The sequence below is a fragment of the Nocardia sp. NPDC101769 genome, from assembly GCF_044766925.1.
Taxonomy (GTDB): domain Bacteria; phylum Actinomycetota; class Actinomycetes; order Mycobacteriales; family Mycobacteriaceae; genus Nocardia.
Window position 1 is genome coordinate 1 of the sequence record NZ_JBIWMX010000004.1, and the last position, 225170, is coordinate 225170.

The window sequence follows — 225170 nt, forward strand, 5'->3', positions numbered from 1 at the left end:
GTGCCGAGCCGCGCGCATGGTGGTAGTGCTCGGCCGGCGAGCGCCGACGATCATGACGCCCGCACCAGGGCGCTCGCGTCGACACCGCACTGACGGGCGACCCCGGCGACATCGAAGTGGAAGCTCTCCCAGCTCACCCGGCCGTCCAGGAAGCGGAACAGAATGAAGACCGGCACCGAGACCCGATTGCCGTTCGGCACTGCGCCATTGAAGGTGAACGCCGGAGTGAAGGCGATCTCGCCCCAGCAGCACAGCGTCTCTTCATCGAGTCCGTGGCCATCCAGCCGGACCTCGTAGTCGGGCGCAAACGCGAACCATCCCGTGATCGCGCCCTCGACCTCGGCCCCGGCGTAATGGGATCCGAGCGACGGCGATTCGAGCACGGCGTCCGGGTGGTATACGGCCATGGTGGCCGCCACGTCCTGTCGGCTTTTCGCCTGTGCCAATCGTTCGACGATCTGGACGGCTTCCCGCGCGTCCAGTGCCTGCGCAACCATGTTCGACTCGCTTCCATCAAGCCAAAATCGAGACTGATCTGTCTCGATTTCAAGGTAGCGGCGGGGCCGCACTCGCGTCAAGCCGGGCGTGCGTCGAGCGGCCTTGGACGGTGCTTCGCATGCCGATCACGCCGCCCGGATTCGATGGGGCCCAACGTCTCTCGGGGAATCGAGCAGGCACGCTCGACGAAGGCCGCAGGTTCCTGACCTGCGGCCTTCGTCATTTCATGCCGCTATACCGGCGCGCTGGAGGTGAGCTTCGCCCGGCGCAGGGCGCGCAGTTCGTCCGCGCGGAGGTCGGCTACCTCGTGGGATTCCGGGGCGTCGAAGACCCGGACGGTGCGGGTGGTGGTGTCGAAGCGGGACCAGCCCGGATCGCCATGGGTGGCGAAGCGCACCCAGGCGCGATGCACCTCGTCGGCCAGGGGTTGGGGTGGGTTCGGGCCGGTCAGGGTGTGGGCGGCGGCGAGTTGGTCGAAGACGAAAGGGATCTCGATGACATGGCAGGCACCCAGGTCGGCGATGGCTGAGCGCCAGGCGAATTCGTAGATGTAGGCCGGGTTGCCCGCTGCGGCGGTGGATTCCGCGATGCGCATGGCGTCATCGCGGAAGACCAGGTCGGTGAGGACGGCCGCGAACACGTCCGCGGGTGTGGCGTTCGGGCGGTTGGCGGCGTAGCGCTCGGCGACCGACGGATGCAGGCCGTAGCGTGCGAGGAAATGCGGCAGCGTCTGCTCGGTGATTCCGGCGGCGAGACCGGAGGGGAAGGTGAAGAATCGGAACTCCTCGGCGGTCCATCCAGCGAGCAGGGGCACGGTCCGATGCGGTTGGGCGGCAAGGATATCCGTCGGACGGTCCGGGATCACATCGCCGTCGATCATGGGGAAGAAGCTCATGATGCCGAGCCCGTTGGCGACGATCGATGCACCCCAGCGGTCCGGATCCGGGTCGGTCATCAGTGCCAGGGTGAGTGAATCCTGGGCGCTGCGCAGCTCCTCCGGTCCGAGCCGGCCGAAGGCGGACGCCGTCGGCTCGATGCCCAGCAGATCGGCCAGCTGCCGCGCCACCTTGCCCGCGTCCTCCGCGGTGGCGACCGCGGAACCGTTGGCGCTCTGTGCGATAGCGCGCCGGAACAGCCCGCGTGCCCGCGGTGACGCGAGCAGAGCCACCACACTCATCCCGCCAGCGGATTCGCCGAAGACCGTGACATTGCCGGGATCGCCGCCGAAGGCCGCGATGTTCTCGCGCACCCACTCCAAAGCGGAGATCTGGTCGCGCAGACCGCGATTCGACGCGGATCCCGGAACGGCGGCGAACCCGGAGATGCCGAGCCGATAATTGATCGACACCACCACGACGCCGTCGCGCGCGAAGGCGGTGCCGTCGTAGATACGCCGGGCGTTCGACCCGCGGACGAACGCCCCACCGTGAATCCACACCAGCACCGGCAGACCGGACCCCGTGTGATCGGGGGTCCACACATTGACGTTCAGATACTCGTCGCCGGGGATCCCGTCGCTGCCGATGAGGGCGTGAATCGGTGCCGGATACGGGGATTGCACACAGGTGGGTCCGAATTCGAGTGCTTCGCGCACCCCGGACCAGGCCTCGACCGGTCTCGGGGCTTCGAACCGGGCGGGTCCGATCGGCGCTGCCGCGTAAGGGATGCCGAGGAATCGGGTGACGCCGCCCTCGCGCGTGCCCAGAACCTTGCCGCCGGTGACGGACACGATCTCTGCCATCTGAACTCCTTCGCCGACTTCAACTATCGCGCAGCGATCGCTGGGGGGAGCCGATTCCGACGGTCTTGTCTTGCGGACTGCTGTTCCGGTTATCGGACCACGCACCGAACGATTCGCCCCCCTGGAATCGGGGAAATGGTCTCCGTGGACGTCAGAGCAGTGCGGGGTTGCTCCTGAGCGGCTTCCCTGTCCGAATTCGGCTCGACGGGGGCCGCGTGCCGGCCCCGGCCTATCCGGACTGGATCCGGCCGCCGTCACAGCACCAGCCCGGATCGGTCACCATCGAGGCCATGTGCGCGCTCGCCGAGGCAATCGCTGGCCCGGCCGCTGCTGAGCCTGGCGTGGTCGCTGGGCGCACTGTGCGTGTTCGCGGTTCCGGCCGCGGTCGGCTATCGGCACGCGAGCCGCCGCTGAGAACTCCGAGGTGGTGGCGATCCCCTCGCCCGGTGCGGGAAACAATCCGCGGATCGGGCATACCCGTGGTTACGATCGGGGTATCGGGGCCCAACTCGTCAGGGCAAGTGAGCGGGGCATGGTCGAACGAAATAGTGACGGTACGCAGCCTGACCTGCGGATAGGGGTCGCCGAGGAACTCGCCGCGGCCGGGCTGGACGATGCCCTGGAGATCGGGCGGGGTGGTTTCGGGGTCGTATACCGGTGTCACGAGCATTCGCTGGATCGGCTGGTCGCGGTGAAAGTGCTCGATACACGGTCGAGCGGGGATGAGCGGGCACGGTTTCTCCGCGAACAGCGGGCGCTGGGCCGGTTCGGCGGGCATCCGCACATTGTTCAGGTGCTGTCCGCCGACGTCACCGTCACAGGGCGGCCGTATCTGGTCATGCCGTTCTATGCGCTCGGGTCGCTGCAATCGCGGATTCGGGAGCGGGGACCGCTGTCGTGGCAGGAGGTGCTGTCGGTCGGGGTGAAGATCGCCGGTGCGCTGGCGGCCGCGCACGGGCACGGGATCGTGCATCGCGATGTGAATCCGGCCAATATCCTGCAGTCCGACTATGGCGAGCCGTTGCTGAGCGATTTCGGAATCGCCCGCATCAGTGGGGCTTTCGAGACCGGGTCCGGACTCATCGCCGGGACACCGGCGTTCACCGCGCCCGAGGTGCTGCGGGGCGCCGAACCGGCCGAGGCCGCCGACATCTACGGATTGGGCGCCACACTGTTCTGCCTGCTCACCGGGCACGCCGCCTTCGAACGCCGCGAGGGCGAGTCGATGGTCGCACAATTCGTACGAATCACCTCCGAGCCGGTGCCCGACCTGCGGCAGAGTGATGTGCCGGCAGCGCTGTGCTCGGCGCTGGAAGCCGCTATGGCGCACGATCCTTCGGACCGGCCGGAGACGGCCCGGGAGTTCGGTGACCGGCTGCGCAATATCGAATTCGCCTCCGGGCTCGTGGTCGACTCGATGGCGTTGCCGACCGATGCCGAAGCCCGGACGGTCACACCGCCGGTTCCGGTGCCGCGGCCGCGTTCGAGCCCGGCGCCGACGCCGTCCACTCGGTACCGTCCGCCGAGCTCGCCGCGGCAGCCGGTACTGCGCGGCCGCCTGCTCGACCGGCTACGGGAAGGGCAGAGCCGACGGCTGGTACTGATCCACGGACCCGTCGGATTCGGGAAGAGCACGCTGGCCGCGGAATGGGTGGATGTTCTCGCCGCCGAGGGTGTTCGAGCGGCCTGGCTCAGCGTGGACGATGACGACGACAATGTCGTCTGGTTCCTGACCCATGTGGTGGAGGCGATCCGGTACGCCCATCCGGGTGTGGCCGCGGATCTGGAACAGCTGCTCGAGGAGCATGCCAGTGATGCCGCGCGGCACGTCATGACCACCCTCATCGACGAGATCCACAACAGCGGCCAGACCGTGGCGCTCGTGATCGACGACTGGCACCGGGTGACCAGCGCCGCGACCGTGGCCGCGATGGAATTCCTGCTCGACCACGGCTGCCATCACCTGCGGGTGATCGTCACCAGCCGCAGCCGCACCGGACTTCCGCTGGGGCGCATGCGGGTTCGCGACGAGCTCACCGAGATCGACGAGTCCGCACTGCGATTCGACGATTCGGAAACCGCGGCATTCTTCGCCGACACCAGCGGGCTGGCCCTCGCCGCGGACGAGGTCGAGCGACTGCGCGAATCCACCGAAGGGTGGGCGGCGGCACTGCAACTGGCCTCGATGTCGCTGCGTGGCCGCGACGATCCGGGCGCGTACATCGATCAGATCTCGGGACGGCACTACGCCATCGGGGAGTACCTGATGGAGAACGTCGTCGACACCCTCGAACCCGAACTGCTCGAATTCGTCATGCGGACATCGGTTCCGGTGCGTATCAACGGTGACCTCGCCGAGGCGCTGACCGGCGTGAGCAACGGCCAGGACATGCTCGAACAGGTGCGGCAGCGAGATCTGTTCCTGCGCAGCATCGATGACGATCTGCGCTGGTTCCGCTACCACTCGCTGTTCGCCGACTTCCTGCGTGAGCGGCTGATCCGGCAGCATCCGGGACTGCTCGAGGAACTGCACTTCACCGCCGCGCAGTGGTTCGAGGCCCACGACATGCTCACCGAGGCCGTCGATCACCTGCTCGCCGCGGGCGAACCCCAGCGGGCCTGCCGGCTGGTCGCCGAGCACGCCGGGCAATTGATAGAGCAGTCGCGCATGGGGACGCTGCTCGGGCTGGCGGCCAAACTGCCAGGCTCGCTCACCGCGTCGAATCCGCAACTGCAGGTACACATCGCGTGGGCGAACGTCGCCGTACAGCGGCCGGCCGCCGCGGAGACCGCATTGGAACGCGCCGAGAAGGCGGTCGCGCTGGCCCGCGACCACGATGGCGAATCCGCCGACCTCGAGCTCGAGATGAAGCTGGTGCGCATCAGCCTGGCGCTCGCCACCGACCAGACGGTGGTACTGGCGCCGGAGCTCGCGCAGGCGCGGGATTCGGTGCGGCCCTTCCTGGCCCACGGGCTGGCAGTGGGGGCGATGATCTCGGCGCTGTATCGCTTCGACTTCGCCGAGGTGCACAGCTGGTATCGCTGGATCGAACCGTACCGCGACCGCGCGCGCGGACCGTTCGGCGCGGTGTACTGCGACTGCGTCGACGGGAGCGCCGCCAGCGAGCAGCTCGATGTCGGCACCGCCGAGTCCCGGTTCCGCACCGCGCTCGGTCAGGCGCTGCAGACGGGCACGAAATCGCAGGCCACCCGGCTCGCCAGCGCGCTGCTCGGCGAATTGCTGTACGAGAAAGGCCAATTCATCGAGGCAGAGGAACTGCTCGCGGGTGGGCTCGGCGTCGAAGGCGGGGCGGTCGAGTTCCAGATGGCGGGCTACGGCACCGCCGCCCGCCTGGCCGCGGTGCGCGGCGACATCGACGCCATGAACGAGCGATTGGACGAGGGAACCAAGCTCGCGGCGAACATGAACCTGCCGCGGCTGGCAGCCCGCATGATCAACGAACGCATCCGACTGGGTCTGCCGATCACCGACACCGACCGCCGCGACCTCGAACACCTCGAACCGTATACCGCCCACCCCGATGCTCCCACCGCGGTGGCCGCGGAACTGGCCCACGACTCGGCCATCCGGCTACTCCTCGGCAAGGGCACCTCGACAGCGGCCGAACAGGCATGCCGGCAGGCGCAGCGCCTCGTCGACGTGATCTCCACCCAGAATCGCCTTCGCGCGCTCACGAATGCCGAACTGCTGTACGGCTGCTGCCTGTCGGCCGCCGGCCGGACCGCGGACGCCGCGAAGTTTCTCGAGCCGACCCTGACCCGCTGCGCCGGACAAGGCCTGGTGCGCCTGGTCGTCGACACCGGCGCGCAGCTGCAACCGGCAATCGGAACCCTGTACGGCGCAACCACATCAGCCCAGCAGCTGATTCGAGCCTTCCTCCGTCAGGTGCTCACCGAGTTCGAAGACGTACCGCTGCACCGCGACAACTCACCTGAGAACGGCTGACGCGGTAAAGGGTCGGCTTCGCGGGGGACTTGCAGGTTCGCACCCGCGGGCTCGGCGTCGCGGTCGGAAATCCGGGTGAGTCTGGAGTTCGGCGGCTCCGGTGCGGTCGGCATCCAGCGATCGGCCGGTCGTCTGTGCGTGCGATTTCAAGGCTTGGCACGCCGAGGGGGCGGGATTGGCGGGGGATTCGCGCGAACTTGTGGCAACCTTGCCGGGGCTTCAGCGAAGGCTGGGATTGCGGATCGAGGAGTGGTGTATGGCGAAGATGGGCAGGCGGAAGCGGTCTCGGCTCATTACCCAGGGGATGATCACTTCCGGGAAGACGGTGGGCGCTGCCGTCGTACGGTCTGCGGAGGCGGTGGTCTCGCGGGTTGCGGAGCCGATCGTCGCGGACGGCCCGGTCGCGGAGGTCTCGGAGCCCGTTGCCGCGGGCGCGCCGGATATCAAGGCGCTGGCCGAGCGGGTGAAGGCGCGGCGGCGTGAGAACGGGTGGACGCAGGCCGAGGTGGCCAAAAAGGGTGGGCCGTCGGCCGGTGTGATCAGTCAGATCGAGCGGTGCCTGGTCGAGGCGCCCGCGGGGGATGTGCTGGGCAGGCTGGATGCGGCGCTCGAATGGGCGGCGGGGACGGCGGACGGCATTCTGCGCGGGGCGCCGGCCGAACTGGCGGGTGCCGGAAAGTAGTTGCGACAGCAGGCCCCGATCGGATCGTCGATCGGGGCCTCGCCGTACTACGTGTGGGCCGCGCCGTCGATGCGGATTTCGGTGCCGCTGATGAAGCGGCCGTCGTCGGAGACCAGCATGGCGATGACACCGGCCACGTTCTCGGGGCCGGCCAGTTCGGCCGGATTGTCCTGGGGGAGAACGGCGATCAGGCGGCCGAACAGCGACCAGTCGGCGTCCTGGGGGAGATAGCCGGGGGTGGCGTCGGTGATGCCGGACTTGATGCCGCCGGGGGCGACGCTCACCGCGCGCAGGCCCTGCTTGCCGTATTCGAGGGCCAGGACGTGGGTCAGGGTCTGGATGCCGCCCTTGCTGGCGGAGTACGCGGCCATGTACGGGTGGGCGAAGTTCGCCGAGGTCGAGCTGAAGTTGACGACCGTGCTGCGCGGGTTGGCGAGCAGGGCGGGCAGGGCCTCGCGGATCACCAGGAAGGTGCCGGTGAGGTTGACGCTGAGGATCTGGTTCCACAGGTCCAGCGATGTCTCGTGGGTGTGGGCCGCGCGCAGAATCCCCGCCGCGTTCACCACCGCGTCCAGTCCGCCGAGGGCGTCGATGGCGGTGTGCACGCCCGCGACCACCTCGGACTCCACGCCGATATTCATCTCGACGGTGGTCAGCCGCGCTGCGGTGCCCGCCTCGGCGGCCTGCTTGCGGGTCAGGGCGAGGCCCTCGGCATTGACGTCGGCGCCGGCGACGACCGCGCCTTCGGACAGCAGACGGAGGACGGTGGCCTGGCCGATACCGGATCCGGCGCCGGTCACCAGAATGCGGCGCTGCTCGAGACGGTTCATGGATCACTTCCTGATCGGTGGAACAGTTTCTGACACGATATGCCGAAAATGGCACGCCGCGCCATCAAACGTTTTCGACCTCGGTACAGTTCCCCGGGTGACGAGCGAGCGAAACCGTGCCGGACGCCCGGCGCTCAGCGAGACCCGCCGTGCGGCCACACGCCGGGAAGTGGCGCTGGTGGCGGCCCGTCTTTTCATCGAAAACGGTTATGCCGCAACGACCGTGGACGAGATTGCGGCGGCCGCCGGGATGGGGCTGCGCACGTTCTACCGGTATTTCGCCGGGAAGGAGGACGTCGTCGCGCCGTTGCTCGCCATCGGAACTCAGGCCTGGGCCGACGAACTCGCCGCCTGTCCGCCCGAACTGTCGCTGCGGGAAGCCCTGAGCCGCTCGTATCGCACCGCCACGGTCGGCACGCTCGCGATCGAGGGCATCGCCGAGAGCCGCCTGCGCCCGCTGGTCCGGGCCGCAACTCAACTGCCCGCCCTGCGTGCGACCTGGCTGCGTGTTCAATACGACTGCGAAACCCAGCTCATCCCGATCATCGCCGCCCGCACCGGCCGCCCCGCCGACGACCTGGACGTCGCGCTCGCCGCCGCCATGGCCAATACCGCCGTCCGCCTGGCGACCGAACTCTGGGCGGCGGGGGAGGCGTCCGGGTCCGCCGCCGACGTCGTCGACACCTGCCTCGCGCGCCTCGCCGCCAACAGCTTGCTCTAGCACCCGCCGCCATGCGCCTCGGCTACTGGTGGCCGGGTCCCGGCAGGATGGTCGTCGATGCCGACGACTACTCGGGTCATCGCATCCCCGCGTGGTTCACCCGGCTCGACCCGAAGTCGTTTCCCTTGCTGGAGCGCGGTTTCGGCTGGGTTCAGAAACGGCTCTACAATTGCTGAGCGTCGGCCGGGGTGGCGCGCAGGCCGTCGAGGGTCACCGAGATCAGGCGTTCGGCGGCATCGGGTGTGGTCTCGCAGGCGACGCCCAGCCCGTGCCCGAGCCTGATCAGATCGCGCGGCTCGATGTCGGTGCGGATCGTGCCCGCGTCCCGCGCCGCCTGTACCAGCAGGGAAGCTGCCTCGGTGATCGCCACGCGGCACAGCGTGAAGGTCGGCGTGTTGTGGTCCATGCCCGCCTTCAGGGTGGTGGCGAGGACGCGATTGGCCATCACCCACTCCACCTGTTCGCGCAGCCAGTATTCGAAAGCCGTTCCGGCCGTGTGGGTTTCGAGGAGGTCGTGGGCGCGTTGGCTCAAATGCTCGATGCTGGAACGGTAGACGGCCTCGACCAGCACCTCGCGATTGGGGAAGTGTCGATACAGGGTGCCGATCCCGACCCCCGCCCGGCGCGCGATCTCCTCGAGCGGCGCCTCGGGGCCCAGTTCGGTGAAGGCCTGCTGGGCGGTGGTCACGATCCGCTCATAGTTGCGGCGCGCGTCGGCGCGCATCGGCTTTCCGGTCGACGGTGCTTCCACGAACCCTCCACTAGAAACGGATGGACCCTCCGGTTAGACTTGCGCAAGTGGAGGAACCCTCCATATGATAACTCCATCGGAAACGGAGGCTTCCTCCGTTTGTATCCCATTCGATGGAGCATTCCTTGTCGACCACTCTTCCTTCGAACGCTGCCGTGCGGGTGCCGGCACCCGCACGAGCCCCCGGACTGCGGTCGGGAATCGTGCTGGCCACCCTGTTGACCTGCCAATTGATGATCGTCCTCGACATCACCGTGATGAATGTGGCGCTGCCGCGCATCCAGACCGACCTGCACTTCAGCGCCACCGGACTGTCCTGGGTGATGAACTCCTACAGCCTGGCCTTCGGCGGATTACTGCTGCTCGGCGGGCGCGCCGGTGACCTGTTCGGCCGCCGCAACCTGTTCATCGCCGGCGCCACCCTGTTCACCCTGGCCTCGCTCGCGGGCGGGCTGGCGCCCTCCGCCGGCTGGCTGCTCGCCGCGCGCGTCGTGCAGGGCATCGGCGGGGCCATGGCCGGACCCAACACACTCGCCCTGCTGACCACCACCTTCAGTGATCCGAAAGCCCGGATGCGCGTACTCGCGCTGTTCTCCGGAATGTCCAGTGCCGGTTTCGCTATCGGCCTCATCGTCGGCGGGCTGCTGACCGAATGGCTGAGCTGGCGCTCGGTGCTCTTCATCAATGTGCCGTTCGGGTTGATCGTTGTGGTGCTGGCACTGCGCTACCTGCCTCGGGCCGAACGACAGCCGGCCCACCTCGACCTGCCCGGCGCGCTGACCGCCACCACCGGTGTGGCCGCTCTCGTCTACGGCTTCATCAACGCCGCCTCGGACGGCTGGGGGACTGCCACCACGGACATCTGCCTGGCGGCCGGCGCGATCCTGATCGCCGCGTTCCTCGCCATCGAATCCCGTGCGGCCCAACCGCTGCTGCCGCTGCGCCTGTTCGCCGACCGCAATCGTGCCACCGCCTACGCGAACATGTTCCTGGCGCCGATGGCGGGCATGTCGATGTTCTTCTTCCTCACCCAGTTCCTGCAGGATGTGCTCGGGTTGAGCGCGCTGGCAACCGGTTTCGCCTTCCTGCCCACCGCCCTGCTGATGTTCACCATGATCCGGCTGATCCCGCGCCTGCTGCCCCGCTTCGGCCCGAAACCGGTGACCGTCACCGGCGCGGCCCTGATGGTGGCCGGCCTGGTCCTGCTCACCCAGCTGACAGCCGACAGCGGCTACTTCCCGCTCCTGTTCATCGCCATGATTCTGATGGGATGCGGTATCGGCCTGGCGGTTTCACCCCTGAACGTCATCATCATGTCGAATGTCGACACCCACGAGGCGGGCGCGGCCGGCGGCGCACTGCAAACCCTCCAGCAGACCGGCGCCTCCCTCGGCCTGGCCATCCTGGTCACGGTCTTCGGCACCGCTTCCCGCACTGCGGGCGGCTCGCTCCAGCACGCGCTGGTCGGCGGCATGACCACCGCCTTCGCGGCCGCCGCCGCCATCGCGGCCCTGGCCTTCGTCGTCGCCCTCACCTTCCGGGCCGTCGGTCCGGCGACCGCGGCGGCCCGGCGCGGCTAGTCCCGGCGATATCCACGTCCGGGCAGGCCACCGGCGTGCGGCCAAGGTTTCATCGAACGATCGGCCCACCACGAATCGTGGTGGGCCGATCGTCGTCTACCGAATCCCGTTGCCCCACACCGAGGTCGGCCACGCCTGCCGGGCGGCCATGCTGCGGGCGGCCGAGGCGATCATGATCTGCCCGGGTGCTGTCGCTTCTCACCGCGCTCCGCATTCACTCGCGAGCGCGATCGAGCCCGGGATGGCAGGATCGGGATCGTGAGTGAGCCGGTGCACCCCAACGACATTCGGATCTCCGATGCCGAACGAAAGAAGCTCGAGGAGACGCTGCGCCGCGCGGTGGACGCGGGCGTGCTCGATCTCGGTGAGTTCGACAGCCGGGTGCAGTCGATCTGGCAGGCTCGTACCCGGGGCGAGCTGGCCAAGGTGTCCGCTGACCTGCCCGAGATCAAAGAGCCGGGGCCCTCGGGCGGGCGGATCGCCATGACGGTGCTGACCATTGTGTGGTTGTCGCTCAGCGGGCTGAACTTGATCGTGTGGCTGTTGCTGGGTGTCACGCTGGAGTGGTTCTATCCGTGGTGGGTGTGGGTGCTGGTGCCGCCGGGGGCGGTGCTGGGGACCTTGTGGGCGTGTGGAATCGGGCGGAAGTCGGGCGAATCACCACGCTGAGTCCCCGATCGGCGACAATGTCGGCGACAAGAACGACAGCGCCGGTACGGAATTGGGGTCGGAGAGTGACGGATCGTTACCGCGGCATCATCGATGTCCACATCGTCCTGTGGCGCGATGGCCTGGTTCTGCTCGGCGAGCGCGCGAACACGGGCTACGGTGACGGCTGGCTGAATCTACCCAGCGGCCACCTCGAGGACGGCGAATCGGTGGTGGACGGCGTGATACGTGAAGCCGTGGAAGAAATCGGAATCACCATCGATCCCGCCGACCTGCGCTTCGCACATGTACTCCACCACCGCGGCGAGTCCGGGGCCGCCCGCATCGGCTTCTTCTTCGAAGCGCTCCGCTGGACCGGAGAGCCGGTGAACATGGAGCCCCACAAATGCGCCGGCCTGCTCTGGGCCGACCCGAATGCCCTGCCGCCCAATATCATCCCCTACCAGGCCGCAGGCGTCCGCAACTGCCACCTCGGCACTTCCTTCGCCCTGCACGGGTGGGAATGACCCGCCCGTCAGCTCTCCTGTGGGGCCGGGGTGCGCAGGTGCCGGCTCGTGTCGCCCGTCAGCGTGATCTGCACCTGGCGCTCGGCGAATCGCCACTGCCCGGCACTGCGCTCGAAGCGGTCCCGGTAGCGGCCGGCCGCCACCGGCTGCAAGGGCAGGTCCGGTGTGGCCTGGAAAACCGTGAAATAGGAGCGCGCCGTGGCGGTATCGGCATCCTCGCCGAATTCGACGGCGATGTTCGTGGTGACGTGATGGGTGCGCGGCGTTCCGTCCTCGTACACGATCACCATGCTCCGGAACATCTTCTCGATGCGCTCGCTCCCCGCGACCGACCCACCGCTGCCGCCGAACACACCGTGCGCGAACAACGCACCCACTCCGGCGAAATCCCCACTATCGACCAACTCGGCATACTTCGCGATCAAGTTCGTCACGGCAGTTGTATCAGCGGCTGAGCTCATGCCATCCGAGAGTACGTCACAGCCACCCAGCTCCCGGTGCCTGCGCGTCGAACGACCGTCCTGGGTATGACGTGGGGCGGCTCGTGGCGCCCGCGGGCGCCACGAGATTACTCGACCACAGCTGATCAATCGACAAGTTGTGTGAAACGCACAGATTTCACTATCTTGGCGGACCTGTAGTGGGACAGTGGGGTATGGCCTCCGGAGGTTTGCCCTCGTGATGCGCGGCCGGGGTGGCGAGCCGTGACGATGTTCGTCGGGACATCGGGGTGGCAGTACGCCGACTGGCGGGAGCTGGTGTACCCGCGAGGGATCGGGCAGCGGCGGTGGCTCGAGGTGTATGCGCGGGCGTTCGGGGCCGTGGAGTTGAACGCGGCCTTCTATCGGCCGGTGGCGCGGACGACCTTCGAGGGATGGCACGGGCGGACGCCGGAGGATTTCGTGATGGCGGTGAAGGCCAGTCGGGTGATCACCCACTATCGCCGGCTGCGGGACGTCGAAGTCCCGCTGGAGCGGATGATCGATGCGGCGCGCGGACTGGGGGATCGGTTGGGGCCGATACTGATTCAGCTGCCGCCCACCCTGACCGCCGAACCCGAGCGGCTCGACCGGGTGCTCGGGCTGATCCCCGCCGAGCTGCGCGTGGCGGTCGAGCCGCGCCATGAGAGCTGGTGGGACGACCGGGTCCGGGCCGTGCTCGAAGCGCACCGTGCGGCACTGTGCTGGGCCGACCGGCTCGGGCGGCCGATCACGCCGCTGTGGCGCACGGCCGACTGGGCCTACGTCCGTTTCCATGAAGGTCGCGGCCGGTCCGCGCCTCGCTACCCGGAACGCGTTCTGTCCGAATGGGTCCGGCGCATCGAGGACACCTGGGATCGGAATCTCGACGCCTATGTCTTCTTCAACAACGATGCCGGTGGCGCGGCCGTCCGCGATGCGATCCGGATCGGCGAGCTGGTCCGCGCCGCGGGACGGCCGGTAGCCCGCACGCCCGATCGACTCCCGCTGGCACCGTGACGCCCGGCATCAGCGCAGCGGCGGGGCCGGGCTGATCCGCCGGGTGCCGGGTGTCGGCGGTGATCGCCGGCAGTTCCCAGGTCGGTTCGTCGAGTTCGCGGCGCAGCTGGGCGAGGAAGTCGCGCGATCCGGACGCTGAACCCGGTTGCGGCTCAGGCCGGATCGAATCCGGCGAGCCGCGCGGCATGCAAGGCTATGTACAGCTCGGCGGCGGCTTTCGGGTCCGAGCACCGGCGATCGGTCAGCGTCTCGATCCGCCGCAGCCGGTAGTGAATGGTGTTGCGGTGGTAGTGGAGCCGTTGCGCCACCTCGGTATTGGAGCCACCGCATTCGAACCACAGCTCGAGGGTGTCGAGGAGGGTGTCGCGTTCCTCCGGCGGCAGTTCGAGCACCGGGCCCAGGACATCGTCCGCCAATTCCCGGGACGCCGTGGGCGCATGGGCGAGGACGAGCGGGATCGGCGTGCTGCCATACGCGGTCACGGTCGGGCTGCCGGGTGGCGCGCACCGCCCCGCGAGTTCTGCCTCGCGCAGGGCGGTCCCCGCGGATCCCGGCGTCGGGAAGGGACGGCTCACCCCGATTCGCCCGGTCGCATGGGCGCGCAGGCGCGACAGCACCCGTTCGTGCGAGCGTGCGGTGGCCACATTGAGCAGCCCGATCCGTGCGCCCGGCTCGGTGAGCCAGATCGACTCGACGAAGTCGGCCCGCAGCCGATCCTCGATCCCGAACAGCGGTTCGATTGCGCCGGAATCGGTTTCGGCGTGCACGACGACGAAACTGCCCAGTGGCGGCAGGTGCAGGGCTCGGGCGATGTCGCGCTGGGTGGGATCGTCGGCCTCGCCGTCGAACAGCCGCCGCAGCATGGCGCGGCGCTGCACGTCGTGGCGGCGGACCCGCTCGGTGAGGTAGTCGGCGTACGCGTCGGCGGCGGCGCCGGAATAGTCGTCGAGGAGCCGCCACATCTCCGAGCCGAGCTGCGGCAGCGCGTCCAGATTCGTCCCCCGCGCCGTGACGAGCGCGCGTTCCCACAGCAGCCGTCCCGCCAGCCGGTACGCGTGCAGCACCGCCGCGATCGGCACGCCGAGTTCCGCCTTGATCCGGCCCACCACGGTCGCCGGTTGCAGCCGCCGCCCGGCGCTCCCGGAGAGCTGTTCGAGCAGGGCGGCCAGGTTGTCGCGGACGACGAGGTGCAGCTGCGCCTCGGTGAGGGCGGCCTCCGCGTAGGCGTTCTCGCCGGTGAGAATGCGGCCGACGAGTTCGGTGGTGAGGTCGTCGACCTCGACGAGCAGGGTGCGCGCTACCGCGGTCGAACCGCTCGGCGCTACCGCGGTCGAACCGCTCGGCGTTACCGCGACCGAACCGGTCGGCGGCACTGCGGTGGAGCCGTTGCGCGGCGGGCCGGTGAGCGCTGTCATGGATTCGATAGTAGGCACTTGCTCTCGACGCCTACTGTGCTCCAGCACAGTCGGCCGGGCGGTATCGGCAAACCCGCGCACATGGTGGGCGGATGCACCTGACCCGCAGTATCGACACCGACAGCGACAGTGACCCGGGTCATAGCAGACCCGGGTCGATCGATGAGGTGGAGAGAGGTGCCGACCGTGTACGACTACATCGTCGTAGGCGCGGGGTCCGCGGGATCCGTGCTGGCCAGCCGACTGTCCGAGGATCCGGCGATCCGGGTGGCCGTGATCGAGGCCGGGCCGCGGGACACCGCCGAGGCGATCCACCTGCCGGTCGCCTTCCCGTCCCTGTTCAAGAGCCCGCTGGACTGGGACTACGACACGGAACCCGAACCCCGGCTGCACAGCCGCCGCGCCTACCTGCCGCGCGGCCGCGTCCTGGGCGGATCCAGCTCCATGAACGCCATGATCTACATCCGGGGCGCTCGCGCGGACTACGACGCGTGGGCCGCGGCCGGCGCGGACGGGTGGAGCTACGACGAGGTGCTGCCGTACTTCGTGCAGGCCGAGGACAACGAGCGCGGCAAGGACGCCTACCACGGTGTGGGCGGGCCGCTGTCGGTCAGTGACAGCCGGTCGAATCATCCACTGGGCGAAGCATTCCTGCGTGCCGCCGAACAGGCCGGGCACACCCGCAACGACGATTTCAACGGCGTCACCCAGCTCGGCGTCGGCCGCTACCAGGTGACCCAGCGCAACGGCATGCGATGCAGTGCCGCGGTCGCCTACCTGCACCCGGCGCTGGAGCGGGAGAACCTGACGGTCATCACCGATGCTCTCGCGCACCGGATCGTCATCGAGAACGGCCGGGCCACCGGCGTGGTGATCGGCCGCGGCGGCAGCACCGAGACCATTCGGGCCCGGCGTGAAATCGTGCTGGCCGCAGGCGCTTACGGCTCCGCGCAGTTGTTGTTGCTGTCCGGCATCGGCCCGGCCGGACAGCTGGCGGCCTTCGGTATCGAGACCGTCCGCGATCTGCCGGTCGGGCAGAACCTCCAGGACCACCTGTCGATTTTCCTCAATTACCGCACCGATCGCGAATCCCTGATGACCGCGCTCACGCCCGAGAACCTGGGCCTGCTCCAGGAATCCGGCCGCGGCCCGCTGACCTCGAATATCGGTGAGACCGGCGGCTTCCTCGAAACCCGTACCGGACTGGCGGGCCCGGACATCCAGTTCCATCAGGCCCCGGTCCTCTTCCACGGTGAGGGCATGGGCGCGGCGACCGAGCACGGCTACGCGTTCGGCCCCTGCCTGATCAACCCGACCAGCCGCGGCGAACTGACCCTGCGCTCGACGGACCCGGCCACCGCGCCGCGCATCCGCCACAACTACCTCGACACCGAGGCCGACCGCGCGAGCATCATCGCCGGACTGCGCAGCGCCCTCGACATTGCCGACCAGCCCGCGCTGCGCGAGCTCACCACCGGCGAATTCCTTACTCCCGCTGGTGATTCCGATGCCGAGCTGCTCGACTTCGCGGCCCGCACCGCCCAGACCCTCTACCACCCCACCTCCACCTGCGCCATCGGCGCGGTCGTGGACCCGCGCCTGCGCGTACTGGGCGTCGCGGGCCTGCGCGTCGCCGATGCCTCGGTCATGCCGTCGGTGGTGCGGGGCAATACCAACGCGCCCACGATCATGATCGGCGAGAAGGCCGCCGTCATGCTCGCCGAGGACGCCGACTCGGAAGGAAGCGCATCGTGACGACCACCGCCGCGGCGACCATCGACGCCACCGTCTCCGCACTACGGCAGGGCGAAATCGACTGGGGCCGAGCCGCGCTGCCCGCACGGCGGCAGCTGCTCGACCAGATTCACGCCAATACCGCACGCTACGCGCGGGAGTGGGTCGAGACGGCCGCCCGCATCAAGAAGCTGCCCCTGGACTCGCCGCTGCTCGGCGAGGAATGGGTGAGCGGCCCCTACTCGCTGCTCACCGGCGCGGCCGCGCTCGCGGAATCGCTGCTGGCACTGGAGCAGGGCCGCAGCCCGGTCGACGGCTACCCGATCCACGCCGCCCCCGGCGGCCGCACCGCGGTCGATGTCTTCCCGCACGGCGTCTTCGATTGGCTGCTGCTCAACGGATTCCGCGCGGAGGTCTGGACCAGGCCCGGCGTCGACGCCGAAACCGTCCGCGCCCGAGCCGGTCTGGGGCAGCGCACCCCTGCCGAGACCGGCGGTGTGGGCGTGGTCCTCGGCGCGGGCAATATCTTCTCGATCGCGCCGCTGGACGTGCTCTACCAGCTCTACGCCGACAACCGGGTGGTGGCGCTCAAGCTGAATCCGATCACCGATCCGCTGCTGCCGGTGCTGGAGAAGATCTTCGCTCCCCTGATCGAGCGCGGCTTCGTGCGCCTGCTCACCGGCGGCCCCGAGGTCGGCACGGCACTGGTGCATCACGCCGGCGTGGACGCGGTGCACATGACCGGCAGTGCACTCACCCACGACGCCATCGTGTTCGGCACCGGTGAGGAGGGCGCGCGGAACAAGGCCGCCGGCACACCGAAACTGGACAAGCCCATCACCAGTGAACTGGGCGGCGTCTCACCCACCATCGTGATCCCGGGCCGCTGGTCCGACGCCGACCTGCGGTTCCAGGCCGAGCACCTGGCCACCCAGCGCCTGCACAACAACGGCTACAACTGCGTCGCCGCGCAGGTCGCGGTGATCTCCGCGGACTGGCCCCAGAAGGACCGGTTCCTCGCTGAACTGCGCGCCGCGCTCGAGCGGGCTCCGCAGCGTCCGGACTACTACCCGGGCTCGGCCGCCCGCGTCGACGCCGCGCGCACCTCCTATCCCGGCGCCGAGCGGATCGGCGCGCGCACCCTCGTCACCGGGCTGGTGCCGGACCGGGCCGAAACCGCGCTGCGCACCGAGTATTTCGCCCCGGTGCTGGGCGTGCTCGAATTGGGCGGCGACGCAGCGGAATTCCTCACGCAGGCGGTGCGTGTGTCCAACGAGGAGTTCGAGGGCACCCTCGGCGTCAACATCATCGCCGACCCCGCCACCATCGACCGGCTGGGTGACCGCTTCGACCGGGCCATCGCCGAGCTGCGGTACGGCACCGTCGCCATCAACGCCTGGACCGGTCTCGGCTACCTGACCGCCCGCGCCTCGTGGGGAGCCTTCCCCGGGCACACCCTCGCCGACATCCAGAGCGGAATCGGCGTGGTACACAACGGGTTGCTGATCGCAGATCCGGAGCGCACCGTGGTTCGCGGCCCCTTCCGGCCCGCCCCGCGATCGCTGCTCCGCGGCGAGTTCGCGCTCTCCCCGAAACCGCCGTGGTTCGTCACCAATCGCACCGGCGCCACCACCCTGCGGCGACTGACCGACTTCGCGAAGCGACCCGGCGCCGCCGCACTGCCGGGCATCTTCGCCTCCGCGCTGCGCGGCTGAGCGCAGCGAACCGGGCCGGGCGCGCCACTTCCGCGCACGGCGCACCCGGCCCGGTTCACCCGGGCTGTACCCGAGAAAGACATCCGCACAATGACTTACGACGAGCTCGACCTGCCGATGCTCAGCACCATGCAGGACGAACCGCTGTCCCTGGCCACCCTGCTGCGCTATGCGAGCACGGTGCACGCCGATGCCACCGTCCGCACCTGGACCGGCACCGAATCCCGCGTCCTGACCTACCGTGAACTGGGGGAACAGGCGGCTCGGCTCGCCCACGCCCTGACCGCGCTGGGCATCGGCCGCGGGGATCGCGTCGGCACCTTCATGTGGAACAACAACGAGCACCTCATCGCCTACTGTGCGGTGCCCGCCATGGGGGCGGTATTGCACACCATCAATATCCGGTTGTTCCCCGAACAGATCTCCTTCGTGACCGACCACGCGGCGGACCGTGTCGTGATCGTCGACGCCTCCCTGATCCCGGTGTTCGCGCCGGTACTGCCGACCCTGCGCACCGTGCGCCACGTCATCGTCGCCAACGGTGACGCCGCGGCGCTGCCCGCACCCGAGGGCGTCACCGTCCATCAGCTCGACACCCTGCTGGCGCAGTATCCGGGCACCTTCGACTTCCCGGTCCTCGACGAGCGCTCGGCCGCCGCCATGTGCTATACCTCCGGCACCACCGGCGACCCGAAAGGTGTTGTCTACTCCCATCGTTCGAACTGGCTGCATTCCATGCAGGCCTGCACCACCGATGCCATGGGCGTGCGCGCCGGTGACCGGATGCTGGCCATCGTGCCCATGTTCCACGCCAACGCCTGGGGTCTGCCCTATGCCGCGCTCATGGCCGGGGCGTCGCTGGTGATGCCCGACCGCTTCCTGCAACCGGAGCCGCTGCTGGCGCTGATGGCCGCCGAGCGGCCGAATTTCGCCGCGGCCGTGCCGACGGTGTGGAACGGCGTGCTGGCAGCCGTCGACGCGAAGCCGCAGGACCTGACCCATCTGCGGGCGGTCGTGGTCGGCGGTGCCGCGGTGCCGCCGCAGCTGATGCGCGCCTTCGAGGAACGGCACGGCGTGCGCATCATCCAGGCGTGGGGGATGACCGAGACCTCCCCGCTGGGCGCGCTGGCCTGGCCACCCGCGGGCCTCGACGGCGAGGCCGCCTTCGCCTACCGGGTCACCCAGGGCCGCATCCCGGCCCCGGTGCAGGCGCGGCTCATCGGAGACGATGGCGCCGAGCTGCCCCGCGACGGAAAAGCGGTGGGAGAGCTGGAGGTTCGCGGCCCGTGGGTCACCGCCTCCTATTACTCGCCGGATGCCGCGGGAATCGGCGTCGACGCCTTCCGCGACGGCTGGCTGCGCACCGGCGACGTCGGCACCATCAGCGCCGACGGCTACCTCACCCTGGTCGACCGGGCCAAGGACATCATCAAATCCGGCGGTGAATGGATCTCTTCGGTCGATCTGGAGAACGCGCTCATGGCGCACCCCGATATCGCCGAGGCCGCCGTTTTCGGTGTGCCGGACGAGAAGTGGGACGAGCGCCCCGTCGTGGCCGCCGCACTGCGCGCCGGAGCCGAACCCGATGCCGGTGCGCTCCGCGCGTTCCTGTCCGGCAAGATCGCGAAATGGCAGCTCCCCGAACGCTGGACGTTCGTCTCCGAGGTGCCCAAGACCAGCGTCGGCAAGTTCGACAAGAAGGTGCTGCGCGCCCGCTACGCCGCCGGTGAACTCGCCATCGTCGTCCCCGACTGACGGAGGGGATTGCGCGCCGCCGCGGGATCCTCGCGGCGGCGCGCACTGTCATTTCTCGAAGTAGCGGCGCGGGTTCCGCACCAGGATGGCGTCGATGTCGTCCTCGGTGAGCCCCTTGGCGAGAAGCGCGGGGAGGACGTCCTCGCTGATGTGGCGGTAGTTCCACGTCGGCGCGATCTGGGCCTTGGCGGCCGGGTCGAACCAGTCCATGAAACAGGCGGCGTCGTGGGCGATGACGATCTTGTCGCGGTAGCCGCGGTGGACGAGTTCCACGATGGTGTTCACGCGGTCCTCGAAGGGCAGCAGGACGTCGACGCGGTCCATGCCGAGCCGAGCACGAAGACGTGCTCGTGCACCAGCACCCGGCCCAGCTCGCTGGAATCGACGGTGCCGGGGACGGTGGGGACGATGCTCATCGGGATGCCTTGTCCGTGAACAGGCTCGGGTCGATGGCGCGCTTGAGGATCTTGCCCGTCGCGCCCTTGGGCAGCTGGTCGGTGAAGGCGAAGCGGTGCGGCACCTTGTAGGCGGACAGGCGCTCCTTGGCCCAGGCGCGCAGCTCTCCGGGATCGAGTTCGACGCCGGGCGCGGTGGCCACCACCGCGCCCACCTCCTCGCCGTAGTGGTCGTCGGGCAGGCCGATCACCGCCACCTCGACAATCCCGGGATGCTCGTAGAGCACCTCCTCGACCTCGCGCGGATACACGTTGTAGCCGCCGCGAATGATGAGATCCTTTGCGCGGTCGACGATGTAGACGTAGCCGTCGGCGTCGACGCGGCCCAGATCGCCGGTGCGCAGCCAGCCGCCGGACAGATCCGCCGCCGTCGCGTCGGGGCGCTGCCAGTACCCCTTCATCACGCTGGGCCCGCGCATGAACAGCTCGCCGACCGTGTCTGCGGGCAGCGCCGTGCCCTCCGGATCACGCACCTCGATCGACGTGCCCGGCAGCGCGGTACCCACCGACCCGGCCCGCTGCTCGCGATCCAGGGGGTTGTAGGTCGCTGCCCCGCTGGACTCGGTGAGCCCGTAGCCCTCGAGGATGGTGCAGCCGAAACGTTCCGTGAAGGACCGGATCACCTCCGCCGGCAGCGACGCGCCACCCGAGCAGGCCAGCCGCAGGCTCGCGAAATCCTCCGGACCGTAGTCGCCGGCGCTGTGCAGCATGGCATTCCACATGGTCGGCACGCCCGACACCACGGTGAGCCGGTGATCGCGGATCGTCTCGATCATCGCTCCCGGGACGAACGGCGACACCATGGAGAACGAACTGCCCGCGTGCAGGGTGGTGATCAGGCACACCGCCTGCCCGTACACATGGAACAGCGGCAGCCCGGTGCCGAAGCGCTCCTCGGGCGTGAGCCGCAGCTGATCGATGAAAATCCGTGCGGTCTCGATCAGATTGGCGACGGTGAGCTCCACGCCCTTCGGTTTGCCCGTGGTGCCCGAGGTGTACAACAGGATCGCGGTGTCGTCCGGATCGCGTCGGACCGGTTCGGCGGTCGGCTGGGCGGGGCAGGTGTGCGCACCGGGTTCGAGCACCTGCACCGGGATGCCGCGCTCGGCGGCGGCCTGCTCGGCCGCGGTGCGGGCCAGATGCCAGGCGATGGCATGCCTGGCACCGGAATCGTCGAGCACATAACCGATTTCGGGTGCGGTCGCCATGGTGTTCACCGGGATGGCGACGGCTCCGATCAGATGCGCGCCCAGGTAGGCGATCACGAACTCCGGCACGGTCGGCGCTACCAGCAGCACGCGATCTCCCACCGCGACACCGGATTCGGTGAGCTGACCGCCGAAGGCCGCACTGCGGCGGGCCAGCTCGGCGTAGGAGAGGGTGTCGTCCAGGTGACGCAGCGCGACGGCGTCGGGGCGTTCGGACGCGTGCTGCCAGATACGGTCGGCGACATTTGTCATGGAACATCCAGTTATGTAGAGATGGAATGAGACGGGGTCGGAGTGAGCGGCGTCACGACCCTGTGCGCGACCATATCTGAATCCGGTGTCGACTTCAATAACGATCGCCGCCGCCGCGGCCGCGCGAACGGGGCGGGCCGAAGTACGTCGGTGTGGGACGATATGTGCTGGTACACGCGGTGATACGGTGGCAATCGGCAGCCGTCCCTGCGACCGAGTGGGTGATCCGCCGTGAAATCCGAACCCTTCGACCGCGAGGCCGTGCCTCGCCGCGTGCCCCCGCGTACCAAGCGCGGCGAGCGCACCCGCGCCGCCCTCATCGCCGGGGCGCGCGAAGTCTTCGAACGCGACGGCTACCTCGACGCCAGGATCGCCGACATCTCCAAGGCCGCGGGCGCCGCCGCCGGCTCGTTCTACACCTACTTCGACAGCAAGGAAGAGATCTTCACCGCCGTCGTCGAGGAGGTGCAGGAGGAAATGCTGCACCCGCACGTGCGGGCCCGCACCGGCGTCACCGACCCACGCGAGCTCGTCGAGGCGGCCAACCGGGAATACCTGCTGGCCTACAAGCGCAATGCGCGCCTGATGGCGGTGTTCGAAGAGGTCACCCAGATCAACGAGAACTTCCGCGCGCTGCGCCTGGAACGCAACCGCGCCTTCATTGAGCGCAATGCCAGGATGATCCGCGAGTTGCAGGAATCCGGGCAGGCCAGTGCGGATCTCGATCCGCTGATCACCGCCCAGGCGCTGTCGGTGATGGTCAGCCGCATGGCCTACATGGTCTTCGTCCAGCACCAGCGCATCGCCTTCGAGAAGCTGGTCGGCACCCTGACCCAGCTGTGGGTCAATGCCCTGCGGGTCGGGTCCGAATAGCTCGCGACCCCGTCCGAGTGGATCGCGGCGGTAGCGGTCGCACGGGTTCGGAAATCTGAATCCGGGTTCGAGTTCGCGTCGTTTTCTCTTGCATGACCTCGGCTTTCGATGGCGATGTGCGACGTATCACAGGAATAAGACCCCCTCGGTGGTATTGACCGCGACGGGAGTTTGGCGCATGGTGGCGGAAGAAAATAAGCGCTTAGTAAGTTCCCTGCTCGGGGTCGGCCCCGGGTCGCGGCGCGGGACCGCCGTGGCCACGGGCGACCTGAAAGGACCTGTCCGTGAACAGATTCGAAGGCAAGACCGCCATTGTCACCGGCGCCAGCCGGGGTATCGGCCTCGGTATCGCGCAGCGCCTGGTGGACGAGGGCGCCAAGGTCGTGATCACCGCCCGCAATCAGGAGGCGCTCGACGAGGCCGTCGTGGCGCTGGGCGGGCCGTCGAAGGCGCTGGCCGTGGCGGGGCGCGCCGACGATGCCGCGCATCAGGCCGAGACCCTCGAGCGGGCCGTCGAGACCTTCGGCAGTGCCGACCTGCTGGTGAACAACACCGGCATCAATCCGGTGTTCGGGCCGATGGTGGAGCTCTCGCTCGACGCGGCCCGAAAGATCGTGGAGGTCAACTGTCTTGCCGCGCTGTCGTGGGTGCAGCACGCCTACCGAGCGTGGATGAAGGACCACGGCGGCGCGGTCGTGAACGTCTCCTCGGTCGCCGGGCTCAAGCCCGCGCCCGGCATCGGTTTCTATGGTTCCAGCAAGGCGATGCTGACCCACATCACCCAGGAGCTCGCGGTCGAACTCGGCCCGCACATCCGCGTCAACGCCGTCGCGCCGGCGGTGGTGAAGACGAAGTTCGCCACCGCGCTCTACGAGGGCCGCGAGGAGCAGATCGCCGCCGCCTACCCGCTCAAGCGCCTGGGCGTGCCCGAGGACATCGGCAGCGTGGTCGCCTTCCTGCTCTCCGCGGACGCGGCCTGGCTCACCGGCCAGCTGCTCGTGGTGGACGGCGGCCTCACGCTGACCGGGGGCGTCTAGAGTGGCGGACATGCGGGCCTGGCGGGTCCATGAACTGGGCGAGCCAACACAGGTGATGCGGCTCGACACCGTGGAGCGCCCCGAAGCCGGCCCGGGTCAGGTGGTCGTGCGGGTCACCGGTGCCGCGGCGAACTTCCCCGATGTCCTCATGTGCCGGGGCCTTTACCAGGTGAAGCCGCCGCTGCCGTTCACGCCCGGAGTCGAACTGTGCGGGGAGGTCGTGGCCACGGGTAGCGAGGTCACCGGGATCGCGGTCGGTGACCGCGTGCTCGGCGGCAGCTCGCTGCCGTACGGCGGTTTCGCCGAGTACGCGGTCATGGAGGCGGCCCAGACCTTCCCCGCGCCAACCGCTTTGGACGATGCGGAGGCCGCGGCCCTGTTCGTCGGCTATCAGACCGGATGGTTCGGCCTGCATCGCCGTGCCGCGCTGCAGGCGGGGGAGACCGTGCTGGTGCATGCGGCGGCGGGCGGGGTCGGCAGTGCCGCCGTCCAACTCGCCAAAGCGGCCGGGGCCCGCGTCATCGGCGTGGTGGGCGGGCCCGAGAAGGCCGAGTACGCGCGTGCGCTCGGCGCCGACATCGTGATCGACCGCAGGAGTGAGGATTTCGTCGAGGTCGTCAAGCTGGTCACCGACAATCGCGGCGCCGACGTCGTCTACGACCCGGTCGGCGGCGACACCTACAGCCGCTCGACCAAGTGCATCGCCTTCGAGGGCCGCATCCTGGTCGTCGGCTTCGCGGGCGGCGACATCCAGAGCGCCGCACTGAATCACGCACTGGTCAAGAACTATTCGATCGTGGGCCTGCACTGGGGGCTCTACAACGCCTACGACCCGGCCGCCGTGGGCGAATGCCACCGCGAGCTGACCCGGCTGGCCGCCACGGGCGCGATCCGCCCCCTGGTCAGCGAACGACTCGCCCTGGCGGACATCGCCGATGGCGTCCAGCGCCTCGCCGACGGCAAGACCGTGGGGCGCGTGGTCTGCACGCCCTCGGCCTGACCGACACCGACCTGATCGCACCACAGAGGAGAACATCGTGAGCACGCAGACACCGCGGGTAGCGGTGGTGACCGGCGCGGCCCGGGGCATCGGCGCGGCGGTCGCACGGCGACTGGCGGACGACGGAATGGCCGTCGCCGTCCTGGATCTCGACGAGGAGGCCTGCAAACCGGTCGTCGCGGAGATCGAGGCGGCCGGCGGCCGCGCCCTCGCCGTCGGCGCCGACGTGTCCGACGAGGCGGCTGTAACCGCCGCCGTGGACCGGGTGGCCGCCGAATTGGGCGCACCCACCGTGCTGGTCAACAATGCGGGCATCCTCCGCGACAATCTGCTGTTCAAGATGACCGTCGCCGATTGGGACGCGGTCATGGGCGTCCACCTGCGCGGCGCGTTCCTGTGCACGCGGGCGGTCCAGCGCCACATGATCGAGCAGGGCTTCGGCCGCATCGTCAGCCTGTCCAGCACCTCGGCGCTGGGCAATCGCGGCCAGGCCAACTACTCGGCCGCCAAGGCCGGATTGCAGGGCTTCACCAAGACTCTCGCCTTCGAGCTCGGCAAGTTCGGCGTCACCGCCAATGCCGTCGCGCCGGGTTTCATCGAAACCGAGATGACCCAGGCCACCGCCGAGCGCATGGGTGTCTCGTTCGACGACTTCCGGCAGGCGCTGGTCTCCACGATCCCGGTGGCCCGCTCCGGTAAGCCCGAGGACATCGCGCACACGGTGTCGTTCCTGGTGAGCGAGGGCGCGGGATTCGTGTCGGGACAGATCATCTACGTGGCCGGCGGGCCGAAGAACTAGCCGCGCAACGGAATCGAACGGAAGGACGCGAACAATGCGGGTATTCCAGGGGCTGCCCGAACTGGAGAAGGCAGTCGGCACCCATCTCGGCTACAGCGACTGGCACACCGTGACGCAGGAGCAGATCGACCGGTTCGCTGACGCGACCGGCGATCACCAGTGGATCCACATCGACCCGGAACGGGCCGCCGCCGGTCCGTTCGGGACGACCATCGCGCACGGCTTCCTCACCCTGTCGCTGCTGCCCATGCTCACCGCGAGCGTGTACACCGTCGAGGGGCTGTCGATGGGAGTCAACTACGGGGCCAACAAGGTTCGGTTTCCGTCCCCCGTCCCGGTGGGCTCACGGCTGCGCGCCGGGGTGGAACTGGTGTCGCTGACGCCGGCGAGCATGGGGTTCCAGGCAATCAGCCGGGTCACCGTGGAGATCGACGGCGCCGCCAAACCGGCCTGCGTCGCCGAAGCCGTCTCCCTGCTGGTGCCCTGAGACGAAGGAGCAGGACCGATGAGTGACGCGGTTCGCGACGACCTGCGCCGGCGGGTGGAATCCCTGCTGGCAGAGCATGATCCGGCTACCACCGACCCGGTGACCTTCCACCGCGCCCGCTTCGACGCCGGCCTGGCCTGGGTGTACTTCCCCGTCGGGCTGGGCGGCCGCGGTGCCGAGCGCGACCTCCAGCTGTTCGTCGACGAGCTGTTCGAGCAGGCGGGAGCTCCGGGGAATCAGGCCGAGCTCAACGGCATCGGTCTCGGCATGGCGGCGCCCACCATCGCCATCCACGGCACCCCGGAACAGCGGGAGCGCTACCTGCGTCCGCTGTGGACCGGCGAGGAGATCTGGTGCCAGCTGTTCAGTGAGCCCGGCGCCGGATCGGACCTGGCGGCGGTCGGCACCCGGGCCGTCCGCGACGGCGAGGACTGGATCGTGAACGGGCAGAAGGTGTGGACGTCGGTGGCCCACAAGGCCGATCTGGCGATCCTGCTCGCGCGCACCGACCCCGACCGTCCCAAGCACGCGGGCCTGTCCTTCTTCATCTGCGATATGCGCCATCCGGGTGTCGAGGTGCGGCCGCTGCGTCAGATCACCGGCGAGGCCGAGTTCAACGAGGTCTTCCTCACCGACGTCCGCATCCCCGACGCCCAGCGCCTCGGTGGGGTGGGGGAGGGCTGGCGCGTCGCCACCACCACCCTCAACAACGAGCGGGCGGCCATCGGCGGGCGCGCGGTGCCGCGGGAGAGCGGTGTGCTCGCGGCGGTCGCCCGTACCTGGCGGGAGAATCCGGACAGGCACACCCCGGAGCTGCACGACCGGCTGCTGCGGCTGTGGGTCGAGGCCGAAGCCGGGCGGCTGGCCGCCACCCGCATGCGGCAGCGGACCTCCGCCGGTCAGCCGGGGCCCGAAAGTTCCGCGCTCAAACTGGCTTTCGCGCGGTCCAACCAGCAGCTGACCGGTCTCGAACTGGAGATCCTCGGCGAGGACGGCCTGCGCTATGACGACTGGACGATGGTGCGGCCCGACCGCGTCGACTTCGCCGGCCGCGGGCCCGGCTACCGCTACCTGCGCGCCAAGGGCAATTCGATCGAGGGCGGCACGTCCGAGATCCTGCGCAATATCGTCGCCGAACGGGTCCTCGGCCTGCCCGCCGAGGCGCGCGGGGACAAGGACACCGCCTGGAAGGACCTGGCCCGATGAGCGACGACATCCTGCTGCTCGATACCGACACCGAGGCGGCGCTGCGGCACGCGGTGCGCGATCTGCTTGCGGCCCACTGTGATCCGGCGGCTGTCGCGCGGGCCTATGCGAGCGATCGGTCGCTGACGCCGGGATTGTGGAAGGCGCTGGCGCGGGATCTGGGGCTGGCCGGAATGCTCGTCCCCGAGGATCGTGGCGGCGCGGGCGGTTCCGCTCGCGATGCGGCGGTGGTGCTGGAAGAACTGGGCCGGTCCGTCGCGCCCGTACCGTTTCTCACCAGCAGTGTCATCGCCGCCACCGTGCTGCTCGCCGGCGATTCCGGCCTGGTCGGGCAGCTCGCCGACGGTGCGGTGACGGTCGCGCTGCTCGCGCCCTTCACCGCCGCCTCGCCGGACGCGGTCCCGTCCTTCCGGAAGGATGCCGACGGCCAGCTGTCCGGCAGCGCGACCAGCGTCGCGGGCGTCCTGGACGCCGATGTGCTGCTGGCCGCGGTCGATACCGCCTCCGGCACCGAGATTCACGCCGTGCCGGTGGCGGCGGCCGCGGTGACGCCGGTGGTCTCGCTCGATATGACCCGGCCGCTGGCCGATGTCGTGGTCGACGCCGTGCCCGGGCAGCTCGTGGTCCCGGCCGACGGGGGAGCGGCCGCGCTGCGGACGGCGCTGGAGACCGGTGCGGCGCTGCTGGCCTCGGAGCAGGCAGGTATCGCGGCATGGTGCCTCGAGACCACCGTGGGCTATCTGAAGATGCGCCGCCAATTCGGCCGCGTGGTGGGCGGATTCCAGGCGCTCAAACACCGTCTCGCCGACCTGTTCGTGGAGGTCGAGGCGGCGGCCGCCAGTGCCCGCTACGCGGCGGGCGCGATCGCGGCGGGCGATCCCGACGCGGCGGTGGGAACCGCGGTCGCCGCGGCCTACTGCGCGGACGTCGCGGTGACATCCGCCGAAGAAGCGCTCCAATTACACGGCGGCATCGGCATGACGTGGGAGTATCCGGTGCATCTGTATCTCAAGCGCGCCAAGGCCGATCAGCTCGGGCTCGGCAGTCCGGGCCGGCGCCGCGCGGTGCTGGCCGAACTGGCCGACCTCGGCTCGGCCGCCGGAAAACGAAGTTGAATCCGGGTTCAAGTAGAGTTTTGCCTGCGCGGCACAGACTATTTCGAGGAGTGAGCATGTTCGACATGACCGATCGGGCCCAGCGCTACCGGGACGATCTGCTCGCCTTCATGGACGAGCACGTCTACCCGGCCGAGGCGGTGTACGAGGAGCAGATGGCGGAGTCCGGGGATCCGCACTTCCAGCCGCCGATCGTCGAGGAGCTCAAGACCGAGGCCAGGAAGCGGGGGTTGTGGAATCTCTTCCACCCGCATCCGGAGTGGGGTCCGGGCCTGACCAACCTGGAGTACGCGCCGCTGGCCGAAATCATGGGCCGCAGTGCGCATCTCGCGCCGGAGGCCACCAACTGTGCCGCCCCCGACACCGGGAACATGGAGGTGCTCACCCTTTTCGGCACACCCGAGCACAAGGAGCGGTGGCTGCGCCCGCTGCTGGACGGTGAGATCCGGTCCGCGTTCGCCATGACCGAGCCCGCGGTCGCGAGCTCCGACGCCACCAATATTCAGCTGCGCATGGACCGCGACGGCGACGACTACGTGCTCAACGGTCGGAAGTGGTGGACCTCCAATGCCTTGCACAAGAACTGCAAGGTCCTCATCGTCATGGGCAAGACCGATACCAGCGCGGCCACGCACCGGCAGCAGTCGATGATGGTGGTTCCGATGGATGCCCCGGGTGTGACCGTGCGGCGCGGCCTGCCGGTCTTCGGTTACCAGGACCGCGAGGGTCACGCCGAGGTGCTGTTCGAGAACGTGCGGGTGCCCAGGACCGCGCTGCTCGCCGGTGAGGGCGACGGATTCATGATCAGCCAGGCCCGCCTGGGCCCGGGCCGCATCCACCACTGCATGCGCGCTATCGGCATGGCCGAGCGCGCCCTGGACCTGATGATCGACCGTGCGCAGTCGCGCGTGACCTTCGGTGAGCCGGTGGCGAATCGGGCCAATGTCCAGGACTGGATCGCCGAGTCGCGGATCGAGATCGATATGGCCCGCCTGCTGACGCTCAAGGCCGCGCATCTGATGGACACGGTCGGCAACAAGGCCGCGCGCACCGAGATCGCGGCGATCAAGGTCGCGGCCCCGCGCGTCGCGCTCAAAGTGGTGGACCGCGCCATCCAGGTGCACGGCGGCGGTGGCGTCTCCGACGACTTCCCGCTCGCCAGCATGTACGCCCACCTGCGCACCCTGCGCCTGGCCGATGGACCGGACGAGGTGCACAAGCGTTCCATCGCGCAGTGGGAGCTGCGCCGCCGCGACCCCAACTGGGGCAAACGCGGGTAACCGCAACGAGTTTCGACACCATCCATTCTCCGAGGAGGATCCCATGGCCGATCCCTGCGTCGTCGTCGCGACCATGATCGCCAAGCCCGGCCAGGAAGACCTGGTCGAGAAGACCCTGCGCGCGGCCGCTCCGGCCGTGCATGCCGAACCCGGCTGCCTGCGCTACGCGCTGCACCGCCACGCCAAGAACCCCGGGCAGTTCGTCATGATCGAGAAGTGGGCGTCCCGGGACGCGCTGCGTGAACACGGCCAGGGCGCGGCTCTCCGCGAAGTCGGCGCGGCCCTGGCCGACGCCCTCGCGGCACCGCCGGACGTCCAGGTCTTCGAACCGCTGCCCGCCGGCGAGCCCGACCTGGGCGCGATCTGAGGAGTCCCCATGACGAAGACACAGCAGGTACGACTGGCCCAGCGTCCCACCGGATTGCCCGGCGTCGGCACCTGGAAGGTGACCACCGAGGAACTGCCCCCGCTCGGCGCGGGCCAGATCCTGGTGAAGATCGACTTCATCTCGCTCGATCCGGCCATGCGCGGCTGGCTCAATGACGTGCGCTCCTACCTCCCGCCGGTCGGGCTGGACGAAGTGATGCGGTCGCTGGACATCGCGACCGTGGTCGAATCCACTCACCCCGATTTCGCCGTGGGCGACACCGTGAGCGGCACCTTCGGGGTGACCGAGTACGCGATCAGCGACGGCCGCGGCGTGCAGCACGTCGACCTGGGCGTCGCGCCCGGGCCGACCTGGCTTGGTGCGCTCGGAATGCCCGGCATGACAGCGTATTTCGGGCTCCTGGAGGTCGGGAAGCTGAAAGCCGGTGAGACCGTGGTGGTCTCGGCGGCGGCGGGCGCGGTCGGCAGCGTGGTCGGCCAGATCGCGAAGGCCAAGGGCGCCACCGTCATCGGGATCGCCGGCGGAGCGGAGAAGTGCCGGTTGCTCGTCGAGGAATTCGGTTTCGACGGCGCGATCGACTACCGCGGTGAGGACGTGCTGCAGCGGCTGCGGGAACTCGCGCCCAAGGGCATCGACATCTACTTCGACAATGTCGGCGGTGAGATTCTCGATGCGGCGCTGGCCAATCTGCGCCGCGGGGCCCGCATCGTGCTGTGCGGGGCGATCGCGGCCTACAACGACGACCAGCTGCGGCCCGGGCCGTCGCGGTACATGTCGCTGCTGGTGTTCCGGGCGTCCATGACCGGCTTCGTGGTCTTCGACTACGCCGACCGCTACGGCGAGGCGGTGGCGGACATCGCGAAGTGGCTGACCGAGGGCAGGATCAAGAGCCGGGAGCATGTCGTGAAGGGTGGGGTGGAGCATTTCGGTGAGACGCTGAATCTGCTGTTCACCGGCGGCAACACCGGAAAACTGGTGCTCGCGCTCTGATGTAAGACTGTCCACGTGACCGAATCAGAGGATCGCTCGCGCGCGGACGAGACGCGGGCCCGACTACTGGACGCCGCGGTCGCCGCTTTCGCCGAGCGCGGCTTCCACGGCTCCACCACGCGCGACATCACCTCGATCGCGGGGCTGAGCACGGCGGCCATCTACGTCCACCACCGCTCCAAGGAAGAGCTGCTCTACCAGGTTTCGCACAGCGGGCACCTGGACACGCTCGAGCGGATGCGGGAGTCGATGGCCGCCTCGGACGACCCGGTCGAGCAGTTGGTCGCGGTCATCCGGGAATTCGCGATCCACCACGCCCGCGCGCACACCGTCGCCCGGGTCATCAACTACGAACTCGCCGCGTTGAGCCCCGAGCATCAGCGCGAGATCAAAGAGATCCGCCACGTCATCGACACCGAGATGCGGCAGCTGATCGAGCGCGGGGTCGACGCGGGCGTGTTCGACAACCCGAATCCGCGCATGGCGGCGGTGGCGCTGCTCTCCCTGGGCATCGACCTCGCGCGCTGGTACCGGGAGGGCGGACCGCTGTCCCCGGAGGAGATTGGCGACTATTATGTCGACCTCGCCCTGCGGATCGTTGGCGCACGCAAATAGTCTGCGGCACTTGATCTCTCGCGGTGACCCTCACTCAACCTGACCGTCTCCCGTGTCGCAGGCGGCAGTCCCGCAGTTGTACTGTCACAGTCGAAACGGCACTGCCCGACTGGCCTTCTCCAGCTGATGCCGCTTGTCGCGGTTACGCCCGGGATCGTGGAAGCAGTCCCTCGGGCATCGGCGTCGAGTAGCCCGATACTCAGCGGCCGTGGGAGCGCTCGCCTCGCAGGGTGGTGACGATGCTGGTCACCGTGGCGACCGGCTTGCCGTCCGCGCGGGTGATATCGCACTGGTAGTGGGTGATGGTGCGGCCGGAGTGGGTTGGGAAGGCGGTGGCGCGCAGCGTGTCCTGCCATACCGGGCGGAGGAAGACCGCGCGGAGATCGATGCTGGTGAACGTTTCGCCGGGACCCACGACGGTGGAGTGGGCGGTACCGATGGCGGCGTCGGCCAGTTCGGTGAGCAGGCCGCCGTGGACGGTGCCCTGCTGATTGCCGTGCCGGGCGGGATCGGTGTCGATCTCGAGGGTGGCACGGCCGGGGTCGATGGCCACCAGCCGGATGCCCAGCGTGCGGGAAATGTTGGTGGGATAGCGGAATTGGCAGGTCAGGCCATCGGTCCCGGTGCCGTCGAGCTGTGCGCGCAGGAAGTCCAACACGGGCACTTCGGTGGTCGCGATCGTCATGGGAACGGACGGTAGGACGCCGCGGTAGGACGATCAAGAAATTGTCCTAGGTACAGTCGGGTGATGCGGACCTACACCGATGTCGCCGCCGCCCTTGCCGGGCAGATCCGGGACGGGCGCTGGGCGCCGGGGCAGCGCCTGCCGACGCATCGGCAACTGGCCGCCGAGCACGGTATCGCGGTGGCCACCGCGACCCGGGTGTTCGCGGAACTGAAGCGGGCGGGGCTGGTGGTCGGCGAACCGGGGCGGGGGAGCTTCGTGCGGGATCGGTCGGTGCGGCTGGCCGCGGCCGAGTATGGGCCGGGCGTGGAGACGGTGTGGGCGGATCTGGCCTTCACCCAGCCGCTGTCGCCGCGTCGGGAGGAATTGCTGCGCACGGGTTTACGTGAGCTGGCGGCCTCCGGCGATCTGGACGCCCTGCTGCGGCAGCAGCCGCCGGGCGGGCGGCCGCACGATCGCGCGACGGTCGCCGGGTTCATCGGGCGGCGGGGGATCGAGGTCGAGCCGGCGCGGGTGGTGGTGACCGCCGGGGCGCAGCATGGGCTGGATCTGATTGTGCGAGCGATGTTCTCGCCCGGCGATGTGATCGCCGTGGACGAGTTCACCTACCCCGGATTCAAACTGCTGGCCCAGGCGCACGGACTCACTCTCGCACCGGTTCCGGCGGCCGGGAACGGCCTGGATCCCGACGCCCTGGCGCGGTTGTGTGCGAAAAGGCCGGTGCGCGCGGTCTATACGATGCCGACCCTGCACAATCCGCTCGGTTGGGTGATCGATAGCGACCGGCGGCGAGCGCTCGTTTCCGTTGCGCGCCACCATGATCTGTTCCTGATCGAGGACGCCGCCTACGCGTTTCTCGCCGCTCCGGCCCCGCCACCGCTGGCGGCGATCGCCCCGGAGCGCACCTTCTGGGTAGCGAGCCTGTCCAAGAGCATCGCGGCCGGACTGCGTTTCGGCATGCTGGTCCACCCGCCCGTGGCCGTGTCGGCCCTGGCCCGCACCCTGCGCGCCACCATGGCCGGTCCGCCCGGGTTGACCAGCGCCCTGGCCACCCGCTGGCTCGCCGACGGCACCGTCGACGCTCTCGAACAGGCGAGTCGCGTTGCGGCGCACGAGCATCAGCGCATCCTGCACCGCGAGCTCGGCGATCGGAATCCGATCGCGCACCCGCGCTCTTTCTTCGCGTGGCTGCCCATCGATCCGGACCAGCGCATGGACCGGATCGCGGCCGAACTGTCCCGGCGCGGCATTCGCGTCTGCACCGCCGAGGCGTTCGCCACCACCGCGCACGTGCCGCACGGGCTGCGCATCGCGCTGGGATCGCCTGCCCCGGAAGAACTTCCGCTGGTGCTCGCGGAAATGCGCGCGGCCCTGGACAGCGTGCCGCTGTGATACCGGGACCGCGCGCTGTCAGGGCCGGGTGACCGTGACCAGGTTGATCAGCGACTGCTGTCGCGGATTGTCGGGCGGAGTCCCGCCGAGGTCGCGAATGTAGTCGGTGAGGTTGACGCGCTCACCGGTCCAGCCGCGGGCGGTGAACCATTCGGTGGCGTCGTTGCGGGGCTCGTTGTAGATCATGTCCATCCAGTCCGAGCCGGTCTCGCCCTCCCCGGTCATCTCGGCGACCGACTCCGCGGGCAGCGGATCCATCTGCTCGATGGCGACCCGGCTGCCGGGCGCACTGAGCCCCACGATGGCGTCGAAGAGTTGGTCCTGCGCGGCCGGTGTCAGATAGATCAGCAGGCCCTCGACCAGCCACGCGGTCGGCGCGGCGGGATCGAATCCATTGTCGCGCAGGATCTTCGGCCAATCCTCGCGCAGATCCACCGCCACCTCGTGCCGCTCGGCGTGCGGCCGGTGCCCGGCCGCGGTGAGCGTCTCCCGCTTGAATTCGAGCACTTGCGGGCGGTCCAGCTCGTAGACCGCGGTCCCGTCCGGCCATGCCAGGCGGTACGCGCGGGAGTCCAGTCCGGCCGCCAGAATGACCACCTGTCGGACGCCCGAGGCCGTGGCGGCAGCCATGAAATCGTCGAAATATCGGGTGCGAGCGATCTGATGCTGCTGGAACTGCACCCCGAACTCGGGTGCCAGCAGCGGGTGCTCGGGCAAACGGCCCGCCAGCAGCTCGGCCCATTCCCCGCCCGCCGCCCGCACGAACAGCTCGGCGAACTCATCGTGCGCCGGCGCATCGGCCGTGCGGCCACCCAGCACCCGGGCGGCCGCCACGAACAATGCCGTGGATCCAACACTGGTCTTGATATCCCAGGAATCACCTTCGGTGCGCATATCCGCCAACGTACTCACGCGGGCGCACAAGGTCATTCCGCCGCGCGAAGTCAGCCGGAATCCACTACGGATCCATCATCTGGCTGGAATTCACGCCGTCGAACGTCCGGTCTGCGATCGATCTGGTCACTCGGACTGCCTGGACCTACGAAGATCCGCCGCGCTAGCCCGGTGTTCGGCGCGGTCGGTGACCCTGCCGCGCGGAGGAGATCGGTGGATAGGTCCGGCCTTGTGGAAGCCCATGAGCCGTCCACGATTTCCTGGTACGGGCGGTCGAGCCGGACCATGCCGGCGCGGGGCGATCGGAATCGATGCCCGGCGACCCAACCGCTGCACGCGGGCCGCTGATCGAGGAAGGGGCGGTGGCGGGGAATATCGGGCTGTGGCACGGTGGTTCCGCACCACGACAGGACGCACGCCCCGGGACCCGGATCCGGCAGCTGTGCTCGGCTGGCAGCGGAGGAGGCCCGGTGAACGCCGGATTCGACATGTTCGGTGAACACATCCTCTGGACCGATGCCATCGGCAACCTGTTGTCCCTCGCAGTGGTGTGGCTGGCCATGCGGAAGACCATCTGGACGTGGCCCGTGCAGTTGGCCGGTGCCGTCCTGCTGCTGGCGGCGTCGGTGCACGCCCATGTGCCCGGCAATGCGCTCAAGCAGCTGTTGTTCATCGGGCTCGCGGGCTACGGCTGGCTGGCCTGGCGGCGCGGCACCTCCGAGCACCGGGACCTGAAGGTCCGGCCGGCCACCCGCCGCGAACGCCTGACGCTGCTGGCCCTGCTGGCGGTGTGCACGGTCGCGGTGGCCGAGGCGTTCGCCCACCTCGGCTGGCTGCACATCGCCTGGTCCCCGTGGGCCAATGCCTACGTCTTCGTCGGCAGCGCCATCGCGACCTTCGCGCAGAGCCGGGCCCTGACCGACTTCTGGATCATCTGGATGCTCGTCGATCTGGTCGGTGTGCCGCTCGCGATGAAATCCGGCCTGTACGCCTCGGGCGCGGTCTACGGTCTGTTCTTCCTGCTCGTGGTGCTCGGGTTCCTGCGCTGGCGGGGCGAATATCGTTCGCGCCGAAACCTTCCCGCCACCCCCGCGGCCGTCGCCACGCCCGTGGGCGGCGAGTGAGTCCGTCCCGCGGTAGCCCACCGATCGAGGTCCATCCGGGCGGGTGGAGTGCTTTCCGGGGCGGATACGGGTGACGGAACGTTCGGCGATTCGGGGTCGGTGGTCGGGCGGGTGGAACCTGTTCATCGTCGGACTGCCCACGGCGAGTCGGCCCGGAGACCGGCTGGTCGGCTCGTAGTATCGCGCGCTGAAGGTTCTTTCCACCCGGAAGGAGGCCGAACGCGGTGCCTGCCAGCAGTCTCGACCGGCCGATCGTGGTCGGTGTCGACGCCTCCGAGTCCGCCCTGCACGCCGTGCGCTGGGCCGCCGTGGACGCGGCTCTGCGCGGCGCGCCCCTGCACCTGGTGTTCGCGGTGCCCGCGGTCGCCGAATCGCCCCTGGACGAGAGCCCGGTCCGGCTGCTGCACGATCGGCTGCGCGACACCGCCCAGGCCGCCCTCGACGCCGCCGCCGAGACCGCCCGGCAAGCCGCCGGGGACCGCGAGATTCGCGATATCCGCACCTTCCTCGTCGACATGCCGGCTGTCATGGTCCTCGCGGAGCTCGCCGCGACCGCCTACTACGTGGTGGTCGGGGTGCGCGGGATGAGCGCCTACCACCGCAGCCTGCTCGGGTCGGTCAGCACCGGTGTGGCGCGGCACGCGCAGGGGCCCGTGGTGGTGGTGCCCGGCGAGACGGACGGGCTGTCGGACCGGCCCGTGGTGACCGGCGTGGACGGGTCGCCGCACAGCGTCCGGGCGCTCGAGATCGCCTTCGACGAGGCTTCCCGGCGGGGCGTGCCGCTGATCGCGGTCCAGGCGTGGGAGCTGTCCGGGGACAGCGACACCCGCTCCTCCGACGACGCGGTCCAGCTGCTCACCCGCGTGCTCGATCGCAATACCCGCAACTACCCGGGCGTCGAGGTGAAATCTGTTGTGAAGGAAGGACATCCCGCCCGCGTCCTGCTCGATGCCGCCGCCGGTGCGCAACTGCTGGTGATCGGGAGCCACGGCACCCGTGGCTATCCCGGTATGGCGCTCGGCTCGACCGGCCACGCGCTGCTGCACGGCAGTGAGTGCCCCATCGCCCTGGTCCGCCTGCGCAACTGAGCCGGCGGTGCCGCCGATTTCGAGCAGCGCATCCTCGGTTACGGGAGTTTCGCACCGGCACACCGGATTCGGCCGGAGCCTGCCCGCGCGGCGCGCAACTGATGGCGGAACGTCCCCGCGTCAATGCCCGGCAAGCTCGCCGGGTCGTACGCACGCGGCCCGCTGACATCGCGATACGGCCAACAAAAGCAGTGCGTGTGTAACTGTTTCGCCAGAAATCAAGAACCTCAGCAATTTCTGGGTACATCATGCGCAAGCCGGGCTCGACCCGGAGGTTACACAAATAGAGAAAGTTACGACCATGCGTAGAGCAACGGCGCTCTTCGCCGCATTACTGTTGGCCATCCTTTTTTCCATTACACACCTGGCGGCTCCGAAGGCCAATGCCGATGTCTGCACCGGTGATTGGGCGATCGGCATCGGCGGACTAGGCGACAACACCTCGTCCATCTTCGCTCCGTACGTCGATCAACCAGTCGGATACAACTCCGCCGACCCGATGTCGGGGTTGAACGAACTGGACCGGCTGTTCTGGCAGCACCGCAACGAATGCCCGGGCGACCACATCCGGTTGATCGGGCACAGTGAGGGCGCCGGCATCGTGCACGCCTGGGTCACCGCACACCAGGACGTCGACAATGCCAATGCCATTCTGCTGTCGGATCCCAAGCGGGCCCCCGGCCCGGGTTGGGGCGGACTGTCCTCGACTCCCGGCAGCGGGATCGTCGGCTATCCGCTGGCCGGCGTCGACGACTGGTTCGGCGGCTTCCCGGTTCTGACGGTGTGCAACCACGACGACCAGATCTGCGACACTTCGGCCGGCTGGTGGGGTTACCTCTTCGGGGGAGCGCATGGTCGTTACGATTTCAATGTCTGGGACTACGGCGACTGGGATTCCGGCGTCTGGTACCGGTAAATCAATGATTCGAAGGGGATCAGTAGCCGAAAGGCACTGGTCCCTTTTGACTGAACCCGTGCCCCATCGACGTGCACACGGCCGCGCCATTGAAGGTGATCTGACAGGTCGCGCCGGCATGGGTGATCGAGAACTGCGGATCGTGCCCGCTCACCTGCGCGATGCGGGCCAGACCCGGATTTCCGCCCGCGAGGGTGTGGCTGCCGTTGGAATTCCACTCCGGATGCGCCGGCAACGCGGTCGAATCGATGGCAATGGCAGGCACATTCGAGAACGGCACCTGCGCCCCGGCATAGAGCACATTCATGGTGGCGGCCGGAACCGTCAGATCGCACCCCACTGCGCCGGCCGCGCCGATCGAACAGTTCCACTCGCCCAGGTTGAAATACACGGTGTCGCCGACCTGGACGGGCCCGCTCGAGTCGTCGGCGTACGCGCCGCCCGCGCCGAAAAAACCGGCAACAATCCCGAGAATTCCCCCGCAAACCCATGCGGCGGTCGCTTTCACAGCTCTGGACACGGCATCTCCCTGATGCGCAATAAGAGTTATCGGCCGAACCGGCCATAGAGAAAACGTATCACTTTACGGCGCAAACACAGGAGTTCTGTCGAGGGGGCTGACACAATTTCGGCCAGATCGACGGTCAATTCGGCTGGGCCACCGGCAAATCCTTCGGTGTTTCAGACCTTCAGCCCGTTGCGGGTGACGTAGACGATGTGGAAGGTGATCGGCCCGGCGAGGACCACGAGCCACTGCAGCGTGGTGGCCAGCGGGACGGCGTAGGGCGGTTTGCTCGGCCGAGCGACAGGACCGTTCGCTCCGGCGACACTCACCGACCCGGACGTAAGCCGAAAGTGGTACCTCGCCGTGTGCTGTCGGCCGATGGCCGCGCCGCTCCACTCCGGAATGGTCGGAGCAGACACGGTGACGCAGCGGGCGTCGCCCTTCCGATACGAGGTGAACGGATGATTCAGGCGCGTGGGCTCGGCAAGCGCCACGGGGACATAGCGGCGGTGGACAACCTGTCCTTCGATGTCCGGCCCGGCGTGGTGACCGGCTTTCTCGGTCCGAACGGGGCCGGGAAGTCGACCACCATGCGGCTCATGCTGGGCCTCGATCACGGCAGCGGCCGCACGCTTTTCGACGGGCAGCCCTACGCCGCGTTGACCGATCCGCTGCGCTCGGTCGGCGTCGTGCTCGATGCCCGCGCGGTGCATCCCAAGCGCAGCGCCATCGGGCATCTGCGCATGATCGCGGCCGGGGCGGGCATCGGCGAGGGCCGGGTCGAGGAGGTGCTGGGCCTGGTCGGCCTGTGCGATGTGGCCGGGAAGCGGGCGGGCGGGTTCAGCCTCGGGATGCACCAGCGGCTGGGTCTGGCGGCCGCGCTGCTGGGTGATCCGGCCACCCTGATCCTGGACGAGCCCGCCAACGGGCTGGACCCCGAGGGCGTGCGCTGGCTGCGCGATCTGCTGAAAGAGCTGGCGCACCAGGGGCGCACCATCTTCGTCTCCTCGCATCTGCTGAACGAGATGGCGCACCTGGCGGATTCGCTGGTCGTCATCGGTGCCGGGCGGCTGCTGGCCGCGGAATCGGTGCGCGAGTTCGTCGCCCGCAACTCCGCGCCCCGAATCACCGCGCGCACCGATCGGCCCGCAGAGCTCGCGAAGACGTTGAACCGCCACGGGTTCCGCGCCCGGGTGGAGGCCGACGGCGCGGTGGCCATCGACGGTCACGACCGGCAGGGTGTCGCCGCCCTCGCTCTGCGCGCCGGGCTGCTGATCACCGAGCTGACCCAGGCGCGCACCAGCCTGGAGGACGCCTACTTCCAGGCGACCGCCGATTCCGCCGAGTACCGCGGCCACGTCTCCGTCTGACATCGAACAGGAATTCAGCTCATGTCCAATGCCATTCGCTACGAACTGGCCCGGCTCGCCACGCTGCGCTCCACTTGGGCGCTGCTCGCCGTCGGCCTGGCCCTGCAGGCCTTCATCGCCTATCTGTCCGCGGCCCGCGACTACGCCACGCCGAGTGAGCAATTCGCCGCCTCGGTCTCGGGGCTGCCCCTGCTGCTGGCCGCTCTGTTCGCCACCGCGGTGGCGGTCAATGCCTTCGGGCACGAATATCGTTACGGCACCATCACCACCACCGTGCTCACGGTGCGCCGGCCGGGCCGGGTCCTGGCGGCGAAGGCGCTCACGGTGGGCGTGCTCGCCGCCCTCTACGGCCTCGCGCTGGTGGGTGTGACCGTGCTCGTACAGCTGCTGACCTCAACGCTGCCGGCTGAAATCTCACATCTGGCAAGGTCTTTCGCCGCAGTGCCCGTGTACGTGTCGCTCGCCGCCCTGGCAGGTATGGGCATTGCCGCCGTCACCCGCAACGCGACCGTCGCGATGGTGGTGGCCATCGGTTTTCCGACCGTGGTGGAGACCGGCGCGGTGATGGCCGGCGTCAGCCCGAAGGTGATGCCCTTCCTGTCCGCCGGCCAGCTGGTGCAGCCCGGCGCCGGGAATCCCGCCCTGCTGGTGTTGCCGCTGGCGCTGGTGGCGGCCGGGTTGCTGGCGGGCGGAGGCGTGCTGCTCGCGCGCCGTGACGTGTGAGTATGCCGAGCCCGACTAGGGTTGCCGGAATGAGCACGACGCGACGGATCGGCACGGTGATCCTCGATGTCGTGCTCGCTGCGCTGTTCGGCGCGGCCGGTTTCGAGGAGGTGCACACCTCCGCCATCGGTCTGCTGCCCGCCGTCGCGGGCCCGCCGGTGGCCGTGGTGGCCGGTATCGCCCTGCTGGCGCGGCGCTTCCGGCCGCTGCCGGTGCTCGGGGTGGCGCTGCTCGGGCAGCTGCTGGTCGGCGCGTTCGCACCGATGCTGCTGGCCATCTACACGGTCGCCCGGCGCTACGGCAACCGCCGTCCGACCTGGCTGGCGGCACCGGCCGCGGTGATCGTGGGGGTGGTGCCCTGGGGGACGGGCAGCTGGTGGGAGCTCTTCGTCCACCGTGGCGCCATCGTCACGGTCGGGCTGGCGTTGCCGTTGCTGCTCGGGCTGTGGACCAACCAGCGCGCTGAAACCCTTGCGGCCCTGCGGGAACGCGCCGAGCAGGCCGAGCGCGAACGCGACCTGCGCGCCGCGGCGGCCGTGGAGGCCGAACGCCTGCGTATCGCGGGTGAGCTGCACGATATTGTGGCGCACCGGATTTCGCAGATCACCGTGCTGGCCGGGGCGCTCGAGGTGTCCGCCGACGGCAAGCCCGCCGAGATCGCGGGCACCATCCGCGCCACCGGATCGCGGGCGCTGACCGAGATGCGGGAGTTGCTCGGCGTGCTGCGCGCCCGCGAGGGTGGGGAGGCGGCGCCACTGCGGCCCGCGCCCGACCTCGGCGCCATTGCCGAACTCGTCGCCGAGGCGGTCGCCGCCGGGCAACAGGTGGACCTGTCGCTGCCGCCGGACCTGCCGCCGGTGCCGGGGCCGGTCGGCCGGGCCGCGCATCGACTCGTGCGGGAGGCGCTGACCAATGCTGCCAAGCATGCGGCCGGGGCCGAGGTGCGGGTGGCGCTCACCGTCGCCGACGATCGTCTCGACGTCGATGTCCGCAACGGCCCCGGTGACCGGACCGCCCTGGCCGCCCAGGGTTCCGGCTTCGGTCTGCTCGGCATGCGCGAACGGGTCGAACTCGCCGGTGGGACCGTGCATTCCGGTCCGCTGGCCGGCGGCTACCGGGTGCACGCGACCTTCCCGCTGACGGCCGACGAATGACGATGTGGTGAAGGAGGTTTCGTGATCCGGGTGGTGTTGCTCGACGACGAGGAACTGGTGCGCTCCGGCATAGCCATGATCCTGGAGGCCGGCGGCGATATCGAGGTGGTCGCCCAGGACGGCGACGGCCGTGCCATCGTGGACCTGGTGCACCGGCACCGCCCGGATGTGGTGGTCACCGATATCCGCATGCCGCACGTGGACGGTCTCGAGGTGACCCGCCGGGTCCGCGGCCTTCCCACACCGCCGGCGGTGGTCGTCCTGACCACCTTCGGACTGGACGAATACGTCTACGCCGCACTGGAATCCGGCGCGGCGGGCTTCCTGCTCAAGGACACTCCGCCCCGCGAACTCGCCCGCGCCGTCGAGGTGGTCGCGGCCGGTGACGCCATCCTCGCGCCGGCCATCACCAAACGCATGCTCACCGCCTTCACGCAGGGTCCGGGCGCGCAGCAACCGGACGCGCTCGCCCAGCTTTCCCAGCTCACCGATCGGGAACGCGAGGTCGCCCGGGCCGTCGCCACCGGTGCGGGCAATGCCGAGATCGCCCGCACCCTCCACATGAGCGAGTCCACGGTCAAGGTGCACATCAGCCGCGTCATCGCCAAGCTGGGGCTCGAAAACCGTACGCAGATAGCGATTCTCGTGCTGCGCGCCGGATTGGCCTGAACGCCGGTCAGTCCGGATCCCGCCAGTCGACGGTGAGGGAACCGCCGCCGAAGCGGGTGAGGTCGCGGGTGAGGATGTCGCGGATGCGGCGCAGGGCCGCTGCGTCCGTCGCGTCGATGCGCACCACGAGTGTCTCGGGTTCGGCGGTGAGAGTGCAGTGGCCCCAGGGGCCGAAATGGGCTGTGGTGCGGCTATCGGTGCCTTCGACGCGCAGGTGGATCTCGCCGGCGGCCTGGGGATTGCCGGCGTGGACGCGGTGGCCGCGCGGGGAGGCCATGGCCTCGGCGTGGGTGCGGAACTGACGCAGGTAGCGGGCCGGTCGGTCGGTCGGAACGCGGGATTCGAGTGCGGGCATGGGAATCACTGCCGGGTGAGGGCAGCGAGCCAGGCGGCCACCGGGGTCGGGCTGGGAAGGATGTCGAGGATGGCCGGTTCGAGGGAATCGAGTCGCCAGCCGTCGGTGAAGGCGGACTCGATATCGGTGCGGCTCAGGCGATGCGGACCCCAGGTGCCGGGCTGGCGATCGCTGAAACCGAGCACAAAGTACCGTCCGCCCGGCGGAATGATCGTGGCCAGGCCGTCGACCAGGGCGATGCGGTCCGCGCCGTCGAACAGGTGGAACAGGCCGCAGTCCAGCACGGTGTCGAAGGTCTCGCCGAGGCCGGCCAGGTCCAGGGCGCTGTGGCGCACGAACCGCGCTTGCAGTCCGCGTTCCGCCGCCTTGCGCCGGGCCAGTTCGAGCGCGTGCCCGGACTGGTCGATCCCGGTGGCGTCGAGACCCAGGCCGGCGGCGAGCAGTGCGTGTTCGCCGGTGCCGCAACCGAGGTCGAGGACCCGGCCGTGCAGGGCGCCCGCCTCGGCGAGGGCGGCGAAGGCGGGCTGGGGACGGTCGATGTCCCACGGCGGTTTCGTCGCGTAGAGGGTGTCGGGTGCGTTGGGGTCGTGGTATTCGGGGTTGGGGTCGTCGATGGGTGGGAACACGGAATTCTCCTGTCGGGAGGGGCGGCCCTGACCTGATGCTTCGAATTTATCGAGACACGGTGTCTATGGTCAAGAGTCGGTGTCTGCAGAGCAGTCAGTCTGTATGGTTGAGGCGTGCCGAAGCTGTGGAACGAGACGATCGACGCCCATCGCCGCGAGGTTCGGGACGCGATCCTCGACGCCACCGCGGCCCTGGCCTTCGAGCAGGGACTGCGCGGGGTGACCATGTCGCGGATCGCCACTCGCGCCGGCATCGGACGGGCCACGCTCTACAAGTACTTCCCGGATGCCGAGACCATTCTGCGCATCTGGCACGCCCGACGGATCGAAGCCCACCTGGTCGAGCTGGTCAAGGTCCGCGACGGCGAGGGCAGTGCCGGCGGCCGGCTCGACGCCGTTCTCACCGCCTATGCCCACATCGCCCGCCAAACCGGCAGTCACGACCGGGAATTGGTGAAGTTCCTGCATCCCGACGAGCACATCGTCGCCGCCCTGAACCAGCTGCGCGATCTGCTCCGGCAGCTGATCGAAGAAGGCGCCGCCGCCGGTGAACTGCGCGCCGACGTCCCGCCCGGCGAACTGGCCGCCTATTGCCTGCACGCCCTGTCGGCCGCGGCCGACGCGACGTCGGAGGCCGCGGTGGGGCGCCTGGTATCCGTCACCGCGGCGGGACTTCGCGCGGTCTGATCCACCGCGCGGCTTTCGCTGTCCCGGATCGGCGCGCTTCGGGCGGGAGTCGGGACCTCAGGTCCGGTCGCGCGTAATCGTCGACCGCACAAGCGGTTCCAGCTGTGCGGCAATGCGATCCAAGGGCTCCGCGCTCCGCTGTGCGCGGCACATGGCCACGCTGCCCTCGACGGCGGCGACGATCAGGGTGGCCGTGCGCTCGGCCTCGGCGCGTTCGGCCCCGTGGGCGCACATCGAGTCGGTCAGCAGCTCGGTCCAGCGGCCGAAGGCCGCGGCAGCGGCCTCGCGGGGTGCGCCCTCGGTCTCGGGCAGGTCCTCCACGGCGACCGCCAGCACCGGGCACCCGGCGCGGAAGCCGGTGTCCACCACGACCTTCCGCCACATCTGCAGGAAGGCCCGCAGCCCCTCGATCGGCCCCTGGTCCAGTTCGCGGGCGAGCAGCGTCGCCGCGAGATCCCCGGCGAAGGTGACCGCCTCGGTCGCGAGCTGGGTCTTGCCGCCGGGGAAGTAGTGATACGTCGAACCCAGTGGCGCGCGAGCGTATTTGGCGAGCTCGCGCACGCTGGTCGCGTTCAGGCCGCGCCGCCTGATCATGTCGGCCGCCCCGGCCACGAGTTTGCCGCGTGAATCCGCGGTCTCGCTCGCCGTCCCCGCCATCGACTCCTCCTTGTCTATGACAACCGTCATAGAGTACCGTCCCTCGATTATAACGACTGTTATAGACGGTCGGCTGGAAGCGAAGGAGCACGTAGATGCCGATGATTCATCTGTCCCTGCCCGCCGGGGTGCTGACCGGGGACGCGCGCGGCGAGCTGTCGAAGGCGCTGCCGCAGACCCTGCTGAAGTGGGAGGGCGCACCCGACACCGCGTTCTTTCGGGCGCAGGCATGGTGCCGCATCGAGGAGGTCGCCGACGGCGGATTCGGGGCGCTCGAGGACGATCTGCCGCGCTTCCGGGTCGACGTGACCGTCCCCGCGGGCGCGCTGTCCGATCGCCGCAAGACCGGGCTCATCGCCGAGGTCACCGAAAAGGTGCTCGCCGCCGCGGGTCTGGGCCAGAGCGAGGCGCTGCGGATGTGGGTGCTGATCCACGAGCAGCCCGAAGGCACCTGGGGCGCGGCCGGTTCGGTCGTGAAGTTCAAGGAGCTGGCCGCCCTCGCCCAGGGGCAGCGGTCGGATGCGTGAATACCTGCCGGTGGGTACAAAGGTCCCGCTCGTGCACATGTACGCCACCGACGCGACGGTCGAGATCGGCGTCTCGAATGTCCGGCCAAGCCTGCCCGATGTACTGGATTTCGTTGCCCGCCACAATTTTCCGGCCGAAGTCGTGACCACGATGACCGCCGCCTGGGAAGACGCGCCCGCGACGTACGCGGCGCACACCACCAAGCTGGTCCTGCACCGCGAGCCCCTCGCGGTTTCTGGACCGGGCGACTAGTTTGCCCGTTGGCCTGCGGTTCGACACTGGATTACCGCACACTGGGCTCCTGGCAAACGCCGTGTGAGGGCGGCGTTTTCACTCGGGAGCTAGCATGACCGCAACCCAGCCTCGATCCGATGATGAACGGCGGCTCGCCGAACTCGGTTACAAGCAGGAATTGGCGCGATCCTGGTCCGGATTCTCCAATTTCGCCATCAGTTTCACCATTGTCTCGATTCTCACCGGCGGCCTGGCGAGTTATGGGATCGGCCTGTCCAATGGTGGGCCGATCACCATGGCGTGGGGCTGGCCGCTGGTCTCGGTCATGGTGTTGTTCGTCGGGCTGGCCATGGCCGAATTGGCCTCGGCCTATCCGACGTCCGGTGGACTGTACTGGTGGGCGTCGGAGCTGGGCGGGCCGGTGTGGGGCTGGTTCACCGGATGGTTCAACCTGATCGGGCAGATCGCGGTGACTGCGGCCATCGATTACGGCGCCGCCATCTTCACCACCGTGGTGCTGAATGTGATCGGATGGGATATCGGGACCGACCGCAATGCCATCTTCGCGGTGTTCTCCGGGATTCTGGTGCTGCACGCGCTGCTGAACATCATCGGACCGCACCTGTCGGCGGTCATCAACAATGTGTCGGCCTGGTGGCATGTGGGCGGTGTGGCCATCTTCGTGGTGGTGCTGGGGTTCGGCGCGCGCCACCACCAGAGCATCGGCTTCGTGTTCACCAAGACCGTGGACAACAGCGCGATCGGGTTCGGCGGGGTGGCGTTCAGCTTCCTGCTCGGGTTGCTGCACGCGCAGTACACGTTCACCGGGTACGACGCCTCGGCGCACATGTCGGAGGAGACGCACGACGCCTCGCGTATGGCGGCCAAGGGGATCATCAACACCATTGTGGTGTCGGCGGTCGCGGGGTATCTGCTCATCATGGCGGTGACGTTCGCGATCCCGAATCTCGACGATGCGCTGGATCCGGCGAAGAACAGCGGTTATCCGGTCATCTACATCCTGCAGAATTCGCTGAATTCGTTCTGGTCGGGGCTGCTGCTGATCATCGCCGCCGTCGCGCAGTTGTTCTGCGGCTATGCCTCGGTCACCGCGGCCTCCCGCATGCTGTTCGCTTTCGCACGCGACGGCGCGGTGCCGGGATCCAAGCTGTGGGCGAAGCTGTCGGCCCGCCGGGTGCCGGTGAACGCGGTCTTCTTCGTCTCGGTGTTCGCGTTCATTCTGCTGATTCCGTCGATGCTGGTGCCCGCCGCCAATGCCCCGACCGCGTACGCCGCCGCCACCTCGGTGGCCACCATCGGCCTGTACATCGCCTACGGGATTCCGGTGCTGCTGCGGCTGTTGCGCGGCAACCGATTCCAGGCCGGGCCCTGGCAGCTGGGGCGCTGGTATCGGCCGATCGGGATCATCGCGCTGATCTGGATCGTGATCATCAGCGTGCTGTTCATCCTGCCGACCGACGACCACGGGTATCCGTGGGTGGACGGATTCACCTGGAACGCGGTGAATTACGCGCCCCTCACCCTGGTCGGGGTGGTGGGCGCGATCGCCGTCTGGTGGCTCGTCTCGGCCCGGCGCTGGTTCACCGGGCCCAAACGAACCGTGGAGGAGCCGCCGGAGGTCGACCAGGCCCCCGTCGGCGCCTGAACCGCAGCGCCCGAAAATCGTTGCGCTACAGGGGCGTCACGTACGCGCCCGAGATACCGCCGTCGACCAGGAACTGCGAGGCGGTGATGAAGGAGGAATCGTCGCTGGCGAGGAAGGCCACGGCGGCGGCGATCTCCTCCGGCTCGGCGAACCGGCCGACGGGGATATGCACCAGGCGGCGGGCGGCGCGTTCGGGATCCTTCGCGAACAGCTCCTGCAGCAGGGGAGTATTGACCGGTCCGGGGCACAGCGCGTTCACGCGAATGCCCTGGCGCGCGAACTGGACTCCCAGCTCCCGGCTCATGGCCAGCACGCCGCCCTTGGAGGCGGTGTAGGAGATCTGGGAGGTGGCCGCGCCCATGACGGCCACGAAGGACGCGGTATTGATGACCGAGCCCCGGCCGCGTTCGAGCATGTGCTCGATGGCGTACTTGCTGCACAGATACACCGAGGTCAGATTGACCTCCTGCACCCGCTTCCAGGCGTCGATGCCGGTGGTGAGGATCGAATCGTCCTCCGGCGGTGAGATGCCCGCGTTGTTGAAGGCGATGTCGAGGCCGCCGTAGGTGTCGACGGCGGCCTGGAACATGGCCCGCACCTGCTCCTCGTCGGTGACGTCGACCTTCACGTAGAGCCCGCCGGCCTCGGCCGCGGCGGCCTCGCCGCTGGTGGCGTCGATATCGGCGACCACGACCTTCGCGCCCTCCTGGGCGAAGCGCCGGACGGTGGCCAGCCCGATACCGCTGCCGCCGCCGGTGACGACCGCGACTCGATCCTGTAAGCGCTGCAACGTATCTCCTTCGATGAGGGGCTGGTTACTCGGTGGCGAGGAAGACGTTCTTGGTCTCGGTGAAGGCGCGCGCGGCGTCGGGGCCGAGTTCGCGGCCCAGACCGGACTGCTTGAATCCGCCGAACGGCGTCCAATAGCGCACGGAGGAATGGGAATTCACCGACAGATTCCCGGCCTCGACCCCGCGGGCCACCCGCAGCGCCCGCCCGACATCGCTGGTCCAGATGGAGCCGGACAGGCCGTAGTCGGTGGCGTTGGCGAGGCGCAGGGCGTCGGCCTCGTCCTCGAAGGGCAGCACCGCCACCACCGGGCCGAACACCTCCTCGGTGAGCACCCGGTCCTCGGGGCTCGACGGGAGGACGACGGTGGGGGCGAACCAGTATCCGGGGCCGTCGGGGCGGGCGCCGGTGAACGCCACCTTGGTCGACGGTTCGAGGAATCCGGCGACGCGGTCGCGGTGGGCGGCGGAGATGAGGGGCCCCATCTCGGTCGACTCGTCGGACGGATCGCCCACCCGCACGCCCTGGACCGCCGGTTCGAGCAGTTCCAGGAAGCGGTCGAAGACGCTGCGCTGCACCAGGATTCGGGAGCGGGCGCAGCAGTCCTGACCGGCATTGTCGAAGACGCCGTAGGGCGCGGTGGCGGCGGCGCGCTCGAGGTCCGAGTCGGCGAACACGATATTGGCGCTCTTGCCGCCCAATTCGAGGGTCACCCGCTTCACCTGCTCGGCGCAGCCGGCCATGATCTGCCTGCCCACCTCGGTGGAACCGGTGAACACCACCTTGCGCACGGCCGGATGGGTGACGAAACGGGCCCCGACCACCGCGCCGCGACCCGGGATCACCTGGAAGACGTCCTCGGGCAGGCCGGCCTCCACGGCGAGCTCACCGAGCCGGATGGCGGTGAGCGGGGTGAGCTCGGCCGGTTTGAGTACCACGGTGTTCCCCGCGGCCAGGGCGGGACCGAAGCCCCAGGCCGCGATGGGCATGGGGAAGTTCCAGGGCACGATGATGCCGACCACGCCCAGCGGCTCGCAGAAGGTGATGTCCACCCCGCCCGGGACCGGAATCTGATTGCCCAGCAGGCGTTCCGGCATACCCGCGCTGTAGTGCAGGACGTCGCGGACATTGCCGGCCTCCCAGCGGGCATTGCCGATGGTGTGGCCGGCATTGCTGACCTCGAGCCGGGCCAGCTGCTCGATCTCGGCATCCACCGCCTCGGCGAAGCGGCGCAGCAGCCGCGCCCGATCGCCGGGGGCGACGGCGCGCCAGTTCGCCGTCGCCCGGTGCGCGCGTTCGATGGAGGCGTCGGTGGCGGCCGTATCGGCCGCGGCGATGGTGGCCAGCACCTGCTCGGTGGCGGGATTGACGATGTCGGTGGTTGTCACGGGGTGCGCTCCTTTCCGTACTGTGCCGCGTGGTCGACCAGGGCCCGCATGAGGCGCAGGTCGGTCTGGTTCTCCTCGGGATGCCATTGCACGCCCAGCAGGAACGGGCCGTCGCGGGTCTCCGCGGCCTCGATGACGCCGTCCACCGTGTGCCCGGTGGCGGTGAGGCCGGGGGCGAGCGTGCCGATGGCCTGATGGTGGTGGCAGTGTGCCTTCACCTCGGGGCCGACGATGTCGGCGAGGCGGCTGCCGGGAACAGTGGTGACAGTGTTGACCGTGAAGACGCCGGGGGAGCGTGAGTGGTCGGTGTGCCCCACGGCATCCGGGACGTGTTGCAGCAGGGTGCCGCCCAGGGCGACGTTCACCAATTGCAGTCCGCGGCAGACGGCCAGGACCGGCAGTCCCGCCGCGCGGGCGAGCGCGAACAGCCCGAACTCGGACTCGTCGCGGTCGGGGCGCAGTCCGCGGGTGGCGGGATGCGGTGGCGCGCCGTAGTGGGCGGGGTCGAGGTCCGCGCCGCCGGTGAGCACCAGGCCGTCGAGGCGCTCGACGAGCTCGGGGCGCGGAGTTCCGGTGGGCGGCAACAGGACCGGGATACCGCCCGCGCGCTCGGTCAGGTCGATGTAGGTGCGGGCCAGCACCGCGGCGTCGACGTCCCAGTGGCCGAAACGGGTGCGTTCGGAATACGTGGGCAGGCCGATGACGGGCCGGCGGCCGGAGTCAGAGTCGTTCGAAGCCACGGATCCGCTCCCAGTCGGTCACCGCCGCGTCGTAGGCGTCCAGCTCGACCTGCGCGGCATTGCGGTAGTGCCGCACCACCTCCGGACCGAACGCTTTCTGGGCGATCTTGCTGTCGCCGAACAGCTGCGCGGCCTCGCGCAGGGTGTGCGGGACGCGCGGGCGGTGCGAACGGTAGGCGTTGCCGTGGAACTCCGGCTCCAGTGGGAGCTGGTGTTCGATGCCGTGCAGACCGGCCGCGATTGCCGCGGCGACCGCCAGATACGGGTTCACATCGCCGCCCGGGATGCGGTTCTCCAGGCGCAGCGAGGGGCCATGGCCGACGACGCGCAGGGCGCAGGTGCGATTGTCGCGACCCCAGGCCAGCGCGGTGGGTGCGAAGCTGCCGGCCTGGAATCGCTTGTAGGAGTTGATGTTCGGGGCCAGCAGATAGGTGAGTTCGCGCAGGCAGTCCAGCTGGCCCGCGATGAAGTGGCGCATCAGGGCCGAGGGGTCGTCGCCGTCGGCGAAGACCGGCTCGCCCACGCTGTTGCGCAGGCTCAGGTGGATGTGGCAGGAATTACCTTCCCGCTCATTGTATTTCGCCATGAAGGTGATGCTGCGGCCCTCCTGGGCGGCGATCTCCTTGGCGCCGGTCTTGTAGATGGTGTGGTTGTCGCAGGTGATCAGCGCCTCGTCGAAGCGGAAGGCGATCTCGTGCTGGCCGGGATTGCATTCGCCCTTGGCGGACTCGACATACATTCCCGCGCCGGACATGTCGGTGCGGATACGGCGCAGCAGCGGTTCGATCCGGGCGGTGCCGAGCATCGAGTAGTCGACGTTGTACTGGTTGGCGGGGGTGAGATCGCGGTAGCCGCTGCGGAAGGCGGACTCGTAGGTGTCGTCGAAGACGAGGAATTCGAGTTCGGTGCCGACATAGGCGGACAGGCCGCGCTCGGCCAGGCGATCCAGCTGGGCGCGCAGCACCTGTCGGGGTGAAGCGGCCACGGGCTGCCCGGGCCGGCCGTGCGGGTCCACCTGCTCGACGTCGCAGAGCACCAGCGCGGTGCCCGGCCACCACGGCACCAGCCGCAGCGTGCTCAGGTCGGGGCGCAGCACGAAATCGCCGTAGCCGGTGTCCCAGGAGGACATCTCGTAGCCCTCGACCGTGGTCATCTCCACGTCGACGGCCAGCAGATAGTTACACGCCTCCGTCGCCTGATCCAGTACCTCCTCCACGAAATACCGTGCCGAACAACGCTTTCCCTGTAATCGCCCCTGCATGTCGGTCATCGCCACCAGCACCGTGTCCAGCGTTCCCGCCTCGACCCGCGCCACCAGCTCCGCCACGGTAAGCATCCCGGCCCGCATTCTTGACCCCTCTCGACGTCAACCCCGCTCACGCTAGGCGAACCCGGCCTCCGTGTGTGCCCGAATACGGCAAGTGATCACCCGCGTGTTCGGTGTGGCCTTCCCGTGCGCCGATCGCCCCGGCGCCACGCCGGAAAAACTGCTGTTCTCGCTCTGTCCGCTCGGCTGCCGTCCGGACCATGCCCGGTCCCGAGGAAACGTTCACCGCCCCGTATCAGCCTGCGGTCTATCCGATCACCGGAATTCAGGCCGCCGCGACAACCCGCGGCATCAACGCTCGCCGCTGGTCGGTTTGACCGCGAAGGGACGTGCCGCGATGGCCTCGACCACCGCCCGCGAACACGCCGTGCTGCGCGGCGTCGGCGGAAACCTCACCGCCGCTGATATCGACACGTGCCTGCGAGTCCTTCGGCACCTGGGCGAACCCTTCGCCGATGTCGACCTGGACAGCCATTCCGGACAGCACAGCTGAACTCTCGATCCATGAAGGAGCCGGGCGACCGGTCTGTCCGAGCCGTAAGTCCGGCATCGTGGATATGCGGGACGTTTCCATCGAGGCCGAGCACCGGCCGGGCATAGCAGCTCGACCGTGGGCCGTCGAAGTCGAGTTGGACGTAATCCCGGACAAGCACCACCGAGGCCAACTCGAGACCGCGCAGACCGGCGAGCAGCGGATCTTGTCGAGAGTTCATCGACCTTCCGACCGTCGGGACTCCATCAGCAGGGCCGGGTACCGGTTGTCGAATCGAGGGACTCGGCGGGCGCGTGTTCGGTGCCGCCGCACCAGATTCTGCGTATCGCTCGGGTCGCGCGGATGTCGGCGAGCGGATCGCCGTCGAGCAGGACGAGATCGGCGCGCATGCCGGGTGCGATCACGCCGCGATCCGCGAGCCCGAACACGCGGGCGGGCAGCGAGGTGGCCGCATTCAAGGCTTCGATGGGTGAAAGACCAGCGCGCACAAGCAATTCCAGTTCATGGTGCATGCTCGATCCGTGCGGCGGATGGAAGGGGATACCCGGTGTCGCATTGGCGTCGGTGCCGGCCAGGACCGTGACACCCGCCTCGTGCAGCGCCGCCACATTGGTCAATGAGTCCGCGAACATCGCAGCGGCGCCGTACTTTTCGGCAGATCCCTCCATCATGGTCAGGGTGGGAACGACAACGTGCCGCCCGGCCGCCAGCCGCTCGATATCGCGTGAGGGCAACCGAGCACCCACCGGAACGTGGGTCAGGATATCGACCCCGGCGTCTATGGCCATTGCGTATGCGCCAGGCGTGGAAACGTGCGCGACGACTCCGACATTCCGCGCATGCGCCTCGACGACAACGGCTTTCGCTGTCGCCACGTCGGGCCCACTTTCCCGCCGCGCCTCCAGGATCAGTTTGATGTAGTCCGAACCGTCGGCGATACGCTGCGCCACCATCGACACAGCTTCGTCGGGTCCACGGATGACGGCCCACACGCCTGCGCGGTCCAGTGCAGCGGCGACGAGAACAAGGCCAACGACCAACCACACCAATGGAATAACCGCCCCTCCATCTCCTGGGCTCGACGATACCCGGCCGACCTGTTGGCCGAGCCGGATAGCGCGGTCCTCCTCGGCATAGTGCGTTCGCCGACGGCCGCGGTTCCGGCCGTTGGCGCCGCGTCGATCACCGCGGTGACCGACGCGGCGTAACCGGTGCGTCAGGCGTCGGTACCGACTCCGTGGCACCAGCCCGACCGCCCGCCTCGGACCCCAGGATCGGTTGCGCGAGGTCATCGAGTGCATCGCGCACCCCGCGGGCGAACACCTCCACGTCCGGGCAGCTGTCCTGGTCAGCGGCGGCAGTGAAGTTGAGCTGGCCGGCGTACGACAGGGCGGCGACGACAAGTGTCAGGTTGCCCATGGGCGGCAACACGGGGAACACCTCCAGCAGCGGCGCGCCGGCGAGATACAGCCGCATCGGCGGACCCGGGACGTTGCTCACGACCAGGTTCACTGACCGCTGCCGCGGAAACAGCCGGTACCAGATGCGCTGGCCGGCAACGAATCTGAAGATCCCGCTGCCCGCCTCGGGGCGAGCCTTGTCCCTTCGTGCGCTTGTCTCTGCGGCGATCAACGTCAGCCGGCGCAACGAGTCCGGCTCACCGACCGGCAGCGGCACCATCATCCACCCGGGCGTGTTGCCTTGCGCTTCCCCGGGCCGCGCTTCGTGGTGGGAGATGGTCACCATCGCGCGCTGGACGAGCCCGTGGACATCCTCGCCGCGGCTTGCCAGCAGCCGGCGCAGGCCACCGGCAACCGCGGTCAGCACCACGTCGTTGACCGTGGAGTGATGGACATGGGCGACGAGTTTGATGGCGTCGAGCCGGCCGCGGACAATGGCCAGTCGGCGCTCGGGGCCTACGGGGTGGTTGAGGCTGGTTCGTGGGGCAGGCTTTTCGGTAAGCACCTCCCGCCAGGCCGGCAACGCGCGGCGCGCAAGGCGCAGCGTTCTGCTCGGATGGACAAGGCCCGACCACCCAAGCCCTAGTTCGTGTCGGCGGCGTCGCAGGTTGTCGCGGAGCAGTTCACCGGTGGACGGGGTGGGTGTCGGCGTCCACGGCGGTGCACCCTCGACGGGCGCGTCGGCGGCCCGGTCGAGCAGCGCCCCGAAGGCGGCCATCGCGGCCGGGCCATCGGCGAGGACGTGATGCAGCTTCAAGAACGCGCCGACCCGTTGGTCCGGCAGGCCGGGCAGCAGCCACAGCTCCCACAACGGCCGAGCGGGATCGAACGGTCGCCGGGCCAGTTGCTGGCATATCTGCAGCAACTGGTCCTGGTCGCCGGGCGCGGCAAGCGCATGGACGTGGATGTGCTCAGCGAGGTCGAAGTAGGGCGCGTCGATCCACAGCGGCCAGCCCAGCCCGAGCCGAGGCCGGCGCAGCAGCTGCCTGAAACGAGGCACCAAGTGCATTCTCGGCTCGAGGTGTCGCCGGACCGCGTCGAGTCGGACGCTGCCGTCCTCGTCGAGCAGGCTTGTGCCGTCGAGGATGGCGAGCCCGCCGATGTCGGTGGACCAGCCGTAGTCGCCCCAGAGCAGCAGGAAAAGGTCCGAAGCGGTCACCCGTTCCAGCAGACGGGTCTCGGCCATGACCTCACATCCCTTCCTCGTCGCCTAGACAGCCGCCGCGGTTCCGAGGCCTTGGAGGAACGAGTGAACAGCGATTCCTCCGGCGTGCTTGTATGCGAGTTCCTTGAGCTCCGAAGAGACGGCGGACGTCGCCCCCATTCACGCTTCGACGAGTTCGAGGAAATTCTCCAAGACCCCGCCGTCGAAGGGGGCCCCTGGTGGTCGGACGCAGTGGTCACACGGTCTTCGGGACGTGACTCCGGTAGACCACGCGCATGACCTTGTGGCTGAGGTCGGCGGTCGGTTCGAACATCAGCGGGCATCCTCCGTCGATCACAGTGATGCCGTGCCCACGCCCATAGGCCGTGGCCGTGTCGCTGACGCTGCCCGCGCCGTAGGACCGGTGCATCCATACGTGTTTGATCCCCAGCTCGGCGCACTCGCGCATCGCGCTGTCGGCCTTGTCGGGCGCGGTGGCGATGACGACGGCGTCGACCCCTCCGGGGATGCTCTTCAAGTCGTGATAGCTGCGCGCACCCTCGACCTCGTCGGCATTGGGATTGACCGCGAACACCTCATACCCGCGGTCGCGCAGACGCTTGTACACGACGTTGGATCCGTGCTCCTTGGGTTTCCGCGATACGCCCGTCACCGCGATTCGCTTGTTCGCAAGGAACGCGGAAGCCGCTTCCTTCATCGTCGGCATCATCCACCTCCAATCACCGCCTGCATTACCTCCGCCGGCGCAGTGACGCCGGTCGCTGTCGAGCCGGGAGTCTCTCGTTCGACTTCGATCGAGTAGTCCGCGGCGAGCGCGGCGAGCGCTCCGATCGCGGCCACCGTGGGCGCGAGGAGGAAGCCGACCACACCAACCGTCACGGGTACCTCCATCACGGTCTTGCCGTCGGAGTCCTTGATGATGATTCGACGAACGTTGCCTTCGTGGACCAATTCCTTGACCCTCTCCACGAGGTGGCCGCCCTTCACGTCGATCTTCTCTGTCGATGTCGTCGTTTGCTGCGTCATTCCGTTCACCGCCTCCGCTAGCCGGGCCCCTTTTTTCTTCACATCGTCGTCTTCGGGACCGCCTCGCGGCAGGGCCGAAGGTCTACCCCTCACCGGGCCGAACCGCCTGACTGCCGGGTCCGATTCGCGACCCGTTGATCGGTACCGTGCCGAGCATCAACCTCCGGCGCCTCGCGCTGGCGGTCAGCGAGGTATGCGGCATACAGGGCATTCGAGCCACAGCGGCCGGACTCGGATGCCTAACTCGGTGCAGGGTCAGACCGGTTCCAGCCGGAAGATCGCGATCCTTTCCGCTGCTGCCGCGATCGCATCCGGATTGGCCTCGGCCGCAAGACCACTCGTGACGAACAACTCGGCCACCCGGCGCGGACTGTTTTCGGCATGCTCGTGAAGCAACAGTCGGCGTTCCTCTATCGGCAGCTCTACCAGACGAACTTCGGAAGAACGCCGCCCTCGGCTCAGCATCACCATCTCGGCATTGCGCGCGTTGGCCACCCAGGCCGCCCGCGGATCCGCCTGAATGATGTACCGCTGCCCATCAATCCGCACCACGGCGATCGCGCGGTGCGCGCCTGCCCGCTCTTCCGCCCTGGCGCGGTGAGAAGATGCATCGGCCCGAACGTGATCCCCACCTTCTGCAACGCCACGATGACCTTGTTGAACCGGTTGACCTTGCGCTCGAGATCGATGGCTGCCTGACCCATATTGCTACCCGCCCCGCCCCGGCAATGACCCTGGGCCTGTTCGACGACCGACAAGCACTTCCATGTCAGCCGAAGTTGAGCGATGACTGTGACTCGGGTCATCTACTCGGCCCAATGGAGTGTCGGATGCGGCCGGGAGCGCGCCACGTGCGCGCCTGGCTGCGCGCGAACGGCTCGGACTCGGCGGCTCGCTTGGCGAACTGGGCGTAGCGGTCGGCGATGGCGTTGTAGGCGGATGCGGCCACCGCGACGTGATCTTGGTCAAGCACGCTGGCCGGTTCGGTCAGCGCGGTATGCGGCAGATGAGTGCGTTCGACAGTGGTCGTGGTGGTGTTCGGCGGCATTGGATTCTGATGCCGTTCCTGCTTGCTCCGGCCGACGCTCTGCGGGTTCGGGAGTACTGACAGTCGTGGGTTGGCCGACGGTGCCTGTTGGTCGGCAGTGATCGACATCGTGTGGGCGGATCGGTTGTGCCGCAGGGGCTGCCGAGGAGTGGGGGCAAGAATGTGGATTCGGCGCACCATACGTTGGTGCGGGAACTTGATGGTGGCCGGGGGCTTGGTAGCTACCGTGAAGTCAAGCCACACGATACGAGAACAGTTGATGCTGAAATGGACTCTGAAAACGTCTAGACAAGTGCGAGACTGGCTGTGCACGAACAGCTTTCGCCATCGACCGCACGTCCTACGTGCCTGTCCATCGGTATGTCGACGTATCGGAGCAGGACGACAGCGGCAGTGGCGGCCGCACGGGCGTAATCGTGTCCAGCGGGCCAACGGCGTTCGGCCAGGCCGTCACCGCGGTCGGTGTAGCCGTGCTCGGTGAGATAGTCACGGGTGTGCTCGGATATGCGGGGGCGTAAAGGCAGATTTCAGTGGGTGACAACTCCAGGCGCTGAAACCTCTATACGATCAGTTTGTTCACAGGCACTTCCGCTGATTTCAGTGCGCTCGGGTCGGTGCGGGTGTTGTGTGCCGTTGGGGTCGGGGAGCGGATTCGGTTACTGGCGCTGGTGGCCTTCCTCTGACTCCGATCAATCGTCGCTATCCGACCAGATCCTTGAACGGATAGGCGGCAAGTAGCGCAATGTACAGGTCGTTGTATGAGCTCTGCACGGTCTGCTTCGTCGCGTCGAAATAGTGTGTCGCACGCGCATCGACGGCATTCTCGGTGATCAGCCGAGGCTGGATCCTTGGGACGCAGTGGCCGATTCCTATGGTCGGGCCTGGCGGATGGGAGTGATCGACTCGTTCGATGCCATGATGCACATGCACAATCTCTGGTGCCACGTCAGCATTCCCTACGACGACAACCGTCGTGGGGCCGCATTGATTTGGGCGGGCACGGGAGTGTGGGAAGTCGATGATGATTCAGGTGACGTCACATCGCTGATCATCGAATGCTGCGGCACAGATTGTCTCCGAAGCCGATGCGCTCGTGGCCGAAAACGCGATACCTCGCCCGCTCTGCATCGCGGTGCGCGAGGCACTGTTGCCCAACGGACATTGAGCCCGAAACTCCAGCGCTTGTCGTTGAACCCGGGAGGCTTCGAGGGCCTTCCCGGCCCCGTTGAGCGAAAGCGGCTCGACGACTCGGCGATTCGGCGGCAAGATCGACAATTATGAGCGATATCGCGCTGGTCACCGGCGGCAACCGCGGGATCGGCCGGGAAGTCTGCAGGCAGCTGGCCGAACGCGGGTTCACCGTGCTGCTGGCTGCGCGGTCCGAGGAAGCCGGGAAGACCGCGGCCGCGGAGGTGGGGGCGCTCCCGTTGCTGCTGGATGTCACCGACAACGCCAGTGTCGTGGCGGCAGCCCAGGAAGTGGAAGGCTTGCACGGTCGACTGGATGTCCTGATCAACAATGCCGCAATCACCTACGACACCTGGCAGCGCGCGGCGACCGCGGACCTGGCGGTCGTGCATGAGGCCGCGGAAACCAACCTCTACGGCCCCTGGCGCATGGTCCATGCCTTCTTGCCGTTGCTGCGCAAGAGCTCCCATCCCCGCATCGTGAACGTCTCCAGCGAAGCCGCCTCCCTCACCGGCATGGACGGCGGCACCCCCGCCTACAACACAACCAAGGTGGCCCTCAACGCTCTCACCCGCATGCTGGCCGCCGAGCTGCGCTCCGACCACATCCTGGTCAACTCCATCTGCCCGGGCTGGGTGGCCACCGATATGGGCGGCCCCGGCGGCCGCCCCGTCGCCGAGGGCGCGGCCGGAATCGTCTGGGCCGCAACCATCCCCGACTCCGGCCCCACCGGGGGCTTCTTCCGCGACGGCCACCCCCTGCCCTGGTGACAAGTTTTCCGCAACAGAGGAGTTTCATGAAGTACCTGGTCATCGGAGGCACGGGCCGCACTGGCCGGCAAGCCGTCGGCCTGCTCCGCAACCTCGGTCACGAGGTGGTCGTCGGCACCCGGCGTCCTCGGGACGAGCAGAGCATCGCGGTCGACCTGGCGAGCCCGCTCGATCCCCGGTTGCTGGCCGGTGTCGACGGTGTCATCGTCTCGGTCGAGCCGCCGGTGGATGACGCGGCCGCCGACGCGGTGATGAACACCGGAGTCGGAGAGCTCGCCGAACTGGCCGCCGCACAGAAGATCCCCATCGTTCTGGTCTCCCAGATCTACATCACCCGCGCCGCCGAACATCCCGACATAGCAGGCATCATCCGCGCTCGCGGAGCCGGTGAACAGGCACTGCGGAACAGCGGCGCGCCGTATGCGATCGTCCGCCCCAGCTGGCTCACGAATTCACCTGCCACCGGTGTGCATCTCGAACAGGGTGATCGCGGTGACGGTCGTGTCAGCCGCGAGATCGTCGCCCAGGCAGCGGTCGCGGCCCTGCTCTACCCCGAATCCCGAGGCAAGACTTTCGAACTGTATGACGGGCATACCCGTGTGGACTGGCCCACAGCTTTCACCGCCCTGACCGCTGACTGACCCGAACTGCCCGCCATCCGGCATTACGGTGCCTTCGGTCGGCCCCGGATGGTCACGGCCAGTTGATCTTCCGCTGGGCAACGTGGCCGCTTCGGACCGCGCGAGTAGCACATGCGAGTGCGCACGGCCAGGTATGACGCATGGCGTCGGTGATGCGGATCAGTGCGGTGAATTCATGGGAGCGAACGCTGGTTGGGGTGCCCGTGTATCGGCGAGGTTGTGGAGTTGGCCAGTGCGTTGTACAACCAGTTGTGGGCTCGCCCGATAGTGACACGAGGTCCGAAGAACCGTTCTGTCAGCGCCCAGTAACGGTGAATCCGGTGGTCGGAATCGGTTGCGTCGATCAGCAACTGCTCGCGGAAACGCGGGGAGTCATGTTCCCCTCGTGCGTCGGCATGGGCGTTGACGAATCGGTCGAGTTCGGTGCCGGCGTGCGGTCGAACACCTTCCGCCACGAGTGGCACCACGTCCACTATCACGTTGTCCATGCTGATGTACAACGCTCGAGGGTCGCGGATCAGCTCTGGTCGATGCCGCCAGTATTGCTGTCGCACGGCACTGTTCATGCCGGGGTCGGCCGCCAGAGCGGCCAGCTCGGCATATGCGACAACCTCGTCGACAGAAGGATCAGCAGGCGGCTCCGGGACATTCCAGCACACCCACATATCGCTGTCGCACCGCGGTATCGGTGCGAGAATGCGCCGCCAGAACCGGACGAGGCAATCGTGCACCGCATCACCGTCCTGCGCGGCGGCCAGCAACGCGAGTCGCTCGGCCCGCTGCGCCGGGGCGGCCGTCTCCATGGCCCGCAGTGACGCCCGCCGCCATGCCAGCGACCTGAATTCGATATCGAGCCGCGCACTTTCGGCAGCGATGACCTCTGTCATCGACCGCTCTTCTTGCAGCACGTCGGTGATCGAGTCGAGCCCGAGGCCGAGGGCGCGCAACCGCCGCACCAGCAGGAGGCGTTCGGTGGCGCTGTCGGCGTCGAACATCCGATGCCCGCCCGCGCTGCGCTGGGATTCCAGAATGCCTTCGTCGCAGTAGAACCGGATCGTTCGCACCGCGAGCCCGGTGCTGCGCGCCAACTCCCCGATGCTCACCAGCGCACCGGAGTGTGTGTTGTCCGTCACAACCTGTTGAACCTCCACCCCGCTGGAGGTTTTAGCGTACTGGGCACTCCCGTCCGACCCCGACAGCGGAAACCGAAGCGGTCGTGGCGGACGAGTGGAGTACTGCATATGTCGTCACACCGAGGAGGGTGTTTCGTGGCTACCACGCAAGAAGAAATCGTCGCCGGCATCGCGGAGATCGTCGAGGAGGTGACGGGCATCGACGCCGCCGAGGTAATGATCGAGAAGTCTTTCGTCGACGATCTGGACATCGACTCGTTGTCACTGGTGGAGATCGCCGTACAACTGGAGGACAAGTACAGCGTGAAGGTCCCCGACGAGGACCTTGCGAGCCTGAGAACCGTCGGCGACGCGGTGGCCTACGTCCAGAAGATGGAGGCCGAGAAGCCGCAGCTCGCCGCCGAAATGGAAGCGAAATACAAGGAAGGCCAGGCGAATTGAGCAGCCCGGGGCAGTCGCTCCGCACTGAGGTGGTGAGCCGGTGATTGCTGATCCACGGTTGAATCCCGCCGCAGTCGAGCTCGGCAGCTTCTTCCGACAGCCACCGGACGCGGTATGGCGTGCGTTGACGGAGCCGGATCTGCTGGAGCGGTGGCTGCTTCGACCGACCGGGTTCTCCACCTCGGTCGGAACCCGCTTCCGATTCGCCATCCCGGACTCATCGATCAACGAGATCACCTGTGAGGTGCTGGCGGCCCGGCCGCGTGAGCAGTTGACCTACAGCTGGATATATCGGCAGGCCGAGTATCCCGCTCGGTGGATTGTCGACTGGACGTTGCAACCGCAGGGTCGTGGCACACGACTTCTGCTGACGCAGACAGGTTTCGACATCGACGATCGTCGACAGAAGATGGTGCGCAACGCCATGGAGCGCAGCTGGAAGCGACTCGTCCTGCCGCGGCTCGGCGAGGTGATCCACCACTGATCTGAGTCGAGTACGGAGATCGAGCCGCCGCACCTGACCGTCCCGCAGAATGCACTGAACGGTGAACCTGTGCGCGTCGGTCAGACCGGCGGCCACGAATCACGGTGCCTTCCTTGGGAAGTCGCGGCCTCGTCGGCTGCGGTGACACCGCGAAACGGCGCCCCTAGGAGTCGGGGCTGCACACCGACGCGACGGCAAACTACTGTGCCGGTTCTAATCACATTGCGAAAGGTTCGGACGATGTACTTCATCTCGATGGCGTTGGGGATGTTCGGCCCACTGCTGGTGCCCGCAGGAAGCGCGAACTGCTGGATGGACAGCACTGCTCCCGCGTGCATGCCCCACTAGATCGATTCCCGCAACTGGGTGGGCGGAATTGCCGCCCACCCGGTTGCCCTGCCCTGATTTGCGCGCCAGGCATCGCGAAACACGTATGCCTTGCGGGGGGCTCGTCCGGCAACCGAGTTGCCGGACACAGCACGGCCGTTGGGCGGGACCGCTTCTCGCGTCGAACCAGAGTTGCTAGGCCACCGCGATCGCGGTGATCGCATGGACAACGCACGCAGACAAAGGTTCGGCAACCATTTGCACCTCTCCACGCCGTGCGCCGATCGCTGCATCTCCCGCCTGAGCGAGCGCAGCGGCGACCAGGGCGAGAGCCCTGACGGCGCTATTCTCGCTCCATACGCCCTCGCGTAGAAACGTTCTCCTGCGGTGGGGTTCTCCTCGTGACTCGAGACCGAAAGAGGAAGGGCCGCAGCCACTCCGAAGCCGATGCCTATCACCGAGCCACGCCGTTGAGCACGGTCGGCACGATCATCCCGGCGCTCATGCCTTCCTCCCGAGTGTCCTCGATCTCGGGGACCGATCGCTCACCGATCAAGCGCCCTGGAGACATTTCCTCGGTCGCGCGATTCATCGGCGCTGTGGGCGGGCGAGGCGTGTGTTCTGCGTCATAGCAGTGGGATGTCACAAATCCGGGGCCGTCGGCACCTCATGGTCGTCCCACTGACGATGAAGGAGATGGACACCGTGAATGCTCGGCTCGACATGTATGCCAATGAGGTCGGTGCGAAGTTCGCCAAACGATTTGCCAATGCCAGTCTGGTGATCACGCAGTCGGAGGTGCCGAAAACGACTCAGGAGCTGGTGAGCTTGCGGGCCAGTCAGATCAATGGGTGTGGCTGGTGTACCGATGCGCACACCAAGGAGTTGGCCGCAGCGGGGGAGCCGGCGGTTCGGATCAATCTGGTGGCGACCTGGCGGGAGGCGTCGGTGTTCAGCGAGGCGGAACAGGCGGCGCTGGCCTTCGCCGAGGAGGGCACGCGGCTGGCGGATGCCTACCTCGGGGTCTCCGACGAGACCTGGGCGCAGGTTCGGAAACACTACGACGACAATCAGACCGCGGCCCTGGTGGCGTTGGTGGCCATGATCAACGCCGCCAACCGGCTCGGTGTCATCCTGCATCAGCGGGGTGGGTCCTACGAGCCGGGCATGTTCGCCGGGGCCATCGACTGACCGTCAGACGGGCTGCGGTGCTGTGACCGGGCGGCGGGTGCGGCGCCAGGCGTAGGCCAGGAAGGCGATCAGGCCGATCAGTGGAATCGTGCTGACGGCCCAGCTCAGACCCAGCGGGGGACCGGGCTGCTGGAGAACCGGAAGGTTCGCCAGATCGCCTTCACCGCGGCCCTGGGGGCCGTCGATGACGAAGTGGAAGGTCCACGCGCCCTGCTGATCCAGAGAGCGCACGTCCAGGCCCCAGACGTCGCGCTTGCGCGGGTGCCGCGACAGCGCTTCGGCGTGGCGCACCTTGCCGTTGGGCTGGTACTCGGTGAGTGTGCCGGTCTTGTCCTCGATGCCCCCGTCGGGGATGAAGGTGAAGTCCAGCGATTGCATTGCGCGCAAAGGCCATTCGCTGAAGCCCACGGTCAGCGAGTAGGGCCCGGCCTGCACGTGCTCGGTGTGCACGATATTGACGGGCTGATACGCCGACGCCGTCGCGGCGGTGCCGGCGGTCAGCCCGAGAATCGCGAGAATCGTTGCGGCGGTGGCGAGTAGACGGTTGATCATGCGCTGACCTTCTCGGACGGGGCGGACAGTCGCAGCATGTCGCCGAAGCGCCAGCCCAGGTAGCCGCCGAGTGCACCCAGCAGTGCGGCCGCGACCGTGGTGGCGATGATGACGGCGGCGTGCGAGAGGCGGACGTCGTAGATGATCATCTGCTGAACGGGATTGAACCCGCCGATGATCGCCCCGCCGAGCCCGCCGGCGAGCGTCGGCAGCAGGCGTGCCGGGCCGTCGGTGCGCCGCAGCAGCAGATCGATCACGATGCCCACCGGAATCAGGCAGAACGGAATGAGCGCCGGGGTCGCCGGAATGCCCCGGATGTGTTCGCGCATGGGCAATCCCACGAAATCGGCGTAGGCGTGTGCCGCCCACGGCGCGAACCACCAGAACACGCCCTGGATCGCCGAGGAGAACACGGCGGTGACGGTCGCGCCCCACCGTTCGAATCCCGCACCCACGACCATCAGCAGAATCACCATGAACGCGGTGACCGCGACCGTCCACCGCACGGTCCCGGTGCTGAGCCGCTGTACCGCCAGCGCGGTGACGGTGCTCGAGGTCGCCAGGTGCGCCAGCGCGAACAACGCGCCGATCCGCCCCCACCGATGGGCCCGCGCCGCCCCGAACACGATCACCGTGCCCACCGAGATCACCGTGCTGGACAGGAACAGTCCGATGTGCGGCGGCGAGTCGATGATCGCGTCGAACCCGTAGAGGCTGTGCCACCACAGATCCCACAGCCCGTACAGCAGGAACGACGCCGCACCCAGCGCCGCCACCATGTACCCGAGCGGTGCGGTGAACGTCCGCCCGAACACATTGATGCCGGGCCCGCCCAGCTCGCCGTCCACCCGACGCCCCGCCCGGCCCGCCGCCGAGGTGACGAGAATGACCGTGAGACCGGTGAATCCGGCGATCGCCGCACTGGCGTAGATGAACAGGTGCGGCAGCGTGAAGAAGGTGTCGGGCCCGACATCGGAGTGCCACTGGATGTCCCAGGTCGATCCGACGGCGAAGGTCATACCGGCCGCGAACAGGATGGCCGCGGGTAGCCAGGGGCGGATGGTGATCGGTGCGGTCGCCTCGGCGGTGAGCCCGCGACCATTGGCGGTGAGGTCCATGGTCTGCTCCTGATCCTCTTTCCTTCGATTCAGTTGGCCTGGACGGAGAAGGTGGCGCTGCCGGATCCCGGTGCGCCGGACAGCTTGACGGCGATCTCCCACTGCCCCGGCATGGGCAGCGTCACGGTCGCCCGGTAGTGCCCGGGGGTGACGGCGGTGGCCGTACTCGGCGGGAGCGCGTGGCCCATCTGCGGCATGGCGGGCTCCACCGAGACGCGATCCGGGGACGCGGCGGTACCGTGCTGGTCGGTGATGTCGAGATCGACGGTGTTGTCGCCGGTGTGCGGCGATCCGCCGGAGACGCTGAGCTGCACCTGGTAGGGCCCGGCGGCACTGCGCGGCACCGGTTTCGCGCTGCCGGACGGCCACAGCCACCAGGTCAGCAGAGCGGCCACCAGCACGACGATCGCCGCGATCAGTCCTGTACGCCTGGTCATTGCGGAACCCCCGCTCGGACGTCGACCGTGGTCGGAATGGTCATGACGGAATAGCCGCGCTCGGCCTGCGTCCACACCAGGTATCGGCCGGGCAGCGGAAAAGTGAAGGTGAAGGCCACATTCGGGCCGTAGGCGGCGACGGTCTCGTCGGGCGGCTGGGCGCCGACGGCGGGCATCGGGGCCATGGCGTGCGCGTGCGCCCAGATCGGCGCCGTCGCCGCGGACGTCCCGGCGGGCACGCCGTCCGGCAGCGGGCCGACCGCGATGAGATGGCCGATCATCCCCAGCCAGGGCTGTAGATCCGCGGCACCGCCGTAGGCCGCGGTGAGGGTGACGGGTTCGCCCGCGATCGCCTCGGTGGTCGTCAGGGTTGTCCCGTTCGGTGCCGGATCGGCCGCGCCGGAATCGGATCGACCGCCGACGTGCAGCGCGGACCGCAGCAACTGCACGCCCCCGCCGCGCCGGGCGATCTCCGCGGCGACCGCGTAATCCCCGGATTCCCCGAGCCCCAGGTTGACCCGGTACTCCCCGGGCGCGATGCGGATCGGATGCCGATGCCAGAACGTCCCGGACGGCCCGACCACCATGAGATGCAGTAGCGCGTCATCGGTGACCAGCAGATCGTCCACGGGCCGCCCCGTGGCGGAATCGGTCAGCGACAGCTGGACCTCAGTCGGTTGCCCCGCCGCCGCCGGCGGCTGCGCACGCACGGCCAGATTCACCGGCGGCCGTGAATAATTCGTGGTCAGTGGCAGGTCCCGTTCGGGGAACGGATTGCCGATATTGCCGGAGGTGGGATCGAGCAGGCTCCCCGCCGGCCGTGGCTGCGGTGCACTCGAGGACAGCACCGCCCCCGTGGTTCCGACGGTCAGCGCCGCGATGAGCGCGCCCACCGGAATCAGTGTCGGCCAACCTCTTTTCGAGAGGAGCGCGGTACCCAGCGCGACCAGCAGCAGCGCACCCGCCACGAAGAAGCCCCCGTAGGCGGCGCGCTCCCACGGTGTCACGACACGCGCGGCGACCAGGAACGGAATCCGGGCGGTCCGTTCGCCGTCCGAGACCGACAGCTCCCACGGCCCGGCATGATCCACCCGCAACGTCGTGGCATACAGCCCCGGCCGATCCGCGAGTTCGACCGTGCCCGAGGAGGTCTTGCCACCCTGATCGCCCGGCGCGGCGCTGACCGTCAACGCCCCGGCCGCCGACCCCGTATGGCTCACCACCTCGACGCGCAGCGGTCCCGGCTCGGCCCGGCGGATCACCACCGTGAGCTCGCGCGCGCCCAGCGACTGTGCCACCGTCAGATCACCCCCGCTCGCCGCGCCATCGGCCCGGGCGTCGGGCGCGGACCCGAAACCCCACCCCAGCAGGAACGCGCAGAGCGCGCCCACCACCAGGCATGCGCTGCGCGGGCGAACGATCAACGGCGGCTGCACTGTTCCGAAGCTACCGAAAAACCGCCGCTCGGAAATCCCACCCGCGGGGGATGCGTCCTCAGGGTGCGGTCAGGGTAGGGTCCCCGCCGCCCCGGGTCCGCTGGGACCGGTTGCCGTGGGGCGAGCAGTTTTTCCTGCTAAGCCAAGGCGTTCCGGAGCCAGCTGGGCCCGGCCGTCGTCGCGCCGAGCGCCTCGACCCGAGCCCGCAAACCACGATCGGCCGTCACCACGAGCACCGAATTCGCCTGGGCCCCGGCCTTTCCGGCCTCGGCCGCGACCACCTCGACAATGGCGTCGTCTCCGGAACCGTCCGCGAGCACCACCCGCAGTTCGGCTCCCGCGCTGCCGGCAGCGGCCTTGGCTGCCCCTTCGAGCACCACGACCACGTCCGTCACCCCGGGCAGCCGCTCCCGCAGCGGCCCCAACTCCCCGAGCAACCGCCGCGCCGCCCCGGCCCGATCCCGCCACCACCCATCCGGCCGCGAGCCCACCACGTTGGCCGCGTCCACCACAACCACCAGCCCCGCATCCTCCACCGCCTCAGTCTCCACCGCCCGCACCGAACCGCCGCGACCAGGTGCACAGGTCGCAGCCGGCGTGGGCGCTCCACGGCCCTCCGTCACCCGGGCACCCGCTGGGACGGATCCCGTGAGTGGTGGACCTGTTCCGGGGACGAGGCCCTCGGCCCGGTCCACGCCGTTGCGCGCGGCCCGGGCCGGGACGGCGGGTCAAAGGTCGAGTTCGACGTCGGTGAGGGGGTAGGCGACGCAGGAGTGGGTGTAGCCGGTGGCGGGGTCGGAGAGGCGGAGTTTGGCTTCGGCGGCGGTGTGGACTTCGCCCTTCAGGACGCGGATGCGGCAGAGGCTGCATTCGCCGGAGCGGCAGGCGGCCTCGGGGCGGATGCCGTTGTCTTCGAGGGCGTCGAGGAGGGGGCGGTTGCGTGGGGTGCGGAAGGTGGTGTCGCGGACGGTGACCGTGACCTCTTCGGTGGGGTCGGTGGTGATGGGCCAGTGCGGCTGGGAGGTGGGGTCGGTGGGAGCGCCGTTGGCTTCGAAGCGGATTCGCTTGCGGGGGTGGCCCAGGGTGGTGAGCTGCTCCAGGGCGTAGGGGTAGAGGGCCTGGGGGCCGCAGACATAGACCATGCGGTTGCCGAGCGGACCGGCCAGGTCGGAAATGGTGTCGGCGGACAGGAATCCGGTGCGGCCCGTCCAGCCGGGGGAGGGGTCGGCGATGACGTGGTCGACGGTGATACCGGGGTGGGTGGCGAAGGTGTCGAGTTCCTCGCCGAAGAGGATGTCGGAGGCGTCCCGCGAACCGTAGATCAGATGGAGTTCGCGCACCGGCCCGCGGTCGGTGAGCTCGCGGATCATGCTCATGGCCGGTGCGACTCCCGAACCGCCCGCCAGGAACACCACGCGGTCACCGTGGAAGAGCGGATTGTGGTGGAAGGTCCCCATCGGACCGGTGGTGGTGAGCACATGACCCGCCTCGACGGTGTCGAGGAGCAGATTGCTGATCCGGCCGCCCGGCACCCGCCGCACCGTCAGGTCGTAGAACCCGAGCTCCGCGGGGCTGGAGGAAATGGCGAACGGTCGGCTGGTGCCGTCGAAGAAGACATTGACGTACTGGCCCGCCAGGAATGGCGGCAGCATCGCGCCGTCGAGGCCGCGCAGCCGGAATGTCTTGGCGGACACGGTTTCTTCGAGCACGGCGTCCACCCGCAACAGCAGCCGCCTGGGATGATAGGTGTCCACGGTCGCGCGGGCTTCCGCACTGTGGTCGCGGGTTTCGGGCAGGCGGGCCTCGATCTCGTCGAGAATGCGTGCCGCGCCCTCGAATCGGGTGGCCAGGGGGTGTCGTTTCACGATGTGCTCCGTTCAGGCGGCCTTGGTGCGCAGCAGGCGGCGCGCGACGCGCGCCCCGGCCTCGAGTGTGGGTTGGAATCCGCCCATGCCGGACCAGGACCCGGCGACATGCAATCCGGGGACATGGGTTTCGCGCTCGCTGTTGCGGAACAGCCAGCCCTCGGTGGCGTCCTGGTCGTAGCCGTAGATGGACCCGCCCGGATGACCCAGATACCGCGTCATCGTCAAAGGCGTTGCCACATCGACCTCTTCGATGGCGTCGCGAATACCCGGCGTCACCGCCTCGCACAGATCCAGCAGCGTCTCGGCGAAGGCGAACTTGATGCGCGCGTACTCCACCGGCGCCACGTTCTTCCAGATGTCGGCGTACTGCAACGTCATCAGGCTGACATGGGTGGTCCCGGCCGGTGCGAACCCGATGGGCGCGACGTCGTAGGAGCTGACACAGATTCCGCGCGCCGGTTCGAACGACTTCCACGCCCGGTAGGTGCGATCGTCGTCGGTGTCCCGGTTGACGAACGTCGTGCTGGTGGTGAAGCCCAGCTCCGCGGGCGTCGCGTCCAGGCCCATGTGCAGCACGAACCCGGACACCCCGATCCGCCTGGTGGCCAGATCGTTTCGCACTGCCGCCGGCACCGCGATTCCGTCCAGCATGGCGTAGGTGGTGGGCAGCGAGGCATTCGACACCACGTCGGGCGCGGTCACCTCGGTCCCGTCCTCGAACCGCACCCCGAGTACCCGCCCGCCCGCGGTGAGAATCGCCTCGACCCCGGTGTTGAACCGCGCCTGTCCGCCCGCCTGCAGGAAGGAGTCGAGTATCGCCGCCGACATGGCCTGCGAACCGCCGCGCACATGCCACGGCTTGAACTCGAAGTAGGCGAACAGCGTCAGCGCCAGATCCTGGAACCGGAGCTTGGACGGCGGCTGGCCGAGATAGGTCCAGTACACGGCGAGCGCGACCTTGATCCGATCATCGTCGAAGTATTCGTCGAGCACCTGCTGCAGCGGCCGCAGCCCGTATCGGAACAGCACCGGGTCGATCTGCTCGGCGGGCATCCCGCGCATGGCCGCGATCTGCCAGAACGTCACCTGCTTGATCAGCTCGAAGAACCGCGCCACCCGATCCCGGCTGCCCGGGAACTCGGCATCCAGAACGTCGATCGCCGCATCCCAGTCGGCCGGAATCGTCACATCCAGCCGGCCGGGCACCACCGCCCGGTACAGATCGTGCTCCTGCACGAACTCCAGCCGGTCCGCGATCCCCAGTTGCTGGAACAGCCCCTCGCGCAAGGAGATCGGCTGTCCCTCGACACCCACACCGGAGAGCTGGTGCAGCGCCACCTCGAACTCGAATCGCCCACGCCGGAACGAGGTTCCGCAGCCGCCGGGCACATTGTGCCGCTCCACCAGCAGCGTCCGCGCCCCCGCGCGCTGCAGCGTGGCCGCGGCGGTCAATCCGGCATTGCCCGCGCCGATGACAATGGCGTCGTAGTCGTGCATGCCCCACCTCTAGTACTCAATTAATTGAATAGGTGATTCATACCGTAGCGCCCGCTCAACTATGTGTCTACGGGAAATTAGACAAGAAATTGAATAATCGCCGATGGTGGTAGCCTGAGCGGATGGCGCTACGCAACGCGGTTCTTGCCACCCTGCTGGAGGGGGAGGCATCGGGCTACGACCTGGCCAAGGGCTTCGACGCCTCGGTCGCCAACTTCTGGCTGGCCACCCCGCAGCAGCTCTACAAGGAGCTCGAGCGCATGGCCGCCGAGGGTCTCATCGAGACCCGTGTCGTCGAGCAGGAGCGCCGCCCCAACAAGCGCCTGCACTCCATCACCCCGGCGGGACGGGCGGCACTGCACGCGTTCATCGCCGAACCCTCCAAACCGACCGCCATCCGCGACGAGATGATGGTGAAGGTCCAGGCCATGGAGGCCGAGGACGCCCTCGCCGTGCGGGCGGCCGTCGCCGGGAAACTGGAGTGGTCGAAGGCGAAACTGGCCCGCTACGAACGACTGCGCGGCCGCCTGCTGGACGGGCGCAGCGAGCAGGCCTACCTCGCCGAGGTCGACCGCATCGGCCCCTACCTGAGCCTGCTGCGCGGAATCGCCTTCGAGCAGGAGAACATTCGCTGGGCCGAGTTCGCGTTGCCGGTCATCGACCGTCGCATCGCCGCACACTCGCGGTAACCGGTCACCCGCCGTCGGGGCCGTGCCGGTTGATACGGTGTCCGCCTGGAAAGTTGTCCGCGAAACGACAGGTAGTGATCAGCGTTGGCGTCCGAATCGATGACAGGCGAGGGTGAATCCCGCCGTGCCGCCCCGCCCACCCGGCGCGGTCAGCGCACGCGCGGCGCCCTCATCGCCGCCGCGCGTGAGGTCTTCGAACGCGACGGCTACCTCGACGCCAAGATCGCCGACATCTCCAAGACGGCCGGCATGGCATCGGGCTCCTTCTACACCTACTTCGACAGCAAGGACGAGATCTTCGCGGCCCTGGTCGAACAGGTCTCGGAGGAGATGCTGCACCCGCACGTGCGCGAGCGCAGCGGGATCACCGACACCCGCGCGCTCATCGAGGCCGCCAATCGCGACTACCTGCTGTCCTACAAGCGCAATGCCCGCCTGATGGCACTGTTCGAGCAGGTCGCCCACATCGACGAGAACTTCCGCCGCCTGCGCGTCGAGCGCGGCAAGGCGTTCGCGCAGCGCAATGCCCGGATGATCCGCGGGTTGCAGGAGTCCGGGCAGGCCAGCGCCGACCTGGATCCGATGATCACCGCGCACGCGCTCTCGGCCATGGTGAGCCGCATGGCGTACATGGTTTACGTTCAGAAGCAACGGATTCCGTTCGAGAAGCTGGTGACGACGTTGACCCAGCTGTGGGTGAACGCGCTCCAGCTGCGGGCCGAGTAGCGCTCAGCCCAACCCGCGCGCGAACTCGATCAGCGCGGCATTGACCTCGGCGGGGCGCTCCTGCTGAATCCAGTGCCCCGCGCCCTCGAGGACGACCGTGCCGCGCAGATCGCTGAGCAGCGCCGACATCTTCTGCACGGGGGTGAACCGGATGACCGGATCGGTGGATCCGGCGATGAACAATGACGGCTGGGCGATCTTCACGCCCTCCAGATGCGCGGTCCGCTCCCAGGTGCGGTCCAGATTGCGGTAGTAGTTGAGCCCGCCGGTGAACCCGGTGGCGGTGAAAGTCTCTACGTAGTAATCGAATTCGGGTTCGCTGAGCCACTCCGGCAGCGGCGGCTCGGGTGTGCCGGTGTCCAGGAACGTGGCGGCGCTCATGATGTCGTCCTGCAGTAGCGTGCGCCGCGGGTCCGCGCCCAGGACCGCGTCGGCGACCCCGGGTTCCTGGAACCACACCATGTAGAAGTCCGCACCCAGCCGCGCGCGCATGATCGACAGCGGCGGCGCGGACGACCGCGGGGTCGCGGGCACGCTCAGCCCCGCCACCGCCCGCACCCGCTCCGGGTACTCCCGGGCCATGTGCCACACCACCGACGCACCCCAGTCGTGGCCCACGAAGATGGCGTCCTGCAGCCCGTAGGCGTCGAGCAACCCGGCCAGATCCCCGCACACCGTGAGCATGTCGTACTCCTCGACGCGCTCCGGCCGCGAGCTGCCGCCGTAGCCGCGCATATCCGGGGTGAGCGTCCGGAATCCGGCCTCGGCCAGCGCGAAAACCTGATGCCGCCACGAGAATCCGAGCTCCGGGAACCCGTGGCAGAACACCACCGGCGCCCCCGCGCCGTGCTCGACCACCCGCAGCTCGATGCCATTGGCCGCCACCTGCGCGCTTCCCAGCCGTTTCCACTCGTCCACCAGATGTGCTGTCCGCATCGGTTGTTCACCTCTCGCCGCCGGGCCGGTTGACGCCGGACGGGTCATGAACTTGAATCCGACGTAGGTTTCATATTCCATCAGCCGGCGCCTCCGATCCACCCGGGGTCGGGTGCCGGAACGGGCCGGAAGGAGCACACGTGCAGGTCGCGGGTAGGAACGCCATTGTCACCGGAGGCGGTGGCGGCATCGGCGGGGCCATCGCCGCCCGGCTGGTGCGGGCCGGGGCGCGGGTCGTCGTCGCCGACCTGAACGGCGAGGCCGCCGCGGCGGTCGCTGCGGCGCTGAACGCGGAGTTCCCGGGCGCGGCCGTGGCGGTCGGGGCCGATGTGTCCGACACCGCCCGCATCGAGGAGCTCATCGCCCGCGCCGAGGCCGAATTCGGGCCGGTCGACCTGTATTTCGCCAATGCGGGCGTGATCGGGCCGGTCGGGCTCGGCGACGAGAAGGACTGGGAGACCACCCTCGACGTCAACCTCAACGCCCACATCCGTGCGGCGCGGCTGCTGGTCCCCGGCTGGGTGGAACGCGGCGAGGGCTACTTCGTCAGCACGGCGTCGGCGGCGGGCCTGCTGACCCAGATCGGTTCGGCCGCATACTCGGTCACCAAGCACGCGGCCGTCGGCTTCGCCGAATGGCTGTCGGTCACCTACGGCGACCAGGGCGTCCGGGTCAGCTGCCTGTGCCCGATGGGCGTCGAGACGCCGCTGCTGCGGGCGGGGGAGAACTCCGGGGACGCCATCGGCATGGCCGCCACCCGGGCGGTCACCTCGGCCGGTGCGGTGCTGACCCCCGACGCGGTGGCCGCGTTGGTCATAGCCGCGCTGGACGACGAGCGGTTCCTCATCCTGCCTCACCCGGAGGTACTCGACATGTACCGTCGCAAGGGCGCGGACTACGACCGCTGGCTGTCGGGCATGCGGCACTATCAGGCGCGGCTGCTGGACAGCGGCGACGGCCACTGAGCATCGGGGAGACACATGAGCGACGATCAGCGGCCCGGCGAACTACCCGGCCTGGATCTCGAGCGACTCGCGGTGTGGCTGGCCGACACTCGGCCGGGCCTGGTGACCGGTCCGCTGCGCGGCCGGTTGATCGCGGGCGGGAAGTCCAATCTCACCTATGAGATCAGCGACGGCGAGTCGGCGTGGATCCTGCGGCGTCCGCCGCTGGGGCACGTGCTCGCCACCGCGCACGACATGGCCCGCGAGTACCGGGTGATCACCGCGCTCGCGGACACCGGTGTGCCGGTGCCCGCCACCTACGCGCTGTGCCAGGACGACGACATCATCGGTGCGCCTTTCTATGTCATGGAACGGATCGTCGGCACGCCCTACCGGACCGCGGCCGAACTGGTGCCGCTCGGCGCCGACCGGACCCGGGTCATCGCCACCGGCCTCATCGACACCCTCGCCGCCCTGCACACCGTCGACCCGGGCGCGGTCGGGCTGGCGGACTTCGGGCGGCCGGACGGATTCCTGGAGCGGCAGGTACGGCGCTGGAAGAAGCAGCTCGACGCCTCCTACAGCCGGGACCTGCCCGCCGCCGTCGAACTGCACGATCTGCTGGCGAAGAACCTGCCCGCGCAGTCGGCCACGGGCATCGTGCACGGCGACTACCGGCTCGACAATGTGCTCGTCGACGCCGAGGACCGGGTCGCGGCCGTGATCGACTGGGAGATGGCCACACTCGGCGATCCGCTCACCGATATCGGCCTGCTGCTGGTCTATCAGCGCATGAGCGACAGCGTCATGCCCGGGGTCAGCGATGTCGCGCTCGCGCCCGGCTATCCGGCCGAATCCGAAGTGCTGGAACGCTATTCGACGCGCACCGGCCGCGATGTGTCCGAGATCGGGTTCTATATCGCGCTGGCGTCGTTCAAGCTGGCCGTGATCAGCGAGGGCATCCACTTCCGTCACATTCACGGCCAGACCGTGGGACCCGGCTTCGAGCACATGGGCGAGGCGGTCGAGCCACTGCTGGCCGCGGGACTGTCCGCGCTGCGCACCCCGTAGGGGCGAAACCCGCGGCGCTGCCGGGGATTTCCTACTTCGCGTCCGCATAGCACTCCACGATCGCGGTCGTGAAGGGGAAGCGGACCGGGGTCGGGCCGAAAGCGAGCTCTCCGGCCGTGTCCGCCGCGGCGGTGATCGCCGCGGCGACCGTGGCCGCCTCCTCCTCCGGGCAGTGCACGATGACCTCGTCGTGCTGGAAGAAGACCAGCTCGGCACGCAGTCCCGCCGTGTGCATCGCATGCCGCAGGCCCGCCAGCACCAGCAGGGTCCAGTCGGCGGCGCTGCCCTGCACGACGAAGTTCCGGGTGAAGCGACCGCGAGCCCGGGCCCTCGGGGTGGAGCCGTACCCGGTGGCGGCCCCATCCTCGGTGTCCGCCTGGTCGAATGATGTCGTGGGCGGGCAGGTGCGGCCGAACCAGGTGCGCACCAGGCGGCCCTCCTCCCCGGCGGCCGCCGCGTCGTCGACATAGGCCACCGCGTCCGGATAGCGGCGGCGCAGTTCGGCCATGTGGGTGAGCGCGTCGCCCGAGGTCTGGCCGTAGATCGCGCCCAGCATGGCGATCTTGGCCTGGGCGCGGTCACCGCCGAACGCGCGGGCCGCGAGGTCGGCGTAGAGATCCTCACCCCGGCCCGCCACCTCCATCAACCCGGGATCGCGGGAGATGGCGGCGAGCACGCGCGGCTCCATCTGATCGGCGTCGGCGACCACCAGCCGCCAGCCCGGATCGGCGCGGATCGCGCGGCGCACCACCTTCGGGATCTGGAGTGCGCCACCGCCATTGGTGGTCCAGCGCCCGGTGACCGTCCCGCCCGGCAGGTACTCGGGACGGAAACGGCCGTCGTGCACCCACTGGTCGATCCAGGACCAGCCGTGCGCGGTGTAGAGGCGGTAGAGCGACTTGTAGGCCAGCAGCGGCGCGACCGCCGGGTGGTCGATCTCCCGGAGCTCCCATTTTCTGGTGGAGGACAACGAGATTCCCACCCGCCCGAAGGCGCGGATGATGTCCTGGGGCAGGTCCGGGCGGACCCGCACCCCGCCGAAGGCCCGCGACACCTCCTCGGCCAGTTCCGCCATGCGCCGCGGTTCCGCGGTACCGGAAATGCGTTCTCCCAGTATGGAATCGAGCAGTTCGCGATGCAGGTCGGCGCGCCAGGGGATCCCGGCCCGCGACATCTCCGTGGCCACCAGCAGGCCCGCCGACTCGGCGGTGAGCAGCAGGTGCATGCGGCGCGGGTATTCCGCCGCGGCCGTGCGGGCGACCTGTCCCGCGTACACCTCCAGCAGCGCGGTGAACTCGTCGGTCCCGGATGGCAGTGGCACCGGGCCGGATTCGAACAGGGTCGGCTGGGTGTCGGCGGCCCGCGCGGGCGCGTCTTCCGGCACGGGGAGCCGATGCAGCCGGGCCCAGGCCGCCGCCAGCGAACGGGCCTGCCCCGACTGGCCCTCCTCGTGCCCGATCAGCAGCGACTCCGCCGCCTCCACGTCATAGCAGCGATCCACCCGCAGGCCCGCCTCGAGCAGCCGCCGATAGGTTCCGGCGGTCGAACGCCACACCCACCGCTCGGCCTCGGGATGCGAGCGCACGGCCTCGGCCAGCGAGGACTCCTCGACCACCGGGCCCGCGGGCCGACCGGCCCGATCCAGCGGGCACACCCGGGCCCCGCCGTCACCCGTCTCCGCCACCGCCCACCGCATACCGATGAGTCTGGCAGTGGGCACAGACAAGTGAGTCCGGCAGTGGGCACAGGCAAGAAGTCGGCACCGGCATGCTGTGCCGAGCGAGCGTGGCTAGCATCGACGCGGTGCATGTCGACTTGATGCTGGATTCGTTGGATGGACTGTCCGTGGGGGACGCGGTCGGCGCCGAATTCCTCGTCCTGCGCCGGCCCCTGGCCGACCTGCAGACCGGTGATCTCCCGCCGGGCCGCTGGGAATGGACCGATGACACCGAGATGGCGTGCACCGTGGCGGGGGAACTGCTCGAACACGGTGCGATCGACCAGGATCGGCTCGTGGCCGCCTTCGCCGAACGCATCGACCAGCGCCGCGACTACGGGTTCATGACCGTGGACACGCTGGGGCGTATCCGCCGCGGCGTGCCCTGGCGGCAGGTGACCTCGGCGGCCTTCGGCGGGCAGGGCTCGTGCGGAAACGGGGCGGCCATGCGCGTCGCGCCGCTGGGCGCGTTCTACGCGAGCGACCCGGACCGGGCCGCCGCCGAAGCGGTCCGGTCGGCGCAGGTGACGCACGCGCATCGCGAAGGCATCATCGGCACGGTCGCGGTGGCGGTGGCGGCCGCCACCGCGGCGCAGGCCCGGCTCGCCGGAACCCGGCCCGCACCAACGGAATTCCTCGCCACCGTCCTGGACCGGCTCGACGACGGTGAGACCACCCGCCTGACCCGCCGGGCATACGCGCTGCTCGGCGCCCCGGCCGGGCAGGTCGCCGCGGAGATCGGCAATGGCACCAGCGTGACGGCCCAGGACACCGTGCCCTTCACGATGTGGGCCGCGGCGACCTACCTGGACGACTATCGGGCCGCGATCGCCACCTGTCTGTCGGTCGGCGGCGACACCGACACCACGAGCGCCATCGTCGGCGGAATCGTGGCGGCCCACACCGGAACTCGGCCCGGTGGATTGCCCGGTGCGTGGCTGTCCGCGCGAGAACCGTTGCCCGACTGGCTGGACCGCCACCGCGCCCAGCAGCGTGGCAAGCAAGCGGCGGCCCGCTTCCGGCGCTGGTTCCCCGGCGGCCGCCGCAGCGATTCGGTCTGAGGCACCGCTCGCCCCAACAACACGTTATTCAGCAGATTCCCAGCCGGCGACCCCTTTGACGGAGACCGGCTCTCCGATCAAAAACTCCGACTCCGCGAGGAGTTCCGGAAACACGGCCCTGGCCACATCCATCGCGGCACTCCCCCGATGCGTGGCCAGGGCCTCCTCATCCGCATAAATCTCGCTGACCCAGAACAATTCCGGATCATCCTGAGCCCGATTCAACACGTAGAGCACCGTCCCAGGCTCCTTCTCGGCCTGCGTGAAAACCTCCTGGAACGACTGGAGAAACTCCCCAGCCTTCCCCTCCCGCACCCTGATCCGCGTGAGCAATGCAACCTGCGCCATACCCGCCATCCTCCACCACCCTGGCGCCGCAATGGCCTTATCGGGCGTAGTGCGAGGTCACAGCATCCTGTCCGACCGGGCGGTGGTGCGGCGCACGGGCCGGTGGGTCGGCAGCGGTTGTGTCGGGAAATTGCTGTGGTCGTTCAATGCCTCGCCTGATTCGATGTAGTGCACGCGGCGGGCCGGGAGCTGCTGCAGCTGCGGCTGGCCGATCCGGAACATGCCACGATCGAACGGCTCGTGGCGCTGGTGCGGCACCTGCGAGCGAACGTCCTCGCCACTGGCAAACCCGCCGACTGACAGCGGTCGGCCTGTCGAAGTCCGGGCGCCGAATCTTCCTGTGTCCGGAACATATACGGGTTGCGTGACTCGACTGTGTCGTTGAGCAGCCGAGCCGGTCGAATACGCTCGGCTCTCGTGACCACATCGAAGATCGTTCTTGTAACGGGTGCTGGGACCGGGTTGGGCCGCACCATGACCCATGCGCTGGCCGCGGCCGGACATCAGGTCGTGGCGGTCGGGCGCACGGCGGCCACCCTGGACGAGGTTGTCGCCTCGGCGCCCGGGCCGGGCAGCGTGGCGGCCGTGCCCGCCGATGTCACCGATCCGGCGGCGGTGGACACGGTGTTCGCGTACATCGTGCAGCGGTGGGGGCGGCTGGATGTGCTGATCAACAATGCCGGGATCTTCGGGCCCACGCTGCCGATCGACGAGGTGCCGGTGGCGGACTGGAAGCAGGTCGTCGACATCAACCTGACCGGGTCGTTCCTGTGCGCGCAGGCCGCATTCCGGATCATGCGGACACAGACGCCGCAGGGCGGGCGGATCATCAACAACGGGTCGATCTCCGCGCATACGCCGCGGCCCGACACCGTCGCCTACGCGGCCAGCAAGCACGGCATCACCGGGCTCACCAAGGCGCTGGCGCTGGAGGGGCGCGCGCACAATATCGCCGCGGGGCAGATCGATATCGGCAATGCCGCAACCGAACTCACCGCCGGAATCGCGGCGGGGTCGCTGCAGGCGGACGGGAGCATCCGTCCGGAGCCGACGATCGACGCCGCGCACGTGGCCCGGCTGGTGGTCCAGACCGTCGAACTGCCGCTCGAGGTGAACGTGCCGTTCCTGACCGTGATGGCGACGGGCATGCCCTACATCGGGCGCGGCTGACCACCGGCGACGCGTGGTATCACAAGGCGTGCAGCAGCATTCGGAGATCTGTCCGTGCGGAGCGGCCGCGCCGTGCGCACCCACCTGGTACGAGGCGCTCGCGGCCTACCGGCCGCTGTCACTGGCGTGCGCCACCGTGGACGCGGACCTGAACGGCCCTGCCGTGTAGCCGGATTCACCGGCTCAGGCTGGTCTCCTGCGTCATGCGCGAGAGCTTCTCCGGGTTGCGCACCGAGTAGAACCCGGTGATGAGACCGTTGTCGATGCGGATCGCCAGGACGGTGTCCACCTCGTCGTCGACCCGGAAGACCAGCGCCGGATGACCGTTGACCATGGCCGGCTCGATATCCATGCCCGCGGCGACGGTCTTCCAGCCCACGCTGAACAGCCGCGCCACGTGGTCCGCGCCCGTAATCGGCCGCGGCAGCGCCTGTTTGATGCCGCCGCCATCACCCAGCGCGACCACGTCGGGGGCCAGCAGATCGAGCAGCCCCTGCAGGTCGCCCGTATTGAGCGAGCGTTGGAAGGCTTCGAGCACATCGCGGGTCTCGGCCGCGGACACCGCCTCGCGCGGACGCCGCGACGCGACATGGGTGCGGGCGCGATGGGCGATCTGGCGCACCGCTACCGAGGTCTTGTCGACGGCCTCGGCGATCTCGTCGTAGGGCAGGTCGAACACCTCGCGCAGCACGAACACCGCCCGCTCGGTCGGCGTAAGCGTCTCGAGCACCAGCAGCATGGCCATCGAAACGCTCTCGGCCAGCTCGACATCCTCGGCCACATCGGGCGTGGTCAGCAGCGGCTCCGGCAGCCACTGACCGACATAGGATTCCTTGCGGCGGCCCAATGTGCGCAGCCGCACCAGCGCCTGGCGCGTCGTGATCCGCACCAGATAGGCGCGCTGATCCAGCACGGTGTCCAGGTCGACGCCGGTCCAGCGGAGCCAGGTCTCCTGCAGCACGTCCTCGGCGTCGGCCGCCGAGCCGAGCATCTCGTAGGCAACGGTGAACAGCAGATTCCGATGCGCGACGAACGCGTCGGTCGCGGCCGTGGTCCCGGTCATGTGTGGCTCCTGTCCTCACTCTCGACCCGTGTCAGTCCACAAGACACCGGGCGCGGGCGATCTGTGACACCGCGACCCTAATTGATCTTGGAATTGCCCGGTGAGCGGTCTCGGAACGCGTCACCCGGGTTCGCCGGAGGCTTCGATGGCCTGCTTCATCTCGGCGATGCCGTACTGCGTGCGAATGCGGACCTCGGGGGCGGCGGAATCGGGGAGGAGATCGGTGGTCCAGATCAGGCGCGCATGGTCGGCGTCGGCGCGGACTTCGAAGCAGGCGTGGTGATAGTCCAGCCGGGGGCGGGAGCCCTCGGCCACGGAGTAGGCCAGACGGCGGGTGTCGTCGTCGACGCTGACGATGAGTTCCCGGATGACGTGACCGTCGGGGAAGGTGAGGAACCGGTGGACACCTTCGATCCGGGTGCCGGCCACGCGTCCGGGGAGCAGGCGTTCGTGGACGGCGCCGATATCACGGATCACCTCCCAAACATGGTGCGGCGAGGCATTGATCGCGATCTCGTGGCGGATGGAGGCCATGGTCGGGTGGGTTCCTTTCGGCTACTGCATGGATGATTCTGCGGCGGTGGCAAACGCGCCGACGCGGGCGGTGTCGCGATTCGCGGGCCACCTCAGGCCCCACGTCACCGTGGGTGCCTCACGGTTGCCGTTGTGAGGGAGGTGCGTGCGATCGAACCGGCGTACTCGAACAAACGTTCTACTCGAGGTATCGTTCCGGGCCATGCCGGAACTCTCACGACGCGACTGGGCGACGATGAACCTCAAAGAGGTGCAGCGGCAATTGCTGAAGGCGGCGTCGTTCGGGAAGGTGTTGTCGCCGGAGCAGTTGGAGAATGCTGCGGGGAAGATCGGGGAGGGGTTGCGGATCTTTCTGGAGGAGATGGATAGGCCCAGTTAGCAGGGATGCGCTCGAGGATGCCGCCGGCGAAGACGTCGTAGAGGGGCAGCGTGTCGAGGTGGACGTAGCCGATGTGGCAGTCGCAGGCCGACAGCGGGCACGGGCGGGGGTGCAGCGCGGCGCGGTAGCTGCCGTCGTAGAGGTTGCCCAGTTCGGTGCGGACGAAATGGCAGCGGCGGACCGTGCCGTCGCCGTCGACCGAGATGACGGATTCGCCGGTGCGGCAGGGGAGTCCGGCGGCGGGATGAGGGTGTCGGCTGTAGGGGAACAGGGGGTCGAGGGCGGTCCACGCGGCGGCGTCCGAATCGGAGAGGGCGTGGCCCTCGGGGGCGTTGACCCACAGGTAGACGTGCGAGGGCAGGTCGGCGCGCAGGCGCCGCGCCTCGGGAAGATGCTCGGGGAAGCCGACGATGCCGACGCTGAAGCGGATACCGCGCCGGTCCAGGTCGGCGCATTTCGCGGCGAAGCGGTCGTAGGGGGTCTGGCCGGGGTGGTAGGTGCACCACAGGGCGACGGTGTCCGGATGGGCGTCGGCGAGCCAGTCGGTGCGGCAGCTGAGATTGGTCTGGATGGCGACTCGCGCGACATTCGGCAGCCGGGACAGTTCGACGAGCGCGCGCCGGTACCAGGAGCGGACCAGGCCCTCACCCCACGGCGTGAACAGGATCGACAACCGGTCACGGCGCTGATCGGCGACCCAGGCGGTGAAGCGTTCGAGCGCGGCCCGGTCGGCGCGCAGCTGCTCGCGACTGTCGCGGCGCTTGGCGAACGGGCAGTAGGGGCAGTCATAGTCGCAGGAGGACAGCGGGCCACGGTAGAGAATCGTGAGATCCATGTCGGCTCACCGGGGTTCGTAGGAGGCCATGGCGGCGTGCACCGCGGGCGAGAACAGTCGCGGGCCCAGGGCATCGGAGTAAGCCAGGCCCGCGGGCGTCAGGCGTAGTATCTCCGGGCCGGAATCGGGGTCCAGCCAACCCGATTCGGTGAACTCGGCGAGCTCGGCCGGGTAGTGGTCGGTGGGCTCGCCGCCGAATCGCGTCCGGTAGGCGGCCACCGCCATCCCCTCGGCCTGCAACAGCGATTGCAGCAGGTGACGGCGGCGGGCCTCGTCGCCGTCGATCCGGCGACCGACCTCGGCGCGCGTGAAATCGGTTGTCCGCGTATAGGCGTCGATGATGCCGCGGACCTCGCGGGTCTCCACCGCATAGTCGAACGAATAGTGCAGCCCCGACGTGTAGGACCGGGCACCGCAGCCCAGGCCGATCATTCCGTCTGTCTGGCAGGCGTAATCGTCCGGCCCGGCAGCCGGCGCGTCGATCCGCCGGAACATGCGCATCGACCGCTGCTCGTAGCCGTTTGCCAGTAGCCGGTCGCGGCCGGCCGCGTAGAGCCGCAGGCGCTGCTCGTCCCAGTCCGCGTCGGCGTCCGCGCCGAGCCGCCCGAGCCCGGTCAGCGGCCGGACATACAGCGGGTACAGGTACAGCTCCTCGGGCCGCCAGGCCAGCGCCGCGTCCAGCGAGGTCTGCCAGGTCGCCTCGGTCTGCCCCTCGATGCCGTAGATCAGATCGATGTTCAGCACCGGAATCCGCGCCGCCCGAATCGCTTCCAGGGCCGCCTCGACCTCACCGCGCCGCTGCGGCCGCACCGCGGCCCGCGCCTCGGCGTCGACGAAACTCTGCACGCCGATGCTCACCCGGGTCGCGCCGCGCTGGGCCAGCACGGCCAGCCGGTCCGGGGTCGCGGTTCCGGGTGAGGTCTCCACCGAGAGCGGAATCGCCGGCAGCTCCGCGCCCATCACCGATTCCATGATGTCGCACAGCCGTTCCAGCTCACCGGCGGTCAGGAACGTCGGTGTCCCGCCGCCGAAGGCCGCGGCCGCGAATCGCACGGGTTCGTCGCCCAGCGCGGCCCGCGCCGCCCCGGCCTGCCGCTCCAGTGCGTCGAGATACCGCGTGGTCAGATCCTCCGGCGCGCCCACCCGCGTGAACAGATTGCAGAAGCCACACCGGTATTCGCAGAACGGAATGTGCGCGTACAGCGACAACGCGTCCTTCGGTTCCGACGCCCACAGCTCGCTCAGAAGCGGTCGATCCGCACCGAGCGGCCGGTACGCCGTCTTGTGCGGATATCCGTAGACGTAGCTCTGATACGGCCGCGGCCTGGTGGCAATCGGGGTCATGCGGATCTCTCCAGGAAGAACTGAGCGTAGGGCACCGTCCACACCGCCTCGTGGCCGAGCCGATGCCCGGTGAAACCGCCGTCCCCGTAAGCGGTTCCGTGATCGGAGCACACGATGGCGAAACAGCGGCGACGGCCGGCGGCCGCGGCGAACAGGCGGCCGATGTGCCGGTCCACGTATTCCAGTGCGGCGGCGTGGGTCTCACGCGAGTCGCCCGCCTCCCGCGTCGCGCCCGGGAGATGGAACCAGTTGGGCTGGTGCAGCGCCGACACATTCACGAACAGGAACAGCCGCCGCTCGGCGGGCAGTGCCGCGATCACCTCCTCGGCGCGGGCGATCTGCGCTTCGAATGAGGTCGGCGAGGCCACCGAGAAGTCGCTGTCCCAGTGACTCTCCGCGAACAGCTCGGGCAGCACCGAACCCATCGGCCCACGCTTGTTGAAGAACCCGACACCGCCGATGCACACTGTGTGATATCCGCGCCCGGCCAGCGCCGACACGAAATCCGGTGTGTCATAGACGAAGGTGCGTCCGGCCGTGGTCTCGCTGCCCTCGAATCGCGCGGCGAACAGCCGCGGATGTGGGCCCGGCGTCGCCGGCGTGGGCAGGAATCCGGCGAAGATGGCCTGATGCGAGGCGTAGGTGAAACTGCCCGGTGCATGCCGTTTCTCCCAGCGGCCGCCCGGCAGATGCCGGGCCAGGTTCGGCAGCCGTCCGGCGGCGGCCAGTTCGGCCGCCACATCGAACCGCAGCGTGTCGAGGGTGACCAGCAGCAGGTCGTCGCGGCCGATCACCTCGTTCATATCCGGGTCCGGCGCACAGGTTTTCACGCTCGGATGCTCAGGCGATGACATGCTGCTCGCTTCCGATCCGGCACAGGATCGTGGCCACCTGCGTGTCGTAGGTGTCGGCCTGCTCGGCACCGCTCCCGTCGAGGCCGCGCAGCCGGGGCAGCAGGTCGCCGAAGGCATTGACCTCGCCGACCGCGAAGCGCCGCCAGCCGGTGGCGGGCAGCAGATCCACACCCACCCGGGAAAATCCCGGGAAGCAGGCGGCGGCGCGCTCACAGATGGCCAGCGCGTCGTCCCAGCTGGCGCCCGCGGCGGTGATGGCGGCACGGGCCTCGACCAGATCGCCTCGCGCGCCGCCCAAATGGAGATTGGTCATGGGGGAGGCGCTGGTGCGCAGCACCGCGTGGGTGGCCCGCCCGCCCACGACCACCACGCGCAGGTCTGCGCTCCGGCCGCGCTGGGAGGCCTTGGGCAGCCAGCGTTCGATGTGCAGACCGTCCGGCGCCAGGGCGTCGACGATGGCCGCGATCTCGGATTCGGTGGTGTACCGGCGGACCCGCAGCGAATTGAACAGCCGCCCATCCGGATCGCGCAGCACCGAGGTGGTCGCCTGGAGCCGGCCGCCACCGGCGGTCTCGACGGCCAGCACCCCCGAGGCCGACGAGCCGTGCGCGAGCTTGACGAATACCCGCGGCAGCCGGTGCGCGGTCATGAGTTCCCGGACATCGTCCCAGCCGCGCACTCGCGTCACGGTCCCCGACGTCGGTGAGAACGGCACGGGCACACCGGCTTCCCGCAGCACGGCATGGCAGCGGCGCTTGTCGAACAGCACCGCCAGCTCGTCCGGGTCGTCGAGCAGCCGTGCGCCGCTGGCGTGTGCCCGCGCACCGGCCGTCCGCGCGGCCGCGATGAATCGTTCGTACCAGACGGCCGTGCCCTCGACCCGCGTCGCATCCTCGACATCCCGCAGCCGCCGCTCGACCTCGGGATCCTCACCCGGCGAGTCCAGCCGCACCAGCTCGCCCGCACCGAATTCGGCGCGCCCGCACAGCACATCCAGCCACGGCACCACCCGCGCCTCGGCGATCCCGGCCCGCCGCACCGCGTCCTGGAACATGGTCACGCGCCGGTTGCCCGGATTGCCCACCACGGCAAGGCGCGTCGCCCCCGCACCGGTCATTCCGCCACGGCCGTGTAGCGGCGATCGGCCGGATTCTCTTCGTCGTTCTCGACCTCCGCCTCCGACAGATCCACCGTGACACCCGGCAGCGCCGCGATCAGTCGCGCCCGCAGGGAGGCACTGATGAAGTGGTGGTGCAGATCGAGGGTGTGCAGATGGGTGAGCGGCTGTCCGTGCAGCAGTGCCGTCGCGCCCTCGTCGCCGAGTGTGCCCAGCGACAGGTCCAGGGTCCGCAGGCGCGCCACCACGGGGGCACCGGCCGCCGCGGCGGCGACCTCGTCCTGAATCTCGCTGTTGCGCAGGCCCAGTGAGGTCAGGTTCGGCAACCGGTCCCCGGACAGCAGCGGGGCCAGATCGGCGACGGTGGCGTCGCCGCCGTAACTGGATACGCCCAGCCACAATTCGAGGTGCTCGAGCGCGGGCAGCGAGCTCGCGCCGATCCCGCGCACCACGTCCCCACCCAGGCCGCCGGTCTCCACGACCAGCGTGCGGAGTGCCGCGTGCTGGGTCGGCGGGAATGCCAGGTGCTCGCCGCCGCGGATCCGAAGCTCCTCGAGCGCGGGGAAATTGGCCAGCAGCGGCGTGACATCCGACTGCTGAATCCAGGAGATCTCCGCCTCCTCGTAGGTGATCTCGCCGATGAAGACCGCGCGCAGCGCCGGGAACCGCTCCCGCACCCGGATGAGCTCGTCGATCACCAGATCGGAGTTGTGGTCGTATACCTCGCCCCACTGCCCGATCACCAGCGCCCGCACCCGGGCGGTGTCCACCGCCGCGAGGAAGCGCGCGAAGGCCGCCGGCCACTCCTCCGGCGAATCGCCGTAGGGATCGACGGCGATTCGCCATGCGGCCGCGTCCGGCGCGGGTAGCGCGACTTCCGCCGCGTCCCCGGGGAACTCGACAATGGGAAGGCCGTGGAATTCCTGCAGATGGGTGGAAATGGTCATATGACGGGCTCCGTACGCCAGGGCTGTGATCTGTCCGTGCTGCCCGCCAGTTCTACCAAGACCGCCCGACAGGTCACCGGCGCGGGGGCGCGGGAGAGTGCCCTCGGCGCGCCGATCATTCGGCGACAGCGGCGTAGCGATGGCGCGGGCGTCCGGCGGCCATCGCGAACTGTCGTACCCCATCGCTAGTTTCGAGAGCGAGCCGGACGCACGGGGCGCCGGTGCTCACGGGGAGGACCTCATGTTCCGTCAGGGAGATGTGCTGATCATGCCGATCGCCGAGTCGGAGCTGCCGGCGCACGCGGTCGAGGTGCCGGCAGAACCGCGGGATGCGCGCGGGCGCATGGTGCTCGCGCTGGGGGAGGTGACCGGGCATGCGCACGCGGTGGCCGCGCCCGGGCGGCTCCTGCGCTCCGGTGCCCAGCTACTGATGTTCCTGCCCGAGGGCGGGCGCGTGGTGCACGAGGAACACGCGCCGATTCCCCTGCCCAAGGGCTGGTTCCGCGTCATCCGCCAACGGGAGTACTTCCCCGGCGCAGTCCGCATCGTCGCCGACTGAGCCTGCCCGGTGCCGATCCGCCTGATAACCAAGGGATTTCATATGCAGCTTCTGGACGAGTGGCGCGCGGTCGCGGTCGCCACCGGACCCGCCGATCGCGCCGCCGCCGAGGAGGCAGCGCGGCGTGCCTATACCAGCGCCGGTCTGGCCGCTCCGAGCCGGTATGTCTGGGTGGCTTCACCTTTGGCGGCCGTCGCCGCTATCCGCGCACTGGACGACCCCGGTCGCAGCGTTCGCGACGAGGTGCGTACCCGGCCCTGGGCGGCTGAACGCGGCCGTGTGCACGACCAGCTCGGCCCCGCAGGCTGGTCGGAACTGTGGAATGCCACCGGCGCTCGCCTGTGGGACGCCACCCGCACCCTCACCGAGCGCATCCGCCTCGGCGTCGTGGATGCCGCGGTCGCGGTCGATCCCGCCGACCGGAAGGCACGCGCCAAGGCCGAGCGCGACATCCAGGCCGTCTTCCTCGATGCCGTCCTCGGCCAGCACGACGCCGCCTGGCTGTCCGCCTTCCCCGACAGCGAACGCCTCGCCGGCCTGGCGGGGGTCGCCCGCACTGCGGGCTGGTGGTGGCCCTTCGAGCACGTCATCGTCTTCTGCGAGCGCCCCGACCGCCTGGAACGCGACGAGGCCGGCCGCCTGCACGCCCAGGACGGCCCCGCCCTGATCTACCCCGACGGTTTCGCCCTGCACGCCTGGCGCGGGATGCCGGTCCCCGCTTCGCTCTTCGACGATCTGACCTCCCTCACCGCCGCTCGCATCCGCACCGAGGAGAACGCCGAACTCCGCCGCGTCATGCTCGAATTCTTCGGCTACGACCGTTATCTCGCCGAATCCGGCGCCCAGCCGGTCCACCGCGACGAGACCGGCATCCTCTGGCGCATCCAACTCCCCGACGACGAGGACGTCGTCATGGTCGAGGTCGTCAACTCCACCCCCGAACCCGACGGCACCCACCGCACCTACTGGCTACGCGTCCCACCCACCACCCGCACCGCGAAAGAGGGCGTCGCCTGGACCTTCACCCTCGACGCCGACACCTACGCCCCCGTCCGCCAGACCTAGTCCGCGACAGCCCGCTCGCCGCGGTGATCGTGGAAGGGACTGTGGCCCTGGCCGAAACCGGGCCGGGCGCTCTGTCAGTCGGCGGCCGAGGGCGAGCTGATCGGAGTGTGGTCGAGGTCGGCGACGAGGTCCAGGGCCTGGGCGAGGTTGGACAGCTTGGTGTCGAGGGTGTCGCCCGCGGGGTAGAGGCGGACGGTGTCGACGCCGACGTCGCTCCACGTCCGGAGCCGGCGCCGCACCATGTCCGGGGTGCCGATCAAGGTGGTGGCGAGGACCATGTCGTCGGTGACCAGCGCGGTTGCTCCCGCGCGGTCGCCGGCCTGCCAGCGCTGCCGGATCTCGCCGGTGACGTCGGACCAGCCCTGGCGGGCGTAGGCGGCGTTGTAGAAGTTGGTCTTCTCGCTGCCCATACCGCCGATGCTGAAGGCCAGCTCCAGTTTTCGGCCGGCGACGTAGCGGGTGACAGCCTCCTCGTCGTCGAAGAATGCGACCTCTGCGCCCTGGCAGACATCGATGTCGGCACGGGTGCGGCCCGCGGCGGCGAGGCCGGCGTCGAGGTGGTCGAAGTAGGCGTGGGAGCCCTCGGGGACGAAGCTGGTGCCCAGCCAGCCGTCGGCCACCCGGCCGGTGAGCTCGAGCATCCCGGGGGACATGCTGGCGATGTAGATCGGGATGCCGGTGTTGGCGGGTATCGACAGCCGCATCGGTTTGCTGTTGCCGTCCAAGGGGATTCGGATCGTGTCGCCCTGGTAGGAGACCTTCTCGCCGGCCGTGGCCTGCTTGATGACGTCGATGGTCTCGCGCATGCGGGTGAGGGCGCGGGCGAACGGGACGCCGTGCAGCCCTTCCATGACCTGCGGGCCGGAGGAGCCCAGGCCGAGCAGGAAGCGGCCCTGGGAGAGTTCGGCCAGGGTGAGGGCGGCCTGGGCGATGGCCACCGGTGACCGGGTGCCGACCTGGATGATGCCGGAGCCCAGCAGGATTCGATCGGTGCGGGCGGCCAGGTAGCCCAGGACCGACGGCGCGTCCGAGCCCCAGGCCTCGGCGACCCAGCAGATATCCAGGCCCATGGTCTCGGCCTCCCGGACGAAGTCGATGACCTGCTGGGCGTCGCGGGAGAATTCGACGGTGGTGGCGGTGCGCATCAGCGGGTCCCCTCCTCGGCGCGGCGCTTGATGTCGGCGACCACGGCCTGCATGGCGGCCTCGAATTCCCGCATGCGGACGAACACGATCTTCTCCTCTTTCTCGGGCATGGCCTCGATGGCGATGCTCAGCCCGGACCGGCCGGGGCCCATCCGGACCCACTGCCGCAGAGTCGTGCCGCCGGCCGCGGACTCGACGGTGAAACGCCACGTGGCCGAGGGGTTCTCGGGATCACTCACCGCCCAGGCGAAGGCGCGCGGCGGATTCCATTCCACGACATGGGAAGTCGTAGACCATTCGCCCAGCGCCTCGTGCCGGCTGGTGCCCACGAAGGTGCTGCCCACGCCGGGCGGGGTGTCCGGCCGCACCCAGTGCGCCGATTGCAGTTCCGCGCTCATCTCCGGCATCAGCGCGATGTCCGATACCAGCGCCCACACCGCCTCGGGCGTCGCGTCGATCCAGATCTCGGCCTGCGCCGTCGGTCCATCGGCATACTTCGCGCCGGTCCACTCCATGCGTCACCTCGCTGTGAAACTGCTACTGGCTCGATGGTTGCATAAATAGATGATGCAGGTCAACGCATGATTTCCGGGCACTACCCGGAATTGGGACAGTGACTACTCGGTTTCCTGCCGCGCGAACCGCGCCTGGATTTCCGGCCGCTCGCGCAGCCGCTCGGGATAGCCGGGGCCCATGCGCAGCCGAGACTCCTCGATCGGCACCGGTTGATCGCAGTGCTCGCACACCACCTTGAGTTGAGTGTCGTGCCCGCACGCGGCGTGGTTCAGGATCACCGGGGGCCCGTCCGCGTCGGCCAGCCAGCGGTCGCCCCACCGCGACATCACCAGCAGCACATCCCAGAAGTCGCGGCCCTTCTCGGTCAGCACGTACTCGTACCAGGTGGGTTCGGTGTGGTACGGCCGCTTTTCGAGCAGCCCCTCCTCGACCAGCCGCTTGAGCCGATCGCTGAGGGTATTGCGGGCGATCCCCAATTCCTGCTGGAACTCGTCGAATCGCCGCACCCCGTAGAAGGCTTCACGCAGCACCAGCGGCGTCCACCAGTCGCCGAGCAGATCCATGGTCCGGGCGACCGAGCAGGGCCACCGCGCGAACGACGTACGCTTCATTCCCCGAGGATACTGGTCTCACCATAGGACCATGCAGATGACAGCGATGCCATCAGGCGATTACAGCTGGCACGCCAGAGCGGCCGTGCCGGTGCCGTGAACGAATTCGCGATCGCCGTAACGGAGTTGGCCGTCGTTCCAGTCACCGCCGAGTCCGGTCACGAAATTCCGCACCAGATCCTGATCGGCGCGGTCGGCCACCAGCACCAGATCGCCCGATTCGGTGACCGATCCGCCGCCGAGCCGGTCACGCACCTGTGGATCCGCGACCAGGGCATCGCGGAAGCGGGTGCGGTCGATGCCCGGGACGGTGACGGTGAAGCCATTGGCGCGGACGTCGTCGCCGGGCAGGTACTCGAAGGTCAGCACCGATTCCTGGTTGTAGCGCACCCGCAGGTCGTCGGCGACCCAGCACAGATTCTTGAAATCGGTACAGGCCAGCTGGAATTGGCGGGACCGCTCGTAGGTGGCCGCCCCCGTGTCCGAGGACCAGAACACCCCGTCGAGCAGTTCCGAGCCGACGGGCAGCGCGAGTTCGGTGAGCGCGGTCGCGTCCACCTCCAGCTCGAACTGCGACAACCGGTCGCTCAGCCGGAGGTCGGCCGGGTCGGTGATGGTGGCGGTATTGGTGGCGGCGAACAGCTCGGAGGTGGGCTGGGTGGGATTCCCCGGAACGCACGACGCCGGTCCGTATGCCCGCGCGGGCACCGCGGCCGGACCTGTTGCGACAGCCCCGGCGCCGGTGATCACGAGGATGGCGGCCATGGTGGCGGTGATGCGGGCGGTGGTCATAGCTTTCGAGTCTGACCGGCGTCGGGGCCGGGCGGGAGCGAGATGACCGAATTCGGGTGGTCAGATCCAGGCCGGGGCGGGTGGCACGGTGTCGGCGCCCGCGGCGGTGAGGCCGGTTGCGGCGGCGGGAATCCGGCCGCTGAGCCAGCCGAGCAGGTCGGCCTGCGTCCCCGTGATGCCGATCGGCGCCGCGTGCCCGGCGCCTTTCAGCTCCCGGCGGAAGTCGCTGTCGGTGGCTCGCAGCCGCAGGGCCGGGCCGTCGGGCGTTCGGCCGGAGAGCGCGTCGGCGATATCGTCGAGAATCCAGCGCGCCGCGGAGTCGGGAATGTCGGAGAACGAATATCCGGCATTCAAGTCGGCGTGGTGAATCTCCAATTCCCGCAACCGCATCGGCACCAGCGTCTCCGGCGTCCGCAATTCCCCGGTGCGCGGCCGGACGGTCCGCTCCCACGCCTCGGGTGGCAGCAGCCGCACCGCGTCGGCGAAACGCTGCGCGCCGGTGGCCACATCGGCCAGTTGTTCGGCCACCGCTCGCGCGGCGCCCGCCTCGATCTCGGCGGCCCGCGCCGCCATGCTCGCGTACTGCGGGGTCTCCACGCCGGTGCGGGCCCAGGTCAGCAGCCGCACCAGGCTGTCCCCGGCCCGGCAGACGTGCGCGATGACATGGCCGCGGGTCCACGGCGGGATCAGCGAGTCGCCGCCGATCCGGTCGTCGGTGAGCGTGTCGACCGTCGCGAGGAACCGCCGCGTGGACTCCTCGATCGGTTCCAGCCAGCCCGTGCCTGCCACCACCTGCTTCCTTCCTGTCGCCGATCGTCGTCAGGGCCACCCTAGGGCGGGTTCCATGGCGAATGGCACTGGCGCGCAAAGATATACGGCTTTCGTCAAATGGCTCCGCCGATCCCGGGTGCGCGCGCTGGGCCCGCCCATGTCGGGTGACCCCGCGTCGCATCTCTTGACTGAAAATTCAGTCAGGAATACAGTCCTTGGTGCCCGGCTCGGGGTCGTTGTGTGCGGACGGCCGCTCTACCAGCGGGTTCAGCGGATTCAGCGCGCCGGAGAGGGAAACGCCGCGCCGTGCCCCTCACACAAGGAGATTGCGAGATGCAACGACGCCGGTTCATGCGATCCGGGATTTTGACGATGGGCGGGTTGCTGCTCGCGGGCTGCGACAGGCCGATCTCATCGTGGTTCAGCGGCGACACCTCATCCTCCGCGCCCAAGGACGGCCGCTCCTGGGTGATGCCCGACGAGAGCGCGCCCCACAAGCGCACCTGGATGGCCTTCGGCGCGAGCGAAGCCATCTGGGGCAGGCAGCTGCTGCCGCAGGTCCGCCAGAACCTGGCCACCATCGCCGCCACCATCGCCCGCTTCGAACCGGTGTCCATGCTGGTGCGCCAGGACGAACTCGACATGGCGCGAAACATGCTGGGCGGCGCGAATGTCGAGCTCATCGTCGCGGACCTCGACGACCTCTGGATGCGCGACACGGGCCCGGTGTTCGTGAAGGGCAACGGCACCAAGGCCGGCATCGACTTCAACTTCAACGGCTGGGGCGGCAAACAGCAGCATCGCCGTGACGCCAAGGTCGCCACCGTCGTCGACGGCCGCGCCGGGGTGGAGACCGTGCATACCGATCTGGTGCTCGAGGGCGGCGGCCTCGAGGTGGACGGCGAGGGCACCGCGCTGATCACCGAATCCTGTGTGCTGAACAACAATCGGAATCCGGGCTGGAAGAAGCCCGACGTCGAAGCTGAGCTGGAGCATCTGCTCGGCATCGAGAAGGTGATCTGGCTGCCGGGCATCGCCGGGCACGACATCACCGACGGCCACACCGATTTCTATGCCCGCTTCGCCCGCCCCGGTGTCGTGGTCGCGGGACTCGACACCAACGAGGAGTCCTTCGACTACGACGTGACCCGCCGTCACCTCGACATCCTGCACAATGCGACCGATGCGCGAGGCCGCCCGCTCGAGATCGAAACCCTCGAAGCGCCTTCGGAATTGCGCTACCGGGGCGCGGGCGACGACTTCGCCGCCGGGTACATCAACTTCTACGTCTGCAACGGCGGCGTCATCGCCCCCGAATTCGGTGACCCGAATACCGATTCGGCGGCGCAGTCCACCCTGCAGCGCCTGTTCCCGGATCGGACCGTGGTGCAGATCAATATCGACGCCATCGCGGCCGGTGGTGGTGGCATCCACTGCACCACGCAGCAGGAACCCGTCGACTGAGGTATCCGAGCTCCCGGCGGAGCCTGTGATTCGCCGGGGCGCGGCCGGTTCGGGACGCCGCCCGTTCCGGACCGGCCGCGCAATCGTTCTAGAGTGAGGAATCGTGTCGGACCGTCAGACCCAGATCATGGAAGCCGCCGTTCGAGTCATTGCGCAGGACGGAGTCCGCGGGCTGCGGGTCGAGAAACTGGCCGCCGCCGCGGGGGTGTCGACCGCGCTGATCTACTACCACTTCAAGGATCGCGCCGGCATCCTGCGCGCGGCCCTCGAGCACATCAATCACCGGGCGGAGTCCTACACCGACCCCGCCTTCGCCGACCTCGAGGACCCGCGCGCGCAGGTCGAGCGGATGCTGCTGCTGGAACTGCAGGACACCGACGAGGTCCGCGAGAACAGCGTCGCGTGGGGTGAACTGCGTGCCAGCGCGGCCTTCGATCCCGCACTGCGCGAACCACTCCGGGCCACCACCGAATCCTGGAACTCCGACGTGGAGACGCTCATCCTGCACGGTCAGGAAACCGGTTCCATCCCACTGGATCTCGACGCCGCGGCCGTCGCGGAACGCCTCACCGCCCTGGTCGAGGGTCTGAGCGAGCGCTGGCACAGCGGCTCGCTCACCCTCGACCGGGCCCGCACCCTGCTCGCCGGCGCGATCGCCGCCGAACTCGGTGCGCCCTGACGCGCTCCCGGCCCGCCGTCAGACCTTCTTCACCACACTGGATTTCAGCTGCATCGCGCCGATGCCGTCCACCTTGCAGTCGATGTCGTGATCGCCGATGCCGGGCGCGAGCCGGATATTGCGCACCTTGGTGCCCGCCTTGATGCCGGTCGGGCTGCCCTTCACCTTCAGGGATTTGATGACGGTGACGGTGTCGCCGTCGGCGAGCGCATTGCCGACCGCGTCCCGGATCACCCCGTCCCCGACCGCCTCGGTCTCGGCCTCGAGGGTCCACTCGTGCGCGCACTCCGGGCAGGTCAGCAACCCGCCCACCTCGTAGGTGTACTCGCTCGAACAGTCGGGGCACGGCGGCAGGGTATCGCTCACTGGTGGTTCCTTCGGGGGTTGGAATCTGTTGGGGCTCAGGCGTTCACGCCTGTGAGGAAGTCGATGATGGTGCGGTTGACCTCATCGGGACGTTCCAGATACCCGTAGTGGCCGCACTTCTCGATCTCCACGAAGCGCGCGTTCGGGATCGCCTCGGCCACCTCCCGGCCGAAAATCGATGGCAGCATGCGATCGTCGGCGAATCCGACGACCAGGCTGGGGACGGTGATCCGGGCGTAGTCGGCGAGTCGATTGTGGGAGCGGTCCATCCGCATCTGGGCCAGCACGCCCGGCGCGGGCTCCGCGGTCGCTGAGTACTCGAAGATGTCGAGCCACTGCTGGGCCTGGTCATCGGCCTCGAGCGTGTGCGGCGACAGGTTCAGCATCGCCTTGATGGCGGCCGCGTACTCCGGGGGCAGCTTCACCCCTTGCGCCGCCAGCGCCTGCTCACCCTTGTTCAGGGTGCTCGCCAGCGGATGGGGCCGTCCGGTGGTGGCCAGCATGACGGCCCGGCGCACCAGATCCGGCCGCGCCAGCGCGAGTTCCTGGGTGACGCGTGCGCCCATGGACGTGCCCACCACATGGGCTGGGCCGCCGAGGAATTCGATGAGCGCGGCGGTGTCGGCGACCAGATCCTCGATACGCATGCCGTGCGCGCTCTCCTCCGATGGCGCGATGCCCCGGTTGTCGAAGGTGGCGACCCGGAAACCGGACTTCACCAGTGCCGGAACCTGATACGTCCGCCACACCCGGCCGGGGCTTCCGGTTCCCATGATCAGCACGACCAGGGGCCCGCTGCCGGTGACGTCGTAGTTGAGTCGGATGCCGTTGAGGGTGGCGAGGGGCACAGTCGATCTTTCTCTAGGCGGTCCTGGGAACGCCCGAACGTACCATGTGTTCGAAATTTACTTCTTTCATTGTTTCGCAAACAGTGGATCAAGGCGCTCGCATCTGCTAAACCTTCATGCCGTGGGTGACGTACTCGTAGGGGTTGCTCTTCCCACCGTTCGAAGCGGGCGGTGACAGCCATGGGCTGGTTGCGGACCATCCTGCGGATCGGCCGCGTGGCCGAGGCCGCACCGGAGCCGCCTGCGACCGCGAATGTTCCCGCGCTACTGCGGGGTTCACTGCAACTGCGACACGTGGATGCCGGCTCGTGCAACGGTTGTGAGCTCGAGATCTCCGGCGCGTTCGGTCCGGTATACGACGGCGAACGCTACGGTGCCCGGCTGGTGGCCTCGCCCCGGCATGCCGATGGACTGCTGGTCACCGGTGTGGTGACAAGGAACATGGCCGAGGCATTGCGGCGCACGCACACCGCCACGCCCGCGCCGCGCGTGGTCGTGGCCTGTGGTGACTGCGCGCTGAATCAGGGGATATTCACGGGCGCGTACGGCGTCGCCGGGGCGGTCGGCGATGTGGTCGACGTGGATGTGGAGATCCCGGGTTGCCCGCCCACACCCGATGCGATCGTGGCCGCGCTGCGCTCGGTGACCGGCCGATGACGACGGCCGTAGCGAGACACGCGAGGCCGCCGGCAATACCCCTGCGGGACAACAGCGCCGGCGTGGTGCTCACCGGGGCGGCCACCGCTCTGACCGGCGCCGCTGGGGTGGCGGCGGGACTGACCGGCCTCTTCGGCCCGCCGCGCACCCTGTCGCTGGGCTGGCTGCTGCCGCTGTCCGGGGTGTATTTGCGGCTGGACCGGCTCGGCGGATTCTTCCTCCTGCTCACCGGCGCGGTGGCGATTCCGGTGGGCGCCTACGTGATCGGGTACGCGCGGCGTGAGCGCCTGGGCCCGGTACCGCTCGCCGTCCTGCCGATCTTCGTGGCGGCCATGCTGATGGTCCCCGCCGCCGGATCGGTCACCACGTTCCTGCTGGCCTGGGAATCCATGGCGATCGCCTCGATGGTCCTGGTCTTCGCCGAACACCACCGCCGATCCGCCCGCACCGCCGGAGTGTTCTATGCGGTCATGACCCAGCTGGGTTTCGCCGCCATCCTGGCGGGGCTGCTGGTCGCCTCGGCCGCCGCGCAGGGCGCCGGCCGGTTCGCGGCGCTGACCGCGGTACCCGACGGTGCCCGGACGGCGGTCTTCGTGCTCACCGTGGCCGGTTTCGGCTCGAAGGCCGGGCTGGTGCCGCTGCATGCCTGGCTGGCCCGCGCCCATCCCGAGGCGCCCAGCCCGGTGTCGGCGCTGATGAGCGCGGCCATGGTGAATCTCGGCATCTACGGCATCGTGCGCTTCGATCTGCAACTGCTCGGACCGGGCCCGCGCTGGTGGGGGCTGGCGCTGGTGTTCGTCGGCGGGATCACCGCCGTCTACGGCGTGCTCCAGGCGTCGGTGGCCGCGGATCTCAAACGGCTGCTGGCGTTCTCGACCACCGAGAACATGGGTCTGGTCACGCTCGCGCTGGGCGCGGCGACCCTGCTGGGCGCGGCCGGATCCACCGCCGCCGCCAGCGTGGCGATGGCGGCCGCGCTGCTGCACCTGATGGCGCATGCCGCCTTCAAGAGCCTCGGATTCCTCTGCGCCGGTTCGGTATTGACCGCCACCGGCCTGCGTGATCTGGATCTTCTCGGTGGCCTCGCGCGTCGCATGCCCGCCACCACGACGCTGTTCGGCGTGGCCGCGCTCGGCGCGTCGGGGCTGCCGCTGGGCGCGGGATTCGTCAGCGAATGGCTGCTCGTGCAGTCGCTCATTCACACGGGCCCGCAACGTGATCTCGTGGTCACCCTGGCTGCGCCGCTCGCGGTCGGCGCGGTCGCGCTGACCGCCGGGCTGGGCGTCGCGGCCATGGTGAAGGCCTTCGGCGTCGGCTTCCTGGCGCGTGCTCGCTCCGGGGAGGCCGCCGCCGCGCGTGAAGCGCCGCCGTCGATGATCGCCGGAATGACGTTGTGCGCGAGCGTGTGCGGGGTGCTGGCCGTCGTGCCGATGGTGGTGGGGCCGGTGGTGCGCCGCACCCTCGCGGAGCTGCCGGTCACCCGGAGCGCGGATTTCACCGGCCTCGGCTGGACGGTCCGGCTGCCCGGAATGGCGGGATCGATCTCACCAGGTGTCATCGCGATCGTGGTGGCCGGTGCGGTGGCGGCCGTCGCCGTCGCGGCCGCCCTGCGCGCCCGGCGCAATCCGGCCGCCGCGGCCCTGCCGCTGTGGGCCTGTGGCGCGGACCAGCCCACGCACCGGATGCAGTACACCGCAACCTCTTTCGCCGAACCTCTGCAGCGGGTCTTCGACGATGTGCTGCGCCCCGACACCGATATCGAGATCACCCCGCTGGCCGAATCCCGGTACCTGGTCGAGAAGGTCGCCTACCGCGCCCGCATCGCCGACACCGTCGAGCAGCGGCTCTATCGGCCGGTGGTGCGCGCGGTGCGGCTCGTCGCGGCCGCGGTGGCCCGCGCCCACAACGGCAGCGTCCATCTGTATCTGGCCTATGGCGCGCTGGGTGTGCTGATCGTGCTGGTGGTGTCGCGATGACCGTGCTGTCGTATGTCGCGGGCGCGGCCCAGATCGGCGGCGTGATGGCCGGAGCGCCACTGGTCACGGGGGTGATGCGGCAGGTGCGGGCGCGCGCCGAGGGCCGCGCAGGCGCGGGCGTCACGCAGCCGTGGCGGGACCTGCGCAAGCAGTTCGGCAAGCAGTCCATCATCCCGGCCGGCACCACCGTCGTCTTCGCCTGCGCCCCACTGGTGCTGGCGGGCACCACCCTGGTGATCGCGGCCGTCGCGCCGCTGGTCGCGACCGGGTCCCCGCTCGACGGCGCGGCCGATCTGTTCGCCGTGGTGGGCCTGCTGTTTCTCGGCACGGTGGCGCTGACCCTGGCCGGGCTCGACACCGGTACCGCCTTCGGTGGCATGGGGGCCAGCCGGGAGACCGTCATCGCCGCGCTGGTCGAGCCCACCATCCTGCTGTCGGTGTTCGCTCTCTCGATTCCGGGCGGGTCCTCGAATCTCGGTGCGCTGGTGCGCAATACCATCGACCATCCGGGCCGGGTGGCCACGCTGAGCGCGGTGCTGGCCGCCGCCGCGCTGGTGATCGTGATCCTCGCCGAGACGGGCCGCCTGCCGGTGGACAACCCCGCCACGCACCTGGAGCTGACCATGGTGCACGAGGCCATGGTCCTCGAGTACGCCGGTCCCAGGCTGGCCTTGATCGAATGGGCCGCCGCCATGCGGCTGACCGTGCTGCTGGCCCTGCTGGCGAATCTGTTCCTGCCGTGGGGTATCGCGGGCAGCGCATCCGGCGTGGCGGCGGTCGGGCTCGGGATCGCGGCCATCGCCGTGAAGGTGCTCGTACTCGCGGTGGCCCTGGCCTTCGCCGAGGTGTTCATCGCCAAGCTGCGGTTGTTCCGCGTCCCCGAACTACTGGCCGGCTCGTTCCTGCTCGCCCTGCTCGCGGTGACAGCTGCCAATTTCTTCACCGCGCGAGGAGGAGCGTGACCGCGAACGGGTATGCCAGCCTGCTCGATTTCGCCGCCGGTGCCCTGGTGCTGGTCGCGGTGTTCGTGGTGTGGCGTCGCGATCTGCACGCCATCACCCGGCTACTGGGTGTGCAGGGCGGCGCGCTGGCCGTGATCCCGATCGTCGAGGGCATCCAGCATCGCGACCTGCCGCTGGTGGTGGTCGGCGGCATCGTGCTCGGACTGCGAGCGGGCGTGCTGCCGTGGCTGTTGGGCCGGGCGGTCGGGGCCGAACGGGGCGAATACCGTGAGGCCACTCCGCTGGTGAACACCGCGGCGTCCCTGCTGATCGCGGCCGTGCTGACCGTGGTGGCCTTCGCCGTGACCCGGCCGCTGGTGAACCTGCAACCCGGACCGGAGACCGCCGCCGTGCCCGCGGCCTTCGCCGTCATTCTGATCGCGCTGTTCGTCATGGTCACCCGCCGCCACGCGATCTCCCAGGCGGCGGGATTCCTCATGCTGGACAACGGGATCGCGGCCACCGCCTTCCTGCTCACCGCCGGTGTCCCGCTCATCGTCGAACTCGGCGTCTCGCTTGATGTCTTCTTCGCGGTGATGGTGATCGGGATTCTCACCGGCCGGTTGCGCCGTGCCTTCGGCGGAGCCGACCTCGACCAGTTGCGGGAGCTGCACGAATGACTTCGATCGTGATGTCCGCCATTCTCGCGCCCGTCCTCGCCGCGATCGCCGGCGCGCTCGGCGGATGGCGGCGGGCCACCGCGGTGCTCACCGTCCTCGCCACGCTCGTCGTTCTGGGTTGTGCGGTGGCCTTGGGCATCCGGCTGCACGGCCGCGAGCTGGTGCTGGCCGACGGGCTGCTGCGGGTGGACGGGCTGTCGGTGACCATGCTGACGGTCATGGGTGTCGTCGGTGCGCTCGCCACCTGGGCCGGAATCGGCTACATCGACGCCGAACTCGCCCACGGCCACACCGACGCGAAGGCCGCCCGCGCCTACGCCGCCCTGGTCCCCGCCTTCCTGGCGGCCATGGTGGTCGCGGTATGCGCCGGCAATATCGGCGTGGTCTGGACTGCCGTGGAGGCCACCACCGTCGCGACGGCGTTCCTGGTCGGCCACCGCCGCACCCGGGCCGCACTGGAGGCCACCTGGAAGTACGTGGTGATCTGCTCGGTCGGCATCGTGGTCGCCTTCCTGGGCACCGTGCTGCTGTACTTCGCCGCCCGGAACGCGGGCGCGCCGCCGGAGCATGCTCTCGATCTCGACGTATTGCTCACGCGCGCACCGGGACTCGATCCCGGCGTCACCCGGCTCGCCGCCGGACTGCTCCTGATCGGATACTGCGCCAAGGCCGGGCTCGCGCCCTTTCACACCTGGCTCGCCGACGCCCACAGCCAGGCGCCCGCACCGGTGTCGGCACTCATGAGCGGGGTGCTGCTGGCGGTGGCGTTCTCGGTGGTGTTGCGGGTCAAGGCCGTTGCCGACCAGGCCATCGGAACCGGCTATCTGCGCACGGGTCTGCTGGCACTCGGCCTGCTCACCCTGGCGATCGCGGCGCTGCTGCTCACCGTCACCCGCGACGTCAAACGGATGCTCGCCTACTCGTCCATGGAGAACATGGGCCTGGTGGCCGTCGCGGCCGCCGCGGGGACCCGGCTCGCCATCGCCGCACTGCTGCTGCACGTCCTGGCCCACGGCATCGGCAAGACCGTGCTGTTCCTGTCCACCGGCCCGTTGCAGGCCGCCCACGACTCCACCGCCATCCGCTCGATCACCGCGGTGGCGGCCCGATCCCGGTTGCTGGGAACGGCTTTCGCGGTCGGCATGGTGACGGTGCTGGGACTGCCGCCCTTCGCTCTGTTTGCCAGCGAACTGGCGATCGCCCGCTCCCTCGCCGACGCCCGGCTGGCGTGGGCACTGGGCGCGGCGCTGCTGCTGATCGCTATCGCTTTCGCCGCGCTGGTTCGCAACAGCAGCCGAATCCTGTTGGGCCCGGCGCCTTCCGGCGCGCCGGCCATCGCGGTGCCCGCCACCCTGGCCACCGCCCTCGCGGCCGGCATCGCCGCCGCACTGGCCCTGGGCCTGACCGCCGGACCGTTCACCGACCTGTTCACCACCGCGGCCGGGCAGGTGACCGCCCGATGAACCGCATCCGCCGCCTGGTCGCCGTCGACGAGCTCGCCGATATCGCCGAGGAACTGCTGGGGGCGGGCTATCGGCTCGCGCTGGCCGCTGCGCACGACGACGGCCGGTCGCCGCTGCGCGTGGTCCATCTGTTCCTGGCCGGCCGTCCCGACCGGCGTGTAGAGCTGGAGTGCCCGCTGCCCGGCCATGATCCGGTGTTGCCGTCGCTGGCGTACATGTCGTTCCCGGCCGGGCGCTTCGAACGGGAGATGCTCGATCTGTACGGGATCGGACTGCGCGGGCATCCCCGGCCGCGGCGGCTGGTGCGGCACGCGCACTGGCCGGACGACTGGCATCCGATGCGGGCCGACGCGCCGCAGGTCGTGCCCGAATTCGGTGGCTCCGGTGAATTGCGATTTCTCAGGGTCGGCGGCGAGGGCGTCTATGAGATTCCGGTCGGTCCGGTGCACGCCGGAATGATCGAACCGGGCCACTTCCGGTTCTCGGTGGTGGGGGAGACGGTGGTGCGGCTCAAGGCCCGGCTGTGGTACGTCCACCGCGGCATCGAACGCCTCTTCCACGGCCGATCCGTCACCGGCGCGACAGAACTGGCCGAACGAGTCAGTGGCGACAGCTCCGCCGCGCACGCGCTGGCCCATTGCCTCGCGGTCGAGGAAGCTTGCGGCGCAACCGTTCCCGAGCCGGCCCAGCGGCTGCGCGCCCTGCTGGTCGAGCTCGAACGGCTCTACAACCATGCCGCCGACCTGGGCGCGTTGGCCAATGACGTCGGTTTCGGCCTGGCCAACGCGCACGCCCTGCGGCTGCGCGAGGAGCTGCTGCGGCTCAATGCCGCGGTTACCGGAAACCGGCTGCTGCGCGGCGCCATCCGGCCCGGCGGCGTGGTGCTGCGGGAACTTCCCGACCCTGCGCGGCTGGCGGCCATCGCGGGCGACCTCGCCGAGGTGACCGCGGCGACCCTCGGCAACGGGGTGGTCTACGACCGCTTCGCCGGGACCGGTGTGCTGGCGGCCGACGATGCGCGGGCGCTCGGCTGCCTCGGCTATCCGGCACGCGCGAGCGGCCTGGTCACCGACGCTCGCGTGGACCACCCCGTCGTCGATCTGCCGATCGAGGAGATCGGCGCCGCCGGCGGTGATGTGCTCGCCCGCTACACGGTGCGGCGCGACGAGTTCGCCGCCTCGGTCGCGTTGATCACCGACATTGTCGTGAACCACAGCGGTGGAACGGAATTCGTGGGCACGATGGCGTCCGGGATCAGGCTGGGCAGCGGTGTCGGCATCGTCGAGGGCTGGCGCGGCACCATCGTGCACCGGGTGGAGGTCGACGACGCCGATCGGCTCACCCGGGCCAAGATCGTGGATCCGTCCTGGTTCAACTGGCCGGCGCTGCCGGTGGCCATGAAAGAGACGATCGTGCCGGATTTTCCCTTGGTCAACAAGAGTTTCAACCTGTCGTACTCGGGCAACGATCTGTGACCGGACCCGGCAACAACCGCTGACCGGCCGGTCATGGTTGCCCTGTTTGCTAAACTCTGCAATCAACCGGGTGAATCATTCGCCACATGATTCGCCGCCGATGGAAGGAATGGCTCGCAGGTGCCAGGGATGCAACAGCCGCTCTATCAGATGAAAGCTGATTTCTTCAAGACACTGGGCCATCCGGTCCGCATCCGGGTCCTCGAACTGCTGAGCCAGCGAAATCATGCTGTGTCCGAAATGCTCGCGGAGATCGGTGTGGAGGCCGCGAACCTGTCCCAGCAGTTGTCGATCCTGCGGCGAGCCGGGCTGGTCACCGCCCGCCGCGAAGGACTCTCGGTGACATACGAGTTGACCTCCCCGCAGGTGGCGGAACTGCTCGCGGTGGCCCGCACCATCCTCACCGGCGTCGTCGCCGGCCAGGCCGAAGCACTCGAGCAACCGGCGTAGCGAAGGTCCCCGTCGGTTCCGGCGGGGTTACCCGACCTCGCTGTTTGCGTGTTTTCTAAACTAAAAACCTAGTTGTTCCACGAAGAGAGGTTCGCCGTGCTCGAACGTCCCACCGCCACCGTCGCCACCGCGTCGGCCCCGACCGACCATCCCGGCATCCTGGCCTGGGTAGCGGAGGTCGCCGACCTGACCGCGCCCGAGCGGATCATCTACTGCGACGGCTCCCGCGACGAATGGGATCGGCTCACCGCCGAGCTGGTGGCCAAGGGGACCTTCGTGCCGCTGCCGGCCAAGCCCAACTCCTTCTGGGTCGTCTCGGACCCCGACGACGTAGCCCGGGTGGAGGACCGGACCTTCATCTGCTCGGAGCGCGAGAGCGACGCCGGGCCGACCAACAACTGGGTCGATCCTGTCGACATGCGCACGGTGATGACCGAGCACTACCGCGGGGCGATGGCCGGGCGCACCATGTACGTGATCGCCTTCTGCATGGGGCCGTTGGACGCCGCCGAGCCGAAATACGGTGTGCAGATCACCGATTCGGAGTACGTCGCGGTGTCGATGCAGATCATGACCCGCTCCGGCGCCCAGGTCTGGGAAAAGCTCACCGGTGATACGGAATACGTGAAATGCCTGCACTCGGTGGGCGCGCCGCTGGCCCCGGGACAGGCCGACGTGCCGTGGCCGTGCGACAAGACCAAGTACATCGCGCACTTCCCCGAGACCCGCACCATCTGGAGCTACGGCTCCGGCTACGGCGGCAACGCGCTGCTGGGCAAGAAGTGCTTCGCGCTGCGCATCGCCTCGGTCCTCGGCCGCGACGAGGGCTGGCTGGCCGAGCACATGCTCATCCTGAAACTGACCTCGCCGCAAGGCAAGACGCACTACATCGCCGCGGCCTTCCCGTCCTCGTGCGGCAAGACCAACCTCGCCATGCTCGAGCCCACCCTGCCCGGCTGGAAGGCCGAGACCGTCGGCGACGACATCGCCTGGATGCGGTTCGGGGCCGACGGGCGGCTCTACGCGGTCAACCCGGAGGCCGGATTCTTCGGCGTCGCACCGGGAACCAGCTCGCGGACCAACCCGAACGCCATCGCCACCATCGACGCGGGCAATTCCATCTTCACCAATACCGCCCGCACCGACGACGGCGACGTGTGGTGGGAGGGCCTGACCGAGCAGCCCCCGGCCCACCTCCTCGACTGGCACGGCAAGGACTGGACTCCCGGCTCGGAAACCCCGGCCGCGCACCCGAATTCGCGCTACTGCACCCCGATCGAGCAGTGCCCGTCGGTGGCCCCCGAATGGAACGACCCACGCGGTGTGCCGATCTCGGCGCTGTTCTTCGGCGGCCGGCGCGCCACCACCATCCCGCTCATCGCCGAATCCTTCGACTGGGCGCACGGGGTGTTCACCGCCTCCGTGCTGTCCTCGGAGACCACGGCCGCCGCGGCCGGCAAGGTCGGCGTGGTGCGCCGCGATCCCATGGCCATGCTGCCGTTCCTGGGCTACCACGTGGGCGACTACTTCGCGCACTGGCTGGCGATGGGGGAGCGCGCGGGCGCCCAGCTGCCGAAGATCTTCCAGGTCAACTGGTTCCGCCGCAGCGCCGACGGGAAGTTCCTGTGGCCCGGCTTCGGCGACAATGTGCGCGTGCTGAAGTGGGCGCTCGAACGGCTGGACGGCACCGCTCCGGCCGAGCGCACCCCGATCGGCTTCGTGCCCACCGCCGCCGCGCTCGATCTCGATGGACTCGGCGACGGCTACCGCACCCTGGTCGACGCCGCCCTGACCATCGACACCGACGAATGGGTGCGCGAGCTGGAATCGATCGACGAGTGGTACGCCACCATCGGCGGCAACCGTCTGCCCGACGCCCTGCGGGCCGAACTCGCCGCCCTGAAACTGCGCGTCGCCGAGGCGCTCTGACGGTGCCCTCGCGGCGGAGCTGTCGGATGCCCGGGCGGTCAGGTGCGGATGTCTCGCCTGACCGCCCGGGGCATCACTGGTGTGCATACTCTCGAGGACGCCGTCGGCACGACATCACCCGCCAACCCGTATCCGTCACCATCGAAAGCAGTCAGAGATGAGCGATCCGACCAAACCGAATCTGGCGCAGCGCCTGCGCTATATCTGCGGCGGGACGCTGCCGCCGAGCATGCGGCAGTGGGTGATCGACGACCTGACCGGTCCGGGCGCGGCGCGCCGCTACATGTTGCGCATCCTCATCCCGATCATTCCGCCGCTGTGCCTGTTCCTGCTCATCCCCGGCCCGCTCTGGATGGGTATGGCCATGATGGCGCTGCTGTACCTGCCGCTGATCTACTTCACCGCCGCCCTCATGTACGTCTTCCGCCGGGCCCGGCTCGCCAAGCACGGCCTCGACCCGACCCTGGCCGATCAGCGCGAACGCGACCGCGCCGCGGCGGCGCGGGAAGCCTATGAACGGGCGCACGGGCGCGGATGAGACTCGGGTGGATCAGATCTGCTCGGACGAATCAGGTCAGGTAGCGCACGGTGAATTCGGCGAGGACGCCGGCGCCGTTGCCCTTCACCTGATCCCAGGAGAAGGGCAGCTGCTTGACCTCGTCGTAGGAGCGGGTGCCGGGTGCGACCGGAACGTCGGTGCGGGCGGGAATCATCTTGTGCGCGGCGGTGATCTGCTGGGCCTCGGGCGTGAGCATATAGTCCACCAAGGCTTTCGCTGCCGCCGGATTGCGGGTGGTGTTCAGGATGAAGACCGGGCGCGGTGTGATCACGGTGCCGGAGGACGGTGAGATGACCCGCAGCGGAACGCCTTTGGCGGCCGCGTCGTAGGCCGCGTAGTCGACATCGCCGAGGACGACGGCGTAGGCGCCGGCGGTCACCTCGTCGAGGGCGGGGCCGTTGCCGCCGCGCACCACCATGCCATTCTCGAAGAGGGCGTCGAACATGGCCCAGGTGCGGTCCTTGCCCCACGCGCTGACCATGGCGGCCAGCAGGTCCCGGGCGGTGCCGGATTCGCGCGGGTCCGGCATGATCACCCGGCCGCGGAACTCTGGCGCGGCCAGATCGGCCCAGTCGTCGGGCAGGCGGGGGCTCACCTTGCTGTTGACCACCATGGTGAGCGCCGACCCGTCCCGGCCGATGAAGCCGTGACCCTTGCCGATCCAGCCGTCGTGCACCTGGTCCGCGCCGCGCGGGGTATAGGGCAGGGTGCGGCCCTGCAGGTCGTACTCCGCCGCGGGTGTCCAGGACGCCAGGTACACCACATCGGCCTGCGGCTGCGGGCCCTCCTTGTCGAGTTTGGCGGTGATCTTGCCGGTTTCGCCGCTGACGACGTTCACCTTCACCCCGGACGCCCTGGTGAATCCTGCCAGCAGGTCGTCGGTGAGGTCCTGCGGATTCGCCGAGTACAGGGTGAGCTGCCCGGACAGCCCGGGCGGCGGGGTCCACGAACTGGTCACGGCGGGAACGGATGCCGGTTCGGCGTGCGTGCCGCAACCGGTGATCGCGAGTGCGCTGGCGGTGACGGCCGCGATGACAACGCGGCGGGGGAGCGACATTCCGCGGAACCCTTTCCGAAGGACCCCGTCTCACTTCGGGTTCCACAGCAATCTGGCGCGAGAGACTAGGCAGCGTCTCTGACTCGGCAGGGTGCGGCCGGTGAACAGCCGGTGACATCTCCGCCCGCAACAACCCTTTGCGAGGCGCAGTGATTTGTGTCACAGTTTGATAGCGGTTAGCCTCGATTGTCGCAAACCTTTTTCGTTTCCTTTGCGCTGTCTTTACGATTACCCGCGATCCGCCAAGCGTCGTGGTGCTCCAGCCTCGCCCGCCGCTGCCTCTCTATTCGATGCCAGTACATGTTGACCGATGAACCGCGCGGCGCTGCCGTGCCGGCGAAGGAGAGATATGGCCACCGACACCGATCAGCCTCCACGGACGTCACTTTCCAGGTTCGCCGCCCTGGTGCGCCACGATCTACCCGCCTCGTTCGTCGTCTTCCTGGTCTCCCTGCCGCTGTCCATCGGCATCGCCGTCGCCGTGGGCGCGCCGGTCGCCGCCGGACTCATCGCCGCGGTGGTGGGCGGCGTGGTCGCCGGACTCTTCGGCGGATCGACCCTCCAGGTCAGCGGGCCCACCGCCTCGCTGACCGTGGTGGTCGCCGAATCGATCAACCAATTCGGCTGGGCCGCCACCTGTTTCATCACCATCCTGGCCGGTGGCCTGCAGATCCTGTTCGGGCTCAGCCGGATCGCACGCGGGGTGCTGGCCATCGCGCCGGTGGTGGTGCACGCCATGCTCGCCGGAATCGGCATCGTCATCGCGCTCGGGCAGGTGCACGTGCTCATGGGCGGCGACTCGTTGACCTCGTCCTGGGACGCCATCATCGCGCTGCCACATCAGCTGGCCTCGGTCCACCCCGGCGACCTGTGCATCGGACTGGTCGTCATCGCCATCCTGCTCGGCTGGCGGCGGCTGCCCAGACCGGCCCGCCGGGTGCCCGCGCCGCTGGTGGCGGTGGTGGTCGCGACCCTGCTGGCGCGCGTGCTGCCGGTGCGGGTCGAACACATCACGCTCAATGGCCCACTGCCGGCGGAACTGCACCTGCCGCAGGCGCCGCACGGCAGCTGGGCCACGGTGGCGCTGATGGCGGTGACCATCGCGCTCATCGCCAGCGTGGAGACCCTGCTATCGGCCGTGGCGGTGGACCGGATGCGCCAGAACTCCGGGCGCCGAACGGATCTGGATCGCGAACTGCTCGGCCAGGGCGCGGCCAATATGGTCTCGGGACTGATCGGCGGCCTGCCGGTGGCGGCGGCCATCGTGCGCAGCATCACCACTGTCGAAGCGGGAGCGCGCACCAAGGCCCTGACCATGCTGCACGGGCTGTGGATCCTGCTCTTCTCGGTGGCGCTGGTCGACGTGGTGCGCTCGATTCCCAAGGCGGCGCTGGCCGGACTGCTCATCGTGGTCGGTATCCAGCTGATCGAACTCGCCCACATCCGGCGCGCCCAGCGCGCCGGCGACCTGGTGGTGTACGCCGCCACCGCCTTCGTGGTGGTGTGCTGGAATCTGTTGCCGGGCATGCTGGTCGGGCTCACGCTGGCCTCCGGCCTGCTGCTGTGGCGGGTGGTGCGGGTGTCGGTGGTGGCCGAGGAGGTGGACGCGCGGCACTGGCGGGTCACCGTCGACGGCAGCTTCACCTTCCTGGCGCTGCCCAGGCTCACCGCCGAGCTCGCCAAGGTGCCCGGCAGCGCCGATGCGGTGGTCGAGATGACCGTCGACTTCATGGACCACGCCGCCTACGACGCGGTGCAGGACTGGGTGGACCAGCACCGGAGTGCAGGCGGCACAGTCGAATTCGTGGAGGTCGGCGCGGTGCGCATGGCCGACGTCGCCGACGGGCCGCCCGCCCGCGGGCGCTCCCGGCACCTGCTGGACGAGGTCCTCGGCCCCTGGCGGCGCACCGCCTCCGATGTGGACCCGATCGTCGCCGGTGTGGCCGCCTATCACCGCAGTCACGCGCACGTCGTGCGCCCGCACCTCGGGGTGCTGCGCGACAGCCAGGAACCGGACTCTCTTTTCGTCACGTGCGCCGACTCCCGGATCGTGCCGAACGTGATCACCAACAGCGGTCCGGGCGACCTGTTCACGGTGCGCAATGTGGGCAACCTGATTCCGCGTGACGCCCAGGACTCGTCCATGGAGGCCGCGCTCATCTACGCCCTCGACAAGCTGGACGTCCGCTCGGTGGTGGTGTGCGGGCACTCCGGGTGCGGTGCCATGGGTGCGCTGCACAGCGAACTGGTCACCGGGTCCAAGCTCGACGACTGGCTCGCGCACGCCCGGCCCAGCCTCGAGCGGTTCCGGCTCGGGCATCCGGTCGCGGTGGCCGCGGTGGCCGCCGGGTTCGGGCCGGTCGATCAGCTCGGCATGGTGAATGTGGCGGTGCAGCTGGAAACGCTGTACGCGCATCCGGTGGTCCGCCGCGGCGTGCAGGAACGCGGCGTGGTGCTCTCGGGCCTGTTCTTCGATATCGCCACCGCGCGCGTGGTGGAGGTCACGGTGGACGGAATCGCCGAGATCGATGACGTCGGGCGGGTGGTCCAACCCGCGTGACGACCGGGGAAGAAGGGGCGTGGACCCGAGAGGGTTCATACCCTTTTGCTTGGGGCCTACATTTCTCAGATTTTGCTAAGTCTTTACCTTTAACCTTGGCTCTGCTCGTCTGGTGACTCTGCGGCCAACGCTGTCCGCAGCCTTTATTCGATGCCCCCTGTACATGCTCGCTGAGGAGCGATATGTCTAGCGACACCGATTCACCGCCAGGTAGAACCGACGGCCGGCTCGACAGCCTGCTGCGTCATGATCTTCCTGCATCCTTTGTCGTCTTTCTCGTCGCACTGCCGCTCTCGCTCGGCATTGCGGTCGCCTCCGGTGCGCCCATCGCCGCCGGACTCATCGCCGCCGTGGTCGGCGGCCTCGTGGTCGGCCTGCTCGGCGGTTCACCGCTGCAGGTCAGCGGGCCCGCGGCCGGCCTGACCGTGGTGGTCGCCACCACCATCAACGAATTCGGCTGGAAGACAGCCTGTTTCATTACCGTGCTGGCCGGTGTGCTGCAAATCCTGTTCGGGCTCAGTCGCATTGCCCGTGCCGCGCTGGCCATCGCGCCGGTCGTGGTGCACGCCATGCTCGCCGGTATCGGTGTCACCATCGCGCTGCAGCAGTTCCATGTGCTGCTCGGCGGCACCTCGCAGAGCTCCGCGTGGGAGAACCTGAAGGAACTGCCGAACCAGCTGCTCAACCTGCACGGCGACGACTTCGTCGTCGGCCTGGTGGTCATCGCCATCATGCTCAGCTGGAAGTACGTGCCGGGCAAACTGAAGGTGCTGCCCGGCCCCCTGGTCGCCGTGGTCGCCGGCACCGTGCTGTCGCTGGTGCTGCCCGGCGATCCGGAGCGAATCGTGTTGAGCGGCTCGCTGTTCGACGCCATCGGACTGCCCGAGCTGCCCTCCGGCGAGTGGAGCGAGGTGGTGCTCGCGGCACTGACCATCGCGCTGATCGCCAGCGTGGAGAGCCTGCTGTCGGCGGTCGCCGCGGACAAGATGCACACCGGCGAGCGCACCAACTTCGACCGCGAACTGATCGGGCAGGGCGCGGCCAATGTGATCTCCGGCGGCCTCGGCGGCCTGCCGGTCACCGGCGTCATCGTGCGCAGTGCCACCAATGTGCAGGCCGGCGCCCGCTCGCGCGCCTCGGCGTTCCTGCACGGTGTCTGGATCCTGGTGTTCTCGGTGGCGCTGGTCGGCCTGGTGCAGCAGATTCCGAAATCGGCCCTGGCCGGTCTGCTGATCGTGGTCGGCATCCAGCTGGTCAAGCTCGCCCACATCAAACTCGCCCGGCGCACCGGCGACCTGCTGGTGTACCTCGTGACCGTGCTCGGCGTGGTGTTCCTGAACCTCCTCGAGGGCGTCGTCATCGGCCTGGCGCTGGCCTTCGGCCTGCTGCTGTGGCGGGTTGTGCGCGTCTCGGTGATCGCCGGCGAGGTGGCCGGCACCGATCGCTGGCTGGTCAGCATCGACGGCACCTGCACCTTCCTGGCGCTGCCGAAACTGTCCTCGGAACTGGCCAAGGTGCCCGGCGGGGTCGATGTGCTGGTCGAGATGAGCGTCGACTTCCTCGATCACGCCGCCTGCGAGGCCATCCACGACTGGTCCAGTCAGCACGAGAGTACCGGCGGCACAGTCGAATTCGTGGAACTCGGCACCGCTCGCATGGCGCACGCCCTGACCGGCCCGCCGGTGCGCGGGCGCGCCCGCGCCCTGCTCGACGATGTGCTGCGCCCCTGGCGCGAGAATGACGGCAACCCGATCACCCAGGGCGTGGCCGCCTTCCATCAGCGCAACGCCCACGTGGTGCGCCCGCACCTGGACGAGCTACGCGACGGGCAGAACCCGCACTCGCTCTTCCTGACCTGCGCGGATTCGCGGATCGTGCCCAACATGATCACCAACAGCGGGCCCGGTGACATATTCACCATCCGCAATGTCGGCAACCTGGTGGTCCCCGGCGGCCGCGACAGCTCCATCGAGGCGGCGCTCGCCTTCGCCATCGACGATCTGGTCGTGGACAACGTCGTGGTCTGCGGTCACTCCGCGTGCGGAGCGATGAAGGCACTGGTCGCGGGCGGGCCCACCGGGCCCGGCCTGGGCAACTGGCTGGTCCACGGCCGGACCAGCCTGGATCGCTTCCGCTCCGGCGACCCGGTCGCCGCCGCGGCGGCGCGCGCCGGATTCGGGGTGGCGGACCAGCTGTCCATCGTGAATGTGGCAGTCCAGCTGGACACGCTGCGGGCCCACCCGGTGGTCCGGCGGGCGATCCTGGAACGCGGCCTCGAGGTATCCGGCCTGTTCTTCGACATCGGGACCGCCCGAGTTCTGGAGGTGACCTCCACGGGCATCCGGGACATCGACGCACCCGAGCTATCGGCGTTGGCCCACACGCACCGATAGCGCCCACCCTGCGATAGTGCGGGCTTCCCGTTCGGGAATGCCCGCACTATCTGTCTTCCCGAGTGGCGATCCGGCCGATGCTCGCCGCCTGGCGCGTCGGCGCGGCGGGGGAGCTCGCGCGGCATACGCTGAGCGCGCCTCGCGGCATCGCGGGTCGAACGGGTGCGCCGGGGGTCGTGCGGGAGCGGCCCACATCGGCGCGAAAGCGTGACATCGTGGGTAGTGATCATCGTGAATCGGCCGGATCGGAGTCGAATGGAAATGGTTGCGCAGCCCCCCGTTTCACAGGCCCTGGTGCCGGGCACCGAGTTACTGCGACCACAGTGGCTGGCCGAGCGGATCGCCGACATGGGGATCTCGTGGGGGACTGCCAACTCGCGGGTGTCGGGGACGCTGTGGTGGTGCATGGCGGCCTCGTCGCTGGTGGATCCGATCGTCGCGGCCATCGCGAGCGGGCGGCCCGCCTTCGACCCCGCGCTCGAGCACATCGCCCTGGAGATCCGGCCCGACGGCGGCGTGGAGCGGGTGCTGCCGGAACCGCACGGCTACCTAGTCGGCGCGGGTCCGCTCGCCATCGAATCCTGGTCTCCGATCACGCCATCGCCGCGGTCCACGGAGTCGGCGGGCCCCGCTCCGGTGGTTCCCGCCGAGAGTGCGGACGCCGAATCCGGAGGCTGCTGTGCGACGGCTTCCGTCGGACATGCGTTGCGGCACACGCTGTCTCGCGTGATTCCGGTGGTGGCCGAGGTGTCCGGCGCGGGCGCGGCCTCGCTGTGGGCGATCGTGGCCGACGCCATCGGCAACCGTGCCCTGGACATCGGGGCCGAGGAGGCCGGTGCCCGCCTGGCCCGGGATGTCGCGGGCCGGCTGCCGGTGCCGCGCTTCCAGGACGTCGGCGGCCGCACCTTCGTACGCCGCATCTCCTGCTGCCTGGTCTTCGAGGTGCCGGGCTGCCAGATGTGCACCAGCTGCCCCAAACGCCCCGCCCCCGAACGCGAAGCCCTGCTCGCCGACGTCGCCGCGCGCGGCTGACGGCCGGGCGGAGCGCGTCGGATCGACCTGCACGCCCGCAGCCGCCACCCCGGCTGCCCGAAACCTCCTGCGGCGCAGGACAAGTGCACGCGGCCGAGGTCGCCGCACGCGAGTGGCGGCCTCGGCCCCGTGGTGAATTCGCTTGCCGTGCCGGTGCGGTCGCTCGGAGAATCAGGCGGTCGACCTGCCCGTGAGCGCCGGACTCCGCGGTTCGGGCCGATCTTGTTCCGCAGGTGCCGCCGGATGCTCGATTCTTGGTGCTGATCGGGTGTTTCACCTGGTCACGGTGGCGGGATCGACTCGGGCCGGGACGTGCGCGGTGGCGGGCGACGCGGCGGGGCCGGTCCATCGGCGCGCGGTGACAACCGTGCCGATAGAGTGGTGCCCGCCGGGGCTCTGCCCTTCACGAAGGGGGTGCCCGGTCATCCAGTCCAACCTGTACGGCGGATCGACGACCTGCCGTGAACCGCCAAGGAGTGTCCAGCCGTGACCACCTCACCCCAGCAGACCCCAGTCGCCCGCGTCCGGGTTGCGGCTGGGACTACCGCCGGGGCCGCGGTGCGCGAGGCGGACCTACCGAGCAAGGGCCCGGCCGCGGTCATCGTGGTGCGTGACGCCGAGGGCGCACTCAAGGACCTGTCCTGGGTGCCCGAGCTCGACACCGAGGTCGAGGTCATCACCGCCGATTCTCCGGACGGCCGCAATGTGATCCGGCACTCGGCCGCGCACGTGCTGGCCCAGGCGGTGCAGCAGGAGTTCCCCGAGGCCAAGCTGGGCATCGGCCCCTTCATCAAGGACGGCTTCTACTACGACTTCCAGGTCGACCGCCCCTTCACCCCCGAGGATCTGGCCAAGCTGGAGTCCCGGATGAAGAAGATCATCAAAGGCGCGCAGCGGTTTTCGCGCCGGGTGGTCGAGGTCGACGAGGCCCGCGTCGAACTGGCCAAGGAGCCGTTCAAGCTCGAGCTGATCTCCGACAAGTCGGGCATCGACGATCCGGAGGTCATGGAGGTCGGCGGCAAAGAGCTGACCATCTACGACAACCTGGACCCGCGCACCGGCGAGAAGCTGTGGGGCGACCTGTGCCGCGGCCCGCACATCCCGACCACCAAATACATTCCGGCCTTCAAGCTGACCCGCTCCTCGGCCGCCTACTGGCGTGGTGACCAGTCCCGTGAGGACCTGCAGCGCATCTACGGCACCGCCTGGGAATCCAGCGAGGCGCAGGACGAGCATCTGCGCTTGCTCGAGGAGGCCGAGAAGCGCGACCACCGCAAGCTCGGCCTGGAACTGGACCTGTTCTCCTTCCCCGACGAGCTGGGCTCGGGCCTGCCGGTGTTCCACCCCAAGGGCGGCGTCATCCGCAAGGAGCTCGAGGACTATTCGCGCCGCCGCCACATCGCCGCCGGCTACGAGTTCGTCAACACCCCGCACATCACCAAGGGCCATCTGTTCGAGGTCTCCGGCCACCTGGACTGGTATCGCGACGGCATGTTCCCGGCCATGCACCTCGACGCCGAACTCAACGAGGACGGCTCGGTGCGCAAGCCCGGCCAGGACTACTACGTCAAGCCGATGAACTGCCCGATGCACAACCTGATCTTCCGGTCGCGCGGGCGCTCCTACCGCGAACTGCCCTTGCGCATGTTCGAATTCGGCTCGGTCTACCGCTACGAGAAGTCCGGCGTCGTGCACGGCCTGACCCGGGTGCGCGGCATGACCCAGGACGACGCCCATATCTACTGCACCAAGGAGCAGATGCACGCGGAGCTGACCAGCACCCTGCAGTTCGTGCTCTCACTGCTGCGCGACTACGGCCTCGACGACTTCTACCTGGAGCTGTCCACCAAGGACCCGCAGAAGTTCGTGGGCTCCGACGAGCTGTGGGAGGAGGCCACCGAGACCCTGCGCAAGGTGGCCACCGACTCCGGTCTGGAGCTGGTGCCGGATCCGGGCGGGGCCGCCTTCTACGGCCCGAAGATCTCGGTCCAGGCCAAGGACGCGCTCGGCCGCACCTGGCAGATGTCCACCATCCAGCTGGACTTCAACCTGCCCGAGCGTTTCGAGCTGGAGTACACCGGCTCCGACGGCGCCAAGCACCGCCCGGTCATGATCCACCGCGCGCTCTTCGGCTCCATCGAGCGCTTCTTCGGCGTGCTCACCGAGCACTACGCGGGCGCATTCCCGGCGTGGCTGGCGCCGGTGCAGGTGGTCGGCATCCCGGTCGCCGAGACCTTCGTCGAGCACTTGGACGGCGTGATCGAACGCCTGCGGGACAACGGCATTCGCGCCGAGGTCGACCGCAGCGACGACCGCATGCAGAAGAAGATCTTCAACCAGACCGCGCAGAAGGTGCCGTTCATGCTGCTGGCCGGCGCGCGCGATGTGGAGAGCGGCGCGGTCAGCTTCCGCTTCCGCGACGGCACCCAGGTCAACGGTGTGCCCGTGGCCGAAGCGGTGGCCACCATCGTGGACTGGATCGCGCGCCGCGAGAACGAGTCGCCTACCGCGGAGGGTTTCGAGATCCGCAAGGCGGATCGATGAGTGAATGGATTGCACCCGTGTCCGAGCAGATCGTGGATACCGGTGCGGGGGATCCGGATCGCCTGCAGCGGCTGTGGACCCCGTACCGGATGTCCTACATCACCGGTGAGGCCGAGGACCGGCAGATCGACGTGCCCAAGAAGACCGGGCACCCCTTCACCGACATCCCGGAGATGTCGGACGAGGACGGCCTGATCGTCGCGCGTGGTGAGTGGGTGTACGCGGTGCTGAACCTGTACCCGTACAACCCGGGCCACATGATGGTGGTGCCCTACCGCCGGGTCGCCAACCTCGAGGACCTGACCACCGAGGAGAGCGCCGAGCTGATGGCGTTCACCCAGCAGGCGATCCGGGTGATGAAGCAGGTGTCGCGGCCCGAGGGCTTCAATGTCGGCTTGAATCTCGGTGGCGTTGCCGGTGGTTCACTCGCTGATCACCTGCATCAACATATCGTGCCGCGCTGGAGTGGGGACGCGAACTTCATTACCGTCGTCGGCGGAGTGAAGGTGATGCCGCAGCTGCTCCGGGAAACCCGGGCGCTGCTGGCACAGGCGTGGAAGGAAGCCGAATAGGCATGAGCGGGTCAGGCCCGGAAGCGGCAGCGAAGCGTAACCATGTAGGGCCCCCGTTCATGCCCAATGGTTACAGCATGAGCGGGTCAGGCCCGGAAGCGTCGCTTCCCCTCTCGGCGCTCGCGAAGCACAACCATGCAGGGCCCCCGTTCATGCCCAACGGTTACAGCATGGAAGGACGCGGGACAGCGTGCTGAGCTTCTTCGGTCGCGAGACGTTCGCCAAAGCGACTGCGCCCCTGGGCAAAGCGCTGGTGAGCACGGGGCTCACGCCCGATGCGATGACGCTCATCGGCACCACCGCCTCGATCGTCGCGGCGGTGACCCTGTTCCCGACCGGTCACCTGTTCTGGGGAACCATGGTGATCTGGCTGTTCGTCATGTTCGACATGCTGGACGGGGCCATGGCCCGCGCCCGGGGCGGCGGCACGAAATACGGTGCGGTGCTGGACGCCACGTGTGACCGCGTGGCCGACGGCGCCATCTTCGCGGGGCTTGCCTGGTGGTCGGTGTACCACGCGCACTCCGAGCACCTGTTCGTGGCGACCCTGGTGGTGCTGGTGACCTCGCAGGTCATCTCGTACGCGAAGGCGCGGGCGGAGGCCAGCGGGCTGTCGGCCGACGGCGGCCTGATCGAGCGGCCCGACCGCCTGGTCATCGTGCTGGTCGGCGCCGGATTCACCGGCATCGGTGGCTATTTCGGCATCACCTGGCTGTCGTACGCGGTGTACGCGGCCATGTACGCCCTGGCCGTGCTCAGTATCATCACCGTCTTCCAGCGGGTGCTGGCGGTGCGCAATTCCCCTGGCGCCCGCGACATCATCGCCCCCACGGCGAAGGCTCCGGAGGAACCGCAGCAGTGACAACCGATTTCACGTCCGCGATGACCGACAAGGCGTACGCGGCCGGGTGGCGGCTTGTCCGAGGCCTGCCGGAGGGCGTGGCGCGCAAGGGCTTCGACGCGGGCGCGAACGCCGCCGCCCGACGATCGAACCGGAAGGCGCACCGTGGGCACCCGAACCAGCTGCGCCGCAACCTCGCTCGCGTGCTGGGTACGACTCCGGCGGCGGTGCCGGACAGCCTGATCGCGGCGAGTATGCGGTCCTATGCCCGCTACTGGCGCGAGGCGTTCCGGCTGCCCTCGATGGACCACACGGCGCTCGGACAGCTGCACGTGGACGGTGTCGAACACCTGGACGCGGCGCTGGCCCGGGGCAAGGGTGTGCTGCTGGTACTGCCGCACTCGGGCAACTGGGATATGGCCGGGGTCTGGCTGGTGCAGAACTACGGCCAGCTCACCACGGTCATGGAGCGTTTGAAGCCGGAGTCGCTGTTCGAGCGGTTCGTCGAGTACCGGGCGAGCCTGGGCTTCGAGGTGTTCCCGCTGACCGGCGGCGAACAGCCGCCGTTCCCGCAGCTGGCCGATCGGCTGCGGGCCAACAAGGTGGTCTGCCTGCTGGGGGAGCGCGATCTCACCGGCAAGGGGGTGCCGGTCACCATGTTCGGTGAACGCACCTGGCTGCCCGCCGGCGCGGCCAAACTGGCCGCCGACACCGGTGCGGCGCTGCTGCCCGTGCACTGCTGGTTCACCACCGAGGCCGACGGCCGCGAGGGCTGGGGCATGCGGGTCTTCGAGGCGCTGGATCTCTCCGGCGGCATCGCGCCCGCCACCCAGGCGCTGACCGACGTGTTCGCCGCCAATATCGCCGCCCATCCGGCGGACTGGCACATGCTGCAGCCGCTGTGGGAAAGCGACCTCTCGCAGGCCAGACTGGAACGTATCGCCGCTGCGCAACAGGCGCTGGGCTATGACGCGCAGGGGCCGCAGGGAACAGGGGCGCTATGAGAATCGGCATGGTCTGCCCGTATTCGTTCGATGTGCCGGGCGGGGTGCAAGCCCATGTCGTGGAGCTGGCGCAGGTGCTCATCGAGCGCGGCCACAAGGTGAGCGTGCTCGCGCCCGCCGCCGACGACACGCCGCTGCCCGATTTCGTGGTGTCGGCGGGCAAGGCCGTGGCCATCCCCTACAACGGCTCGGTGGCACGACTGTCCTTCGGGCCCACCGCCTATACCCGGATCCGCCGCTGGATCGCCGAGAACGACTTCGACGTCCTGCACATCCACGAACCCAACGCACCCAGCCTGTCCATGCTGGCGCTCAAGATCGCGGAGGGGCCTATCGTGGCCACCTTCCACACCTCGACCACGAAGTCGCTGGTGCTGAGCACTTTTCAGGGTGTGTTGCGGCCGTACCACGAGAAGATCAGCGGCCGGATCGCGGTGAGCGAGCTGGCGCGGCGCTGGCAGGTGGAGGCACTGGGCGGGGACGCGGTCGAGATCCCCAACGGTGTCGACGTGCCCGCGTTCGCGCACGCGCCGCTGCTGTCCGGGTATCCGCGCACGGGGAAGTCGGTGCTGTTCCTGGGCCGGTTCGACGAGCCGCGCAAGGGCATGGAGGTGCTGCTCGGCGCGCTGCCGGAACTGGTGCGCCGGCATCCGGAGCTCGAGCTGCTGATCGTCGGCCGCGGTGACGAGGACCGGCTGCGCCGCGAGGCGGGGGGGAACGCGGGACACCTGCGCTTCCTGGGCCAGGTGTCGGATGCCGAGAAGGCCTCGGCCATGCGCAGTGCCGATGTCTATGTCGCACCCAATCTCGGCGGCGAGAGCTTCGGCATCGTGCTGGTCGAGGCGATGGCCGCTGGGACCGCCGTGGTGGCCAGCGATCTGGACGCCTTCCGCCGGGTACTGCGCGACGGCACCGCGGGACAGCTGGTGCCGGTCGGTGACTCGGCGCGGCTGGGTGAGGCGATCAGCGGCATGCTCACCGACGACGCCCGGCGCGAGGAGTTCATCCGCACCGCCAATCAGGTTGTCGGCGAATATGATTGGCCGGTCGTGGCCGAGCAGATCCTGCGGGTGTACGAGACCGTGACCGTCGGCGACGTGCGCGTCAGGACCGCCGGATGATCACCTTCTCCGCGACGACCATCCTGATCCTCGCCCTCGTCGCGGCCCTCATCGTCACCGCCGCGGTCTGGGCATACACCACCGCCAACCGCCTCGACCGGCTGCACGTGCGCACCGACCAGGCCCGTCACGCGCTGGACGCGGCCCTGGCCCGGCGCGCGGTGGTGGGGCGCTCGGTGGCCACCACCCTGGCCGGGCTCTACGATCCGGCCCTGGTCGAGCAGGCCCGCCGGCTGTCCGCCCTGGCCGACCGTGCCGAACGCTCCAACTGGCGCGACCGCGAAACCGTCGAGAACCAGCTCGCCGCTGCGCTGTCCGGGGTCGACATCGCGCTGCTGCCACCCCAGCTGGTGGCCGAACTCGCCGATGCCGAGGCCCGGGTCCTCATCGCCCGCCGCTTCCACAACGACGCGGTCCGCGACACCCTCGCCCTGCGCACCCGCCGCCTGGTCCGCTGGCTGCACCTCGGCGGTACCGCACCGCTGCCGACCTACTTCGAGATCGCCGAGCGGGTCACCCCCGCCGCCTCCACCGGCCTCGATGTCGACACCGTCCGCACCTCGGCCCGCGTGGTCCTGGTCGACGAGAACGACCGGGTCCTGCTGCTGCAGGGTGTCGACCCCAAGGTCCCCGACGTCCCGTTCTGGTTCACCATCGGCGGCGGCGTCAACCCCGGGGAGACCCTGCGCGAGGCCGCGATCCGTGAGCTCTACGAGGAAACCGGCCACGCAGCCGATTCCTCGGCCCTGCGCGGCCCCCTCTGGCGTCGGGTAGCGGTCTTCCCTTTCAACGGCGAACTCATCCGCTCCGAGGAACTCTTCTTCGTCCTGCGCGCCAGAGCCTTCGACCCGGTTCCCACCAATCTCGACTACATCGAACGCCGCTCCATCACCGGCAGTAAATGGTGCACCCCCACCGACATCGCCCAGATCGACCACTCCGGCGAAACCGTCTACCCCTACCACCTCGACCAACTGCTCGCCGAGGCCATCGCGGCCGCCGACTCCGACATCGACCCCGAAGTCCGCTCCATCCGCTGACAGCCGCCGGCCCCGGTCCGGTGGGTGGGATCGGCGGCTGAAAGCCCGCATTCCGGGCGGCGGGCGGGGCTACGGTGGGGCGATCAATGGTGATCTGTGGCAAGGACTTACGGCATGAAGTTGATGTATGTGTTGTGGGGCGCGGGACTGGGGGAGCGGCTCCGGGGCGAGGAACTGCGCAAAGAGCTGGCCGGGGTGGGGGTGACGGCCTATCAGGTGAATGTGCGGGATGCCGATGTCGAGGCCGCGCAGGTGAAGCACACCACCTATGACGCGCCGATCGACGCGATCGTGAGCGTGTGGACCGAGGGCGAGCACGCGGCGGTCACCGACCTGCTACGGGCGGTGGCGGAGGACGTGAACGGGTGGGTCGTGGATGAGCGTCGGCCCATCGAGCCGCCGGTGGTCGAGGACGGGGTCCGGACCGACGCGCTGGCGAATATCGCGATTCTGCGGATTCCCGAGGACCTGACGCGGGAGGAGTGGCTGCATCGCTGGCACGTCCTGCACACGCCAGTGGCTATCGAGACCCAGGACACGTTCGGCTACGTCCAGAACACCGTCACCGAGGCGATCACCGACGGCAAGCGGGTCGATGCCCTCGTCGAGGAACTGTTCCCGATGGCGGCCATGACCAGCGCACATGCCTTCTACGGCAGCGGCGGGGACGACGCGGAACTGCAGCGGCGTGTGACGGCCATGATGGAGAGCGTCGTCCGCTTCGGCGCGCACCTGAACCTGGATCTGGTGCCCACGAGTCGGTACGTCTTCACCCTGGGCTGACCGGCGGCCTCCCGGACCTTCCCGTGATCTATGGCGCAACCTCCGCTAGGGTCCCTGGGAAGGTTTGCCGCGCAACGGAATCGGCGGACCGTGTGTGGAAGGTGGAAAATTCTTCGTGTCTTACCTGCTCTACGACTTCCTGGAACCGTTGATGGGCCCGGCCGCAGCCGAGTACTGGGCGACGATTTTCGTCGTCGGACCGCTGTAATAGCGGCACGGTAACCCTGGTGCTGTGACGCCCGTCATCCCTTGTGGGGCGGGCAGTCCAGTCGTGTCGGACTGGCTATGAAGTGGCCTGAAAGTGCCGCCTAGAATCGACCTGTTCGATTCCGAGCGATCCGATTGGCCCACATGACCCAGGAGTTTGCCGTGACCACGCCCGACACCACCCCGACCATCGGTACCGCCCGCGTCAAGCGCGGCATGGCCGAGATGCTGAAGGGCGGTGTGATCATGGATGTCGTCACGCCGGAGCAGGCCAAGATCGCCGAGGACGCCGGTGCCGTCGCGGTCATGGCGCTGGAGCGGGTCCCCGCCGACATTCGCGCCCAGGGTGGCGTGTCCCGCATGTCGGATCCGGACATGATCGACGGCATCATCAGCGCCGTCTCCATCCCCGTCATGGCGAAGGCCCGCATCGGCCACTTCGTCGAGGCGCAGATCCTGCAGTCGCTGGGTGTCGACTACATCGACGAGTCCGAGGTGCTGACCCCGGCCGACTACTCCAACCACATCGATAAGTTCGCCTTCACCGTCCCGTTCGTGTGTGGCGCGACCAACCTGGGCGAGGCGCTGCGCCGAATCACCGAGGGCGCGGCCATGATCCGCTCCAAGGGTGAGGCCGGCACCGGTGACGTTTCCAACGCCACCACCCACATGCGCAAGATCCGCGACGAGATCCGCCGCCTGACCTCCCTGCCCAAGGACGAGCTGTACGTGGCCGCCAAGGAACTGCAGGCCCCCTACGAGCTGGTCGCCGAGGTCGCCGAGACCGGCAAGCTCCCCGTCGTGCTGTTCACCGCCGGCGGCATCGCCACCCCCGCCGACGCCGCCATGATGATGCAGCTCGGCGCCGAGGGTGTGTTCGTCGGCTCGGGCATCTTCAAGTCCGGCAACCCGGCCGAGCGTGCCGCCGCCATCGTCAAGGCCACCACCTTCCACGACGACCCCGACGTCCTCGCGAAGGTCTCGCGCGGCCTGGGCGAGGCCATGGTCGGCATCAATGTCGAGGAGATCCCCCAGCCCCACCGCCTCGCCGAGCGCGGCTGGTAATCGGCTCCGCGAGAAGCGAATTCGACACCGCCGGGTGCTCCGTCCGGAGCCCCGGCGGTTGCCGTGTCAATTGCCGGTGATCTTGCTCAGGTCCGTGGTGCACGTGGCGAGGGCCAGCGAGCCGGTGGCCGTGTTCTCCACCAGCACCTTGTCGCCCTGCATGATGCGGCAGGTGATGGTCGCAGTGTCGTCGTCAGCGGCCGTCGCGCTGAGGGTGGCCATCTTCAGAAAGCCGGTCAGGGTGACATCCTTGCTCCACGGCAGTTGTGCCGAGGTGCTGGTCCCTGATCCCGTGTCCCCGACGCTATAGGTGATCGACGGCTTGACGTACGTGCCTTCGCCGGACCCGGTCACCTCGTAGCGGACATCCACGGTGCGCTTGGATTCCTTGGCGACATCATTCGCGGCCTTGCCGAACACCGCTGTGCAGGCTGCGAACGGCAGCACGATGAACAGCAGCAGTGCCCCCACGATCCACGGCCAGATCTTCCGTTTTTTCGGCGGTGGCGGCTGCATCGGATATCCCGGAGCCGGAACACCTTGGTACGTCATGAATCCCCTTGATTTGTATTCCTGTGGACCGGAGCGGAACCGTATCAGTGGAATTGCGCGCTGAGAACCGCCCGAGGCGGGGACGGATAGGTCGTCGAATCGGTAGGGGAATCCGTTGGTATCGGACGGAATTGGAGATTCTTACCGAAGTCGGCAGAGTGAGGATCTCGGGGGGATTCCGCAATTGCATTGTGCACGAGTGACCTTTGGCTACTGTCGGGTTGCCGGGTAGGTGCTGGGTGCCAAGGATCGGATGCGCGGCAGGCGCAGCGCTCCGGACTCGCCCATACCAGCAGCTACCTGCGTGCATACCATTCAGCAAACATCAGCTAATTCTTTCGGACTGTACTGCGGCAAAGGCACCACCTGGTGCTTCCTTACTGGTCTTCGGCTCAGCCATCGGTGAACCGTCATGAAAAGCCATTCCGGCAAGGAGCCGGCATGCGGGTAATCGACCACTTCGCCCATGGGTGGCTCAGCCTGGTCCTGGCCTGTGTCATGTCCGTCAACGGGTCGTTGCCGGCACTGCGGTACATGGTGCGGGCACGCGATCGGAACGGTCGCGGTGGATGGATCGTGACCGGGGCCATTGCGCTCGGGGACCGGGATCCGGGTCATGCACTTCATCGCGATGACGCTCGCCATCGCCGGTGGTGAGCTGAACGGGCTCGGCGAAAGCGGGCGCGGACACGCCGCCCGGGTGGTGGCCCGAGAGCCCGCTTGCTGGTCTCATGAACGCTGGCATCGCTGCCGAACACCCTCGAGGCGAAAGGACCGCCATGCCCGCCGCGTCCCGTACGGTGACCATCGCCCGCCCCGTCGACGAAGTGTTCGCCTTCTTCGCCGACTCGACCAACAGCGCCCGCTGGCGCACCGGCGTCAAGGAGATCACCGCCGAAGGCGCGCCCGCCGTGGGCACCATCTACCGTCAGACGGTCTCCGGTCCCGGCGGCCGGGGCATCCCCGCCGACGTCCAGATCACCGAGTACATCCCGAACGAGAAGGTCGTCCTTCACGGCATCGCGGGACCGCTGCGTCCCACGGTCACCTATGCCTTCGCGCCGGTGGCGGAGGGCACCGCGGTGACCTTCTCACTCGCCGCGGAACTGTCGGGCCTCAAGCGGCTGCTCATGAACGGCCCGGTCCAGAAGACCATGACCGCAGAGGTTTCCGGCCTGGATCGCGCCAAGGCCCTGCTCGAGTCCGGCACGGCCTGACCGCGTCGGGACCGGACACGGTCACGCCCGGCGCGCGGTCCGGAACCGGGCCCGTCGCGCCGCGGTGATCACCGCCCACCCGCGCCCGGATTTCGAGCGCCGCATCCTGACCGCCGTCACCGACGGCATCGCCCATCGCCGGGACACCACCTTCGGGAATGTGAAAGCTGATGTCCTGGAACACTTCTCGCCAGGATTTCGGCGCGGCGACCTCGTCGAGGTCATTCTCGGCTCGCCCTGGACGGCCTGACTTCGCCCCGGTGGTGACCCGCAGCCGAATAGCCGCGGACCAGCGGCAGGTACACGGTGTCGACGATGTCCACCAGCGTTGCCGCGTCCCCGGACTGTTCCCGCAATTGAGTGAGCAGTTCGGGCTCGTTCGCGAGCTGGGAGAGCAGGCTGCGCAGGATCTCTGGACTTGGCGAGCCCAGGACTGGTGAAAGCTCTTCAGCCCGAGGGCGGTTCGCTGAACTGGGAGCCCAAGGCGGCGTTCGGGGCCCTGGCGAAGCAGGCGGAATCGCGCTGAGTTCCGTGCCGCGGCTCGGCCGATCGCGATCGGCCGGCGGGCTCAGCCGACCCGGATCGCCGGCCGGTCAGGATGGTCCCAGGCGACCTGGATATCGGGTTCTTCGGCGTGCTCGCGTTGGAACTCGAGCAGCCCGTCCACGGTGAACAGGGTCGCCGCGTCCGTCCGGCGCCGCAGTGCTCCCTGCGACATACGCAGGCCGACAGTCAGATCGAAGTCCAGCCCGCGCCCGAGCAGCATGGGTCCGGCGACGAACAGCACCGTGGTGTCGTCGGCGGTGCGGATGCGGGCCCGGGCGGAGCGATCGGCGCGTTCGTCCCAGAGTGCGGGCAGGTAGCGCCCGGTGTCCCGAAGCGGTTTGAGGACTTCGCGATTCAGCGCAGCGTAGTCGAACCACCCGGTGCGGTAGGTGAATTCGCTGTCGCGATCGTATTCCAGGCGCACGGAGGCGGGCCGGACGAAATCGTGCAGCGACACCACCGCGGCGGGACGGCCCCGGGTGCGCAGGAGTTCGGCGACCCCGTTCGCGACGGTGAGCGGGTCCGCGGCATCGGCGCCGTCCACCGCGATCACCGCATACCCCGGCAGCGCCATGGCTCGCTCGGCGATGAGCAAGCGCAGGGCGTCGGGGCTGATTGCGGTGAAATCGGGCACGAGACCATCTTGGCCGAGGTCTCGTGCCCGGTCACCTCGGGTCAGCGGTACTCGGCCAGGCGCGGCCGGACACCGAGCAGTACCAGGACCGCGGCGACCACGGCCGCGCCGTACGGCAGCCATGTGCTCCAGCCCGACAGCTCGTTCTCGCCCTGGGCGATCGCGGTGTCGAAGGCGTGCTGGTTGATGTCGATGGTCGACACCAGGGCCTTGTCGTAGGCGGCGAAGTGGTCGTTGGAAGCGCCGGTGTCGAGCGCTATGGCCGCCCGCAGGTCCGAGCCCGCCAGTCCGCGCAGCGTGTGATCGTCGTGTTGGTAGGCCTGATAGGTGAGCAGGCTCTGTTCGGCGGCCTGGCGCTCGCCGGCGAAGGTGATATTGCGCAGTTCCTCGCCGAGGAAGGAGTCGGCGCTGATGGCCTGCGCGAGATCGCCGCTGTGTGCGCCGATCGCCTGGTCGAGCGCGCCCGCGTAGTCGTCGACGCCGCGCGCCTGGACGCCGGCCAGCCGCTGCGCTTTCCCGAAGTAGCTCTGCTGATACGCCGCCGCGTGTGCGGGGTCGAGCAGGTACCGGCTCTCGTCGGCATTGGCGTCGTAGCTCAGCGCCCGCGCCTGCCGCAGTGCCAGCAGCGAGTCGAAGGCGTCGTGCTTGGCGACGGTGAGCTGGTGTGCCGCAGCGGTATTCGCGAGGTAGCCGCCGGTCAGCACCCCCAGCGTCAGTACAGTGGTCGCGGCCAGCGCCGGGTTGACCCGCCGGTGCAGCATCACCCGCAGCACGACCTGCAATCCCGCCAGCACGCCGAGCAGCAGCAGGCCGAGCACGGCTATGCGCACGCGGGCCGCGACCGTGGTGTGCTCGCTGTCCTGGTACGCCTGGCTCAGTACACCGCTGTTGGTGTCGGCCAGCTTCTGGGCGCGCGACTCCAGATCCGGCACCATCCCCGTTGCCGCCCGGTACGCCTCCAGGGTGCGCGCCGAGGGCTGCCCCGCCGCCCCGCGATCGAGATCGCCGAGCTGGAAGGTGTCCGCGGCCAGCGCCTCGTATTGCCCGAACTTGTCGAGCAGCTCCCGGATCTGCCGGGACGCATCGTCATTGGTGGCGATGGTCATGGCCTGCTGCAGGTCGGCATCGGCCTGCACCCGGCGTTGCTCGTAGACGGTCAGCGCGTTCTTGCGCACGCTTTCCAGCGTCGAATCGTTTCCGGCGAGTAGCACATTCGCCAGCTGCGCGTCCATGTCCGCGAGCGCGAAGTACAAATCCTCCGTGGCGGTCACCGTCGGCGCCGTGTGGTTGCCGATGACGTCGATCCCGTGCCGGGTCGTTCGTGCGTCGGCGGCCATCACCAGCGCGGTCACCGCGGTGAGCACGACCGCGGCGATCGCCAGCAGCCGGATCCAGCCCGGGGTGTCCGACCGCCCGGGCAGCAATCCACGCAGCCGCGCGAGCGCGCCCGTGGCCGGATCGGCCTCGGTGCGCGGAGTCTGGGGACGGGTGAGCATCGTCGTCATGACGGGTTGTCCTGCTTCAGGGTGAGAGTGGTCCACGCGCCCAGGTGAATACGGTCACCGGACCGCACCGGCACCGCCTGCCCGCGCGGAATGGGATCGGCGGCCGCGTTCACGCGGGTGCCGTTGGTGGAGCCGAGATCGATGATGGCCCAGCTGTTCCCGGGCTGGGCGACGAACAGCACGTGTAGATGCGAGACGCCCGGATCATGCGGGGGACCGGTGAGATCGATCTCGGGATCGATACCCTTGGACGCGCTGAAGCGGCCCACCCGCACCTGCGCGCCCCGCAGCGCGAAGACGCGTTCGGGGCAGTAGGCGGGGAATTCGACGTCGTCGTCCTCGCTGCGCATCGTGTCGAAGTACTCACGATCAGCGAAAACTGTTGCAGTCCAAGCTGTTCCGGACGGTTCAGGAGTCGGCAGCGGCGCGACTACCGTCGGTGCCGGTGCGACCACGGTCGGTGTCGGTGCGACAACGGTCGCTGCGGGCCCGGCCGCGGTGGCCGCCGGCGCGGCCATGGTCGCCGCGGGCCCGCCCGCCACGAAGTCGTAGCTGCATCCCTCGCAGAACCGCCCCGTCTGCGGCTCCCCGCATACCGGGCACGGCATCCCCGCGGGTTCCGGTGCGGGCGCGGGTTTCTCGCCCGCCTCCATGAGCAGCCCGCACACATCGCAGTAGTCGGTGGAGACCGAATCGTGTCCGGCCGGACAGGTCAGCATGTCGCCTCGCTCATCGCTTGTGCACGCGTGAGGTCTTGGTCGACCGTGTATCCAGGGTCATCTCGTCGGCCTTCGTCACCGCGGACTTCAAACGCACCGTCCCGGTGCGCGCGTCGAGCACATCGACAACGCCTTCGAGCAGCTTGGCGGTGTCCTCGTTGCCGGAGGCGGCCGCGATCTGCACCGCGCGCCCGAGCTTCTTGGTGGCGGTGTCGAAGTCGCCGTCGCGGCGCGCGGCCAGGCCCGCCTGGATGACATCGGCGAGCTCGGCCTGCCCGGTGTAGTGGGCCACCTCGGGGCTGATCTTGCTGGACTGCACGACATCATCGGTCCAGACGGCCTTGACCAGACCCTGCCCGAGCACCTCGGCCTGATCGCCGCTGCCGCGCACCAGGCTGACCCGCCCCGCGAGCATGACGTCGCCCAGGCCGCCGGGCGCGACCTCGATGCAGATGTGGTAGTCGCGGCTCTCCGCCCCGCCCCATGATCCGGTCGGGTATTCGCCGGTCTGCGCGCCGTTCTCGGTGCGCCGCCCGGTCAGATCGAGCAGCTCCGGCGCGACCTGCTTGACGAACTTCACGGCGGCCCCGCGCGGCGTCCACAGCCGCAGCGCGACATCGGCGACGGACTTGCCCATCGCGGCCGTGGTCATGGCCTGGAAGTCGGCCGCCAGATCCTTGGGGTCGGCGACGATATCGCAGGTGCCGAGCAGCGCGCTCGAGACCTTGCGCAGCTCGGCGATCTCCCAGTCGGTGCCCACGCCCCGGCAGTCGCACACGTAAACCCCGGTGCTGGCGGTGATTTCGGCGTCCAGCTGCTGAGGTGTCTCGTGCTCGTCGCGGCCGTCGGTGAGCAGGATTGCGTGCCGTAGCCCGTCCCGGTTCCCGAACAGCTGTCGCGCCAGCCGCAGCCAGGTGCCGATGGCGGTGCCGCCGCCCGCCCGCAATTGCTGCACGGCCGCAACGGCATTGGCCTTGTTTGCGGGGGTGGCCGTGATCAGCGACGGCGTCACCGGGTACACCATCCGCGCCACGTCGGTGCCCGCCACCACCGCGAAGTCCACGCCATCGCGCACCGCGGAAATCGCTGCGGCGGTGGCGTTCTTGGCGGCGGCCAGCTTGCCGTAGCTGTGATCCATGCTGCCCGAGCAGTCGACGATGATCACCTCGGCCGCCCTGTTGCCGGCCGGCATCCCGCCGCCGCCCGTGGCGGTCACAGTGACCACCGCATTGACGCGGGTGGCTCCGGCGGGCAGGTATTCGTTCTGGAAGGTTTCGATCTGGAAACCCAAGGGCTGGTTCATGGTCGGAGATTCCTCGAGGTAGCGGGAAACGGAGCGACGGCGACGGTGATGTTGTCCCCGCCGCCCGCGGCCAGCGCCAGATCGGCCAGGTGATGCGCCGCGGCGCGCGGATCGGTCCGGGCCGCGGGCAGAGCGAGCTCGGCGAGCCGGTCGGCGTCGGGGTAGTAGTTCCACAGCCCGTCGCTGCACAGCAGCACCGCACCCGGCCCGTCCGGCACGAAGGTGCGCAGGTGGGGTTCGATGGCGTCGGCGTCGGCGCCCAGCCAGGCGGTGAGGGTATGGGCATCGGGCATGGACATGGCGGTCGACTCGTCCACGCCGAGCTCGACGAGCCCGGCCGCGACCGAATCGTCGGTGCTCAACCGCCGCGGCGGGATCGCGGCCGGATCGGTGGTCAGCCAGTAGGCGCGGCTGTCGCCTATCGATCCGACGGTGACCGCGCTCGCGGTGACCACCGCGGAGACGATGGTGCACGACGGTGTGCGATCGCCGCTGTCGCCCAACGCCGCCACGGCATCCGCCGCCGCGCCGATGGCCAGGATGGTCGCCGCCTCCGATCCGGTGCCCGCGGTCAGTTCGTCCGCGAGCCGATCGGCCGCGGTGGCGGCGGCGCGCTGGGCGGCGTCGTCGGCGTGGTCGGAGCTGGACACTCCGTCGCACACCACCAGGATTCGGATTCCCGTCCCGGGGAGCACTCGCAACGCCATGGCGTCCTCGTTGTGCGCGTGGCGTTTTCCGCGATCGGTGACCGCGGCGACCGCGTCCATGTCGAGCTCGTGCCGGTCCGACACCGCCGGTTGCATGCCGCACACCCGGCAGAAACCGTCCGCGTCGAGTATTCCGGCCGGACATGAAGAACAGCGCACCGCGGGTGGTTCGGCGGGCACCAGTGCGGCGCCGCAGTCCTCACAGAAGCGGTCGCCGTCGGCGAACTGCGCGCCGCACATCGGGCACACGCCGGTGCCCTCTGTCGTGGCCGTCATCATCATGCCCCTCACACCCAGCTCACCGGTCGAACGGCATTGGCGCGGTTCACCAGATCGCGACGCGCCAGTCTGTCCGAGGCCAGCCGCGCCAGCTCTCGAAACTGGAATTCGAGCGCGGTGCGCAGGTCCCGATCGGCGAACCGGCAGCCCAGCACCAGCGCCCCCGGTTCGATCGGCTGGGCGGACGCCAGCGTCCGCGCGGCATCGAGGACGGCAATGCTCTTCCACGCCTTGTGTTCCGGATCCAGCGCCAGCCCGGAGAGCCGGTTGCCCGCGGCCACCAGATAGCCGTGCCGGCTCGTCCCGCCCACGAGCTGCGCCCCGAGGGCGGCGAGCTGGGCGGCGGTGTGATGGCTGGAGCTGACGGGCACCGATTCCGCGGCCGCGATGGCCCCGTCGATATCCCGCTCCTGTAGCCGCGTGCGCGCCAAACCGAATGCAGCACTGGGGTATCCGTTGTCGGTGCGCCACACCTGCAGGTAGAGCCGCGACGCCCCGTCGTGGTCGCCGGTGTATTCCCGGGCAACCGCGAGTGCGAGCTTGGCGGCGGCCTCACCGGGCAGCATGCCGTAGACGGTGTCGAAATGTTCTTGCGCGTCGGCGAAATCGCGGCGGGTCAGCGCGGCCAGCCCGCGGTACCAGGTGATGCGCCAGTCGGCGTCCTCGGACTCCTCCAGCGCGGCCAGCTCGGTGAGCGCGGTATCGGTGTCACCGCTTTCGATTCGGGCGCGGGCCAGCGCCAGCGTCACCTCCGGGGAGGACACCGGCGCGGTCTCCAGCGCGGTCACCAGCTGCCGGGGATCGCCGATGGAGGTGGTGGCGAGGAACCCGGCCGCGGCATCGGCCGGGTCGACCACGGGAACCGGCAGCGCCGCCGCGATGGCCTGCGGGTCCGGGGTCGCGGGCCACTGCTCCGGGTCGGCCCCGAAAGTCGTGCGCTCGCCGCTGAATACGGTCGACAGCGCCGGGCGCGGCTGCCCGTCGGTGGTGGCCACCACCTCGCGCAGCACCCCGGTCACCTGCTCGGCCATCTCCGAAGCGGACCCGAATCGCTCGTTCGGATCGGCGGCGGTCGCGCGTTCCAGCAGCCGCCGGAACGACGGGAACTGCGCCAGCAGCGGCACCTCCGCGGCAGGCGGCAGGGCGTACCTGTAGGCACCGCGGTAGTCGAAGTTGAAGGTCAGTACCGCCAGTGTGCGCGCCACCGTGAACAGGTCCGATTCCACCGAGGCGCCTTCGGTTTCCAGCTCCGGCGCGCAGTAGCCGTCGGTCTTGAACCCGGCGCTCTCCTCGTCGTCCATATGGCGGACCGCTCCCAGGTCGATGAGCTTGAGCTGCTCCTCGGTCTGGATCATATTGTCGGGCTTGAAATCGCAGTACAGCAGGCTCATGCCGTGCAGATAGCCGAGCGCGGGCAGGATCTCCAGAATGTAGGCCAGCCCCTGGGCCAGCGGCAGCGGCTGCATCCGGCCGGACGAATCGCGCTGGGAGCGCAGCTCTTTCAGTGACGCGCCGCCCACGTACTCCATGACGATGTAGCCGACCGGCTCATGCGTGCGCGGGTCGGGGTGCTTCACGAAGTTGAAGATCTTGACGATATTGGGATGTTCCACCGACGCCAGGAACTGCCGCTCGGCCACCGCAGCGGCCATGGCGTCGGCATCACCGGTGTCCAGCAGGCCCTTCAGCACCACCCAGCGGTCGCTGACATTGCGGTCGCGGGCCAGGTATATCCAGCCCAGGCCGCCGTGGGCCAGGCAGCCCAGCACCTCGTACTGCCCGGCCACCAGATCACCGGCGATCAGCTTGGGGGTGAAGGAGTAGGCGGTGCCACAATTGCGGCAGAAGCCCTCGGTGCGGCCGGGTACGCCGTCGCGGCCGCGGCCCACCCGCTGCTCGCAGCTGCTGCAGAAGCGTTCGTTCTCCGGCACCTGCGGGTCGGCCATGACCGCCGTGGACGGATCCCGGTACGGCACTTGGGGAATCGACACCAGGCCCGCGCCGAGGCGGCCGCGGCTGGAGCGTGCGGTCCGGGTGGACCGGGAGGACGAGCGGCTGGTGCCGCGCCGGCTCTGGCGGCCGGAGCGAGTCGAGCCTGTCCAGGTAGGAGCGTACGTCGCGGATACGGACTGTCCGTTGGGTCCCGATGCGGCGGTATATGCCGCGGTGCCCGGTAGCACCTGCGCCTCGGCCACGGGCGCGAGCCCGCACTCGTCGCAGAAACCGTCCAGAATGGTGCCGCCGCAACCCGGCCGCAGGCAGTTGGTCATCGTCATGCCGTCTTCTCGGTGATCGCCTGCTGATACTCGGCCACCGCGCGTGTGGCGGCGGCGAGATCGCAGGGGGCGGAATGCAAGAGCTCGTAAGCGTGGCGGTAGCGCGCGTCCACGACCGGATCCTCGCTCAGCCGCAGCCGCGCGCCCTTGGCGCGGTAGGCGTCGACCCGGCCGCGCAGTTCGTCGCGGCGGTCCAGCAACGCCACGGCATTGTCGCGCGCGGTGTCGGCGCCGGCGCGGGCGCCGTCGATGTCCCGTGAAAGCGCCGCCACCTCGTCATCGACACGGGTCCAGTGGCGGTCGCCGTCGCCGGCACGTAGTCGCGCGAGCCGATCCCGCAGCGGGGCAAGGGGTTCGATGGCGACGGGTGTGAAACCGAGGATCTTGACCGCGGTGGTCGCCGCGGCCGCGGTCGCCGCTTGCTCGGCCGCCTCGGCCGCGTCGACGGCCGCGGCCAACCGCTCCAGCCGTTCGTCGACGCTGTCGCGGCGGGCCCCCAGCTGCTCGAGCTGGGCCTGCACTTCGTCGAGTTCGTCCGCGAGCGCCGTCTCACCGTCAGCGCTGGGGCTTCGCTCGGCCAGGCTCAGCGGGTCCGACATGGCCAGTGCGCGTTCGGTGTTCAGCCGCGCCTCGACGCCGTCGAGACGCGCCGGCAGTGGATGGCCGATGACGGCCAGATCCAACTCCGCGGCCAGCCGCCGCAGTTCCAGCAACCGTGCCCCGGCCCGATCCACGCCCGGCAGGAATGCCGAGGACACCGCGTCGGCGGTGGCCGCGATCCGGGCCACTTCGCGATAGGCCGCGGTCATCTCGGCCACCAGCTGCGCGAGCGTCATCGAGCGGCGCACTGCGGCGGGGCCCAGCAGATCCCGTTCACTCATCGGAATCGGCTGCGGCGCAAGTACAACCGACGGACCGCACAGCAGATCGGTCAACGCGGTCAGCTCCGCGTGTCCCGGGCGTGTCCGCCGTGCCCGCACCTCGTGCGCCTGCGCCACCACGCCCTCGAACAGGCGGAGCTGCGCCCACAACCAATCCAGCCGAGCCCGCGCCGCGGTCCACCGGGCGGCGCTCACACCCACCAGCGGCACGCCGTCGAGAAACCGCACACCCGGATGATCCTCCAGCTCCGCGAGATTCGCGGAGATCTCGCGGTGATCGGCGTCGAGCCGGGCCAAGGTCTGATCGACCTCGGCGATTGCCAACACTGGCACCCCCCTGTAGAAGCGATGTCCATCGACAGGCGCAAGCCCGTCAGCACATGCTGCCATCGCTGGGCGTAAGCAAACCGTAAGGATTTTCCGGGTTCCGCAGCACAGTCGCGGCACGGCCGGGCGAGGATGGGCCTTCGGCCTACTTCCGGGCGCCGGTGGGGGCGGTGATCACGGCGACCGCCTCCGCATACCAGCGGAATAGCCGAATCGGCGGCAGGGGAGCGGCATTCAGCTCCACCCAGCACTCCGCGACCGCGGCACGCGCGGTCACCCCGATCCACGGCCGGGGGAGCAGCTCCGGCGGCAGCAGCGGATCGGACACGACCGCACGATCGAACTCGCTCGCCAAAGTGATTGCGAGCGAAAGCTGTCGGGCCGGATCCGCGGTGCGCAGCGCCGGCAGGGTGCGCTCGGCGGCCGCGAGCAGGCGCTCGTACCCGGCGGCCAGCGTGTCCAGCGGCCACAGCCGCGCCGTGAGCTCCGGACCCCCGGTGATCCCCCCGACCGACAGCTCACCGGTCGACAGCGTGGTGAGCTGCCCATCGATGTCGAGTTTCGCTGCCAGGGAACGGATTCGGTCCTCCCAGGCGTGCGGCGACACGTACAGCCCGCCCTGGATCGGCGCGCCACCGTGGTACACGATGGCCTCACGCATGGCGCCACGCGCCTGCCGATTGGCCTCCGGCACCGCGAAGGCCACCAGATGCCAGACGCCGTCCCACGGCACCTCCCCGCGATCCTGGGCATAGGCGAAGCGCAAATTCTCCAGATCGGGTTCGATGGTCCCCAGGGTGCCCTCGGTGGCGCGCAGCACCGCCCTGCGCCCGCGTCCCTCGTGCGTGAATCGCCCCTCGGCCACCAGCCTTTTGATGCACAGCCGCACCTGCTGATCGCTCATGCCGAGCACGGCCGCGACATCGTAGAGCTCACCGGCGTCGATCGTGGCGTCCTCCCGGATCATGCTCTCCACGAGCGTCCGGGTCGGAATCTCGGTGGCCGGAATCAGATCGTCCACGGCGTGCTCCTCACTCCACGATGCACGGTGCTACCCGACCGGTTCCCGCTCGATGACGACCGGTGAGCCGCCGCCGAATTCGCGGCCCAGATCCGCGAAGAACCGCGGCGCGTCGATGACCGCCTCCGGCGGATGCACCCCCGGCCGGCGGGCGCAGCCGTCGATGACCTGGGACATGCCCAGCGCCAAGGGAATCCCGGTCGCCCGCTCCATATCGCCGAACAGCTTATCGATGCCACCCGCCACCGACGGGTCCAGGTGCGCCAGCACCCGATATTCGCGCCCCGCCCGCCGACCCGACAGGGCGGCGAAGAACGGCGGCAGATTCCCCGGCCCGCGGGTCCGCAGGGCCGTCGGCACCGAGCGGGCGATCCGCGCCAGCGTCGGCCGCGCCAGCTCCCGCGCGGCCGCCTCGTTGGTGAGCCGGCCCGCGTCGATATCGCGGCGCAGCATCTCCAGATAGGCCAGCGTCGACGGCGTCACCACCATCAGATTGGCCGCGTCGCCGACGGGTTTCAGGCTGCGCTGCAAGGTGATCGGCTCGGGGTGGCCGATGGTGTAGGCGGTGCCGTGCCGCCCGCCCGGCAGGGTGAGCTCGACCGGGCGCAGGGGGCGCTGCGCGACCACCCGGCCTGCCGTCACCGCCGAGATGCTGCCGCTGCTCTGCTGCATCCAGTGGATGGCCGCCGCTGTCGGCTGCCCGTCGGCGAGCAGCGACTCCTCGCCGCCGCCCGCGCCCGGAACATCCACCGGCCATGCGGTATACGCGTCGAGCACGGTGTCGAGCTCGGCCGCCGCCAGCGCCGCGAGCAGATTGCTGATCCCGGGACTGGCACCCATTCCCACGATCGCGCACACCCCGGCCGCCCGCGCTCGGTCATCGAGCCCGAGCATGTCGACCGTCGGCTCCCAGTCGTCGCAGATATCGAGATAATGCGTGCCGGTGTCGATGGCGGCGGCCAGCACGGTGCGGCCGAATCGGTAGTAGGGGCCGACGGTATTGAGCACCAGATCGACCTGCACGAGTGCGTTGCGCAGCGCGAGGGCGTCGGTGACATCGAGCGGGCGCGCGGACACCGGTACCCGGGCGTCGGCGAAGCGCCGGGCCACCGCCGCGGCGGCCTGCCCGTCACGATCGGCGATCACGATCCGCTCGACGCCCAGCAGCCGGGCGGCGGTGTCGACGGCGGCGGCGCCCATCGCGCCCGCCGCGCCCAGGGCGAGGACCTTCATGGCGTACTCCTGTGCGGTATCAGTGGTTCGGTGGATGGCGGCGTACTCGCGCAACGCGTCGAGATAGCCCGGGGCATAGAGGGATCGGGGCGCGAACAGCGCGACCAGGAAGGACCGCAAGCCGCCGGGCTTGTCGAGAATGCCGAAGTCGTGCTGGACGATCACCCATCCGCTCGCCGACAGCACCAGTGCGGCAACACAACTCGTGGCGATGCCGGTCCCACGCTTCCAGCTCATAAAACTATCGTACCAAAAACGATCGTATGGAGATTGATAGATTCATGTGGTTGTTAGCCTGAGCACGACAATCGCGAAGGGACGGGTGCATGGCGACGATCGAAGAGGCGCTCGAAATAGAGCAACTCGAACGCGACATCTTCCGTGGCGCGTCCACCAAGACGCAGCTGCCACGCACATTCGGCGGGCAAGTGGCGGGGCAGGCGCTGGTGGCGGCGGTACGCACGGTGGATCCGCACTATCAGGTGCATTCACTGCACGGGTATTTCCTGCGGCCGGGCAATCCGGAGCGACCCACCGTCTACCTGGTGGACCGCATCCGCGAAGGCCGCTCCTTCTGCACGCGCCGAGTCACCGGCGTGCAGAACGGCGAGGCCATCTTCACCATGTCGGCCTCCTTCCACGTCGGCGACGAAGGACCCGAGCATCAGGACCGGATGCCGTCGGTGCCGCCGCCGGCCGAGCTGCCCGACGCCAAGGAGTCCATGAGCCCGGAACGGCTGTGGGCCATGCGCGAATGGGAGCACTGGGACATTCGCAACATCCCGCAGGAGGACGTGGACCGCCGCGACGGCCTGGCCGCCCAGCAGCAGGTGTGGTTCCGCTATCGGCACGCGCTGCCCGACGATCCGCTGTTCCACGTCTGCACCCTGGCGTACATGAGCGATATGACCCTGCTCGGCTCGTCCAAGGTCATCCACCCCGACGAGCCCACCCAGAACGCCTCGCTCGACCACGCCATGTGGTTCCTGCGCCCGTTCCGCGCCGACGACTGGCTGCTCTACGACCAGCAGTCGCCCTCGGCGGGCGCGGGTCGCGCGCTGACCGGCGGGCGGATCTGGAACCAGGCCGGGGAACTGGTCGCGGTGGTCATGCAGGAGGGGCTGACCCGCACCTTCCGTGACGAGCAGGCCGAGTCGTACCCGGCCGGAACCGCCTGAGCCGCACCCGAAACCATCCCAGCCGCATACAAATCGAGCGCGCCGCCGGTGAATTCCGGCGGCGCGCTCGGGTTTTCGGTGATCAGGCGGTCTGCACCCGCAGGTGACACACCACCGTGTCGTTCATCTTGCGCAGCACCCGCTCCAGCTCGTCACTGCGATGGCTGGGCAGCACGTGGTTCCACCCGGCGGGCGGCTCGATCTCGGCGATCACCACCACCTTGCGCCGGCCGGTGAAGTGGTCGGCGACATAACGCGCCACCGGCCCGCCCACCGTCGAATCGCCGTCCTCGAGCAGCACCAGGCGCACATCCGGATGCCAGGCCTCCCACTCCTTGGTGAACACGGTGATGTTCTCGCCCGGCAGGCACACGTGCACCGCGGTCACGTCTCGGCCCAGCGACATGGCCGCCGAGAGCGCCTCGCGGCTCAGCTCCGACACCTCCGACACCGGTACCACGATCGCGGTCTCGGTGGCCTTCGGCTCGGCGGGCACACAGCCCGCGCCGCGGCAGCCGTCGATCCGGGTGTAGATCGTGCGGATCCGCTCCATGGCCACCACCAGCAACGGCAGCACCACCACGATCAGCCACGCGCCCTCGGTGAATTTCATTGCGGTGGTGACGATCAGCGCCACGAAGGTGAGCACCGCGCCGAAGCCGTTCAGCGCCGCCCGCCACTGCCAGCCCCGGGTGCGCACGTCCAGCCAGTGCCGGACCATGCCGACCTGGGCGATGGTGAAGCCCACGAACACGCCGATCGCGAACAGCGGCACCAGCGCGTTCATATCACCGCGGGACGCGGCCAGCAGCACCGCCGACGAAATGCCCAGCGCGAGCACGCCGAAGCGATACACCTGCCGTTGCGAGCTCACCGCGAAACGGTGCGGCAGCGAATTGTCGTCGGCCAAGATCTTGGTCAGCGTGGGCAATCCGCCGTAGGAGGTGTTGGCCGCCAGCGCCAGCAGGATCACGGTCGCGAATTGCACGATGTAGTAGGTGATTCCGTGGCCCAGTGCCGCCTCGGTCAGCTGTGACAGGATCGTGGTGCCCTCGATCGGGTGGATCGAGAACTTCCCGATGAGCGTGGCCAGCCCGATGAGCATGAGGCCAAGCAGCACACCCAGAGCCACCTCGGCCCGCTGCGCGCGCCTGACCTTGGGCTGCGCGAAGCTGGGCACCGCGTTGGCGATGGCCTCGACGCCAGTCAGGGCCGCGCAACCGCTGGAGAAGGCCTTGAGCAGCAGCAGGATTCCGATATTGCGGGCGTTCTCGGCGACCGCGGCGCCGGTCTCGACGGTGGCCGGATGCGATCGCAACAGGCCTGCGACGATGACGACGAATATGCCGAGCACGAACACCACGGTCGGGGCCATGAAGGCCCGCGCGCTCTCGCGAATGCCGTACAGGTTCAACACGGTGATCCCGACCAGAACCGCGAGGCAGATCCACACCGTGTAGGGGAAGAGCGAGGGGAACGCCGAGGTCAGCGCCGCCACGCCCGCGGCGATCGACACCGCCACATTCAGGATGTAGTCGACGATGAGCGAGGCCGCGGCCACCAGGCTGGTGCGCCGCCCGAGCCGCGCCTTCGCCACCGCGTACGCGCCGCCGCCGTTCGGGAATGCCGCGATCACCTGCCGGTAGGAGAGGGTCAGCACGGTCAACAGCACCACGATCGCCAGGGTCACCGGCAGCGTGAAGCCGAGCCCGGCCGTCCCGGCGGCCGCCAGGACCAGCACGATCGCCTCCGGCCCGTAGGCCACCGAGGCCATGGCGTCGAGCGAGAGTCCAGCCAGCCCGGTCGCGACGGTCAGCCCGTGCCGCGGCGGAGGCGGAGCGTCGACCCCTCCGCGCGGCCCGGGCGAGGCTTGCGGTAGCAAATCAGTCACATGCCGCAGTGTTCACCCGGAAGCGCTGATGGACACCCCTCCTTACGGTTCCCTGACACCCTGGGTGAGCAGGGCCACACACTCCCGCAAACGTATGCTCGACGGCGTGAAACCGAGGATTGGTGTGCTGGCGCTGCAGGGCGATGTGCGTGAACACCTGCATGCTCTCGAGGCGTGCGGGGCGGATGTGGTGCCCGTGCGCCGCGAATCCGAGCTGGCCGCGGTCGACGGTCTGGTGCTGCCCGGTGGCGAATCCACCACCATCAGCAAGCTGTTGGAGGTCTTCGACCTGCTGGAACCGGTCAGGCAGCGACTCCGTGACGGGCTGCCCGCCTACGGCTCGTGCGCGGGCATGATCCTGCTGGCCTCCGAGGTGCTCGATACCCGCCCCGACATGAAGCCGCTGCACGGCATCGATATGACCGTGCGCCGCAATGCCTTCGGACGGCAGGTGGATTCCTTCGAAGCCGACGTGGACTTCGCCGGTCTCGACGGCCCGGTCCGTGCGGTGTTCATCCGGGCGCCCTGGGTCGAGCGGGCCGGGGACGGTGTCGAGGTGCTGGCCCGGGTGCCCGCGGGTCCGGCGGCCGGACGCATCGTCGCGGTCCGCCAAGGCAATGTCATGGCAACCTCCTTCCATCCCGAAGTGACGGGCGATCTGCGGGTGCACAAGCTGTTCGTCGACACCGTGGTCCGTCCGCGGGCCGGAGTCTGAGCGAGCACTCGAGTAGACTGGTGCAGTTGTCCGTCCGCCGGGGCGGGTACGTTGCCACTTGAACGACAGCGCCCCCTGAAACGAGGAAGTAGGGAATGAGCGGCCACTCAAAATGGGCCACCACCAAGCACAAGAAGGCCGGGATCGACGCGAAGCGCGGCAAGCTCTTCGCGAAGTTGATCAAGAACATCGAGGTGGCGGCCCGCACCGGTGGTAGTGACCCGGACGGCAACCCGACTCTGTACGACGCCATCCAGAAGGCGAAGAAGTCGTCGGTCCCCAATGACAACATCGAGCGCGCCCGCAAGCGCGGCGGTGGTGAAGAGGCCGGTGGCGCGGACTGGCAGACCATCATGTACGAGGGCTACGGCCCCAATGGTGTCGCCGTGCTGATCGAGTGCCTCACCGATAACCGCAACCGCGCCGCCGGTGAGGTGCGCGTGGCCATGACCCGCAATGGCGGCAATATGGCCGACCCGGGTTCGGTGTCGTACCTGTTCCACCGCAAGGGCCTCATCACCCTGGAGAAGAACGGCCTGTCCGAGGACGATGTGCTCATGGCGGTGCTCGACGCGGGCGCTGAAGAGGTCAACGACCTGGGCGAAGCCTTCGAGATCATCTCCGAGCCGGGTGACCTGATCGCCGTGCGCACCGCCCTGCAGCAGGCCGGAATCGACTACGACTCCGCCGAATCGAGCTTCCAGCCGTCGATGTCGGTGGCCGTCGACGCCGAGGCCGCGCGCAAGGTGTTCAAGCTGATCGACGCGCTCGAAGACAGCGACGACGTGCAGAACGTCTTCACCAACATCGACGTCTCCGACGAGGTGCTGGCCGAGCTCGACGCCTGATCGAGCTCCGAACGACGCGGGCCGCTTCCCGAACCGGGAGGCGGCCCGCGTCGTATGTCCCGGGCTCCACGGGTGCCGGGTGCGAGAATCGCGGCGTGCCCGAATTGCGCGCCATCCGAGGCGATATCACCGAGCAGCAGGTCGATGTCATTGTGAACGCCGCGAATTCCTCTCTGCTCGGCGGTGGGGGAGTGGACGGGGCGATCCACCGCAGGGGCGGACCGGAGATCCTCGCCGCCTGTCGCGCATTGCGGGCCTCCCAGTACGGCCGTGGCCTGAAGACCGGGCAGGCGGTCGCCACCACCGCCGGAAACCTCCTCGCCCGCTGGGTGATTCACACCGTCGGCCCCGTATGGTCGGCGACCGAGGACCGCTCCGCGCTGCTGGCCTCCTGCTACCGCGAATCCCTGCGCGTGGCAGACGAACTCGGGGCGGAGACCGTGGCGTTCCCGGCCATCTCCACCGGCGTGTACGGCTGGCCCATGGACGACGGCGCCCGCATCGCCGTCGAGACCGTGCGCGGCGCCGAAACCGGGGTACGGGAGGTGCGGTTCGTGCTTTTCGGCGACGAGGCGTTCCGAATCTTCGCCGCGGCGCTCGCCGCGAATCCGGGTGCCTGAGCGGGCGAATTGGGGGTTTACCCCGATGCGCGCCAAACCTCCTGTGCGACAAGCTGAATCCCGGGTCGGGTCACAGTCGATAGGAGTTGATTCACACATGGCTCAACGGTTGCTGGTCGGTCTGGGCGCTGCGGCCCTGATCACCGCCGCGGCTGGTGCCCTGGCCCCGGCGGCATTCGCGACGGATCTGGCCGAAGGAGTTTCGTGCAGTGATCGCAGCTGCCGCAACGACACCGACGACATCTATCGAATCCAGGTGCGGGTGCACTGCTCGGGATTCGGTGACGGGTACGAGACGTCGGTCTGGGTGAACAGCCACACCACCGAACAGCTGCAGGTCGGGTGCACCGGCCACTGGGTGTCCGGCGGGTTCCGCCCCGGCACGCCCTCGATGAACTCCGACGGCACCTGGAACTCGCCTCCGATGGAGCGGGAGCCCGACAGGTTCGAGCCCAGTTACCTGACGGGTATCGACTACCTGAGTGCCGTGGTCGACAACAGCGGCCGCCGCCGCCCCGACGCCCCCGCGCCCAGCGGCTCCTGATTCCGGCCGGATCACCCGAGCCCGCACCGCGACCGGCCGTGTCGATGGACAATGTCGCCGCGAGGGTCCGTTAGACTCTCGAACAGTTGTTCGTTCATGGTGAGAGGGGTTTCGGTGCGGGTGATGGGCGTCGACCCCGGGCTCACCCGGTGCGGCATCAGCATGATCGTCGGCAGCATGGGCCGGCAGGTCTCCATGCTCGCCGTCGACGTGGTGCGCACGCCGCCGGAAATGGAGCTGGCGCAACGGCTTCTGCTCGTCGCCGACGCCGCCGAGGCATGGATGGACGCCCATGAGCCCGAAGCCGTGGCCATCGAACGCGTCTTCTCCCAGCACAATGTGCGCACCGCCATGGCCACCGCGCAGGCAGGCGGCGTCATCGCGCTCGCGGCCGCCCGGCGGCAGATCCCGGTGCACTTCCACACGCCGTCTCAGGTGAAGGCGGCCGTCACCGGCAACGGTTCGGCGGGCAAGGCGCAAGTGACCGCCATGGTGACCCGTATCCTCGGGCTGGCCGTCGCTCCCAAGCCCGCCGACGCCGCCGACGCGCTCGCCCTGGCCATCTGCCACTGCTGGCGTGCACCCATGCTGGAACGCATGGCCAAGGCGGAGGCGATGGCCGAGCGGCAACGGCGCATGTACGAGGAAAGGCTTGCCCAGCAACGGAAGGCGGTAACGCGGTGATCGCGTCGGTACGCGGCGAGGTACTCGAGATCGGGCTCGACCATGTGGTCATCGAGGCGGCGGGGGTCGGCTACCGGCTCAATGCCACCCCGGCCACCCTGGCCGGGCTCACCCGCGGCGAGGACGCCCGGCTCTACACGACCATGATCGTGCGCGAGGACTCCATGACGCTGTTCGGCTTCGCCGACACCGAGGCGCGGGAGCTGTTCGTGCTGTTGCAGACCGTGTCCGGGGTGGGACCGAAGCTGGCCATGGCCGTGCTGGCGGTGCTCGAACCGGAGGCGCTGCGCAAGGCGCTCGCGGAATCGAATGTGGCGGCGCTGACCCGGGTTCCGGGTGTCGGCAAGCGCGGCGCCGAACGGATGGTGGTCGAGCTGCGGGACAAGGTGAATCTGGTTCCGGTGCAGTCCGGCCCGCCCGGATCGGGGCCCGCGCCCGTGGCCACCCCGGTGCGCGAGCAGGTGGTGGACGCTCTCATCGGGCTCGGCTTCCCGGCCCGGCAGGCGGAGGGGGCGGTGGACGCCGTGCTGGCCGACCAGCCGGGCATCGGCACCTCGCAGGCGCTGCGCACGGCGCTCGGGCTGCTGGGCAAGAATCGATAGGCCGTCATGACCGACGAGTTCGACGATATCGACGACACCGAATCCGCCGTCAGCGCAGGCTATCTGCAATCCGACGGCGAGATCGAGGCCAGCCTGCGCCCGAAGTCCCTCGACGACTTCATCGGGCAGCCGCGCGTGCGCGAACAGCTGGCGCTGGTGCTGCGCGGGGCGAAACTGCGCGGCGGCACCCCCGACCACGTGCTGCTGTCCGGGCCGCCGGGGCTGGGCAAGACGAGTATGGCCATGATCATCGCCGGCGAATTGGGTACCGCGCTGCGGCTCACCTCCGGCCCGGCGCTGGAACGCGCGGGCGACCTGGCCGCCATGCTCAGCAATCTGGTCGAGGGCGACGTGCTGTTCATCGACGAGATCCACCGCATGGCCCGGCCTGCCGAGGAAATGCTGTACCTGGCCATGGAGGACTTCCGCGTCGACGTGGTGGTCGGCAAAGGCCCTGGCGCGACCTCGATTCCCCTTGATATCGCGCCGTTCACACTGGTGGGCGCGACCACCCGCTCCGGCGCGCTGACCGGCCCACTGCGCGACCGCTTCGGCTTCACCGGCCACATGGACTTCTACGAACCCGAAGAGCTGCAGAGGATTCTGGAGCGCTCGGCGCGAATCCTGGGGGTGCGCTTGGAGTCCGATGCCGCGGCCGAGATCGCGGGCCGCTCCCGTGGCACGCCCCGAATTGCGAACCGGCTGCTCCGGCGTGTCCGTGATTATGCCGAGGTCAAGGCCGACGGACTTGTCACGCGTGAAATCGCCTGTGCCGCACTGGCGGTGTACGACGTGGACGCACTGGGGCTGGACCGCCTCGACCGCGCGGTGCTGAGCGCGTTGATCCGCAGCTTCAACGGCGGCCCGGTCGGGGTCTCGACCCTCGCCGTCGCGGTCGGCGAGGAAGCGGCCACGGTCGAGGAGGTGTGTGAACCCTTCCTGGTGCGGGCCGGATTGGTGGCCCGCACGCCCCGCGGCCGCATCGCGACCGCGGCGGCGTGGGAGCACCTCGGCTTGGTCCCGCCGCCGGACCTGGTTTTCGGATCGATCGAAGTGCGGCGTCACGAGCCCCAGATGGACCTGTTCGAGCCGTAAACCGTTCACGGGTGCGAACTTCCGCGAATAGAAACCGCGCCGCTTGCCGTTCTCCGGCGGTCGGCGCGGTTCTATTGCTACTTCACCCGACGGTGAGGACGAGCTTTCCGACGGTACGGCCGGTCTCGCCGAGAGCATGGGCCTCGGCGGCGTCGGCGAGCGGGAAAGACCCCGCGATGGTGGGGCGCAGCGCGCCGGATTCGGCGAGCTCGCGCAGTGCCTCCATCCCGGTGTGATCGGCCTCGACGAGCAGGATTTCGGCACGCACGCCGAGCTTCTCGGCATCGGCCCTGTAGTGGTCACCGCCATTGGCGCGCAGGGAAACCAGAATGCCGCCGGGCCGTAGTGTGCGCAGAGACCGCTGGGCGTGGTCGGCATCGATGGGGTCGAGGACCATGTCGATATCGCGGACCGTGTCCGCGAAATCGGTGGTGCGGTAGTCGATCACCTCGTCGACGCCGATGCCGCGCAGGAAATCGTGGTTGGCGGTGCTGGCGGTGCCGATCACGTACGCGCCGCGCGCCTTGGCGATCTGCACCGCGAAGTGTCCCACACCGCCGGCGGCGGCGTGGATCAGAACCCGCTGCCCGGCCTGCACATTCGCGGTGTCGACCAGCGCCTGGTAGGCGGTCAGGGCGGCCAGCGGGATGGCGGCGGACTGCTCGTGGTCGAGATTGGCGGGCTTGCGGGCGAAGGCCCGGGCCGGTCCGGTGACGTATTCGGCGGCCGCGCCGTGCCCGTGCGGGTAGGGGAGCATGCCGAACACCTCGTCGCCGGGCTTGAACAGGGTGACGCCGATCCCGGTCGCCACCACCTCGCCGGAGACGTCCCAGCCCAGCACGAACGGGGGCGGGGGCAGGAACAGGCCCGTACGGCGGCGGTGGCCCCAGTCGGTCGGGTTCAGGGCCGTGGCGCGCACCCGTACCAGGATCTCGCTCGGACCGGGCTGCGGCACGGGCAGTTCCACCTCGTGCAGGACCTCGGGACCGCCGAGCACGTCCTGGCCGATGGCCTTCATGGTGGTGGGGATGATGATCTCCTTCTCGCTCATGCCTCCAGCTTGCCGCCGGGGGAGCGGGGAGAAAATGGCACGATTGCCAATATTCGATAGAATCGTGCCATGCAGTCGGAGAAGGCACAGCCGCACCGGGTCGTCGTCCTGGCGCTCGACGGGGTCTACCCGTTCGAACTCGGCATCCCGAACCGGGTGTTCGGCACCGCCGACGGACTGTACGAGGTGATCACCTGCTCGCTGGACGGGCGGCCGGTGCGCAGCAGTTCCGACTTCGACGTCGCGGTCGCGCACGATGCGAGCCTGCTGGAAACCGCCGACACCGTGGTGATTCCGCCGTGCGATGTCGTGCCGATCCTGGAAAATGGCCTGCCGCAGGCCGTTTCGGACGCACTGGCCTCCATCCGCCCAGGCGTGCGGCTGGTCTCCATCTGCACCGGCGCGATCGTGGTCGCCGCCGCGGGCCTGCTCGATGATCGGCCCGCGACCACCCACTGGAACTTCGCCGACCGGTTCCGGCGGACCTTCCCGAGGGTTCACGTCGACCCGAACGTCCTCTACGTCGACGACGGCGACATCCTCACCTCCGCCGGCGCCACCGCCGGAGTCGACCTGTGCCTGCACCTGATTCGCGCCGACCACGGCAGCGAAGTCGCCAATATGGTCGCCCGCCGCTGCGTCGTCCCGCCCTGGCGCGAAGGCGGCCAGGCCCAGTTCATCGAACAGCCGGTGCCTCCGCCGAGCGCCGCGGGCACGGCCACCGCTCGTCAATGGGCGCTCGAGAATCTGGACCGGCCGCTGACCATGGCCGACCTCGCGGATCGAGCGCGCATGAGCGGCCGTACCTTCGCCCGTCGTTTCCGCGACGAGGTCGGGATGAGCCCGGGACGGTGGCTGATTCAGCAGCGGGTGTTCCGTGCCCGCGAATTGCTGGAGACCACAGAGCTTTCCGTGGATCGGATCGCCGGGGAGGTCGGCTTCGCCACCGGAGCCTCCCTGCGGCAGCACCTGCACGAGGCCATCGGTGTTTCGCCACTGGCCTATCGGCGCACCTTCCGTACCGAGGTGACGGTGGGCGCCTGAGCGCTCATCGCGGTGCTGAGTTCGCGTACCTCCCGCAGGTGCCGTTCCATGGCGACAGCGCGGCCGCGCTGTCGTGGGCCGCCACGGCCTCGTAGATCCGGTGATACGTTCGTATTCGCGGCCAGCTCGCGTTCCGACGGCAGCCGATCCCCGGCCCGCAGCCCGCCGTTGGGCGCTCGAGGTGTGCGTCCGCAACGCGGTGGAACTGGTGGTCTCGATGTTCGACGCCGACCTGCAGCAGGCGTGCCTGTATCTCAGCGCCGCAGCGGATTTCACCATCTCGCAGGCGGTAGACCAGATGCACGGCGAGGTACGGGTCGCCCTTCGCCCACCATGCCGCGATCGAGTTGGCAGGAAGCGTCCTCGAGCGTGCCTGATGACGATCGTGAGACAGATCCTCGATCGGGCAACGGATTTCGATCGGCGGGTATGGCGTGAACTGGGTGCGCCGCTGGTCCGCGCCACCGGCCGTTCTCGGCGGACACACCGCGGCAGTGAGGGACCGCTACTCCGTCGCAGGCGCACCTGCCATTACCTTTCCGCTGGCGGATATTGATGGAATTCCAAATGGTCTGTGTTCGATTGGGGCGCCCGGTATGGATTGAACCCTTATCCGACATTGCAATCGAAAAGGCAAGTGATACTGGACAATTCGGGTTCTCTGGATGATTGCGAGGCGGTAGAATGAGTACATGGATTCGGAGGGGGAAACACTCGATACGTGCGGCATCGCCGACCTGGCCGCCGCCGTCGAAACCCTGTCGAATTCCGTCCTCCACGGCAACCTGAACCCGTTCTCCGACGGTGACGTGGTGGACTGATGCAGCGGCTCGAAACCTGCAAACGTCAACTGTCCGCATTGGATTCACGTTTGATCATCGAAGCGTGCAACCGTTCACTGCCCGCGTCGAGCGGGGCGAAGAATGTGGTGACGTTCCTGCGGCAGGCGTTGGGATTGTCGAAGTACGACGCGTCGGTGCGGGTGAAGATCGCCATGCAATGCGGCGAGTTCTTCGAACCCACCGGACACCTGTGCCCCGCGAGATTGGAGAAGGCCGCCGAAGCCTATGAGGCGGGCGATATCTCGCGCGATCACGTGCGCAACATCATCGATGTGATGACCCGTCTGCCCACCGACATCCCCGCCGAGACCCGCGCCGAAGCCGAGGACATCCTGGTCGGGCACTCCCGGGTCGGGTGGCCCGATGACCTGCCCAAGATCGGCCGCGACATCCTCGCGCGCGTCGATCCGGACGGGAAGGTCGTCTCCGACGCCGACCGCCGTCGCAGACGCGGCTTGATCCTGGGTCGTCCCGGTGTGGACGGGATGTCGTGGATCGAAGGCTGGATCACCCCGGAGCTGCGCGCGCTGCTCGACGCCGTTTTCGCGAAGCTTGCGCGTCCGGGCATGTGCAATATCGATGATCCCGAAAGCCTCGCTGCCACAGTCAAGGTCGTCGATTCGAAGGTGTTGGAGGCCGCCGCGCGTCGTGACCGGCGTGATGCCGGTCAGCGCACCCACGACGCGCTGGTCGCGCTCCTGCAGCCCGGCATCGACCCCGCCAAACTCGGCTCACACCGCGGCCTGCCGGTGCAGGCCATCCTCACCATGTCCGTCACTGACCTCGAGCGTGGGGCTGGGGTCGCGACGACCGCGTCGGGCGGCCACGTGAGCATCGACGAGGCGTTGAAGCTGGCCGAGGGCACCCGCCCGGTGCTGGCGGTCCTGGATGCGGACGGGTTGCCGCTGTTCCTGGGTCGCTGCCAGCGCCTGGCGACCCCGGCTCAGCGGTTGGCGTTGATTGCCCGCGACAAAGGCTGCACCCGCCCGGGATGTGACGCGCCCGCGTCGATGTGCGCGGCGCACCACATCACCGACTGGGCCAAAGGCGGCCCCACCGATCTGACCAACCTGACCCTGGCCTGCGATCACTGCCACGCGCTGGTCAACGACAGTGCGGAGGGTTGGAAAACCGTTTTCATGGGCAAGGATTCCCCCTATCGGGGGCGTACCGGGTGGATTGCCCCGAAACGTCTCGACCCCACCGGCACCCCGCGCGTGAACGACAGACATCACGCGGGGCCGTGGGTCGCGACTGCGATCGAATCCAGTCGCCTGAGGTGGGGTTCACGGGTGGCGTGATTCCCGGCCCGTTCGTGTGCTGCTGGTGTGCGCAGGGACGGGGAAGTGTGGTTACGTCGCCTGCCCTGCCGGGCTTGCGCTGACGCCGGGTTGGGAGCCGTCACCCGCCGATCCCGGCGCACGGACTGCACGCATCACCTTTACAGACACTCCCACCGCGAACTGACCGCTGATCTCCGAACCCGCAACGCTCACAGTGATATTCCCGCCGACACCACAACCGGCACCGCCATCGCCACTGCAACCACCAATGCGACCGCGATTCCGGCCGCAACCGCCTCCGTGACCGCCGGTGGTCCCCGCCCCCGCTGGCTCACCGGTCCTCACCGCACTGCCGCCTGCCGCAAGGTCGATCCCCGGCTTCACTACCGATCAGCACTGTCTCCAAGGCGCGCAAGCCATCACGTGGCGACCCCAACCCCCGGGATCTGAAGGAATACCTCCCCCAATAACCCCACATGCGGCTCCGAAGGTGAGAGGGCCGGTAGGTGCGGGCGCGGACGTGAGCCCGGCCCCCTCCCTTCTCCAGGCGTCTCTTCTTTTAATCTTTTGGTCTTTTAGCTTTTGTCTCTCGGGTTTTCGTCACTCCGGATCACCTCCTGCACGCGGGCGGTGTGGGCGGTCATGCGTCCGGTCCCGAATCCTTCGACGGCACAGCGGTTTCCGACCCCGCCTGGATCGGTTTCAACTATCCGGCAATCTCACCGGCCAGCCGGCCACCAGCGTTCCGGCAGGCTGGACCGACACCTGCCTCCCGGTCGGACTCCGGATCCTCGGCCGCCACCTCGACGACGCCACCGTCATTCGCCTGGGCGCGGCCATCGAGCGCGCTGTCCCCTGGGCACACCGCAGGCCGCCGGTGGCACCGGTCAGCTCGGCGACACGGCCGGCGACGACGGTGCCGGGGTGACGGTGGCGTCGGCTGCCGGGGTCACCGGTTCCGGGGCGGCCGATTCCGGTGTGCCCCGGAAGAAGTCGGCGTAGACGCGGAATGCCATGGCGAGGTAGGCGAGGGTCTTGGGAATCATGAGCAGACCCAGCTGGGGGATGCGGCGAGCCCACAGGATGACGGGCAGGTAGCAGGCGAACGACGCGGCCATGGCGTCGGAGAGGAAGAGGAAGGTGCGGTCGCCGGTGCGAGTGGCTTCGCGGCGCATGAGGTACATCTCGCCGGCGCCCACGGCCAGCAGCGGGAGATTGCGGTCCACGCCGTACCCGGCGGGCGTCTCGTCTCTGTCCCAGTTGTTGAACGGTGTGGCCAGCAGGATCAATCGCACGAAAGACAGCCCCAGCAGCGATCTGGTGAATCCGTCCCAGGAGCGCCGGAACCGCAGTCGCCAGGCATCCAGTGACAGCACATAGAACAGGGTGATCGTGATCGAGGTGGCCATCTCTCCGAGCCCGATCAGACTCGCCCGCTGTCCCCGCAGGCTCAGATACCCGCGGTCCTCGCCGCGTGCCATGGACACCGCGCGCAGCGCCAGATGGGCGGTGTCCCCGGTCGCCAGCAGGGTGAACGCCTCCTCGAATCGCGCCGCGGTTTCGCGCTGCTCGCGCGGAACCCGGTCGCGATTGCGCCGCATGGCGATCACCAGCCCCCAGATGATCGCCAGATAGGACATGTTGAAGGCCAACTCGAATCGTCTACGCATGACGATCAGTCTGTTGCGCCGGCTCCTCCGGAGGCAGGGCCCAAGGTCCCTACGCGTGAGACGTCCGATGGAGATTCTTCTCCACCTTCGAGTGTCAGTGCCGGGATGCTTCGGACTCCTCGAGCTGGTGAACCACCAGGTCGAGAAAGGCGTCGACCTCCTCGCGGTGATAGGCGGGCGCGCCGTCGTGGGCGAGGTGGAAGGTGATGTCCTGGACATCCTTCGGAGTGAGGCCGTTGGGGCCGTGGTGGGCGAGGGTCGCCGCCAGGCGGTCGAGGAACGCGCCCACTTCGTCGGCCGGATAGCCCGGAAAACCGTAAGGGGGAGCGGAGAATTGGATGCGCAGGACGTCGTCGTGGGTGAGGGTGTCGTGGGTGCGGCCGGCGGGGAGGCGTCCGCGGCCGCGGCGTAGGTATTCCAGTTCCATGCAGGCGTGGTCGAGGAAGTCGTCGACCTCGTCGATGTCGTAGCCGCGATGTCCGGGCGGGGGACCGTCGAATTCGATGTGCCGGATGTCGGCGATGCTCAGATGGTCGCGGCCGAGCATGGTGTCGGCGATGCGTGCGCAGAAGGCGTCCACCTGGGCCGGGTGGTAGCCGTGGGGCCCGGACGGCGCGTGGCCGAACCGGGTGCGGCGGACGTCGTCTGGGGTCACACAGGCCATTGTGCCAATGGCTTCCTGTCCGAATTACCTCCGCCCCCAGCCGAATCCGGCCGCACCGGACAAACGGGTCCGTTTGTACCGGGTGGCTCAGTGCTTGCGGACGCCGTCGATGAGCAGATGCCGGATGGCGTGGCTGAGATCGTCGACCGCCTGCGCATCGGGCGTCCGGATGCCGTGCAGGATGGCGGCCAGCAGCATGCCGGTCACTGCTCGCGCGGTGTTCACGGTGTCGAGATCCGCACGCAGATAACCGCGTTCGACCCCGTGCTCGAGGTAGCCGGCGGTCAGCGTGTCGGCGGTGTCGAGCAATCCGTAGAGCCGCGCGGTCAATTCGGTGTCGATGCCCGTTGCCTGGAACAGCAGCAGCTGCGCCACCCGCCGGTCCTCGAGGAAGATGTGGTTCAACGCGTCGCCGATTCGATCCACCTGCGCGCGATACTCCTCGAGGCTGTCGGCGGCGTCGGGGGCATTGTCGGTCCCCAGCGACTCGATGATCCGCGCGGACAGGTCGTCGATGACATGGTCGATGATGTCGCGCTTGTTCTCGAAGTACCGGTAGAACGTCCCGTGCCCGATACCCAGCTGGGCGGCGATGTCGGCGATACCGGTGGCGTGGTAGCCCCGCTCGGCGAAACACGCGAACGCGGTGTCGATGATCTCCTGCCGGAGTTCGGCCTTGCGCCGTTCGATTCTCGAGGATGGCTTCGTCACGAGCCCGATGATACGGTTCTCACAAACGGAATGAGATGTCATTCCGTGACATGTGCATCATTTCATTTGTTCGAACACAGTTCTTGCAGGAGGTTCGGCGTGGCACCTCAGTACGACGCCATCGTGGTCGGCGCGGGATTCGGCGGTATGGGTGCGGGCATCGAGCTGGATCGGCTCGGCCTGAGCAATTTCGTCATCCTCGAGCGGGAGGACGACCTGGGCGGCACCTGGCATGTCAACCACTACCCGGGCCTGGCCGTGGACATCGCCTCGGTCACCTACTCGTACTCCTTCGAGCCCAACCCGTACTGGTCGCGGCTGTTCGCCCCGGGTTCGGAGCTGAAGAAGTACGCCGAGCACGTCGCCGACAAGTACGACCTGCGTCGACGGATGCGGTTCGACACGGTGGTCGGGGGTGCACGCTGGGACGAGGAGCAGCAGCACTGGGTGGTCTCCATCGAGAACGGTGAATCGCTCACCGCGCGCTACCTGATGGCCGCCACCGGATTCCTGTCGCAGCCCTACACTCCGCCGTTCCCGGGTATCGACACCTTCGCGGGCAAGATCATCCACACCACCGCGTGGGACGACGAGGTCGATCTCACCGGAACCAAGTCCGCCATCATCGGCACCGGCGCGACCGCCGTCCAACTGATCCCGGAGGTTGCCGAGAGGGCGCAGGCGCTGACCGTCTTCCAGCGCACCCCGATCTGGGTCGTCCCCAAGATCGACGCCCCGATCCCGCCCGCGGTGCAGCAGCTGTTCGCGCGAGTTCCGTTGACGCAGAAGGCCGCTCGCCTGATCAACACCTCCATGCTGGAGGCGCTCATGGTGGTCGGCGTGCTGCACTTCAAGGAGGCCAAGCCGCTCAACAAGGCCGCGGCAGTGCTGGCCAAGGCGCATCTGCGAACCCAGGTGCGCGACAAGGAGACTCGCAAGAAGCTGACGCCGGAGTACGACTTCGGCTGCAAGCGCCCCACCTTCTCCAACCTCTACTTCAAGACCTTCAACCAGCCGCACGTGCGCCTCGAGACCAACTCCATCGACCACATCGAGCCCGACGGCATCGTCACCGCGGACGGCCACAAGACCGAGATCGACACCCTCATCCTGGCCACCGGCTTCAACCTGTGGGACGTCAACTTCCCGGCCATCGAGATCATCGGCCGTGACGGCCGCAATCTCGGAAAGTTCTGGCGCGACAACCGCTTCCAGGCCTACGAGGGCATCACGGTGCCGAAGTTCCCCAACTTCGTCAGCCTCAACAGCCCCTACTCCTACAGCGGCCTGTCCTACTTCACCACCATCGAGGCGCAGATGAAGCACATGGCGCGCCTGTTCGGTGAGATGTTCCGCCGCGGCGAGCGGGTCTTCGAGGTCACCGAGCGCGCCAATGCCGATTTCCTGGATCGCGTCACCGAGAAACTGGAGTCATCGGTCTTCTACGGCGGCCAGTGCGCCACGGCCCGCAGCTACTACTTCAACCAGCACGGTGAGGCCGCGCTGCTGCGCCCGACAAGCACCCTGAACGCCCACCGCGAGGCGACCACCTTCCCACTCGACGACTACACCTACGGGCAGCAGCCGGCCTGAGTGGGACTGCGCGGTCGGCAGAGTCGGCGGTCGACCGCGCAGCTGGGGGAACAGGATGAATCAGCCCTGCGCGAACGGGCGTGGACTCTAGAACAGGTCGCCGCGCATTCTCTCAGGGATTACTGGCAGACTGTGTTGGAAACGCACCCAACCGACCACTTACTAGGGGCTGACTTCGACGATGGACCTTCTGCTGCCGCTACTGCTGGTTGCCCTGCTCATCCCGATGTTTCTCGGTGTCCGCCGTCAGAAGCGGGAGATGTCGAAGGTCACCGAGCTGCAGGACAGCCTGAAGGTCGGCGACCGGGTCGTCACCACGTCGGGGCTCTTCGGCACCGTGGTCGAGCTCGATGACACCACCGTCGATCTGGAGATCGCCGAGGAAGTCGTCACCACCTGGCTGCGGCAGTCGATCCGCGAGGTGCGCAACGACGACGACGCCACCGAGGACACCACCGCCGAGACCACCGAAGCCGCGTCTTCGAACGGCGTTGCCGACGATCACGTCGCCGCCCCCGAAGCCGTTGACGACGCGCCGCGGCTGACCAAGGACTGACATACTCCGCGCCATCGGCCGCACCGGATTCCCGGCGGCCGGTGGCGCTGCGGTGTGTGCCCAGATCGTTCCACCTTCGAATCCGCCTAGGAGATAAGTACTGTGCCACCTTCTCAGGGAACGGCGCACCCGTTGCGCCTGCTCGGCATCTACGCCGCGCTGGTGGCTCTGATGTTCGGCCTGATCTTCTTCACCGGGGACAAGCACCACACCCCGAAGCTCGGCATCGATCTGCAGGGCGGCACCCGCGTCACCCTGACGCCCCGCACCCCGGACGGCGGCAAGCCGAGCCAGGACAGCCTCAAGCAGGCGCAGAACATTATCGAGCAGCGCGTGAACGGTCTGGGCGTGGCGGGCTCCGAGGTCGTCATCGAGGGCGACAATCTGGTGATCACCGTGCCGGGTTCCGATGGCGCACAGGCGAAAACGCTGGCGACCACCGCCAAGATGTACTTCCGCCCGGTGCTGCAGAGCGCCCCCGCGCAGGGCGGAAAGCAGGCCCAGCAGCCGCAGCAGACCCAGCCGCAGCAATCGCCGAGCGCGAGCGCGACGCCGACGCCTGCCGAGACCACCCCGGCCACGGCCGAGGCTCCGGCCCCCACGACGACCGGTGAGGCCCCGCAGAACCGGGTGTTCCCGGCGCAGGCCCCGACCACCCCGCCGTCGACGCCGGCGCAGCCGGGTGGACAGCAGCAGACCGCACAGGAGATCGCGGCCGCCAAGGCGGCCCGCCAGAGCACCGATCAGAACGCCCAGCTGCAGGCCATGGCCACGCTGGACTGCTCCAAATCGGATCCGTTGCAGGGTAACGACGATCCGAACCTGCCTCTGGTGACCTGTAGCACCGACGGCACCACCGTCTACCTGCTCGACAAGTCCGTCATGGACGGCACCGAGATCAAGGACGCCTCCGGCGTGCTGCAGCAGGCCCAGTGGGTGGTCAGCCTGCAGTTCAAGTCCAGCGGCACCGACCAGTGGGGCAACCTCACCAACAAGTACGTGGGCAAGCAGATCGCCTTCACCCTGGACTCCCGCGTGGTCTCCGCGCCGGTGATCAAGGAGGGCGGCCAGTTCAGCGGTAGCACCGCGATCTCCGGTCCGGGTATCAACGCCAAGACCTCCAAGGAGCTCGCGAACACCCTGAAGTACGGTTCGCTGCCGCTGTCGTTCGGCACCTCCGAGGCCGAGACGGTCTCGGCGACCCTGGGCATGTCCTCGCTGCACGCCGGTCTGATCGCCGGTGCCATCGGCCTGGTGGCGGTGTTGCTGTACTGCCTGCTCTACTACCGCATGCTCGGCTTCCTGGCCGGTTTCTCGCTGCTCGCGGCCGGTGTGGCGGTGTACGCGCTGATCGTGCTGCTGGGCCGCTGGATCGGCTTCACCCTCGACCTGGCCGGTATCGCGGGTCTGATCATCGGTATCGGTATGACGGCCGACTCGTTCGTCGTCTTCTTCGAACGCATCAAGGACCAGATGCGGGAGGGCCGCAGCTTCCGATCCGCGGTCCCGCGCGGCTGGCAGCGCGCGCAGCGCACCAACCTGTCGGGCAAGACGGTCTCGCTCATCGCCTCCGCCGTGCTGTACGCGCTGGCCGCGGGCCAGGTGAAGGGCTTCGCCTTCACCCTCGGTGTCACCACCGTGCTCGACGTCGTCGTCCTGTACCTGGTGACCTCGCCGCTGATGATGCTGGTCTCGCGCTCGCCGTTCTGGGCGAAGCCGTCGGTGAACGGCCTGGGCGCTATTACAGAGCTTGCACAGGAACGCAAGGCCACCGCCGGCGTCCTGGTGAAGGAGGCGTGATCATGGCCAAGTCCTCTCCCGTCGTCGTGGATTCCGACTCCGAGCTCGACTACGAGGCCGTGTCGGCAGGCAAGCGGCTCAGCCTGTTCGAGCGGCTCTACACCGGTACCGGTGGTTTCGAGATCGTCGGCAAACGCAAGGTGTACTACGGCATCGCGGCGGCGCTGATCGCGATCGCGGTGGCCAGCATGGTGTTCAAGGGCTTCACCCTGGGCATCGACTTCGCGGGCGGCTCCCGGATCCAGCTGCCCGCCTCGGACAGCGTCACCACCTCGAAGGTGGAGGACGTCTACCGGTCCACGCTCGGCCACGACCCGGTCACCGTGCAGAAGGCGGGCTCGGGGTCCTCGGCGACCATCCAGATCCGTTCCGACACACTGAGTGTCGAGCAGGCCGACAAGCTGCAGACCGCGCTGTTCGACACCTTCCATCCGAAGGACTCCAACGGCCAGGCCAGCCGCAATGCCATCAGCGTCGCCGAGATCAGTGGGACCTGGGGTGGCCAGGTCACCAAGAAGGCGCTGCTGGCGCTGGTGGTGTTCGTCGGATTGACCACGTTGTACATCGCGATTCGCTTCGAACGTGATATGGCGTTCGCGGCGGTCGGCTCGCTGTTCTTCAACCTGATCGTCACCGCGGGCATCTACTCGCTGGTCGGTTTCGAGGTGACGCCGGCGGCGGTCATCGGTCTGCTCACCATCCTGGGCTATGTGCTCTACGACAATGTGGTCGTCTTCGACAAGGTCGAGGAGAACACCCGCGGTGTCCTGCACCTGACCAAGCACACGTACGCGGAGAAGGCGAACCTGGCGGCCAACCAGACGCTGATGCGCTCGATCAACACCACCGTCATCGGCATCCTGCCGATCATCGGCATGCTGGTGGTCGCGGTGTGGCTGCTCGGTGTCGGCACCCTCAAGGACCTGGCGCTGGTGCAGCTGGTCGGCATGATCGTGGGTGGTTACTCGTCCATCTTCTTCGCGGTGCCGGTGCTGGTGACGCTCAAGGAGACCTGGGGTCCGGTGGCTGCGCACACCAAGAAGGTGCTCAACCGCCGCTCCGGTGGCGCGAAGGCGCGGGTGGGCGCGGTGGCCGGCGCCGCGGGCCGCGAGGCCGACGCCAATGGTTTCGGACACGACCACGCGCCGCGCAGTCAGAGTGCCGGGGCGCCGCGGCCCGGGGCCCGGCCGAGTGGGAAACGACAGCAGCGACGGCACTGAGCGCAGGGGGTGCGACGGTGAAGCAAGACCACAGGGTTGTGCGCCGGACCGCCGTCGTGCTGGTGGCGGGTGCCCTCGCCGCCGGCGCGCTGGCCGGGTGCTCCAGCAAGAATCAGGTGCCCTCGATCGGGTACGGCGTGGATGCGGTCGTCGCCAGCTACAACGGCGGCAGCACCCTGGGCGCGAACAGCGGCGCCGCCGCGGTGTTCTCGCGGGTGCTGACCGGGTTCTTCTATACCGGCCCGGACGGGCAGCCGGTGGCCGACACCGACACCGGCACCGCCAAGGAGGTGCCCGGCGACGCACAGACCATCCAGTACCGCCTCGCCCCGGAGGGCGTCTACTCCGATGGCGTGGCGACCTCCTGCGATGATCTGGTACTGACCTGGGCGGCGCGCAGCGGACGATTCACCAAGGCCGGTCCGGGCGGGCCGGCGCCGCTGTTCGACGCCGCGAGCACCGACGGCTACCGCGATATCGAGCGGGTGGACTGCCAGCCCGGATCCAAGGACGCCACCGTGGTGTTCCGGCCGGGCAAGCGCTATTCGGCATGGAAGACGCTGTTCAATGCCGCCGAGGTGATGCCCGCGCACGTGATCGCTGCGCAGGTGAAGATCCCGAGCGTGGTGACGCCGGTGCAGACGGGGGATCAGCCCACCCTCGAGCGGATCGCCGACTTCTGGAACAACGGCTGGAAGCTCACCCCGGGCAAGGTGGACCTGACGTTGCTGCCGTCCTCGGGGCCTTACCGGATCGACTCGTTCGGTGACAAGGACGGTCTGGTATTGGTCAAGAACGAGAAGTGGTGGGGCAATCAGCCCCGGACGCCGCGGATCGTGGTGTGGGACCGGCACTCCGACCTGAAGTCGAAGGTGTCGGACAAGTCGATCGGCGTGCTCGATGTGGGCGCGGGGTCGCTGGGCGACGTGAATCTGGGCGGGTTCCATAAGGAGAATCTGCCGGGCCGCGGGGTCGAGCAGCTGGTGCTGAGCACCGGCGGGGTGTTCGGTTCGGCGGATGCGCGCCGGGCGTTCGCGCTGTGCGTGCCGCGGCAGGCGCTGTTCGACAAGTTCGGGCACCCGGGCTACGACGTCAAACTGGGACTGGGTGCGGGCCTGCTGAATTCCCGGACGGTGCAACAGGATTCGGTGTACTACCCGGCGATCTCGGGTACGGGTGACAAGTACAAGGGCGGTGACGCCACCGCCACCCAGGCGGCGGCGTCCTCGGGTGTCCAGAACCAGACCGTGCGCATCGGTTACGTCAAGCCGGACGAGCGGCGCGCGGCCACGGTGACCGCCATCGCCGACGCCTGCAAGGCAGCGGGCATCACCGTGGTCGACGCGGGCGCACCGGATTTCACCGCTTCGCAGCTCACCGACGGCAAGGTCGACGCCATCCTGGGTGGCACCGCCGGCATGCCGGGCCCGTCGGGTTCGCTGACCGGCACCGACGCCATCGCGTCGCTGCGCACCGGCGCGGGCCTGAATTTCGGCCGGTTCGGCAACGGCCGCTACGATTCCGTCGCGGATCAGCTTGCGGCCGAGGACAACTCGGGCACCGTGCTGAACCTGCTGACCGAGCAGGAGAACCTGCTCTGGAGCGAGATGCCGTCGATTCCGCTGTTCGCCGCCCCCCGCACCATCGGGTTCGGTGACGGTATGGAGAACGGCATCGCCAGTCCCACCGAGGCGGGAGCGGGCTGGAACATGGATCTCTGGGTGCTGAAACGGTGAGAGCCGTGGTGGCGTGGTGAATGAGGAGTGGGTGCGGATGAGCAAGCACGAGATGCTGGAGACGGCCGAGGTGGCGGGGGAGCGGGCCGCCCGCGCGGAGGCCGCGGTGCGGCGGTTGACCCGCTGGCATGACGACTTCCCGACGCCGGGAGTGCGTTTCGCGGATCTGACCCCGGTGTTCGCCGACTCCGAGGGCTTCCGTGCAGTGCTGGACTGCTTCGCGGCCTGCGCCCCCGACGCCGACCTGGTGGCGGGCGTGGACGCGCGCGGCTTCCTGCTGGGCGCGGGCGTGGCCGCCACGCTGGGCACCGGCGTGATCGCGGTCCGCAAGGCGGGCAAGCTGCCGCCGCCGGTCATCTCGCGTGAGTACACCCTCGAATACGGTTCGGCCGCACTGGAGATCCCGGCCGACGGCATCGATCTGAAGGGTCGCAAGGTCCTGCTGCTCGACGACGTGCTCGCCACCGGCGGCACCCTCGCTGCGGCGGCCGAGCTGTTCGCCGCCGCCGGGGCCGAGGTGATCGCGGCGGCGGTGGTGCTGGAGCTCGGCTTCCTCAAAGGCCGTGAGCGCCAGGGTGATTATCCGCTGACCTCCATCGTCAAGCTGTGACCGGTCACCTCCCCGCCCCGATGGCCTGACCGATCAGGGCCTGCACGGCGGCGGGGAGGATCTCCCCGAGGGTCTGCCAGAACCTGAGTTCGGCCATCACGAACAACCGGATCGGTGATGGTGCAGCCCTCGGGGGCCGGAACGCCGTCGAGACGATCGCGCAGCCGGATTTGGTGGAATGACAGGCCGGTCCGGCGGTGGCGGCTATTCGCCCTGCTGGATTCATTTGCCCCGCGAAGAGATTCGGTCGCGGCAACAATGTACCGGTGAGTAACCCACCCGAGGACCAGGCCGCGTTCGCGGAATTCCTGGCGACCCACCTGCCCGAGGCCGCGCGGGAGATCCTGGCCGCGGTGGTGCGCAGCGTCCCGGATTACGGACAGTTGCCACGGGATCTGCTGGAGCGGGACGTGATCCATCGTGCCGAGGAAAATCTACGGCTGTTCGCGCGACTGCTGGGGGAGGGGCGCGAACCCCAGGCGGGCGATCTGGACGACATGGTCGCGGTCGCGGTGCGGCGGGCGCGCGAAGGCGTCCCCCTGGACGCGGTGCTGGCGGTGTATCACCAAGGGGCGCTGGCAGCCTGGAACTTCCTCGCCGCGCAGGCGCGGACCGAACATGAGCGGGAGGAGCTGCTGCGGGCCGTGCCGCAGCTGCTGCGGTATCTGGGCGTCGTCATTCCCGGCGTCGCCGGGTCCTATCTGCGTGAGCGGCAGGACCTGCACCGGGAGCAATGGGAGGCCAAACGCGCTCTGGCGCAGGCATTGTTGCAGGGCAAACCGGCCGAACTGCTCGCCGACCGATTCGGGATCGCGCTCGGCGGCTACCACGTGCTGGCGCTGCGTACCGCTGGCACGGCGACCGCGGTGGGCGATGCGCGGCCCGCCGCGGTGGGCGATGCGCGGCCCGCCATGCGGGTGATCCACCGGGAGGTCGACGCGCTGTCACCGCTGGCGCTGACCGTGCTGGATCGGGCCGGGGGCTGGGTGCTGGTGCCGGTGAGCGAACCGGCCGCCCGGGTCGACGCCGCGGTCGTTCGGATCGCCGCCGCCGCGGGTGTCCGGGTGATAGCCGGGACGGCCACCGCGGCAACGGTTTCCGAGATTCCCGCGCGCGGCGAGGAAGCCGGGGAGATCGCCCGGCTCGCTCTCGGACTGGGACGGCCGACCGGTGTGTACCGCATGGCCGACCTTGCCCTCCAGTACCAGTTCGCCCGCCCCGGTCCCGCCCGCGCCTGGCTGCTCGGCCTGCTCGCGCCGCTGGCCCGGCATCAGCACCTGATGGCGGCGTTGCGCGCGTATCTGGCCTGCGATCACAATCGCGTCGCGGCCGCCGAGTCGCTGGTCGTGCACCGGAACACCCTGAACTACCGCCTGAACCGCATCGCCGCCCTTACCGGATACGATCCCGGCCGCTCCGAGCACGCGCCCTTGTTCGCCGCGGCTCTCACCGCGTTCGATCTCTCGGCCGCCGGCCTCTAGCGGGCAATGACCCGGGCGACGAAACCGGTGACCACGAGCCAGAAGACCGCGGCCAGGCCGTAATTCAGGATGATGTCCACGTTCGGGCTGCCGGTGTGGAACAGCCCCGGGAAGAACAGTGCGAGAGGTTCGGCGAGCCCCTTGATGAAGACGAAGAACTTGTTGGCCTGATCCGCGTTGAGGATCAGCATCAGGATGTAGACACCCTCGACGAGGGCGAACAACGCGCCGACGCCGCTGATGATGCGAGCGGCGTGGACTTCATTGCGGGCGACATACGGCATATGGGAGGGATGCCCGCTGTATGCCTCTTGAAACAGACACACAGATCCGTGAAACCGCGTGTCCGCCATGGCATGATGTCCGGGTGATCACCGCGGCGGCCGGGAGCGTTCGGGCGTGAAGCCCAAAGTCCTCGTAGGTGGGGCGGTCGCCCTGGTGCTGGGTCTGATGACGCTCGTCCTCGTCATCATTTTGCCCGCCAGCGAGACCAGTTGCGGCCCGGGCACACCCATGGTGCCAGCCGTTACCTCGGCCCGCACCGAACCCAACTGCCCCAGCACCGGCTCGCCCGTCGAGGCCGGCCTGCAGGAGGGCGCGCTGCGCGTGCTGCGTTGCACGGTGGCCCACTTCGGCATGATGGACATGCGCGGCATCGTGAACGACGACTCCGTTCCGGACCTGAAGGCCGGGCGCTCGGTGGAATTCATCGTCGGCGCGGACTCCGGCAAGGGCGACGCCATCGTCTCGTTCCTGCAGCAGAACGCCGCCGCCTTCCGGGTCGACTACCTGATCTGGAAGCAGCGCAGCTGGACCCCGGGCGCGGCCGCCGGCATCGAGTGGACCCCGCTCGGCGATCGCGGCGACGCGGCCCGCAATCACCTGGACCGGGTGCAGGTGACCGTTGCGGACGCCGCCGCGCCGACGTCCGCGGTACCGGTGCCGGCGAATGCCTCCATGGCCGCAATGCCTGGCACGGTCAACGAGGCCGGCAGCCTGACGGGGGCCGGGCGTCACCAATATCCCATCTCCCCATCGCAATTCACGATCACCGATGGCTTCGGGGCACGCGGCGGCACCCATATGGGTGTCGATATGGCGGCACCGGCGGGGACACCGATCTATGCGGCCGCTGACGGACTGGTGGTGGCCGCGGGCGCGGCCTCCGGATTCGGTGACTGGGTTGTCATCGACTCCCTCGACGAGAGCGGGCGCCGGTACTCGACCGTGTACGGGCACATGTACGACAACGGGATCTTCGTGCGCACCGGCGATGTCGTGCAGATGGGCCAGCACATCGCCGACGTCGGCAACAACGGCGAATCCTCCGGCCCGCATCTGCATTTCGAACTGGTGCCGGGCGGACGACTGACCGGCGGGCACCAGGTCGACCCCATGCCATGGCTGGCGGGCGGCAGCGTCCCTGCTCCTTCGACGCCATACTGCGAGAACGGATTCGGCACGCCGGGCGGCAATCTCGCCCCGGGGAAGGTGCCACCCGAACTCGAGATCTGGTACCGCCGCGCGGGCTCACTGTGTCCGGAGATCGGCGCCTCGCTGCTGGCCGCCCAGGGGCAGGCCGAATCCGGGTTCCGCACCGACGCGGTGTCCCCGGACGGCGCGCAGGGCATCGCCCAGTTCATGCCCGGCACCGCCAAGGCCCTCGCGCCCGACGGGCAGCCCTACGTCATCGACGCCGACGGCAAAGGCTATGCCAGCGTGCTGGATCCGGCCGACGCCATCATCGGGCAGGGCCGCTACATGTGCGCCATCGCCAAGACCATCGAGGGCTGGATGTCGGAGGGCAAGGTCTCCGGCGACCTGACCGCGCTCACCATCGCCGCCTACAACGCGGGTGAGGGCGCGGTACTGGCCTCCGGCGGCATGCCCAACCAGATCTCCCGGCACTACACCGAGACCCGGCCGTACGTCGCGCGGATCCTGGCCGCCGAGCCCGGATTTCGCAGCCTCGGCAGCGAGGGCCGGTTCCAGGCCGACCCGAACGCCGATCTGGGGGCGCAGATCGTGGCGGCGGGACAGCAATGGGTCGGCACCCCTTACGTTTTCGGCGGCGGCGGCCCGGGCGGGCCCAGCGACGGCGGGTTCGACCAGGCGGGCTTCACCGCGGCCGCGGTGTTCGCGGCCAGTGGCAGCACCATCAGCCTGCCGCGCACGGCCGAACAGCAGTGGGAACAGGGCGTGGAGGTCCAGCTGCTCAGCGCGAAACCCGGTGATCTGGTGTTCGGATCCTTCGGCCCGCGCGGGCCCTCGGATGTCGGCGTCTATACCGGCAGTGGCCGCATGCTGCACGCCGAGTCCGGCGGCAAGGTGACCGAGGTGCCGCTCTCGAACGGTATGAAGGCCCGCCGTATCAGCCGCTGAATCGGGTTGTCCCGGGTATCCGGGACATGTACTATCCCTATTCATGATGATGGGTGAAGGCGTCGAATGGGGACTGCACTGCTGCACGGTGCTGGCCTGGCTCGACGATCACGCGCCGATCGCCACCGCCCGCCTGGCCGAGATCTTCGAACTGCCGCCCGAATACCTGAAGAAGCGGCTGCAACCGCTGGTGCGCGAGGGAATCCTCGACTCCACGCCCGGCGCACGCGGGGGCTACCGGTTGGCGCGCACACCCGAGCGCATCACGCTCATGGACGTGGTGGCCGCGGTCGAGGGACGCACGGAAGCCTTCCGCTGCACCGAGATTCGCCGCCGCGGGGCCGGAGCGACGCGGGCGAGTACGGAATTCGCCAAGCCGTGCGGCATCGCCCGGGCCATGGGGCGCGCCGAGCTGGCCTGGCGGCGCGAGCTGACCGCGCAGACCGTGGCCGACCTGATGGCCGACGCCCCGGCCAATGCCTCGGCCCACGCACGTAACTTCTATGAACGCGTGACCGCCTGAGCGGTCGCGTCGTCCGCGAGAAACCGACCCGGCCCCGTGCCGGGTTTTTTCGGAAGGAGATTCGGGATGAATAATATCCCGGTTTATGCCCGGCCGTCGACGGCTGAGGCCACCGCAGCGCCGAACGGGTTGCGGCGCACCCTGATCCTGGCGTTGGGCACCTTCGCCGTCGGCACCGACTCGTTCATCCTGGCCGGGTTCCTGCCGGACCTGGCCGGATCGCTGCGGGTGTCCACGGCGACCGCGGGCGCGGCGGTGACGGTGTTCGCGGCGGCCTATGCGCTGGGGTCACCGGTGCTGGCCACGATGACCGCGCGGCTGCCGCGCCGGGCGCTGCTGGTGTCGGCACTGCTGGTGCTCGCGCTGACGAATCTGGGATCGGCACTCGCACCGACGTTCTCGATCCTGCTGGCCACCCGGATCGTGGCCGCGCTGGGAGCGGCGGCGTTCACGCCCAATGCGGGCGCGGTGGCCGCGGCGCTGGTGTCGCCGCAGGCGCGCGGGCGGGCGCTGGCGGTGGTCGTCGGCGGCCTGACCATCGCGACCGCGCTGGGTGTGCCGCTGGGCGATCTACTGGGGCACTGGCTGGGCTGGCGGTCGGCGCTGACCGGGGTCGCGATCGTGTGCCTGCTGGCGGCGGCCGGTGTCGCGGCATGGGTGCCCGCGCTGCCCGGCAATCCCGCGGTCCCGCTGGCGAAACGGCTGGCGGTGCTGCGCAATCGGTCGGTCGCGGCCGTGCTGCCGCTGACCGTGCTGGGCATGGGGGCGGCGTATGTCGTGTACGCGTATGCTGTTCCGGCGTTGGGGGCCTTGGGAATCGGGGCCGCCACGACCGCGTGGATGCTGATGCTGTACGGCGTGGGCGCGGTGGCGGGCAACCTGTCGTCCGGTTACGCCACCGACCGCTTCGGCGCCGCGCGGGTGCTGACCGCCGGATACGCGGTGATGGCAGCGACCCTGGCGATCATGGGTGTGCTGGCGGCGACGGGCACCAGTGTTCCTGTCCTGGTCGGGCTGCTGGCCCTGGGCTGGGGTGCGGCCAGCTGGTGCCAGACGCCGGCCCAGCAGCACCGGCTCATCGCGGCCGCGCCGCGGGAGTCCGGACTGGTGGTGGCGTTGAACGCCTCCTGCATCTACGTCGGCATCGGCGCGGGGACCGCGCTCGGCGGCATCACCCTGGGGCATGGCGCGACGGTCATGTACGGCCTGGCCGCACTGCTCGCCGTGATCGCGCTCGGCTACCTGCGGTGCACCGCGCGAGCCGCGCGCTGACCGGCGGTGAGACTCGGCTCACGAAATACGTTCTTGCACGGGCTCGTTGATCTCGGTTACCGTAGTCGAGTTCTTTCCCGTCCGATCGGAGACATGCCGTTGCTCTTCTGAGGTGATCGCCGAGTGGCCCGCAATCGCGCGCCGCATTCGCTCACTCTCGGGAGGCCCGCATGTCAATGCCCGTTATTTCCATTTCCGATCTCACCTTCGCGTGGCCGGACGGCACCGGAGTCTTCGACGGTCTCGACGCCCAGCTCGGACCCGGTCACCTCGGCCTGGTCGGCAGCAATGGCGCGGGGAAGTCCACTCTCTTCCGCCTGATCACCGGCGAACTGCGCCCCGCGCGCGGTTCGGTGAGCATTCCGGGGCGGTTCGGGTACCTGCGTCAGGACCTCGGATTGGCCGCCGGGCAGCGGGTCGACGCGGTGCTCGGTCTGGCCGGGATCCGGAAAGCCCTGCACCGCATCGAATCCGGATCCGGTACCGACGCCGACTTCGAAACCGTGGGCACCGCCTGGGATATCGAGGAACGCGCCGTGGCACTGCTCGGACGGCTCGGATTGCATTACGTCGCAGGGGATGTCGCGCAGCTGGACCGGCGGCTCGACACCCTCTCCGGCGGCGAGACCGTGCTGCTGGGCCTGGTCGCCGAGCTGCTGCGTGAACCCGACGTCCTGCTGCTGGACGAACCGACCAACAACCTCGATCAGGTGGCGCGGCAACGCCTCTACGAGGTCGTCGGCCAGTTCCCCGGCACCGTGCTCACTGTCAGCCACGACCGCGAACTGCTCGACCGCGTGGACACCGTCGCCGAGCTGCGGCAGGGCGAGATCCGGCTCTTCGGCGGCAATTTCAGCGAGTACGAGCGGATCATCCAGCTCGAGCAGGACGCCGCCCGCGCGGCGATCCGGGAGGCCCGCAGCGATGTCCGCAAGCAGGCTCGCGAACTCGTCGAGGCCCGCATCAAACTCGATCGGCGGCAACGCTACGGGCAGAAGATGTGGGACCAGAAGCGCGAACCCAAGATCGTCATGGGGGAGCGCAAGCGGCAGGCCCAGGTCTCGGCGGGGAAGCTGCGCAACAACCACATCGGCAAGGTCGAGGAGGCCAAAGACCATCTGACCGACATGCAGGACCGGCTGCGCGACGACCGCGAGATCCGCGTCGACCTGCCGGATACGCGGCTCTATCCGGGCCAGGACGTGCTCCAACTGACCGAGGCGCGGCTGCCGTGCGGGCCGACGGTGACACTGAAAGTCAGTGGCCCCGAACGCATCGCGCTCACCGGACGCAACGGCATCGGCAAAACCACGCTGCTGCACCGCATCCGCGAGGAGTCGCCCAGGGTGCCCTGGCGCATGCTGCCGCAGCGCCTGGACGTCTTCGACGAATTGAAGTCGGTGTTCGAGAACGTGGCGGCCACCGCGCCGCACGCCTCGGCCGAACAGATCCGGGCCCAGCTGGCCCGGTTCCTGTTCCGCGGCACCGACGCCGATGTCGCGGCCGGCGCGCTCTCGGGCGGTGAGCGGTTGCGCGCGGCCCTGGCCATGTTGCTGCTGGCCGAACCCGCGCCCAAACTGCTGCTGCTCGACGAGCCGACCAACAACCTGGACCTGCCCAGCCTCGCCCACCTCGCCGAGGCGCTGGCGAGCTTCCAGGGCGCGCTGCTCGTGGTCAGTCACGACCCGCGGTTCCTCACCGAGATCGGGGTGACTCGGAGGCTGGAACTGACCCCGGACGGCCTGGTCGAGAGCGCGGGCGAACAATGAGCAGGGAGGTCCGGCCGACATCGGAACAATCCAGGTCCCATGCGGCCGCGAAACCGGGCCCCGACCGGGTATCGTTCATCGCTCCGGAGCCGTTCGGACCGGCGGTGATCGCCGTCCCGGTCGGGATCCGATTCCAGGACTAAAGTGGATGATCTGGGTGGTTGAACGGTCCGATATGGTTTTCCGATCGGGGCCGCGAGCGGAGGTGGCATGACACAGCATCTGGAGAAGGCGAACTCGGGGCAATCGCCCGAGGGTGAGTCCGCCACCCCATCGGCCAACGGGCAGTCCGCCGCTCGCAACACCACCGCCGTTCCCACCTCCGCATCACGTCGCGTCCGCGCGCGCCTGGCCCGCCGCATGACCGGGCAGCGCGGCATCGCCGCTGTCAAGCCGGTGCTCGAGCCCCTCGCCTCCGTGCACCGGGAGCTGTACCCGAAGGCGAATCTCGCTCTGCTGCAACGGGCCTTCGACGTCGCCGACGAGAAGCACGCCCACCAGTTCCGTAAGTCCGGCGACCCGTACATCACGCACCCGCTGGCCGTGGCCAACATCCTGGCCGAGCTGGGCATGGACACCACCACGCTGGTGGCCGCGCTGCTGCACGACACCGTCGAGGACACCGGGTACTCGCTCGACGAGCTGACCGCCGAATTCGGCACCGAGGTCGCCCATCTGGTCGACGGCGTCACCAAGCTGGACAAGGTCAACCTGGGCGCGGCCGCCGAGGCAGAGACCATCCGCAAGATGATCATCGCCATGGCCCGCGACCCCCGCGTGCTGGTGATCAAGGTCGCCGACCGGCTGCACAACATGCGCACCATGCGCTTCCTGCCGCCGGAGAAGCAGGCCAAGAAGGCCCGCGAAACCCTCGAGGTGATAGCGCCGCTGGCCCACCGGCTGGGTATGGCCACCGTCAAGTGGGAGCTGGAGGACCTCGCCTTCGCGATCCTGCACCCCAAGAAGTACGACGAGATCGTGCGGCTGGTCGCCGACCGCGCGCCCTCGCGCGACACCTATCTGGCCAAGGTGCGCGCCGAGATCGTGAACACCCTGGCGTCGAGCCGGATCAATGCCGTGGTCGAGGGCCGTCCGAAGCACTACTGGTCGATCTATCAGAAGATGATCGTCAAGGGTAAGGACTTCGACGACATCCACGACCTGGTCGGCATCCGCATCCTCTGCGACGAGGTGCGCGACTGCTATGCCGCGGTCGGTGTCGTGCACTCGCTGTGGCAGCCCATGGCCGGGCGGTTCAAGGACTACATCGCCCAGCCGCGCTACGGCGTCTACCAGTCACTGCACACCACCGTGGTCGGCCCGGACGGTAAGCCCCTGGAGGTGCAGATCCGCACCCAGGACATGCACCGGACCGCCGAGTTCGGCATCGCCGCGCACTGGCGGTACAAGGAGACCAAGGGCAAGCACTCCAACGACTCCACCGAAGTCGACGACATGGCGTGGATGCGTCAACTGCTCGACTGGCAGCGGGAGGCGGCCGACCCGGCCGAGTTCCTGGAGTCGCTGCGCTTCGACCTCAAATCGCCCGAGATCTTCGTGTTCACACCCAAGGGTGACGTGATCACCCTGCCGCAGAAGTCCACCCCGGTGGACTTCGCCTATGCCGTGCACACCGAGGTCGGCCACCGCTGCATCGGCGCGCGCGTCAACGGGCGGCTGGTCGCGCTGGAACGGCAGCTGGAGAACGGTGAGGTCGTCGAGATCTTCACCTCCAAGGCCCAGAACGCCGGACCCTCGCGGGACTGGCAGAACTTCGTGGTGTCCCCGCGTGCCAAGGCCAAGATCCGGCAGTGGTTCGCCAAGGAACGCCGCGAGGAGGCCCTCGAGGCGGGCAAGGACGCCATCAGCAAGGAGGTCCGGCGCTCGGGCCTGCCGCTGCAGCGTCTGATGAGCGTCGACGCCATGAGTGCGCTCGCCCACGAGCTGCACTACACCGACATCTCGGCGCTGTACGCGGCCGTCGGCGAGAACCAGGTGTCCGCGCACCACGTGGTGCAGCGGCTCATGGCCCAGCTCGGCGGCGTCAGCGATGTCGAGAACGAACTGGCCGAGCGGTCCACGCCGTCCACCGTGCCGGCGCGCCAGCGCACGACGGGCGATGCGGGCGTGGAGATTCCGGGCGCGCCCGGCACGGTCTCCAAGCTGGCCAAGTGCTGCACCCCGGTGCCAGGCGACGAGATCATGGGCTTCGTGACCCGCGGCGGTGCGGTCAGCGTGCACCGCACCGACTGCACCAACGCCGATTCGCTGCGCTCGGAACCGGAACGGATCATCGAGGTCAAATGGGCGCCGTCGCCCTCGTCGGTGTTCCTGGTGGCCATCCAGATCGAGGCCCTGGACCGCACCCGTCTGCTGTCGGATGTGACCAAGGTGCTGGCCGACGAGAAGGTCAACATCCTCTCGGCCGCGGTCACCACCTCCGGTGACCGGGTCGCCATCTCCAAATTCACCTTCGAGATGGGCGACCCCAAGCACCTCGGCCACCTGCTCAACGTGGTTCGCAATGTGGAAGGCGTCTACGACGTCTACCGCGTGACCTCGGCCGCCTGATCCCGTCCCCGGCGAAAGCCGGTGGGGGACGGGTCGGTTGGTGCGCGGCAGCGGCCGGGTGGAGCAGCGGAACGCGCCGCCGAACAGTCGCGACACCTGGGTAGGAGATCGATATGTCGACGGGCAAGCGCGTCAAACTCGCCCTGGGTAGTGGCGGCGCACGCGGATACGCGCACATCGGCGTGATCGCCGAGCTCCGGGAGCGCGGCTACGAGATCGTCGGCGTGGCCGGATCGTCGATGGGGGCGGTCGTCGGCGGACTGTTCGCGGCCGGCAGGCTCGACGAATTCACATCCTGGGCAACCACTCTCGGCCAGTTCGAGGTGGCGCGGCTGCTGGATCCGGCGTTCAGTGAACCGGGCGTGATCCGCGCGGGCAAGGTCCTCGACCGGATCCGCGAGATGCTCGGCGACCTGCGCATCGAGGACCTGCCCATCCCGTATGTCGCGGTGGCCACCGATATGACGACCGGCCGGTCGACCTGGTTCCAGGCCGGTGAGCTCGATGCCGCGATCCGGGCCTCGATCGCCATTCCCGGATTCATCACCCCGGTGCTCGTCGACGGGCACGTGCTGGTGGACGGCGGTGTACTCGATCCGCTGCCGGTAGTGGCGACCATGGCGCTGGGACCCGCCGACATGACCATCGGCGTCGACCTCTCGGGCGCGCCGGACCCGGCCTACGACCGCGCGCAACCGCGCACGAACTGGTTCACCCAGTGGTGGAGGTCCTCGGCGCAGCGGCTGGGCGGGGCACGCACCCCGGTCGAGGAGGCAGTAGCGCAGCCCCCGGCGCTGAGCAGCATCCGCGCCACCGATGTCGCCCAGCGGGCCATCGATCTCATGCTGGCCGCGCTCACCCGCCAGCATCTGGCCGCGCACCCGCCGGACCTGGTGATCGAGGTGCCGCAGAACATCTGCGGCACCATGGATTTCCATCGCGCCACCCCGATCATCGAGCAGGGGCGGTTGCTGGCGGCCCAGGCGCTCGACGCCCTGCCCGACTGAATGATTGCCCGGCGGTCGCGGGTACGATCGGCGCGAACCGGACCGGCCCGCGCGGCCGGTCGTCACCCGTAGGAAGGGCCCCGTACCAGCATGAAGTTCGAGAATGTCACCGTCACCAAGCGCGCCAACGTCTACTTCGATGGCAAGTGTGTGAGCCACAACATCGAACTGGCCGACGGCACCAGCAAGTCGATCGGTGTCATCCTCCCCGCCACCCTGACCTTCAACACGGGCGCGCCGGAGATCATGGAACTGCTCGAGGGCCAGTGCAACGTCACCCTTGCCGGCGAGTCCGAGGCCGTCACCTACAAGGGCGGCGAGTCGTTCTCCGTGCCGGGCAACTCCAGCTTCCAGATCGAGGTCGTCGAGCCGGTCCACTACGTCTGCCACTTCGGCTGAGTTCCGAACCCCTGTGGCCCGGTCGCGCGAATGTGACCGGGCCACAGCCATTTCCGGCTCCGGCGTGGTACGCATGGGGTATGACGACCCTGGGAGTGGTGTTCCGGCCGCAGCAACCGCCCGAGCGGCTGCGGGACGTGGTGCGGGCGGCGGACGAGTCGGGACTCGACGAGCTGTGGCTGTGGGAGGACTGCTTCCTGGAGGGCGGGATCGCCACGGCCGCGGCGACGCTCGCGTGGAGTGAGCGGGTGCGGGTCGGGGTGGGGGTGCTGCCGGTGCCGCTGCGCAATGTCGCGGTCACCGCGATGGAGCTGGCGACGCTGGAGCGGATGTTCCCCGGGCGGGGGATCTGGGGTGTGGGACACGGGGTTCAGGACTGGATGGGCCAGGTGGGGGAGCGGGTCGCCTCGCCGATCACCCTGCTGCGCGAATACCTCGATGCGCTGCGGGCGTTGCTGGCCGGGCAGCGAATCACGGTGAAGGGCAGGTATGTCCGGCTCGACGACGTCGCGCTGGACTGGCCGCCGGCCGCCGCACCGTCGATCCTGGCCGCCGCGACCGGGCCCCGGACGCTGAGTTTGGTGGGGGAGGCGGCTGACGGGGTGATCCTCACCAGCTCCACACCCGCCGACGGGATCCGGACGGCCGCCGGGATCGTGCGGGCCGCGCGACCCGAAGCGCTTGCGGCACAGCCGTATCCGATTGTCGTATACCTGCTGGCGGCGACCGGTCCCGATGCCGCGGAGCGGGTGGCCGCGGACCTGCGCGGGCAGGACCGCGACGGTATCCCCGATATCGGTGTCGCGGGAGACGCTCGGGCCATCGCCGATACCGTGCTCCGGTGGGTGGAGGCAGGCGCCACCAGCGTGGTCCTGCAGCCCACCGCCGACGAACCGGACCCGGTCGGCTTCGTCCGTTTCGCCGCCGAGCAGGTCAGGCCCCTCGTTTCCTGAGGCGGCCGAAGGCTTTCCGCACGGTCTAGCGCAGGTCGCGGAAGAATTCCCGGATGTCGCCGACCAACAGCTCGGGTTCCTCCATGGCCGCGAAATGCCCGCCGCGATCCACGTCGACCCAGCGGGTGATGGTGTTGGACTGCTCGCAGTAGCGGCGGATGCAGACATCGTGCGCGAACGCGATGACACCGGTCGGCACACCGGAATTCACGGCGGGCACACCCCTTTCCCCGCTGTTCGCGTACCCGACGTAGGCGGCCGACCCGGCGGTGCCGGTGAGCCAGTAGAGCATGACGGTGGTGAGCAGGCGGTCACGGTCGATGATCTTGTCGGGATCGACGCCGCGTGGGTGCGTCCACTCCCGGAACTTGTCCATGATCCAGGCCAGCTGGCCGACCGGCGAATCCACCAGCCCGTACGCCAGGGCCTGGGGCCGCGTGGACTGAATCGCGATGTAGCCGAACTCCTCTCGCATGAATGCCTGGATGCGACGCACCCGGTCCCGCTCCAGGTCGGTGAGCTCGTCGAGATCATTCGCCGCCGAGGGCGGGGGCAGGTTGGGGCCGCCGTTGACGTGGACGCCGATCACCCGATCCGGCGCCGTGCGCGCCACCTCGGGGCTGACCGCGCCGCCGATATCGCCGCCCTGCACGCCGTAGCGCTGATAGCCGAGCCGGTTCATGAGTTCCGCCCACACCCGGCCGATGCGGCCCCGCGTCCAGCCGGTGTCACTGACCGGACCGGAGAACCCGAACCCGGGCAGCGAGGGAATGACCAGGTGGAAGGCATCGCCCGGGTCGCCGCCGTGGGCGCGCGGATCGGTCAGCGGGCCGATGACGTCGAGGAAGTCGGCGATCGAACCGGGCCAGCCGTGGGTGAGCAGCAGCGGCACCGCGTCCGGTTCGGCGGAGCGGATGTGCAGGAAGTGGATGCGCTGTCCCTCGATCTCGGTGTGGAACTGCGGGTACCGATTGAGCTCGGCTTCGGCGGCGCGCCAGTCGTATCCGGTGCGCCAGTGGTCGAGCAGCGCGCGCAGCCAGTGCACCGGGACGCCGGTGTCCCAGTCGTCGCCGGGCAGCGGGTCGGGCAGGCGCGCGGCGTCGAGACGCCGGCGCAGGTCGTCGAGCTGCTCGGCGGGGATGTCGATGCGGAAGGGCGTGATCTGTTCGGTCATGAGAACCACGGTAGGAGGCAGTTAGGACAGTTTCTGCCCTAGCTGTGCGGCAGAATCGATTTCATGTTGGAAACCTCCGCCCGGCTGCTGCGCCTGCTGTCGCTGCTGCAGACCCCGCGCGAGTGGAGTGGCGCGGAGCTGGCCGCACAGCTCGCGGTCGATGTGCGCACCGTGCGCCGGGATATCGACAAGCTGCGCGTGCTCGGCTATCCCGTCGACGCCACCGCCGGCGCGGCCGGGTATCGGCTGGGTGCGGGCGCGCAGCTGCCGCCGCTGCTGCTCGACGACGAGGAGGCCGTCGCCGTGGCCATGGGATTGCGCACCGCGGCGGGCGGGACCATCGCGGGCATCGAGGAGAGCTCGCTGCGGGCGCTGGCCAAACTCGAGCAGGTGCTGCCGTCGCGTTTGCGGCATCGGGTGACGACGCTGCAGGCCGCGACCGTGGCCGTGCCGGCGGGCGGCCCGCGCGTCGACCCGGACACTCTGAATGCGATCGCCGCCGCCATTCGCGATCAGCATCGCCTGCGGTTCGACTACCGCACCCACACGGGTGAAACATCCTGCCGGACAACCGAACCGCATCGCCTGGTGCACATCGGCCGCCGCTGGTATCTGACCGGCTGGGATGTGGACCGCGAGGATTGGCGCACCTACCGGGTGGACCGCCTCACCCCGCGCATCCCGACCGGCCCGCGCTTCACGCCCCGCGCCGCGCCCGACGCCGCCGATCAGGTCTCCCGGGGAGTGACCACCGCGCCCTATCGCTATCGGGCTCGTATCACGCTGCTGACCTCCGCCGAGCGGGCCGCCGAGGTGATCGCGCCGACCGTCGGCGTGCTCGAGGCCGTCGACCCCGACACCTGCGTCCTGCACACCGGCGCGGATTCGCTCGACGCCATCGCCGTCCACGTGGCGGGTTTCGGTTTCGAGTTCCGGGTCCTCGAGCCCCCGGAATTGGCTGCGCGCCTACGTGAGCTGGCTACCCGGTTGCACCGGGCGGCGGGCTGATCTGCGCGTACGCGCGGGGTCGCGCGGTATCTCCGCATCCCGGACCAGGATTCGGGGATCTTGTCGAGAGGGGTTGTGTGCTGGGTGAGTTCAGCCCGCCAGGGCTGTGCGGGTGGCGGAACGGATGGCGGCCGTGACGGCTTCGGGCTGCTCCAGCATCATGAGGTGACCGCAGGCGGGGAGTTCGATGGCCTCGGACGGGCACAGGGTGGTGTTGAGGCGGGCGCCCGCGGCGGCGGACAGGATGCGGTTCTTGGCGCCCCAGACGGTGGTGATGGGCGGGAATCCGGGGCCGGGCCGGAAGTCGTCGAGGACGGCCAGTTTCGGCAGGTCACGTGCGATGGCAGCGGGTGGGAGCAGGCGCCGGGGTTCGCTCCAGCGGTGGCGCAGACCGGTGAAGGCGGAGGAGCCCATGCCGCGGCCGCGTGGGCCGAGCTGTTCGCGGACAACGAGATTCGCGGCGAAACCGGGCAGCCGGATCGCGCCCGCGACGGAGTCGAGCGGGAGCAGCGCGGCCGCGCGCGCGGTCCACCCGGTGGGCGTGGGCCGCAGGGTGGCGGCGGTCAGGGGGCTGCACAGCACCAAGGCGCGCACATTCTGCGGATTGCGGCGCGTGTACAGCAGCGACAGCGCGCTGCCGAAACAGTTGCCGACCATCGTGACATTGGTGAGCCCGTGGGCGTCGATGAACTCCGACACCATGCGCACGTAGTTGTCGACGGTGTACCCGTCCGCGGGCGAGTCGGAGTCGCCGTAGCCGAACAGATCCAGCGCGTACACGGTGTTGGTGACCGCCAGCGCCCGCGTCTGGTTCGCCCAGATGCGCCGGTCACCGCCGATATTGTGCAGAAACAGGATCGGATCCCCGGATCCGGCGCTTTCGTAGGCGACGGATACGCCGTGATAGTCGAACTCCGGCATCGGGCGCTCTCCTCATTGAGTAGCGGTGCTGCACTGCGTCTGCGGCCTCGAGGGCCGTCAGCACCGACTCACCCTCGCGCGGTACCAGCCATGCTAGCCGGTACCGCGCGTAACACAAGTTTTTGAGGGAAGCGTCCGAGCGCTGGTCAGCGGGTGGATCCGGCGATCACCTCCTCGCTGCGGATCCAGGATTTCAGTTCGGTCATACCGGTGTCGCGATCCATTACGGGCCGGTATCCGAAATCGCGGGTGGCCGCGGAGGTGTCGTAGGTGCCCGAGCGGGTCATCACCGCCACCGAGTACCGCGAGAGCGGAGGTGTCCAGTGTTCGGCGAGATACGGTACCCGCCTGAGGTTTTCGATCACCGACACCACCAGCGCCACCACGCGCGGATCGAGCCTGCGGCCCGGCCGCGGATAGCCGAGGTCCGCGGCGACGTCACCGAGGAACCCCCACACGTCGGTCCGCTCCGCATCGGCGATGAAGTACGGCTTGCCGCCGACATTATCGCTGGCAGCGGCCCTGACCGCGGCCTCGGCGATATTGTCGACATGGCACAGCGAGGCGTACACCTCACGCCCGGCCGACAGATCCGGCAGGGTCCCGGCCGCCGCCCGTACGAGCAGCCGCACAATGGGCCCGGACCGGTCGCCCGCACCCCAGATGGCCCGCGGCCGCAGCGCGCAGGTGGTGAATCCGGGCGTATTCGCCTTCAGCACCAGGCGTTCGGCGGCGGCCTTGGTCTCGCAGTAGTGGTTGAGGTAGCGGCGGGGATACGGAACCGACTCGTCGACATCGATCTGGTCGCCGCCGTCACGGTCCATGAGCGCGCTCGGACTCGAGATGAACACGAACCGCTGCGCGCCGGCCGCCCGGGCAGCGGCCAGCAATCGCGAGGTGGCGGCGGTGTTCTCGGTCCAGAAGCGGGCGCGGGTGCCGCGCTCGTCCACGCGGGCGGCGCTGTGGAACACGACATCGACCCCGGCGACGGCGCGTTCCAGCGAGTCGGGATCGCCGAGATCGCCCACCACCCGCTCCACGCGGTCCAGCACCGGGGCCAGGTCCCGCAGATTGCTGGTGCGCCGCACCAGAATCGCCACCGCGTGGTCCCCGTCGCGCACCAGCCGGCGCGTGAGCGCGCCGCCCAGGAATCCGGAGGCCCCCGTCACCAATGCCTTCACGATGCTGCTGCTTTCACGATGCCTCCAGAAGTGTGCGGTCGCGTCGCCGAGTGCGGCCGAGGAGCGGTGCCAGCGCCGCGGTGTCCCAGCCGATCCGGCTGGCCAGCTCGTCGGCGGCCATGCCGACGGGTATGCGGGTGGCCGGGTCCGCGGCGCACAGTGCCGCGTCGGCCCACCACAGCAGCCGCAGCGCCGGATTCGACGGGGCGCGTCCGGCCACCGCGGCGATCAGCCCGGCCAGCAGATACAGCCGGGCGGCGATCCCGGCCAGGAAATACAATCGCGCGATCAGCGGAACCATCTGCGGCGCCGGGCTGCTCATGCCGCGGCCCTACCCGTCGACCTGCTTGGCCGCCCAGACCGCCAGCTTCTCGCGGCCGATCTTGGCGTTGTGGCGGATGTCGACCGGGAACCGCGGATGGAACAGGAACTCCGCCACCGGCTTGGTGATGTCGAATTCGTCGCGCCGCCCTCGCAATCGGTCCTCGACCGCGGCCCGGTCGGCCCCGGGCGCGAGCTCCACGCACAGCACCGGCTGCTGGTCCCCCCGCGCGCCCACGCCCACCAGTGCGGTGCGGGCGACGCCCTCGACGGTGTTGAACACCTGCTCGACCTGCACGGTGAACATGGGCCCGCTCGCCGTCTCGAGCCGCTGACTCTTGCGCCCGCAGAAGCGGATTCGCCCAGCGTCGTCGATCCAGGCCAGGTCTCCGGTGCGATGCCAGATCACCTCGCCCTCGGCGATCTTGCCGGTCCGGTTGGCCGCCTGCGGCCAGAAGTAGCGGGGGCTGACATTCGGCCCGGACACCACCAGCTCGCCGATCCCGCGCGACGCCGCCAGGTCGGCCGCCAGTGCCTCCGCGTCCGACCAGTCCGGCAGTGGATCGTCGGTGATGGCGATGATGCGCGCCCGCACGTGGAGCGCGGGTGCGCCCACGCACACCCCGTGCCCGGTGTGCGCCTGCTCCACCAGATCGCCCAGCAGCTCGCGGGATTCGATGGTCGCCATGGGCAGCGCCTCGGTCGCGCCGTAGCCGGAGTACACCTTGGCCGGCTCGGGCAGCACCTGCCGCAGCGCCGCGATGCACCAGTCCGGGACGGGCGCTCCGCCGGAGTAGATGCTCTGGATGCTCGGCAGGGACGCCCCGGTCTGCTCGATGTGCCGCAGGAGTGGGATCAGCACGGCGGGGGAGGCGAACATGGTCTTCACCTCGTACCGCTGCACCGCGTCGACCACGTGCGCCGGATCGGTCGCCCCGACCTTGGAGGGAATCAGGGGCGGTAGCACGCACCGGGATCCGAGCAGCAGCTCCAGGATGCCCGCCACCGGCGCGGTGATGAGCGAGGTGCCCGGCGCGACGTGCTCGCGCGCGGTGTCCACCTGGTCGATCATGGCGCTGAGATTGCCGTGGGTGAGCACCACCGCCTTGGCGGGCCCGGTGCTGCCGGTGGTGTAGGCGATCAGCAGTGGTTCGTCATCGGGCGCGGGCTCGCGTTCGGGCAGCGTGGAAGCCGGTGTGCGGCCCCAGCTTTCGAGGGTGGGCCGCTGCCACCACGAGCGCCCGACCGTGACCGCCATCCGTACCTTGCGGAAATAGGCGCGGAACACGATGCGCAGCGCCTGCGCCTCGGTGACGCCGACGAAGGCCTCGGCGTCGGCGGCCTGCAGGCAGCGCAGCATCTTGAACACGCCCATGCCCGGGTCGATCACCACCGGCACCGCGCCGATCTTGAACAGCCCGTAGAGGACGGCGTACAGCTCGGGTCCCGGCCGCACCAGCACGATGGTGCGCGCGCCGCGGGTGACGCCGGCCTCGGCGAACCGCTCGGCAATCGTGTCCGACCACGCATCGAGTTCGGCGTAGGTGAGATGGCGGTAATCGGGCAGGCCGTCCCGATTCCTACCGTCGGCATAGATCACCGCCTCCCGTTCGGGATGGGCGGCGACGATGTCGCTGAAACGATCGAGAGCGCGCCAATAAATGGTGGGCAAGGAATGCGACACACTTCCCCCAGTGAATTGTCGAGGAATGCGAGGAATGTATCGGTGAGGCTACACGGGGTGATGTCGGACCGCTAGACGTGGCGCTCCGTATTCGTTTGATATACAACGGTTTTAGTGTGTCTCCGGGTACCGACACCGGTTCCTCGAAACCCCCTATTCCACCCCTACGGGGTGACGGCGCGACCATTCGCCGATCGGCGTGCGCACCACTTTCTTCCAGCGATTACGTCACGAAAAATGATCGAGCGCACTGTGATTGCCGAGGCTCCTGTGGCGCTCGTCTACCGGTGGGTACGGTAGCTTTTCACTTGGCATCGGGGCTACGGGATATCAGCGGGGCCGGCTCGGGGGACACCGAATTGCGGCCGCCGCAGCCACATTCGACCGGACGCACTCAGTCCAGAGAGCAGGGGGCCACATGCGTACACGCTTCGAATCGATCGGTGCGTACACACCCACGACCATCCGTTCCACCGAGGACGTGATCAACAGCCTTTCGGTACCCAGGGCATTGGACCTGGAACGAATTACCGGAATCAAGAACCGGCGCGTGCACAATAGCGATCCGGAGAATTACGAATCGTCGTTCGCGCTGGCGCGCAACGCCATCGAGGACTGCCTCGCGCGCTCCGGCTACGACGCCGCGGACCTGGACGTCATCATCTCGGTGTCGATCACTCGCTTCACCGCGCCCGGGCAGTACTGCTTCGCACCGTCTTTCGCCGCCCAGCTGGGTGCGGCCATCGGCGCGGGCCGGGCACTGCACTTCGATCTGTCCAATGCCTGCGCGGGCATGATCACCGGCGTGCTGGTACTGGACCGCATGATCAAGTCCGGTGTGGTGCGCCGCGGCCTGGTGGTCAGCGGCGAGCAGATCACCCCCATCGCCGAGACCGCGACCCGCGAGATCTCCCAGCCCTACGACCCGCAGTTCGCCGCCCTCACCGTGGGCGACGCGGCCGTGGCCGTGGTGGTCGACGACCAGGGCGACGACGCGGACGAGATCCACTACATCGAGCTCATGACCACCTCGGCCGGTGCCGAGCACTGCATCGGCATGCCCAGCGACAAGACCACCGGCATCGCCATGTACACCGACAACCGCGCCCTGGCCAGCGAATCCCGCTTCCTGCAGGGCATTTCGCGCATGGCCGACTTCCTGCTGGAGACCGGCCGGGCCTGGGAGAGCGAGAAGTACGACTACTGGATCCACCACCAGTTCAGCGGGCCCGCCATCGACTACATCAGCTCGCTCACCGAGCGGCACTTCGACACCCCGATGCCGCAGACGCTCAATGTCTACGCCGAATACGGCAATACCGCGTCCACCTCGCACTTCCTGGTGCTGCGCGAACACCTGGCGCAGGGCCGGATTCCGCGCGGCTCCAAGGTGCTGCTGATCCCCGAGGCGTCCGGCGTGGTCTCCGGGCACCTCGCCGCGACCATCTCCCGGCTGGAGGCCTGAATCCATGAGCACCGCAATCGTTTCCGCGGCCGTCTGCACCGACGCCGACACCGGCAGCTACTTCGAGCTGGCCGCCCGCGCGGGCGCGCAGGCGCTGGCGGCCGCGGAGGTCTCGGCCGACCGGGTCGGCCTGGTGGTCAACGCCGGGGTGTTCCGGGACAGCAATATCGCCGAGCCCGCGGTGGCCGCGCTGATCCAGAAGCGCCTCGAGGTGGGCCTGGAGTACGCGACCGGGCGGGTGCCCGCATTCTCCTTCGACCTGCTCAACGGCGGCACCGGCGTGGTGCACGCGCTCATGGCCGCCCAGTGCTTCACCGGTCTCGGCGATGTCGAGTACGCGCTCATCGTGGCCGGCGATACCCACCCGTCCACCGAGCGCGACCGCGAGGACTTCCCTTACGCCGCCGGCGGTGCGGCCATCCTGCTGCATTCCTCCGACAGCGCGGGCGGTTTCGGCCGCATCTACACCACCGAGACTCCGGGCGTGCTCGCCCCGACCGCGTGGGCCGACCTGGAGGCGGCGGGCACCGGCGGCCGCACCGCGCTGACCGTGTGCACCGAGACCGGGGACCCGCTCGCGCTGGCCGAGACCGCGGTGCGCGAATGCCTCGCCGGTGAAGGACTGGAGCCCAGCGACTTCGCCACCGGCGGCGCGGTGCTGCTGGCCCCGGCCCCAGTCCCCGGCTTCCGGGAGCGGGTGGCCTACCGGGTCGGGGTGCCCTCGGCCGCGGTCGCCGGGATCGACCCGTTCGTCGGCAACCCGTATTCCGCGGGCCCGGTGCACGCGTATCTGAGCGCGGCCACCCAGGGCATGCTCGACGAGGCGCGCGCGGTGGTGTTCCTGGCGGTGGACGACACGTCGGCGGCCGCCCTGGTCTATCGCCCGCAGGCGCTCGCCACCACCTCTTGGGCGAATGTGAAATACACTGTTTGACAGTACATTTCGAAACCGTTGTGCCCCGGCTGATCCTGGGCGCCCGCGCGCCCTCGCTGCAACGATGCCGCTCCAGCACACCGAAGCTCGCCGTGCCACGTCTGTCAGTCGGGCGCATCCCGATCGGTGAAAGGGACGTCAGATGGCATGGTCGGTCGCACGGGACCGAGGGGAGACGCCGGTGGGGGCCGGCGGCAGGACGAGCTGTGCGGTCGCCGGCCGGGCGAGCGCGGCGGACGCGGAGCGGCTGCGGGTCGCGCGCGCGGTGGCGGTGCTGGGGGCCGCTGCCGGGGTGGGCCGGGTGGCGGCGCTGCTGAACACGGAACTCGACGAGACCCGTGCGGTGGTCTCGGAATTGGCGGCGGCCGGGCTGATCGTGGGGGAGTGCCGCCCGCACCCGGAGCTGGCGGCCCCGGTGCTGCGGGACCTGCCCGACGAGGATCGGCGCGCCCTGCACACCGGGGCGGCCGAACTGCTGTTCCGGGAGGGCTTGCCCGCGGCCACGGTGGCGCGGCACCTGGTCGAGGCGGGCGACGCGCGCGGCTCGTGGGCGGCGCAGGTGCTCCTGGAGGCCGCCGACCGCGCCTTCGACGCCGACGAATTGGACAGCGCCGGAACCTATCTGGAGCTGGCCTATCGGGCCAGCAGACGCGCCGACGAGCGGGCCGCCATCGCGACCCGGCTGGTGGCGGTGGATTGGCGGATCAACCCGTCGTGCCGCACCCGCAATTTCGGCCGGCTCAAGGCCGCCCTGCGCACCGGGCGGGTGCCGTATCCGGAGCTACCCATGACCGTGCTGCAGATGCTGTGGCACGGTCATGTGCTGCACGCCGATCACGCGCTGGCCCAGCTGCGCCGCAGCGGCGACCCGGCGGCGGCCGATCGGGTCGAATTCGTCGGTGCGTGGCTGCGCTACACGCATCCGGTGCAGGCGCAACGGCATCCGTGGCTGGCTCGCGCCCGCCCCGGTCCGGAATCGCCGTCCCCGGACCGTGATTCACCCCACCGGCAGGCGGCCGCGCTGCTGGCGGGACTGTGGGCGCAGCGCTCGCCCGCCGAGACCGCCGCCGCGGCCCAGCGCATCCTGGCACACCACCGGTTGACCCCCGCCACCGTCGAGGTGCTGGTGGCGGCGGTCGACTGCCTGCTGCATACCGATCGCCTCGACGCCGCCGACGCCTGGTGTACCGCCCTGCTGGCCGAGGCCACCGCGCGCCGCGCCCCGACCTGGCAGGCGCTGTTCGCCTCGGCGCGCGCGGAGACGCTGCTGCGCAAGGGAAATCCGGTCGAGGCGGGCGGGCACGCACTGGCGGCACTCAATCTGCTGCCCGCCGAACAGCTCGGGGTGTGGCTGGGCCGGGCGGTCGCGGTGCTGGTGCGCGCGCTCACCGCACAGGGCAGGCACGCCGAGGCCGCCGCACAGCTGGAGCGGCCGATGCCGCGCGCCATGTTCGAATCCCGTTTCGCACTGGGCTATCTGCGCGCCTGCGGCGAGCACTGCCTGGCCACCGGCCGGCCCGAGGAGGCGCTGCGGCATTTCCGCCGGTGCGGGCGGCTGATGGACGAGTGGGGCATGGACTTCGCCTGGCTGGCGCCGTGGCGCAATGACCTGGCCGCGGCCGGCCTGGTGTCCGGGCAGCAGCGGCAGGTGCGGAATCTGGTCACCCGGCACCTCGACCTGATCGGCGGGGCCGAGCAGCACCACACCGGCGGGGTGTCGCTGCGCCTGCTCGCCGCGACCAGCGATCCGCTCCGGCGGGTGACGCTGCTGCGCCGGTCAGCGGCGCTGGCCCGCTCGGGTGGCGACGAACTCGAATTGGCCACGGTGCTGGCCGATCTCGGGAACGCCTACCGGGCACTGGGGGAGGCGGACCGGGCCCGGCCCCCGCTGCGGGAGGCGGCGCGGCTGGCCGAGACCTGCGGGGCCGAACCGCTTCTGGCCCGACTGCAGGTAGACCCGGTACGGGCCGCGAGAGAGACCCTGGGCGACAACGGTTTCGACGCCTTGAGCCCGGCCGAACGGCGGGTGGCCGAACTGGCCGCGCTCGGTCAGCGCAATCGCGATATCGCCGACGCCCTGAACATCACCACCAGCACAGTGGAGCAGCACCTGACCCGGGTGTACCGCAAACTCGCGGTCGCCCGCCGCACCGAACTGCGGTTCGCGCTGGCGTCCCGGACCGAGACGAGCGCGCGGACCGCTGCCGGATAACCGTCGGCCGAAAGAGGATTGGCATGATCGCGTATCCAACCGGGGCGCCGCGGCCGCCGCGGGAGGACCATCCGCCGCTGCCCGAGCACGACCCGTTCTACCGGGGTCCGCGCGGACTCGACCTGGTCGTGCCCGGGGCCGTCCTGCGTTCGCGTCCGGTGGAACTCGCACTGCTGGGCCGCATTCCGCAGCGCGTCACCGCCACCCAGCTGCTGTACCGCAGCACCGACCTGCACGGCCGTGCCGAGGCGGCGGTCACCACGGTGCTGCTGCCCTCCGGTGCGGACCCGGCGGCCGACCGGCCGATCATCTCCTTTCAGTGCGCCATCGACGCCGTCGCCTCGAAATGCCTGCCGTCGTACGCGTTCCGTCGCGGCGCGCGGGCGCTGGGCTCGGTTCCGCAGTTCGAGCTGCTGCTCATCGAGCACGCCCTGACCCGCGGCTGGGCGGCGTCGGTGCCCGACCATACCGGGACCGCGGGCCGGTTCGGGGCTCCGCGCGAGCCCGGCCACCGCACCCTGGACGGCCTGCGCGCCACCCTGAATTTCCTGGCGCGGCCCGGTGATTCGCCGGTGGCGCTGTGGGGGTACTCGGGTGGCGGACTGGCCACGGTGTGGGCCGCCGAGCTCGCGGCGAGCTATGCGCCGGAGCTGAATATCCTTGCCGCGGTGCTGGGTTCGCCGGTGGGAAACCTCGAATCTACCTTCTTCCGGCTCAACGGCTCGGCCTTCGGCGGGCTGGCCACCCTGTGCCTGGCCGGACTGCGCCGCACCTACCCGGCCCTGGACAGCACCCTGCGCGAGCACCTCGACGCCGCGTCCCTCGACCTCCTCGAGCGTGCCGAAACCAGCGCCACCATTCCACTCCTGCTGCGCAGCGGCCGGTCCCGGCTCCAGGATCGCGAGGGTTCGGACCTGGCCACGCTGCGGACCCTGCCGCAGGTGCGGGCCGTCCTCGCCGATGTCGAACCGGGTGTGCGACCGCCGCGGTTCCCGGTGCTCGCGGTGCAGGGCGTGCACGATCTGATCATTCCGTGCGGCAATGTGGATCGGCTGGTCGATCGCTACCGGGCCGAGGGCACGTGGGTTCGCTATCTGCGCGATGTGCTGGGCGGTCACGCGAGCCTGGGTCTGCTGGCGGCGCCCCTGTGCGAGAACTGGCTCGCCGATCGATTCGCCGGTCGCCCGCTCCCGGCCGGAACCACGCAAACCGTAGCCTCCCTGGCACTTTCGATCCCCGCGCTCCGCGGCTACCTGGGTCTGGCGTCGATCCTGGCGAGAGCGGTGGCGGCCCGGCCGATGCGCGCCGCACCACCCGCGCGGACCCCCGCGCAGCCGGGCGCGCCGGAGGCGGACATCGCGCACGCACTGCCGATCAGCTGACGCGCTCTCCGTCCCAGCCCGCCGAAGTCGAGGTCGGGCATCGATTCCCCTGAACGCCCGCGACCAGCTGATTCGGCTCCTATCGTGGATGGATCCGGAAGGGGTCGCCATGACGGCAACCGACAAGATCCTCATCATCGGCGGACTGCTGACCCTCACCTATGGGGCCCTGCTGGGATATCCGATGATCGCGCTGCGCATGCGCGAGGGGAACCCGCCCACGCCCCGCTATCTGACCGTCACCCATGTCGGCTCGGTCATCCAGGGCGTCATCCTGTTCGGTCTGGTGTGGGCCGCTCGCCTGTCCGATCTGTCCAGCGGCTGGAACATCACCGCCGCCTGGCTGGTCGTCGCCAGCGGCATCTTCATCGCCGCCAAGGACACCATCAACTGGCTCACCGGCGTCGGCGACGAGTTCGCCGACAAGGCCCGCACCGCGCCGCTCGGCCTGGCCGGTGCGGTGACCATGACGGTGGGCCTGGTCATCTTCATCGTGGGTGACCTGGCCGCGCTCTGAGGCACGACCGTGGCGAGGCACTACCGCAGCGAATCGGCCTTGCTGATCCAGCCCACCACCGCCCGGGTCAGGAAGGGTGGGGACAGGCGGGTGGCGAGGCTGGTGAGTTTGGTCTGCAGGCCGACCAGGACGTGCGGTCCGGACAGCGGCCGGCGTCCGGTTGCGGTGTGCCACACCGCTTCCGCCACGTCGTCCGGGGTGAGGTGGACGCCGAGGACGGTCGCGGACTTCGAGCCGCGGCTCACCTCGGTCATCATGTCGGTCGCGACGAACAGGGGCAGCAGGTCGCTGACCGTGATGCCGTAGTGCCGCCATTCGAGGTCGAGGGCCTCGGTCAGGCTGCGCACCGCGGCCTTGGTCGCGCCGTAGGTCGCCAGGCCGGGTTGGCCGTAGAGCGCCGAGGCCGACGCCAGGTTGATGACCCGGCTGCCGGAGGTGCGGCGCAGATAGGGGAGGGCGGCGTGGCAGCCATTGAGGACGCCCTTGATGTTCACGTCCACGAGACGGTGCTGGCGTTCCACCGGGATCTCGCCGAAGGGGCCGGATACGAGAACGCCCGCATTGTTGACCAGCAGGTCCAGCCGCCCGGTCGCGTCGTCGAAGTCCTTCAGGGCCCGGTCCCAGCCCACCGGGTCGGTGACATCGAAGGCCCCCGTCACGGTCCGCCCGCCGATCTCGGCGGCGGTGCGGGCGACCGCGTCGGCGTCGATGTCGTACAGGCCAACGGTCCAGCCCTCCCGGGCGAACCGCGCGGCGATGGCGCGGCCGATACCGGCGGCCGCCCCGGTGACGAGGATCGCGGGCCGGGACGCGGGCTGAGAAGCATTGGCGGGCTGGGACATCGGAGCCTCTCGGATCGGAGGGTCGGGACCGCCGGTGCGATCAGGCGGCGCTGCGGCCGATGCGACCGGGATCGATCATCGCACGGTGGAAGTCGGCCGCGTCACGGGCGGCGTCCCGGCCGTCCGCGAGCAGGTCCGCACCCAGGTGAATGAGGGTGTGCGGGGCGCTCGGCCGCACCTGCAGACGCAGCGGGACACCCGCCGCCTCGGCCCGTTTCGCCACCGCCAGCGCGTCGGCGAGCAGCATCTCGCGGGAGCCGACCTGCAGCAGAATCGGTGGCAGGCCGGTGAAATCGTGGTTCACCACCGACCAGCTCGGATCCAGCTCGCCGTCCACGGCGATACCGCGGCGCACCACCATGTCCGGGCCGACCGCGGGCAGCACCGCGTCGTAGCGGGCATTGGGATGCGCGAGGCGGGCGGCGGAGTCGAAATCCGCCCACGGCGAGGTCACCGACAGTGCCACGGGCAGCGGCAGACCCAGCTCGCGCAGTGTCAGCGCCAACCGCAGCGCGAGTCCGCCGCCCGCGGAATCGCCCGCGACGACGATCTTCTCGGGCGGGAACCCCTCGGCCAGCAGGTGCCGGTAGGCGGTGAGCGCGTCGTCGAGGCTTTCGTTGGGATGGGCGTCGGGCAGCTGCCGATAGTCGACGGTCAGCACCGGCAGCTCGCTCAGCGCGGCCAGGCGGGCGGTGTGGCGGCGGTAGCTGTGGAGACCGCCCGCGATGAACGCGCCACCGTGCAGGTACAGGATCGCGGCGCCGCGGTCCACCCGTGGATCGGGAACCGGTGTGCTCCACAGCCATTCGGCGTCGCAGTGCTCGAACCGCACCGGTTCGCGGCGGGTGCCGCGCGGGGTGCCGAGCACCCGGGCGGGCTGTTCGGACAGCCGCGTCATCCGGAACACCAGGTGCGCGGGGCGCGGGCCCAGATCGGCGACCCAGGCTCCGGCGCGCAGGAACTGCTGCAGGGTGGTGCGCAGCACCGGATGGGCGAGCCTGGTCCCGATGCGCGCCGGCCGGATCGTCTCCACGATCACCGATGAGACGGGGTCCGAGGTCTGCGGCGTCGCCACGGGCGCTCCTGTCCGCGCCCCGAAACACCGGGCGCTGCTGAGACAACGATGTCAGTTCTGGCCAAGGGCCGTTCAACATCTTGACGGTGAATTCGCGGATTGTCATGTCCGAGAATGAAATTCCCACGTAAGAGGGGGTGCCGGGTGGCGGTTCCGGCTGGGTGCCGCGATCGGGCGTTGACATATGCAGGTAAATGCCTGCATAATTTTCCCGTGCAACCCGAACCCGAGATGGATGCGGTCTTCAAGGCCCTGGCCGACTCCACCCGCCGCCTGCTGCTGGACCGGCTGCGGGAGAACAATGGCCAGACCCTGCGGGAACTGTGCGAACGGGTCGAGATGGCTCGCCAGTCGGTGACCCAGCACCTCGACATCCTGGAGCGGGCCGGCCTCGTCACCGTGCTGCGCCGCGGTCGCGAACGGGTGCACTACATCAATCCGACCCCGATTCACGACATCGAACAGCGCTGGATCTCCGTCTTCGATCGCCCCCGGCTGGATGTCCTGCGCGCCGTCAAAAACCAGGCAGAGGAGTACGCCATGACCGCCACCGTGCCGAACTACGTCTACGTCACCTACATCCACGCCAGCGCCGAGCAGGTGTGGAAGGCCCTCACCGACGCCGACCTGACCGCGCAGTACTGGGGGCACGCGAATGTGTCCGACTGGCAGGCGGGTTCGGAATGGGAGCACCGCCGCGTCGACGGCTCGGACAAGGTCGATGTCGTCGGCAAGGTCCTCGAGGTCGACGAGCCCCGCCGACTCGTCCTCACCTTCGAGGATTCGATCGGAGCGGAGCGCTCCCCGTCGGTGGTGACCTTCCTCATCGAGTCCCACCAGGACATCGTCCGGCTCACCGTCACTCACGAGAACCTGCCGAATCAGGAAATGCTGCAGGGCATTTCGAGCGGCTGGCCCGCCGTGCTGGCCAACCTCAAGTCGCTGCTGGAGACCGGCGCCGTACTGCCGCAGGCGCCCTGGGAAATGTCGCAGGCCCACGCCTGATGTTCGACGCCACCGTGCTGCGCGGGGTCTATGACACGCTGCTGGAAGCCGCTGCCGCCGTGGCCGATTCGGGCCCGCCGCTGCCGCCCCCGGCGGGGGAGTGGAACGCCGAGCGGATCCTGGCCCACGTCTCGCTCGTCACCGCCGCCACCATGGCCGCCGCGTCGGCGGTGGCGGCGGGGGAGCACGCCACCTACGACAATCGCCTCGCCCTCGACACCTGGACCATTGATCGCGTCGTCGATCTCGCGGGCGGCCTCCCCGGCCTGCGCGAACGCGTGCTCCGCCAGGCCGAGATGCTGTGCGGTTTCGGCGGGCCGGCGCTCAGCGACGCGGAACTGAACAGCCCGGTGCCCACCCGCCTGCTCTCCGCGGGCGCACTACTGCTGGATCAGGCCATGCCCCTGCGGAATCTGTTCATCGGCCTGATCGATGTCGAAATCCCGGGCCACACCCGGCAGCTGCTCGCGCTGCGCGGAAACGGTGACGGCACCGGGCGGGCGAGTGCCCGCGCCGGTGCCGTCACCCGGTGATCGCCGTGCGGTGATCACCGCGTGGCCCTGCTGATTACCGCGGGGCCATGCGGATCGCGCCGTCGAGGCGGATGACCTCACCGTTGAGCATCGGGTTCTCCACGATGTGGCGGACCAGCGCGGCGTACTCGGCCGGGTCGCCCAGGCGCGACGGGTGCGGCACCTGCGCGCCGAGGGCGTCGATGGCCTGCTGCGGCAGGGTGGCGAAAAGCGGGGTGTGGAACAGGCCCGGCGCGATGGTCATCACGCGGATCTTGTACGAGGCCAGGTCGCGGGCGACCGGCAGGGTCAGGCCCACGATGCCGCCCTTGGAGGCGGAGTACGCGGCCTGGCCGATCTGGCCGTCGTAGGCGGCGACCGACGCGGTGTTGACGATGACGCCACGCTCGCCGTCGGCCTCCTCGACCGCCGAGATGCGCTCGGCGGCCAGGCGGATGACGTTGAACGTTCCGATCAGGTTAACGTTGATGATCTTGGAGAAGGACTCCAGCGGGAACGCGCCCTGCTTGCCGACCGTCTTGATGGCATTGCCGATTCCCGCGCAGTTCACCGCGATTCGCAGCGTGCCGAGCTCCTGGGCGGCGTCCAGCGCGGCGGTCACATCCGCTTCGCTGGTCACGTCACCGGGCGAGAACACCACGCGCTCACCGAGTTCCTCGGCGATGGCCTTGCCGTCGGACGAGGGAAGATCGAGGATAACGACCTTCGCGCCGGCCGCGTGCAGTTCCCGCACGGTGGCCAGTCCGAGTCCCGACGCGCCACCGGTCACAACCGCGGCAATGTCTGCTGTCTTCACAAAACCTCCAAAATTCTTGGTCTTGTTAATGTAGATTCTGCTTCGTCCACAGGGAAGACCGCCCCGTCGGCGTGGCGCTCACACGATGTCGCAAACCCTGCTACTCGCACGCGCGCGCGGATTGAACGGAGTGTCGTCCGGCGCGTCGAGTCGTTGGAATCCTGTTCATGCGAGAGAATTTCCGATCGGGACCGTTTCGTGCGCGCCGCCCGTGGCGACGCGACGACGGCGGGCTGCACAGTACCGACGATCACCGACGACAACACACCGTCAGCCACGACCGACCGCCGAGAGGGTCAGACGATGCCGAGCGACGTGCCCGCAGCGGGAATGTTGAAGTCGTACAAAAAAGTGTCGCGCTGGTACCCCGCCCTGGACCCCGACGCGCAGGCCCCGGCCCCCGAACAGCCCGACGGCGACTCGGCATTCGCCGACGAGCAGGACGCGGCCCGCTACCCGCACTACATCCACGACGAACCGGAGCTCGAGATCCCGCCGGTGCCCGATTCGGTGCTGCGGCGCAACCACTTCGACGGGGCCTGGTCGGACTGGATGACCGGATCCGGCGAGAGCGCCTCCTACGCACCGCCGTTGCGCTACCGCGGCAGCACGGTCGTCGAATTCCCCACGGAGAGTGGCGAAGCCGGCGCGCTATCGACCGACGAGCGCGCCCCGAGAGCATTCGACCGAGCCTCGCAGCTGCTGGACGCGGTCGCGGACCGTGTGGCCGCGCCGGCCGAGCGCATCACGGGGCGGCGGTTTTTCGCCGTCGCCTTCCTGATCATTGCCATTGTTTTGCTAGTCATTGCCGGTGGAGTTGCTCTATATGTGCTGAAATCCCATGGCGGCACTGCGCAATCCATCGGCACACTCGAGGCGGGACCCCGTTCCGGCCCGATCGCCGTCGCAGCGGCGTACAACGAAATGACGGCCCCCGCGATCATCGGCGACCACGGACCCGCCGCGGGCATTCCGGCCGGATAAGAGGAGAGCGGAGACAATGGATCAGGACTGGAGCCGCTGGCTCGACGAGAGGCCCGAAGCGGGCGAATCGCCGGGCCGTGCCGCGCGTTCCAAGGCTCCGGTGATGCGCTTGCGCAAGCGCCGCGGTGACTCCGGCGAGGCCGGTCCCGCGCCGCGCCCGATTCTGGTGGTGGGTGGTTGCGGCGGCGCGGGCACCACCACGACAACGCTCGGCATCGCGGGGGAGATGAGCGTCGCCGGCGCCGAAATCGTCGCCGTGGACGGCACTTTCGCGGGCAGTGATCTCGCGTTGCGGGGCGCTGACGAGCACCTGAGCCCGATCAGTCTGCAGGCCTGGCTCTACGGCCGCGGTGACGACGAGGCCGCGCCGCTCAAGGAATGTCTCTCCCGCGCCACCTCCGGCATCGGCCTGCTGTGGCGCGATCCCGCCCCGCTGCGCCGGCGCGCCACCTACCTGACCGTCGCCCGCGCGCTCGGCGAAACCGGGTACACCCCGGTTTACGACGGCGGCAATCCGATCGCGAGCCGGCATCTGCGCCCGCTGCTCGAGGACGCCGATATCGCGCTGGTGCTGTCGATTCCGGCGCGGGTGGACGCGGCCAATCGGTTGCGCGTGACGCTGGAGTGGCTCGACGATCAGTTCGGCGGGCAGGGCGAGGGGCAGGGTGACGGCATTGTCGGCGACACCACCATTGTCGTGTCACACCAGTTGCCGGGCAGTGATTCTCGGGTCGCTGAGCATTTGCGAGAGCATTTGGACGGCTGGGTCCGTGAGATCGTCGAGATACCCTATGACGCACACCTCGCACGCGGAGAGTTGGTGCGGCACAGCAACCTGGCCGCAGAGACACGCCGCGCGTATCGCCGCCTGCTTGCTGGAGTGGCATCATGACCGCAGCCATGAAGGAACGCCGATCCGCCTCCGAGGCCGCCCTGGCGGCCGGTGTGGTGCCGCCGCCGGAAACCCGCCGCGCACCGATCTGGGACCGACCCGTACCCGGCGGTGGCCGAGCACCCCTGGTGTGGCTGCTCGGCGTGCACGGGGGCGCGGGCGCGACCACGCTCTCGCATGTGCTTGCGCCGGCGGCGGATTCGTATCGACGCTGGCCGGGCGTGTTCGACCGGGAGTCCCCGTTCGTGGTGCTGGTGGCGCGCGAGACCATCGCCGGGCTCACCCGCGCCCACGATCTGCTGCGCCAGCATCACGCCGGGCTGGCCGGTCCGTGTGAGGTGCTGGGCCTGATCACCGTGGCCGCGCGGCCGGGCCGGATGCCCGCCGAGATCCGCCGCTACCGTGATGTGGTCGGTTCGCTGGCGGGTCAGGTGTGGCAGTTGCCGTGGCACGAGGAATGGACCCTGGTCGAGGCCGATGAGCTGCCGGTGTGGTCACCCGGCGACCCGGTGCCGCAGCAGCGGAAGCGCAAATCCGATCCGCTGGAAGAGATTACGCCCGCCGTGCGGGAGCTCGGCGCCGGCATCGTGGCCGCCGTGCAGGACGCGCTCGACGCCCCCCGCCCCGAGTTCCGGGACCCGGAGGAGTGATCATGGACGCCGATGGATTGTGTTGCGCGGGAATGAGTTCCCGGTTGCGGGGACCTGCCCGGTCCCGAGGGAAGGTGGCAGGGCAGTCAGTAGAAGGAGTTGACGTCGCCGGTTGGACGGCCGGGCCGTGCATCGGCGAGATTGTTACTAGCAGTTCGCTTTTGGATAAGGACAGACAATGAGCATGCTCCTCGCCGTACACGACGCGTACGGTCAGATCCTCGCCCAGGTCGGGAATCCGACCCCCGAGGCACCGCCCGCGTCGGACAAATTGCTGAAACTTGTTCGGTATTTCACCTGGTTCGTTCTGTTGTCGGGAATCCTGGGCATCACCTACGCCGGTGGCCGGTTCGCCTGGGAGAAATGGACAGGAGGCGGTTTGGAGTCGCCGAAGATGGTGGCAGGGGCCATGATCGGGGGAATCGTCGCCACGAGCGCGGGCACGATCATGAACGCAGTGATCACCTAATGCCCGCCGCGCTGGTTGCGCCAGCGATGGATTCCGTACTGGCCTACAAGCAGATGCCGCCGGATGTGATCCGGCCGATCATGCAGCTCATCGACTGGCTGCTGTGGTGCGTGCTGCTGTTCTGCCTGGCCTGGATGATCCTGGCCGCGGGCCGGCTCTGGTACGCCTTCCGCGACGACCTGGCCGCCAACGATGCGACACACGGGGTGGTGATGAGTCTGCTGGGCGCGATCATGGCGACCTCGGCCAGCGGGATCGCGCTGGCCCTGCTGCCGACCTGACGGGCACGGGCAGCTGAATTGTCCACTGGCACACATACTTCGGAGGCAATGCGATGAGCGAGAAGGAGTCGCCCGAGCGCGACCGCGTCTCGTTCGGCGTCATCGCCTCGGCCGCTCTGGTCGCGGTCATCCTGATCGCCGGTCTGGTGGTCTACTTCGGGCACGGCGACAGCAAGCCGAGCGCCAAGCCCGACGGGACCGTCCCGGCGGCCTCCGACTCCGGGGCCACCGGATTCGCCTCGCCCGAGGTGGATCTGTTCGGCCGCCGCGTCGACATCCCCAACAACACGGCCGGCCAGCCGCTGCCGCAGGATCCTTCCAAGCAGCGCAAGGCCACCGACGCCGACTGGCTCACCGCCGCCCCGCTGGGGACCATCGATCCCCACGGCTGGCAGCGGGTCTACGGCGCATCCGTGCCCTTCTCCACCTCCGACGGTCCGGCGCGCCTGGAAAACGGCCTGGCCGTCGGCTATTCGCACACCCCGCAGGGCGCGGCGCTGGCCGCCGCCCAGATCACCTACCGGCTCAACGCCCGCCCGGCCGACCGGGAGCTCTACGTCCGGCAGGTGCGCGTGCCCGCCGAACAGCTCACCGCCTACGACCAGGCGCTGGCCGATCAACGGCTGCCGAAACAGCAGCCCGAGAAGGTGACTCGCTATCTGGTGGCCCCCGACGGCTTCCAGATCGAGAACTACGCCGACGACATGGCCATCGTGCGGCTGGCCGCACGCGGGCCGGTGGTCGACAACCGGCAGCTGTGGGCGGCGGTGCGCCTGATCATGGTCTGGGACGCCGGCGACTGGCGGCTCAAACCTTCGACTTCCAAGACCGCGCAAACCGAATACGTGGATTCGCTTGCGGGGTGGACCCGATGGTGACAACAACAGAAATGGCATCGCGACCCATCGAGAGGTGGACCACATGCTGAGGCGGCTAGTCACGATCCTTGCGGTCGTCTTCACCGTCATGATCGCAACCCCGACGGTGGCCTACGGCCAGACGTACGGTTTCGATCAGGCCTGCAACGAATTACACGACTCCCTCGACGGGCTGGGCGTACCCGGCATCTCGCTCGGCGACGCGGCCTCGGCCGCGTGCAAGGCGGGCAATGTCGCGACCCACCCGACCGACGCCGCCGCCACCGTGCGCGACAAGGCGTGGGACTCCACCTTCGGCAAGGTGGTGGACTCGCTGATGAACGGCCTGGGCGAGGCGTTGATGCTGGCGTTGACGTTCTGGATGAAGATCCCGAACGAACGCGTCAGTGACGCGGGGGCGCTCTTCACGAAGATCAACGATTACACCTATCAAGTCCAGATTCTGTTCTTGATGGCGTCGGTGATCCTGTCGGGGTTGAAACTGGCGCAGGCCAGACGAGGAGCCGCGGTCAGTGAGGCCACGGAATCGTTCTGGATGTTCGCGCGGGTGGTCTTCAGTTCCTGGATGCTGGGTGCGGTGATCGTGGCCGCCACCCAGGCCTCGGACAAGTTCTCCGAGTGGATCATCAACGACTCCACCAACGGCAATGCCAAGAACATCGCCGAGCTGATGGTGAAAACCTCCAAGCTGCAGGCGTTCTCGCCGGGTCTGGTGCTGATCATCGCGATCGTCGGCCTGCTCGGGGCGCTGGCCCAGATCGTGCTCGCCATCGTCCGCCAGGGCCTGCTGGTGGTGGCCGCGGGCGTACTGCCGCTGGCCGCGGCCGCGTCGGGCACCCAGATCGGGCGCACCTCGTACTCGAAGCTGCTGGGCTGGATCATCGCGTTCATGCTCTACAAGCCGGTGGCGGCGATCGTGTACATGATCGCGTTCACCACCGCGGGCAATACCGACGACCTGACCGGCACCGTGAACCTGCCCGACGCCGACGAGGCCCAGCGCATGCTGGTCGCCATCGTGCTGCTGTGCACGGTCGCGTTCGTGCTGCCGGCGCTGATGCGCCTGGTGACCCCGGCGGTCGCCATTGTCGGTTCCGGCGGTTCGGGTCTGGCCGCTACCACCGGCACCCTGGTCGGCATCGCCGCGCTCGGTGCGGTCGGTTCGCGTGCGGTGGCCCCGCGCGGTGCCGCCGGACCCGGCGCCGCCGGATTCATCGGACCCGGTCGCGGCGGGCGTCCCCGTCCCGGTCCCGGGGGCGGCGGTCCGGGCGGTGGCGGCGCGCCACGCCCGACACCCCCGCCACGCCCGGCGGGTGGTGGTGGCGGTGCGCCCGCCGCGAGTCCTGCCGCCCAAGGCGGTGGCGGCGCAGTACCGTCAGGCGCGTCCCGCGTCGCCAATCGGGTCGCGCAGGTGCGCGCGGCGACCGCCTCGCTGAGCAAGGCCGAGTCCACCGCGGGCGACCTGGCCGGTGACCGCTGGGCCAACCGTTCACCCGACCTCGGCAGGAGCACCATCCCGCGATGACGATGACCGAGACCTACGAGCGCCGCTCGTACGGACTGTGGCAGAAGCCCCGCAGCGCGGGCCTTTTCGGCCTGCGCTGGGGTGAGACCGTGGTCGGTTTCGCCGTCGTGATCACTGCACTGCTGACGGCGCTGGCGGCCGGGCCGGAACCGGCCGCCGTGGTGGCGGGCATCGGCACGGTCGTGATGGTTCCACTGGTATGGCGGACGGGGGGCCGCTCCGGCTACGAGAACGGATTGATGATGTTCCATTGGTTGCGCGGCCGTTCCAAGGGCGAGCACGTGTACCGGGGCGGGCGGTTCTCCCGGATCCCGGGCGGTGTCACCCGCCTGCCCGGGCTGATGGCCCCGTCACGGCTCTACGAGGGCATCGACGCCGGCGGCTACAGCTTCGGCATGATCCACCTACCGCAATTCGCCCAGTACACAGTGGTTCTGCGCGCTTGGCCGCAGGGCCACGAGGCCGTCGACCAGCCGGTCATCGACCGCTGGGTGGGCGCGTGGGGTACGTTCCTGGCCTCGCTGGGGCAGACCTCCGACATCGTGGCCGTGGTGCCGGTGATCGACACTGTGCCGGAGACCGGAAACCGTTTGCTCACCGAGGTTTCCACCATCACCCGGCCCGAGGCTCCCGATCTCGCGCAGCAGGTCATGTACGAGCTGGCCACCGAGCTGCCGCAGGAGCGGGTGCAGCTGCTACCACGGGTCGCCATCACCTTCAAGGCGACCACCGCGGAGCGCCGCAAGAATCCGGCGGAGGAGGCGGTCGAGATCGGCCGCCGCCTGCCCGGCATCTGTGCGGCCCTGGCGGAGGCCGGTGTCCGCGCCCAGCCCATGGCCGCCGAGGAGATCATCTCGTTCATCCGCCGCAGCTACGACCCGGCCGCCCAGGCCGATCTCGAGGTGGCCGCGGGCGAACCCGGTGGGCACGGCCTGGATTGGGCCGACGCGGGCCCGGTCTCGCACGAGGAGCGCTGGGACCACTTCATTCACGACGGTGGCCGCTCGGTCACCTGGGAGATGGACACCGCCCCCGAAGGCGCGGTCGACGAGCGGGTGCTGCAGCGGCTGCTCGCGCCGAATCCGGAGGTGCCGCGCAAGCGCATCACCATCGTCTACCGCCCGCACTCGGCCGGCGACGCCGCCCAGATCGTGGACGACGACTACAAGAACGCCCTGGTGGCACAGCAATCCGAGCGTGGTGTCGTGTCCGCCGCCGCCACCCTGCGCGTCGGCGCCACCCAGCAGGCCCGCGAGGAGCAGGCCCGCGGGCACGGCGTCACCCGCTTCGGCGCGCTGGTCACCATCACCGAACCCCTGCGCGGCGACCTGCCGCGCATCGAGGCCATCACCCGCGACCTGTCGACCCAGGCCCGCCTCAAGATCCGCCGCTGCTACCGCTATCAAGCGGCGGCGTTCGCGGCCTCGCTCGGCTGCGGGGTGATCCTCCCCGAACACGCCACCATTCCGAAAGCACTTGCGGGGTAATCCATGCCACGTGACTTCGACCCCTCGGTCCGCGAACGCGACGCCGTGCCGCCCACCCGGCGCGGCTCCCGCCGCGACCCGGCTCCCGTCGACCCCGGCAACGAGCCGAACCCGTACCCGCCCCCGTCCTCCCGCGTCATGCGCGATGAGCACCGGCCCCGGCGCGGCACCCTCCCGGACCGCCGCATGCTCCGCCGCGACCCCATCGAGCCGCCCGCCGACCAGGCGGACCCGGCCCCGGCGGCGCGCGAGGACGAGTCCGGCGACGCGATCCGGGAACGCACCGCCGCGGCCACCGCGGATCGGGGCGATTCCGGAGTGCGACAGGACGATTCGGGGTCGAACACCGAGCGCGAACTCTCGGCGGAGCGGATCACCGGTAGCCGGAACGCGATCGCCGAGACCGAGTCCGCACTGCGGGCCCAGCGCGGCGAGGCCGGCGCACCGGACGGGGTGGGCAGCAGCGCCGACCGGGACCCGTCCGCGGGATCCACCGCTCGCGGTGCGCGCCAGGACGATTCGCCATCGGCGGTGCGCCCCGGCGTGGAGGCGGGGCGCGACGGCGTGCCGGAATCTGCCATCGCCCAGCGCCCCGCCGAACCCGGCGGGTCCGATCGCAAGGAGCCGTCCGCCGCAGAGGTCGACGGCCACGGTCGCGATGCGGGGGGTGCGCTCGCAACGGGCCGGGATGGCCGCCGAACCCTGAATGAGAGCGCCGCAGCGGGCATCGAGCGGGGCCGCGTGAGTTCGCCGTCCGCCGATTCCGAGTCCGTAAGTGCGCGAGGTGGTCGCGGTGTGCGCGAGAGCGATCAGCAGAACGATCCGCGTGCGACCGTTTCGGGCGGTGTGGGCCGATCGGCTGCGGGCGCGGACGCGGGAGCATCCGGGTGGGAGGCCGCCGGGCTCGCCGAACCGACCGGTCGCGATCGCGGCGGGGAGACGGGCTCGGAGCCTGCCGCTCCGACCGCGAGGCGGCGGCTCCCGGCCCTGCCCGCGCTCGAACCGGCCAGCGGTGCAGGGGAATTCAGTGCACCAGTGAACGCTGCGGCAGCGGAGGCCGGCTCAACGGCTGGGCCCGACACGGCAGGCGTGCCGGCCGGGCGTGAGCTTGCCGTGCGGCAGCAGCGGGATTCGGACGCCGCTCAACGGGCCGCGGCCGGTGCGCGGGGGCAGACTCCGCCGGGGCCGGCCGGGCGCCAGGCCGGCGGCGAGCGTTCGGAACACGTGCTGGACAAGGGATCCGGCCGGAGTGGCGCGGTGGCGCGGTCCGGCGGTATGCGCGAGGGCGAGGCGCGGTCACAGGCGCGCGGGCCGGAACGGACCGAGGGGGATCGCATGGAGCGCAAGCGGAGTCGCGAGACCATGCCCGAGGCGGACGCGGCGCGCCGTGGGGAACCCGGCGAACGGCGGCGCGAACGACCGCGCGCAGAGGGCGAACCCGGATATGAGCGGCGCGGCGACGCTGAACCCGGACGTGAGCGACGGGCTGCCGAAGGCGGGCGTGGGCGCCGCGCCGAGCCGGAGCGAGATGCCCGGCGCGGCAATGGCTCCGAGGGCCGCGGGCGGTCCACGGACGCGGATCGGGTGCATCTGGGCGGACGGGCCGGCACGCCCGGTCGGACCCGCCCGGCGCGGCCGGACGGCGAGGCGGGGGAGCGGCCGGTGCGCAGCCGGCCCGCGCGCGACGGGAGGCCCGAGCGGGCCGAAACCGAGGAGCGTTCCCGCGGTGCCCGTAAGGACAAGCGGGACAAGGTCGCCGACCAGGCCGAGCGCGACGCGGCCGCCAAGCGCTCCGCGGCGCGCAAGGCCGCGGCCAAGAAGAAGCAGTCCGGTCCCAAGCTGCTCGACGACACCATGCGGGCCAAGCTCGAGGTCACCGCGCGCGAGGGCAATGGCATCCGGGCGGCCTGGGCCACCTTCCGCCTACACACCGACGATCTGCGCCGGCGCAACTTCGCGGCGCGCGCCGAGCGCATGGAGTACGGCAGCTTCGACGAATTCGACCGCACCACAGCACAACTCACCGATCGCGGCTACATCGGCGCGGGCGGTGGGCGCATGAACGTGGTCGGCCGCCCGGTCGAGTACCGCGCCACCACCGCACAGGTCGCGGGCCTGTGGCCATGGTCGGTCGGGGCCGGTGCGCCGCTCATCGGCACCCCGCTGGGCTCGCACCTGCACACCGGCGCACCGGTCTGCTTCGACCCGATGAACTGGTTCATGCGCGGCAGCTTCATCACCGCGCCCAGCCTGTTCGTGCTGGGCCTCAATGGTTTCGGCAAGTCCTCGCTGGTGCGCCGGATCGTGCTGGGCGGTGTCGCGCAGGGCATCACCCCGCTGGTGCTGGCCGACGTCAAGCCCGACTACCGCAAGCTGGTGGAACTGGTCGGCGGCCAGGTCATCGACCTGGGCTACGGCCACGGCAAGCTCAACCCGCTCGCCGCCGGTGTGCTGGGCTCGATCGTCCCGCTCCTGCACGACTTCCCGGAGCTGCAGACCCAGGTCATGCAGGAGATGCGGGCCCGCCAGGTCACACTGGTGGCCGGTCTGGTGGAACTGGTCCGCGGCGCCCGGGTGCGCGACTTCGAGGAGACCCTCATCTCCACCGGTCTGCGCATCCTCTACCGCGAGGGCGGCGTCTTCACCCCCGACCAGCCGCCCATCCTGGAGGACCTCCTGGAGGTGGTCGTGGCGGGCGGCGACGAACTGCAACTCGATGCGGGCGCGGACAATCCGGACGAATACCAGGAGGCCATCAAGGGCCTGCGCCGCTCACTGCGCGCCCTCACCCAGGGCCCGTTCGGCGCGATCTTCAACGGCCACACCACGACTCCCATCGACACCAACTCCACCGCCGTCTGCATCGACGTCTCCCACATCCCCAACGGCGACAAGAAACTCAAGGCCGCCGTCATGCTGGCCTGCTGGGCCGACGGTTTCGCCTCGGTCGAGGCCGCGCACGTGCTGGCCGACGCGGATCTGGGCCCGCAGCGCTACTTCCAGGTGGTGATGGACGAGCTGTGGCAGGTGCTGGGCCTGGGTGACTTCATGGTCGACCGTGTCGATGAGCTCACCCGTCTGCAGCGCGGCATCGCCACCTCGCTCATCATGATCAGCCACACCATCAAGGACCTGCAGGCCCTGGGCTCCGAGGCGGCCATCGCCAAGGCCCTCGGGTTCCTGGAACGCGCCCGCGCCAAGATCTTCGGCGCGCTCCCGGCAGAGGAGATCGCGCGCCTGGATTCCACGGTGCCGTTCACCGCCGCCGAGGAGGAGATGGTGACCAGCTGGTCCGCGCCGCAGGCGCTCACCGGTGAGGCGCTCAAACCGGGCCAGCAGCGCCCGCCCGCGCCCGGCACCGGTAAGTTCCTGCTCAAGATCGGCGAGGACCGCCGGCCCGGCATCCCGTTCCACATGGAGTTCACGCTCTCGGAGCGGGAGAGCGGAATCCACGACACCAACCAGCGTTTCAGCGAATTCACCGAGACCACCGCGAGCCGCGGCTCGGACGAGGGGAGCGCCGCATGATGCCGCACCGGTCGTATCGAAGAGTGTCGCCGGAGGTCCGGCAGGCCGCCGTCGAACAGGTCATCGCCCTCACCGGCAAACTGCGCTCGGAATCCGAGGCCTGCCGGGTGGTCGCCGAACAGATCGGCGTGCACACCAATTCGGTGCGGAACTGGGTGCGCGCCGCCGAGAGCCCCGGCCTGGAACGCATGGACGCGATCGCGTTGCGCCGCAAGGTGGCTCTGCTGCAGCAGCAGCTCGCGGCCGCCGCCGAAATGAACCGCACGCTGGTGGAAACCCTCCACGAAGCCAAGCGCGGCACATGAGCCGCTGCCGCGAGAACCAACACACCGACTCGGGAAACCCGCTGGTATGGCTCGGATATACCGTTCAGCGACTAGCCTGGAGGGGTGGTCCGGTGCTGCGCCGCCGGCGCGGGCCGGTGAGTGCGAGCCCGGGTGTGAACGGTGCGAGCGCAGGCATGCGTCCCGCGATTGGGGTGGTGATGCTGGTAGTGAGCGTCGCAGTGCTGGCCACCGCATGCGGCAGTGGCAGTTCGACCGGCGGCGGCTCGAATCCGTCTGCCGGGCAACCGCCCACGTCCACCACCCGGTTGCTGGTGAATGCCCCCGCCCCCGACCCCACCACGCCCGACGGTGTCGCGGTGACCGCCCTGGAGCAGGTCTACACCTGGTATCCGGCCACCGAGTCCGAGGGCGACGCGCTGCGCCGCGCCCGGAAATGGCTGGGACCCAGCCTGATCCGTACACTGGACAACCCATCCACCGGCGTGGAAACCCCGAGACCGTCATTGCGCTGGGCCGACTGGGCCAAGGCGGGCGCTCACGTCGAGGCGTTCGCGTTCGCCTCCGGTGAGCAGGCCCCCGCCGGCGCCGACCCGAACCGGCAGCAGTACAAGATCGGCATCGAGCAGACGGTCGTCTATCCGGATGGCAGGCGGGAGTCGCTACCCCCGGCCACGGTCGTCGCCACCGTCGTGCATGGACCTGCCGGTGGCTGGTTGCTGGACGAATTCCGTTGAGCGGTAACGACTCACAGGTCATCCCAGGAGGTTAGAGATGGCGAAGAAACCGGTTGCGGACCCCGCCGACCCGGGTCCCGATCGTGTCCTGCACCTCGTCTACGCGGGTTTCTACTTCTTCGGAACCCTGTGGCTGGCTGTGCAATTGGGCAATCTGCTGAGCTCGCCACGCCAGCACGTGCCGATCAACCCGATCGCCATCGTGGTCAACCTGATCAAGGGCGAGCTGCGCTGGCCGGCCGCGGCCACCGTGATCATCCTGCTCGTCTTCGGGGGGACGCTGGGCTGGGTGCTGTACCGGCGCCGCCGTGAGCTGAAAGCCAAGAAGGGCCGACTCGCGATCGACGACAAGGCCGATCACATGGGCACCGGCGGCGCCATCAAGGCGCTCACGCTGTCCGGTGTCCGCGAGAAGGCCGGCCAGATCGGTGTGCCGCTGCACCAGCACCTCACCGGGGACATGCTCATTCCCGGTTCGCTGATGCGGCCCGGCGACATGCTGGTTCCGGGCATTCCGATCGGCATGTCGGTCGCCGACGGCGAAATGATGTACGGCTCCTACGAGGATCTGCAGGTCGATATCTGGGGCCCCCGGCAGGGCAAGACCACCTCCCGGGTGATCCCGGCCGTGCTCGCCGCCATCGGCCCGGTGGTCGTCACCTCCAACAAACGCGATGTCGTCGATGCCACCCGGGATGTGCGCGCGGGCAAGGGCAGTCAGATCTTCGTCTTCGATCCGCAAGGCGTGGCCCCGGATTCGCACGACCTGCAGGCGCAGCACGAACCCGGCTGGTACTGGGATCCGCTGGCGTGGGTCGACGTGCACCGGCCCGGCTGCGAGGTGCGGGCGGTCAGCCTGGCGGGTCATTTCTCCGATGCGGAGGGCAGTCCCTCGGCCGGCCAGGGTGCGGACTCGTACTTCGACCCCGAGGCCGAGGATCTGCTCGCGGCGCTGTTCCTGGCGGCGGGTTTCGAGGGCAGCAACATTCTGCGCGCCTGGGAATGGGTGAACAACCCGCTGGATACCACCCCCATCGAGATCCTGCGCGCGCACTCCAAGCACTACATGGCCGAGGGTCTCGCCGGTCAGTACAACCTCGACATCCGCACGCGCGACGGCATCTTCGGTGGTGCGAAGGCGATGATCAGGTGCCTGAAGTTCCCGCACATCCAGCCGTGGGTCATCCCCAACGGTGGCCGGTCGGCCTTCGACGAACTGGAATTCCTCGAGCGCAACGGCACCCTCTACTGCCTGTCGCTGGAGGGCCGGGGTTCGGCGGCGCCGCTGGTGAGTGCCCTGACCGCGGCGATCATCGACGTGGCCTCCCGCGAGGCGTCACGGTCGCCGGGCGGGCGGCTGCCGGTGCCGCTGCTGGCCGCCCTCGACGAGGCCGCCAATGTCGTGCGGTGGAAGGATCTGCCGAAGCAGTACAGCCACTTCGGTTCTCGCGGCATCGTGGTGATGACGGTGCTGCAGTCCTGGGCGCAGGGCGCGCGCTGCTGGGGACCCGATGGCATGGAGGCGCTCTGGGGCGCCGCGAACATCAAGGTCATCGGCAGCGGCATCGACGACATGGCCTTCCTGCAACAACGCTCCGAGGCCATCGGCGACTACGACAGCATCTCGCAGTCGGTGTCGGAATCGAAGGGCGGCAAGAGCTATTCGCGCTCACTGAGCTCGTCGCGGACCTTCAACGCCCATGCCCTGGCGACCCTGCCGCGCGGCCGCGCCATTCTGTTCGCCTCGGGCACACCGGCCGTGCTGCTGCGCACGGTCCCGTGGTGGGAGGGCCCCGACGCCGCCGCCGTCGAGCGGTCGATCGAAGCCCACGACCCGTCACCGACACGCAAGACCGAGATTTCCGATCTGATCAGTCCCGCGCTGATCAAAGAGACACTGCCGGATGTTTCGGCTCCCGAGGAGGTTCGACCGCTGTGAGCGAAGAGTCAACACCCATGGTCTACGCGAGCGTGGTCGAGTTCGTGGAGAACTACCTCAGCCTCGTGTACCGCCGGCAGGTGACGGATATCAGCGACACCGTGTGGTGTCCCGAATGGTGGAAGCACGCCGAGGCGGTCGCGCGACTGGATGCCATGTGGCGGGCGTGGGAGCACTTCCGCCACGACGGCAAGACCGGGCTGAGCGTCTGGTTCCTCGACCACGCCGACCCGCACATGGCGAAACTGTTCGATCCCAAGGGCCCGTTCAAGTACTGCAGTGTGCGCAACGGCCACAAGGACATGCTCACGCCGCTGCCGTTGAAGTCCCCCCAGCAGGGCTTGTTCAGCAATCCCACGATCGGGGAGTTCCCGCTCTAGAGAGAAAACGCCGGCGCCGGTATTGCTCCGGCGCCGAAACGGAAAGTGGCGGATCGGGTTGCGATCCGCCACGGTTCGAAATTATTGCTGCTCAGACTCGTTCACGCGAGCGAGCGCGTTCGCGCTCCCGCTCGTGCGCTTCCTGCTCCCGCACCCGCCGCTGCGCCGCCTCCTGCTCCCGGAGCCGCACGGCGTCCTGTGCCGACTGGGCCTGCCCGACCTCCATCAGCAGCCGTACCGATTGCAGTTCGGGCGAGATGCCCATGCGCGAAAGGTGTTGGGCCAGAGCGGTTCGCCGCTCCACCGAGTCGTATCGCACAGAGCCGCGGTTGGCCTGCTGTGCGGCCATTCGAGATGCCTCCGCCTGCGCGGAGAATCGATCCTTTTCGAGAGATACGCCCCGTTCGCGCGTCGGGCGCTCCAAGATTCGCGAAAGTTCGCGGTTGCGCGGATCACGTGCTTTGGCATCCGCGGCCTCGCGCAAGCGACGCTCGCGGCCGTCCTTCTGCCGGGCCTCGGTGACCCTGACGCGTGCTTCCGCTTCCTTTTGGCCACGTTCCCGGGTGCGCAGCGCGACAAGTGTCGCGAGCTGCAACATTTGCCTCATCATCGCCGCTGTTTCGCGGCCGATGTCGTCGAGTTCCTCGGCCATTGCCTGCTCCCCGATGCTGCAGTTAGATCACTATGGATGATTGTGGTGCTTCGTCACGGACATCGCCACACGAACGGTGGTTGCGCGTAGCCATGTCCCGCCTGCAAACGTGGACACCCGGAGACCATGAGGCGTTGCAGCGGCCCGGTGGGGATTGCCCGGTGGGCTTTACTACGCCTTGGTACTCCGTTCTACGAGATTACCAGCGAAAACTCCGAAACCACCGTTCGCGCGCGTCGCGATCCAGCATATATCGCACAATTCCGGCACGTCGCGGAAAACTCAGGATTTTCTTTGGTTAGGGAAGCCTTACGCAAGAGGTTCAACGGGACCTTCCCGAGACCTTCGCCGGAAAAGAATCGGGCCCGGCGCGGGAAGCGCCGGGCCCGAAAAACCATGCTGGTCAGTTTATTTGGACTGATTGGATGTTCACATCGGAGGCCGGCTTACCGTCCTGGCCGCCGCCCTGGACACCCGCCTTGGCGATCTTGTCGAGGGTGGCGAGACCGGCGTCGTCGACCGTGCCGAAGATGGTGTACTGCGGCGGCAGCTGGGAGTCGCCGTAGACCAGGAAGAACTGGCTGCCATTGGTGCCCGGCCCGGCATTGGCCATGGCGAGTACGCCACGCTTGTAGGCGACCGGGTACTGGGCGGCTTGATCATTCGGGTCGTACTGGTCGGTCGGGTACTCGTTGTTGAACTCGTAACCGGGACCGCCCATTCCGCTGCCGGTCGGGTCGCCGCACTGCAGCACCTCCAGGCCCTTACCGGTGGTGATGCGATGGCAGCTGGTGTTGTCGAAGAACTTCTGCTTGGCCAGGCTCTCGAAACTGTTGACCGTGCAGGGGGATTCACTCGGGCTCAGGGTCATGGATATCGGACCCTGGTTGGTGTCCATGGTGGCCTTGACATCACCGGCGGTGGAGATATTGGCCGTGCTCGGCGGATTCACCGGCTTGTCGGCCGGCTTCTGCGACGGACGGTACTCACAGCTGACCGAGGCCGGCTTGGCCTTGGCGGCCGGCGGGGGAGCGGCGGTCAGCGAGGCGTCCGGAGTCTCCGAGGCCTTGGCGCTGGTGCTGTTGTCATCGCCCTTGGTCAGGAAGTAGATGCCGACACCGGCCGCGACCGCGACCACAACACCCAGGGCCGAGGCCGCGATGGTGAGTTGCTTGCGCTTACGCGCCCGCTGGGCCCGATTCTCCAGTTGACGCTCCAGCTTCCGCTTCGCCGCAGCGCGTCGCTGTTCATTGCTCGGCACTAACTGTCCCTCCGTGAACGGTCGGTATCTGATGTCTGTACAGACTGCGGCCGTCAGCCCAGCGGCCGCGGCAGACATTACCTGCATTCGCTGAGAAAAACCTACATATGGCGGGCCCTCGTGGCCGTCGGCCGAGAACCGGTTGGACTTGGCGGACGGCCGTGGTGAAAACTGGGCATCGTGACCAAGACCAGCAGCTTCCGTGCCCCGAGGGGGGTCCCCGACTACCTGCCGCCCACGTCCGCCGAGTTCGTCGCCGTCCGCGACGCCCTCGTGGAGGCGGCGCGACTGGCCGGATACGGGCATGTCGAGCTGCCGATCTTCGAAGAGACCGCCCTGTTCGCGCGGGGTGTGGGCGAATCCACCGACGTTGTCACCAAGGAGATGTGGACCTTCGCCGACCGCAATGGCGAGAGCTTCACCCTGCGCCCCGAAGGCACCGCCGGTGTCATGCGGGCGGTCATCGAGAACGGCCTCGACCGCGGGGCGCTGCCCGTCAAACTCTGCTATGCCGGGCCGTTCTTCCGGTACGAGCGTCCGCAGAAGGGCCGCTACCGGCAGTTGCAGCAGGTCGGCGTGGAGGCCATCGGCGTCGACGACCCGGCACTGGACGCCGAGGTGATCGCCATCGCCGACGCCGGATTCCGTGGGCTCGGACTGGAGGGTTTCCGGCTCGAGATCACCTCGCTCGGCGACGAGACCTGCCGGCCGCAGTATCGGGAACTGTTGCAGGACTTCCTGTTCAAGCTGCCGCTGGACGAGGAGACCAAGCGCCGGGCGCTGATCAACCCGCTGCGGGTGCTCGACGACAAGCGTCCCGAGGTCAAGGAGATGACCGCCGACGCGCCACTCATGATCGACCACCTGTCGGAGTCGGCCAAGGCGCATTTCGAGCAGGTGCTCGGCCTCCTCGACGCGCTGGGCGTGCCGTACGTGGTCAACCCGCGCATGGTGCGCGGGCTCGACTACTACACGAAGACCACCTTCGAATTCGTGCACGACGGGCTGGGCGCGCAGTCCGGTATCGGCGGCGGCGGCCGCTACGACGGGCTGATGGCCGAGCTCGGCGGGCAGCCGCTGTCGGGCATCGGCTTCGGCATCGGCGTCGACCGGACGGTGCTGGCCCTCGAGGCCGAGGGCAAGTCCGCCATCGACGGTCCCCGCGTCCAGGTGTTCGGCGTCCCGCTCGGTGAAATGGCCAAGCAGCGCCTGGTGGTGCTCGCGGCAGAGCTGCGCCGGGCCGGCATCCGCATCGACCTCGCCTACGGCGGCCGCGGCATGAAGGGCGCGATGAAGGCGGCCGACAAGTCCGGCGCACAGCTGGCCCTGGTGCTCGGTGACCGCGAGGTCGCCGAGGGCCAGATCGGGCTCAAGGACCTGAGCACCGGTGAACAGCGGCAGATCCCCCTGGACGAGGCCGTCGCCCAGGTCGCGGCCGCACTCGCGGGCGAACAGAACTGACTGCTCGGCCGGGCCGGACAGCACCGCTGTCCGGCCCGGCCGGCGCTCGCCACGCCGATGCGGGCTTGGGGTGGGACAAATCGGGGTATGGGGTAGGGACCTGCTGGTACCGTGCGGGGCGCCCCGCGGGGGCGGTGCGTGCCGCCGGTAGGCCCGACCCATCGAGACTTGGACGAATGCGCTGCTGTGACTGATGAATCGAAACCGAGGTCCGACGGCGAAATCGGCCTCGACCTGATCGCCCCCGAATTGCTGGCCCCCGCCCTGCGCAGGCTCACCCTGGCCGCGCTCGGCATCGGCATCGGCGTCGGACTGCTGATGGGGTTGTTCGTGCACTGGCCGATTGCCCTCGCCACCGGCCTCGTGCTCGGCGCGCCCACCGCGCTCTACGCCGTGGCCGTGCAGCGGCGGCGAATCACGGTGTCCGGCACCGTCATCCGTGCCCGCACCTGGCGCGGCGAACGCCGCCTCGACCTCGCCGGCGCCACCGCCGCCGAAATCCTGGTCTACCCGGGCAAGATCAGCCGCATCGTGCTGCGCGTCACCGCGGGCCCGGACACCCAGGTCGTGCCGCTGGCCATCTACAGCGACTCCGGCAGCGGCCGCGAACTCCACATCCTGGGCCTGCGCAGACTCGCCGACGCCCTGGCCGGTTGCCCCCTCGCAGCCGCCCTCGCCATCTCCGGACTGCTCATCCAGCAGCTGCGGGCCGAGGCCCGTGACGCCGTCGCCGAGCAGCGGCCCCTCTACCGGGCCGTCCGCATGGTCCGCGATCGCGACCAGGTCGCCCCGGTCGTCCTCACCGACTCCGACATCGCCGACCTCTCCCGCTGAGCGGTCAATTCGCCGATCCCTGAGCTGGATTCACCGGCCGGCGCCGGTGTCTGTTCGCTCACGTGCCGCTGACGGGGCGGGACGCGAGGGTGTCAGCCTGGCTAGGGTGAAGACGGACCTACCCGCCATCGCGAGGAGATCGTCGTGAGCACCACCGCGCCAGTGACCGTCACCGTGACCGGAGCCGCCGGGCAGATCGCCTACGGATTGCTCTTTCGCATCGCGTCGGGGGCATTGCTCGGGTCCGAGACGCCGGTGCGGTTGCGGCTGTTGGAGATTCCGGCCGCCGTCGGATCGCTCGAGGGCGTGGCGATGGAACTCGAGGACGGGGCGTTTCCGCTGCTGGCGGGCATCGATATCGCCGACGATCCGTGGATCGGGTTCGACGGGGCCAATATCGCGATTCTGGTGGGGGCGCGGCCGCGGACCGCGGGGATGGAACGGTCGGATCTGCTGGCGGCCAACGGGCCGATCTTCACCGATCAGGGCGCGGCCATCAATGCCAATGCGGCACAGGACATCCGGGTGCTGGTGGTCGGGAATCCGGCCAATACCAATGCCTTCATCGCCATGAGCAATGCGCCCGACGTGCCCGCCGGGCGGTTCACCGCGCTCACCCGGCTCGATCACAATCGGGCGATCGCGCAGGTGGCGAAGAAGACTGGGGCGGCGGCGGCCGACATCGCGCGGATCACCGTGTGGGGCAATCACTCCGCGACGCAGTACCCGGACCTCGCCCACGCGACGGTCGGCGGGCGCGGCGCGCTCTCGTTGATCGCCGACGATGCCTGGGTGAGCGGCGATTTCATCCCGACCGTGCAGCAGCGCGGCACCGCCATCATCAAGGCGCGCGGCGCGTCCTCGGCCGCCAGCGCGGCCAGCGCCGCCATCGACCACATCCACGACTGGGTGCTGGGTACCGCGCCCGGCGACTGGACCTCGATGGCGGTGCCCTCGGACGGCTCCTACGGCGTGCCCGCGGGACTGATCAGCTCGTTCCCGGTGACCTGCGCCGACGGCGAGTATGCCATCGTGCCGGACCTGGAGGTCGGCGAGTTCGCCCGCGCCCGGATCGAGCACAGCGTCGCGGAACTCGTGAGCGAGCGCGACGCCGTGATCGAGCTGGGGTATGCCAAACGGTCCTGATCAGCCCCGGCGAGCGGATGTGATCAGCTGAGCTTGCCGATCACGTTCTCGCCGTACCACTTGATCTTGACGATCTTCTCCTCCAGCGACTCCGTGTCGTGCTCCATCGCGTACGAGTTGCGGAACCCGACGATCAGATCGGTGATGCCCTTCTCCTCGAGACGCTTCACCCCGTCGGTGGTGTAGCCGTCGCGGGAGACGGCGTGGATCTCGAACTCGCCCGGATTGTCACGCTCACCGCGCAATTCGTTGATCCGCGCCAGGTACTTGTCCAGGTCGTCGCCCTTGCCACCGGCGTGCATCCAGCCGTCGCACAGCCGCACCGCGCGGCGCAGCGCGGCATCGCTGTGCCCGCCGACCAGAATCGGCAGCGGCTGGGTCGGGGCGGGGGTGAGCTTGATCTTCGGGATGTCGTAGAACTCGCCGTGGTACTCGAAGTACTCGCCGGTGGACAGGCCGCGCACGATCTCGATGCACTCGTCCAGGCGCTTGCCGCGCTTCTCGAACGGGACGCCCATCATCTGGAAGTCCTCCGGCCACGGGCTGATGCCCACGCCCAGGGCGAAGCGATTGTTGCTCAGGCGGGCCAGGGAGCTCGCCTGCTTGGCCACCAGCACCGGCGGGCGGATGGGCAGCTTGAGCACGAACGGGGTCATGCGCAGCGTGGTGGTGGCCGCGGCCAGGGCGGCCGACAGCACGAAGGTCTCGATGAACGGCTTGCCGTCCAGGAACTCGCGGTTGCCGTCGGCGGTGTACGGGTACTTGGAATCCGACTCGGCCGGGTAGGCGATGCTGTCGGCCACGGTGATGCTGTGGAACCCGGCGGCCTCGGCGGCCTGCGCGAGGGGGATGTAGTAGTCCGGGTTGGTCATCGCCTCCGCGTAGGTGAAGCGCATCGATCGTCCTCTCGACAGTGAGCCAGTACAAAAACTAGAACCGATTCTAGTTATGTGAGTGATGCTAGCGGGAGGCTCGCGGGAAAGGCAGTCGAACGAGCGATCCGCACCCTCCGCACCCGATCATGCTGGGGGTGCTCACCTGTCGTATCGCAGCGGCAGACCGCCCGGTCGTAGCCGTCCCGGTGGCTGAGATGCCAGTCCTGATGGGGTTGTCGGGATTCCTGGATCTTGTTCTAATCGCGTCATGACGATCGCCATCACCGGCTCCGGCTCGGGCATCGGCGCGGCCACCGCTGCCGCCCTGCGCGCCGCCGGGCACGACATCATCGGGATCGACCTGCGCAACGCCGACATCACCGTCGACCTCACCGACGCCGCGGCGCGCGCAGCCGCGGTCGAGGAGATCGTGGAGCGATCCGGGGGAGTGCTGGACGGTGTGGTGCTGTGCGCCGGCGTCGGCCCCCAGGTGTCGGACCCGAACCTGGTGGTGGAGATCAACTACCGGGCCACCGTGGCCCTGCTCGACGCCCTGCTGCCCGCGCTGCGCAAGGGCGAAAACCCTGCGGCCGTGGTGGTTTCGTCGGTGGCCTCCACCCAGATCAAGTGGGAGGACAACCCGATCCGCACGGGCACCGAGGCCGAGGCCTTCGCCCAGGCCGGGGATTTCGCGGGCCACTACGCCTACGCGTCCTCCAAGAACGCCGTCACCGTGGCCGTGCGCGAACGCGCCGTCGAATGGGGCGCTGCCGGTGTGCGCCTGAACACCGTCGCCCCCGGCAGCGTCGAAACCCCGCTGCTGCAGGCCGGTCTGGACGATCCGCGCTACGGTGACGCCATCCGTAACTTCGTGGCCCCCATCGGCCGCAATGGCAAGCCCGAGGAGATCGCCTCCCTCATCGCCTATCTGGTCGGCCCGCAGGCCGGCTTCATCCACGGCGCCCAGTTCGTCATCGACGGCGGAATCGACGCGCAGACGCGGCCGACCGCGGTGTAATCCACCGCGGCGCGCCGACCGCGCGCCCTGAACGGTGGCCGAGCCCGCGGGGTGTACAGCCGCATTTCGGCCTCCACCGATGCCGCGGTGACCGGGGTACCCGACCCGATCGCCGCGGCATTCTGCTGTCCGGAGATGACTTGAAGGCCGCTAAAGCGGCTGTGCCGCAATCGGATCAGGCGGAGTCGCTCTCGGCCGAGCCCGTGCTCTCGTCGGGTCGGCCGATGACACCGGGCGCGAAGGGGCCCAGGTTGCCGGTGAGTTCGCTTTCGGCGGTGGGGCTCTGGTGTGGCTGCACGGTGCGGCCGTGCCGGCCATCGGCCGCACCGCCCTTGCCCGTGCCCGCCGCGGCGGGGGAGCTCATGAAGCCCGAGCCGGCCGGGCTGCCGGGACCGGGGATGCCGGGCGCGCCCGCGCCGAACGGATCGGCGGGATCGGTGACCTTGCCACCGGGGATCGAGGACCCGGGGCCGCCGGGGGTTGACGGCAGACCGCCGCCACCACCGGCTTCGATCCCGCCCCCGCGCCTGCCGACCCCGGCGGCAGAAGTGTCCGGGAGGCCCGGCTTCTCCGGTGTGCCGGGCGTGGGAGTTGCTGCCCGGAGGCCGCTTTCGAGCAGGCCCTCGGCCTGCTCCAGGATCGGCCGGCCGACATTCTGCGCCAGCGACTGCACGACCTCGGCCGGGCTCGGGCCGCCTTGGCCGAGCAGCCGGCCGATGATGCCCTGGACCTGCGCGGTGTAGACCGAGAGTTCGCCGTGGGTGGCGTTCACGACCGTGATCGCCTCGCCGAGATGGCGGGTGGCCGAGGCGATCAGCGTGGTCTGGCCGATCGGGGTGAGGATCAGCGGGGCCAGCGCCGTGGCCTCGGCGGCGAACGCCTGCGCGATGGCGGTCAGCTGGACATTGCCCCGCTGCACCACGGCTGCGGCCCGAGTGGTGATCGACGACAGGTCGAAGCCGCGCTGAGTGGTCTCCCGACCGTGGTTCCCGGCCTGCCGGCCCGACTCCCGCGCACGCTGGGAAGCCTGGCCGTGCCACAGGGGTTCGACGGTTTCGAGTGCGCCCCCGCCGACCTGGACCGCGGACTCGATGACCTTCGCCCCGGTACTGAGCACGGTCGCCGGATTCAGCCGGCCGAGGATGCCGGTGCCGAAGCTCTGCAGCAGCTCCAGGAACGGCTTGAAGAGCGCGTCCAGTCCGGGAATCGCGGGGAGGGCCAGGCCCTTCATGAGATCGCCGACCGGATCGGCGGGCAACGGCGGCAGCGCGGGCACCGCGTCGAGCGCGCCATGCGCGGTGTCCGGAGCGGCCGGGCGGAGGGCATCGATGACGCCGGAGTCGATCGGCCTCATGCCTGTTCGCCGATCTGCTCGGCGGCCATGCCGAGGCCCCCGGCGAATTCGGCGTCGGTGGCGTCGTAGGTGGCGGCCGCGCGGAAGGCGGCCCGGCCGAGGGCGCCGAAGCGGGCCGAGAGGGCGTCGATGTCGCGATCGTGCAGGAGTTCGGCGACCGCGAAGCCTGCCAGGAAGTCCGCGCCGATGAGTCCGAAGACCGGTGTCATGGCCGCGACATGGGAAACCGTGTCCAGGGCGCCCTGGGCGGCGATGTCGGCGGCGACGCCGTCCTGCGTGGCGGCGAAGGCGCGCACCGCGCCGGTGTCGACCGAGAGATCGGCCATGACAGCACCCCCTGATCGTCATGGACATGCGGATGGCGAATATATCCCGTCGATCGTCCAGACCGGCGTGGCGTGCGCGGCCACACCGCAACCGCACCGTTGTTGCAAATTAGAACAAGTTCTATATTCTCGTCACCATGAAGGTCGCAGTCACCGGCGCTGCCGGGTTCCTTGGCACCAATTTGCTTCGCCTGCTTACCGATCGCGGTCACGAAGTGACTGCCATCGACCGGGTCGCGGGCGCGAGCCAGCCCGGTGTCACCTGGGTCAACGGTGACGTGCTGGACCCGGCGTCCATGCGTGCGGCGCTGGACGGGGCCGAGGTGGTCTACCACCTGGTCGCGCTCATCACCCTGGCCCACAAGAACGATGTGGCCTGGCGGGTCAACACCGAGGGCGTGCGCATCGTCGCGGACGCCGCGCGCGAGGTCGGCGTGCGGCGGATGGTGCACACCAGCTCCATTCACGCGTTCAACCAGTACAGCTGCGGCGGCCGGATCAACGAGCGCTCGCCGCGGTCCATCGATCCCGACCTGCCGGTGTACGACCGCTCCAAGTGGCAGGGTGAGATCGAGCTGCGCAAGATCATCGACAAGGGCCTGGACGCGGTGGTGTGCAACCCGACCGGTGTGTACGGCCCGATCGACAACACCGCCTCGCGCATCAACACCACGCTGTGGGACGCCGCGCGCGGCCGGGTGCCGGTCATGATCAGTGGCGGCTTCGACCTGGTCGACGTGCGCGACGTGGCCCAGGGCCTGCTGCTTGCGAGCGAGCGCGGCCGCACCGGTGAGAACTACCTGCTCGGCGGGCACTTCACCGACATGTTCCAGGCCACCCGCACCGCCGCCGAGGTCAACGGGAAGATGAAGCCCGCCTTCGCGATTCCGGCCAAGGTCATCAACGCGTGCATGCCGGTCATGGAGCCCGTCGCCCGGGCGCTGGGCAGTGACCGCATCTCCAAGGCGGCCATGGGTGCGCTGCTGTCGGCGCCGATCGTCGAGCACACCAAGGCCACCGAGGAACTCGGCTACCGGCCGCGGCCCGCCGAGCGGACCATTCGGGATCTGGTCGCCTTCTACAACGGGCAGCCGATCGAGGCCGACACGCAGAAGATTGCTTGACAGTCGTTAGAACGCATGTTCGACTGGGGTGGTGCGTTGGCAAAGGCAAACCCTCGGCGCCGATGATGGCGCGCTGCCCGGGCTCGAACGTGCGGGTTTCGTACGCAGCGTACAGACGCCCGAGTTCGAGGGCATCACGTTTCACGAGGTGCTCTGCAAGAGTGCCCTGAACCGGGTGCCCGACAGTAATCTGCCCTTCAGCTGGACCATCAACCCCATGCGGGGCTGCTCGCACGCGTGCCGCTACTGCTTCGCACGCGGCACGCACGAGTACCTCGACCTGGACGCGGGGGCCGATTTCGACTCCCAGATCGTGGTCAAGACCAATGTGGTCCCGGTGCTGCGACGCGAACTCCACAAGCGGTCGTGGCGGCGGGAATCGGTTGCGCTGGGCACGAATACCGATCCCTATCAGCGCGCCGAGGGCCGCTACCGGCTCATGCCCGGCATCATCTCCGCGCTCGCCGACTCCGGCACCGGGTTCTCCATTCTCACCAAGGGCACGCTGCTGCGGCGGGATCTGCCGCTGCTCGTCCAGGCCGCCGGGCAGGTGCCGGTGCATCTCGCCGTCTCCATCGCCATTCTGGATCCGGAGCTGCACCGCGGCCTCGAGCCCGGCACGCCCTCGCCGCGGGCGCGGCTGGAACTGGTGCGCGCGCTGGCCGACGCCGGCTTCGCGGTGAATGTCATGGTGGCGCCGGTCATTCCGTACCTCACCGACTCCCAGGCGCATCTCGACGCGCTCTTCGCCGCCATCGCCGAGGCCGGGGCCGCCGGTGTCACGGCGTTCCCCATGCATCTGCGCGGCTCCACGCGCGGCTGGTTCCTCAACTGGCTGGCCGAAGCCCACCCGGCGCTGCTGCGGCGCTACCGGCAACTGTATGGTCGGGGTACTTCGGTGACACCGGAGTATTCTGCGTGGCTACGCGGCCGAATCGAGCCGTTGCTGGAGAAACACCGTTTGAACCGCGATCGGCCGGCCGAACCCGAGGTCCGCGTCGCCGAATCGCACACGCCCGATCCGCAGCTGGCGTTGTTCGCCTGACGGCGGTTCTTTGATCGAAACCATTGCGCTTCACGGGTGTGTCGCGAATATTGCGGAGTAGTTTGGCGTTGGTACCTCACACCTGACGAGGAAGTGATGCACGCGCATGGTTTCGCAGCATGACGACCCTGCGGCACTGCCGCACAAAGATACTGTGGCTACGCTGCACAACAACACTGTGAAAGCTCCGTCCGACGGTGGGGCGGCGGCCGGAAAGGGCCGCGCCACAGCGAAATTGGCGGTCGAGAAATTGGAAAGAGTCGTCATTCGCTTTGCGGGTGACTCCGGTGATGGCATGCAACTCACCGGTGACCGGTTCACTCACGAGGCCGCCGCCTTCGGCAATGACCTTGCCACCCAACCGAACTTCCCCGCCGAGATCCGCGCGCCCCAGGGCACGCTGCCGGGCGTGTCGTCGTTCCAGATCCAGGTCGCGGACTACGACATCCTCACCGCCGGGGACCAGCCCGACGTACTGGTCGCTATGAATCCTGCTGCGCTGAAGGCGAATCTGGAGGATTTGGCCCGCGGGGCGACGGTGATCGTGAATACTGACGAATTCACCAAACGCAATCTGACCAAGGTCGGCTATGCCGGTGATCCGCTCACCGATGACACGCTGAACGATTTCGTGGTGCACCGGGTGCCCATGACATCCCTGACGCTCGGAGCAACCGAACCGACCGGTGTGGGCAAAAAGGATGGGCAGCGCGCCAAGAATATGTTCGCGCTCGGCTTGCTGTCGTGGATGTACGGGCGGCCCATCGGCGGCACCGAACAGTTCATGCGGGAGAAATTCGCGGCCACACCGGATATCGCCGAAGCGAATGTCCTCGCATTCCGGGCAGGCTGGAATTACGGCGAAACAACCGAGGCCTTCGCCACCACCTACGAGATAGCCCCCGCGACGCTGCCGCCCGGCACCTACCGGCAGATCACCGGAAACACCGCGCTCGCCTACGGCATCGTCACCGCCGGGCAGCTGTCCGGGCTGCCGGTCTTCCTGGGCACCTACCCGATCACCCCGGCCTCGGACATCCTGCACGAACTGAGCAAGCACAAGAACTTCGGAGTCACCACCTTCCAGGCCGAGGACGAGATCGCCGGCATCGGCGCGGCGCTGGGCGCCGCACTCGGCGGCGCCCTCGGGGTGACCAGCACGTCCGGGCCGGGGCTGGCGCTCAAGAGCGAGACCATCGGCCTGGCCGTCATGACCGAGCTGCCGCTGGTGATCATCGACGTGCAGCGCGGCGGGCCCTCCACCGGCCTGCCCACCAAGACCGAACAGGCCGACCTGCTGCAGGCGCTGTACGGGCGCAACGGCGAGTCGCCGGTGGCCATCGTCGCGCCGCGCTCACCGGCGGACTGCTTCGACGCCGCGGTCGACGTGGCCCGCATCGCGCTGACCTATCGCACGCCGGTGCTGCTGCTGTCCGACGGCGCCATCGCCAATGGTTCCGAGCCGTGGGCGATTCCGCAGGTCACCGAGCTGGCTCCGATCGATCCGGGCTTCGAACCCGATGGCGCGGAGGGCGATTCGTTCCAGCCCTACGCGCGCGATCCGGAGACCCTGGCCCGGCCGCTGGCCGTGCCCGGCACCGTCGGCCGCGCCCACCGCATCGGTGGGCTCGAAAAGGCCGACGGCAGCGGCAATATCTCCTACGACCCGGCCAATCACGAGCTGATGGTGCGGATCCGGCAGGCCAAGATCGACGGCATCGCGGTGCCCGAGCTCGAGGTGGACGATCCGGGGGACCGCGCCGAACTGCTGCTGATCGGCTGGGGCAGCTCCTACGGGCCGATCGGCGAGGCGTGCCGGCGGGCGCGGCGACGCGGGGTGCCGGTGGCGCAGGCGCATCTGCGGCACCTGAACCCCTTCCCGCCCAACCTCGGTGACGTGCTGCGCCGCTACCGCACCGTGGTCTGCCCGGAGATGAACGGCGGCCAGCTGACCATGCTGCTGCGCGCCCGCTACCTGGTCGATGTGCAGCCGTGGACCAAGATCGCCGGCACCGCCTTCCAAGCACAGGAACTGGTCGGCGTCATCGACGCGGCCCTGGACGGTTCCATCGCGGAGATGGAACAGGCCAAGGCCTTCACCGCACGCGCGCGGGCCACCTACCGCACCCCAGGGGGCAACTGATGACCATTCTCGAAAACGCGCTCGTGGGTACCGATCTGGGCCTCACCGGACTGTCCGGCGTGCCGCGGGCCGACCGGCCGCAGAAGGCGAAGGACTTCACCTCCGATCAGGAGGTGCGCTGGTGCCCCGGCTGCGGGGACTACGTCATCCTGGCCACCGTGCGCGGCTTCCTCGCCGATCTGGGTCTCGAGCGTGAGAACCTCATGTTCGTGTCCGGCATCGGCTGCTCGAGCCGGTTCCCTTACTACCTGGAGGCGTATGGGATCCACTCGATCCACGGCCGCGCGCCGGCCATCGCCACCGGCCTGGCGGTGACCCGGCCCGATCTGTCGGTCTGGGTGGTGACCGGTGACGGGGACGCGCTGTCCATCGGCGGCAATCACCTCATCCACGCGCTGCGCCGCAATGTGAACATGACGATCCTGCTGTTCAACAACCGGATCTACGGCCTCACCAAGGGCCAGTACTCACCGACCTCGGAGACCGGCAAGGTCACCAAATCCACCCCGATGGGCTCGGTCGACCATCCGTTCAACACGCTGTCGGTGGCGCTGGGCGCCGAGGCCACCTTCGCCGCCCGCGCGCTGGACTCGGATCGGGCCGGGCTCACCGAGGTGCTGCGCGCCGCCGCCGAACACCGCGGCACCTCGTTCGTGGAGATCCTGCAGGACTGCCCGATCTTCAATGACGGCTCCTTCGACGCGCTGCGCCGGGAGAACGCCGAATCCCATCTCGTCCGGTTGCGGCACGGTGAGCCCATTCGCTTCGGCGCGGACGGTGAATTCGCCGTGGTCCGTTCCGGTTTCGGCCTGCGGGTGGCGCGCGCCGACAGTGTCGCCGAATCCGAGATCGTGGTCCACGACGCCAATACCGACCACCCCGAATACGCCTACGCCCTGTCGCGCCTGTCCGATCAGGACCTCACCCACGTGGTGACCGGCATCTTCCGCAGCGTCTCCCGCCCCACCTACGACGACGGCGTCCGCGCCCAGCGGAACACCGCCGTCGAACGCAAACCGGTGAGCGAGAACTCGCTGCAGGAGCTGCTCACCGGTCGCGAAACCTGGACGGTCGGGTGATCCTTCGCCGCTAGGCCGGAACGAAGGCGTTCAGCAAGCGCTGGAACACGTCGTCGAAGCGCTTGCGGGACGCCTTCTGGTCATCGCTGAGCCCGTCGCCGAGCTCGGGCGCGTAGACGACCAGGTGCACGTCCTGATCCGGCGACTGCGGCATGTAGTCGATGATCGAGGTCCCCTTGTCGGCCTGCTCCGGCGTCCCCATGTCCACGGCCGCCAGCGCCTTCACCTCGGCAGCCGCGGCGCCGATGACGTCGGCGGGCACGGTCCCGGTCACCGGCTGCGCGCCGTTGTCGGCTCGCTTCACCGCCCGCCCGTCGGGCTGAATCTCCAGCGACGGATGCAGGTCCGTCCGCGTCTGCCACCCCGCGGGCATCGCGGTCAGCGTGAACAGCGCCACGCTCGGTGCGGGCGCACCCGGCGCCGGGTCCGCCACCGCGAATACCCCTGTGCCCGTGAGCATTACCGCGGCCAGCGTCGTCACCGTCCCCGCCCGCCACCCACGCCGCTGCGCCACCCTGCCGAGTCCCGCCTCGCCGAAAAGTCCTGCCGCCCTGGCTGTCCGCATCCCATTCCTCCGAATTTCCTTGCGGGTACCCACCCGCCGCCGCCGATTCTGCCGCCGGCCCCGCACCGCAACCGCGCTGCCACGCCGACCCCACCCGGATACCGACCTCGCGCCGAGTGAAAACGGGTGGCGGGCCGGAAATAGGAAGGTCCCCAGCCTGTTCGAGGCTGGGGACCTGGGGGATGGCGGGTCAGCGGAGGGCGGGTGGGTTGTTCAGGTCCTGGGCCGAATAGGTGTCGCAGGCCTTGACCTGGCCGGTCTTGTAGCCGGTCAGGAACCACGTCTGGCGTTCCTGCGACGAGCCGTGGGTCCAGGCTTCGGGGTTGACGCGGCCGGTGGCGGCCTTCTGGATGCGGTCGTCGCCGACCGCCGACGCGGCGGAGAGCGCGTCGCGGATGTCGTTGTCGGTCAACGGCTTCAGGAAGGGGGTGTTCGAGCCGGGCGCGGGGAGCTTGTCGGCGTAGTTGGCCCAGACCCCGGCGTAGCAGTCGGCCTGGAGTTCGGTGCGGACCGCGCCGGAGGTGGGGCCCTGAGGGTCGCGCTGGGCGCGGTTGATGTCGCCGAGCAGGTTCTGGATGTGGTGGCCGAACTCGTGGGCGACCACGTACTCCTGGGCGAGGGGGCCGCCACTGGAACCGAAGCGGTCGACCAGTTCCTGGAAGAAGCTGGTGTCGAAGTAGGCGGTCTGGTCGGCGGGGCAGTAGAACGGGCCGACCGCGGAGGAAGCACGGCCGCAGCCGGTGTTGACCGCGCCGGAGAAGAGGTTGACCTTCGGGACCACATACTTGCGGTTGGTCTGCTTGGGCAGTTCGGTGCCCCACACACCGTCGAGGCTCTGGGCGGTGAGGATGACGCGGCAGTCGACGTACTTGTTGGCGTCGGCGCCGGTCTTGCAGTGCGTGGGCAGGGTCGCGGTGCCCGACTTGGCATTGCTGTCCGCGCCCGTGAACTGGCCGAGAATACTGCCCGGGTCGCCGCCGAAGATCAGCGCCGCGATCACCGCGATGATGCCCAGCGCACCGCCGCCGAGAGCCAATCCCCCGCCCATACCCGGTCCGCCACCGCCGCCACTCACCCGGTTCGGGTCGATTTGCAGGCCCTCGTTGAAGGTCATGGCAATCACTGTGACACGGGCGAGTCGATATCGGTTTCCACTCGCTGAACGTGTCTCTCTACGATGGGTCTGCACCTGGTCACATCTCACCGGTGCTTCGAGCCCGTCGAAAGGAATCCCGTGCTGCGCACCCACTTGGCTGGTTCGCTGCGAAGCGAGCACGCCGGTCAGACCGTCACCCTCACCGGATGGGTGGCCCGGCGGCGAGACCACGGTGGCGTGATCTTCATCGATCTGCGTGATGCGTCGGGTGTTGCCCAGGCCGTCTTCCGTGAAGGCGAACCCGCGGCGGCCGCCCACAAGCTGCGCAACGAGTTCGTGGTGAAGATCGTCGGCGTGGTCGAGAACCGCCCGGCCGGCAGCGAGAACCCGAACCTGCCGACCGGCGCCATCGAGGTCAATGTGACCGAGCTCGAGGTGCTCAACGAGGCCGCGCCGCTGCCGTTCCAGCTCGACGACGAGCCGGGCGAGGAAGCCCGCCTCAAGTACCGCTACCTGGACCTGCGCCGCGAAGGCCCGGCGCACACGATCCGCTTGCGCTCAAAGGTGAATGCCGCCGCCCGCGCTGTGCTGGCCAAGCACGCGTTCGTCGAGGTCGAGACCCCGACCATGACCCGCTCCACCCCCGAGGGCGCGCGCGACTTCCTGGTTCCCGCCCGCCTGCAGCCCGGCAAGTTCTACGCCCTGCCACAGTCGCCGCAGCTGTTCAAGCAGCTGCTCATGGTCGGCGGCATCGAGCGCTACTACCAGATCGCGCGCTGCTACCGCGACGAGGACTTCCGCGCCGACCGTCAGCCCGAGTTCACCCAGCTCGACATCGAGATGAGCTTCGTCGAGCAGGAGGACGTCATCCTGCTGGCCGAGGACGTTCTGGCCGCGCTGTGGCAGCTGGTCGGCTACGAGATCTCGACCCCGATCCCGCACATGACCTACGCCGAGGCCATGCGCCGCTACGGCTCCGACAAGCCGGACCTGCGCTTCGAGGTCGAGATCACCGAGATGATGGAGTACTTCAGGGACACGCAGTTCCGCGTGTTCCAGGCTCCCTACGTCGGCGCGGTCGTCATGCCGGGCGGCGCGTCGCAGCCGCGCCGCCAGTTCGACGCCTGGCAGGAGTGGGCCAAGCAGCGCGGCGCCAAGGGCCTGGCCTACATCACCTTCAACGAGGACGGCACGCTCGGCGGCCCGGTCGCCAAGAACCTCACCGACGCCGAGCGCGAGGGTCTGGCCAAGCAGGTCGGCGCCGAGCCCGGCGACTGCGTGTTCTTTGCGGCCGGCGATATGAAGTCCAGCCGTGCGCTGCTGGGCGCGGCCCGCGGCGAGATCGCCCGCAAGTGCGGCCTCATCGACGAGAACGCCTGGGCCTTCGTGTGGATCGTGGACGCCCCGATGTTCGAGCCCACCGCCGACGCCACCGCGAGCGGCGATGTGGCCCTGGGCTATTCGGCCTGGACCGCCGTGCACCACGCCTTCACCTCGCCCAAGCCCGAGCACATGGACACCTTCGACACCGACCCGAGCTCGGCGTTGGCCTACGCCTACGACATCGTCTGCAACGGCAACGAGATCGGCGGCGGCTCGATTCGTATCCACCGCCGCGACGTGCAGGAGCGCGTGTTCCAGGTGATGGGCATCGGTGAGGCGGAGGCCCAGGAGAAGTTCGGCTTCCTGCTCGACGCCTTCTCCTTCGGCGCTCCGCCCATGGGCGGCATCGCTTTCGGCTGGGACCGCATCACCGCGCTGCTGGCCGGGGTGGACTCGATCCGCGAGGTCATCGCCTTCCCGAAGTCGGGCGGCGGCGTCGACCCGCTCACCGACGCGCCCACCCCGATCACCCTGCAGCAGCGGCAGGAGGCGGGCCTCAACGCCAAGCTCGACGCGAACGGCAACCCGATCAAGGACGACGCCAAGTAAGGGCGGCGCCCGGACAGTCGAGAGCCCGCCGGTATCAGCGATACCGGCGGGCTCCGCTGTCGACAGCGGGTCGCGCGCGCGGGTGGATCGGACTCAGACCACGAGCCCGTTGGTGAGTGTGCGGTAGGCGTAGGTGGTGGCGATGGCGGTGACCGGTCCGGCCACCAGCAGGCCCAATCCGCACAGCAGCGTGCCGATCACGGTCATGATCAGCACCCCCAGCGCCAGCAGGGTCACCTGCAGGGCATTGGCGATCACCAGCCGCACGCTGGATTGGATTGCGGCGATCGGATTCTGGTCCCGGTCGATCACGAAGTGCAGCGCGAACATGCACAGCACACCCACGATGATCGCCGGGAACACGCACGCGATCGAGGCCACGAAGCACAGCGCGAACACGATGAGCGCGGTGATCAGCACATTCCCGGCATTCACGAAGCCGAAGAAGGCCGGGAAATCCGGTGGCGTCCCGTCGGTTTCGTACAGTGCGCCGCGGATCATGGCGGCCTGCAGCAGCCACACCACCAGCGACGCCACCGCGAACAGCAGGATGACCGCCGACAGCGACTGCACGTCAACCTTGTTCACCAGCAAGGTGACCAGCAGCCAGGCGATCATGCCGATCAGCACCATGCCCACCCAGGGAATGGGATTGAGCCGGAACCGATCCCACCCGTAGGCGAGGGCCGCGCCGACATCGACGGTCTCGCGCGGGAGTCTATAGCCCTGTTTCGGACCCGGCTCGCCGGGCGGGAATCCGCCCGGCGGCGGCATCGCACCCGGCGGGAATCCGCCCGGCGGCGGGGGATTCCCGCCGGGCGGCATGCCCGTCGGCGGCAACTGCGGTGGCGTGCCCGGGCCGTAGCCGCCCGGCGGCTGTGGCGCGCCCGGCTGCGGGGTGAAGGCCGGCGGGGGTTCCACGGGCTCGCTGCCGTACTGCGCGGCACCGGGGCCGTCGAATTGCGGGTACCCGGCGAGGCCGGGCATCTGGTGGCGGCTGGGCGCGGGGCCCGGCTCGGGCGCGCCGGAAACCGGTGCGGGCTCGGGGTTTTGGTGCTGCCCGGCGTGGGACGGATACTGCTCGCCGCCGCCCGCGACGGGAGGGTCGCCGGAGGGCTCGTACGGTGCTGAGGGCGGCGTGCCAGTCATGGTCGCAAGCCTTTCACATTTCCCGGTTCACGGTGTGGCGCACAGCAAGTGACCATGAGACAACTAGACGGTCCTGGTTGTGTCAAGCAACCAGCGCCGAGTGGGCAAACCCTTCACAAAGACACGCCGTCCGACGCGCGAAAGGTTGCGCAACCGCTCGCTGAAAGTGACCTGACGGGAGTAACTTGGGTTCCGATGACCGCACTATTGGCCGAACGCGCCGCCGAAGTCGTGTCCGCGGCACAACAGTTGCTCACAAAGCGAATGGGTGCTCCGGTAAAGCTGAGCGATCCGCTGGAACTCAGCGGCAGTGGTAGGACGACGGTACTCCGTGTCCGCGTTGCAGAGAACGCCTTTTCGCTACCTCGCACACTGATCGTGAAGCAGGTAGCGGGCTCGGCGTCGCAGCGGCGCACCGGCGGCATGGCTCCCGGTGTCGCCAGCATCGACTCCGCATTCCTGCGCGAGGCGGTCTCCTACCAATTCACCACCGCCCTCGGCCGTGACCACCGGCCCGGCGCCTACCTGCTCGGCTACAGCCTGCCGGACCGCCTGCTCATTCTCAGCGACCTCGGTGAGAACACCTCCCTGACTGCGGTCCTGCAGTCGGGCGTGGAACCCACCGGGCGCAATGCGCTCATGGCATTCGCTCAGGCGCTGGGCCGCATGCACGCCGCGACCGTGGGCCGCGAGGCGGACTTCGTGGCGCTGCTGCGCCGCGTCGATGTGGTGCACCGCGTGGACGGCATTGCGCAGCAAGCCGAATCCGCGGTCGCCGAGGTGCCGATCATGTTGCAGCGCGAGCTGGGCATCGAGGTGCCGGGTGAGATCGCCGAGCGCATCGTGCGCGGCAACCGGCTCTTCTCCGCCGGGCGCTACCGCGCCTTCAGTCCGTCGGACCTGTGCCCCGACAATGTCATCCTCAATGACGAGGGCGCGCGGTTCCTGGACTACGAGTGGGGCGGCTTCCGCGACGCCACCCTCGACATCGCCTACGCCCTGGTCTCCTTCCCGGGCTGCCTGTGCGATTTCGAGCTGTCGCGCGAACGCGCCCGCCAGATGGTGGAGGCCTGGCGCTCCGAGGTGGTCGCGGTGTGGCCGGCCCTCGCCGATGACGATGTGCTCGCCGAGCGCATCCTCGAGGCCCGCCTCATCTGGGTGTGGCTGTCCACCTACTGGTTCCTGCCCGCCGACCACGTCCGCATCGCCGCCGCCCGCGAGCACGGCCTGTCCATCCCGCGCTCGGCCGCCCTCATCAACCGCTGGGCCGCCCTCGCCGAGGACGCCCGCTGCACCGGCGACGACACCCTCGGCGATTTCGCCGAGCACGTCTCGGCCACGCTGGAAGAGCAGTGGGAGGAGTGATCCTCCGCGCCACCGCGGGCCGGGATCCGAGGGTGGATCCCGGCCCGCGGTGATGTGTCCGGCCGATCGGCAGCGTGGACGCGCTCTCCGGGTATGGCGTCGTGGTCGGCGAGTGTGTCGGAGCCGGTCGGTAGGGTCGGGGGCGTGAGTGATGGGTTGTTCGATGCGCCGGGCACGCAGGCCGTAGTCGACGACTTCGAGGCGGGAGCCGCGCGCATTCCCAGTGGGGACGACCGATTCGCGCCGCTGGCCGTGCGGATGCGGCCGCGCACCCTCGACGAGGTGGTCGGGCAGCAGCATCTGCTCGGGCTCGGGTCGCCACTGCGGCGGCTGATCGAAGGGTCCGGGGCGGCTTCGGTGCTGTTGTACGGACCGCCCGGGACCGGCAAGACCACCCTCGCCTCGCTGCTGTCGCAGGCCACCGGGCGGCGGTTCGAAGCGCTGTCGGCATTGTCGGCGGGCGTCAAGGAGGTGCGGGCGGTCATCGATCTGGCCCGCCGCCGGCTCACCGTGGGCGAACAGACCGTGCTGTTCATCGATGAGGTGCACCGGTTCTCGAAGACGCAGCAGGACGCGCTGCTGGCGGCAGTGGAGAACCGGATCGTGCTGCTGGTCGCGGCGACCACGGAGAATCCGTCGTTCTCGGTGGTGTCGCCGCTGCTGTCCCGTTCGCTGGTGCTGCAGCTGCAGTCCTTGTCGGAGGCCGACATTCGCACGGTGCTCACCCGGGCCATTGCCGACCAGCGCGGGTTGGCGGGGGAGTACACGGTCACGGACGCGGCGCTCGACCACATAGTGCGGATTGCGGGCGGTGACGCGCGGCGCTCGCTCACCGCGCTGGAGGCGTCGGCCGAATCCTCCCTGGACGGCACCGTCGATGTGGAGTTGGTCGAAGCCAGTGTCGACAGGGCGGCGGTGCGCTACGACCGCGCCGGTGACCAGCACTACGACGTCATCAGCGCCTTCATCAAATCCCTGCGCGGCTCCGATGTCGATGCCGCGCTGCACTACCTGGCTCGCATGATCAGCGCGGGCGAGGATCCACGATTCATCGCTCGCCGCTTGATGATCCAGGCCAGCGAGGAGGTCGGCATGGCCGACCCCACCGCCCTGCAGACCGCGGTCGCGGCCGCCCAGGTCGTCCAATTGGTCGGCATGCCGGAGGCGCAACTGGCGTTGACCCAGGCCACGATTCACATCGCCACGGCCCCGAAGTCGGGCGGAGTGGTCAAGAGCCTCGCGGCCGCCATGGCAGACGTGCGCGCGGGCAAGGCGGGCGCGGTGCCCGCCCACCTGCGTGATGGTCACTACGCCGGCGCCGCGGCCCTCGGGAATGCCCAGGGCTACAAGTACCCGCACGACCATCCGGACGGCGTTCTCGCCCAGCAATATCCACCGGACGAACTGGTCGGCGTCGACTATTACCAGCCGACCGATCACGGCTACGAACGTGAAGTCGGTCCTCGCGTCACCAAACTGCGCCGCATCGTCCGGGGTAAATAGCGCCGGGTGCGCAGGTGCGTCACGCGCCGAATTGCAGCGACTGCCAAAAGTAGTCGCTCGGTACGCCGCGAATGCGCTTGCGGCGCTGGTCAGTCCGCCAGCAGTCCCTCGTGGATGGCGATGCGTTCGATATCGGCGGGGGTGCCGGCCATGATCACGCGCACGTGTTCGGTGACCAGTTCGAGCGGCCAGTTCCACCAGGCGGCGCGCAGCAGACGGGCCACGTCCGCATCGGGGAAGCGCTGCTTGACCACTTGCGCCGGGTTGCCGCCGACGATCGTGTACGGGGGCACGTCGGAGGTCACGACCGCGCCGGTGGCGATGATCGCGCCGTCGCCGATGCGTACGCCCGGCATGATCAGCGAGTTGTAGCCGATCCACACGTCGTTGCCGACCACGGTGTCGCCCTTGGACGGAATCGAGGTGATGAGGTCCATCGTCTCCTCGGCCCAGGTGCCGCCGAAGATGGTGAACGGGAAGGTCGACACGCCCGAGGTGGCGTGGTTGGCTCCGGCCATGATGAAGCGGGTGTTGCTCGCGATGGCGCAGTATTTGCCGATGATCAGCTTCTCGGGGCCGAAGGCGTAGAGCACGTTGTTGGTCTCGAAGGCGGTCGCCGCGTCCGGATCGTCGAAGTAGCTGTAGTCGCCGACCTCGATGTTCGGTGAGGTGACGTGCGGTTTCAGGAAGACGGTGCGGCGCGCGTGGGGGAGTGGGAAGCGCTGGGATGGGTCCGGGATCACAGTCACCCCGGCGATGGTAGCTATCGCCCGGTGGTGGGTGGAAACTCCCTGGACCCGGACCGGTAGGCTGGATGGTTGTGCAGACCCACGAGATTCGACGGCGCTTCCTGGAGCATTTCGTAAAGGCCGGACATACCGAGGTACCGAGTGCCTCGCTGATCCTGGCCGACCCCAACCTGCTGTTCGTCAACGCAGGCATGGTCCAGTTCGTGCCGTATTTCCTCGGTCAGCAGACCCCGCCCTTCGACACCGCGACCAGCGTGCAGAAGTGCGTCCGTACCGGCGATATCGAGAACGTCGGCGTCACCACCCGCCACAACACCTTCTTCCAGATGGCGGGCAACTTCTCCTTCGGCGACTACTTCAAGCGCGGGGCCATGGAGCTGGCCTGGTCGCTGCTCACCGACCCCGTCGAGGACGGCGGCTACGGCTTCGATCCGGAGAAGCTCTGGGTCACCGTGTATCTCGACGACGACGAGGCCGAGCAGATCTGGCGTGAGCTCGGCGTGCCGGACGAGCGCATCCAGCGCCGCGGCATGGCCGACAACTACTGGTCCATGGGCATCCCCGGCCCGTGCGGCCCGTGCTCGGAGATCTACTTCGACCGCGGCCCCGAGTACGGCGTCGAAGGCGGCCCCGAGGCCGACGAGGACCGCTACCTCGAAATCTGGAACCTCGTGTTCATGCAGAACGAGCGCGGTGGCGGGCGCGGCAAGGACGACTTCGAGATCCTGGGCCCGCTGCCCAAGAAGAACATCGACACCGGTATGGGCATCGAGCGTGTCGCGTTCCTGCTGCAGGGCGTCGACAACGTCTACGAGACCGATCTGCTGCGCCCGATCATCAACAAGGCCGAGGAGCTGACCGGCCGCTCCTACGGCGTCGAGCACGCCGACGATGTGCGCTTCCGCGTCATCGCCGACCACGCCCGTACCGCGGCCATGCTGATCGGCGACGGCGTGAACCCCGGCAACGACGGTCGTGGCTACGTGCTGCGCCGCCTGCTGCGCCGCATCGTGCGCTCGGCCCGCCTGCTGGGCGCCGAGAAGCCGGTGATGGGTGAGTTCATCAAGGTCGTCGCCGGGCTGATGTCGCCGTCCTACCCGGAACTCACCACCGACTTCAAGCGCATCGAAACCGTCGCCGTCGGTGAGGAGGCCGCGTTCCTCAAGACCCTGAGCACCGGCACCAAGCTGTTCGACGAGACCGTCGACGAGGTGAAGGCCCAGGGCAGCAAGAAGATCAGCGGCACCGACGCGTTCACCCTGCACGACACCTACGGTTTCCCGATCGACCTGACCCTCGAGATGGCTTCCGAGGCCGGTCTGCAGGTCGACGAGGAGGGCTTCCGCGCGCTCATGGCCGAGCAGCGCAAGCGGGCCAAGGAGGACGCGCTCTCGCGCAAGCACGCGCATGCCGACCTCACCGTCTACAAGGAGTTCGTGGACCGCGGCGCGACCGAGTTCACCGGCTTCGACGAACTGTCCACCGAGGCAACGGTGCTGGCCCTGATCAAGGACGGCGTCCGGGTGCCGGTCGCCGAGGCCGGGCAGGACGTCGAGGTGATCCTGGACCGCAGCCCGCTCTATGCCGAGTCCGGTGGCCAGATCGCCGACCGCGGTTCGCTCGTCTCGTCGCACGGCCTCAAGGTGAAGGTCAACGACGTGCAGAAGATCGCCAAGAAGGTGTGGGTGCACAAGTCCACCGTCGAGGCCGGTCAGCTCACCGAGGGCGACACCGTGCTGGCCCAGGTCGATCCGGCCTGGCGGCGTGGTGCCACCCAGGGCCACTCGGGCACCCACATGGTGCACGCCGCGCTGCGACAGGTGCTGGGCCCCAACGCGGTTCAGGCCGGCTCGCTCAACAAGCCGGGCTACCTGCGCTTCGACTTCAACTGGCAGGGCGCGCTGTCCGAGCAGCAGAAGGCCGATATCGAGGCCGTCTCCAATGACGCGGTGGCCGACGACTTCCAGGTCAACACCTTCGTCACCGACCTGACCTCCGCCAAGAAGATGGGCGCCATGGCCCTGTTCGGCGAGAACTACGGCGACGAGGTGCGTGTGGTGGAGATCGGCGGACCGTTCTCCATGGAGCTCTGCGGTGGCACCCACGTGCAGCACTCCTCGCAGATCGGCCCGATCACCGTGCTCGGCGAGTCGTCGGTCGGTTCCGGTATCCGCCGCGTGGAAGCCTTCGTCGGCCTGGACTCCTACAGGTACCTGGCCAAGGAGCGGGCGCTGCTGGCCGGTGTCGCCTCGTCGCTGAAGGTGCCTTCGGAGGATGTGCCGGGGCGCGTCGAGCAGCTGGTCGAGCGGCTCAAGACCGCCGAGAAGGAGCTCGAGCGCACCAAGATGGCGGCCGTGCTGTCGAGTGCGGGCACCTTCGTCGAGCAGGCCCAGCGGGTCGGCAAGGTGCTGCTGGTCGCCGCCGCTGCGCCCGAGGGCGTGGGCGCGGGCGATCTG

The 225170-nt window shown here is 69.0% G+C and carries 217 protein-coding genes and 4 pseudogenes (1 of these 221 running past the window's edge); 133 read left to right on the forward strand and 88 right to left on the reverse strand.

Annotation, left to right across the window (positions count from 1 at the left end; all coding sequences use genetic code 11):
- Positions 1–50 precede the first annotated feature (50 nt).
- Positions 51–497 (reverse strand): nuclear transport factor 2 family protein, encoded by a 447-nt coding sequence (locus ACIRRA_RS08485; RefSeq protein ID WP_402764881.1) that lies wholly within the window; start codon positions 495–497, stop codon positions 51–53.
- Positions 498–730: 233 nt separating this feature from the next.
- Entirely contained in the window at positions 731–2239 is a 1509-nt protein-coding gene (locus ACIRRA_RS08490) for a carboxylesterase/lipase family protein (protein ID WP_402764883.1), read from the reverse strand.
- Between the two features lie 532 nt (positions 2240–2771).
- Here ACIRRA_RS08490 and ACIRRA_RS08495 point away from each other — a divergent pair.
- Entirely contained in the window at positions 2772–6206 is a 3435-nt protein-coding gene (locus tag ACIRRA_RS08495; RefSeq protein ID WP_402764885.1) for a protein kinase, read from the forward strand.
- 304 nt (positions 6207–6510) lie between these two features.
- Entirely contained in the window at positions 6511–6888 is a 378-nt protein-coding gene (locus ACIRRA_RS08500; protein ID WP_402764888.1) for a helix-turn-helix domain-containing protein, read from the forward strand.
- 47 nt (positions 6889–6935) lie between these two features.
- Here the strand turns inward: ACIRRA_RS08500 and ACIRRA_RS08505 are convergent, their stop codons facing one another.
- Positions 6936–7718, reverse strand: coding sequence for an SDR family NAD(P)-dependent oxidoreductase (locus ACIRRA_RS08505; RefSeq protein ID WP_402764889.1), 783 nt, complete (start codon positions 7716–7718; stop codon positions 6936–6938).
- Between the two features lie 97 nt (positions 7719–7815).
- Between ACIRRA_RS08505 and ACIRRA_RS08510 the strand changes: the two genes are divergently transcribed.
- Positions 7816–8439, forward strand: coding sequence for a TetR family transcriptional regulator (locus ACIRRA_RS08510; protein ID WP_379385645.1), 624 nt, complete (start codon positions 7816–7818; stop codon positions 8437–8439).
- An 11-nt stretch (positions 8440–8450) separates the two neighbouring features.
- The gene (locus ACIRRA_RS08515) at positions 8451–8615 is read left to right on the forward strand and encodes a hypothetical protein (protein WP_402764892.1); all 165 of its coding nucleotides are present in this window, start codon (positions 8451–8453) and stop codon (positions 8613–8615) included.
- Here the strand turns inward: ACIRRA_RS08515 and ACIRRA_RS08520 are convergent.
- Complete coding sequence (locus tag ACIRRA_RS08520) at positions 8603–9190, reverse strand: TetR/AcrR family transcriptional regulator (protein WP_402764895.1); 588 nt, start codon at positions 9188–9190, stop codon at positions 8603–8605. The genes ACIRRA_RS08515 and ACIRRA_RS08520 overlap by 13 nt on opposite strands.
- A gap of 125 nt (positions 9191–9315) precedes the next feature.
- Here ACIRRA_RS08520 and ACIRRA_RS08525 point away from each other — a divergent pair, with 125 nt between their 5' ends.
- From ACIRRA_RS08525 to ACIRRA_RS08535, 3 genes are all read left to right on the forward strand, one after another.
- On the forward strand, positions 9316–10770 hold the full coding sequence (locus ACIRRA_RS08525) for an MFS transporter (RefSeq protein WP_402764897.1): 1455 nt from the start codon (positions 9316–9318) through the stop codon (positions 10768–10770).
- Positions 10771–11028: 258 nt separating this feature from the next.
- Complete coding sequence (locus tag ACIRRA_RS08530) at positions 11029–11439, forward strand: DUF1707 domain-containing protein (RefSeq protein ID WP_402764900.1); 411 nt, start codon at positions 11029–11031, stop codon at positions 11437–11439.
- A gap of 65 nt (positions 11440–11504) precedes the next feature.
- On the forward strand, positions 11505–11945 hold the full coding sequence (locus ACIRRA_RS08535) for an NUDIX domain-containing protein (RefSeq protein ID WP_402764903.1): 441 nt from the start codon (positions 11505–11507) through the stop codon (positions 11943–11945).
- An 8-nt stretch (positions 11946–11953) separates the two neighbouring features.
- Here ACIRRA_RS08535 and ACIRRA_RS08540 read toward each other — a convergent pair whose 3' ends face one another.
- Positions 11954–12406, reverse strand: coding sequence for a nuclear transport factor 2 family protein (locus tag ACIRRA_RS08540; protein WP_402764905.1), 453 nt, complete (start codon positions 12404–12406; stop codon positions 11954–11956).
- A gap of 249 nt (positions 12407–12655) precedes the next feature.
- Between ACIRRA_RS08540 and ACIRRA_RS08545 the strand changes: the two genes are divergently transcribed.
- Positions 12656–13423: a DUF72 domain-containing protein gene (locus ACIRRA_RS08545; protein WP_402765898.1), complete on the forward strand. Its 768-nt coding sequence runs from the start codon at positions 12656–12658 to the stop codon at positions 13421–13423.
- Positions 13424–13575: 152 nt separating this feature from the next.
- Here the strand turns inward: ACIRRA_RS08545 and ACIRRA_RS08550 are convergent, their stop codons facing one another.
- Complete coding sequence (locus ACIRRA_RS08550) at positions 13576–14838, reverse strand: PucR family transcriptional regulator (protein WP_402764908.1); 1263 nt, start codon at positions 14836–14838, stop codon at positions 13576–13578.
- Positions 14839–15015: 177 nt separating this feature from the next.
- Between ACIRRA_RS08550 and ACIRRA_RS08555 the strand changes: the two genes are divergently transcribed.
- The 3 genes from ACIRRA_RS08555 (at position 15016) to ACIRRA_RS08565 (ending at position 20042) form a co-directional block, all read left to right on the forward strand.
- The gene (locus ACIRRA_RS08555) at positions 15016–16593 is read left to right on the forward strand and encodes a GMC family oxidoreductase (RefSeq protein WP_402764911.1); all 1578 of its coding nucleotides are present in this window, start codon (positions 15016–15018) and stop codon (positions 16591–16593) included.
- A complete protein-coding gene (locus ACIRRA_RS08560) occupies positions 16590–18287 on the forward strand; it encodes an aldehyde dehydrogenase family protein (RefSeq protein ID WP_402764913.1) in 1698 nt (565 codons plus the stop codon). The genes ACIRRA_RS08555 and ACIRRA_RS08560 overlap by 4 nt, the downstream gene beginning before the upstream one ends.
- A 117-nt stretch (positions 18288–18404) precedes the next feature.
- Complete coding sequence (locus tag ACIRRA_RS08565; RefSeq protein WP_402765900.1) at positions 18405–20042, forward strand: long-chain fatty acid--CoA ligase; 1638 nt, start codon at positions 18405–18407, stop codon at positions 20040–20042.
- Positions 20043–20090: 48 nt separating this feature from the next.
- Here ACIRRA_RS08565 and ACIRRA_RS08570 read toward each other — a convergent pair.
- The 3 genes and pseudogenes from ACIRRA_RS08570 to ACIRRA_RS08580 all read right to left on the reverse strand — a co-directional run.
- Positions 20091–20372, reverse strand: a pseudogene (locus ACIRRA_RS08570) (phosphotriesterase-related protein); the annotation flags it as partial.
- On the reverse strand, positions 20324–20458 hold the full coding sequence (locus ACIRRA_RS08575; protein WP_402764915.1) for a hypothetical protein: 135 nt from the start codon (positions 20456–20458) through the stop codon (positions 20324–20326). The gene ACIRRA_RS08575 and the pseudogene ACIRRA_RS08570, both read right to left, overlap by 49 nt.
- Complete coding sequence (locus tag ACIRRA_RS08580; RefSeq protein ID WP_402764918.1) at positions 20455–21957, reverse strand: long-chain fatty acid--CoA ligase; 1503 nt, start codon at positions 21955–21957, stop codon at positions 20455–20457. The genes ACIRRA_RS08575 and ACIRRA_RS08580 overlap by 4 nt, the downstream gene beginning before the upstream one ends.
- 231 nt (positions 21958–22188) lie before the next feature.
- Between ACIRRA_RS08580 and ACIRRA_RS08585 the strand changes: the two genes are divergently transcribed.
- The 11 genes from ACIRRA_RS08585 to ACIRRA_RS08635 all read left to right on the forward strand — a co-directional run bounded on the left by ACIRRA_RS08585 (position 22189) and on the right by ACIRRA_RS08635 (position 31747).
- Positions 22189–22830, forward strand: coding sequence for a TetR/AcrR family transcriptional regulator (locus ACIRRA_RS08585; RefSeq protein WP_402764920.1), 642 nt, complete (start codon positions 22189–22191; stop codon positions 22828–22830).
- A 284-nt stretch (positions 22831–23114) separates the two neighbouring features.
- Complete coding sequence (locus tag ACIRRA_RS08590; protein WP_402764929.1) at positions 23115–23867, forward strand: SDR family oxidoreductase; 753 nt, start codon at positions 23115–23117, stop codon at positions 23865–23867.
- Between the two features lie 10 nt (positions 23868–23877).
- On the forward strand, positions 23878–24867 hold the full coding sequence (locus ACIRRA_RS08595) for an NADPH:quinone oxidoreductase family protein (protein ID WP_402764931.1): 990 nt from the start codon (positions 23878–23880) through the stop codon (positions 24865–24867).
- 37 nt (positions 24868–24904) lie between these two features.
- A complete protein-coding gene (gene fabG, locus ACIRRA_RS08600; RefSeq protein WP_402764933.1) occupies positions 24905–25666 on the forward strand; it encodes a 3-oxoacyl-ACP reductase FabG in 762 nt (253 codons plus the stop codon).
- Positions 25667–25700: 34 nt separating this feature from the next.
- Positions 25701–26153, forward strand: a complete 453-nt coding sequence (locus ACIRRA_RS08605; RefSeq protein ID WP_402764936.1) for a MaoC family dehydratase — start codon at positions 25701–25703, stop codon at positions 26151–26153.
- An 18-nt stretch (positions 26154–26171) separates the two neighbouring features.
- Positions 26172–27359: an acyl-CoA dehydrogenase family protein gene (locus ACIRRA_RS08610; RefSeq protein WP_402764938.1), complete on the forward strand. Its 1188-nt coding sequence runs from the start codon at positions 26172–26174 to the stop codon at positions 27357–27359.
- Positions 27356–28474, forward strand: a complete 1119-nt coding sequence (locus tag ACIRRA_RS08615) for an acyl-CoA dehydrogenase family protein (protein ID WP_402764941.1) — start codon at positions 27356–27358, stop codon at positions 28472–28474. Before ACIRRA_RS08610 ends, ACIRRA_RS08615 begins: the two co-directional genes overlap by 4 nt.
- A 50-nt stretch (positions 28475–28524) precedes the next feature.
- Entirely contained in the window at positions 28525–29754 is a 1230-nt protein-coding gene (locus ACIRRA_RS08620) for an acyl-CoA dehydrogenase family protein (protein ID WP_402764944.1), read from the forward strand.
- Positions 29755–29797: 43 nt separating this feature from the next.
- The gene (locus ACIRRA_RS08625; RefSeq protein ID WP_402764947.1) at positions 29798–30121 is read left to right on the forward strand and encodes a putative quinol monooxygenase; all 324 of its coding nucleotides are present in this window, start codon (positions 29798–29800) and stop codon (positions 30119–30121) included.
- Positions 30122–30130: 9 nt separating this feature from the next.
- Complete coding sequence (locus tag ACIRRA_RS08630; RefSeq protein ID WP_357007780.1) at positions 30131–31132, forward strand: NADP-dependent oxidoreductase; 1002 nt, start codon at positions 30131–30133, stop codon at positions 31130–31132.
- A gap of 15 nt (positions 31133–31147) precedes the next feature.
- Positions 31148–31747 carry a TetR family transcriptional regulator gene (locus tag ACIRRA_RS08635; RefSeq protein WP_402764950.1) on the forward strand — a complete coding sequence of 200 codons (600 nt, stop codon included), beginning with the start codon at positions 31148–31150 and terminating at the stop codon, positions 31745–31747.
- A gap of 199 nt (positions 31748–31946) precedes the next feature.
- On the opposite strand, the gene ACIRRA_RS08640 is transcribed toward ACIRRA_RS08635, so the two are convergent.
- Positions 31947–32432 carry a PaaI family thioesterase gene (locus tag ACIRRA_RS08640; protein ID WP_402764953.1) on the reverse strand — a complete coding sequence of 162 codons (486 nt, stop codon included), beginning with the start codon at positions 32430–32432 and terminating at the stop codon, positions 31947–31949.
- A 63-nt stretch (positions 32433–32495) separates the two neighbouring features.
- Here ACIRRA_RS08640 and ACIRRA_RS08645 point away from each other — a divergent pair, with 63 nt between their 5' ends.
- Positions 32496–33824: a PLP-dependent aminotransferase family protein gene (locus ACIRRA_RS08645; RefSeq protein ID WP_402764956.1), complete on the forward strand. Its 1329-nt coding sequence runs from the start codon at positions 32496–32498 to the stop codon at positions 33822–33824.
- Positions 33825–33842: 18 nt separating this feature from the next.
- On the opposite strand, the gene ACIRRA_RS08650 is transcribed toward ACIRRA_RS08645, so the two are convergent.
- Positions 33843–34718 (reverse strand): class I SAM-dependent methyltransferase, encoded by an 876-nt coding sequence (locus tag ACIRRA_RS08650; protein ID WP_402764959.1) that lies wholly within the window; start codon positions 34716–34718, stop codon positions 33843–33845.
- A gap of 470 nt (positions 34719–35188) precedes the next feature.
- Here ACIRRA_RS08650 and pnuC point away from each other — a divergent pair, with 470 nt between their 5' ends.
- The 3 genes from pnuC (at position 35189) to ACIRRA_RS08665 (ending at position 37846) form a co-directional block, all read left to right on the forward strand.
- A complete protein-coding gene (pnuC, locus tag ACIRRA_RS08655; protein WP_402764962.1) occupies positions 35189–35842 on the forward strand; it encodes a nicotinamide riboside transporter PnuC in 654 nt (217 codons plus the stop codon).
- Positions 35843–36066: 224 nt separating this feature from the next.
- The gene (locus ACIRRA_RS08660) at positions 36067–36930 is read left to right on the forward strand and encodes a universal stress protein (RefSeq protein ID WP_402764965.1); all 864 of its coding nucleotides are present in this window, start codon (positions 36067–36069) and stop codon (positions 36928–36930) included.
- 301 nt (positions 36931–37231) lie between these two features.
- Complete coding sequence (locus ACIRRA_RS08665) at positions 37232–37846, forward strand: cutinase family protein (RefSeq protein ID WP_402764968.1); 615 nt, start codon at positions 37232–37234, stop codon at positions 37844–37846.
- A gap of 19 nt (positions 37847–37865) precedes the next feature.
- Here ACIRRA_RS08665 and ACIRRA_RS08670 read toward each other — a convergent pair whose 3' ends face one another.
- Both ACIRRA_RS08670 and ACIRRA_RS08675 read right to left on the reverse strand, forming a co-directional pair.
- Positions 37866–38366, reverse strand: coding sequence for a hypothetical protein (locus ACIRRA_RS08670; RefSeq protein ID WP_402764971.1), 501 nt, complete (start codon positions 38364–38366; stop codon positions 37866–37868).
- A 161-nt stretch (positions 38367–38527) separates the two neighbouring features.
- Complete coding sequence (locus tag ACIRRA_RS08675; RefSeq protein WP_402764974.1) at positions 38528–38680, reverse strand: hypothetical protein; 153 nt, start codon at positions 38678–38680, stop codon at positions 38528–38530.
- Between the two features lie 132 nt (positions 38681–38812).
- On the opposite strand from ACIRRA_RS08675, the gene ACIRRA_RS08680 reads away from it, so the two are divergent.
- The 4 genes from ACIRRA_RS08680 to ACIRRA_RS08695 are packed head-to-tail and all read left to right on the forward strand — an operon-like array spanning position 38813 to position 42267.
- Positions 38813–39721 (forward strand): ATP-binding cassette domain-containing protein, encoded by a 909-nt coding sequence (locus ACIRRA_RS08680; RefSeq protein ID WP_402764977.1) that lies wholly within the window; start codon positions 38813–38815, stop codon positions 39719–39721.
- A 21-nt stretch (positions 39722–39742) separates the two neighbouring features.
- Positions 39743–40444, forward strand: coding sequence for an ABC transporter permease (locus ACIRRA_RS08685; protein WP_402764979.1), 702 nt, complete (start codon positions 39743–39745; stop codon positions 40442–40444).
- Positions 40445–40473: 29 nt separating this feature from the next.
- On the forward strand, positions 40474–41598 hold the full coding sequence (locus ACIRRA_RS08690) for a sensor histidine kinase (RefSeq protein WP_402764981.1): 1125 nt from the start codon (positions 40474–40476) through the stop codon (positions 41596–41598).
- A 21-nt stretch (positions 41599–41619) separates the two neighbouring features.
- Entirely contained in the window at positions 41620–42267 is a 648-nt protein-coding gene (locus ACIRRA_RS08695) for a response regulator (protein ID WP_379395307.1), read from the forward strand.
- 7 nt (positions 42268–42274) lie between these two features.
- Here ACIRRA_RS08695 and ACIRRA_RS08700 read toward each other — a convergent pair whose 3' ends face one another.
- Together ACIRRA_RS08700 and ACIRRA_RS08705 are read right to left on the reverse strand one after the other, a co-directional pair.
- The gene (locus tag ACIRRA_RS08700; RefSeq protein WP_402764984.1) at positions 42275–42622 is read right to left on the reverse strand and encodes a DUF2218 domain-containing protein; all 348 of its coding nucleotides are present in this window, start codon (positions 42620–42622) and stop codon (positions 42275–42277) included.
- Positions 42623–42627: 5 nt separating this feature from the next.
- Positions 42628–43248, reverse strand: coding sequence for a class I SAM-dependent methyltransferase (locus tag ACIRRA_RS08705; protein WP_402764988.1), 621 nt, complete (start codon positions 43246–43248; stop codon positions 42628–42630).
- A gap of 114 nt (positions 43249–43362) precedes the next feature.
- On the opposite strand from ACIRRA_RS08705, the gene ACIRRA_RS08710 reads away from it, so the two are divergent.
- Positions 43363–43935, forward strand: a complete 573-nt coding sequence (locus tag ACIRRA_RS08710; protein WP_402764991.1) for a TetR/AcrR family transcriptional regulator — start codon at positions 43363–43365, stop codon at positions 43933–43935.
- A gap of 57 nt (positions 43936–43992) precedes the next feature.
- Here the strand turns inward: ACIRRA_RS08710 and ACIRRA_RS08715 are convergent, their stop codons facing one another.
- A complete protein-coding gene (locus ACIRRA_RS08715; protein ID WP_402765902.1) occupies positions 43993–44592 on the reverse strand; it encodes a TetR/AcrR family transcriptional regulator in 600 nt (199 codons plus the stop codon).
- A gap of 95 nt (positions 44593–44687) precedes the next feature.
- On the opposite strand from ACIRRA_RS08715, the gene ACIRRA_RS08720 reads away from it, so the two are divergent.
- From ACIRRA_RS08720 to ACIRRA_RS08730, 3 genes are all read left to right on the forward strand, one after another.
- Positions 44688–45119, forward strand: coding sequence for a 4-oxalocrotonate tautomerase family protein (locus ACIRRA_RS08720; RefSeq protein ID WP_402764993.1), 432 nt, complete (start codon positions 44688–44690; stop codon positions 45117–45119).
- 37 nt (positions 45120–45156) lie between these two features.
- Positions 45157–45372: a hypothetical protein gene (locus tag ACIRRA_RS08725; protein WP_402764996.1), complete on the forward strand. Its 216-nt coding sequence runs from the start codon at positions 45157–45159 to the stop codon at positions 45370–45372.
- A 94-nt stretch (positions 45373–45466) separates the two neighbouring features.
- Positions 45467–47020, forward strand: a complete 1554-nt coding sequence (locus ACIRRA_RS08730; protein WP_402764999.1) for an amino acid permease — start codon at positions 45467–45469, stop codon at positions 47018–47020.
- Positions 47021–47045: 25 nt separating this feature from the next.
- Here the strand turns inward: ACIRRA_RS08730 and ACIRRA_RS08735 are convergent, their stop codons facing one another.
- Genes ACIRRA_RS08735 through ACIRRA_RS08750 form a run of 4 tightly spaced genes read right to left on the reverse strand, consistent with a single transcriptional unit; the run spans position 47046 to position 51273 of the window.
- Positions 47046–47825, reverse strand: a complete 780-nt coding sequence (locus tag ACIRRA_RS08735) for a 3-oxoacyl-ACP reductase (protein WP_402765904.1) — start codon at positions 47823–47825, stop codon at positions 47046–47048.
- A gap of 10 nt (positions 47826–47835) precedes the next feature.
- A complete protein-coding gene (locus ACIRRA_RS08740; RefSeq protein WP_402765002.1) occupies positions 47836–49197 on the reverse strand; it encodes an aldehyde dehydrogenase family protein in 1362 nt (453 codons plus the stop codon).
- Positions 49194–49937: a gamma-glutamyl-gamma-aminobutyrate hydrolase family protein gene (locus ACIRRA_RS08745; RefSeq protein WP_402765005.1), complete on the reverse strand. Its 744-nt coding sequence runs from the start codon at positions 49935–49937 to the stop codon at positions 49194–49196. Before ACIRRA_RS08745 ends, ACIRRA_RS08740 begins: the two co-directional genes overlap by 4 nt.
- Positions 49918–51273: a glutamine synthetase family protein gene (locus ACIRRA_RS08750; protein WP_402765008.1), complete on the reverse strand. Its 1356-nt coding sequence runs from the start codon at positions 51271–51273 to the stop codon at positions 49918–49920. Before ACIRRA_RS08750 ends, ACIRRA_RS08745 begins: the two co-directional genes overlap by 20 nt.
- A gap of 328 nt (positions 51274–51601) precedes the next feature.
- On the opposite strand from ACIRRA_RS08750, the gene ACIRRA_RS08755 reads away from it, so the two are divergent.
- Positions 51602–51757, forward strand: a complete 156-nt coding sequence (locus tag ACIRRA_RS08755) for a hypothetical protein (RefSeq protein WP_402765011.1) — start codon at positions 51602–51604, stop codon at positions 51755–51757.
- 245 nt (positions 51758–52002) lie between these two features.
- Here ACIRRA_RS08755 and ACIRRA_RS08760 read toward each other — a convergent pair whose 3' ends face one another.
- From ACIRRA_RS08760 to ACIRRA_RS08790, 7 genes are all read right to left on the reverse strand, one after another.
- Positions 52003–52710: an amidohydrolase family protein gene (locus ACIRRA_RS08760; RefSeq protein WP_402765014.1), complete on the reverse strand. Its 708-nt coding sequence runs from the start codon at positions 52708–52710 to the stop codon at positions 52003–52005.
- A gap of 229 nt (positions 52711–52939) precedes the next feature.
- Entirely contained in the window at positions 52940–54403 is a 1464-nt protein-coding gene (locus ACIRRA_RS08765; RefSeq protein WP_402765017.1) for a wax ester/triacylglycerol synthase family O-acyltransferase, read from the reverse strand.
- Between the two features lie 214 nt (positions 54404–54617).
- Entirely contained in the window at positions 54618–55079 is a 462-nt protein-coding gene (locus ACIRRA_RS08770) for a CoA-binding protein (protein WP_402765020.1), read from the reverse strand.
- 8 nt (positions 55080–55087) lie between these two features.
- On the reverse strand, positions 55088–55408 hold the full coding sequence (locus ACIRRA_RS08775; RefSeq protein ID WP_402765022.1) for a DUF4342 domain-containing protein: 321 nt from the start codon (positions 55406–55408) through the stop codon (positions 55088–55090).
- A gap of 255 nt (positions 55409–55663) precedes the next feature.
- The gene (locus ACIRRA_RS08780; RefSeq protein WP_402765025.1) at positions 55664–55957 is read right to left on the reverse strand and encodes a hypothetical protein; all 294 of its coding nucleotides are present in this window, start codon (positions 55955–55957) and stop codon (positions 55664–55666) included.
- Between the two features lie 253 nt (positions 55958–56210).
- Entirely contained in the window at positions 56211–56456 is a 246-nt protein-coding gene (locus tag ACIRRA_RS08785) for a hypothetical protein (RefSeq protein WP_402765028.1), read from the reverse strand.
- Positions 56457–57155: 699 nt separating this feature from the next.
- On the reverse strand, positions 57156–57401 hold the full coding sequence (locus ACIRRA_RS08790) for a hypothetical protein (protein WP_402765031.1): 246 nt from the start codon (positions 57399–57401) through the stop codon (positions 57156–57158).
- A 332-nt stretch (positions 57402–57733) separates the two neighbouring features.
- Between ACIRRA_RS08790 and ACIRRA_RS08795 the strand changes: the two genes are divergently transcribed.
- Positions 57734–58414, forward strand: a complete 681-nt coding sequence (locus ACIRRA_RS08795; RefSeq protein WP_402765034.1) for an SDR family oxidoreductase — start codon at positions 57734–57736, stop codon at positions 58412–58414.
- Positions 58415–58440: 26 nt separating this feature from the next.
- Positions 58441–59055, forward strand: a complete 615-nt coding sequence (locus ACIRRA_RS08800) for an SDR family oxidoreductase (RefSeq protein ID WP_402765037.1) — start codon at positions 58441–58443, stop codon at positions 59053–59055.
- 173 nt (positions 59056–59228) lie between these two features.
- Here the strand turns inward: ACIRRA_RS08800 and ACIRRA_RS08805 are convergent, their stop codons facing one another.
- Positions 59229–60188 (reverse strand): MerR family transcriptional regulator, encoded by a 960-nt coding sequence (locus ACIRRA_RS08805; RefSeq protein WP_402765040.1) that lies wholly within the window; start codon positions 60186–60188, stop codon positions 59229–59231.
- A 135-nt stretch (positions 60189–60323) separates the two neighbouring features.
- On the opposite strand from ACIRRA_RS08805, the gene acpM reads away from it, so the two are divergent.
- The 3 genes from acpM to ACIRRA_RS08820 all read left to right on the forward strand — a co-directional run bounded on the left by acpM (position 60324) and on the right by ACIRRA_RS08820 (position 62631).
- Positions 60324–60629, forward strand: a complete 306-nt coding sequence (gene acpM / locus ACIRRA_RS08810; RefSeq protein ID WP_402765043.1) for a meromycolate extension acyl carrier protein AcpM — start codon at positions 60324–60326, stop codon at positions 60627–60629.
- A gap of 40 nt (positions 60630–60669) precedes the next feature.
- Positions 60670–61113 carry an SRPBCC domain-containing protein gene (locus tag ACIRRA_RS08815; protein WP_402765046.1) on the forward strand — a complete coding sequence of 148 codons (444 nt, stop codon included), beginning with the start codon at positions 60670–60672 and terminating at the stop codon, positions 61111–61113.
- A 1023-nt stretch (positions 61114–62136) separates the two neighbouring features.
- Positions 62137–62631 carry a carboxymuconolactone decarboxylase family protein gene (locus tag ACIRRA_RS08820; protein ID WP_402765048.1) on the forward strand — a complete coding sequence of 165 codons (495 nt, stop codon included), beginning with the start codon at positions 62137–62139 and terminating at the stop codon, positions 62629–62631.
- A gap of 3 nt (positions 62632–62634) precedes the next feature.
- Here the strand turns inward: ACIRRA_RS08820 and ACIRRA_RS08825 are convergent, their stop codons facing one another.
- The 7 genes from ACIRRA_RS08825 to ACIRRA_RS08855 form a co-directional block, all read right to left on the reverse strand.
- Positions 62635–63183: a hypothetical protein gene (locus ACIRRA_RS08825; RefSeq protein ID WP_402765051.1), complete on the reverse strand. Its 549-nt coding sequence runs from the start codon at positions 63181–63183 to the stop codon at positions 62635–62637.
- Positions 63180–64301, reverse strand: coding sequence for a hypothetical protein (locus ACIRRA_RS08830; RefSeq protein WP_402765054.1), 1122 nt, complete (start codon positions 64299–64301; stop codon positions 63180–63182). The genes ACIRRA_RS08825 and ACIRRA_RS08830 overlap by 4 nt, the downstream gene beginning before the upstream one ends.
- 29 nt (positions 64302–64330) lie before the next feature.
- Complete coding sequence (locus tag ACIRRA_RS08835) at positions 64331–64738, reverse strand: FixH family protein (protein WP_402765056.1); 408 nt, start codon at positions 64736–64738, stop codon at positions 64331–64333.
- Entirely contained in the window at positions 64735–66174 is a 1440-nt protein-coding gene (locus tag ACIRRA_RS08840) for a hypothetical protein (RefSeq protein WP_402765059.1), read from the reverse strand. Before ACIRRA_RS08840 ends, ACIRRA_RS08835 begins: the two co-directional genes overlap by 4 nt.
- A gap of 137 nt (positions 66175–66311) precedes the next feature.
- Positions 66312–66725: a hypothetical protein gene (locus ACIRRA_RS08845; RefSeq protein WP_402765062.1), complete on the reverse strand. Its 414-nt coding sequence runs from the start codon at positions 66723–66725 to the stop codon at positions 66312–66314.
- A gap of 177 nt (positions 66726–66902) precedes the next feature.
- Complete coding sequence (locus ACIRRA_RS08850; RefSeq protein WP_402765064.1) at positions 66903–68039, reverse strand: 2Fe-2S iron-sulfur cluster-binding protein; 1137 nt, start codon at positions 68037–68039, stop codon at positions 66903–66905.
- A gap of 12 nt (positions 68040–68051) precedes the next feature.
- Positions 68052–69539, reverse strand: coding sequence for a phytoene desaturase family protein (locus ACIRRA_RS08855; protein ID WP_402765066.1), 1488 nt, complete (start codon positions 69537–69539; stop codon positions 68052–68054).
- Positions 69540–69661: 122 nt separating this feature from the next.
- Between ACIRRA_RS08855 and ACIRRA_RS08860 the strand changes: the two genes are divergently transcribed.
- Complete coding sequence (locus ACIRRA_RS08860) at positions 69662–70228, forward strand: PadR family transcriptional regulator (RefSeq protein WP_402765068.1); 567 nt, start codon at positions 69662–69664, stop codon at positions 70226–70228.
- 99 nt (positions 70229–70327) lie between these two features.
- Positions 70328–70954, forward strand: a complete 627-nt coding sequence (locus ACIRRA_RS08865) for a TetR/AcrR family transcriptional regulator (RefSeq protein ID WP_402765071.1) — start codon at positions 70328–70330, stop codon at positions 70952–70954.
- 3 nt (positions 70955–70957) lie between these two features.
- Here the strand turns inward: ACIRRA_RS08865 and ACIRRA_RS08870 are convergent, their stop codons facing one another.
- Positions 70958–71890 (reverse strand): alpha/beta fold hydrolase, encoded by a 933-nt coding sequence (locus ACIRRA_RS08870; protein WP_402765073.1) that lies wholly within the window; start codon positions 71888–71890, stop codon positions 70958–70960.
- A 140-nt stretch (positions 71891–72030) separates the two neighbouring features.
- Between ACIRRA_RS08870 and ACIRRA_RS08875 the strand changes: the two genes are divergently transcribed.
- A complete protein-coding gene (locus ACIRRA_RS08875) occupies positions 72031–72855 on the forward strand; it encodes an SDR family oxidoreductase (protein WP_402765076.1) in 825 nt (274 codons plus the stop codon).
- A 15-nt stretch (positions 72856–72870) separates the two neighbouring features.
- Positions 72871–73905: a phosphotransferase family protein gene (locus ACIRRA_RS08880; protein ID WP_402765079.1), complete on the forward strand. Its 1035-nt coding sequence runs from the start codon at positions 72871–72873 to the stop codon at positions 73903–73905.
- Positions 73906–73936: 31 nt separating this feature from the next.
- Here the strand turns inward: ACIRRA_RS08880 and ACIRRA_RS08885 are convergent, their stop codons facing one another.
- Positions 73937–75601, reverse strand: a complete 1665-nt coding sequence (locus ACIRRA_RS08885) for a bifunctional 3'-5' exonuclease/DNA polymerase (protein ID WP_402765082.1) — start codon at positions 75599–75601, stop codon at positions 73937–73939.
- Positions 75602–75708: 107 nt separating this feature from the next.
- On the opposite strand from ACIRRA_RS08885, the gene ACIRRA_RS08890 reads away from it, so the two are divergent.
- The gene (locus ACIRRA_RS08890) at positions 75709–76683 is read left to right on the forward strand and encodes an ADP-ribosylglycohydrolase family protein (RefSeq protein ID WP_402765085.1); all 975 of its coding nucleotides are present in this window, start codon (positions 75709–75711) and stop codon (positions 76681–76683) included.
- A gap of 24 nt (positions 76684–76707) precedes the next feature.
- Here ACIRRA_RS08890 and ACIRRA_RS08895 read toward each other — a convergent pair whose 3' ends face one another.
- Positions 76708–77031: a putative quinol monooxygenase gene (locus ACIRRA_RS08895; RefSeq protein ID WP_402765088.1), complete on the reverse strand. Its 324-nt coding sequence runs from the start codon at positions 77029–77031 to the stop codon at positions 76708–76710.
- 57 nt (positions 77032–77088) lie between these two features.
- Positions 77089–77289 carry a hypothetical protein gene (locus ACIRRA_RS08900; RefSeq protein ID WP_402765091.1) on the reverse strand — a complete coding sequence of 67 codons (201 nt, stop codon included), beginning with the start codon at positions 77287–77289 and terminating at the stop codon, positions 77089–77091.
- 159 nt (positions 77290–77448) lie between these two features.
- On the opposite strand from ACIRRA_RS08900, the gene ACIRRA_RS08905 reads away from it, so the two are divergent.
- Both ACIRRA_RS08905 and ACIRRA_RS08910 read left to right on the forward strand, forming a co-directional pair.
- Positions 77449–78201, forward strand: a complete 753-nt coding sequence (locus ACIRRA_RS08905) for an SDR family oxidoreductase (protein WP_402765094.1) — start codon at positions 77449–77451, stop codon at positions 78199–78201.
- A 28-nt stretch (positions 78202–78229) separates the two neighbouring features.
- Positions 78230–78370 carry a hypothetical protein gene (locus ACIRRA_RS08910; RefSeq protein ID WP_402765096.1) on the forward strand — a complete coding sequence of 47 codons (141 nt, stop codon included), beginning with the start codon at positions 78230–78232 and terminating at the stop codon, positions 78368–78370.
- Between the two features lie 6 nt (positions 78371–78376).
- On the opposite strand, the gene ACIRRA_RS08915 is transcribed toward ACIRRA_RS08910, so the two are convergent.
- Positions 78377–79264, reverse strand: coding sequence for an RNA polymerase sigma-70 factor (locus ACIRRA_RS08915; protein ID WP_402765099.1), 888 nt, complete (start codon positions 79262–79264; stop codon positions 78377–78379).
- 120 nt (positions 79265–79384) lie between these two features.
- Positions 79385–79798 (reverse strand): SRPBCC family protein, encoded by a 414-nt coding sequence (locus ACIRRA_RS08920; protein ID WP_402765101.1) that lies wholly within the window; start codon positions 79796–79798, stop codon positions 79385–79387.
- Positions 79799–80033: 235 nt separating this feature from the next.
- On the opposite strand from ACIRRA_RS08920, the gene ACIRRA_RS08925 reads away from it, so the two are divergent.
- A complete protein-coding gene (locus ACIRRA_RS08925; RefSeq protein WP_402765907.1) occupies positions 80034–80177 on the forward strand; it encodes a DUF6374 family protein in 144 nt (47 codons plus the stop codon).
- A 13-nt stretch (positions 80178–80190) separates the two neighbouring features.
- Here the strand turns inward: ACIRRA_RS08925 and ACIRRA_RS08930 are convergent.
- The 5 genes and pseudogenes from ACIRRA_RS08930 to ACIRRA_RS08950 form a co-directional block, all read right to left on the reverse strand.
- A pseudogene (locus ACIRRA_RS08930) lies at positions 80191–81012 on the reverse strand (STM4011 family radical SAM protein); the annotation flags it as partial.
- Positions 81013–81018: 6 nt separating this feature from the next.
- On the reverse strand, positions 81019–82356 hold the full coding sequence (locus ACIRRA_RS08935) for an STM4012 family radical SAM protein (RefSeq protein ID WP_402765104.1): 1338 nt from the start codon (positions 82354–82356) through the stop codon (positions 81019–81021).
- Positions 82353–83186, reverse strand: coding sequence for an STM4013/SEN3800 family hydrolase (locus tag ACIRRA_RS08940; RefSeq protein ID WP_402765106.1), 834 nt, complete (start codon positions 83184–83186; stop codon positions 82353–82355). The genes ACIRRA_RS08935 and ACIRRA_RS08940 overlap by 4 nt, the downstream gene beginning before the upstream one ends.
- A gap of 10 nt (positions 83187–83196) precedes the next feature.
- Complete coding sequence (locus ACIRRA_RS08945; protein ID WP_402765109.1) at positions 83197–84327, reverse strand: STM4014 family protein; 1131 nt, start codon at positions 84325–84327, stop codon at positions 83197–83199.
- Positions 84324–85274 carry an STM4015 family protein gene (locus tag ACIRRA_RS08950; RefSeq protein ID WP_402765111.1) on the reverse strand — a complete coding sequence of 317 codons (951 nt, stop codon included), beginning with the start codon at positions 85272–85274 and terminating at the stop codon, positions 84324–84326. The genes ACIRRA_RS08945 and ACIRRA_RS08950 overlap by 4 nt, the downstream gene beginning before the upstream one ends.
- Positions 85275–85515: 241 nt before the next feature.
- Here ACIRRA_RS08950 and ACIRRA_RS08955 point away from each other — a divergent pair, with 241 nt between their 5' ends.
- Both ACIRRA_RS08955 and ACIRRA_RS08960 read left to right on the forward strand, forming a co-directional pair.
- Positions 85516–85833, forward strand: a complete 318-nt coding sequence (locus ACIRRA_RS08955; protein WP_402765113.1) for a hypothetical protein — start codon at positions 85516–85518, stop codon at positions 85831–85833.
- Positions 85834–85875: 42 nt separating this feature from the next.
- Positions 85876–86898, forward strand: coding sequence for a DUF6745 domain-containing protein (locus ACIRRA_RS08960; protein WP_402765115.1), 1023 nt, complete (start codon positions 85876–85878; stop codon positions 86896–86898).
- A gap of 74 nt (positions 86899–86972) precedes the next feature.
- Here the strand turns inward: ACIRRA_RS08960 and ACIRRA_RS08965 are convergent, their stop codons facing one another.
- The 5 genes from ACIRRA_RS08965 to ACIRRA_RS08985 form a co-directional block, all read right to left on the reverse strand.
- Complete coding sequence (locus ACIRRA_RS08965) at positions 86973–88043, reverse strand: LLM class flavin-dependent oxidoreductase (protein ID WP_402765118.1); 1071 nt, start codon at positions 88041–88043, stop codon at positions 86973–86975.
- On the reverse strand, positions 88043–88558 hold the full coding sequence (locus ACIRRA_RS08970; protein WP_402765121.1) for an SRPBCC family protein: 516 nt from the start codon (positions 88556–88558) through the stop codon (positions 88043–88045). Before ACIRRA_RS08970 ends, ACIRRA_RS08965 begins: the two co-directional genes overlap by 1 nt.
- Before the next feature lie 102 nt (positions 88559–88660).
- A complete protein-coding gene (locus ACIRRA_RS08975) occupies positions 88661–89170 on the reverse strand; it encodes a winged helix-turn-helix transcriptional regulator (protein WP_402765124.1) in 510 nt (169 codons plus the stop codon).
- A 60-nt stretch (positions 89171–89230) separates the two neighbouring features.
- On the reverse strand, positions 89231–89962 hold the full coding sequence (locus tag ACIRRA_RS08980) for a hypothetical protein (RefSeq protein ID WP_402765126.1): 732 nt from the start codon (positions 89960–89962) through the stop codon (positions 89231–89233).
- Between the two features lie 60 nt (positions 89963–90022).
- Positions 90023–90751 carry a maleylpyruvate isomerase family mycothiol-dependent enzyme gene (locus ACIRRA_RS08985; RefSeq protein WP_402765128.1) on the reverse strand — a complete coding sequence of 243 codons (729 nt, stop codon included), beginning with the start codon at positions 90749–90751 and terminating at the stop codon, positions 90023–90025.
- A gap of 315 nt (positions 90752–91066) precedes the next feature.
- Here ACIRRA_RS08985 and ACIRRA_RS08990 point away from each other — a divergent pair, with 315 nt between their 5' ends.
- Together ACIRRA_RS08990 and ACIRRA_RS08995 are read left to right on the forward strand one after the other, a co-directional pair.
- The gene (locus tag ACIRRA_RS08990) at positions 91067–92197 is read left to right on the forward strand and encodes an agmatine/peptidylarginine deiminase (RefSeq protein ID WP_402765130.1); all 1131 of its coding nucleotides are present in this window, start codon (positions 91067–91069) and stop codon (positions 92195–92197) included.
- Between the two features lie 103 nt (positions 92198–92300).
- Positions 92301–92876 (forward strand): TetR/AcrR family transcriptional regulator, encoded by a 576-nt coding sequence (locus ACIRRA_RS08995; protein WP_402765133.1) that lies wholly within the window; start codon positions 92301–92303, stop codon positions 92874–92876.
- A gap of 18 nt (positions 92877–92894) precedes the next feature.
- Here ACIRRA_RS08995 and ACIRRA_RS09000 read toward each other — a convergent pair whose 3' ends face one another.
- Both ACIRRA_RS09000 and ACIRRA_RS09005 read right to left on the reverse strand, forming a co-directional pair.
- On the reverse strand, positions 92895–93242 hold the full coding sequence (locus tag ACIRRA_RS09000) for a zinc ribbon domain-containing protein YjdM (RefSeq protein WP_402765136.1): 348 nt from the start codon (positions 93240–93242) through the stop codon (positions 92895–92897).
- A 35-nt stretch (positions 93243–93277) separates the two neighbouring features.
- Positions 93278–94090, reverse strand: coding sequence for an alpha/beta fold hydrolase (locus ACIRRA_RS09005; RefSeq protein ID WP_402765138.1), 813 nt, complete (start codon positions 94088–94090; stop codon positions 93278–93280).
- A gap of 180 nt (positions 94091–94270) precedes the next feature.
- Here ACIRRA_RS09005 and ACIRRA_RS09010 point away from each other — a divergent pair, with 180 nt between their 5' ends.
- The 9 genes from ACIRRA_RS09010 (at position 94271) to ACIRRA_RS09050 (ending at position 104199) form a co-directional block, all read left to right on the forward strand.
- The gene (locus ACIRRA_RS09010; RefSeq protein WP_402765141.1) at positions 94271–94747 is read left to right on the forward strand and encodes an NADH-quinone oxidoreductase subunit B family protein; all 477 of its coding nucleotides are present in this window, start codon (positions 94271–94273) and stop codon (positions 94745–94747) included.
- Positions 94744–96723 carry a proton-conducting transporter membrane subunit gene (locus ACIRRA_RS09015; RefSeq protein WP_402765143.1) on the forward strand — a complete coding sequence of 660 codons (1980 nt, stop codon included), beginning with the start codon at positions 94744–94746 and terminating at the stop codon, positions 96721–96723. Before ACIRRA_RS09010 ends, ACIRRA_RS09015 begins: the two co-directional genes overlap by 4 nt.
- Positions 96724–96728: 5 nt before the next feature.
- Positions 96729–97685, forward strand: coding sequence for a respiratory chain complex I subunit 1 family protein (locus ACIRRA_RS09020; RefSeq protein WP_402765910.1), 957 nt, complete (start codon positions 96729–96731; stop codon positions 97683–97685).
- Positions 97682–98344: a hypothetical protein gene (locus ACIRRA_RS09025; protein WP_402765145.1), complete on the forward strand. Its 663-nt coding sequence runs from the start codon at positions 97682–97684 to the stop codon at positions 98342–98344. Before ACIRRA_RS09020 ends, ACIRRA_RS09025 begins: the two co-directional genes overlap by 4 nt.
- Complete coding sequence (locus ACIRRA_RS09030; RefSeq protein ID WP_402765148.1) at positions 98341–99807, forward strand: proton-conducting transporter membrane subunit; 1467 nt, start codon at positions 98341–98343, stop codon at positions 99805–99807. Before ACIRRA_RS09025 ends, ACIRRA_RS09030 begins: the two co-directional genes overlap by 4 nt.
- Positions 99804–101282 carry an NADH-quinone oxidoreductase subunit C gene (locus ACIRRA_RS09035; protein WP_402765150.1) on the forward strand — a complete coding sequence of 493 codons (1479 nt, stop codon included), beginning with the start codon at positions 99804–99806 and terminating at the stop codon, positions 101280–101282. Before ACIRRA_RS09030 ends, ACIRRA_RS09035 begins: the two co-directional genes overlap by 4 nt.
- A gap of 129 nt (positions 101283–101411) precedes the next feature.
- Positions 101412–101732: an ArsR/SmtB family transcription factor gene (locus ACIRRA_RS09040; RefSeq protein WP_402765153.1), complete on the forward strand. Its 321-nt coding sequence runs from the start codon at positions 101412–101414 to the stop codon at positions 101730–101732.
- 96 nt (positions 101733–101828) lie between these two features.
- Positions 101829–103661 (forward strand): phosphoenolpyruvate carboxykinase (GTP), encoded by a 1833-nt coding sequence (locus ACIRRA_RS09045; RefSeq protein WP_402765155.1) that lies wholly within the window; start codon positions 101829–101831, stop codon positions 103659–103661.
- A 157-nt stretch (positions 103662–103818) separates the two neighbouring features.
- Complete coding sequence (locus ACIRRA_RS09050; protein WP_402765157.1) at positions 103819–104199, forward strand: DUF5313 family protein; 381 nt, start codon at positions 103819–103821, stop codon at positions 104197–104199.
- A 31-nt stretch (positions 104200–104230) separates the two neighbouring features.
- On the opposite strand, the gene ACIRRA_RS09055 is transcribed toward ACIRRA_RS09050, so the two are convergent.
- A complete protein-coding gene (locus ACIRRA_RS09055; protein ID WP_402765159.1) occupies positions 104231–105277 on the reverse strand; it encodes an extracellular solute-binding protein in 1047 nt (348 codons plus the stop codon).
- Positions 105278–105626: 349 nt separating this feature from the next.
- Here ACIRRA_RS09055 and ACIRRA_RS09060 point away from each other — a divergent pair, with 349 nt between their 5' ends.
- The 11 genes from ACIRRA_RS09060 to pdxS all read left to right on the forward strand — a co-directional run bounded on the left by ACIRRA_RS09060 (position 105627) and on the right by pdxS (position 120439).
- Positions 105627–107837 carry a SulP family inorganic anion transporter gene (locus ACIRRA_RS09060; protein ID WP_402765161.1) on the forward strand — a complete coding sequence of 737 codons (2211 nt, stop codon included), beginning with the start codon at positions 105627–105629 and terminating at the stop codon, positions 107835–107837.
- Positions 107838–108019: 182 nt separating this feature from the next.
- On the forward strand, positions 108020–110230 hold the full coding sequence (locus ACIRRA_RS09065) for a SulP family inorganic anion transporter (protein ID WP_402765164.1): 2211 nt from the start codon (positions 108020–108022) through the stop codon (positions 110228–110230).
- 261 nt (positions 110231–110491) lie between these two features.
- Positions 110492–111262, forward strand: a complete 771-nt coding sequence (locus ACIRRA_RS09070; protein ID WP_402765166.1) for a (2Fe-2S)-binding protein — start codon at positions 110492–110494, stop codon at positions 111260–111262.
- A gap of 486 nt (positions 111263–111748) precedes the next feature.
- Positions 111749–113806 carry a threonine--tRNA ligase gene (gene thrS / locus ACIRRA_RS09075; RefSeq protein ID WP_402765169.1) on the forward strand — a complete coding sequence of 686 codons (2058 nt, stop codon included), beginning with the start codon at positions 111749–111751 and terminating at the stop codon, positions 113804–113806.
- Complete coding sequence (locus ACIRRA_RS09080) at positions 113803–114378, forward strand: HIT family protein (RefSeq protein WP_402765172.1); 576 nt, start codon at positions 113803–113805, stop codon at positions 114376–114378. Before thrS ends, ACIRRA_RS09080 begins: the two co-directional genes overlap by 4 nt.
- 190 nt (positions 114379–114568) lie before the next feature.
- Entirely contained in the window at positions 114569–115240 is a 672-nt protein-coding gene (gene pgsA, locus ACIRRA_RS09085; protein ID WP_402765175.1) for a phosphatidylinositol phosphate synthase, read from the forward strand.
- Between the two features lie 20 nt (positions 115241–115260).
- Entirely contained in the window at positions 115261–116223 is a 963-nt protein-coding gene (locus tag ACIRRA_RS09090; protein WP_402765913.1) for a phosphatidylinositol mannoside acyltransferase, read from the forward strand.
- Complete coding sequence (locus tag ACIRRA_RS09095; RefSeq protein WP_402765177.1) at positions 116220–117344, forward strand: glycosyltransferase family 4 protein; 1125 nt, start codon at positions 116220–116222, stop codon at positions 117342–117344. Before ACIRRA_RS09090 ends, ACIRRA_RS09095 begins: the two co-directional genes overlap by 4 nt.
- Positions 117344–118384: an NUDIX domain-containing protein gene (locus tag ACIRRA_RS09100; protein WP_402765915.1), complete on the forward strand. Its 1041-nt coding sequence runs from the start codon at positions 117344–117346 to the stop codon at positions 118382–118384. The genes ACIRRA_RS09095 and ACIRRA_RS09100 overlap by 1 nt, the downstream gene beginning before the upstream one ends.
- A 114-nt stretch (positions 118385–118498) precedes the next feature.
- The gene (locus tag ACIRRA_RS09105; RefSeq protein ID WP_402765180.1) at positions 118499–119167 is read left to right on the forward strand and encodes a hypothetical protein; all 669 of its coding nucleotides are present in this window, start codon (positions 118499–118501) and stop codon (positions 119165–119167) included.
- A gap of 351 nt (positions 119168–119518) precedes the next feature.
- Positions 119519–120439, forward strand: coding sequence for a pyridoxal 5'-phosphate synthase lyase subunit PdxS (gene pdxS / locus ACIRRA_RS09110; protein WP_402765182.1), 921 nt, complete (start codon positions 119519–119521; stop codon positions 120437–120439).
- Positions 120440–120505: 66 nt separating this feature from the next.
- Here the strand turns inward: pdxS and ACIRRA_RS09115 are convergent, their stop codons facing one another.
- On the reverse strand, positions 120506–120991 hold the full coding sequence (locus ACIRRA_RS09115) for an MmpS family transport accessory protein (protein ID WP_402765185.1): 486 nt from the start codon (positions 120989–120991) through the stop codon (positions 120506–120508).
- Between the two features lie 779 nt (positions 120992–121770).
- Between ACIRRA_RS09115 and ACIRRA_RS09120 the strand changes: the two genes are divergently transcribed.
- Together ACIRRA_RS09120 and ACIRRA_RS09125 are read left to right on the forward strand one after the other, a co-directional pair.
- Entirely contained in the window at positions 121771–122208 is a 438-nt protein-coding gene (locus tag ACIRRA_RS09120; protein WP_402765188.1) for an SRPBCC family protein, read from the forward strand.
- A 58-nt stretch (positions 122209–122266) separates the two neighbouring features.
- A pseudogene (locus tag ACIRRA_RS09125) lies at positions 122267–122458 on the forward strand (diguanylate cyclase); the annotation flags it as partial.
- A 318-nt stretch (positions 122459–122776) separates the two neighbouring features.
- Here ACIRRA_RS09125 and ACIRRA_RS09130 read toward each other — a convergent pair.
- The 10 genes and pseudogenes from ACIRRA_RS09130 to ACIRRA_RS09175 all read right to left on the reverse strand — a co-directional run.
- Complete coding sequence (locus ACIRRA_RS09130; RefSeq protein WP_402765191.1) at positions 122777–123388, reverse strand: hypothetical protein; 612 nt, start codon at positions 123386–123388, stop codon at positions 122777–122779.
- A 41-nt stretch (positions 123389–123429) separates the two neighbouring features.
- Complete coding sequence (locus ACIRRA_RS09135) at positions 123430–124893, reverse strand: hypothetical protein (protein ID WP_402765194.1); 1464 nt, start codon at positions 124891–124893, stop codon at positions 123430–123432.
- Positions 124890–125612 carry an FHA domain-containing protein gene (locus ACIRRA_RS09140; protein WP_402765197.1) on the reverse strand — a complete coding sequence of 241 codons (723 nt, stop codon included), beginning with the start codon at positions 125610–125612 and terminating at the stop codon, positions 124890–124892. Before ACIRRA_RS09140 ends, ACIRRA_RS09135 begins: the two co-directional genes overlap by 4 nt.
- Before the next feature lie 10 nt (positions 125613–125622).
- Entirely contained in the window at positions 125623–126915 is a 1293-nt protein-coding gene (locus ACIRRA_RS09145) for a VWA domain-containing protein (RefSeq protein ID WP_402765199.1), read from the reverse strand.
- Entirely contained in the window at positions 126912–127898 is a 987-nt protein-coding gene (locus ACIRRA_RS09150) for a PP2C family serine/threonine-protein phosphatase (RefSeq protein ID WP_402765202.1), read from the reverse strand. Before ACIRRA_RS09150 ends, ACIRRA_RS09145 begins: the two co-directional genes overlap by 4 nt.
- An 11-nt stretch (positions 127899–127909) precedes the next feature.
- Positions 127910–130177: a tetratricopeptide repeat protein gene (locus ACIRRA_RS09155; RefSeq protein WP_402765205.1), complete on the reverse strand. Its 2268-nt coding sequence runs from the start codon at positions 130175–130177 to the stop codon at positions 127910–127912.
- Complete coding sequence (locus ACIRRA_RS09160) at positions 130174–131382, reverse strand: hypothetical protein (protein WP_402765207.1); 1209 nt, start codon at positions 131380–131382, stop codon at positions 130174–130176. The genes ACIRRA_RS09155 and ACIRRA_RS09160 overlap by 4 nt, the downstream gene beginning before the upstream one ends.
- Positions 131383–131530: 148 nt before the next feature.
- A complete protein-coding gene (locus ACIRRA_RS09165; RefSeq protein WP_402765918.1) occupies positions 131531–132352 on the reverse strand; it encodes a PaaX family transcriptional regulator C-terminal domain-containing protein in 822 nt (273 codons plus the stop codon).
- Between the two features lie 84 nt (positions 132353–132436).
- The gene (locus ACIRRA_RS09170) at positions 132437–133639 is read right to left on the reverse strand and encodes a saccharopine dehydrogenase family protein (RefSeq protein WP_402765920.1); all 1203 of its coding nucleotides are present in this window, start codon (positions 133637–133639) and stop codon (positions 132437–132439) included.
- A 36-nt stretch (positions 133640–133675) separates the two neighbouring features.
- Positions 133676–133777 (reverse strand): annotated as a pseudogene (locus ACIRRA_RS09175) (alpha/beta hydrolase); the annotation flags it as partial.
- Between the two features lie 188 nt (positions 133778–133965).
- Here ACIRRA_RS09175 and ACIRRA_RS09180 point away from each other — a divergent pair.
- The gene (locus ACIRRA_RS09180) at positions 133966–134817 is read left to right on the forward strand and encodes an acyl-CoA thioesterase (RefSeq protein ID WP_402765209.1); all 852 of its coding nucleotides are present in this window, start codon (positions 133966–133968) and stop codon (positions 134815–134817) included.
- 82 nt (positions 134818–134899) lie between these two features.
- Here the strand turns inward: ACIRRA_RS09180 and ACIRRA_RS09185 are convergent, their stop codons facing one another.
- Entirely contained in the window at positions 134900–136591 is a 1692-nt protein-coding gene (locus ACIRRA_RS09185; protein ID WP_402765923.1) for an APC family permease, read from the reverse strand.
- Positions 136592–136802: 211 nt separating this feature from the next.
- Between ACIRRA_RS09185 and pdxT the strand changes: the two genes are divergently transcribed.
- The 7 genes from pdxT to ruvB all read left to right on the forward strand — a co-directional run bounded on the left by pdxT (position 136803) and on the right by ruvB (position 141816).
- The gene (pdxT, locus tag ACIRRA_RS09190) at positions 136803–137423 is read left to right on the forward strand and encodes a pyridoxal 5'-phosphate synthase glutaminase subunit PdxT (protein WP_402765926.1); all 621 of its coding nucleotides are present in this window, start codon (positions 136803–136805) and stop codon (positions 137421–137423) included.
- 95 nt (positions 137424–137518) lie between these two features.
- A complete protein-coding gene (locus ACIRRA_RS09195) occupies positions 137519–138271 on the forward strand; it encodes a YebC/PmpR family DNA-binding transcriptional regulator (protein WP_379385415.1) in 753 nt (250 codons plus the stop codon).
- A gap of 95 nt (positions 138272–138366) precedes the next feature.
- Positions 138367–138891 carry an O-acetyl-ADP-ribose deacetylase gene (locus ACIRRA_RS09200; RefSeq protein ID WP_402765213.1) on the forward strand — a complete coding sequence of 175 codons (525 nt, stop codon included), beginning with the start codon at positions 138367–138369 and terminating at the stop codon, positions 138889–138891.
- A 97-nt stretch (positions 138892–138988) separates the two neighbouring features.
- Positions 138989–139435 (forward strand): hypothetical protein, encoded by a 447-nt coding sequence (locus ACIRRA_RS09205; protein WP_402765215.1) that lies wholly within the window; start codon positions 138989–138991, stop codon positions 139433–139435.
- Positions 139436–139549: 114 nt separating this feature from the next.
- The gene (ruvC, locus tag ACIRRA_RS09210) at positions 139550–140119 is read left to right on the forward strand and encodes a crossover junction endodeoxyribonuclease RuvC (protein WP_402765928.1); all 570 of its coding nucleotides are present in this window, start codon (positions 139550–139552) and stop codon (positions 140117–140119) included.
- Complete coding sequence (gene ruvA, locus ACIRRA_RS09215; RefSeq protein WP_357008029.1) at positions 140116–140721, forward strand: Holliday junction branch migration protein RuvA; 606 nt, start codon at positions 140116–140118, stop codon at positions 140719–140721. The genes ruvC and ruvA overlap by 4 nt, the downstream gene beginning before the upstream one ends.
- A gap of 6 nt (positions 140722–140727) precedes the next feature.
- Positions 140728–141816 carry a Holliday junction branch migration DNA helicase RuvB gene (gene ruvB / locus ACIRRA_RS09220; RefSeq protein WP_402765218.1) on the forward strand — a complete coding sequence of 363 codons (1089 nt, stop codon included), beginning with the start codon at positions 140728–140730 and terminating at the stop codon, positions 141814–141816.
- Between the two features lie 82 nt (positions 141817–141898).
- On the opposite strand, the gene ACIRRA_RS09225 is transcribed toward ruvB, so the two are convergent.
- Positions 141899–142867, reverse strand: a complete 969-nt coding sequence (locus ACIRRA_RS09225) for an NADP-dependent oxidoreductase (RefSeq protein WP_402765221.1) — start codon at positions 142865–142867, stop codon at positions 141899–141901.
- Between the two features lie 69 nt (positions 142868–142936).
- Here ACIRRA_RS09225 and ACIRRA_RS09230 point away from each other — a divergent pair, with 69 nt between their 5' ends.
- The 3 genes from ACIRRA_RS09230 (at position 142937) to ACIRRA_RS09240 (ending at position 146054) form a co-directional block, all read left to right on the forward strand.
- Positions 142937–143911: a GlxA family transcriptional regulator gene (locus ACIRRA_RS09230; protein WP_402765224.1), complete on the forward strand. Its 975-nt coding sequence runs from the start codon at positions 142937–142939 to the stop codon at positions 143909–143911.
- Positions 143912–144603: 692 nt separating this feature from the next.
- Positions 144604–144732 carry a hypothetical protein gene (locus ACIRRA_RS09235; protein WP_402765226.1) on the forward strand — a complete coding sequence of 43 codons (129 nt, stop codon included), beginning with the start codon at positions 144604–144606 and terminating at the stop codon, positions 144730–144732.
- The gene (locus tag ACIRRA_RS09240) at positions 144732–146054 is read left to right on the forward strand and encodes a DUF222 domain-containing protein (protein WP_402765229.1); all 1323 of its coding nucleotides are present in this window, start codon (positions 144732–144734) and stop codon (positions 146052–146054) included. Before ACIRRA_RS09235 ends, ACIRRA_RS09240 begins: the two co-directional genes overlap by 1 nt.
- 869 nt (positions 146055–146923) lie before the next feature.
- Here ACIRRA_RS09240 and ACIRRA_RS09245 read toward each other — a convergent pair.
- From ACIRRA_RS09245 to ACIRRA_RS09255, 3 genes are all read right to left on the reverse strand, one after another.
- The gene (locus ACIRRA_RS09245; protein ID WP_402765232.1) at positions 146924–147706 is read right to left on the reverse strand and encodes a hypothetical protein; all 783 of its coding nucleotides are present in this window, start codon (positions 147704–147706) and stop codon (positions 146924–146926) included.
- A 94-nt stretch (positions 147707–147800) separates the two neighbouring features.
- A complete protein-coding gene (locus ACIRRA_RS09250) occupies positions 147801–148361 on the reverse strand; it encodes a DivIVA domain-containing protein (protein WP_402765234.1) in 561 nt (186 codons plus the stop codon).
- Positions 148362–148457: 96 nt separating this feature from the next.
- Positions 148458–149123, reverse strand: a complete 666-nt coding sequence (locus ACIRRA_RS09255) for a TetR/AcrR family transcriptional regulator (RefSeq protein ID WP_357008056.1) — start codon at positions 149121–149123, stop codon at positions 148458–148460.
- A gap of 57 nt (positions 149124–149180) precedes the next feature.
- Here ACIRRA_RS09255 and ACIRRA_RS09260 point away from each other — a divergent pair, with 57 nt between their 5' ends.
- From ACIRRA_RS09260 to ACIRRA_RS09290, 7 genes are all read left to right on the forward strand, one after another.
- On the forward strand, positions 149181–150674 hold the full coding sequence (locus ACIRRA_RS09260) for a flavin-containing monooxygenase (RefSeq protein WP_402765237.1): 1494 nt from the start codon (positions 149181–149183) through the stop codon (positions 150672–150674).
- Positions 150675–150855: 181 nt separating this feature from the next.
- Positions 150856–151230, forward strand: a complete 375-nt coding sequence (gene yajC / locus ACIRRA_RS09265; protein WP_402765239.1) for a preprotein translocase subunit YajC — start codon at positions 150856–150858, stop codon at positions 151228–151230.
- 102 nt (positions 151231–151332) lie between these two features.
- Complete coding sequence (gene secD, locus ACIRRA_RS09270; RefSeq protein WP_402765241.1) at positions 151333–153030, forward strand: protein translocase subunit SecD; 1698 nt, start codon at positions 151333–151335, stop codon at positions 153028–153030.
- Positions 153031–153032: 2 nt separating this feature from the next.
- On the forward strand, positions 153033–154250 hold the full coding sequence (secF, locus tag ACIRRA_RS09275; protein WP_402765244.1) for a protein translocase subunit SecF: 1218 nt from the start codon (positions 153033–153035) through the stop codon (positions 154248–154250).
- 17 nt (positions 154251–154267) lie between these two features.
- Positions 154268–155986, forward strand: coding sequence for an ABC transporter substrate-binding protein (locus ACIRRA_RS09280; RefSeq protein WP_402765246.1), 1719 nt, complete (start codon positions 154268–154270; stop codon positions 155984–155986).
- A gap of 37 nt (positions 155987–156023) precedes the next feature.
- Entirely contained in the window at positions 156024–156596 is a 573-nt protein-coding gene (locus ACIRRA_RS09285) for an adenine phosphoribosyltransferase (protein WP_402765249.1), read from the forward strand.
- A 266-nt stretch (positions 156597–156862) separates the two neighbouring features.
- Positions 156863–158077, forward strand: a complete 1215-nt coding sequence (locus ACIRRA_RS09290) for a PucR family transcriptional regulator (RefSeq protein WP_402765252.1) — start codon at positions 156863–156865, stop codon at positions 158075–158077.
- On the opposite strand, the gene ACIRRA_RS09295 is transcribed toward ACIRRA_RS09290, so the two are convergent.
- Positions 158074–158361 carry a hypothetical protein gene (locus tag ACIRRA_RS09295; protein WP_402765253.1) on the reverse strand — a complete coding sequence of 96 codons (288 nt, stop codon included), beginning with the start codon at positions 158359–158361 and terminating at the stop codon, positions 158074–158076. The two genes, ACIRRA_RS09290 and ACIRRA_RS09295, sit on opposite strands and share 4 nt — an antisense overlap.
- Before the next feature lie 115 nt (positions 158362–158476).
- Between ACIRRA_RS09295 and ACIRRA_RS09300 the strand changes: the two genes are divergently transcribed.
- The 8 genes from ACIRRA_RS09300 to ACIRRA_RS09335 all read left to right on the forward strand — a co-directional run bounded on the left by ACIRRA_RS09300 (position 158477) and on the right by ACIRRA_RS09335 (position 168953).
- Positions 158477–160459: a peptidoglycan DD-metalloendopeptidase family protein gene (locus tag ACIRRA_RS09300; protein WP_402765256.1), complete on the forward strand. Its 1983-nt coding sequence runs from the start codon at positions 158477–158479 to the stop codon at positions 160457–160459.
- A gap of 43 nt (positions 160460–160502) precedes the next feature.
- Positions 160503–160982, forward strand: a complete 480-nt coding sequence (locus ACIRRA_RS09305) for an RrF2 family transcriptional regulator (protein WP_402765258.1) — start codon at positions 160503–160505, stop codon at positions 160980–160982.
- Between the two features lie 66 nt (positions 160983–161048).
- A complete protein-coding gene (locus ACIRRA_RS09310) occupies positions 161049–162254 on the forward strand; it encodes an MFS transporter (RefSeq protein WP_402765261.1) in 1206 nt (401 codons plus the stop codon).
- A 170-nt stretch (positions 162255–162424) separates the two neighbouring features.
- Positions 162425–164023 (forward strand): ABC-F family ATP-binding cassette domain-containing protein, encoded by a 1599-nt coding sequence (locus ACIRRA_RS09315; protein WP_402765263.1) that lies wholly within the window; start codon positions 162425–162427, stop codon positions 164021–164023.
- A gap of 210 nt (positions 164024–164233) precedes the next feature.
- Positions 164234–166594, forward strand: a complete 2361-nt coding sequence (locus tag ACIRRA_RS09320; RefSeq protein ID WP_357008088.1) for a RelA/SpoT family protein — start codon at positions 164234–164236, stop codon at positions 166592–166594.
- Between the two features lie 113 nt (positions 166595–166707).
- Positions 166708–167601: a patatin-like phospholipase family protein gene (locus ACIRRA_RS09325; protein ID WP_402765267.1), complete on the forward strand. Its 894-nt coding sequence runs from the start codon at positions 166708–166710 to the stop codon at positions 167599–167601.
- Between the two features lie 90 nt (positions 167602–167691).
- Positions 167692–168000, forward strand: a complete 309-nt coding sequence (locus ACIRRA_RS09330; RefSeq protein ID WP_354837226.1) for a pyrimidine/purine nucleoside phosphorylase — start codon at positions 167692–167694, stop codon at positions 167998–168000.
- Positions 168001–168080: 80 nt separating this feature from the next.
- The gene (locus ACIRRA_RS09335) at positions 168081–168953 is read left to right on the forward strand and encodes an LLM class flavin-dependent oxidoreductase (RefSeq protein WP_402765271.1); all 873 of its coding nucleotides are present in this window, start codon (positions 168081–168083) and stop codon (positions 168951–168953) included.
- Positions 168954–168978: 25 nt separating this feature from the next.
- Here ACIRRA_RS09335 and ACIRRA_RS09340 read toward each other — a convergent pair whose 3' ends face one another.
- The gene (locus ACIRRA_RS09340; protein ID WP_402765274.1) at positions 168979–170127 is read right to left on the reverse strand and encodes an epoxide hydrolase family protein; all 1149 of its coding nucleotides are present in this window, start codon (positions 170125–170127) and stop codon (positions 168979–168981) included.
- Between the two features lie 63 nt (positions 170128–170190).
- Here ACIRRA_RS09340 and ACIRRA_RS09345 point away from each other — a divergent pair, with 63 nt between their 5' ends.
- The gene (locus ACIRRA_RS09345) at positions 170191–171135 is read left to right on the forward strand and encodes a helix-turn-helix transcriptional regulator (protein WP_402765277.1); all 945 of its coding nucleotides are present in this window, start codon (positions 170191–170193) and stop codon (positions 171133–171135) included.
- Positions 171136–171225: 90 nt separating this feature from the next.
- On the opposite strand, the gene ACIRRA_RS09350 is transcribed toward ACIRRA_RS09345, so the two are convergent.
- The 4 genes from ACIRRA_RS09350 to ACIRRA_RS09365 form a co-directional block, all read right to left on the reverse strand.
- A complete protein-coding gene (locus ACIRRA_RS09350) occupies positions 171226–172056 on the reverse strand; it encodes an alpha/beta fold hydrolase (protein WP_402765279.1) in 831 nt (276 codons plus the stop codon).
- A 146-nt stretch (positions 172057–172202) separates the two neighbouring features.
- Entirely contained in the window at positions 172203–173237 is a 1035-nt protein-coding gene (locus ACIRRA_RS09355; RefSeq protein WP_402765281.1) for an NAD-dependent epimerase/dehydratase family protein, read from the reverse strand.
- Between the two features lie 13 nt (positions 173238–173250).
- On the reverse strand, positions 173251–173559 hold the full coding sequence (locus ACIRRA_RS09360) for a hypothetical protein (protein WP_402765284.1): 309 nt from the start codon (positions 173557–173559) through the stop codon (positions 173251–173253).
- Positions 173560–173568: 9 nt separating this feature from the next.
- Positions 173569–175230: a fatty acid CoA ligase family protein gene (locus ACIRRA_RS09365; RefSeq protein ID WP_402765287.1), complete on the reverse strand. Its 1662-nt coding sequence runs from the start codon at positions 175228–175230 to the stop codon at positions 173569–173571.
- 430 nt (positions 175231–175660) lie between these two features.
- Here ACIRRA_RS09365 and ACIRRA_RS09370 point away from each other — a divergent pair, with 430 nt between their 5' ends.
- The 5 genes from ACIRRA_RS09370 (at position 175661) to ACIRRA_RS09390 (ending at position 181752) form a co-directional block, all read left to right on the forward strand.
- On the forward strand, positions 175661–176707 hold the full coding sequence (locus ACIRRA_RS09370; RefSeq protein WP_402765290.1) for a 3-oxoacyl-ACP synthase III family protein: 1047 nt from the start codon (positions 175661–175663) through the stop codon (positions 176705–176707).
- A 4-nt stretch (positions 176708–176711) separates the two neighbouring features.
- A complete protein-coding gene (locus ACIRRA_RS09375) occupies positions 176712–177641 on the forward strand; it encodes a hypothetical protein (RefSeq protein WP_402765293.1) in 930 nt (309 codons plus the stop codon).
- Between the two features lie 142 nt (positions 177642–177783).
- A complete protein-coding gene (locus ACIRRA_RS09380) occupies positions 177784–179853 on the forward strand; it encodes a LuxR C-terminal-related transcriptional regulator (protein WP_402765295.1) in 2070 nt (689 codons plus the stop codon).
- 23 nt (positions 179854–179876) lie between these two features.
- Entirely contained in the window at positions 179877–181235 is a 1359-nt protein-coding gene (locus ACIRRA_RS09385) for a lipase family protein (protein WP_402765297.1), read from the forward strand.
- 109 nt (positions 181236–181344) lie between these two features.
- Positions 181345–181752 carry a hypothetical protein gene (locus ACIRRA_RS09390; RefSeq protein ID WP_402765300.1) on the forward strand — a complete coding sequence of 136 codons (408 nt, stop codon included), beginning with the start codon at positions 181345–181347 and terminating at the stop codon, positions 181750–181752.
- 20 nt (positions 181753–181772) lie between these two features.
- Here ACIRRA_RS09390 and ACIRRA_RS09395 read toward each other — a convergent pair whose 3' ends face one another.
- Positions 181773–182594 carry an SDR family oxidoreductase gene (locus ACIRRA_RS09395; protein WP_402765303.1) on the reverse strand — a complete coding sequence of 274 codons (822 nt, stop codon included), beginning with the start codon at positions 182592–182594 and terminating at the stop codon, positions 181773–181775.
- Between the two features lie 40 nt (positions 182595–182634).
- Positions 182635–183669, reverse strand: a complete 1035-nt coding sequence (locus ACIRRA_RS09400) for an alpha/beta hydrolase (protein WP_402765306.1) — start codon at positions 183667–183669, stop codon at positions 182635–182637.
- A gap of 231 nt (positions 183670–183900) precedes the next feature.
- Between ACIRRA_RS09400 and ACIRRA_RS09405 the strand changes: the two genes are divergently transcribed.
- On the forward strand, positions 183901–184674 hold the full coding sequence (locus tag ACIRRA_RS09405; protein ID WP_357008246.1) for a metalloregulator ArsR/SmtB family transcription factor: 774 nt from the start codon (positions 183901–183903) through the stop codon (positions 184672–184674).
- Positions 184674–185207 (forward strand): hypothetical protein, encoded by a 534-nt coding sequence (locus tag ACIRRA_RS09410; RefSeq protein WP_402765309.1) that lies wholly within the window; start codon positions 184674–184676, stop codon positions 185205–185207. Before ACIRRA_RS09405 ends, ACIRRA_RS09410 begins: the two co-directional genes overlap by 1 nt.
- A gap of 34 nt (positions 185208–185241) precedes the next feature.
- Here ACIRRA_RS09410 and ACIRRA_RS09415 read toward each other — a convergent pair whose 3' ends face one another.
- A complete protein-coding gene (locus ACIRRA_RS09415; RefSeq protein WP_354837256.1) occupies positions 185242–186003 on the reverse strand; it encodes a 3-hydroxyacyl-CoA dehydrogenase in 762 nt (253 codons plus the stop codon).
- Between the two features lie 303 nt (positions 186004–186306).
- On the opposite strand from ACIRRA_RS09415, the gene ACIRRA_RS09420 reads away from it, so the two are divergent.
- From ACIRRA_RS09420 to ACIRRA_RS09480, 13 genes are all read left to right on the forward strand, one after another.
- Positions 186307–186987, forward strand: coding sequence for a hypothetical protein (locus tag ACIRRA_RS09420; protein WP_402765312.1), 681 nt, complete (start codon positions 186307–186309; stop codon positions 186985–186987).
- Positions 186988–187003: 16 nt separating this feature from the next.
- Positions 187004–187879: a MinD/ParA family protein gene (locus ACIRRA_RS09425; RefSeq protein WP_402765315.1), complete on the forward strand. Its 876-nt coding sequence runs from the start codon at positions 187004–187006 to the stop codon at positions 187877–187879.
- The gene (locus tag ACIRRA_RS09430; protein ID WP_402765318.1) at positions 187876–188529 is read left to right on the forward strand and encodes a hypothetical protein; all 654 of its coding nucleotides are present in this window, start codon (positions 187876–187878) and stop codon (positions 188527–188529) included. Before ACIRRA_RS09425 ends, ACIRRA_RS09430 begins: the two co-directional genes overlap by 4 nt.
- A gap of 178 nt (positions 188530–188707) precedes the next feature.
- Complete coding sequence (locus tag ACIRRA_RS09435; RefSeq protein ID WP_213556317.1) at positions 188708–188998, forward strand: hypothetical protein; 291 nt, start codon at positions 188708–188710, stop codon at positions 188996–188998.
- Between the two features lie 26 nt (positions 188999–189024).
- Positions 189025–189279 carry a hypothetical protein gene (locus ACIRRA_RS09440; RefSeq protein WP_402765321.1) on the forward strand — a complete coding sequence of 85 codons (255 nt, stop codon included), beginning with the start codon at positions 189025–189027 and terminating at the stop codon, positions 189277–189279.
- A gap of 53 nt (positions 189280–189332) precedes the next feature.
- Entirely contained in the window at positions 189333–190157 is an 825-nt protein-coding gene (locus tag ACIRRA_RS09445) for a hypothetical protein (protein ID WP_402765323.1), read from the forward strand.
- A gap of 43 nt (positions 190158–190200) precedes the next feature.
- A complete protein-coding gene (locus ACIRRA_RS09450) occupies positions 190201–191682 on the forward strand; it encodes a hypothetical protein (RefSeq protein ID WP_357008142.1) in 1482 nt (493 codons plus the stop codon).
- Positions 191679–193169 (forward strand): SCO6880 family protein, encoded by a 1491-nt coding sequence (locus ACIRRA_RS09455; RefSeq protein WP_402765326.1) that lies wholly within the window; start codon positions 191679–191681, stop codon positions 193167–193169. Before ACIRRA_RS09450 ends, ACIRRA_RS09455 begins: the two co-directional genes overlap by 4 nt.
- 3 nt (positions 193170–193172) lie before the next feature.
- The gene (locus ACIRRA_RS09460) at positions 193173–196697 is read left to right on the forward strand and encodes a hypothetical protein (RefSeq protein WP_402765329.1); all 3525 of its coding nucleotides are present in this window, start codon (positions 193173–193175) and stop codon (positions 196695–196697) included.
- Positions 196698–196720: 23 nt separating this feature from the next.
- Positions 196721–197002, forward strand: coding sequence for a transposase (locus ACIRRA_RS09465; protein WP_357008150.1), 282 nt, complete (start codon positions 196721–196723; stop codon positions 197000–197002).
- A gap of 155 nt (positions 197003–197157) precedes the next feature.
- Positions 197158–197718, forward strand: coding sequence for a hypothetical protein (locus ACIRRA_RS09470; protein WP_402765332.1), 561 nt, complete (start codon positions 197158–197160; stop codon positions 197716–197718).
- Between the two features lie 37 nt (positions 197719–197755).
- Positions 197756–199657: a TraM recognition domain-containing protein gene (locus ACIRRA_RS09475; RefSeq protein ID WP_402765334.1), complete on the forward strand. Its 1902-nt coding sequence runs from the start codon at positions 197756–197758 to the stop codon at positions 199655–199657.
- Positions 199654–200037, forward strand: coding sequence for a DUF4913 domain-containing protein (locus ACIRRA_RS09480; protein ID WP_357008157.1), 384 nt, complete (start codon positions 199654–199656; stop codon positions 200035–200037). Before ACIRRA_RS09475 ends, ACIRRA_RS09480 begins: the two co-directional genes overlap by 4 nt.
- 91 nt (positions 200038–200128) lie before the next feature.
- Here the strand turns inward: ACIRRA_RS09480 and ACIRRA_RS09485 are convergent, their stop codons facing one another.
- Positions 200129–200689 carry a hypothetical protein gene (locus ACIRRA_RS09485; RefSeq protein ID WP_402765337.1) on the reverse strand — a complete coding sequence of 187 codons (561 nt, stop codon included), beginning with the start codon at positions 200687–200689 and terminating at the stop codon, positions 200129–200131.
- Positions 200690–201092: 403 nt separating this feature from the next.
- Complete coding sequence (locus ACIRRA_RS09490; protein ID WP_402765340.1) at positions 201093–201950, reverse strand: peptidylprolyl isomerase; 858 nt, start codon at positions 201948–201950, stop codon at positions 201093–201095.
- Between the two features lie 180 nt (positions 201951–202130).
- On the opposite strand from ACIRRA_RS09490, the gene hisS reads away from it, so the two are divergent.
- The 3 genes from hisS (at position 202131) to ACIRRA_RS09505 (ending at position 205391) form a co-directional block, all read left to right on the forward strand.
- The gene (gene hisS, locus ACIRRA_RS09495) at positions 202131–203411 is read left to right on the forward strand and encodes a histidine--tRNA ligase (RefSeq protein ID WP_402765343.1); all 1281 of its coding nucleotides are present in this window, start codon (positions 202131–202133) and stop codon (positions 203409–203411) included.
- A 186-nt stretch (positions 203412–203597) separates the two neighbouring features.
- Positions 203598–204245: a hypothetical protein gene (locus ACIRRA_RS09500; RefSeq protein ID WP_402765346.1), complete on the forward strand. Its 648-nt coding sequence runs from the start codon at positions 203598–203600 to the stop codon at positions 204243–204245.
- Positions 204246–204383: 138 nt separating this feature from the next.
- Positions 204384–205391, forward strand: a complete 1008-nt coding sequence (locus ACIRRA_RS09505) for a malate dehydrogenase (RefSeq protein ID WP_402765931.1) — start codon at positions 204384–204386, stop codon at positions 205389–205391.
- Positions 205392–205414: 23 nt separating this feature from the next.
- On the opposite strand, the gene ACIRRA_RS09510 is transcribed toward ACIRRA_RS09505, so the two are convergent.
- Positions 205415–206287: a TIGR03619 family F420-dependent LLM class oxidoreductase gene (locus tag ACIRRA_RS09510; RefSeq protein WP_402765349.1), complete on the reverse strand. Its 873-nt coding sequence runs from the start codon at positions 206285–206287 to the stop codon at positions 205415–205417.
- A gap of 247 nt (positions 206288–206534) precedes the next feature.
- On the opposite strand from ACIRRA_RS09510, the gene ACIRRA_RS09515 reads away from it, so the two are divergent.
- Positions 206535–207284 carry an SDR family oxidoreductase gene (locus ACIRRA_RS09515; RefSeq protein WP_402765352.1) on the forward strand — a complete coding sequence of 250 codons (750 nt, stop codon included), beginning with the start codon at positions 206535–206537 and terminating at the stop codon, positions 207282–207284.
- A 175-nt stretch (positions 207285–207459) separates the two neighbouring features.
- Here ACIRRA_RS09515 and ACIRRA_RS09520 read toward each other — a convergent pair whose 3' ends face one another.
- Together ACIRRA_RS09520 and ACIRRA_RS09525 are read right to left on the reverse strand one after the other, a co-directional pair.
- Positions 207460–208638, reverse strand: coding sequence for a hypothetical protein (locus tag ACIRRA_RS09520; protein WP_402765355.1), 1179 nt, complete (start codon positions 208636–208638; stop codon positions 207460–207462).
- Positions 208635–208964 (reverse strand): type VII secretion target, encoded by a 330-nt coding sequence (locus ACIRRA_RS09525; protein ID WP_402765358.1) that lies wholly within the window; start codon positions 208962–208964, stop codon positions 208635–208637. Before ACIRRA_RS09525 ends, ACIRRA_RS09520 begins: the two co-directional genes overlap by 4 nt.
- A gap of 137 nt (positions 208965–209101) precedes the next feature.
- On the opposite strand from ACIRRA_RS09525, the gene ACIRRA_RS09530 reads away from it, so the two are divergent.
- From ACIRRA_RS09530 to ACIRRA_RS09545, 4 genes are all read left to right on the forward strand, one after another.
- Positions 209102–210088, forward strand: coding sequence for an NAD-dependent epimerase/dehydratase family protein (locus tag ACIRRA_RS09530; RefSeq protein ID WP_402765361.1), 987 nt, complete (start codon positions 209102–209104; stop codon positions 210086–210088).
- A gap of 31 nt (positions 210089–210119) precedes the next feature.
- Entirely contained in the window at positions 210120–211133 is a 1014-nt protein-coding gene (locus ACIRRA_RS09535; RefSeq protein WP_402765364.1) for an Rv2578c family radical SAM protein, read from the forward strand.
- 106 nt (positions 211134–211239) lie between these two features.
- Positions 211240–213276, forward strand: coding sequence for a 2-oxoacid:acceptor oxidoreductase subunit alpha (locus ACIRRA_RS09540; protein ID WP_402765367.1), 2037 nt, complete (start codon positions 211240–211242; stop codon positions 213274–213276).
- Positions 213276–214355, forward strand: coding sequence for a 2-oxoacid:ferredoxin oxidoreductase subunit beta (locus ACIRRA_RS09545; RefSeq protein WP_402765369.1), 1080 nt, complete (start codon positions 213276–213278; stop codon positions 214353–214355). The genes ACIRRA_RS09540 and ACIRRA_RS09545 overlap by 1 nt, the downstream gene beginning before the upstream one ends.
- A 10-nt stretch (positions 214356–214365) precedes the next feature.
- Here the strand turns inward: ACIRRA_RS09545 and ACIRRA_RS09550 are convergent, their stop codons facing one another.
- Together ACIRRA_RS09550 and ACIRRA_RS09555 are read right to left on the reverse strand one after the other, a co-directional pair.
- Positions 214366–214920 (reverse strand): hypothetical protein, encoded by a 555-nt coding sequence (locus ACIRRA_RS09550; protein WP_402765372.1) that lies wholly within the window; start codon positions 214918–214920, stop codon positions 214366–214368.
- 190 nt (positions 214921–215110) lie between these two features.
- A complete protein-coding gene (locus tag ACIRRA_RS09555) occupies positions 215111–216034 on the reverse strand; it encodes a neutral zinc metallopeptidase (RefSeq protein WP_402765374.1) in 924 nt (307 codons plus the stop codon).
- A gap of 120 nt (positions 216035–216154) precedes the next feature.
- Here ACIRRA_RS09555 and aspS point away from each other — a divergent pair, with 120 nt between their 5' ends.
- Positions 216155–217948: an aspartate--tRNA ligase gene (gene aspS, locus ACIRRA_RS09560; protein WP_402765377.1), complete on the forward strand. Its 1794-nt coding sequence runs from the start codon at positions 216155–216157 to the stop codon at positions 217946–217948.
- Between the two features lie 93 nt (positions 217949–218041).
- On the opposite strand, the gene ACIRRA_RS09565 is transcribed toward aspS, so the two are convergent.
- Entirely contained in the window at positions 218042–219097 is a 1056-nt protein-coding gene (locus ACIRRA_RS09565) for a hypothetical protein (protein ID WP_402765380.1), read from the reverse strand.
- A gap of 195 nt (positions 219098–219292) precedes the next feature.
- Here ACIRRA_RS09565 and ACIRRA_RS09570 point away from each other — a divergent pair, with 195 nt between their 5' ends.
- Positions 219293–220462 (forward strand): kinase, encoded by a 1170-nt coding sequence (locus ACIRRA_RS09570; RefSeq protein WP_357008203.1) that lies wholly within the window; start codon positions 219293–219295, stop codon positions 220460–220462.
- A 93-nt stretch (positions 220463–220555) separates the two neighbouring features.
- Entirely contained in the window at positions 220556–221965 is a 1410-nt protein-coding gene (locus tag ACIRRA_RS09575; RefSeq protein WP_402765382.1) for a replication-associated recombination protein A, read from the forward strand.
- An 89-nt stretch (positions 221966–222054) separates the two neighbouring features.
- Here ACIRRA_RS09575 and ACIRRA_RS09580 read toward each other — a convergent pair whose 3' ends face one another.
- Positions 222055–222714, reverse strand: a complete 660-nt coding sequence (locus ACIRRA_RS09580; protein WP_402765385.1) for a CatB-related O-acetyltransferase — start codon at positions 222712–222714, stop codon at positions 222055–222057.
- 71 nt (positions 222715–222785) lie between these two features.
- Between ACIRRA_RS09580 and alaS the strand changes: the two genes are divergently transcribed.
- Positions 222786–225170 carry the 5' portion of an alanine--tRNA ligase gene (alaS, locus tag ACIRRA_RS09585; RefSeq protein WP_402765933.1) on the forward strand. The gene runs 282 nt beyond the window's last position, so only the first 2385 of its 2667 coding nucleotides appear in the window; it begins with the start codon at positions 222786–222788; its stop codon lies off the right edge, out of view.

Excerpts from the sequence above, each read along its gene's own strand:
- ACIRRA_RS09345 (WP_402765277.1), top strand. The coding sequence starts at position 170,191 with ATGTTGGAAACCTCCGCCCGGCTGCTGCGCCTGCTGTCGCTGCTGCAG.
- ACIRRA_RS08545 (WP_402765898.1), top strand. The coding sequence starts at position 12,656 with ATGTTCGTCGGGACATCGGGGTGGCAGTACGCCGACTGGCGGGAGCTG.
- ACIRRA_RS08720 (WP_402764993.1), top strand. The coding sequence starts at position 44,688 with ATGCCGATGATTCATCTGTCCCTGCCCGCCGGGGTGCTGACCGGGGAC.
- ACIRRA_RS09305 (WP_402765258.1), top strand. The coding sequence starts at position 160,503 with ATGATGATGGGTGAAGGCGTCGAATGGGGACTGCACTGCTGCACGGTG.
- ACIRRA_RS09340 (WP_402765274.1), bottom strand. The coding sequence starts at position 170,127 with ATGACCGAACAGATCACGCCCTTCCGCATCGACATCCCCGCCGAGCAG.
- ACIRRA_RS09095 (WP_402765177.1), top strand. The coding sequence starts at position 116,220 with ATGAGAATCGGCATGGTCTGCCCGTATTCGTTCGATGTGCCGGGCGGG.
- ACIRRA_RS08610 (WP_402764938.1), top strand. The coding sequence starts at position 26,172 with ATGAGTGACGCGGTTCGCGACGACCTGCGCCGGCGGGTGGAATCCCTG.
- ACIRRA_RS08830 (WP_402765054.1), bottom strand. The coding sequence starts at position 64,301 with ATGGACCTCACCGCCAATGGTCGCGGGCTCACCGCCGAGGCGACCGCA.
- ACIRRA_RS09105 (WP_402765180.1), top strand. The coding sequence starts at position 118,499 with ATGAAGTTGATGTATGTGTTGTGGGGCGCGGGACTGGGGGAGCGGCTC.
- ACIRRA_RS09330 (WP_354837226.1), top strand. The coding sequence starts at position 167,692 with ATGAAGTTCGAGAATGTCACCGTCACCAAGCGCGCCAACGTCTACTTC.
- ACIRRA_RS08615 (WP_402764941.1), top strand. The coding sequence starts at position 27,356 with ATGAGCGACGACATCCTGCTGCTCGATACCGACACCGAGGCGGCGCTG.
- ACIRRA_RS09060 (WP_402765161.1), top strand. The coding sequence starts at position 105,627 with ATGGCCACCGACACCGATCAGCCTCCACGGACGTCACTTTCCAGGTTC.
- ACIRRA_RS09285 (WP_402765249.1), top strand. The coding sequence starts at position 156,024 with ATGAGCAAGCACGAGATGCTGGAGACGGCCGAGGTGGCGGGGGAGCGG.
- secF (WP_402765244.1), top strand. The coding sequence starts at position 153,033 with ATGGCCAAGTCCTCTCCCGTCGTCGTGGATTCCGACTCCGAGCTCGAC.
- ACIRRA_RS08690 (WP_402764981.1), top strand. The coding sequence starts at position 40,474 with ATGAGCACGACGCGACGGATCGGCACGGTGATCCTCGATGTCGTGCTC.
- ACIRRA_RS09565 (WP_402765380.1), bottom strand. The coding sequence starts at position 219,097 with ATGACTGGCACGCCGCCCTCAGCACCGTACGAGCCCTCCGGCGACCCT.
- pdxS (WP_402765182.1), top strand. The coding sequence starts at position 119,519 with ATGACCCAGGAGTTTGCCGTGACCACGCCCGACACCACCCCGACCATC.
- ACIRRA_RS09235 (WP_402765226.1), top strand. The coding sequence starts at position 144,604 with ATGGATTCGGAGGGGGAAACACTCGATACGTGCGGCATCGCCGACCTG.
- ACIRRA_RS08980 (WP_402765126.1), bottom strand. The coding sequence starts at position 89,962 with ATGACCACCGCCCGCATCACCGCCACCATGGCCGCCATCCTCGTGATC.
- ACIRRA_RS08800 (WP_402765037.1), top strand. The coding sequence starts at position 58,441 with ATGAAGTACCTGGTCATCGGAGGCACGGGCCGCACTGGCCGGCAAGCC.
- ACIRRA_RS09405 (WP_357008246.1), top strand. The coding sequence starts at position 183,901 with ATGGATGCGGTCTTCAAGGCCCTGGCCGACTCCACCCGCCGCCTGCTG.
- ACIRRA_RS08715 (WP_402765902.1), bottom strand. The coding sequence starts at position 44,592 with ATGGCGGGGACGGCGAGCGAGACCGCGGATTCACGCGGCAAACTCGTG.
- ACIRRA_RS08880 (WP_402765079.1), top strand. The coding sequence starts at position 72,871 with ATGAGCGACGATCAGCGGCCCGGCGAACTACCCGGCCTGGATCTCGAG.
- ACIRRA_RS08650 (WP_402764959.1), bottom strand. The coding sequence starts at position 34,718 with ATGCGCACCGAAGGTGATTCCTGGGATATCAAGACCAGTGTTGGATCC.
- ACIRRA_RS08975 (WP_402765124.1), bottom strand. The coding sequence starts at position 89,170 with ATGAAGCGTACGTCGTTCGCGCGGTGGCCCTGCTCGGTCGCCCGGACC.
- ACIRRA_RS08565 (WP_402765900.1), top strand. The coding sequence starts at position 18,405 with ATGCTCAGCACCATGCAGGACGAACCGCTGTCCCTGGCCACCCTGCTG.
- ACIRRA_RS08870 (WP_402765073.1), bottom strand. The coding sequence starts at position 71,890 with ATGCGGACAGCACATCTGGTGGACGAGTGGAAACGGCTGGGAAGCGCG.
- ACIRRA_RS09320 (WP_357008088.1), top strand. The coding sequence starts at position 164,234 with ATGACACAGCATCTGGAGAAGGCGAACTCGGGGCAATCGCCCGAGGGT.
- ACIRRA_RS09570 (WP_357008203.1), top strand. The coding sequence starts at position 219,293 with ATGACCGCACTATTGGCCGAACGCGCCGCCGAAGTCGTGTCCGCGGCA.
- ACIRRA_RS08515 (WP_402764892.1), top strand. The coding sequence starts at position 8,451 with ATGCGCCTCGGCTACTGGTGGCCGGGTCCCGGCAGGATGGTCGTCGAT.
- ACIRRA_RS09440 (WP_402765321.1), top strand. The coding sequence starts at position 189,025 with ATGGATTCCGTACTGGCCTACAAGCAGATGCCGCCGGATGTGATCCGG.
- ACIRRA_RS09515 (WP_402765352.1), top strand. The coding sequence starts at position 206,535 with ATGACGATCGCCATCACCGGCTCCGGCTCGGGCATCGGCGCGGCCACC.
- ACIRRA_RS08595 (WP_402764931.1), top strand. The coding sequence starts at position 23,878 with ATGCGGGCCTGGCGGGTCCATGAACTGGGCGAGCCAACACAGGTGATG.
- ACIRRA_RS08755 (WP_402765011.1), top strand. The coding sequence starts at position 51,602 with ATGGCCTCGACCACCGCCCGCGAACACGCCGTGCTGCGCGGCGTCGGC.
- ACIRRA_RS09370 (WP_402765290.1), top strand. The coding sequence starts at position 175,661 with ATGCGTACACGCTTCGAATCGATCGGTGCGTACACACCCACGACCATC.
- ACIRRA_RS09540 (WP_402765367.1), top strand. The coding sequence starts at position 211,240 with ATGGTTTCGCAGCATGACGACCCTGCGGCACTGCCGCACAAAGATACT.
- ACIRRA_RS08960 (WP_402765115.1), top strand. The coding sequence starts at position 85,876 with ATGCAGCTTCTGGACGAGTGGCGCGCGGTCGCGGTCGCCACCGGACCC.
- ACIRRA_RS08680 (WP_402764977.1), top strand. The coding sequence starts at position 38,813 with ATGATTCAGGCGCGTGGGCTCGGCAAGCGCCACGGGGACATAGCGGCG.
- ACIRRA_RS09510 (WP_402765349.1), bottom strand. The coding sequence starts at position 206,287 with ATGCGCTTCACCTACGCGGAGGCGATGACCAACCCGGACTACTACATC.
- ACIRRA_RS09385 (WP_402765297.1), top strand. The coding sequence starts at position 179,877 with ATGATCGCGTATCCAACCGGGGCGCCGCGGCCGCCGCGGGAGGACCAT.
- ACIRRA_RS09520 (WP_402765355.1), bottom strand. The coding sequence starts at position 208,638 with ATGAGGCCGATCGACTCCGGCGTCATCGATGCCCTCCGCCCGGCCGCT.
- pdxT (WP_402765926.1), top strand. The coding sequence starts at position 136,803 with ATGCTCGACGGCGTGAAACCGAGGATTGGTGTGCTGGCGCTGCAGGGC.
- ACIRRA_RS09170 (WP_402765920.1), bottom strand. The coding sequence starts at position 133,639 with ATGAAGGTCCTCGCCCTGGGCGCGGCGGGCGCGATGGGCGCCGCCGCC.
- ACIRRA_RS08860 (WP_402765068.1), top strand. The coding sequence starts at position 69,662 with ATGGCGCTACGCAACGCGGTTCTTGCCACCCTGCTGGAGGGGGAGGCA.
- ACIRRA_RS09435 (WP_213556317.1), top strand. The coding sequence starts at position 188,708 with ATGAGCATGCTCCTCGCCGTACACGACGCGTACGGTCAGATCCTCGCC.
- ACIRRA_RS09065 (WP_402765164.1), top strand. The coding sequence starts at position 108,020 with ATGTCTAGCGACACCGATTCACCGCCAGGTAGAACCGACGGCCGGCTC.
- ACIRRA_RS09530 (WP_402765361.1), top strand. The coding sequence starts at position 209,102 with ATGAAGGTCGCAGTCACCGGCGCTGCCGGGTTCCTTGGCACCAATTTG.
- ACIRRA_RS08770 (WP_402765020.1), bottom strand. The coding sequence starts at position 55,079 with ATGAAGGAAGCGGCTTCCGCGTTCCTTGCGAACAAGCGAATCGCGGTG.
- ACIRRA_RS09195 (WP_379385415.1), top strand. The coding sequence starts at position 137,519 with ATGAGCGGCCACTCAAAATGGGCCACCACCAAGCACAAGAAGGCCGGG.
- ACIRRA_RS08685 (WP_402764979.1), top strand. The coding sequence starts at position 39,743 with ATGTCCAATGCCATTCGCTACGAACTGGCCCGGCTCGCCACGCTGCGC.
- ACIRRA_RS09225 (WP_402765221.1), bottom strand. The coding sequence starts at position 142,867 with ATGAGCGAGAAGGAGATCATCATCCCCACCACCATGAAGGCCATCGGC.
- ACIRRA_RS08795 (WP_402765034.1), top strand. The coding sequence starts at position 57,734 with ATGAGCGATATCGCGCTGGTCACCGGCGGCAACCGCGGGATCGGCCGG.
- ACIRRA_RS08885 (WP_402765082.1), bottom strand. The coding sequence starts at position 75,601 with ATGCGGTGGGCGGTGGCGGAGACGGGTGACGGCGGGGCCCGGGTGTGC.
- ACIRRA_RS08505 (WP_402764889.1), bottom strand. The coding sequence starts at position 7,718 with ATGAACCGTCTCGAGCAGCGCCGCATTCTGGTGACCGGCGCCGGATCC.
- ACIRRA_RS08855 (WP_402765066.1), bottom strand. The coding sequence starts at position 69,539 with ATGCACGACTACGACGCCATTGTCATCGGCGCGGGCAATGCCGGATTG.
- ACIRRA_RS09135 (WP_402765194.1), bottom strand. The coding sequence starts at position 124,893 with ATGACGACGATGCTCACCCGTCCCCAGACTCCGCGCACCGAGGCCGAT.
- ACIRRA_RS09295 (WP_402765253.1), bottom strand. The coding sequence starts at position 158,361 with ATGCCGTATGTCGCCCGCAATGAAGTCCACGCCGCTCGCATCATCAGC.
- ACIRRA_RS08630 (WP_357007780.1), top strand. The coding sequence starts at position 30,131 with ATGACGAAGACACAGCAGGTACGACTGGCCCAGCGTCCCACCGGATTG.
- ACIRRA_RS09155 (WP_402765205.1), bottom strand. The coding sequence starts at position 130,177 with ATGACGATGACCAACTGCCTGCGGCCGGGTTGCGGCGGCACCATTCTG.
- ACIRRA_RS09455 (WP_402765326.1), top strand. The coding sequence starts at position 191,679 with ATGACGATGACCGAGACCTACGAGCGCCGCTCGTACGGACTGTGGCAG.
- ACIRRA_RS09050 (WP_402765157.1), top strand. The coding sequence starts at position 103,819 with ATGAGCGATCCGACCAAACCGAATCTGGCGCAGCGCCTGCGCTATATC.
- ACIRRA_RS09485 (WP_402765337.1), bottom strand. The coding sequence starts at position 200,689 with ATGGCCGAGGAACTCGACGACATCGGCCGCGAAACAGCGGCGATGATG.
- ACIRRA_RS09255 (WP_357008056.1), bottom strand. The coding sequence starts at position 149,123 with ATGACATCTCATTCCGTTTGTGAGAACCGTATCATCGGGCTCGTGACG.
- ACIRRA_RS09555 (WP_402765374.1), bottom strand. The coding sequence starts at position 216,034 with ATGACCTTCAACGAGGGCCTGCAAATCGACCCGAACCGGGTGAGTGGC.
- ACIRRA_RS08950 (WP_402765111.1), bottom strand. The coding sequence starts at position 85,274 with ATGACCATTTCCACCCATCTGCAGGAATTCCACGGCCTTCCCATTGTC.
- ACIRRA_RS08485 (WP_402764881.1), bottom strand. The coding sequence starts at position 497 with ATGGTTGCGCAGGCACTGGACGCGCGGGAAGCCGTCCAGATCGTCGAA.
- ACIRRA_RS09575 (WP_402765382.1), top strand. The coding sequence starts at position 220,556 with ATGGCGTCGTGGTCGGCGAGTGTGTCGGAGCCGGTCGGTAGGGTCGGG.
- ACIRRA_RS08725 (WP_402764996.1), top strand. The coding sequence starts at position 45,157 with ATGTACGCCACCGACGCGACGGTCGAGATCGGCGTCTCGAATGTCCGG.
- ACIRRA_RS08775 (WP_402765022.1), bottom strand. The coding sequence starts at position 55,408 with ATGACGCAGCAAACGACGACATCGACAGAGAAGATCGACGTGAAGGGC.
- ACIRRA_RS09550 (WP_402765372.1), bottom strand. The coding sequence starts at position 214,920 with ATGCGGACAGCCAGGGCGGCAGGACTTTTCGGCGAGGCGGGACTCGGC.
- ACIRRA_RS09120 (WP_402765188.1), top strand. The coding sequence starts at position 121,771 with ATGCCCGCCGCGTCCCGTACGGTGACCATCGCCCGCCCCGTCGACGAA.
- ACIRRA_RS09420 (WP_402765312.1), top strand. The coding sequence starts at position 186,307 with ATGCCGAGCGACGTGCCCGCAGCGGGAATGTTGAAGTCGTACAAAAAA.
- ACIRRA_RS09090 (WP_402765913.1), top strand. The coding sequence starts at position 115,261 with ATGACCGACAAGGCGTACGCGGCCGGGTGGCGGCTTGTCCGAGGCCTG.
- ACIRRA_RS09230 (WP_402765224.1), top strand. The coding sequence starts at position 142,937 with ATGCAGTCGGAGAAGGCACAGCCGCACCGGGTCGTCGTCCTGGCGCTC.
- ACIRRA_RS08495 (WP_402764885.1), top strand. The coding sequence starts at position 2,772 with ATGGTCGAACGAAATAGTGACGGTACGCAGCCTGACCTGCGGATAGGG.
- ACIRRA_RS08605 (WP_402764936.1), top strand. The coding sequence starts at position 25,701 with ATGCGGGTATTCCAGGGGCTGCCCGAACTGGAGAAGGCAGTCGGCACC.
- ACIRRA_RS09140 (WP_402765197.1), bottom strand. The coding sequence starts at position 125,612 with ATGCTGACCTGTCCGGCCGGACACGATTCGGTCTCCACCGACTACTGC.
- ACIRRA_RS08895 (WP_402765088.1), bottom strand. The coding sequence starts at position 77,031 with ATGGCGCAGGTTGCATTGCTCACGCGGATCAGGGTGCGGGAGGGGAAG.
- ACIRRA_RS09185 (WP_402765923.1), bottom strand. The coding sequence starts at position 136,591 with ATGGCCTCGGTGGCCTACGGGCCGGAGGCGATCGTGCTGGTCCTGGCG.
- ACIRRA_RS09165 (WP_402765918.1), bottom strand. The coding sequence starts at position 132,352 with ATGATCCGGGAGGACGCCACGATCGACGCCGGTGAGCTCTACGATGTC.
- ACIRRA_RS09010 (WP_402765141.1), top strand. The coding sequence starts at position 94,271 with ATGGGCTGGTTGCGGACCATCCTGCGGATCGGCCGCGTGGCCGAGGCC.
- ACIRRA_RS08540 (WP_402764905.1), bottom strand. The coding sequence starts at position 12,406 with ATGAGCTCAGCCGCTGATACAACTGCCGTGACGAACTTGATCGCGAAG.
- ACIRRA_RS09030 (WP_402765148.1), top strand. The coding sequence starts at position 98,341 with ATGACTTCGATCGTGATGTCCGCCATTCTCGCGCCCGTCCTCGCCGCG.
- ACIRRA_RS09055 (WP_402765159.1), bottom strand. The coding sequence starts at position 105,277 with ATGTCGCTCCCCCGCCGCGTTGTCATCGCGGCCGTCACCGCCAGCGCA.
- ACIRRA_RS08625 (WP_402764947.1), top strand. The coding sequence starts at position 29,798 with ATGGCCGATCCCTGCGTCGTCGTCGCGACCATGATCGCCAAGCCCGGC.
- ACIRRA_RS08575 (WP_402764915.1), bottom strand. The coding sequence starts at position 20,458 with ATGAGCATCGTCCCCACCGTCCCCGGCACCGTCGATTCCAGCGAGCTG.
- ACIRRA_RS08700 (WP_402764984.1), bottom strand. The coding sequence starts at position 42,622 with ATGCCCGCACTCGAATCCCGCGTTCCGACCGACCGACCGGCCCGCTAC.
- ACIRRA_RS08990 (WP_402765130.1), top strand. The coding sequence starts at position 91,067 with ATGCAACGACGCCGGTTCATGCGATCCGGGATTTTGACGATGGGCGGG.
- ACIRRA_RS09545 (WP_402765369.1), top strand. The coding sequence starts at position 213,276 with ATGACCATTCTCGAAAACGCGCTCGTGGGTACCGATCTGGGCCTCACC.
- ACIRRA_RS09150 (WP_402765202.1), bottom strand. The coding sequence starts at position 127,898 with ATGACGGCCACGACAGAGGGCACCGGCGTGTGCCCGATGTGCGGCGCG.
- ACIRRA_RS09470 (WP_402765332.1), top strand. The coding sequence starts at position 197,158 with ATGCGTCCCGCGATTGGGGTGGTGATGCTGGTAGTGAGCGTCGCAGTG.
- ACIRRA_RS08915 (WP_402765099.1), bottom strand. The coding sequence starts at position 79,264 with ATGACCGGGACCACGGCCGCGACCGACGCGTTCGTCGCGCATCGGAAT.
- ACIRRA_RS08785 (WP_402765028.1), bottom strand. The coding sequence starts at position 56,456 with ATGCCGCCGAACACCACCACGACCACTGTCGAACGCACTCATCTGCCG.
- ACIRRA_RS09205 (WP_402765215.1), top strand. The coding sequence starts at position 138,989 with ATGGCTCAACGGTTGCTGGTCGGTCTGGGCGCTGCGGCCCTGATCACC.
- ACIRRA_RS08640 (WP_402764953.1), bottom strand. The coding sequence starts at position 32,432 with ATGACGATCGCGACCACCGAAGTGCCCGTGTTGGACTTCCTGCGCGCA.
- ACIRRA_RS09445 (WP_402765323.1), top strand. The coding sequence starts at position 189,333 with ATGAGCGAGAAGGAGTCGCCCGAGCGCGACCGCGTCTCGTTCGGCGTC.
- ACIRRA_RS09315 (WP_402765263.1), top strand. The coding sequence starts at position 162,425 with ATGTCAATGCCCGTTATTTCCATTTCCGATCTCACCTTCGCGTGGCCG.
- ACIRRA_RS09310 (WP_402765261.1), top strand. The coding sequence starts at position 161,049 with ATGAATAATATCCCGGTTTATGCCCGGCCGTCGACGGCTGAGGCCACC.
- ACIRRA_RS08730 (WP_402764999.1), top strand. The coding sequence starts at position 45,467 with ATGACCGCAACCCAGCCTCGATCCGATGATGAACGGCGGCTCGCCGAA.
- ACIRRA_RS08645 (WP_402764956.1), top strand. The coding sequence starts at position 32,496 with ATGCGGACCTACACCGATGTCGCCGCCGCCCTTGCCGGGCAGATCCGG.
- ACIRRA_RS09390 (WP_402765300.1), top strand. The coding sequence starts at position 181,345 with ATGACGGCAACCGACAAGATCCTCATCATCGGCGGACTGCTGACCCTC.
- ACIRRA_RS08865 (WP_402765071.1), top strand. The coding sequence starts at position 70,328 with ATGACAGGCGAGGGTGAATCCCGCCGTGCCGCCCCGCCCACCCGGCGC.
- ACIRRA_RS09040 (WP_402765153.1), top strand. The coding sequence starts at position 101,412 with ATGCAACAGCCGCTCTATCAGATGAAAGCTGATTTCTTCAAGACACTG.
- ACIRRA_RS08935 (WP_402765104.1), bottom strand. The coding sequence starts at position 82,356 with ATGACCCCGATTGCCACCAGGCCGCGGCCGTATCAGAGCTACGTCTAC.
- ACIRRA_RS09115 (WP_402765185.1), bottom strand. The coding sequence starts at position 120,991 with ATGACGTACCAAGGTGTTCCGGCTCCGGGATATCCGATGCAGCCGCCA.
- ACIRRA_RS09525 (WP_402765358.1), bottom strand. The coding sequence starts at position 208,964 with ATGGCCGATCTCTCGGTCGACACCGGCGCGGTGCGCGCCTTCGCCGCC.
- ACIRRA_RS09240 (WP_402765229.1), top strand. The coding sequence starts at position 144,732 with ATGCAGCGGCTCGAAACCTGCAAACGTCAACTGTCCGCATTGGATTCA.
- ACIRRA_RS08550 (WP_402764908.1), bottom strand. The coding sequence starts at position 14,838 with ATGACAGCGCTCACCGGCCCGCCGCGCAACGGCTCCACCGCAGTGCCG.
- ACIRRA_RS09015 (WP_402765143.1), top strand. The coding sequence starts at position 94,744 with ATGACGACGGCCGTAGCGAGACACGCGAGGCCGCCGGCAATACCCCTG.
- ACIRRA_RS09335 (WP_402765271.1), top strand. The coding sequence starts at position 168,081 with ATGACGACCCTGGGAGTGGTGTTCCGGCCGCAGCAACCGCCCGAGCGG.
- ACIRRA_RS08765 (WP_402765017.1), bottom strand. The coding sequence starts at position 54,403 with ATGGCCGAGACCCGTCTGCTGGAACGGGTGACCGCTTCGGACCTTTTC.
- ACIRRA_RS09475 (WP_402765334.1), top strand. The coding sequence starts at position 197,756 with ATGGCGAAGAAACCGGTTGCGGACCCCGCCGACCCGGGTCCCGATCGT.
- ACIRRA_RS08665 (WP_402764968.1), top strand. The coding sequence starts at position 37,232 with ATGCGTAGAGCAACGGCGCTCTTCGCCGCATTACTGTTGGCCATCCTT.
- ACIRRA_RS09070 (WP_402765166.1), top strand. The coding sequence starts at position 110,492 with ATGGTTGCGCAGCCCCCCGTTTCACAGGCCCTGGTGCCGGGCACCGAG.
- ACIRRA_RS09145 (WP_402765199.1), bottom strand. The coding sequence starts at position 126,915 with ATGAACCAGCCCTTGGGTTTCCAGATCGAAACCTTCCAGAACGAATAC.
- ACIRRA_RS08760 (WP_402765014.1), bottom strand. The coding sequence starts at position 52,710 with ATGGTGGCGCAGCGTATCGCCGACGGTTCGGACTACATCAAACTGATC.
- ACIRRA_RS08750 (WP_402765008.1), bottom strand. The coding sequence starts at position 51,273 with ATGCTTACCGTGGCGGAGCTGGTGGCGCGGGTCGAGGCGGGAACGCTG.
- ACIRRA_RS09380 (WP_402765295.1), top strand. The coding sequence starts at position 177,784 with ATGGCATGGTCGGTCGCACGGGACCGAGGGGAGACGCCGGTGGGGGCC.
- ACIRRA_RS09180 (WP_402765209.1), top strand. The coding sequence starts at position 133,966 with ATGGCGACGATCGAAGAGGCGCTCGAAATAGAGCAACTCGAACGCGAC.
- ACIRRA_RS08965 (WP_402765118.1), bottom strand. The coding sequence starts at position 88,043 with ATGCGCACCGCCACCACCGTCGAATTCTCCCGCGACGCCCAGCAGGTC.
- ACIRRA_RS08945 (WP_402765109.1), bottom strand. The coding sequence starts at position 84,327 with ATGACCGGTGCGGGGGCGACGCGCCTTGCCGTGGTGGGCAATCCGGGC.
- ACIRRA_RS09350 (WP_402765279.1), bottom strand. The coding sequence starts at position 172,056 with ATGCCGGAGTTCGACTATCACGGCGTATCCGTCGCCTACGAAAGCGCC.
- ACIRRA_RS08500 (WP_402764888.1), top strand. The coding sequence starts at position 6,511 with ATGATCACTTCCGGGAAGACGGTGGGCGCTGCCGTCGTACGGTCTGCG.
- ACIRRA_RS08970 (WP_402765121.1), bottom strand. The coding sequence starts at position 88,558 with ATGGAGTGGACCGGCGCGAAGTATGCCGATGGACCGACGGCGCAGGCC.
- ACIRRA_RS09325 (WP_402765267.1), top strand. The coding sequence starts at position 166,708 with ATGTCGACGGGCAAGCGCGTCAAACTCGCCCTGGGTAGTGGCGGCGCA.
- ACIRRA_RS09425 (WP_402765315.1), top strand. The coding sequence starts at position 187,004 with ATGGATCAGGACTGGAGCCGCTGGCTCGACGAGAGGCCCGAAGCGGGC.
- ACIRRA_RS09395 (WP_402765303.1), bottom strand. The coding sequence starts at position 182,594 with ATGTCCCAGCCCGCCAATGCTTCTCAGCCCGCGTCCCGGCCCGCGATC.
- ACIRRA_RS08920 (WP_402765101.1), bottom strand. The coding sequence starts at position 79,798 with ATGGCCTCCATCCGCCACGAGATCGCGATCAATGCCTCGCCGCACCAT.
- ruvB (WP_402765218.1), top strand. The coding sequence starts at position 140,728 with ATGACCGACGAGTTCGACGATATCGACGACACCGAATCCGCCGTCAGC.
- ACIRRA_RS08825 (WP_402765051.1), bottom strand. The coding sequence starts at position 63,183 with ATGATCAACCGTCTACTCGCCACCGCCGCAACGATTCTCGCGATTCTC.
- ACIRRA_RS08955 (WP_402765113.1), top strand. The coding sequence starts at position 85,516 with ATGTTCCGTCAGGGAGATGTGCTGATCATGCCGATCGCCGAGTCGGAG.
- ACIRRA_RS08835 (WP_402765056.1), bottom strand. The coding sequence starts at position 64,738 with ATGACCAGGCGTACAGGACTGATCGCGGCGATCGTCGTGCTGGTGGCC.
- ACIRRA_RS09375 (WP_402765293.1), top strand. The coding sequence starts at position 176,712 with ATGAGCACCGCAATCGTTTCCGCGGCCGTCTGCACCGACGCCGACACC.
- ACIRRA_RS08490 (WP_402764883.1), bottom strand. The coding sequence starts at position 2,239 with ATGGCAGAGATCGTGTCCGTCACCGGCGGCAAGGTTCTGGGCACGCGC.
- ACIRRA_RS09360 (WP_402765284.1), bottom strand. The coding sequence starts at position 173,559 with ATGAGCAGCCCGGCGCCGCAGATGGTTCCGCTGATCGCGCGATTGTAT.
- ACIRRA_RS08580 (WP_402764918.1), bottom strand. The coding sequence starts at position 21,957 with ATGACAAATGTCGCCGACCGTATCTGGCAGCACGCGTCCGAACGCCCC.
- ACIRRA_RS09080 (WP_402765172.1), top strand. The coding sequence starts at position 113,803 with ATGAGTGAATGGATTGCACCCGTGTCCGAGCAGATCGTGGATACCGGT.
- ACIRRA_RS09245 (WP_402765232.1), bottom strand. The coding sequence starts at position 147,706 with ATGCGTAGACGATTCGAGTTGGCCTTCAACATGTCCTATCTGGCGATC.
- ACIRRA_RS09450 (WP_357008142.1), top strand. The coding sequence starts at position 190,201 with ATGCTGAGGCGGCTAGTCACGATCCTTGCGGTCGTCTTCACCGTCATG.
- ACIRRA_RS09460 (WP_402765329.1), top strand. The coding sequence starts at position 193,173 with ATGCCACGTGACTTCGACCCCTCGGTCCGCGAACGCGACGCCGTGCCG.
- ACIRRA_RS08925 (WP_402765907.1), top strand. The coding sequence starts at position 80,034 with ATGAACCTCAAAGAGGTGCAGCGGCAATTGCTGAAGGCGGCGTCGTTC.
- ACIRRA_RS09430 (WP_402765318.1), top strand. The coding sequence starts at position 187,876 with ATGACCGCAGCCATGAAGGAACGCCGATCCGCCTCCGAGGCCGCCCTG.
- yajC (WP_402765239.1), top strand. The coding sequence starts at position 150,856 with ATGGACCTTCTGCTGCCGCTACTGCTGGTTGCCCTGCTCATCCCGATG.
- ACIRRA_RS09410 (WP_402765309.1), top strand. The coding sequence starts at position 184,674 with ATGTTCGACGCCACCGTGCTGCGCGGGGTCTATGACACGCTGCTGGAA.
- ACIRRA_RS09035 (WP_402765150.1), top strand. The coding sequence starts at position 99,804 with ATGAACCGCATCCGCCGCCTGGTCGCCGTCGACGAGCTCGCCGATATC.
- ACIRRA_RS08820 (WP_402765048.1), top strand. The coding sequence starts at position 62,137 with ATGGACACCGTGAATGCTCGGCTCGACATGTATGCCAATGAGGTCGGT.